Origin of the sequence: Solidesulfovibrio sp. DCME (genome assembly GCF_049995385.1) — a bacterium.
Classification (GTDB): domain Bacteria; phylum Desulfobacterota; class Desulfovibrionia; order Desulfovibrionales; family Desulfovibrionaceae; genus Solidesulfovibrio.
This window is the reverse complement of sequence record NZ_CP188261.1, coordinates 5045001-5271996: the sequence shown is the minus strand read 5'-3', so window position 1 is coordinate 5271996 and position 226996 is coordinate 5045001. Positions and strand designations below refer to the sequence as shown.

Genomic DNA, 226996 nt, shown 5'->3' with positions numbered 1-226996 from the left:
GCGGCCTCCTGCACGGCCCGGGGCGCGCTGGAAACGCTCACCAGCACGGCCTTTTCCCGGCCGGATGCGGCCGTGCCCGGCGCGGCCAGCGTCCCGCCCTCCCGGGCCAGCTCGGCTTCCAGGGCCTCGGCCAGGGCGGTGAAGTCCTCCTCCACCCTGTCGAAGGGCCGGGGCGGCAGGAGGTCGTAGGGCGCGTCGCCGGCCCCCGGCGGCAGCAGCACGGCGGCATGGAGCGTCACGGGCTGGGCCTGGTTGTCCACGGTCAGGGCGGCCACGCTGTCCAGGCGCAAAAACAGCATGTCCGTCAGGTCTTCCTCGGTCAGCCCCTCGGCCGTCAGGTGGGTGTGCAGCAGGCGCAGGCCCCGAAGCCGCCCGGTGCCCAGGCGGGCGCGCTCCAGCTCGGGGATGAGGATGCCCTTGGGCGTGCCGACCAGGATCAGGGACGGCCGGCCCTTGCGGTCGATGAGCAGCCCGACCTGGCGGCCGATGCCGTAGGCGATGGCGGCCAGTTCGCGGGCCTGGTCCGGGGTCATGGCCCCCTTGGGCGGGTAGCGCCGGGTGCCCAGGCGCTCCAGGGCCTTTACTTGGCTGGGCTTGAGCCCGACGGTGTTGCCTTGAACCTTGGCGGAAATGGTTTTTCTCCCTGGGGCTGGCGGCGGCTCAGACGATGGTGGCGTTGCCGTCGCGCAGCTTGCCGATCAGGAAGCCGATGGCGATGCCGAGGATGCAGCTGCCGATACAGCTGACACCGAAGATGGCCACCAGGTCGTTGACGTTGCCGATGATCTTGCGGCCGAACAGAATGTGGTAGAAGCCGTAGCAGATCCAGATGACCATGCCGGCGTGGAAGCCGAAGAACAGGCCGTCCATCATCCGGTCGTGGATCTCCACCGACTCGATGTACTTGTAGCAGATGATCTGGGTGATCACGCCAAAGAGCGTAATCGAGCCGAACGACGCCAGCAGCTGGATGAAAATGACCACCACCGTGGCGTGCCAGGGATCGCCCTTGCGCAGGGAGACGATGACTCCGGGCAGCAGGCTCGTGAACCAAATGCCGAGGACCAGGAGTTCCTGGTAGCGTTTTTTAAGCAGATCCAACATGTTTTCCGTCACGTGTCCCATGTTCGCCCCGGGCCGGCCAGGCAGGGCGCGCCAAGAAAAATCATGGCCGGCCGCGTTGTCAAGCGCCCCGGAAAACGTCATACTGGCAGGCAGGCTTGATTGCAACGCGTTTCCCCAACCACGGCGCGCCGTTTTCCCGGCCGCGAAGCGATCCGGAAGAGGCATGGAACACACCGTCATGGGGAGCCAGGCCGGCCCACCCCGCATCCTCATCGTCGACGACGAGGCGATCAACGTCGAGACGCTGGCCTGGATGCTCAAGGAGGCCGGGTTCGAGCCCCTCAAGGCCCAGTCCGGGCCGGGGGGGCGGGAACTCGCCGCCCGGGAGCAGCCCGACCTCATCATCCTCGACATCATGATGCCCGGGGAAACGGGCTTCGACACCTGCGCCAAGCTCACCCGCGACCCGGCCACGGCGGACATCCCCATCATCTTCATTTCCGGCCTCGACGACGTGGACAACAAGGTCAAGGGCCTGCGCATGGGGGCCGTGGACTACGTGACCAAGCCCTTCGCCCGGGAGGAGGTCATCGCCCGGGTCAAGATCCACATCCGCCTGCGCCGGGGCATGCGGGCGCTTTTGGACGAGCAGGCCGCCAAGCTGGCCCAGATCCGCGACGCCCAGCAGTCCATCCTCGTCGCGCCCGAGGACCTGCCCGAGGCCCGCTTCGCCGTGCGCTACCTGCCGGTGCTCGAGGCCGGCGGCGATTTCTACGACGTCTTCCCCTGGTCCGACACGGTCATGGGCTATCTGGTGGCCGACATCTCGGGCCACGACCTGGGGGCGTCCTTCGTGACCTCGTCGCTCAAGGCGCTGTTGCGCCAGAACATCGGCCCGCTTTTCACGCCGGTGGAGACGCTCAAAAACATCAACCGCGTGCTGGGCTCGTTGCTGCGCGACGGCAAGCACCTGACCGCGATCCTGGCCTGCGTCAATCGCCGGCGCGGCCGCCTGACCCTGGTCAGTGGCGGCCATCCGCCCCCGGTCCTGGTCTCCGCGGCCGGCGAGGCCTCGGTGCTGGCCACGGAGGGCGATGTGCTCGGGGTGTTTCCGGTGGTGCAGTTCGGCAGCCTGGAGTTCCCCGTTTCCCCGGGTGACCGCCTGTTCCTGTACACGGACGGCCTCATCGAGCGGTTCGGGCCCCGGGCCGTGGGCCGCGAGAAGGGCTTGACGGCCCTGGTCGGCCATTGCCGGCGGGCGGCGGGGCTGCCTTTGGCGGCGGCTGTCACGGCCGTGGCCGAGGCCATGGCCGCCGACGGCGAGGCCCCTCAGGACGACATGGTACTCATGGGCATCGAGGTGTGACGGCCATGTTCGAAATCCAGTCGTTTCCCGGCGGCCTGGGCCTGCGTTTCTCGGCGACCTTGGCGTTGCTCGACCGGGCCGTGGCCGAAGCCGTGGGCTTCATCCAGGCCCAAAACGCCAGTGGCAGCCTCTTCGACGTGAAACTGCTCCTGCGGGAGGCGCTTTTAAACGCCGTGCTCCACGGCAACCGCGGCGACCCCCTGCTCGAGGTCGGCCTCGAGGTCCGCACGGCCGCAGGCCGGGTGACCATGATCGTCACCGACCAGGGGCCGGGTTTCGATTGGCGCTCGGGGCTGTCCAACCTCGCCCCGCCCGAGGCCACCAGCGGCCGGGGCCTGACCATCCTGACCCTTTACGCCGACGACGTGCGCTACAACGCCGCCGGCAACCAGGTGACCCTGACCAAGGCCGTGGCCGGATTGCGCGGCCCGGCCAGCCCTGCCGGCGACGCCGTCGCCGCTACACGGAGCACGCCCATGCACGACATTCGCACCGAGGACGGACAGACCGTCCTGTGCCCGGCCGGAGACATCGTGGCCTCGATTGCCGACGAACTCCGGGGACGCATCAAGGAAATCCTCCAGGCCGCGGACGGGCCGCTGGTCATCGACCTGTCCCGGGTGGAGCTCATCGACTCCGTGGGCATCGGCCTTTTGATCGCCGTGCACAACACCCTGGGCAAAAAAGGCGGCCGGCTGGCCCTGCGCCACGTCAACGCCGACCTGGCGGCGCTACTACGCACCATGCGCCTGGACAAGCACTTCCAGGTCCAGACCGCCTAGGAGGCCGGGGCGGTGCAAGCCCTGTCGGCGTTTTTCACCCCTGCCGCGGCCGGCCCGAACCCGGGGCGCCGTGGCCTGGAAACCGGCCCCCCAACGGGGATGGCCGGTGGGAGTCGCAGCCCATGGATATGATGGACGACGAAATCATGACCATGTTCGTGGAGGATACCCGCGAGCATCTGGCCAACATCGAATCGGCGCTCATGGACATGGAGCGCGACGGCGCGGACATCGACGAGGAACTCGTCAACAAGGTCTTCCGGGCCGCCCATTCCATCAAGGGCGGGGCCGGCTTCCTCAACCTCGGCAATGTCCGCGACCTGGCCCACAAGCTCGAAAACCTGCTGCACATGGTGCGTGGCCGGGAGGTCGTGCCCGACACCCGGGTCATCAACCAGCTGCTGGCCGGCTTCGACCGCCTGCTCTCCCTGGTGGAGATGGGCGCGGCCAGCGACGGCGAGGACATCGCCGGCATGCTCGCCGACCTGTCGGGGCTCACGGCCGAACACCTCGCCCCGGAACAGCGGGCCATGGCCGCCGCCGCCTTTCCCGTCGCCCTGCCCGGCGGCGAGGTCATCTTCACCGAGGACGCGCTCAGCGTGCGCCAGGGGGTTGCCGGCGGCAAGAACCTCTACCTTGTGGAATACGACCTCATCCACGACGTCCAGGCCAGGGGCAAGACGCCGCTGGATGTCATCACCACCATGGAATCGAGCGGGCTCATCCTCGATTGCCGCATGGAACTGGCGGCCGTGGGCGACCTCGACGCCCCGCCCGTCAACCGCATCCCCTTTTACGTGCTTTTTGCCTCCATCGTGGAGCCCGACATCGTGGGCTACCTCTTCGCCCTGGACCCGGGGCGCATTCACCCCGTGGACCTGTCCGGTCTCGAGGCCCCGGCCGCGGACACGGCCGCGGCCGTCCCGGACCAGGCCGCCGCCGCGCCCGCCACGGCCGCCACGTCGGTCGAGGCCTTTGGGGCGTATCAGCTGTGCCGGCAGGGCGGGTCGGCCAGCCTGCGCCTGGCCGATCCGGCCGGCGCGGCCGGCCCGGACGCCGCCGGCGCCCGCGAGGCGCTGCTGGCCGGCCTGGGCCACGGCGCGGCCGTGGCCCTGGACCTCGGCCGGGCGGCCCCGGCCGATCTGGCCCTGGCCCAGGTGCTGGTCTCGGCCGGCCGGACGTACGCCGCCCGCGGGCTGGGGCTGGCCCACAAGGACGGGCCGCCGTCGGCCCTGACCGAAATCGCCGCCCGGGCGGGACTGACCCCCGAGTCCCTGGCCGCCGTCGGCTTGGCGCCGGAACTTTTTTTCGCGCCCTAGGCGGGAGGTTTGTCGATGGTTGTCAACGATGAGATGCGCGCCCTTTTCCGGGAAGAGGTCATGGAAAACCTCGCCGAACTGGACGGCGCCCTGCTGGAGCTCGAGCGCAACCCCCTGGACACGGACGTGGTCGACCGGATCTTCCGGGCCGTGCACACGCTCAAGGGCGCTTGCGACATGTTCGGGCTCACGGCGGTGGTGCGCCTGGCCCACGACCTGGAATCGCTGTTCGACCAGGTGCGCACGGGCTGGCGGCGCGTGGGCAAGGACCTGCTCGACGCGGCCTTTGCCGCCAAGGACCGGTTCGCGGTGATGCTGGCCGACGGCGGCGAGGGCGCCCTCGAGGACCCCGCCCTGCGGGAGCGTCTCCAGGCCCTGCTGCGCAATGCCGACCTTCCGGCCGTGGCCGCCCCGGCCGAGGCCCCCCAGGCCGCCCCGGCCCCGGCCGAAACCCGGTCCTGGCGCATCCTCCTGGCCCCGTCCGATCCCGGCCATCTGGCCAAGGCCGACCCCTTGGCCCTTTGGGACGAACTGCGGGCCATGGGCGAGCTGGCCGTGCGCTGCGACCTCGCGGACGTGCCGGACCTGGCCGAACTGGTTCCCCAGGATTGCCGGCTGCGCTTCGAGGCGGTGCTGACCGCCGACACCGAGGCCGTGCCCGATGCCAACGCCCTGCGCGACGTCTTTTTCTTTTTGGAAAATCCGGGCGACGTGGTCATCGAGCCCTGGGAGGGCTCCCTTGGGCAACCGGCGGCACCGGCCGCCCCGGCGGTCGCCCCCGCCGCTGCGGCCTCGGTCGCCCCGCCCCCGCCGCCCCCCCCGGGTGCCCCGCCGGCGCCGCCCGTTCCCCGGGCCGCCGCCCCGGCCCCGGTTCCGTCCGCCGCCCCGGCGGCCCCGGCCGAGGGGCCGGGCGAAGCCAGGAAACCCCCGGCCGCCAAGAAGGAAGCCATGCAGAGCCTGCGCGTGGACGCGGGCAAGCTCGACGACCTGGTCAACCTCGTCGGCGAGCTGGTCATCGCCCAGGCCCGGCTCACCCAGCTGGCCTCGGGCCTGGCCCATCCGGCCCTGACCAGCGTGGCCGAGGAGATCGAACGGCTGTCCAACGAACTGCGCGACAATACGCTCGGCATCCGCATGCTGCCCATCGGCACGACCTTCAGCCGCTTCCGCCGGCTGGTGCGCGACCTGTCCTCGGAGATGCAGAAGTCCATTGAACTCGTGACCGAGGGCGGCGAGACCGAGCTCGACAAGACCGTCATCGAGCAGCTCAACGACCCGCTCGTGCATTTGCTGCGCAACAGCATCGACCACGGCATCGAGCCGCCGGCCGAGCGCCTGGCCGCCGGCAAGCCCGAGGCCGGCACCATCGTCCTGTCGGCCGAGCACGCCGGCGGCGAGGTGGTGCTGTCCATCATCGACGACGGCCGGGGCATGAACCCGGAACGCATCCGGGCCAAGGCCGAGGAAAAGGGGCTGATCCCCGCGGATGCGCGCCTCACCGAAAGCGAGATCTACAACCTGGTCTTTTTGCCCGGCTTTTCCACAGCCGAAAAAATCACCAACGTCTCGGGCCGGGGTGTGGGCATGGACGTGGTCAAGCGCAGCATGGACGCGCTGCGCGGCAAGATCGACATCCAAAGCGCCCCGGGCAGGGGCTCGCGCATCACCATCAAGCTGCCGCTGACGCTGGCCATCATCGACGGCCTGCAGATCAAGGCCGGCGAGGACCAGTACATCATTCCCCTGTCCCTGGTGGAGGAGTGCGTGGAACTGCCGCGCGAGGGCGAACAGGCCTCGGGCCGGGGCCGCACCATCCATCTGCGCGGGGAAATCGTGCCCTACATCCGGCTGCGCGAGGCCTTCGACCTGGCCGGCGACCCCCCGGCCATCGAACAGGTGGTGGTCACGCGCTTCGAGGGCGAACGGGCGGGCATCGCCGTGGATCAGGTCATGGGCCAGCAGCAGACCGTCATCAAGAGCCTGGGCAGCTACATCGGCTCGGTGGCCGGCATTTCCGGCGCCACCATCAACGGCGACGGCACCATGTCGCTCATTCTCGACGTGCCCACCCTGGTGGCCGCCGTCCGGCGGGCGGCGGCCTGACCGGCGGGAAAGGCCGCAGCAACCGGGCGCGGCGGCGGCCCGCATTGACCCGGTGTGGCCGGCCGGGTATTATGGAACACTCTTTTTGACGGGATGCGCCCATGACCAAAGATCCGAACGCCATTTTCTCCGATTTCGTCGCCCGCAAAAAACTCAAGATGACGCCGCAACGGCGCCGTATCCTTGAGGTGTTCCTGGCCGAGGAAGGGCATGTCACCTCCGAGGAGCTCTACCAGAAGGTCAAGCAGGAGTGCGACAGCATCGGCCAGGCCACGGTCTACCGCACCCTCAAGCTCCTGGCCGATTCCGGCCTGGCCAAGGCCGTGGAATTCGGCGACGGGGCCATGCGCTACGAAATCCTCTACGGCCAAAGCCACCACGATCACCTCATTTGCGAGGTCTGCGGGGTCAACGTCGAAGTGGTGGACCCGTCCATCGAGCGCCTCCAGGAAGAGGTGGCCCGCCGCCACGGCTTCCGCCTGACCGCCCACAAGCTCTACCTCTACGGCATCTGCCCGGACTGCCAGAAAAAGGCCGCCGGCCGCCTCTAGCGTCGCGCCCCGTAAAAAATACCGGTGTATTTTTTATGAAAGAAAATCCTTCCCGGGCATTGTCCGTGGACACGCACCACTCCCCTGCGACAACGCGCCACTAGGGCGGGCCGGGTATGGACCGCCTGCTTCTCCTGCCCTCGGCCAAGGCGCTCGACCGGCCCGTGGTGGCCGCCATCGTGGCCAACCGCCACAGTATCGCCCTGAGCCTGATCATTGTCGCGCACCTGCTCCTGGCCGGCCTGTCCCAGAGCCGGGCAACGCTTTTCATCCCCATGCTCCTGCTGGTCATGTATCTGGCCGGGTTTCTTCTTTTAAGCCAGCGCAACGTCTTTTCCCTGAGCATCCTCGGGGTGGGCGTGCTCGCCCTGGGCGCGACCGTGGGCAGCGTCTACAGCGAGACCAAGCCCGTGGTCGTTTTGGCCTTGTGCCTGCACAGCCTGTTCGATTTCCTGCTCATCCTCTTCATGCTGATCTGGCTGTTTCGCCAGCGCCGGATGCCGTTCGACAACATCATGGCCGGCGTCATCGTGCTGCTGTTCATGGCCGGCCTGTGGGCCCAACTTTTCGCCCTGGTCAACATCGCCACGCCGGGGGCGATGCGCGGCCCGGACGGGCCGCTGGGGTCGCACCCCTCCATCACGCTGTATTACTTCAGCGTCGTCACCCTCAGCACGGCCGGCTTCGGGGACGTGGTGCCGGTGTCGGACGTGGCCCGGCTGCTGGCCGCCTACGAGGCCATGGTCGGCCAGGTCTACCTGGCCGTGTTCATCGCCCTGCTCATGGGGCGCCATTTCGCCGCCCACGTCACCACCGCGCTCGGGCCGCCGCCCGGCCCCGGCACATCCCCCGGCGTCGGCTCGCCACCGAGCCCCGGCGCGCCACCCGCCCCGGGAACGCCTCACCCCTCGGGCACGCCACCCGGCCCCGGTTTGCCACCGAGCCCCGGCACGGCTCACTCCCCGGGCACGCCACCCGGCCCCGGTTTGCCACCTGGCCCCGGCTCGCCTCAGCCCTCGGAAACGCCCCAGGCTGTCCCGTCCGCTTCCCCCGGGCCGGCCATGGGCGGGCCGGCCGTGAAATCGGGTCCCTGAGGGGCGCGCCCCTTGGAGGCCGGCCGCTTCCCTGATACGGGAGAGCCGGCCACGCCGGTCATTTGTCGGCCAGGCCCAGGCACAGCCGCGACACCTGCACGGCCAGGCGGTCCTGGTCGCCGGGGGCGAAGGTCTCCTGCGGCGTGTGGTGGTTGTAGCGCGAAAAGGTCAGCGTGACCCGGCTCAAACCGGCCGGCGCGTCGAAATCGAAGGCGAAGTCCTGCCAGTCGGCCAGGCGGCGCGAGGCGGCGAGGGCCGCGACCTGGGCCAGCTCGTGCCCGTTGACCGAAACGGTGATCTCCTGGCCGGCCAGGGGATTGGAGACGCGAAAGGCCAGGCGCAGCCGGGCCGGGCCGGGCAGGCGCACGTCCATGCTGGCCGCCGGCCCCGTCAGCCAGCGGAAATCGATGCCGCCGGCCCGCTCCACCGCCCGCAGCCCCGTGGCGGGCACGGCCGGGGGATCGAGGGCCATCAGGTCCGCGGGCAGGGCGGTTTCGCCCGGGGCGGCCGGCTTGGAGCACGACAGGGATAGTACGACACAGATGAGTAGCAACAGTCGCATCGGCTTCACGCAGCATGTTCCTTTGTTGGTGGTGCTTGGCATCGGGGCGTGGCTGCGCCTGTACCGCCTGGATGCGCCGTCCATGTGGTGGGACGAGGCGCTGGTGCCGCTGATCGCCCGGTTTCCGGTCGGCTCCATCCTCGAGTGGCTGCGCACCATCGAGGTGCACCCGCCGCTTTTTTACCTGCTCATCAAGCCCGCCGCGGCCGTGAGCCAAACGGATTTCGCCTTGCGGCTGCTGTCCGCCCTGCCGGGCATCGCTTGCCTGTATTTCCTCTACCGCCTGGGCGAGGCGTTGTTCGACCCCCTGACCGGGCTTTGCGCGGCCGGGTTGCTGGCGGTCAACCCCTACGCCATCTGGCTGTCGCGCATCGTGCGGCCCTACAGCCTGTACCTGCTGCTCTACCTCGTCCTGTTGTGGGGCCTTGTCCGCTTTCGCGCCACCAGGTCCGCCCGGTACGCGCTGGCCGTTTTCGCGGCCACGCTGCTGTTGTACGGGACGCATTACATGATGGTCGTCCTGGCCCCGGCCGTCGGGCTGGCCGTGCTTATCCTGTCCTGGCCCGCCCTGCGGCCGTTCCTGCTGCTGGCCGCGGCGGATACGCTGTGTTTTTTGAGCATCCTGCCGTTTTTCGCCCTGACGTTCCGGTTGCCCCATTGGGTCGGCGCGGCGCCCCTTGGCGAAATCCTGGCCAACGCCGGCGGGAGCCTCCTCAAGCTGGCCTGGTTTTTCCCCGGCCCCCTGGCCCTGGCGACCCTGGCCTTGTGCGGCCTGGGTTTCGTTGTCGCCGCCCGGGGCCGGGGCCGGCTCGTCCTGGCCGGGCTGACCCTGTGCCTCGTCCCCGTGGCCATCGTCCTGGCCGGGCGGCTGGGCTGGACCGGGGAACCGCGCTATTTCCTCAATTTTTTCCCGGTCCTGCTGCTTGGGGCCGGTTGCGGCCTGGCCTGGCTGCTGGGGCGGCTGGGGCCGGTTGGCGCGCGGGCGGCCTGCCTGGGCCTGACCGTGGCGCTCTCGGCGGTCATTGTCAACAATGCCAAGGAGTTCTACGAGGAGCGTTCGCTGCTTGGCATGACCTGGATTCGCTACAAGACCGCGGCCGCGGCCATCCCGGACCTCATCAAGCCCGGTGAGGCCGTCATGGCCTCGGAAGACGGGCTTTTTAACGCCCTCGACTGGCATGTCGCCCGGCGGGGCCGGGGCAATCCCCTGCGGGCGACGGACGTGCGCCCCACCGACAGCGAGGTCATGACCAATTTCCTCTGGTTCGGCCCCATGGGCCACCTGGCCCAAACCAAGGAGGACCTGGCCAGGCGATTCCCCGGTCTGGTCGAGGTGGGCACGGTGGGGGGGCTCTCCTTCCTCAAGGCCGTGGTGCAGCGCACCCCGGTGCAGGTGGCCACGGCCGTGCCCTGGGAACGGACCTTTGCCGGGGCGGCCGATTTCCTCGGTGCCAGTTACGCGTTAACCGGCCTGGTGGTGAACCCCTACTGGGGCGAATCGGTCCAGGCCGCCCGGAACGACCGCCAGGGGAGCATCGAATTTTGCGTCGCCAACCGCTCCGGCCAGCCGCGCCCCCGCGTTTCCCTGGCCTGCCGCTACGGCAATGTCGGCGAGGGCAACGTCCTGCGCCTGCTGGTCGGCTATGACGACGGCCCCCTGGAGGAAGTCCTGTCCAGCCTCGGGCCGGACCGGCATGTCTACCGCAAGGTCGTGCTCGAGCCGCCCAGGGACTTCCGTCGGCTTCTCGTGCGGGTGGAGCTCACCTGCGCCCGGAAAACGGCCCAATATCCCGGGGGCAACCTGGCCAGCCTGCAACTGCGCGGCCTGCTCGTGGCCCTCGAGCCGCCGGGTGGCGAGGACCCGGGCTGCGGCGGGGTAACGGGCCGGCCGTAAGCCTCGGGCCGCAGGCGCGCCGGGCTGGGTCCGGCCCAGCCTTCCCGCGCCCCTGAGGGAACGCCAGGGCCACAGGCGCGCGGGGCGCGGGCCGGCCGCACCCCGGTGGCGCGGGGCCCATGCCCAAGGGCAGGCGGGATTGGCCGGGGCGGGGCCTTACACCGCCGCCTCCCCGCCCGGGCGCTTCGCGCACTCGGAAAAAACCCGCTCCCGGCAGCAGGCGCAGCGCTCGGGGTCGAGGCGCGACACGATGCCGGCGATGGCCGAAGCCTTGTCGCGAAAGACGTTTTGCGCCCCGATGCGGGCCAGGCAGCCGCCGCGCGTCAAAAGCTCCATCACCTCCCCCTTGAGCGAGCAGAAAAAGATCTCCCGCCCGGAAAGCCGCATGGACCCGGCCTCGTGGAAGAGCATGTGGCAGCCGCCGGCGTCGATGAAATTGATGCCCGAGCCGATGATGAGGATGTGGCACTGCTCGGGGCTGGCCGTGACGACGCGGTGGAGTTCCTCGGCGATGTGGTTGACCGCGCCGAAGAAGATCGAGCCGTCCAGGCGCAGGATCTTGAGCTGCGGGCACTCGCGCAGGGGCCGGCGCCGCACGTTGACCAGGGACCGGTGGGGCGAGTCCGGATCCGGGGCCAGGGTGATGAAGTGCGGGTGGCTGGTGCGGCGCAGGTACAGCAAAAGCGATAGCATCACCCCGGCGTAGAGGGCGAATTCCAGGCCGACGAACAGCGTGGCCAGAAACGTGGCGGCCAGGATGCCGGCCTCGGCCTTGTCCGTGCTGGCGATGTGGCGGATGGCCCGCAGGTTCACGAGGTTGGCCGCCACCAGCACGATCACCCCGGCCATGGCCGCGATGGGCAGATAGGCCGTCACCGGGGCGATGAGCAGCAGCACCATGGCCAGGAATACGGCCGAAAAGACCGCGGCCAGGGGCGTTTTCGCCCCGGCCTCGAAATTGACCCCGGTGCGGGTGAACGACCCCGACGAGGCGTAGCCGGAAAAAAAGCCGCCCAGGATGTTGGCCAGGCCCTGGCCGATGAATTCCTGGCTGTTGTCGATGCGCTGCTGGGAGCGCACGGCCACGGCCCGGGCGATGGACACGGCCTCGGCCAGGCCCAGCATGGCCACGGCCAGGGCACCCGGAAACAGCACCCGGAAGGTGTCCAGGTCGATGTCCGGCAAGGAGAAGGGCGGCAGGCTGGCCGGCAGCGCCCCGACCAGCCGGGCGGCGTGGGCCGCGCCGTCCAGGAAGTGGCAGACGATCCCCCCGCCGATCAGGGCCAAAAGCAGGGCCGGCAGCCGTGGCGACAGCCGCCGGAAAAGCAGGGCCAGGGCCAGGGTCGCGGCGGCGATGGCCGCCACGCGCGGGTTCACGGCCGGCAGCTGTTCAAAAAACGACAGCCAGGTGGCCAGGAAATCGCCGCCGCCCGGCAGGGTGACGCCGAAAAAGTGCCCCAACTGGCTGGTCAGGATGAGGATGGCCGCACCGGCCGTAAATCCCGTGACCACGGAGTGGGAAACGAAATTGACCAGCCCGCCGAGCCTGGCCAGTCCAAGGCCCAGCTGGGCCAGGCCGGTCAGCACCGTGAGCGCCAGCACCAGCCGGATGTATTCCGGCGAGCCGGGGACGGCCAACTGGCTGACCGTGGCGTAGACCACCAGGGATATGGCCGTGGTCGGGCCGGAGATGAGGTGGTGGGACGAGCCGAACAGCGCGGCCGCGACAACCGGGATCATGGCCGCGTACAGGCCGTAGACCGGCGGCAGGCCGGCGATGGCGGCAAAGGCCACGCCTTGGGGCAGCACGATGACCGCGCCCGTAAGCCCTGCCCAGAGGTCGGCCCGCAGCGTGCGGCGGTTGACCTGGGGCCACCAGGACAGAAACGGCAACAGGTGGGGCAGGGCGCTACGCAGGGCGTCGAAGCGGCCGGGCCGGCGGGGCAGGTCGCATTGTTCCATGGCGGTCTCCGGGCGGACGGGGCTTTGCGTGACGACAATACCCCCGCGCCGGGACGGGTCAAGCCGGGGCCTTCTTCGGTGCGCAATCGTCGCTGGCGTTCGGGCCGGGCTCGACATATGCCTGGGTAGACGAGGCGCTGCGGGTACCTTGCGCGCCGCGACGTTTCACCCGGAGGCCATGCCATGCCTGATGCCGTTTTGGTCAGTGATTTCGATGGAACCATGACCGCCGAGGATTTTTTCTCCCTGGCGGTCAAACGCCTGATGTCCCCGGAAGCCATGGAGCCCTGGAAAGAGTACGAGCACGGCCAGATGACCCATTTTACGGCCCTGCGTACCATATTTTCCCAGATCCGCGCCCCGGAAAGCGATGCGATAGCCGTCACCGAGGCCATGGGCCTCGACCCGGGGATTCCCGACGCCCTGGCCCGGCTGCGGGCGGCCGGCTGGGAGGTGGTGGTGGCCTCGGCCGGTTGCGCCTGGTACATCGACCGGCTCCTCGACCGGGCCGGCGTGCGCCTGGAGGTCCACGCCAACCCGGGCGTCTACCTGCCGGGCGGGCCGCTGGTCATGGACGCGCCGCCGCCGTCGCCCTTGACCTGCGAGGAGACGGGCGTGGACAAGGCGGCCGTGGTGCGGGACGCCCTGTCCCGGGCGCCCAAGGTCGCCTTCGCCGGCGACGGCTTGGCCGACCTGCCGGCGTCGCTGCTCGTGGCCGACCATCTCCGCTTCGCCCGGGGCGACCTGGCCGGGGCCTTGACCCAGCGCGGCCGGGCATTCCGGACGTTCGCCGCCTGGTCGGACATCGCGGCCATGCTGCTCGAGGCGGGAGGCGCGTCATGAAGACCATCGCCGTGCCGAGCCTCGTGCGCATCAAGCCCGGGGCCGCCGGGCGCCTGGGCGTGTACCTGCGCCGGGCCGGCTGCGGCCGCGTCCTGGTCCTGGCCAGCCAGGGCTTGCCGCCGGCCATCGAAACCGCCGTCCGGGAGGGGTTTGCGGCCGAAAAGGTGGACGTCGCGGCCTGGGACACGGTAGCGGACAACCGTTTCGAGGACGCGGCCACGGCCTTTGCCGGCCTGCCCAAGAAGATCGCCGCCGTGGTCGGGCTGGGTGGCGGCAAGGCCCTGGACATGGCCAAGTATCTGGCCTTCCTGGCCAGGTTGCCCTATTACGCCGCGCCGACGTCGCTGTCCAACGACGGCTTTTGCAGCCCGCAATCGAGCCTGACCATGGCCGGGGCGCGCCGGTCCCTGGCCGCCGCCTTGCCCCTGGGCGTGGTCATCGACGTTTCGGTGTGCCTGTCGGCGCCGCGCATCCTGTGGCTGTCCGGCGTCGGCGACCTGGCGTCCAAGCTCACGGCCGTGTTCGACTGGAAGCTGGCCTTCCACCATCGGGGCGAGCCCGTGGACGACCTGGCGGCGCTTTTATCCGACGCCACGGTCCACCAGTTCCTGGACAACCCCAGTTTCGACGCCAAGGGCATGGAACTGCTCGGCACGGCGCTTATGCTCAACGGCATCGCCATGGAGATTTGCGGTTCGTCGCGCCCGGCCAGCGGCTCGGAGCACCTCATCTCCCACGCCTTGGACGCGGGGTCGCGCCGGCCGAGGCTCCACGGCCTGCAGGTGGGGCTGGCCAGCTATATCGTCAGCCGCCTCCAGGGCGGCCAGCAGACCGAGACCTTGTCGCGCCTTTTTACGGAAACGGGCTTTTTCGAGGCCGTTCGGGCCGATCCGTTCTCGCGGGAGGAGTGGCTTGCGGCCGTGCGCCGTGCGCCGTCGATCAAGGACGACTACTTCACGGTCCTGTCGCTTCGCGACTGCCTGGGCGAGGTGCGGGCGGTGATCGACAACGATTCCCGGCTGGCCGGGTGTTTTGTCGCCTGATTGCGGCCGCCTCCCCTTGTCATGGCGACGCGGGGTGGTTACAGTAGAAGTCCTTTCCTCCACGGACGGAGCCGGTCCCCGACGTTCGGGGCCGCGAGGGCAGGCACGCTCGTGTCCCCGTCGCGGCGCGTGTGCGCCCGGAGTCCGCCATGGCCGTCGTTTCCGCCACCGCCTCGGCCGTTTCGGCCTATCAGCGCGAAGCTTCGCGTCTGGTCGCGGCCATGGCGCCGGTGGGCGGCAAGCGCATCACCCGCGACACGACGGTTTCGGTCGGCCCGTTTTCGTTTCGCTATTCGGCCACGGACTACGAATTCGACCTGACCGGGGCTACGGCGCAGACGTCCTTCGCCGAGGCCCTGGACGCGGCGGCCACGGCCACGCAGCTGGCCGAGTCCGGCCAGTTCGCGTCTGACACGACGGCTTCCCCCAACGCCACCACCCGCCGCCTGGCCGCCGCCTCCTACCGGGCGGCCGCCAATCCCGTGCCCCTGTCGCGGCCGATGTTCGCGGCCACGGCTTAGGGGGGAGATCCCGCCGCTGGTTGCGGTCGGGCAATTCCGGCCGCAGGCGCGTGGATTGACAGGGGTGGGTGCGGTATATATTTACAGTCTATATCGGAGGCCAGCCATGCAGGAAGCCAAGCTTTTCATCAACGGCCGCAGCCAGGCCGTGCGGCTGCCCAAGGAGTTCCGCTTCGAGGGCGACACGGTGTGCATCAAGCGGGTGGGCAAGGCGGTGGTATTGTTGCCCAAGGAGGCGCCCTTCGACGGCCTGTTCGAGGCGCTGGGCGCATTCAGCGCGGATTTTTTGGAGTCGCGCGACGAGCCGCCGGTGCAGCCTCGGGACGACGCCTTCTGATGCGTTACCTGCTCGACACCAACATCTGCATTTATCTCATCAAGCACCATCCGCCCCAGGTGCGGGCGCGTTTCGCCGGCCTGTCGTATGGCGACGTGGCCATTTCGGCCATCACGGTGGCGGAATTGGAATACGGCGTGGCCAAATCCGTGCATCGCGAGAAGAACGCGGCCGCCTTGCAGGGATTTTTGCTGCCCCTGGAGGTGCTGTCTTTCGATGCGGCGGCGGGGGCCTGCTATGGGGCGCTACGGGCGGATTTGGAGCGTCGCGGCGAGGTGATCGGCGCCATGGACATGCTCATCGCCGCCCAGGCCCTGGCGGCGGGGCTGGTGGTGGTGACGAACAATGTTAGGGAGTTTTCAAGGGTGTTGGGGCTTCACTGCGAAAATTGGATTTAGTCATAAAAAATTTTTTGCGAGAGAGGTGAAGAGATTGGCATTGTATATATTATACGATATCTTGTAAAAATATCCACGACAATGTCGAATGGTGATCGCAATGCCAAATATTTCCGATTCCTATGTAGTAAAGCGGTATGGCCAGTTTGAGGCAGGTTCGGCTTTTGTTGATAGATTGCAACAAAGAGTAGGTGACTTTAGAAATGCTGGCTTGGGTGACAAAGATTTTGAAAGTCAACTGTATGGACAAAGTCGTGATAACTTTTTTTCGAGGCTTTGGGAGTTAAATCTTGCGGAGATCTTGCAATATAGTGGTTGTGTAATTAGTTCCAGGCCTATTGGTCCAGACTTTTTCACACGTATTGAAGATAAGAATGTTTGGTTTGAAGCAGTCTCTCCTCGGCCAGAAGGATTTCCAGATGAATTCGATCGCCAGTTTAGTGATGATAAAATAGAAGTCAGAGATGTTCCATTCAGGCAAATACTGTTGCGCATCACGTCGGCAATTAGAGATAAGGCTAAGAAGTTTGAAGATTATATTAAAAATGGAATTGTTGGGGCGTCTGACGTTAATATAATTGCTGTAGATGTTACTCAATTAGGCGATTATGGAGATGTTGGTGTTAGTCAAAGTCCGACTATTGTAGAGGCAACGTACCCTGTTGGCCCTCTGGTGTTGAAAATAGAAATAAAAACCGGGAAAGTTGTCGAAGAAGGCTTGTCTTATCGGCCTGTAATAGAAAAGAATGCGTCTGATAGAACCATTCAGGTGCCGACAGAGACTTTTTTGTCAGGAGCATACTCCCATATCGGAGCGGCAATTAGTGGGTTTGGAGCACTTCAGAAAACAAACTTTACTCTAGTTCATAATGTTACTGCTACAAATAAATTGCCGTTAGGGACTTTACGCATGGATAAAGAGTATTTCCCAAGAGTTGAAGAAGGTATGATAAGTTTGATTGATGTCCAGAGTAAGTTGCCAAAGTAAAAGAATCGGGCGACCCCTTCCGGAGCCGCCCGCCTTGTCGTTTGCTCTGCCAAGCCGAGTTACTCGGCCATCAGTTTTCGAATCCGGTCCTTGAGCTCGCGCAGTCGGGCCAGGCGCTCGCCCAGAGCCTCCTGCTTCTCGCGCTCCTTGGCCACCACCTCGGCCGGGGCGCGGGACACGAAGTCGTCATTGCCGAGCTTTTTTTCGACAACCGTCAGCTCCTTGACCGTTTTCACCTCTTCCTTGGACAGGCGCAGAAATTCCACGTCGAAATCCACCGCCCCGGACAACGGCACGAACAGCGCGCACGTGCCCGCCGCCGTCGAGGCCGAGGCTTTGGGCGCCGCCACCTCGGGGCCGGCCGTGAAGCGCTCCAGCTTGGCCAGGAAGACCACCATGGCCGCATTGTCGGCCAGCGCCGCCGCCTGCTTCTCGTCCTCGGTGTGCACCAGGGCCGTGAGCTTGAGCCCGGGATTGATGTTGAGCTCGGCCCGGATGTTGCGCACCCCGACCACAACGGCCTTGAGCAGCTCCATGGAAGCCTCGGCCGCCTCGGACACGAGCCCCGGCCGCGCCTCGGGATAGGGCACCCGAGCCAGGTTGGGCTCGGCCGCGCCCGGCAGCTTGCTCCAGATCTCCTGGGTCACGAAGGGCATGAAGGGATGCATGAGGGTGAGCAGCTCGGACAGGACGGTGAGTAGCACGCGCTTGGCCGCGCCCTTCTTGGCCTCGTCCTCGCCGCCCAGGTCCACCTTGACCATCTCCAGGTACCAGTCGCAAAATTCCCGCCAGAAAAAGCCGTACAGCTCCTGGGCCGCCTCGTTGAACTGGTAGCCCTCGATGGCCGTGCCCACGGTCGCCTTGAGCCGCTCCAGGCGCGACAGGATGAAGGCATGGCACAGCCCGGCCTTGGATGCCTCGGCCAGGTCCAGCTCCGGCGCGCCGCCGGTGAGGTGCATGAGCGCGAACCGGGCCGCGTTCCAGATCTTGTTGACGAAGTGGCGGTAGCCCTCGATGCGCTCCTCGGACAGCTTGATGTCGCGGCCCATGGCGGCGAAGGCGGCCAGGGTGAAGCGCAACGCGTCCGTGCCGTAGCGGTCCATCATCAGCAGCGGGTCGATGACGTTGCCGAGCGACTTGCTCATCTTCTTGCCGTCGGCGTCGCGCACCAGGGCGTGGATGTAGACCTGGCGGAACGGCACCTCGTGGCGGAAGTGCAGGCCCATCATCATCATGCGGGCCACCCAGAAAAAGAGGATGTCGAAGGCCGTGACCAACACCGAGGTGGGGTAGAAGGTCCCCAGCTCCTTGGTTTCGTCGGGCCAGCCCATGGTGGAGAACGGCCACAGGGCCGAGGAGAACCAGGTGTCCAGGACGTCGGGGTCGCGCGAGAGGAGCGTGCCGCCGCAGGCCGGGCACTCGGCCGGGTCCTCGCGCGAGACGATGAGCTCCCCGCAGGCGTCGCAGGTCCAGGCCGGAATGCGGTGGCCCCACCAGATCTGGCGCGATACGCACCAGTCGCGGATGTTGTCGAGCCAGTCGTAATAGGTCTTGGTCCACTGGTCGGGCAGGATGGTGGTGTCGCCGCGCTCCACGGCCTGGCGGGCCACCTTGGCCAGGGGCGTGGTTTTGACGAACCACTGCTTGGAGACGTAGGGCTCGATGACCGTGCGGCAGCGGTAGCACTCGCCCACGTTGTGCTCGTAGTCGCGGATGTCGTCGAGCAGCGTCAGTTCCTTGAGGTCCTCGACCACGGCCTTGCGCGCGGCCAGCCGGTCCAGGCCCCGGTATTTCTCGGGGGCGTTCTCGTTGATGCGCCCGGCCTCGTCCTGGACGGAGATGACCTCCAGGCCGTGCTTGCGGCCCAGCTCGAAGTCGTTCATGTCATGGGCCGGCGTGACCTTCAGGCAGCCGGTGCCGAATTCGCGCTCGACATAGGCGTCGGCAATGATCGGGAGGCGCCGGCCGACCAGCGGCAGGATGGCGAACTTGCCGACCAGGGCCTTGTAGCGCTCGTCGTCGGGATGCACGGCCACGGCCGTGTCGCCAAGGAGCGTCTCGGGCCGGGTGGTGGCGATGGTGACGAATTCGTCCGTGCCTTCCACGGGATAGCGGATGTGGTAGAGCTTGCCGATGTGCGGGGCGTATTCCACTTCCAGGTCGGCCAGGGCGGTGTGGCAGCGCGGGCACCAGTTGATGATGTAGTCGCCCCGGTAGATGAGCCCCTCTTCGTAGAGGCGCACGAAGACTTCGCGCACGGCCCGGGACAGCCCCTCGTCGAAGGTGAAGCGCTCGCGGGTCCAGTCGACCGAGGCGCCCAGGCGCTTGATCTGGTTGAGGATCTTGCCGCCGTATTCCTCGCGCCAGGTCCAGACGCGCTCGATGAAGGCCTCGCGGCCGAGTTCCTCGCGCGACTTGCCCTCGGCGGCCAGGGACCGCTCCACCACGTTCTGGGTGGCGATGCCGGCGTGGTCCGTGCCCGGCACCCACAGGACCTTGCGGCCCCGCTGGCGGTGGTAGCGGCACAGGATGTCCTGGACGGTGACGTTTAAGGCATGGCCCATGTGCAGGGCGCCGGTGACGTTGGGCGGCGGGATGACGATGCTGTAGGGCTCCCCCGGGCCGTCGGGGTCCGGAGTGAAGGTCTTTTCGTCCTGCCAGTACGCGATCCAACGGGCTTCGACGTCGGCCGGCTCGTATCCCTTGGAGAGGGCCTCGCTGGTCATTGTGCGCTCCTTCGAGAAAACGCGGCGCGAGAGCGTCGCTTCGGCGGCACTCGTTACAAAAGATTGCGGCCAATGTCACGGCCCCGGCCGATCCCCGGGGCGGCGGCCGCCCGACTGTTGCCGTGGCCGCTCAGGCCGGGGGGGCCGGGTTGGCCGGCGCGTCGTCCGCGTCCAGGGGCTGGACCAGGGCCGCATAGCCCTCGATGGCGCCCTTGGCGCTTTTCACCGGGGAAATGGTCAGGCGCACGCGCAGGCGCCGCCCGTCGCGGTGCAGGCGTTCGGTCACGAACGGCGCGAGCGGCTCGCCGCGATGGAGGCGGGCCACGGCCTGGCGCAGTTGCTCCTTGCCCTCCTCGGGCACGAGCATGGCGACGTTGCGGCCCACGGCCGCCTCGGCCGGGTAGCCGTAGAGCCTGGCGGCGGAAGCGTTCCAACTGACGATGGCGCCGCCCAAATCCACGCCGACGATGGCTTCCGGGGCCGATTCCACCACGGCGGAGAGGAAATCGCAGCGGGTTTCGCTTTCCAGCCGGTCGGAGACGTCCTCCAGGGCGCAGACCACCGAGGCGACGCGGCCCTTGTCGTCGAACATGGGCGAGGCGTTGATGGACAGGCGCACGAGGGTGCCGTCGGGGCGGCGCACGTCGTGGCGCACGTTGGCAACCGGCGCGCCCGTGGCCATGACCCGGGAAAAGGGTAGTTCCTCGGGGGCGAAGGGGCCACCGCTCGGGGCCTCGATGGCAAAGGCCGGGTCGTCGAAGGCGCGGGCAAGCAGCGCCTCGCGGGGCAGGCCGAACATGGTTTCGCACCGGCCGCTGGCGTAGGTCAGCCGGCCGGCGGCGTCGGTCACGATGATGGCCACTGGCGCCGTGTCGGCGATGCGGGCGATGAGGTCGCGCTCGGCCCGCAACGCCGCCTGGGCGGTTTCATAGTCCGTCACGTCCTCGGCCATCTTGAGATAGCCGGTCACCAGGCCGTCGGCGTCGCGCACGGGCGCGATGGAGGCGCGCTCGGTGTAGACCGTCCCGTCCTTGCGCCGGTTGCGGAAGGTGCCCTGCCAGATCCGGCCCTGGGCGAGCTCCGCCCAAAGGTGCCGGATGTCCGCGGCGGGCGTCTCCCCGGAAGACAGCAGCGACGGGCGCTGGCCCACGGCTTCGCCGGCCGCGTAGCCCGTGGCCCGGCAAAACGAGGCGTTGACGTATTCGATCACGCCTTCGGGGTCGGTCATGACCACGATGCTGGGGCTTTCCTCCACGGCCTGGGACAGCTTTTCCAGTTGCGCCTGGGTCCGCTTGACACCGGTGATGTCGAGGAAGGTCAGCACCACGCCCTTGATGATGTTCTCCACGGTGACGTAGGGCAGGATGCGCAACAACAGCCACTTGCCCTTGGCGCTTTTGACCTCGCGCTGGAAGGGGGCCAGGGTTTCCAGCACGCGCCGGGCCTCGTGCACCAGGTCGTCGCAGGCGAAGTTGAAGGACACGTGGCTCAGCGGCCGGCCGATGTCGAAATCCATGAGGTTGATGTCCTCCTTGGCCGCCGGCGTGAACTTGCGCACGCACAGGTCGCGGTCGAGAAAGACCACGCCGATGGAGGTGGAGGACAGCAGGTTGTTCATGTCGTTGTTGAGGTCGGTCAGTTCCTGGATCTTGTTCTGGTACTCGGCGTTGACCGTGATCAGCTCCTCGTTGACGGACTGGAGCTCCTCGTTGGTGGATTGCAGCTCTTCGTTGGCCGAGAGCAGTTCCTCGTTGGTGGCTTGCAGCTCCTCGTTGGTCGTCTCCACCTCTTCGATGGTGGCCTGCAAATTTTCCTTGGTGTATTGCAGCTCGTGTTCCAGGTCGGCGATGCGCTGCCTGGCCTTGGCGTCCAGGTCGAAGCGCTCGCCCAGGTCCTTGTCCTTTTCCTGCTCGTATTCGCGAAACGTCAGGGCGAACAGGCGCCCGTCGGCCTTGGTGTCGGTGTAGGGGCGGATGACCAGGTCCAGGCGGGTGTTTTTGTCCTCCCCTTCCAGGCGCACGTCCTTGTAGAGGACTTCGCGGTTGTCCCGGGCGGCCTTGTTGAGGCCCGTTTCCACGGCGATGGCCAGGTCCTGGCGCACCAGGCCGGACACGTCCAGGGTGGAGCGGCCGGGGCGCAGCTTGATGTAGCGTTCCACCTCGCCGATGACGTGTACCAGTTCGTGGTTCTCGCCGACGATGACCGTGGGCGGCAGGTAGCTGGCCACCAGGGCGTCGAAAACCGCTTCCAGGGCCTGCCCCTCGTCCCCGTCGCGCCGCCGGGCGCCGAGCAGCCGTCCCCGTGGGCCGCGCTGGGCCGGCGGCGTGATGGAAAAGCCTTCCAGGTCCAGGGGAATGTGCTTGCCCTGGGAACGGTAGAGCTTCCATTTGGGGTCCACCAGCTGGAAATAGTTGGCAAAGCCGCCGACGGTCTCCGAGGAGCCCAAAAACAGGTGGCCGCCTTCGTTGAGGGCGAAATTGAAAAACGACATGACCTTTTGCTGGAGCACCGGCTGGAGGTAGATCAGCAGGTTGCGGCAGCTGAGGAGGTCGATCTTGTTGAAGGGCGGGTCCTTGATGATGTTGTGGGCGGCGAAGATGACCATTTCGCGGATGGGCTTGGCGATCTGGTAGCCGTCGCCCCGGCGGACGAAATACTTCTGCAGCCGCTCCCGGGACAGGTCGGCGGCGATGTTTTCCGGGTAGACGCCGGCGCTGGCGAAATCCAGGGCGGCCCGGTCGATGTCCGTGGCGAAGATCTTGACGTCGCGGCCGTCGCCGGCGGCGTCGAGGGCGTCGCGGAACAGCATGGCCAGGGAATAGGGTTCCTCGCCAGTGGAGCAGCCGGCCGTCCAGACGCGGATGGGGCCGCGCCGCTCCCGCAGGATCTCCGGCACCACCCGCCGGGCCAGGGCGGCGAAGGCCTCGGGGTCGCGGAAGAAGTTGGTCACGCCGATGAGCAGGTCCTTGTACAGGCTTGTGAGCTCGTCGGGGTTTTGGCGCAGGAATTCGAGGTATTCCGACAGGCCGGAGATGTGGTTGATGGTCAGGCGGCGCTCCACGCGGCGCAGGACCGTGGACTGCTTGTAGAGGGTGAAGTCCACGCCCGTATGCTGCTTGAGGCCGAGGTAGATCTGGGCCAGGCGGTCGTCGTTTTCCCGCGTCGTTTCCGGGACCCGCAGCTTTTCCTGGACAAAGGGGTGGCGCAGGTAGTTGAGCAGCTCCTCGGGCATGCGCCCGGGCGGCATGACGAAGTCGGCCAGGCCGGTGGAGATGGCGTTGCGCGGCATGCCGTCGAACTTGGCCGTGTCCAGGTCCTGGACCATGATCATGCCGCCTTCCTGCTTGACGGCCCGGATGCCGCGCGAGCCGTCCGAACCCGTGCCCGACAGGATGATGGCCACGGCCTTGTCGCCGAAGACCTCGGCCAGGGAGTTGAAAAACACGTCGATGGGGTAGTTGGGAATGGGCCGGTCCTCGCGTTCCACCAGGTGCAGGTGCCCGGTCTTGACGGTCATCACTTTCTTGGGCGGGATCAGGTAGACCGTGTCCGGCACGAGGGGCGCGTTCTCCTCGGCCTGGGCCACCCGCATGCGGGTGTGCTTGGAAAGCAGTTCGACCATGAGGCTCTTGTGGTCCGGGGAGAGGTGCTGGACCACCACGAAGCTGGCGCCGGAATCGCTCGGCATGGCCGAAAAGAACTGCTCCAGGGCCTCGAAGCCGCCGGCCGAGGCGCCGATGCCCACCACGAAGAGGTCCCGGGCAGGGGGGGCGGCCACCTCGCCGGCCTCGGCGGAGACGACATCGGTGGGGAGGCTGTCGGGGGGCGTTGCGCGACCGTCCTTTTTTCTGCTCATGGGGCCACCTCGGCGGGCGGGGCCTGCCCCGCCGCGATACGACATGGCCGGAAAACTAGGGCCTTGTCCGGGGAAGTTCAAGACGCTTGTTGCCGGGCGGGCGCTGTCTTTGTAGGTTTGGCCATGGCCGCGCCCATTCGGGTCCTGTGGGACCATTCGCATCTGTGGGGTTTGCTGCTGTGCCGGGGGCTGGCCGCCCTGGGCGCGGACTTTTCGCCCGTCTCCTGCCGGGAGGTGGCCTCGGGGGAACTGTGGCGCGATCCGCCACGGCTTTTGTGCGTGCCCGGGGGCTTTGCCCGGCGCAAGTTCGCCGCCCTGGGCCCGGCCGGGGTGCGGGCCGTGCGCGGCTACGTGGCCGGCGGCGGCTGCTACTGCGGCTTTTGCGGCGGGGCCGGGCTGGCGCTGTCCCACGCCGACGGCCTGGGGCTGTGTTCCTGGACGCGGCGGGCCTTCGCCGACCGCCTGGACCACCTGGTCAGCGGCCACGTCAAGCTGCGCCTGGACCCGGATTCGCCGCTGTGCCCGCCGTCGTTGCCGCCGTCGTTGACCGTGCCGGTGTGGTGGCCGGCCGGGTTCGCCCCGCCCGAGGACGAGGCCGACCCGGACGTGGTGGTGGTGGCTGCCTATGACGGGGCCGGGCCGGACCTGATGCTGGCCGACATCGCGCTGGGGGCCATGCCCGGGGAGCGGCTGTCGGCCTGCCGCCGGCGTTTCGGCCTGCGCCTGACGCCGGCCTTTCTCGACGACGGGGCCTGCGTCGTGGCCGGGCGTTTCGGCCAGGGCCGCTACGTCCTGTCCCACGCCCATCTGGAGACCCCGGATTCCCCCGAGGCCAATGCCTGGCTGGCCCATCTGCTGGGGCTTCTGGCCCGCGGCGACGGCCTGGGTTCCCGCGTGCCGGCCTGGGACCCGGCCAGCGAACCGGTGCGCTTCGACGACCCCCACCTGGCCGCGGCCGGGCGGGCCATGGACCGGGCCATCGCCGCCGGCCTGGCGGCCCGGCTGCTTTTTCGGCGCAACAGTTGGCTGCTCGGCTGGCGGCCGGGCATGCCGGGGTTTCCCCTGTCCAGCCTGGCGGCCATGCTGGCCGGCGCGGCCGCCCTGGCCCCGAACGCGGCCGCCCTGGCCTACTGGCGCGACGCCGGGCCGGATTTCGCCGCCCGGCTGTGCGCCTTCGCCGACCGCCTGGAGGTCTATTTCCCGGCCCGGCGCCTGGAGATCACCCTGTCCCTGGTCGACGGGCCGGACCGGGCCGACGCGGGGCTGGCCGCCGAGGGTCGGGAACTGTTCGGCCAGGGGCCGGGCGGCGGCGGCCTGTGCGGCGAGCTGGCCGCGGTCCTCGACGGCCTGCTGTGGCGCCTGTTGGCCTGAACCGCCGGCCGCCCTACGGCAAGGCGCAGGCCCGCTGGCAGCGCGTGCGGAGCACCGCCCCGGGCAGGCCCAGGTGGGCGGCCAGGCAGGCCTGGCACAGGCTGGGCGGCTGGCTCATTTCCAGGCCCCCGGCCTTGGCGTTTTCCAGCACCATGGCGAAAACCGCTTCGGCCAGGTCGGCCCGGGCCACCTGGGCCGCTGGCGAACGTTCGGGTGCCCCCGGCCCGGCCGAAGGATTTTCGGCCGAAGCCAGGATCAGGAAAACGAGGGCGGCCAGGGCCACACCGGACAGGATCTTCTTGACAACGGACATGCCGCGCCTCCCGCGTCGAGGGGTTGCGCCCGGCCTTTACGGCGGGCCGGGCCTATGCCATAGGCCAATTACGCTACGAACCGGATGTAGCAGGCCCTCGGGGCGGCGATCCAATCGCAATGCCGGAAGCACGCCTTCCGCCATCCCGAAGGCCGGCCAAACGACGCCGGGAGGGGCGTTGTGGAATACTACCATCTGCGGACTTTCGTGGCCGTGGCCGAGGAAGAGCACCTCACCCGGGCGGCCGAGCGTTTGCACGCCAGCCTGCCGGCGGTCAGCGCCCATGTGAAAGGCTTGGAAGACGAGCTGGGGGTGCCGCTTTTCGCACGCACGCCGAGGGGCATGCGCCTGACCGACGAGGGGCGGGCGCTCCTGGCCGAGGCCAAACGGGCGCTTTCCAGCCTCCAGGCCGTCCAGGAACGGGCCGGGGCACTGCGGCGCGAGGTCACGGGCCTGGCCCGCATCGGGCTCAATAACGAGGCGGCCCGCATGCGCGTGCCCGAGTTGCTGACGCTTCTGTCACGGCGCCACCCGGGGGTGGAAATCCATCTGGTCAATTCCAGTTCGCCGCGCATCCTGGAGGCCGTGCGCCAGGGCACGCTCGAACTGGGGTTCGTCTACGACAACATCATCGAGCCGGCCCACGAGGTCGCGGCCACCTCCCTGGAGGAGGTGCCCATGGCCGTGGTCGGCCCCACGTCCTGGGCGGGGCGCGTGTGCGAGGCGAGCTGGGAGGCCCTGGCCGCCATGCCCTGGGTCTGGTTCTCGCAGGATTGCCCGTTCCAGTACCTGCTGGAGGGGGCCTTTTCCTGCCGGGACCTGACCATCAACAAGGTCATGGCCGGGGACAACGACGCCACCTTGCGCACCATGGTGGCGGCGGGCCTGGGGCTCACGCTTCTGCGGCGCGACGACGCCCTGGACGCCCAGGCCGCCGGCGAGGTCTGCCTGTGGCGGCGCGAGGGGCTCTCCCTCGGGCTGTCCCTGGTCCATCGGCGGGACAGGGCCGGGGACCGGGTGGTGGCGGCGGTGGCCGGCGTCGTGGCCGAGGTCTGGGGATTGCCGGGGCATCGGCGCTGATCCGGACGGTTTTTTCGGTTTTTCGGGGGAGAAGGAAACGTATGGCTGAGACGGCGACGCCCGACCAGGGGGGATTCCCCTGGCGGATGGTCTGCGGCATGGCGGCACTGGTTTTGACGCTCACGGTCATGGCCCTGGCCCAGTCGGGGCACGACGAGGGCGATCCGGCAGCCAACCAGATTTTTTCCGGCAGCGCCTTCGGCTATGCCGACGGCCAGGGCCGGCAGGTGCTGGTGCCGGTGGAGACCGGGCTGGCCCGGGGCATGAAGGGCTTTCGCCAGGCCGTGGCCGCGCCGGGCAAGATCGTGCCCCTGACCTACGCCGGGGTGCGCACCGGGGACGAGGCCGGCGGCGATGCGGCCTTTGGCGAGGTGTCCGGGGCGCTGTTCGCGGCAGGCAGCACCCTTGGCCCCGAGGGCGAGGTGCTGGTGGCCACGGACGGTTTCCTGGCCGGGCGCCAGGTGCTGGCCGTGACGCCGGTGGCGGCCCGGGAGTGCCTGGCCGGGTTGCGCCAGGCCCTGGAGGCCCGGGCCGGCCGGGCGGCGCTGTGGTGCCGGGAGGTGGCGGCCGTGGAGGGCGGCGGCGCCCTGGCCCTGGCCCGGTTCGCCCCCAAGGGACGCGACGAGCTGGCCACCCTGGCCTATGCCGAGGCGGACCGCCTGGTTTTCCTCGACTATCCGGCCACGGCCGACCCCGGCGGCGCCTGGCGGCCCGACGACGGCGGCGAATTTCCCCTGGACGGCTACCGGCCGCTGTTCGCCTTCCGCACCGACGACGGCCTGGAACTGGCCGTGCGCGTCAGCGGCGGCGGCAACGCCTCCATGGACCTCTACCGCCAGGAGGGCGACGCCTTCGTGCCCTTCGTGGCCGCGGCCTGGCCACGGCCGTAGCCTGGGCTTTCCGGTCGGGCCGGCGGCCGGTGTCGGTGGGGACGCGACGTCGCCGTGGCCTGGCAACCCGGCGCGTGTTGCGTCGCTTGAGTCGTGTCGTTTTCATATATCCTTTTCCAAGGACGCGACACGAGGCCCGGACTAGGCCGGGGGCTGAACGCGGCCGGGACGCGTCGGTCGACCTGGAGGGGGAGGGCCTGTGTACGAGGATGTCAAGTACCTGCTCTACGTTGTGGGCGGCGTGGGCTTGGCCCTGGCCGTGCTCCGGCTTTTCCGGCGCCGCCGGGCAAGCGGCATGTCCATTGCCGAGCGGACCCTTTTCGCCACCAATTACGGCTACTTCACCACGCTGTACACCTTCTTCCTCGGTTTTGCCGTGGTCTCGTTGTGGCAGGACTACAACCGGGCCGACGAGGCCATCACCAACGAGAGCGACCTGCTCGTGGTGGAATACCGGCTGTCCCTGTCCGTGCCCGGCGCCCGGCCCCTGCGCCTGGCCCTGCTCGATTACGTGGACTACGTCAGCGAGGCGGGCTGGGGGAACATGCGCTCGGGCGGGAGCTCCGACGGCGCCGACGCGCGCTATGAGCGCATCTGGGATCGGCTGCGCGAGGCCGACCCGGGCGACGGGCCCGGCCACCGCGCCTACGACCGCATGCTGGACCGCCTCATCGAGCTCAACCGGCTGCGCCACCAGCGGCTGCTGCTCATCGACGGCAACCTCTACGCCCCCATCTGGGGCATCATCTACATGGGCGTGCTCTTCACCATTGCCGGCTTCTACTTCATCGAAACCGACCGCCGCAGCGCAGACATTTTTTTCATGTGCATGATGCTGGCCATGGTGCTCGGCAACATCTTTCTGCTTTATGAGTTGGACACACCCTTTTCCGGGCTGATCAGCATCGATCCCGTGAAATTCGTCAAGGCCGCCGCGGCCATGCGGACCCTGGGCGGCCTGTGACCCGGGCGTGAACCGTTTGCTGGAGGTACGTGATGCACCATGACGATACACCGGACCAGCCGGCCCGCCCGGGCGAACCGGCCGAGGTGGCCTGGCTGCGCCGGGACGGCCTGTCGGCCATTCGGGCCTGGCGGGAGCACCTGGGGGTGTCGCGGGAGGAGCTGGCCCGGCGGCTGGGGATTGCGCCGGCGGCCGTGGCCCAGTTCGAGGCGGCCAAGGCCCGGCCCCGGGCGGCCACGCTCAAGAAGGTCGCCGCCGCCCTGGGCCTGGACTGGGAAGTGCTGCGGGAAACCGACGCGTGACGTGTCCTGGAAAAGATGCGATCGGATTTTTTATGTGAAAATACGTATCGCTGGCCGTTGCCCCCGAAAAAGCATCCCTGCCCTTCGAAGGCGCGGCGTGGGGGCGCAAACAGCCGCGCCCCGGGCCGGCCGAACCGTCCCGGGGCGCGCCCAAAAGAGGGTACCCGCGCCTAGGGCTGCGGGTTGTAGACCTGGAAGGTCTTTTTCACCGACGAGCCGTCCTCGGCCACGGCCGTCAGCGTCCAGTCGCCGCTGGCCATCTCCCATTCCTTCTCGAAGGTGAAGGTGCAGTTGTATTCCTTGCCGGTGGCCACGTCGACCGTGGACTCGGTATTGAAGACCACGACGTTTTTGGCCGGATCGATGATGCCCGGCGAGGCGGTGATGATCCTCACCTTGGACGAGCCGCCTTCGGGCTTGAGCGTGCGGAAGCGCATGCCGAAGGTGGTGCCGAGCTTGCGGGGCACGGCGGTGGTGGACAGGATCAGGCCGCCGTTAGCGTCGTAGATGCCGTTGTCGACCAGGACGATGGTCGGCTCCTGCGGTTTCTCGTCCTTGCCGCCGAAGCCGAAGAAATTGAGCGTCGAGGAACAGCCGGCCAGCAGCAGGCATACAATCGGCAAGAAAGCGAACAGACGTTTCACGCGCATCCTCCACAAGGCCGGAAATGGCCGTATGATCGTAGTTCATGCACACATGGCCCCAAGCGTCGCCGCTGTCAAGGGAGCCTCGGTCGAAGGTCAGGCCCGGGGCGGGCTGGCGAAGCACAGGGCGGCCAGCCGGGTCGTCCCGGCGAAAAAGGCGTCCAGTTCCGGCCGTTGGCCCAGCGCCAGACGCAAACCGGACACGGGCAGCGGCCCGGGGCTGCCGCCGTAGAGGGTCACGGCCCGGTCGATGCAGGAGGCGGCCAGGAAATCGGCCGCCAGTTGCAGCCGCGTCCCGGTCGCTTCCTCGTAGACCGACAGCGGGCGCATGTAGCGCGCCTTGCCCGGCCCGAGCACCAGGTTGCCCGTGCGCATGAGCGTCTCTTCCACCCGCCCCGGCGGCACGGCCGCCCATTTGCCCAGGAGTTGGTAAAAAAGCGGGCGCAGGGCCAGGTAGTAGAACGGGTCGAGCTTGAGCGCCGCCGAGGCCCCGGGGATGTTGAGGATCGACGGGGTGTCGGCGTAGGCCCGGCCCAGGGCCTGCTCCAGCCGGGTCAGGATGTCGGCGTAGTCCACGAGCATGACGGCGCACCTCCACGGTTGCGGGCCGCATCGAGCAGACGGGCGCAAAGCCCGCCCATGTCCCGGGTCGTGCGCCCGAACACCTCGCGCCAGACCTCGTCCGATTCCATACAGAAATAGAGGCCGTTGGTGAAGCCGTGCCGGGCGAGCCTTGTGGCCATGAAACGGAATTGCCGCACGCGAAGGGGTCGCAGCAGCCGCTTCTTGCCGTCGGCGCCGAGAGTGAATTCCCCGAGCATGAAAAGCGGCAGCTCCCGGCCCTCGGCCGCAAGCCTCCCCGGCAGCTCCGGCAGGCAGCGAAACGAGCCCAGGCTCATGTAGGCGATGTCGGTAGGCCTCAGGTAGTCGAAGATCATGTCGATGGTGGCCCCGTAGCCCGCTTCCCAGCCCGGGTAGTGGCAGATGGGGTCGAAGTGCAGGCAGACGCGGAATCCGGCGGCCACGCAGGCCTTGGCCGCCGTCAGCCGGGCTTCGAGGGAGGCCGTGCCCCGTTCCTGGCCGGCCACGATGTCCGGGGCGTTGAGCGACCAGGCCGGCAGCACCCGGTCCGGCCGGGGATCGGCGGCCAGCCAGGACAGGTCGGCGGTCTTGGACTTGAGCTCCACGGTCACGTTGTCGTAGCCTTTGAGAAACCCCAGGATCTCGCGGGTGTGGCCGGTTATGGGCTCCAGGGCCAGGGAATCGGCGAACTGGCCCGTGCCCACCCGGAAAAGGCGCGTGCGGTCGCGGCCGAAGGTCGCGCCGAGCTCGGCGAACATGGCCTCGGTATTGGCGAAGGCCGTCAGTGTCCGGTCCCGGAAATAGGCCCGCAGGATGCAGTACGAGCAGTCCATGGGGCAGTTCTCGCCGATGTGCACGATCTGGTAGCCGCAGCAGCGGTAGTGCCGCGTGGCCGGGCAGGGGCGCAGGAAGCGGCCCTTGTGGGCCTTGATGTGCAGCGCCCGGCCGCCGCCCGGGGCCAGGGGCAGCGGCTCGCCCGGGGCCAGGGTCACCCGGGCCGCGCCCGGCAAGGCGGCCGCCGCCCGGGCGGCCATGGCCGAGCCGGCCACCGCGGCGTCCACGGCGACAAGGGTGATGTCCCACGGCGCGCCGGTCATGCCGGCTCCTCCCCGTCCGTGGCCCGGGCCACGGTCAGCAGCCGGGGCAGCTCGGGCGCGGCGGCCATGGCCGCGATGTCGGCGGCGACGCGGGCCAGCTCCTGCGGGCTTGCCGCCGTGGCCGTGACGGTCACGGTGTCGGCCTCGAAGCCCTGGCTGGGGGTTAGGCGGACCTTGCTGCCCCGGGGGGTCACCGCCCGGCCGAGGGCCGAAAAGCGGGCCTCCAGGGTGGTGATGGCCGGATAGCGCACGCGCCGCAAGGCCGCCAGGACCCCGGCGCACAGGTCGTTGGGCGAAAGCCCCCGGCCAGGCAGGCCCAAGGCCCCGGACCGGCCCAGGACGGCGGGCAGGCCTTCCCCGGCCAGGGCCGCCGCCTCGGTCAGCCAGGTGAGCGCATTGTCGAGGTTGGCCCGGGACCAGCGCAGGGCCTGAAGAAGGGGCGTCAAGGCCAGAAGCGATTCGCGGTCCAGGGCGGCCAGGCGCCCGGCCGCGCCGAGCGGCAGGTTGCCCGAGGCCAAAAGCCCGTCCAGGGCCGGCGGCAGGGCGAGCCACTGGGCCACCAGCCGTTCCCGGCGGTCGCCTGGCGCGAAAAGGCGCGGCGCGGCCAGGCGCCCGAAGGCCTCGGGGCCGCCCGCGGCCGCGAAATAGCGCCCGGCGGCCACGGCCATGGCGTCGGTGACGGCCCGGCCCTGGTTGGAGGCCAGGTAGTAGAGCCCCAGGCGCAACTCCAGGGGCACTCCGGCCAGTTCCGTTTCCGGGTCGTCCGGGTCGAGGGCCACGGCGGCCAGCGTTTTGCCGCGCATCTCCCGCAGGGCGGCGGCGCGGCGCGAGCCGGCGGCCAGAATGGGCCGGCCCTCGGTCACGATGGCCAGGGCAGGGGTGACCTGGCCCAGGCTGGCCAGGGAATCGATCAGGGCGGCGTCGGGCGGCGCGGACCAGAAGAGGTGGGGGGCGGTGAGGTCCAGGTCGCGTGGGTGTAAAAAGAGTGGCTGCACGGTGTCGGTTTTATTACGGTTTTCCCGTAGAATATGTGATTTCAAGGGGTTGGTGTCTTGACAAGGGGGCGACGCCTGCCCCACTATGCCTGAAGTCGCGAAAAAGCCAAAGGCCTGGAATGGCCTCCTTTCGCGGATTCCGCTCTTTCTCTTTCCGGTTCGCAAAGACTCCAGGCCGCCTTCCCGGCGGCTGGCGATACGGCGCGCGCGGCTCGCTTCGGCGGTCCGCCTTCTGGCGCGCCCCGGTTCATCCTCGCACGAAACCGCGTGTTTTTTGCGGATGCGCCTTTAGCGTCTTTGGGTTGCACACATGTCGGCATGTTGAGCACGTACCGAACGCGACAACAAGGGAGAAGGGAATGTCGGACAACCTTGCCAGCCAACGCACCTACGCGCTGATCGGTCATGGCGGCTGCGGCAAAACCTCGGTGGCGGAGATGCTGCTTTTCACCACCGGCGCCGTAGCCCGCCTTGGCAAGATCGAGGAGGGAACCACGGCGCTCGACTACGAGCCCGAGGAAGTCAAACGCCGCGGCAGTACCCAGCCCGGCCTGGCCACCTACCTGTTCAACAAGAACCGGCATTTTCTCCTGGACATCCCGGGCGATGGCAACTTCAACGGCGACCTGCCCTTTCTGCTGCGGGCCGTGGACGGCGTCATCTTCGTGGTCGACGCCGTGGACGGCGTCAAGCCCCTGACCAAGAAGCTCTGGGGTGAAGTGACCAAGCTCGGCCTGCCGGCCGTCTTTTTCATCAACAAGATGGACCGCGACCGGGCCGATTTCGACATGGCGCTTTCCGGCATCCGCGAAAAGCTCGGCGCCAAGACCTACATCCAGAACCTGCCCATCGGGGCCAAGGAAGACTTCAAGGGCGTGGTCAACATCCTCGAGGGCAAGGCCTACGTCTTCGACGACAAGGGCGGCGCCACCGAGGGCCCCATCCCCGACGACATGGCCGACGAGGTCGAGACCCTGCGCGAGACCATGGTCGAGGAGATCGCCGTGGCCGACGAGCAGCTCATGGAACGCTACCTCGAGGGCGAGGAGATTTCCACCGAGGAGCTTCTGGCCACGGTCCACAAGGCCACGCTGGCCGGCCAGCTTTGCCCGGTGTGCTGCGGCTCGGCGCTCAAGAACATGGGCGGCGCCCGCCTGTTGGCCGCCGTGCAGAACTTCCTGCCCGGGCCCCTGGAAGGCGCCGACGGGCCCAAGCGCCTCATCGCCGCCGACGGCACGGAGATTCCCGTGTCCGAGGCCGGCCCGGTGGTGGCCTTCGTGTTCAAGACGCAGTTCGACCCCTTTGCCGGGCAGCTGTCCATGACCCGGGTGCTCACCGGGACGCTCGGCACCAACCACGAGCTGCAAAACCCGGTCACCGACACCCTGGAACGCTCCGGCCAGATCCTTTTGCCCATGGGCAAGGAAACGGTCATTTCCAAGGAGCCGGCCGGCCCGGGTTCCATCATCGCCCTGGCCAAGCTCAAGGACACGGCCACCGGCCAGACCCTGTGCGACCCCAAAAAGCCCGTGACCGTGGCCGCGCCGGTCCTGCCGCCGCCCATGATCTCCTACGCCCTGGCCCCGGCGGAAAAGGGCGACGAGGACAAGGTCTTCGCGGCCATGTCCAAGCTCCTCGACGAGGACATCACCCTGTCGATCTCCCGCGACGAGGAGACCGGCGACATCCTCATTTCCGGCATGGGCCAGACGCACCTGGAAACGGCCGTGGAAAAGGCCAAGCGCCGCTTCAAGGTCAGCCCGGTGCTCAAGGCCCCGAAAATCCCCTACCGCGAGTCGGTCAAGGGCAAGGTCGAGGTCCAGGGCCGGCACAAGAAGCAGACCGGCGGCCGGGGCCAGTTCGGCGACTGCTGGATCCGCATGGAAGGCCAGCCGCGCGGGGCGGGCTACGAGTTCGTGGACGCCATCGTCGGCGGCGCCATCCCGCGCCAGTACATCCCGGCCGTGGACAAGGGCGTTGTGGAATCGGCGGCGCGCGGCTACGTGGCCGGCTACCCCATGGTCGACTTCAAGGTGACGCTCTACGACGGCACCTTCCACACCGTCGACTCCTCGGAAATGGCGTTTAAGATCGCCGGCTCCATCGCCTTCAAGGCGGCCTGCGAGAAGCTCAAGATCTCGCTGCTCGAACCCATCGTGCTCGTGTCCGTGAGCTGCCCGGACGAGTACATGGGCGACATCATCGGCGACCTGTCCAGCCGGCGCGGCAAGGTGCTGGGTTCGGACTCCACCGGCGGCATCACGGAAATCCAGGCCCACGTGCCCATGGCCGAGATGCAGGAATACGCCAAGACGCTCAGCTCCATGACCGGCGGCCAGGGGGCGTTTACCATGGCCTTCGACCACTACGAGGAATGCCCGCCGCCCATTGCCGAAAAGGTGATCGCGGAGAGCAAGAAGAAGGAAGAGTAGGGGAGTTTAGGTTCTGCACTAATTGTTGCCGGGGGGGATGGTATCCCCCCGGCATTTTAATATTGCATTGAGATTGCGGGGATGTCTTACAGATAATATGCACAAGAATGGCTGATTTAAAACTAAATCCATTTTCTTTTTTGTCTTCGCAGCTCGGCAAGGCGTTGTTGTCTGTCGTTGTTGCTTCGATGTTTAGTTATTTTTGGATTCGCGAGCATAAAGCTTTGTCGATTATTATTGAGGAGCCTATTGCTGTTGCCTCGATGGGGAGTAATAAAATTGATGACATTTCTCTTTACTACAAAGGTGAAGAGATAGATTCCTTTTCTTTGGTCACAGTTTCAATTGAAAATGCTGGGAATGCCTATATTAAGCCAGAAGATTTTTCTCGAAATCTTAGTTTTATATTTAGGGGGAGAGCGATATCGAGGCCTGATCTTATAAAAAGAAACCCTGACCAACTAGATCCAAAACTTGTATTAGTTGGTGATAATGTTGTTGAGTTGGACCCCTTGTTATTGAATCCCGGTGACATGTTTGAATTTCGTGTTGGTGTTGTAAATTTGTCGGATGCTCTTGATCCAGTGCATGTAACTGGGCGTGTCGCTGGGGTTAAAAGATTGAGTGCTTTTGTCAAACAACAGGATGCGAAATTTTTCGTAATATCCTCAGGATATGCTCCGTTTGTTGTTCTTGTATTAGCTTACATTGGTTTTTGTTTATTGTTTTGGGCTGTTAGTTTTGTTAGGAAAGTACTATGTAAGACCTAGCGATTTATAGTTATTATGTAGGGTCTCCTGGGTGAGTTGCGGTTAATTATCTGTTTGTTTGGCTGTAGAGTTTTTAATGGCCCACATCCTCCTCATCGACGACGACGCCATCCTCAAGGAAACCTTCGGGGCGCTCATGGGGCGCCTGGGGCATGACTTCAGCTGGGCCGGGTCGCTGGAAGCGGGGCGGCAGATGCTGGCCCGGGGGCGTTGCGACGTGGTGCTCCTCGATTTGCGGCTGCCCGACGGCTACGGCCTGGAACTCATGCCCGAGCTGCGGGCCGCGCCCGGCGCCCCGGAAATCATCATCGTCACCGCCCAGGACGACCCCGAGGGCGCGGCCCTGGCCATCAAATCCGGGGCCTGGGACTACATCCAAAAGCCCCTGACCCCCAACCGCGTCAGCCTGCCGCTCACGCGCGCCCTGGAATACCGCGCCCAGAAAGCCGCCAGGCGCCCCCGCGCCGTGCTCAAGCGCGAGGGCATCATCGGCGCCGGGCCGGCCATGGAAGCCTGCCTCGACCTCGTGGCCCAGGCCGCCGATTCCGACGCCTCGGTGCTCCTGACCGGCGAGACCGGCACCGGCAAGGAACTCTTCGCCCGGGCCATCCACGCCAATTCCTCCCGGGCCACCAACAACTTCGTGGTGGTGGACTGCGCCGCCCTGCCAGAAACACTTGTCGAAAGCGTGCTTTTTGGCCACGTCAAGGGCGCCTTTACCGGCGCCGACCGCGACCGCGACGGGCTGGTCAAGCTGGCCGACGGCGGCACGCTGTTCCTCGACGAGATCGGCGAACTGTCCCCGGCCATCCAGAAGACCTTCCTGCGCGTGCTGCAAGACGGCCGCTTCCGGCCGGTGGGCTCCAAAAACGAACTGCAAAGCGATTTCCGCCTGGTCGCCGCCACCAACCGCGACCTGCCGGTCATGGCCGCCGGCGGCGTGTTCCGCGAGGACCTGCTTTACCGCCTGCGCACCATCGTCATCACCCTGCCGCCGCTCAAGCAGCGTACCGAGGACGTAAAGCCCCTGGCCATCCACTACATGAACCGCTTGTGCGAACGCTACCGGCTGCCGACCAAGGGGTTTGCCGACGAATTCTTCCAGGCCCTGGCCGCCTACACCTGGCCGGGCAACGTGCGGGAACTGTGCAGCACCATGGAACGGGTGCTGCTGGCCTATCGCAGCGAGCCGGTCCTGTACCCCAAGCATCTGCCCGACGAATTGCGCATCCAGGTCCTGGGCGCCGGGGCGGCCTGCGAGCCCGATGCCGCCGGCCGGCAAGCCGCCCCGGCGGTGGAAGGCCGGCCGGTTCCGCCCTGGAAGGCCTACCGCCGCCGCGCCCTGGACGCGGCCGAGGAGGCCTACCTGCGCGACCTGCTGGCCGCCTGCGGCGGCACGGTCGGCCGGGCGGCCACGGTCAGCGGGCTTTCGGTTTCGCGGCTCTACGACCTGTTTCGCAAGTACAACCTGCCCACCCGCGCCTAGCTTGCCAGGCCGCTGCGTCTCCAGTAGCCTCCCGGCCATGGACGCCCCTATCTTGACGCTCAAAAACAACGAGGAACGCCGCCTGCGCGCCGGACACCTGTGGGTGTTCAGCAACGAGGTGGACACGAAAAAAACACCGCTCACCGCCTTCGCGCCCGGCCAGGCGGCCGTGGTCACGGCCTCGCGGGGCCGGCCGCTGGGGGTGGCCACGGTCAACCCCGGCTCGCTGATTTGCGCCCGGGTCATGGACCGCGACCCCGACACCCGCCTGGACGTCGATTTTTTCCGGGGCCGGCTGCGCGACGCCCTGGCCTTGCGCGAGCGGTTTTACGCCACGCCCCATTACCGGCTGCTTTTTTCCGAAGGCGACCACGTGCCGGGGCTCATCCTCGACCGCTACGGCGACGTGGTCGTGGGCCAGCTGACCACGGCCGGGACGGACCGGCTGCGCGAGGCGATCCTGGAGGCGGTGGTGGCGGAACTCTCCCCCCGGGCCGTGATCTGGCGCAACGACACGGCCGCCCGGGACCTGGAGGGCCTGGGCAAGGCCGTGGAGACGGCCTACGGCGACACCCCGGAGCGGCTGGAAATCAACGAGGCCGGGGCGGTCTTTTCCGTGCCGGCCCAAGGCGGCCAGAAAACCGGCTGGTTTTACGACATGCGCGAAAACCGCACGGCCCTGTGCCGGCTCGTGGCCGGCCGCACGGTGCTCGATCTGTTCGCCTATGCCGGGGCCTTTTCCGTGCGCGCCGCCCTGGCCGGGGCGGCCGCGGCCGTGTGCCTGGATTCCTCGGAGGCGGCCCGGGCCATGGCCGCGGACAACGCCGCCCGAAACGGCGTGGCCGGCAAGGTCGAAACCGTGCGCGCCGATGCGGCCGCCTACCTGGAGGAATGCGCCGCCGCCGGCCGGACCTTCGACGTCGTCAGCCTCGATCCGCCGGCCCTGGTCAAGCGCAAAAAGGACCTGGAGGCGGGGCTTCGGGCCTACGAACGCCTCAACCGCCTGGCCATGGACGTCCTGGCCGACGACGGCATCCTTTTGACCTGCTCGTGCTCCCAGCACGTGGATGCCTGGGAACTGCGCCGGGTGGCCCTGCGGGCGGCCAATGCCGCCGGCCGGCGGGCCCAGGTGCTGGCTCAGGGCCGGCAGGGTCCCGACCATCCGGCCCATCCGGCCATGGCCGAGACGGATTACCTCAAGTCCTTCACCCTGCGGCTGTTGCGGCGGGATTGAGGAGGGCTTCGAGGAAAAACATCGCCGCGCCCTTGTCAGGCCCGGGATCGTTCCCTATAGGGGAGCGTGGGGAGAATGGTTTTCCCCTTGGGCTGACCTATGGAACCGGAGGATGTGTATGCTCTCATGGTCCATAACTTTTCTTGTCGTCGCCCTCGTGGCTGGCATCCTGGGGTTTACCGGCATCGCCCGCACGGCGACCGGCATCGCCAAGATCCTGTTCTACCTCTTCCTGATTTTGTTCCTGCTTTCCCTGGTTTCCCGGCTGTTTTAAAGCGGCCCGGCCAGGCGGCCCCCCTGGGCGGTTGACGCCCCAAGGGGCCGCTTGGCCTCGGGAATCCTCAGGCTTCGTCCGTCGCCTCGGGCTCGGGCCTGGCCGGCGCGGCGGCGGCCCACAGCGCCTCCAGCACCGCCTCGACGCCTTCGCCGGTCAGGGCCGACATGAACAACACCGTCTGGCCGGCGGCGGCCGCGGCGGCCTTTCGGGCGGCGAGATCCTCGGGGGAGAGCAGGTCGATCTTGTTGACCACCCGCAGTTGCGGCCGCTGGGCCAGGCCTTCGTCGAAAAGGCGCAGCTCCTCGTCCACCACGTCGAAGGCCTCGAAGATGCCTTCCGGCGAGGCGTCCTCGGCCGAGACCACGTGCAGCAACAGCCGCGTGCGCTCGACGTGGCGCAGGAAGCGGTGACCCAGGCCGTGGCCGAGGTGCGCGCCTTCGATGAGCCCCGGGATGTCGGCCAGCACCAGCCGGTCGCCGTAGTCGTTTTCGATCACGCCCAGGTTGGGGGTGAGCGTGGTGAAGGGGTAGGCGGCGATTTTCGGCCGCGCCCGGGAAACGGCGGCGATGAAGGTGGACTTGCCGGCATTGGGCAGGCCGATGATGCCGACGTCGGCCAGGACCTTGAGCACGAGCCGGATGCGCCGCTCCTCGCCGGGCTCGCCCGGCTGGGCGAAGCGCGGCGTGCGCATGGTGGCCGAGGCGAAATGCAGGTTGCCCTTGCCGCCCCGCCCGCCCCGGCAGGCGACGAAGGTCTGGCCGGGCGTGGTCAGGTCGGCCAGGAGCCGGGCCTCGTCCTCGCTTTCGGCATCGTCGGGGCTTATGTCCTCGTCGGGCGCGTCTTCGGGCGCCTCGCGCACCAGGCCGTGTTCGTCCACGACCAGGCCTTCGATGGTGCCGTCGTCCTCGTCGTCGGGGCTTTCCTCGGGCTCGGGCTCGCCCAGGGCCGGCAGCTCGTAGAGCTCGGTGCCGACCGGCACGCGGATGACGAGGTCCTCGGCGGCCCGGCCGTTTTTCTGGCGGCCCATGCCGCCTTCGCCGTTTCGGGCCTCGTAGATGCGCCGCAGGCGCAGGTCGTAAAGCGTCAGCAGGTCCGGGTCGGCCGCGAACACGATGTCGCCGCCCGCGCCGCCGTCGCCGCCGTCCGGTCCGCCCCGGGGAATGAACTTCTCGCGGCGAAACGACACCGCGCCGCGTCCGCCCTTGCCCGAGCGGACAATGATCCAGGCTTCGTCCACAAAACGCATATCGCCTCCGAAGCCCCCGGACCGGAAGCCGGGGGCGTGATCCACGTTGGGGTTGCTTGCGGCGGCCCTAGGGGCGCCGCCGGGCCAGGCGGTCCTCGCGCCCGACCAGCACCAGCTTGTCGCCCGCGGCGAGGACCTCGTCGGCCTTGGGGATAAACGAATACTGGTCCGCGTCCAGGCACTTTTTGGCGATGACCTGGACCTGGTGCTTGTTGGTCAGGTCGAGCTGGCGCAGGGTCTGGCCGGCCCAGTCGTCGATGCCGATTTCCTTGAGGGCCACGTTCTTGTCCATGGGCAGATACTCGATGAGCCCGGGACTGGCCAGCTGGTGGGCCATGTTTCTGGCGGCGAAACGCTCGGGGATGAACACCGTGTCCACGCCGATCTTGAGCAGCAGCTTCTCGTGGTCCGTGGACACGGCCTTGACCCAGACCTGGGGCACGCCGAGTTCCTTGAGGTACAGCGAAATGAGGATGCTCGCCTCCATGGAATGGCCCACGGACACGACCACGTGGGACATCTCCTCCACGTGGATTTGCTCCAGGGCCCGCTTGTCCTTGGCGTCGAGCTGGTAGACCTGGGTGAAGACGTTTTTCGCGTTGTTGACCTTGTCCGGGTCGCCGTCCACGCCGACGACCGTGCGGCCCAGTTCCGCCAGGCAACGGCCCATGTGGAACCCGAACTTGCCAAGCCCGATGATGCAGACCTGATCCCCGGCCATGTTTCCTCCGTGGCGGCGGGCCATCGCCCTAGCCGATCATCATGCCCTGCTCGGGCCAGCGGTAGCGCAACGGTTCCTGGAAGCCGTGCAAGACCGAAGAGTGAAGAAGGGCATGATGCCAAGGCCCCTGAGCTGGATCAGGGCCAGGATGACCGTGTGGCCGAATCGGGTGAACGTCGTCCCCGTGTCCACCACGGCCAGGCCCGTGACGCAGGCGGCGGAAGTGGCGGTAAAAAGCGCGTCCAGAAAGGACACCGGCGTGCCGGCGCAGCTTATGGGCTGGCACAGCAGGCCCGCGCCGAGCGCGATGGCTCCGGCGAACAGGTGAATGGGCAAGGCCAGCGGGGCGAACAGTTTCTTATGCCACATGGGGTGGTTGGTAACAAAACCGGCGAATGATCTCCACGCGCCCGGGCGGAAAAAAATGGGGGGCTCTGTGGGAGCCCCCGCGCGGGAGATGAAGGAGAGGTCAGAACAATAGGGAGGTATTGTCTGCTCTGGCAAGAGATAACCAAAAACCGTGCCATGGGTGAAAACCGTCACGGGTCTGGGAACATGCTGTGTTTTCAAAATGATATCAATGACGTATATGTATTAGGCGAATGCCATGGGTGTTGTAGGCGTTTTGTTTTGCGATAAAACTGTAAAAATTGCGGCGAAAACGGAAATCCCCGCCCCAGCGGAAGCCGCTTGTACGGCAGGCCCGCAGCCTTGCCAAGACGAAAAAAACCTCGCGCAGCACCGGGCCCAGCACCCGGGCGCCTGCCCCGAGCCCGGGAAGGACGACGCCGCCCATCGGCCTCGCGCAGCACCGGCCGTGACACCCGTGTCCCGAGCCTTGGAAAGGAGACGCCGCCGGGCGGCCTCGCGCAGCACCGGGTGCTGTACCCGTGCGCCTGCCCCGAGCCCTGGGAGGACGCCGCCGCCCATCGGCCTTGCGCAGCACCGGCCGCGACACCCGTGCCCCGAGCCCTGGAAGGGATACACCGCCGCGCGGCCTAGCGCAGCACTGGTCGCAGCACCCGTTCGAGCACCCCCTGGACTTTGGAAATGGCCACGCCGTAGTTGGTGACCGGTACGCCCCGCCGGGCGCACTCCCGGATGCGGCGCACCATTTCCATGCGCCCGAGCATGCACGAGCCGCAGTGCACCACCAGGGCAAAGCGCTCCAGGTCGTCGGGGAAGTCGTGGCCGGCGTGGACCTCGAAGCGCAGGTCCTTGCCCGTGAACTGGGAAATCCAGCGCGGGATCTTGACCCGGCCGATGTCGTCGGCCTGGACGTGGTGGGAACAGGCCTCGGCCATGAGCACGGTGTCGCCGTCCTTGAGGCTGTCGATGGCCGCCGCGCCGGCCACGAGGCTGGGCAGGTCGCCCTTGTAGCGGGCGAAAAGCGTGGAAAAGGTCGTCAGCGGCACGTCGTCGGGCACGTCCCCGGAAACCTTGAGGATCACCTGGGAATCGGTGACCACCAGGGCCGGCGGCCGGCGCAGGTTGGCCAGGGCCGCCTCCAGTTCGCGCTCCTTGACCACCACGGCCACGGCGTCGCCGTCGAGGATTTCGCGCAGGACCTGGACTTGCGGCACGATGAGCCGGCCCTTGGGCGCGGCCAGGTCGATGGGCACCACGCACACCACGGTGTCGCCTTCGCCGAACAGGTCGCCGGCGAGCATGGGTTCGCGCATGGCCTCGGCCGGGGCCAGGGCGATGAGCGCCTCCTTGACGGCCGTGGCCCCCTGGCCCGTGGCGGCGCTGGCCCGCACGAAGCGGACGTTCGAAGCCAGGCACCAGTCCAGGTCGGCCTGGGGCGGGTCGGCCTGGTCGGCCTTGTTGAAGACCACCAGGAAGGGGATGCCCAGGCGGCGGATGTCGGCGATGATGCCGCGTTCGGCCGCGGCCAGGCCCGAGCCGTCGGTGACGACCACGGCGATGTCCGTGCGCCACAGGACCTTGCGCGTGGCGGCCATGCGCAGTTTGCCCAGTTCCCCGGTGTCGTCGAGGCCGGCCGTGTCGTAGAAGGTCACGGGGCCAAGGGGCAGCAGCTCGTAGGGCTTGGCCACGGGGTCGGTGGTGGTGCCGGCTATGTCCGAGACAATGGCCACGTCCTGGCCGGCGATGGCGTTAAGAAGCGACGATTTGCCGGCGTTGGTGCGCCCGACCAGGGTGATGACCAGGCGCACCCCGCGCGGGGCCTTGGTTTCGGACTCAGCCATGGCGTCTCCTTTTGGACCCGCCGACGGCCGTGGAGGGCCTGCGCCCCACGCGGCGGATGGCGGCGCGGGCCGCTTCGACCCGGGAGGCGGCGTCGGCGCGAAAGGCGTTCTTGCCGGGATAGATGGCGTAATCGGCCCCCACGGTTTCCGGCGTCAGCGAGGGCATGATGACGTTGGCCCCCACGGTGAGCCCCTGTTCGCGCGACCCTTCGCGCAGGGCGTTTAAGGCCGAGGTCGAGGGGATGTTGGCCAGGGGATTTAAAAGGCGCAGGATGGCCATGGCCCGGAAGGCGGTGAGCACCGAGCCGGCTGGCTGGGCGCCGTAGGGCGTGTCCGGGTGGGGCACGAAGGGGCCCACGGCGATCATGTCCAGGTCCAGATCGGCCAGGCGCAGCAGGTCCTCGGCCAGGATGTCCGGGGTCATGCCGGGCAGGTCGGTGATGACGCCCGAGCCCACCTCGTAGCCGGCCCGCCGCAGCCACTCCACCCGGGCCAGCCGGTCGGCCAGGTCGAGCCCCGGCCGGGAGGCGGCGTAAAGGGCCTGGTCGAAGGTCTCGACCTTGAGCAGGTAGCGGTCCGCGCCAAGCTCCCGCCAGTAGAGGAAATCGTCCTTGGGCCGGTCGCCGACGGACAGGGTCACGGCCACATCGGCCGTCTCTTTGGCCCCGGTCACGATCCGGCCGATGTCTTCCTTGGAATACGTGTAGTCGTCGCCGGACTGGACCACCACCGTGCCCAGCGACAGCTCCCGGGCCAGGGTGGCGCAGGAGACGATTTCCTCCACGGTCAGCCGGTAGCGGTGCACGTCCCGGTTGGCCCGGCGCAGGCCGCAGTAGCGGCAGTTGTTGACGCAGTGGTTGGAAAATTCCACCACGCCGCGCAGGTAGACTTCGTCGCCGAAGTTTTCCCGGGTCAGGGCCTCGGCGGCGGAAAAAAGGCCCGGGTCGTCGGCCCCGGCCAGCAGTTGCGAGATTTCGGAAGGGCGCATGGTCGCTCCGGAAGGGCTCAGGCCAGGCGGCGGGCGGCGGCTCTGGCCGCCACGCACTCGCACACCAAGCGGTAGGCTCCCTGGGTCAACGGGTCAAGCCTGTCCGGGGAGGCGTCGTCCTCAGCCCGGGAGAGCAGGTCTTCCACGTCGGCCGGGATGGCCAGCCACAGGCCGGATGGCGCCGGCAGGGGGCCGTGAAGGTAATGGCCGGCGAAAATGGTGTCGCCGACAAGCAGGATCGGGGCCAGGGGCAGGGACGGGGTCAGGTAGAGGCGCACCCGGGTCGGGTGGCGCCTGGCCAGGGCGTCGCAGAAGCTGGCCGAGGCGGCGAATTCCCGGCGCAGCGTCACCTCGGGCATGTCGCGGCGCAGGACCCGGCGGAAGGCCTCCCAGTAGGCCGCGCCGGCGGCCGGATCGAAGCTCACGATGTCCAGCCGCGTAAACTGCGGCCGGCACAGGGCCATTTCCAGGGCGTCGGCCATGGCCCGGTCCCGGGCGAAATTGGAATACATGCCGGCATGGAAAAAAAGCCGGTCGGCCCGGGCGATCCACTCGGGCAGCCGGGCCTCGCCCAGTCCGGCGTAAACGGCAATGTTCCCCTTGTCCTCAGGCATCGTCGCCCCCTTTCTCCCTCCCCTTGCCGGGGGTCCGGGGGGGATGATCCCCCCCGGCGGAGAGGTCCAGGAGAGGCGGCGCCTCTCCTGGCTGCCGCAGGCCCTCGTAATCCGCCTCCTCGTACCCCAGCTTGCGCATGCGTTTGGGGGCGAGCAGGGCCTGGGCCGCCTGGCGGGTGAGAACGCCCGTGGCCTCCAGGTGGTCGGCCAGGGCGACGCCTTTGGCGTCGGCTTCGGCCAGGAGGTGGGAAACCTTTTCGTAGCCGAACGCCGGCACGAGCACGGTGGCCAGGGCGTGGCTTTTTTCCACGAGCTCCCGGCAGCGCGCCTCGTTGGCGGCTATGCCGGCCACGCACTTGTCGGCGAAGAGGGCCGTGGCCCGCGTAAGCAGGCGCAGGGATTCCAGGAGGCTGTGGGTTAATAGCGGCAGGAATTGGTTGATCTGCAACTGGCCGAGCCCGGCGACCAGGGCCACGGCCTGGTGGTTGGCCATAACGCGCAGGGCCACCTGGCCCACGCATTCCGGGAGGACCGGGTTGACCTTGCCGGGCATGATGGAGGAGCCGGCCTGCAGGGCGGGCAGGCGGATCTCGCCAAGCCCGGTGGCCGGGCCGCTGGCCAGCAGGCGCAGGTCCGAGGAGATTTTCAGCAGGTTGGCGGCAAAGGCCGACAGGATGCCCGAGACCTCGACGAAGGGGTCGGCGTTGGCCGTGGCGTCGACCAGGTTTTCCGCCCGGGAAAGGGGTAGGCCCGTGAGGGTGCGCAGATGGTCGGCGGCCCGGAAGATGAAGGCGCGCGGCGCGCCGAGGCCGGTGCCGATGGCCGTGCCGCCCAGGCTCACCTGCTTGAGGCGCTCGCGGCACTTGAAGATGCGCCAGCGGTCCCGGGAAACGGCTTCGGCAAAGGCGCCGAATTCCATGCCGAGCGTGAGCGGCACGGCGTCCATGCATTCGGTGCGCCCGACCTTGACCACATGGGCGAAGGCCGCCTCCTTGTCCTGGAAGGCTTCCTGGAGGCGGGCCACGGCGTTTTCCAGGTCCTTGAGCAGCCACAGGGCGGCTACCCGCAGGGCCGTGGGGTAGGTGTCGTTGGTGGACTGGTGCAGGTTGACGTGGTCCAGCGGCGAAAGGAAGGCATAGTCCCCGGGCTGGCGCCCGAGCAGTTGCAGGGCCCGGTTGGCCACGACCTCGTTGACGTTCATGTTGGTGGAGGTGCCGGCGCCGCCCTGGTAGGGGTCCACCGGGAACTGGTCGGCATGGCGGCCGTCGGCGATCTCCCGGCAGGCGGCCACGATGGCGTCGGCGCGGGCGACATCGAGGCCGCCGCCATCGGCGTTGGCCAGGGCGCAGGCCGCCTTGACCAGGGCGTAGGCCCGGAGGAATTCGGGAAAAAGGTGTTGGCCGGAAACGGGAAAATTCTCGGCCGCCCGAAGCGTGTGAATGCCGTAAAGGGCGCCCTCGGGGAGCGGCAAGGCTCCCAGGGCATCGCTTTCCTGTCGCATGTGCCGACTCCCCAAGTGGCAACCCAGTGCATCGGCGACGGGCCGGACCATCCGGCCACGACGCGGACGCTGCGGCGGCTTCGGTAACACGAACGTTGTGAAAGATCATCCGGCGCCTTGGGCGGCCGGGCGGTCGCCTCCGGCTGGCCGGGCGGATGCCGCCGGCGAGCCGGGCGGTCGCCTCCGGCGGGCCGGTCGGATGCCTCCGGCGGGCAGGGGCGTTGCCCCTGCACCTCATCGGGGGGCATGATGCCCCCCGAACCCCCTCGCCGTGGGGGCGGATTTTCCGGGACGGCGCGTCTGACTGCCGCCCGTCGCCGTCCCGGAAAATCCGCCCCCACAAGGGCCGTCGCCTGCGGCGCGGGGGAAGGAGGAGGTGTCACAGAACATTGCCCCCTTTCGGGGGGACCGGGGGGGATGATCCCCCCCGGCGCAGAGGGGCCGGGAGAGGCGGAGCCTCTCCCGGTCCTTCCCCTGTTAGAGGCGCTGGCGTTTGAAGTAGTGGGTGTGCAGCAGGTGGTGCGAGCGTTCGGACAGGGGTTTGCCCAGGAACTTTTCGTACAGCTCGATGATGTACGGGTTCTGGTGCGACTTGCGCAGCGGCTTGCCCGCGTCCTCGTCGTAGAGCACCTGGGTGCGCAGCTTGAGCAGTTCGATGTCGCCGTGGTGGTAGGGCTGTCCGCCGCCGCCGATGCAGCCGCCGGGGCAGGCCATGACCTCGATGGCGTGGAAGGTCTCGCCGGCGCGCACGCGCTCCAGGAGCTTGCGGGCGTTGCCCAGGCCGTGGGCCACGCCGATGATCAACTCGTGGGGGCCGACCTTGACCGTGGCCTTTTTCACGCCTTGCATGCCGCGCACGTCCTCGAAGTCGACCTTGGTCAGGGTCTCGCCCGTGGCCAGTTCGTAGGCGGTACGCAGGGCGGCCTCGATGACGCCGCCGGTGGCGCCGAAGATCGGGGCCGCGCCGGTGGAGGCGCCCAGCGGCGCGTCGAAGTCCTCGTCGGGCAGGCCGGCGAAGTCGATGTTCATGCGCTTGATCAGCCGGGCCAGCTCACGGGTGGAGATGACGATATCCACGTCGGGGTTGCCGTCCACGGAGAACTCCGGACGGGCCCGTTCGTACTTTTTGGCCAGGCAGGGCATGACCGAGACGACCACGAGCTTCTCGCGCGGGATGCCGAGCATGTCGGCGTAGTAGGTCTTGGCGATGGCGCCGAACATCTGCTGGGGCGACTTGGCCGTGGAAGGCACGTCGAGCATGTCCGGGAACTGGTGTTCGAAGAACTTCACCCAGCCCGGGCAGCAGGAGGTCAGGATGGGCAGCTTGGCCGTCTGGTCGCCGCCCAGGTGGCGGGTCAGGCGGTCGAGGAATTCCGAGCCTTCCTCCATGATGGTCAGGTCGGCGGCGAAGTCGGTGTCGAAGACGTGGGCAAAGCCCAGGCGGCGCAGGGCGGCGGCCATCTTGCCGGTGACCGAGGTGCCCGGGGCGATGCCCAGGTCCTCGCCCAGGGCGGCGCGCACGGCCGGGGCGGTCTGGACGATGACGACCTTGTCGGGGTTGGCCAGGGCCTCGACCACGTCCCAGCTGTGGTCGTGCTCGACCAGGGCGCCCACCGGGCACACGGCCACGCACTGGCCGCAGTTGGTGCAGACGGTGTCGGCCAGGTTCATCTCGAAGGCCGGGGCGACCACGGCGGTGAAGCCGCGGTTGACGCCGGAGAGCACGCCGCAGGTCTGGACCTGGTTGCAGACCGACTCGCAGCGGCGGCACATGATGCACTTGTCCATGTCGCGGATGATGGAGGGGGAGATGTCCTTGCGGTAGTGGGACATCTCGCCGCCGTCATAGGGCGACTCGCGGATGCCGAAGCGCTCGGCCAGGGCCTGCAGCTCGCACTCGCCGGACTTGGCGCAGACGAGGCAGTCCTTGGGGTGGTCGGACAGCATGAGCTCGAGCACGGTCTTGCGGGCATTGAGCACGCGCAGGGTGTTGGATTTCACCACCATCTTGTCGGCAACCGGGGTGGCGCAGGCCGGGGCCAGGTTGCGCCGGCCCTCGACCTCGACCACGCAGACGCGGCAGGAGGCGGCCTGGTTGTTGATCTTGAGCTCTTCGAGGTTGAAGTAGCACAAGGTCGGGATGTCGATGTCGAGCTTCTTGGCGGCATCCAGGATGGTGCTGCCCGCCGGCACGGACGTCGTCTTGCCGTCTATGGTTATTGTCAGCATGGACATTGCGGACCTCCTTGGATCCTTATTGCTTGATGATGGAGTCGAATTTGCACTTGTCGTAGCAAGCGCCGCACTTGATGCACTTTGTGGCATCGATGGTATGCGGCTGCTTCTTCGTGCCGGATATGCACTCCACCGGGCAGACCTTGGTGCACAGCGTGCAGCCGGTGCACTTGGCGGGATCGATGGTGTAGGTCAGCATGGCCGTGCAGACGTGGGCCGGGCACTTCTTGTCCATCACGTGGGCCGCGTATTCGTTGCCGAAGGTGTCCATGGTGGACAGGATGGGGTTGGGCATGGTCTGGCCGAGGCCGCACAGGGCCGTGTCCTTGATGTTGTCGCAAAGCGACTTGAGGCGCGTGAGGTCGGCCGGGGTGCCCTTGCCCTTGGTGATCTTGTCGAGCAGCTCGTAGAGGCGCTTGGAGCCGATGCGGCAGGGCGTGCACTTGCCGCAGGTCTCGTCCATGGTGAAGTCGAGGAAGAACTTGGCGATCGATACCATGCAGTCGTCCTCGTCCATGACGACCATGCCGCCGGAGCCCATCATGGACTTGCGGGCAATGAGCGACTCGTAGTCGATGGCCACGTCGAGGTCCTTGTAGGACAGGGCGCCGCCGGAGGGGCCACCGGTCTGCACGGCCTTGAAGGCCTTGCCGTCGGGGCAGCCGCCGCCGATCTCGAAGATGACTTCGCGAAGCGTGATGCCCATGGGCACTTCGATAAGGCCCACGTTGACGATTTTACCGGCCAGGGCGAAGACCTTGGTGCCCTTGGAGGTGGCGGTGCCGATGCCGGCGAACCAGTCGGCGCCGTTGATGACGATGGCCGGGATGTTGGCGAAGGTCTCGACGTTGTTGACGATGGTGGGCTTTTGCCAGTAGCCGGACTGGGCCGGGAAGGGCGGCTTGGTCACGGGCTCGCCGCGCTGGCCTTCCATGGACTTGATCAGCGCCGTTTCCTCGCCGCACACGAAGGCGCCGGCGCCGTACTTGAGCTCGATGTCGAAGTCGAAGCCCGAGCCGAAGATGTTCTTGCCCAAAAGACCGTAGGCCCGGGCGTCCTCGATGGCCTTGCGCAGGCGCTTGATGGCCAACGGATACTCGGCCCGGATGTAGACCGTGCCGATGGTGGCGCCGATGGCGTAGCCGCCGATGGCCATGGCTTCCACCACCGAGTGGGGGTCGCCCTCGAGCACGGCGCGGTCCATGAACGCGCCCGGGTCGCCTTCGTCGGCGTTGCACACGATGTATTTCTGGTCGGCGGCATTGGCCAGGGCGATGCCCCACTTGACGCCGGTGGGGAAGCCGCCGCCGCCGCGGCCGCGCAGGCCCGAGGTCTTGATGAGTTCCACCACCTCGGCCGGGGTCATGGTCAGGGCCTTGGCCAAGGCCTCGTAGCCGCGAACGGCAATATAGTCATCCAGGCTTTCCGGATCGATGAAACCGCAGTTGCGGGTGGCGATCCGAAGCTGCTTTTTTTCCGTGGTCGTCGCTGCCATATCGTCGTCTCCCGGTAGGCGCGTCCTACAGGACTACCCGTTCGTAGTTGACGGGGATGATTCCCTCGACCGGTTCGCCCTTCATGACGTACTCGGTTACCAGTTCCCGGGCCTTGGTCTCGTCCACGCCGCCGAAGACCACGGGGGCCTTGCCAGGCAGGGTGATTTCCACGGTGGGCTCGGCGTAACAATAGGTCATGCAGCCGGACTGCATGAATTCGATGCCGGACAGGCCGTTTTTGGCCACTTCGTCCTGCATGGCCTCCAGGGCGGCCTTGCCGCCGGCGGCGATGGAGCAGGTGGCCAGGGACACGTTGATGATGACCTTGCCGTTGCCGGCGGCCTTTCTGGCCAGGATTTCCTGGCGCTTGGCCTTGAGTTCGTCGAGGGACTGTATCGTGCTCATGAAGCGCTCCTTGGCGGGCTTGGCGTGCGTGCGCTAGTAGTCGGCCAGAATCTTTTTCACCTGGCCGGGGGTGACGTTGCCGTAGACCTTCTCGCCGACCATGACGATGGGGGCCAGGGCGCAGCCGCCGACGCAACGCAGGGTGTCGATGGAGAACTTGCCGTCCGGGGTGACGTCGCCGATGTCGATCTTCAGTTGTTCCTTGAAGGACTGAACGACCTTGTCCGCGCCTTTGACGAAGCAGGCCGTGCCCATGCAAATGGAGATGGGGAACTTGCCCTTGGGCACCATGGTGAAGAAGGTGTAGAAGCTGACCACGCCGTAGACCTGGGCCAGCGGGACTTCCATGTAGTCGGCCACGAACTGCTGGACCTCGATGGGAAGGTAGCCGAACACGCTTTGGGCCTTGTGCAGCACGGTGACGAGATGGCCTTCCTTCTGGGGCAGGGCCTCGATGAACTGGACGACTTCCCGGTAGAGCGGCTGAGGCAGCACGGCATGATCCGGAACCCTGCACTCGCCAACCGCTTGACAAGTTGAATTTTGCATACCCAGACACCTCTCCTTGCGGCAATTTTGATGTTTCCGGACAGCGAGGCGGCTGGCGGGCCTGGTTGCGGCGCGCCCGACGCTTCGCGAAGGTCCTTTTCCCTGGCTCAGATTGTGATATTTTTCACAATCTAGGGAGGCTTACTGCCTTCGGCAACGCTTCCCTTGGTATACAAGGCGCTTTGCCGTCGTTTCCATAGTCTGGCCCTCAAACAGCAAAAACCAGGCCATGACAAAATATCATAGAAAAACAGATGGATAGAAAATAGGGCCGCGTTAGGGAAGCGCGGCGAGGGGCAAGGGGGGATTGCCGATTCCGGTCGCGGCCGGAAGGCGTGACGCGACCGTTTGGATAGTTTAAATGATTCCGATGTGTTGGTGACACAAAGACAAAGTGCGCTAGCCTTCGGGAAAAAATGGGTCAAAATGCCACCTCCCCCTGGGGACGCTGAATGCCGCCAGGCCCGGATACGGGCCTGGCAATTTTTAGGACAAGCGTAGCACGTTTTGCCATCGTCCGCATCCCCCCTTTGGCCATGGCGGTGTCGGCGGCCCCGGGGACCGGCCCCCAGTGCCCGGCGGGGATGGCCCTTGCGGCCGGGGAAGGGGTACCGGTGGCCGGGCGGCCAGACCGCGGCAAGCGCCCGGCAAGCGGCGTCCGGATGGCAGCGACGGAGCCGGGCGGCGGCGGACGGCCAGCAAGCGGCAAGCGGACGATGGGGCAACACTCGGACGAGGCAACACTCGGACGAGGCGGCAAACGGACGGGGCGGCAAACGGACGGGGCGGCAAACGGACGGGGCGGCAAACGGACGGGGCGGCAAACGGACGGGGCGGCAAACGGACGGGGCGGCAAACGGACGGGGCGGCAAACGGACGGGGCGGCAAACGGACGGGGCGGCAAACGGACGGGGCGGCAAACGGACGGGGCGGCAAACGGACGGGGCGGCAAACGGACGGGGCGGCAAACGGACGGGGCGGCAAACGGACGGGGCGGCAAACGGACGGGAAGCGGCGGCCGCCGCTTCCCGCCAAGCGCGCCGGACCGGGGCGTCGGCCCCGGCCCGGCCGTCAGGTCAGCATGTCGTCGATGAGCGCCTTGAGGTTGTCGGCCTCCCGGGTCAGGTCGGCCACCGAGGCGTCGCAGTCCTCCATGGCCGCGGCCGTGTCCTGGGAAATGTGGGTGATGGATTCCACGGTGCGGCTGATCTCTTCGCTGACGGCCGATTGCTGTTCCGAGGCGGCGGCGATGGCCTGGACCTGGTCCGCCGAGGAGCCGACCAGGGTGACGATGCCGGACAGGGCCTCGCCCGAGCGCCGGGCCAGGGCATCGGCGCCCTCGATGGCCGAGGCCGCCTCCTCCACGCTGATCACGTGTTCCTTGGTGCCGAGCTGGATGGCCGTGACGGCCTGCTCCACCTCGCGGGTGGCGTGCATGGTCTTTTCGGCCAGCTTGCGCACCTCGTCGGCCACCACGGCGAAGCCCCGGCCGGCGTCGCCGGCCCGGGCCGCCTCGATGGCGGCGTTTAAGGCCAGCAGGTTGGTCTGGTCGGCAATGTCGGAAATGACCCCGATGACCGCGCCGATGCCCTGCGCCTCGCGCCCGAGCACAGTGATGTCCTCGCGCAGCGACGCCGCCCGTTCGCGGATGGCCCCGATCATGGAAACCAGTTCGAGCACGGTCCTGGAGCCGTCGTCGGCCTTGGCCCGGGCATCGGCCGCGGTGGACGCGGCGTTTTCGGCGTTCTTGGCCACTTCCAGCACCACGGTATTCATCTCGCCGATGGCCAGGGAGGTCTCGGCCGCGGAATTGCGCTGGGCCTCGGCCCCGTCCCTGGCCTGGCCGACCTTGCCCGACAGGGCGTCGCAGGCCTGGCCCAGGCGAGCCAGCACGCCTTCCAGGGTCCGGGCGGCGGCGGCGGCACCCTCGCGCCGGGCCGCCACGGCCGCTTCCCGGGCCGATTCGGCCTCGGCCAGGCAGGAGCCGGCCCGTTCGGCCTCGTTGGCCGCTTCCCGGGACTTCTGGTCAGCCTCGGCGATTTTCAGCTTGAGGTTGTCGACCAGGGTGCACAAGGCGTCGCCAAGCACGGTGATCTCGTCCATGCGTCCGCCCAGGACCTTCTTGTTCACCCGTTCGTGGATCTCCAGACAGGCGTCCATGTCGCCCGTGGCGATGCGTGCGCTGTGGGAGGAGAGGAAGGCCAGCCGGTCGATGATGGCCCGCTTCATGAAAAGCCACAGTGCCGCCACCAGGGCCAGCAGGCCGCCCAGGGACAGCAGGCCGGCCTTGAGCTGGGCACCGGACAGGGCGGACAACTCCGGCGAGACGTCCTCCACCGTGACCAGGGCGCCGAGGACCCCCCGGCTGGCCCCATGGCAGTGGTGGCAATCCGGGGTGTTTTTCACCACCCGGATGGCGACGAAGGCGGGTTTTCCGGACACGGTTTCCAGGCTGTCGCTGTCCGTGCCCTGGCCCAGGGACGTCTCGAGGAGGGCGGGCAGGGCCTTGTCGGTGAAAAACTGGTTCAAAGGCCGGCGTATGGCCGCCGCCTCGGTGGCGTAGGTGGCCACGCCCCGGAAGTCGGTCAGAAAGGCCTGGGACTTGCCCCCGGCCTGGGCGATCTTGGCCATCTGGGCCGTGGTGCCCTCGCTGTCGCCCAAAAGCATCGGCTCGCTGACCACGAGTTCGATCAGCCCGGCCGAGCGCAGGGCGGCGGCGCGCATCTGGTCCATGGACATGTGACGCTGCCACCAGGCGTTGGCCGCGAAAAGGCCGGCCAGGGTGCCGGCGGCCACCAGACTGACGAGGAGCAGGGCTTTGGCCCCAAGGGAACCGGTGCGTTTGGACATCATCGGCCTCCAGCGCGCGGCGCGGCCACGCGGTCTTCGCTCGAAAAACCGCGAATCCGCGGCTTAGTGGGCTCCGGCCCGCAGCAGCGGCTTGAAGCCGAAGGCGCGGACCCGGGCGTCGCTGTGGCAGGCCCGGCAGTCGTCCACGGTGGGCTTGCCCTTGATGGCCGCCGGGTCGCCCGAGGCGGTGTGGAGCGAGCCCGGGCCATGGCAGACCTCGCAGCCGGCATCGGCCAGCTCCGGGGTGGCGGTCAGGGAGGTGAAGCCCCCGGGCTTGCCGTAGCCGGTGGCATGGCACACGAAGCACCCCGCCAGCTCCTCGGGGCTGAGCTTTGCGGCCATGAGGCGGACGTTTTTGGAGGAGTGGGCCTTTTTGGAGTACTTCTCGAAGGCTGTATGCTCCGTGGGGTGGCAGCCGGCGCAGGCGGCCGTGCCCACGTAGCGGGCCCCGTCGGCCCGGGCCGGGCCGGCAAGGAGCGGACAGAGGGTCAGAAGGCCGGCCACGACAAACGCGAGAGTACGCTGCCATCCCATGTCCGAGCTCCTTTGGACGGCGAGCGGGGCCGCCACGGACGGGTGGCGGCCCACGCCTCGCTTTCCCGGCCTCGCCGCGCGCCCCGCCGGGCAGGGGAGGGAGAGGCACGCGGCCAAGTCGTATTCGTGATAATTAAAGCAAGATATATACCGAAGATTCGCTGTGGCGCCTGGCTGGCGACAGAAAACGGAACCCGGGGCGAAGCGGCCAACCGAGTCGCCAACAGACTCGAAACATGGAGGATTTTGAAGATGGCCCAGGGCCTGGCCGGCCGGCGGCCGGGGGCTGCGGACACCCCGGCCGCCGGCAGCAAGAACGCATGGCGACTTTTGCCACAAAGCGGCGGCGAAAGTGTGTCGAATGCCACCCGATGGGTGGGGGGAGGGCCGGGGCTACATGATGCCGTATTCGCGGATTTTGCGGTACAGCGTCTTGCGCGAGATGCCCAGCGCCGTGGCGGCCAGCGTCCGGTTGTTGGCGAAGCAGGCCAGAACCTTGGCGATATGCTCGCGCTCCACCGCCTCCAGGGACAGGAAATCGTTTTCGCCCTCGGCCTGCATGGACAGCTCGCGGGGCAGGGCGTTTTCCGTGATGACCCCGGCATCGGCCAAAATGACCCCGCGCTCGATGACGTTGCGCAGCTCCCGGATGTTGCCCGGCCAGTGGTAATTGATCAGGCAGGCCATGGCCCGGTCCGACACCCGGTAGGCGCCGCTGGCCTGCACCCGGCCCAGGAAATATTCCACCAGCAGCGGGATGTCCTCCTTGCGTTCGCGCAGTGGCGGCAGCTCGATGTTGAAGACGTTGATGCGGTGGTAGAGGGCCTCGTGGAACCGGCCGGCCTCGACTTCCTTGGCCAGGTTGCGGTTGGTGGCGAAAATGAGGCGGATGTCGGTTACGCGCTCGTCCTTGTCGCCCACCCGGCGGTAGGTCTTGTTTTCCAGGGTGCGCAGCAGCGAGGCCTGGACCTCCATGGGCAGCTCGCCGATCTCGTCGAGGAACAGCGTGCCCTTGTTGGCGAAGGTCATGAGCCCCTCGCGGTTCTCCGTGGCTCCGGTGAACGACCCCTTGACGTAGCCGAACAGTTCGCTGCGGGCCAGCTCCTTTTGGAGCGTGGCGCAGTTCTTGATGACATAGGGCTTGTCCGCCCGCCGGGACCGGGCCTGGATGGCCGTGGCCGCCACCTCCTTGCCGGCCCCGGACTCGCCGGTAATCAGCACCGGCACGTCGGTGGGGGCGACTTTTTCAATAAGGAAGCGGATCTGCTTGATGGCCGCAGAATTGCCCACGATCTGTTGGGGCTGGCCCTGGCTCTGGGCGTGCTTGAGCTGGCGGTTCTCGAAGCGCAGGCAGGCCCGCTGGTAGGCCCGCTCCACGATGAGCTCCAGCTCCTCGAGGTTAAACGGCTTGGTGATGTAGTCGTAGGCCCCGAGCTTCATGGCTTCCACGGCCGAATCGATGTTGCCGTGGCCGGTGATGATGATGACTTCCACGTCCGGGGAGTGCTGGCGGATCTCCACGAGCAGGTCCAGGCCGTCGCCGTCGGGCAGGCGCAGGTCGAGGATGACCACCTCGTAGATGTTGCGCCGCAGCATCTCCCGGGCCTGGTGGGCGGATTCCGCCGCCGTGACGGCGCGCGTGGGCGTGGACAGTTCTTTCTTGAGCAATTTGCCGATGGAGGGTTCGTCGTCCACCACCAGTACGCTGTAGAGGCTGGTCATGGGAGTTTGTCCGGGGTTAGGGGAAACTTCACGGTAAAGGTCGCGCCCTGGCCGGGGTCGCTTTTGACCGTGATTTCCCCCTGGTGTTTGTCCACGATGGTCATGCAGGTGGAGAGGCCGATGCCGATGCCCTTGCCGGCCCGCTTGGTGGTGAAAAACGGCTCGAAGAGCTTGTCCATGTGTTCGGGTTTGATGCCGCAACCCGAGTCGGCGACCGACAGGCAGACCGCGCCGGAAGTGGTCTGGAAGGTGGTGATGACGATGCGGCCCGGCCCGGCGATGGCGTCCATGGCGTTGACGAGGAGGTTGAGCATGACCTGCTTGATCTGGTGCTCGTCGCCCAGGACCCGGGGCAGGTTGTCGCACAGCTCGGTGCGCACGGTGATCTTGGCCTGGTTGCGCTGCTTGAGGTGGCTGCGCAGGAGCTTGAGGGTGTCCTCGACCACGGCGTTTAAGCTCACCGGCGAAAAGCTCACGGTCCGCTGCCGGCTGAAGGTGAGCAGCGTGGTGACGATGTCCTTGCAGCGCCGGCATTCCTGCAGGATGGTGGCGACGTAGTCCTCCACGTCGTCCATCACCCGGGCATCGACCTTCTCGCGCAGGGTCGGTAGACGGCGGCGCAGGCCCTCGGCGAACCCGGAGATGGCCGTGAGCGGGTTGTTGATCTCGTGGGCCACGCCCGTGGCCAGCATGCCGATGGTGGCCATCTTCTCGGCCTGGTAGAATTTCGCCTGGTATTCCTTTTCCCGGGTCACGTCGCGCTTGAACACCAGGATGTGGTGCTCGGGGTCGTCGGGGTGGTGGATGGGCGAGGCCACCATCTCGTACTGGACGTTCTTGCCGCCGATCTTGAAAATGGCCGTTTCCCGGCAGATGTCGCCCGTGGCGAAGGACTTGCTGGCCGGGCATTCGGGGCAGGGCTTCTCGTCGCCGCGAAAGATTTCATAGCAGAACTTCCCTTCCGGCGCCGGGTCGGGGAAGGTCTGGCGGAAGACGTGGTTGACCGACAGGATGCGCAGTTCCGGCGAGAGCACCATCATGATGTCGGTGATGCCGTCGAGGATGGCGGCGATTTCGCGGCGGCGCTGGGCCGACTGGGTGTTGGCGTCCTTGAGCGCCTCGATGGTCTGGCGCAGCTCCTGGAAAAAGCCGAGCTTGCTGTGCTCGATGCCGATGAGATCCTCAAGGGACGGCGCCCGCCAGGGCATTACCAGGCCTCCTGGCACACGCCCAGCAGCGACTCCCAGGTGGACGAGCGGGGGTTGGTCAGGGTGCAGGCGTCGTTGACCGCCGCCTTGGCGATGGTCTCCAGGCAGTCGCGGTCGGGCAGGATGTCGCGCAGGCGCACCGGCACGCCGAGGTCGGCGAAAAACCGTTCCAGCCAGCTGATGCCGGCCATGGCGATGTACTGGGAGGAGCACATGCGCGGGCCGCAGACGATGCGGCCGATGGCGGCGAGTTTGTCCACGCTGGTGGGCAGGTTGAAGCGCATGACGTGGGGCAAAAGGATGGGGTGGACCAGGCCGTGGAGCACGTCGAACATGCCGCCCAGGGAGTGGGCCAGGGAATGCCCGACGCCGAGGCCGGCGTTGGAAAAGGACATGCCGGCGGCCGTGGCGGCGATGCTTAAGTTTTCCAGGGCCTCGATGGAGCGGTCCTGGAGGGCCGGCTCCAGGTTGCGCGAAATCAGCCGCATGGCTTTTAAGGCCTGGTGCTCGGTGAACGGCGAGGACAGAAGCGAGAGGTAGGATTCCACGGCGTGGGCGAAGGCGTCGATGGCCGAGGCGATGATGAGCTCCTCGCTCTTGGTCAAAAGCACCAGCGGGTCGATGATGGAGATGTTGGGCACCAGCGACCGGCTGATGATGGACATCTTGAGCTGGCGTTCGACGTCGGTGATGATGCAGAACTGGGAGATGTCCGAGCCCGAGCCGGCCGTGGTGGGCAGGAAGATCATGGGCGGCAGGGGGCGCATGATGCGGTTGGCGCCCTCGTAGTCGCTGATGCGGCCGCCGTTGCCGACGATGGTGGCGATGCCCTTGGCTGCGTCCATGGGCGAGCCGCCGCCCACGGCGATGATGACGTCGGCGCGCTCGCGCACGTAGATCTCCGCCCCCTCGTGGACCTGGTGGTCGCGGGGGTTGGAATTGACCGCGTCGTAGTAGACCCACTCCAGGCCGTTGTCGCGCAGGATCTCCATGATCCGGTCGACCCAGCCGGCGCCGACCAGCCCCTGGTCGCTGACCAGCAGCACCCGCCGGCCGCCCAGGCGTTTGGCGCAGGAAGCCAGGTGGACAATGCTGCCCCGGCCGAAAATGATCTCGGGAATGGCGAACTTGCTGATCCGCATGGCGCTCCTTGGCGGCTTGGCGGACGTGGGCCTGCCCGGCGCACGCGGGCCGTGGGGCGGCGGCCTGGCCCGGGCCAAGCCGGCAAAGGCGCCCGGGGCCGCCGGCCGGACGTGTCCCCCAAGGCCAGACGTCAATAATTGCGGACGAAAACTATACCGCGCCGCCGTAAAAGGTCAAGCCGGCTCCTGGCCTTCCCGACGGACCAGCCGGCCGGCCGGGCGGTGCCGGGCGCGGTCGAAAGGGCGGCCGGCGCCCCCGTGCGCCCCTTCCACGACCAGACGGCGGACATAAGCTTCAGTCACCACGGCCGGCGCCCGTGTGCGGCTTCCCCCTCGCGATGCATTTGATGCATGCGCCCGGCGAGGCGCTCGGGATCTCGCCGGGCGCCTCCCGTTCGCGGAGGTCGAGCCGCCGGTGGCCGTTTTCGTATTCGCGGCCAAAAGGCTGTGGGCAGCCCTGCCGCGCGACCGTTTTCCGCAAGGCATCCCCCTTCTGGACGCGAAGCTGTCTCTGTACATTGTATTTTCGACATTTCGGTATCCAGGCAATAGGATGCTTGCAATATATTTCCAAGTAAAAACGGAAATCTTGGTGTTTCATGGTCGGATATGCCAGCGCAGTCCTTGAGTTGTTCAAGCGATGGAGGCCTTCGGTTTTTGAAATAACCAAGCCGTATGAGTCTTGGGTAAGGTTTTTTGTCAGCCTGCTGTTTGTTGTGCAATACTCTATGAGGCTCTGCTTGGCTGAGAAGGCTGGCAGGAAAAAGTTCAATGGATAAAGTTCACCCTTTTCAATTCCAAACTCCATATTGACAGGAATTGAAATTGATGTTGTTCACGGATCAAGAAATCATTTTTATCGACGTTGCAGGGCTCAATTTTGCAGGGGGATAGGGCATCAGGAAATTGTTACCCAGGAGAAGACCCATGCGTGAAAGAAGCAAACGGTTTCCGAGCGGTTTTCGGATTTTGCCGGGCTGCGTGGTCTATGGCCCGCGGCTAACCATCCTAATCATGCTGTTGTTCATGGCGCTTGTCTCGCCTGCCTCCGCATTTACCCTGTATTTCGACCAGAGCGCCTATCCCGGTACGGTCTGGTTGCAGCTCATGGATCCCTTTTACGATCCTAAGACGAATAATAGTTTTCAAGGAACCTACGGCAGCGGGCAAAGCTTCAATTTTAAGAAGGACAATGTCGCGGTGCTCATGTCCGAACCCGTCAAGCTTTCCGACATCGGCTCGGGAGGGGTCACCATCACCCATGCCCAAAGCACGCATCTGTTCATCTATTACGACGATCCGAAAGACGCCAGCCGCACCGCCGCGCCTTCGCAGGACACCTCCAAACTGCGGTTCCAGGACTTTGAACTGACGATGATGGGAGTCCATGGCGACCAGGGCAATATCACGGCCATCAACTACTTTACCGCGCCGCTCGGCATCAAGAGTTACAGGAACGACCCCCACACATACCCCGACGAACCCGTTTTACAGCAGGTCGGCTTCGGTTCGCACACCGCCGCCGAGATCGGCGCGACATTCGCCAGCGTCACCAAGGGCAATGCCGCCGCCTACAAGATGAACGACCAGAACAAGATCGTCCGCTACCTCGGCCCGAGCAATGTTTTTTCCTCCGGCAACCCCTGGCCGTCCTTCATCCCCTATGCGAAATCCATCAACGCCGCCGGGCAGTCCACGAATATCTATTGCCAGAACGCGTTTAATTTTCGCGCGCCCGATGATACGCCTGTCTACACGTTCGGGGCGGACATGACGGCCACGGTGGCGGAAGACGGGACCATCACCGCCAAGGGGAAACTCACGGTGTCGACCAATACCGCCATCAAGCCGGGCAACCCGTCGATTCCCGATGGCGGCGGCTGGGACGGGGCCACGATCACGATTTCCCCGACCCACCCATCGAGCGAGGCGCTGTACAATGCGGCCATCTACGGCCAGGTGGCGACCGGCGCCGTCACCTTCGGCGGCACTGCCTGGGGCCTGCTCAAGACCTTCATCGACACGACCTTGCTCAACCCGCTGTCCGCGCACAGCGTTCCCTGCACCAACCCTGGCGATGCCAAGGTGTGCGCCAACCCGGCGTTGAGTGACCTGAACGCCTACGACACGACGAAGAATAAGATAATAGGGGACATCACCACGGGTATGCTCGGCGGTTTTTTCAACAGCGACTATATCCCGGCGGGAAAGTCGACGCCTATCAAAGACATGAAAAGCGATGACTGGTGGCATCTTGATCCGGTAGTGGCGTTCAGGACGATCCAGCCGCTCCACCAGTACTACAACATTTACGGCGACGTCATCTTCAGCATGTCCAACAACACCGTATACGGCATTCCGTATAGCGACCGCTTTAGCAATGGCACGGCCCAGGGCCCGCTGGTTGAAACCGTGTGGTATAAAGGAGGGTCCGTGGGGTATTGGGTCGTCTCGATCGGGGCGCCGCTTTCCGCGGCAACGGCGACTCCCCCGCCGCTGGAGTTGCTGCTCGACAAGTAATACCGGTAATACCGGTCCGGCGCGCAGGCATCGACCTCCCCCGGGGGCCATTCATCGCAGGCGAAGGGGCCTGCCATGCGCAATCGGCATGGCAGGCCCCGCCGCTTTGACGGTCGAGAACGCGACACTAGGCGCGCGAACGTTCGACCCGGCGGGCGTCGAGGTAGTACATCACCGGCACCACCATGCGTGAAAAGATGGTGGCCGCCACCTCGCCGGCCATCAGCGAAATGGCCAGCCCCTGGAAGATGGGGTCGAACAGGATCACGAAGGCCCCGGCCACGACGCTGACGGCTGTTAAGAGCATCGGCCGGAACCGGACCGCCCCGGCCTCCTCCACGGCCCGGGCCAGCGTGACCCCCTCGCCGCGGCGCATCTCGATGAAATCCACGAGGATAATCGAGTTGCGCACAACGATTCCGGCCCCGGCGATGAAGCCGATCATGGACGTGGCCGTGAAAAAGGCCCCGGCCGCGGCATGGGCCGGAATGATGCCGATCAGCGACAAGGGAATGGGGGCCATGATGGCGATGGGCGTGGTGTAGGAGCCGAACCAGCCCACGGTCAGGATGTAGATCAGCACCATGACCACGGCAAAGGCGATGCCCATGTCGCGAAAGACCTCGTAGGTGATCTGCCACTCGCCGTCCCATTTGAGGCTGTACTCGGCGGTTTGGGCCGGCATGGCCGTCCACAGGACGGGCAGGGGCCCCTTGTCCACCTGCTGCCAGGCGCCCCGGCCCGACGCCCCCAGGGCGGCAATGGCCTCGTTGACCTTGTTCATGGCGTAGATGGGGCTTTCCTCGCGGCCGGCCACGTCGCCGGTCACGTAGACCACGGGCAGCAGGTTCTTGTGGTAGAGCCGGGTCGGCTCCTCGTGTTCGGTGATGCTGGCGATCTGCCCCAGGGACACCATGCGCTCGCCATCGCCGCGCACGGCGATGGAATCCATGTCCCGGGCATCGGCCCGGGCGCGCAGCGGCAGGCGCACCACGATGGGCGCGTCCTCGCGGGCGGCCTCGTCATGCAACAGCCCGGCCACGCTGCCGGCCACGCTTGCCGTCACGTCCTTGAGCGCCCGGTCGGGGTCCACGCCGGCGGCCCGCGCCTTGTCGCGCTCCACCCGGATGACCCGCTCGGGCCGGGGGTCGTCCACGTACCAGTCCACGTCCACCACATCCGGGGTGGCCTTCATGATGTCGCGCACTTGCCTGGCCACGGCCAGGCGGCCGGCGTCGGTTGGGCCGTAGATTTCGGCCACGAGCGTTTGCAGCACCGGCGGCCCGGGCGGCTGTTCCACCACCTTGATCTTCGCCCCGTGCCTGGCGGCGATGGGCGAGAGCAGCTCCCGGGCTTCCTTGGCGATGGGATGGCTTTGCCGGTCGCGGGCCTTCTTGGACAGGAGGTTGACGCTGATTTCCGCTTCGCTCGGGGCGCTGCGCAGGTAGTAGTGGCGGATGAGCCCGTTGAAGGTCATGGGCGCCGGGGCGCCGGCAAAAAGCGTGGCCCCGGCCACGTCGTCGCGGGCGAGGAGCGCGTCGGCCAGCTCGCGGGACACGGCCGTGGTCTCCTCCAGGGTCGTGCCGCGCGGCATGTCCACGACCACGGAAAATTCGCTTTTGTTGTCGAAGGGCAGCATCTTGACCAGCACGGCCTTGGCCGGAAACAGCGCGCAGGCGCCGGCGAACAGCAGCCCCACCAGCCCCAAAAAGCCCCAGCGCCAGGCCGGCCGCTTGAGCAGCCGGTCCATGAGCCAGAGGTAGGCCCGGGTGCCGGCATCGTCGGGGACTTCGCCGTGGGGCTGTTTGCCCTCGGGCTCGGGGCGCAGGGTCCGCTTGGCCGTCCAGGGGGTGATGCAAAAGGCCACGGCCATGGACAGCAGCATGGCCACCGAAGCGCCCACGGGCATGGGCCGCATGTAGGGGCCCATGAGCCCGCCCACGTAGGCCATGGGCGCGATGGCGGCGATGACCGTGAAGGTAGCCAGAACCAGCGGCGCGCGCACCTCGCCCACGGCCGCGACGATGACGTGCGACAGGGGCCTGCCCCGCGAGCCGGGCAGGGCGAGGTGGCGCACGATGTTTTCCACGTCCACGATGGGGTCGTCGACGAGGATGCCGATGCAAAAAATCAGGGCGAACAACGTGACCCGGTTGAGGGTGTAGCCCATGAGCCAATAGGTGGCCAGGGTGACGGCCAGGGTCACGGGCACGGCCACCATGACCACCAGGCTCGCCCGCAGGCCGAGGAAGAGGGCCACCACACCGCCCACGGTCACGGCGGCCAGGATCAGGTGCTTGAGCAGTTCGTCCACCTTGGCCTTGGCCGTTTCGCCGTAATCCCGGGTGACGGTCAGGTTGAGGTCGGCCGGCAGGATGGAGCCGCGCAGGGCCGTCATGCGCGCCAGGGCCTCGTCGGCGATATTCGTGGCGTTTTCCCCGGTCCGCTTGGCCACGGACAGGGTCACGGCCGGATAGGCCGCGCCCGGGTTGGCGTCGGTGGCCGTGGCCCTCTGGCCCGGCAGGTAGAAGACGTAGTCGCCGGGCTCGTCGAAGCCGTCGCGGATGGCGGCCACGTCGGCAAGGTAGACCGGCCGGCCGTTGCGCAACCCCACCACGGCCCGGGCCAGCTCCTTTTCGGTGCGGAAGAAATTGTCCAGGCGGATGGACACGGCCTGGCCGGACTGGAAGGCGTCGCCGATGGTCTGTCCGGCGTTTTGCAGGCCGATGGCGTCCAGGACGTCCACGGCGTCCAGGCGCTGGGCCCGCAGCCGGTCCGGGTCGGGCTCGACCATGACCGCCCGCTTGCGCCCGCCGGTGACCGTGGTTTCGGCCACGCCCGGGATGCGGCGGACCTCTTCGCTGACGGCATTGGCCATGAGGCGCAACTGCCGGGAGTCGTAGGGGCCGCCCCACAGGGCCACGGACAGCACCGGCACGTCGTCGATGGACCGGGGCTTGAGGATGGGCCGCGAACAGCCCGGCGGAATCCAGTCCAGGTGCTGGTAGAGCTTGGCGTAGGCGGCGATGAGGCTTTTTTCGGTATTCTCCCCCACCTTGAAGCGCACCACGGTCAGGGCCTCGCCGGGGCCGGCCGTGGAATAGACGTACTCCACCCCGGCGATCTCCCACAGGATGCGCTCCATGGGCGTGATCACGCGGTTTTCCATCTCCTTGGGCGTGGCCCCGGGCATGGTCACGTGGACGTCGATCATGGGCACGACAATCTGCGGCTCTTCCTCGCTCGGCGTGGCCCAAACGGCCAGCACGCCCGTGAGCACGGCGGCCAGGATCATAAGCGGCGCCAGCTTGGAATCGACGAAAACGGCCGTGAGGCGGGTCAGCCAGTCGGCCTGGTGGCCGTGGTGGGCGGGCTCGGTCATTTTGCCTCTCCGGCCAGGCTGTCGCCGTCGCGAAGGGCCGCCCCCGGGGCGCAGGCCAGCCGGTCCCCGGCGGAAAGGCCGCTTAAGACGTCGGCGTAGCGCTCGCCGCCCGCCCCCTCGAAGGCCTGGGAATCGGTGAGGTAGGTCTGGCCGCCGAACTGGGCCGCCAGAAAGACCGCCCCGGTCTTGACCACCCGCAAGCGCAGCACCCCGCCGGCGTCGACCGCCAGGGCCGTGGGCAGGTCGCCGCGCCGCTCCAGGCAGGCCTCGGGCACGAGGAGTTTCTCGGCCGTGCGGGCCGGCACGAACACCCGGCCGAACATGCCGGCCCGGGGCTGGCCCAGGGCGGCCGGCACGGTGGCGGGCAGGGTGCACTTGAGCTTGAAGGTGCGGCTGGCCGGGTCGACCCGGCCGACCACGGCCGAGACGGTTACGGCGAAAGGCTCCCGGGCCAGGGCCGGCACCGCGGCCAGGATGGTCTGGCCCTGGCGCAGGCCGCCCAGAAGCGACTCGTCCACCTGGGCCGTCAGCTCGAAGCCGCCGCCCGAGCGGTCGACCAGGGCCAGGGGGGAACCGGCCGTGACGAAGGCGCCCTGGTCCACGTAGCGCTTGGCCAGGATGCCGTCGAAGGGCGCGGTGATGGCGGCATAGGTGCGCAGGGCGGCCAGTTCGCCGATCTTGGCCGTGGTGGCCGCCTCCTGGGCCGCGGCCGCCTCGACCTGGCGGGTCAGTGCCTCGTACTCGGCCTTGGCCTTGTCGAAATCCTCCTGGCTGATGGCGCGCTGGCCGAGCAGCCGGCCCAGGCGTTCCATGGTGGTCCTGGCCAGGGTGGCCCTGGCGGCCAGGGCCTGCTTTTCCCGGGTGGCCTGCTCGCGCGAGGCGGCCAGGCCCTGTTCCTGGCTGGTCAGGTCCTTGTCGTCGATGCGCAGGATGGGCTGGCCGGCCCGCAGGCTGTCGCCCTCGCGGGCGGACACGGCCTCCACGGTGCCGGTCAGCTTGCTGGCCAGTGTCACGCTCTGTTCGGACTCCACCTCGGCCGGAAAGGACCGGCATTCGACGACAGGGCGGCGCTCCACGGCCTGCACAGGGGCGGAAACGGAACGCGGCCGGGTCGTTTGCCTGGGTTTGTCGCCGGAACAGCCGGCCACAAGCACGGCAACGAGCAAGGAGAGGAGGGATATTTTGCGCATGTTTCAGGCCATTTCACGGCCAGGCCGCTTTGTCAACGGCGCACGCGCGACAGGCCGCCCGGTTTTGCGTGGGCGCAAGGCTATTTCACAGAGGCGCAATAGGAATTATGCGTTCAGGGGCCCGGAAAGCGCCAGGGAACCACCGGGGCGCAATTGACGGTGTCCACGCGCCAGTCCTCGCCGGCCAGCTCGAGGATGTTGAGCCGGCAGTAGTCCTGGCCCAGGCGGAAGATGTGGCTCACGTCCAGGCCCAGGGCGTGGCACAAAAGGACCCGGTTGACGCCGCCGTGGGCCACCACCAGCACGTTGCCGGGGATACCGGCCAGCTCGCGCACGGCGGCCACGGCCCGGGCCTGGACGTCGGCGAAGCCTTCGCCGTCCCGGGGGCGGCAGTGGGCCAGGTCCTGGCCCCGGCGCTCGTAGTCGCCGGGAAAGCGTTCCTTGACCTCTTCCACGGTCAGGCCTTCCCACTGGCCGAGGTTGATCTCGCGCAGGCGCGGCTCGGGCCGCACCGGGATGCCCCGGCCGGCCAGGACGATGGCGGCGGTTTCCAGGCAGCGGGAAAGGTCCGAGGACACGGCGGCGGCGAAGGGCACCTCGGCCAGGGGCTCGCGCCACAGGGCGGCTTGGGTGCGGCCCTCGTCGGTCAAGGGAAAATCGGTCTGGCCCACGAACCGTCGGGGCCGGCGCTGGAAGATGGCCCCATGGCGCAAGAGATAAACGACGCTCACCGTTTCCCCCCGGCGGCCGCGTTTGCTTGCGGCCGTCACCCCTTATCGCCCAAGGCACGTGTTGCGGCAAGGGGGGAGGTGGGGCCGGCCGTCCCCACGGGCGGTTGCGGCGACCGTGGCCGGCGGCGCGCCGGGGCGGAAGCGGCAGACCCCATGGGCGGCGAAACCCGCCCGGCCGGTTGCGGCGACCGTGGCCGGCGGCGTGCCGGAGCGGGGTCAGCCGTCCCCACGGGTGGCGAAACCCGGGCGGGTGGCCTGAGGGGCCGCGGCCGGCGACGGGCCTGGGTGGGATCAGTCGTCGCCACGGGCGGCGAAACGTTTTCGGGCGGCGGCGTAGACCTCGGCCGGCGGCGGGCCGGGGCGGAAACCGGCGGCCTCGATGACGGCCTCGGCCTTGGCCCCCAGGAGCGCCTCCACCCGGGCCAGGACGCCCAAGGCATTGTCCCGGCGGCGGCCGATGGCGGCGCAGGCCTCGGGGTCGCCGGCGAAAAGCTCGAGCTTCTGGCCGAAACGGGCGGCCACGGGCACCAGCCAGCGGCCGAAGACGAACTTGTCGGCCAGAGAGACGATCTCCCGTTCGGTGAGGGGGGCGTCGCCTCGAAGTTCGCAGTCGCGGTGGCCGGCCACGATGGGCGCGGCGGCGTCGAAGCCGTGGGCGGCGAGGAGTTCCCCACCGGCGGCTTCGTGGTGGGGCCGGCCCTTGGCCACGTCGTGGAGCAGGGCGGCGGCCTTGACCAGGGCGATATCGAGGCTCCCGCCGGCGGCGTTTATGGCCCGGGCCAGGGCCTCGGCCACGGCGGCCACGCCCCGGGCATGGGCCAGGCCCTGGGGCGGCACGTGCTCCATGGCCAGCAAGGCTTCGGCCTCGGCCGGGGTGGGGATAGCCCGGCGCGGGGCCAGGGCGCGCAGGGCGGCGTAGTCGTCGGGGGTGTCCATGTCGGCCAGGGTATTGGCGTCGGCCACCGGGACTTCCTCGAAGGCGAAGGGGGCCAGGGCCTGGCGCAGGCCGCCGTTGCCCACGTGGGCCAGGACGTCCGGGACGAGCGAGGCGCGAAAGCAGGGCGGATGGCCGCGTTCGCCACAAAAGGCCGGGTAGACCACGGGCGGGGCGCCGTCCTCGGCCAGGCGCGACAGGAGGCGCGCCACCGTGGCCGGCCGGAAAAGGGGCACGTCCACGGGGGTCAGGCACACGGCCCGGCACCCGGGCGACAGGGCGGCCAGGGCGGCCTTGACCGTGGAGAACATGCCGGTTTCGTAGTCCGGGTTATGCACGGCGCGGATGCCGGTGCGGGCCGCCTCCCTGGCCACTTCCTCCCCCCGGTGGCCCGTGGCCACGAGGATGTCGTGCACGCCGGCCCGGCGGAAGGTCGCGGCCACCACGGCCAGGGCCGAGTCGCCATCGCCGCCGAGGGGCAAAAGCGGCTTGAAGCGCGCGCCCATGCGCGAGGACAGCCCGCCGGCCAGGATGACGGCGCAGGCCCCGGGGAAACGGCCGGCCGCGCTCATGGGCGCAGGGCGGCCCGGCAGGCGATGAGTTCGGCCGCGATGCTCACGGCGATCTCTTCCGGGGTTTCGGCCTCGATGGGCAGGCCGATGGGGCTTTTGACCCGCTTGAGGTCGTCGCGGGTGAATCCCTTGGCCAGCATCTTGTCGTAGATGGCGTCGCGCTTGGAGGCCGAGCCGATCATGCCGATGTAGGCGGCCGGCGTGCCCAGGGCCTCGGCCAGGGCGTCGGCGTCGTGGGCGTGGCCGCGCGTGACGATGACCACGAAGGCGTCGGGGCCGAGGGGCCGGTCGGCGAACCAGCCGACCGCCGGGTCGATGACCGCTGTTTCGGCGGCGAAGGGGAAGCGCTCGGCGTTGGCGAATTCCGGCCGGTCGTCGAGCACGGTCACCCGGAAACCGGTCATGGCGGCGATAAGCCCGGTGGGCCGGCTGACATGGCCACCGCCGCAGATGACCAGCGGGGTGGGCGAGGCGGCCGGTTCCAGGAAGAACCGTTGGCCGCCCTGCGTAAACACCACCGGGGCGGTGATGCCCCGTCCCCTCTCCCGGGCGGCCTTGCGGGCCGCCTCGCCGGGATCGCGGCCGACCAGGCCGCCGTCCGGCAACAGCAGGCAACTGGCGAAGCCGTCCCGCGCTTCCAGAGGCGTCAGCACGAGCCCTCGCCCCCCCTTGGCCAGCAGGTCGGCTAGGGCGGCATACAGGGTCATGGTGGCCGGCTGGGGGGACAGGCGCTCCAGAAAGACGCGCATGCGCCCGCCGCAGATGAGGTCCGCGCCCTGGCTGGCCTGGCCGGTCATGTCGAAATCCATCAGGCGCGGGTTGCCGTCGGCCAGGACGCCCTTGGCGGCGGTGATGGCCAAGCCTTCGGCCAGGCCGCCGCCCACCGTGCCGGCGATGGCGTCGTCGGCGAAAACGAGCATCTTGGAGCCGGCGGTGCGCGGAGTGGAGCCTTCGCTGGTCACGATGGTGACCGCCACCAGGGACCGTCCGGCGGCCAGGGTGTCGTTGATGGTACGGATGAGTTCGATCATGGGCGTTGGGCCGCTCCCTTGGCCGGGTTGACGAGTTGCGGGCCGCCCGGGCCGTGTTCGATGCGTCCGAGGATGGGGCCCAGGCGCCGCAGGGCACTGCCGCAGGGGCAGGGGCCGGGGATCAGACGGGCGGCGTCGCCGGTGCGGTAGCGCACGAAGGGCATGCCGCGACGGGTCAGCGTGGTGAAGACCACTTCGCCGATGCGCCCCTCGGGCAGGGGGGCGCCGGTCGCCATGTCCACCACCTCGAAATAAAGTTCCGTTTCGCGCAGGTGATAGCCGTGAAAGGCTTCGCATTCCACCCCTCCGCCGTAGCCCATTTCCGTGGCCCCGTAGTGGTCGAAGACCGTGGCGCCGAAACGCGCGGCCACCAGTTCCTTCCAGCCCGCCGGCAGGGCCTCGGCCGAAAGGAGCACGTTGCGCAGGCACTCCCTGGCGGCGGCGCACACGGCCTCGTCGTCCAGGGCGCGGCGTATCTGGGACGGGGCGGCGACCAGCACGTCGGGGCGGTGTTCGGCCAGGGCGGCCTGGAGGGTTCGCGGCTCGCCGGTGGGGTCGCCGAGCACGCCCCGGGCGGACAGCCGGGGCAGCGTCTGGCACAGCAGGTCGCCGATGCTGGCCGGGCGCGCCCCGGGCATGAGGATGAGCACCGTGTCGCCGGGCTCGACCAGGGTGGCGATGCCGCTATGGAAGAAGGTGCGGATGTCCTCGATGTCGGGGTCGGTGAAGGCCACGCGCTTGGGCGCGCCGGTGGTGCCGGAGGTGGAAAGCGTCACCATGCGGGCGACTTCGTCCTGGGACACGGCCAGAAACCTCGCGTGGGCCTCGGTCAGGTCGTCCGGCACGGTGAAGGGCAACTGCTCAAAATCGGCCAGGCCGCGCGGGAAATCCGCCGGCAGGCCGGCCAGGCGGTCGCGGTAGAAGGGGGCTCTGGCCGCGTGGCGCACGGCCCGGCCCAGGGCGGGGGGCCACCAATCGGCCAGGGCCTGGGGCGTCGGCGACACGCCCGGGCGGCCGAGCCCCGCCGCGACCAGCGCGTCCACCGGGCTTAGGCGCATGGCCCGTGCCCCCGGTAGAGCGTGCGGCCGTCGGCGGCCGTGAGGTTGTACAGGCAAAAGGGCACCAGCCGGTTGTCCGGCGTGGCCACGTGGATGCAGCAGCCGCGCGTGCGTTCGAGGTCCAGCGTCCAGGCATCCTGGAAGGCCATGGCCGAGACGGTGAAGTGGCGCGCGGTCGCGGCCTCGGCCAGGAAGCGGTCGAAATCGTCGGCCGGGCCGTCGGACCTGGCCGGGAAGGTCGGCGCGGCCCACTGCCGGGCCACGAAGCGCTTGGCCCGACGGGCGCCCTCGTCGGCCGGCAGGGCCGGGGCCGGCGCACAGCAGGCCTTGCTGGCCGATGGCGCCGGCGCGAGGCCCGTTTCGCCCTCCAGGAGATAGGGCTGGGAAAAGGAGCACAGGGAGTGCTCGCAGCCCGGCGGGTGGAAATGGCCGGCCCGGAGCATGCCGTCCGTTTGCGCCTCCAGGCCGCGCATGAGGTCGGGCAGCGTCACCCGTGCGCCCTGCCCCGTTTCCCAGGGATAGCGGCCGAAGGAGCTTGCGGGCTGGAAATGCACGCCGCGCACGCCCGGGGCCTTGGACCGGGCCAGGCGGATAATGTCGCCGAGCTGGCCGTCGTTGACGCCCGGGGCGATGGTCGGCACGAGCACCACCCCGATGCCGGCGGCCACGCAGGCGTCGATGGCGGCGAGCTTTTTGGCGTAAAGCGGCGCCCCGCGAAGGACGCGGCAGGCGGCGTCGTCGCCGTCGAATTGCAAAAAGGCCGAGGCGAGCCCGGCCGCGGCCAGCCGCCCGGCCAGGCCGGGGTCGTCGGCCAGGCGCAGGCCGTTGGTGTTCAGTTGCACAAAGGAAAAGCCGGCCTGCCGGCAGGCGGCCACCACCTCGGGCAGGTCGTCGCGCACCGTGGGTTCGCCGCCGGACAGCTGGACGTTGACAGGGCCGACGGCGGCGAAGATGGCCGAAAAGCGCGCGGCCAGGGCGGAAACGGACGGATCGGCGGCGGGCGCCTCCCCGGCGGTGGCGAAACAGACCGGACAGCGCAGGTTGCATCGGGCCGTGATCTCGAACAGGGCCGTGCAGGTGCGCTGGCCGTGTTCCGGGCACAGGCCGCAGTCGTAGGGGCAGCCCAGGTGTGATGCGGTCAGCCGCGGGGGCGGCTCGCCCGGCACCTTGGGCCGGCTCCAGCCGGACAGCCCGGGCGGGCCGTGCCAGAACCGGACGCGGAACTCGCCGTGCTCGGGGCAGGCCTTGACGAGGTAGCCGTCGGCGCCGTCGACCTCGCGCCGGGCAGACACCCGGCGCAGGCACACCGGGCAGACACTCGCGGTCGGAAAAAAACCGGAAGGCGCGGTCACGTCAATCCCTGGGCTGCGACGGGTCGATACCGGCTTCGGCCAAGATGGTCAAAAGCTGGGTCCAGGCGTCGGCCAGAAGGCCGCCGCACCGGGTGACGTCGGGCTTGCCGTCGCCGAGGATGGCCTGGCAGGTGATGCCGCCGTAGGCCGGGGTGACCCGTTCGGTGAACCAGTCCACGTATTCCGTGACGAGAAGGTCCGCCTGGTCGTTGGGCAGTTCCTCCTCGCGGCCCCGGCCGACGTAGAGGCCGAGCACCAGGCAGCCGCCGGTGAGGATGCCGCAGGTCTGGCCCGAGGCGCCCATGCCGTGGCACACGCCCGAGGTGGCTCGTACGAGCTCCCAGTTTTCGACGCCCTGGGCCTGCAGGGCCAAAAGCATGAGGATCTGGCTGCAACAGTAGTTTTTCGCGGCCAGGGGCATGATTTCGAGCATGGTGGGGTTCATGGCGTCTCCTTGGCGGCGACGATCAGGCAATAGCCCAGGCGCGGGCGTGGTCCGCCGGCGCAAGCCGGATCGCGGCCCGTGAGCATGGCGATGACGCTTTTGGCCGAGCCCAGGGCGAAGGTCAGCCGGCAGGCCAGCTCGGTCAAAAGCCGGGTGTGGTCCTCGAACAAACGGATGGCCAGCCCAGCCCGGGCAAGCGCTTCCACCAGGGCCTCGCGGGGGACGGCCCCGGCCAGGCACCCGGACGCCTGAGGCCCCGCCGCCTCGCCGGCGCGCCGGTACAGGTCGGAAACGACCAGCCGGCCGCCCGGGCGCAGCACGCGCACGATGGCGTTCAGGCAGGCCGTCGCGTCGCCCGTGGCCGACAGCACGCATTCGCAGAAAACGCCGTCCAGGCAGCCGTCGCGCAGGGGCAGGGCCTGGCCGCGGCCGCGCACGACACGGCCCCTGGCCGCGGCCTCGGCCGTAAAGGCCGACGAAGGATCGAGCCCCACGGCGCAAAGGCCGGCCTCGGTCAGCCGCCCCAGGGTCAGGCCCGGTCCGCAGCCGAGGTCGAGGACTTTGGCGCCCGGCGCGAAGCGGCACACGCCCAAGGCCCGCTCGGTGAGGGCCAAGCCGCCGGGGCGCAGGGCGTCGCCGGCCACGCAACGGAAATCCGCCCGTTCGTACGGCGCGGCCGGCTGCGTCACTACTTGTCCTCCAAAAGCTGCTCCACCTCGAGCATTTTGCCCACGGCCACGTACTCGGGCAGAAGCGACAGGCCGCATTTGGGGCAGGCCAGGATGGTGATGGTGAAGCCGCCTTCGAGGTAGTTGACGGCCGTGGGCGAGGGTTCAAACGGCCCGTCGCACGAGGCGCAAACCCAGTCGCCAGACTGCGGCAAATAGACGAGCGAATCGTTCATACGGGATGTGCCTCCGGCGGGCAGGAGGGGCGTTGCCCCTCCTGCACCACCCCACCGGGGGGGATAATCCCCCCCGGTCCCCCTTTACGGGTTGTTCGATTTCGTGTTCGTCACACGTGTTAAGGCCCCCATCGTACCCCCCTCAAGGGGGTCCGGGGGGGATTATCCCCCCCGGCCGCCGGAGGCATCTTCATCTTCTCTTCTCTTCCCTTCTTTTCTTCCCCTCTTCCTACTTCCCCACGCCGGCGACGGTCATGCGGTGGCTGTAGGCGGTGAAGACCCGGGCGGTCGGGCCTTCCATGGCGTATTCCACCCAGTAGGTGACGCGATGGGGCGTGAAGCTGGCCAGGAAGTGGCCGTTTTCGCGATTTTTGAACTTGCGGCCGGTGGTTTCGGCATGGGCCAGCACGCGTTTGACGTCGTCGTCGAGGATGTGGCGCGCTTCCATGAGGGCGCGCACTTCCGGGCTGACCGTGAAATCCGGCCCGGCCGGCGCCTTGGGGTCGACGGGTTCGTTCCAGACCGTGGCCAGCAGGTCCCGGCGCAGCCGGGCCCGGGTCTCGTGGCGCATGGAAAAGCCGGGATCGGGCCGCGTGGCCGGGTCGACTCCCTCCTTGGCCGGAAACAGCAGGTCGAGCAGGTGGTAGGCCCGCTTGCCCACATGGGCCAGCCGGTCACGGCACATGGCACAGGTGGCCAGGAAGTCCCTGTCCGAGGCGGCGGCCCGTCGTTCGGTCACGGCCTTGGCCAGCTCGGGATGGGCGTTGCCGACCAGGCCGCCGAAGCCACAGCATTCGGTGTAGCGGCCGGAAAGGGGCAGTTCCTCGAAGGGCACGCCGCGTTTTTGGAGCACGTCGCGGATGGCGGCCTGGGTGGCGGCGTCGTGGCGCGAGGTGCAGGAGTCGTGGACGGCCAGCGGGGCGGCCGGGGTGAAGCCGGCCGCTTCGGGCAGGCCGGTTTCGTCGTTTATGACCTGCCACAGCGACACGGCCGGGATGTCCGGCGCGGCCTGGCGAAAGACGGACAGGCAGGAGGCGCAGGCGGTCACGAGCCGGGGCTTGCCGAGGCCCTCCCATTGGGCCGTAAACGCGGCCACGACCTCCTCGAACAGGGCCTGCCGACCGGCCCACAGGGCCGGCGCACCGCAGCAGCCCAGGGCAAGCCCCACGCCGCCGGTCAGTTTGCCGCGAAGGAAAGCGTAGGCCTCAGGGATGCGGCCATCGGGCTCGCCGCCGAGCTGGCAGCCCGGGAAAAAGAGGTGGGCGCAGGACGCCTGGCCAGGTTCGGTGCGAAGGAGCGCGAAATCCGGGCCGTTGGAAAAAGCCATGTCCTCCAGGGCGAATTCGTGGGCGGCCGGGGGCATCTTGCCGCGTTTGACCATGTCGCGGCGCGAGTCCAGGCACAGCTCGGCCATGGAGAAGTCCTCGGGGCAGACCTCGGTGCACAGCCCGCACAGGGTGCACGAGTCGATCATCTTGTTCATGGAATGGTTGCCGAGGACAATCGACAGGTTGTTGTAGATCTGGCGGGCGTAGAGTTTGGGATAGCCCTTGTAGTGCTTGAGGTACTCGCAGACTTTCACGCACTCCATGCAGTCGCACTTGAGGCAGCGGGCCGCCTCGGCCTTGGCGTCTTCCGGGGCGAAGCCGGCCACGGCGTCGGCCGGATCGCGGCGGGGCACGGCGGGGATGCCCTCGAGATTCGTGTAGGTGCGGGTGGCGCAGGCCCCTTCCTTTTCCCGGCTGGCGGTGAGCGTCGAGCCGGTCAGGAGCCGGTCGATGGAAGTGGCGGCGCGTCGGCCGTCGGCCACGAGCCCCATGATGGAGCGGGAGCCGTCGGCGGCGGGCCAGCCGCCGTAGAAAACGCCTTCCTCGCCGCCGCCCAGGGTCACCGGATCGACGTCAGCACGGGAAACGCCCAGGGGATTGGCATCCTTGGCGCATTCCACGTAGACGGCGTTGCAGTCGCGGCGCACGGCCGCGAGCAAGGCGGCATCCACGGTCTGGCCGGTCTTGATGGTCACGCCCATGCGCTTGAGGGTCTCGATGTCTTCGGCCAGCACGGTCGGAGGCAGCACGTCGGGGGAAATTTCATGGAGAATGCCGCCGGCGCTCGGCCTGGCGACGTAAAGCGTCACGGAAAAGCCTTTCTTGGCCAGATCCCAGGCCAGGGTCAGGGCGCTGAGGTCACCGCCCAGGGCGGCCACGGTCTTGCCCTTTTGCGGCATGCACAGCGGCTTGCCGCCGGAGGACGTGGCCAGGGCGCAGGCCCGTTCCAGGGCGCCCACGGCGATGGGGCCGCCGACGGGCTCGCGGATGCAGGCCGCCTCGCAGGGATGGTCGCAGATGCGGGCCAGGATGCCCGGCAAGGGCATGGTGCGATCGAGGATCTTGCGCGCGCCGGTGAAATCGCCGGCGGCCATCTTGGCGGCAAAGGCCCGGACGTCCACGTGGATGGGACAGGCGGCCTGGCATTTGGGCTGTTCTTCCTCGATGCACCGGGCTTCGATGGTCCGCAGGTCCTGTTGATTCATGGGAACCTTCCGGAGGAAACGACGGGACGAACGCGGTATGCGCCCGTCCCGTCGCGGTTTTAACGGATGGTAGAACCCTTCGGGTTACTTGCCAAGGGCCTTGAGGCCGGCGAGAACCTTTTCGGGGTAGGCCGGCAGGTGGCGGATGCGCACGCCGCAGGCGTTGTAGATGGCGTTGATGATGGCCGGGTGCGGGCCGCACAGCGGCACTTCGCCGACGCCGGAGTTGCCGTAGGGGCCGTGCTCACGCGGCGACTCGACGTAGATCAGCTCCATGGCGTCCGGGATGTCGTGGATGTAGGGCACACCGGCGCCGGCCAGCGACGAGTGCTTCTTGATGTCCTCGAAGTCCTCGGTCAGGGCCAGGCCGATGCCCTGGGCGAGGCCGCCCCAGTTCTGGCCGTCGACGGTCTGGCGGTTGTTGATGGTGCCGATGTCCTCGACCATGACCATCTTGTCGACCTGGGTCTTGCCGGTGGCCAGTTCCACGGTCACTTCGGCCAGGAACAGGCCGTACATGTAGCAGCAGAACGGGGAGCCCAGGCCGTTGCCGTCGCAGTCCTTGGCCGGGGCGGTCCAGGTGCCGTTGTACTTGGTCTTGATGCCTTCCTTGACCATTTCGTCGTAGGTGCGGAAGGTGCCGTCGGGCTTGCGCATGGCGTCAACGAGCTGCTTGCAGCCGTTGATGATGGCCTGGCCGACCACGACGTTGGAGCGGGAACCGCCGGCCGGGCCGGAGTTGGGGCACTTGGCGGTGTCGTTGAGCACGAGCTTGATCTGGCAAGCCTTCAGGCCCAGGGGCTTGAGGGTCTCGTGGGCGAAGCCCAGGGTGCCGGCGTCGGAGCCCTGGCCGTGATCCTGCCAGGTGTTGAAGATGGTGACGGTGCCGTCGGCATTGAGTTCGGCGTCGGCGCCGGCGGAGTCGGGGCCGTCCAGGCCGGAACCGTAGATGCCGATGGCCACGCCCACGCCCTTTTTATGGGTGGCAGTGGAGTTCTTCTTGGCGTTGGCCAGGGCTTCCTTGTACTTGGGCCGCAGGATCTCGATCATCTCGGGCAGGGTCCAGGAATCGGGAACCTGGTCGGTCGGGGTGGTGTCGCCCGGGCGGTACGCGTTCACATACCGGAATTCCAGGGGATCCATGCCGAGCTTTTCGGCCATCTCGTCCATGAGGGACTCGGAGGGGAACATGATCTCCGGCGAGCCGTAGCCGCGGAAGGCCGAACCCCAGCCGTGGTTGGTGGCCACGCAGTAGCCCTTGGCGCGCATGTTCGGGATGCCGTAGCCGGCCATCCAGTACTGGGAGCCGCGCAGGGTCAGCAGGTCGCCGAACTCGGAGTAGGGGCCGTGGTCCACGATCCATTCCATTTCGGAGGCCACGATCTTCTTGGTGGCCTTGTCGACCGCGATCTTGCCCTTGGTCCAGAACGGGGAGCGCTTGCCGGTGTAGTACTGCTGCTGGGCGTAGTTGTAGTGCAGGTGGCAGGGCTTGCCGGTGGCCAGGGCAGCGGCGCCGACCAGGGCTTCCATGGTCGGGCTGAACTTGTAGCCGAAGGTGCCGCCGGTGGGGTTCTGGATGAGCACCATCTTGTCCGGCTCGACGCCGAGGCCCGGGGCGATCATGTACAGGTGCAGGTACAGGCCGATGGACTTGGAGTGGATGACGAGCTTGCCTTCGTCATTGACATAGGCAAAGCCGACGTCCGGCTCGATGGGCAGGTGGGGCTGGCGCTGGGTGTAGTAGTCGCCGCCCATGACTTCGTACTTGGCGTCGTTGAAGAAGGGAGCGACGTCCGCGCCCTTGGCGTGGTTCTGCTCGTAATAGGTGTTGGGGGTGCCGGGATGGATTTCGATGGCGTCTTCGGCCATGGCCGCCGGGGCGCTCATGTAGGCCGGCAGGACTTCCAGGTCGACCTTCACCTTCTCGGCGGCGGCGCGGGCATTGGCCTCGGTATCGGCCGCGACCAGGGCGATGGCGTCGCCGTACTGGAACACCTTGGTGTCGCACAGGATCGGACGATCCCAGCCGTCACCCTTGTTGGTGGGGAAGGTGATCAGGCCGGTGATGCGGTTCTTGCCCTTGACGTCCTTGGCCGTGATCACGCTGTGCACGCCCGGCATCTTGAGGGCTTCGGAGGCGTCCACGCCCTTGACGTTGGCGTGGGAGACGCGCGCTTCCACAATGGCCAGATGCAGCGTGTCCGGGGGCAGCATGAGCTTCTGGTCGTCGCCAAACAGCCACTGGCCCATGACCTTGGCCACGCCGGTCGGGCGCGGGGCGCGGGAGCCGAAGATGTTGCCGTCGGCGGGCATGTTGTGGTTGATGTCCAGGGTCATCTCGCCGCGCATCACTTTGGCGGCGTCCATGACGGCGTCGACCAGGGGGATGTAACCGGTGCAACGGCACACGTTCTTGTGCTTCTGGAACCAGTCGCGGACCTGGGTGCGGGTGGGTTTGGGGTTGGTGTCGAGCAGGCCCTTGGCGGACATGATGAAGCCCGGGGTGCAGAAACCGCACTGGGCCGCGCCGTTGACCACCCAGGCGGTCTGGAGCGGATGCAGGTTGGCCTGGTTGCCCAGCCCTTCGATGGTGGTGACGCTCGCGTAGTCGGCCAGGCGGCGGATCTTGGTGATGCAGGCGCGCACCACTTTGCCGTCGATGATGACCGAGCAGGCGCCGCACTGGCCCTGACCGCAACCGACCTTGGTGCCGATGAGGTGCAACTGGTTGCGCAGCACGTCGGACAGGAAGGCATCCGGGTCGACGATGAGCTTGCGCTCAAAACCGTTCACGACGAGGATTTTTTCCAGCATGGGGTTGCTCCGTTTTCTGGGTTAGAGTTTATCGTTTCCGCCGACGCGCGACGCGGACCCGAGCCATCGCCTTGTCGCGCCCGTTGCCGCCCTTCGCGCGGATTTTCCCCTGACAGCGACCCAACAGTCGCGTAACGCCTAATGCTTGCCGAATCCGCACAGCGGATAGCGGCATTCCGGACACATGGCGCAAAGCCCGCCCAGCCCCAGTTCCACGATGTCGGCCTTGGCCAGCGTTTCGCCGGCCACCAGCCGCGGCACCGTCAGGTCGAAGATGCTGGCCTTGTGGTACATGACGCAGCCGGGTAGCCCGACCACCGGCACCTCGCCGATGGCGGCCAGCATGAACATGGCCCCGGGAAAAGTGGGCGAGCCGTAGGTGACCACCTCGCCGCCGGCGGCCCGGATGGACGACGGGGACAGGTCGTCGGGGTCCACGGACATGCCGCCCGTGACCGCGATCATCTCGGCGCCTTCCGCCAAAAGCTGTCGGATGGCCCGCACGGTCATGTCCTGGTCGTCGGGCACGATGACCTGACGGAAGACCGTACAGCCCAGGTCGTCGAACTTCTTGCGCAATACCGGCCCGAACTTGTCCTTGATCCGGCCGTGGTAGACCTCGCCGCCGGTGGTCACCACGCCCACCCGAAGCGGCCGAAACGGCAGGACCGAAACCACCGGCCCGGTTTCGGCCGTAACCGCCTCCACCGCCTCCAGCCGGGCGGCGGCCACCACCAGCGGCACCACCCGCGTGCCGGCCAGCATCTGGCCCGGGGAAACCGCGATGTCGCCGTGGATGGTGGCGATGGTCACCTCGTCGATGGAATTGAGCCGGCGCAGGGCATCGGCCTTGATCTTGAGCAGCCCGCGGCGGTCGGCCAGCAGGTTGATGCGGCCCTCGCAGGGCTGGGTCAGCGTCGTGCCCTGGCCGGCCACGGCCTTGGCGATGCGCGCCGCGGCGTCGTCCTCGTGGACCAGCCCCTCGGCCAAATCCCAAACGTAGATGTGCTCCTTGCCCAGGCGCAGCAGCGTCGGAATGTCGCCCGCCTCGATGACGTGCCCCTTGCGGAAGGCCGGACCCTTGCCCTCGCCCGGGACGATGCGGGTGATGTCGTGGCACAGGACCATGCCTTGGGCCTGATCGACGGGAACGCTACGCATGCGGTCTGCTCCTTTGCCTGGACATGGGCGGGCCGGATTGCCGCCGGGTGACGATTTCTGGATCCTCTGTCACGATTTTTTTAAAGCGTGATCGTTGGAGGGCCCTATTACTGCGGATGGTCGGCCATGCGACGCCATTTCCCCTGATGGAGGCGGCATGCCGCAACGGCTCTTGTGTTAGCGGTAACATAAAAACGCCGTATTTCGTTGCGGCACAGGCTCTGAAACATTACGTGGCAATGAGGTGATTTTTCCCAGAAATGCTTGATTTTGCCGTTTTGGATGCCACATGTTCCAGAATCACAGCAAGAAGCAGGCCAAGGCGAGGAGGCGGGAAAACCGGGCTTCGGCGAGGGCAAACACCGAGTGTCACGCGCGCCAGGCTGCCAGTGTGACACGCTGACAGTGTCCCGAAGCCGGGCAGAAGGGCGGATATTTTGTTAATATGCTGTTTTTATTTTAGAAAAGATCGAAAAGAAATTTTGAACCACTTTGTAGCACAAGATGGGTCATAATGCGCCAATCGCATGGGAAAGGCGAAAGTAAAATGTGTTATATTAATGAAAACAGAAAGGAGAACGCTATTGTTTATGTTGCTTCAAGCATAGACCGCTTCAGTTTCCCCTTCATGCTGTCCGGAAAGCCAATCCCTTCCATGGCGTAAAAGCGTCGCCTTCCGCCCCTGCGTGGGGGCCGGAGGCCTGGACGGCCCGTACAAGGGCGGGAGTGCGGGTGAGGCGGGAAGAATGCCTCCGGCGGCCAGGAGGGGATGATCCCCTCCTGGACCACCCCGTCAGGGGCGGATGGAGATACGGTCGGGAGTGGGGGGCGGCGGGGCGTCGGTCGTGGTGGTCGCGGCAAGGGGCCTGCCGACACTGGCTGCAAAGCCGGCCAGCACGGCAGGCCCCTTGCCGCGACCACGGGCGCCAGCGGCGAAGCGCCGCATGTAAGAATTCAATCCTTCATTGCCGTTGCAGAGGCTTCCAAGGCAAAAAATCCAAGACCTCGGCCCGCAGGGCCGACGGCTGGGCGAGGCCGGAATGGCGCCTTTCGAGCCTGGAGCGCAGCGACGGCATCGAAAGGCGCCATTGCGGCCTCGCATCTTCGCGCCGCGCACGCCCGCGCCTACGGTGACCGACGCACCTTCCGCCCGCCACAGCCGACCGGGGGGACCGGGGGGAATGATTCCCCCCGGTGGGGTTCGGGGCAAAGCCCCGATGGGGTTCGGGGCGAAGCCCCGATGGGGTACGGGGCAAAGCCCCGATGGGTACTGGCGTCCCCTTCGGACAAACCTCTAAAAAAGGTTGTACTGCCGGATCTTGCGATAGAGCGTCTTGCGGCAGATCCCCAGGGCCTCGGCGGCCAGGGACCGGTTGTTGTCGTAGAAGTTGAGCACCTTGGCGATGTGCTCCTTCTCCTTGGCCTCCAGGGTCAGGATCTCCTCCTCGGCCCGGGCCGGTTCCAGGAACTCGCGCGGCAGGGCGTGCTCGGTGATGAGGTTGTTCTCCGAGAGGATGATGGAGCGTTCCATGACGTTGCGCAGCTCCCGGACGTTGCCTGGCCAGTCGTAGTTGGTCAGGCACTTCATGGCCCGGTCGGAGATGCGGAAGGGCGCCTGCCCGGCGGTCAGGCGCGAGAGGAAAAATTCCACCAGCAGGGGAATGTCCTCGCGGCGCTCGCGCAGGGACGGCATTTCGATGTTGAAGACGTTGATGCGGTGAAACAGCGCCTCGTGGAACCGGCCCTCGGCCACTTCCCGGACGAGTTCGCGGTTGGTGGCGAAAACGAGCCGGATGTCGGCGCGGCGTTCTTCCTTTTCGCCCACCCGGCGATAGGTCTTGTTTTCGAGCACCCGCAGCAGCGCCGCCTGGACTTCGATGGGCAGTTCGCCAATCTCGTCGAGAAACAGCGTCCCCTTGTTGGCGAAGGCCATGAAGCCCTCGCTGTTTTCCACCGCGCCGGTAAACGAGCCGCGCAGATGGCCAAAGAGCTCGCTGCGGGCTAGTTCTTTTTGCAACGTGGCGCAGTTTTTGATGAAAAACGGTTTGTCCGCCCGTTTGGACAGCGACTGGATGAGGTGGGCCGCCACCTCCTTGCCGGCGCCGGATTCGCCGGTAATCAGCACGGGCACTTCGGTCGGGGCGACCTTTTCGATGAGGTAGCGCACCTGTTTCATGGCCGGGGAGTTGCCGACCAGTTTGACCGGCGGGGTCTGGCCCTGGAAATGGCGCAGCCGGCGGTTCTCCCGGCGCAGGAAGGTGCGCTGGTAGGCCCGTTCGATGAGTAGTTCCAGTTCGGCCAGGTTGAACGGCTTGGTCACGTAGTCGAAGGCGCCGAGCTTCATGGCTTCCACGGCGGTGTCGATGGCGCCGTGGCCGGTGACGAGGATGGTTTCCAGGTCCTCCTGGCGGGTGCGCAGCTCCACCATGAGCTCGATACCGTTGGCATCGGGCAGGCGGATGTCCAGGACCGCCACCTCGTATTCGTTTTTGGCCATGAGCTCCCGGGCTTCGCGGGCGCAGGCGGCCACGTGGACCGTGCGGGCCGGCGTGGTCAGTTCCTTGAGCAGGAGCTTGCCGATGGAGGGTTCGTCGTCGACGACGAGGACGCAATAGGGATTATTCACTGGATTGGCCGCTGTCCAAGGGGAGTTTCACGGTGAAATGCGTGCCGAGGCCGACTTCGCTGGCCACCTCGATGACGCCGTGGTGCTCGCGCACGATGCCGTAGCAGGCAGCAAGGCCGATGCCGATGCCCTTGCCCACGGGCTTGGTGGTGAAAAACGGGTTGAAAAGCTTGTCCATGTGCTCCGGCGCGATGCCGCAGCCGGTGTCCTCCACGGAAAGGTTGACGGTGTTGTCGTTTTCCGGATGGGTGGTGATGGTGATCTCGCCCTGGCCGTCGATGGCGTCCATGGAATTGACCAGGATGTTGAGGAGGACCTGCTTGAGCTGGGCCTCGTCCCCGGGCACGGTGGGCAGGTCGGGGAAGAGGTTGACGGTGAGGCTCAGCCCCTGCTGGCCGCGCTCTTCCAGGTGGCCGCGCAGGATGCTCAGGGTGTCCGTGACCACTTCATTGAGGCACACCGGCGAGAAGGCCAGGGTGTGGGGCCGGGAAAAGGAGAGCATGGAACGCACGATGTCGCGGCAGCGCCGGCATTCCATGAGGATGGTCTCGGTGTATTCGGCCACATCCGAAAAAAGGGGGTCCTCCACGGCCTCGCGGATGACCGGCAGGCGCCGGCGGATGCCCTCGGCCAGGCCGTAGACGGCCGTGAGGGGATTGTTGATCTCGTGGGCCACTCCGGCGGCCAGCATGCCGATGGTGGCCATCTTTTCGGCCTGGTAGTACTTGGCCTGGTATTCCTGCTCCATGGTCACGTCGCGCTTGAAGATGAGGATGCGCGACTCGGGGCTGTCGGGGTTGTGGATGGGCGAGGCCACCATTTCGAACTGGCGGACCAGGCCGCCGATCTTGAAGGTGCCCATGCAGCGGCACACGGCGTTGGACTTAAACGACCGGTGGGCCGGGCATTCGGGGCAGGGGCGGCTGGCGTCGCGAAAAAGCCGGTAGCAGTGCTGGCCCTCGGGATGGGGCACGCTGAACAGTTCGTGGAAGACGTGGTTGACCGAGATGATGCGCAAATCCTTGGTCAGCACCATCATGATGTCGGTGATGCCGTCGAGGATGGCGGCGATCTCCTGACGGCGCAGCTCCGATTCCTCGTGGGCCTCGCGCAGCTCCTGCACCTTCTGGCGTAGTTCCTGGTAAAAGCCGAGCTTGCTGTGCTCGATGCCGATGAGGTCCTCGAGCGTCGTGGGCTGGGGCGGGGCCTCGGCCGGCGGGACCTCGAGCAGGATCGGCGGATAGGGGCAGGCCCGCAGGCGCGAGGGCATCATGAAGGACTCGCGCCCCTCCCGGGCCACGTCCAGGGGCAGGCGACGCAACGGCAGGCCGCGAAGCGCCCCGGTCACGAGGCAGGTTCCCCCCGTCAGCGGGCGGGGCGCACCTGGCGCGGGATGCTCCGTGTGATCCTGGGAGGCCATGCTGTCGTCCTCCGGACGAAAACGAATTACGACAGGAGCAGACAGGCCGGCTCCTCGCCGCGGGCCACGGGACGCCGGGCCACGAGCCTGTCCGGGCCGGCCGGTTCGATGGCGGCGACATAGCCGAGGTCCAGGAAATCCTGCAAGGCGGCGATGGCCCGCTGGCGGAAGGCCGGCATGGGCTGGCGCGTGAGCCCCGACAGCCGCCGCAGGGCGGAAAGCTCCAGGCGCACGCAGGCCGGGCCATGGGTCAGCAAGCCGGCCAGCCAGCGCGGGAAGGGGGCAGCCCCCAGCGGCGCCCGCACGGCCAGCAGCCGCTCCACCACCGGCGCGCCGCGCAAGCCTTCCATGATACGGGGATTGATGTCCACGGCGCAGATGCCGGCGACGCGGTCGCACAGCAAGGTGTTGAAAAGCCTGGCCTGCATGCGCAGGCAGCCGGCCGCCTCCTCCATCTCGATGCGGGCCCCGGCCAAACGCCACAACGACCGTTCCAGGCGCCTGGCGTCGAAACGGCGTCCCTTGGGCCGAATCACCCGTGTCAGGTCGCGCACGCGAAAACGGGCCGCGCCGGCGTTGCCGGATTCGCGGAAAGCCAGCAGGACGCAGCCGAGAAAAGCGTCCAGGTCGTCCTGGTCCAGGCGTTCGCCGCAGTAGCGGATGTCCGCGCCTTCGGCGCAGGTGGCCAGGGGCACGCCGTCCACCCGGACCCGGGGGCCGGGATTGCGGGCGGCGAAAAGATCCGAGGCCAGGAGGAGTTCCACCAGGCGGCCGGAGAAGCCCCGCACCAAAGCGTCGGCCGGGCCGGGCCGGGTGTCGTTGTCGAAGGGGTTGGCCAGGGGCATGGCGTCGAAACCGATTTCGTCGTGGTACATGGAGGTTCCCCCCTGCCTTGCGCCGTTGCCCCGGTCCGCGCCCGTATCGGACGGACCGGGCGGTGAACGAAAGGCGGGCCGCCGTGGCAGGCGGCCCGCCGCTGTCGTGCGTTACGCCGTGCGTTTGAGGGTGGCCAGCATGCCGCGCAGCTGGCGCAGGTGGCCGCGTTCCTCGTCCAGGCACTGTTTGACGATGCCGGATTCGGCCGGCGGCAGCAGGTCCATCATCTCGCGGAAATAGAGGATGGTGTCCTTCTCGAACCGGCTGGCCAGTTCGATGGCCGCGATGGCGTCGGCCGCGTCGGCCAGGTCCTTCTCCGGGGCGCCGCCGCAGAAAAGGGCGTGGGAATCGAGCAGGGCCTGGACGTAGTCCATGTATTCCTCTTCATCGCTCCCGGCCGGGATTTCGATTTTGGCGATGCGCCCGGCCATGGCCTCGAAGATGGCCTGATGGCGGGCTTCCTCGCCGGCAAAGAACTCCAGGAACCGCTTGACGTCCGGATTGGTCGCGGCGGCCGCGGCCTGGGTGTAGACGTTGCGGCCCCGGCGCTCGATTTCCACGGCGGTGCCGACGATATCGCTGGCTGAAAAAAATTGTGCCATATGCGTCTCCGTTAGGTGGGGCTGGCGTGAAGAGGCCTCCGGCGGCCGGGGGGGATCATCCCCCCCGGACCCCCCGGATGAGGGATGTCGACCGTCCCCCGTCTTGGCTTCGTGCCTTCGCCGCCATGCGCGCGTTCCGGTTACAATTCGTTGGGCAGGGCCTTCAATTCGGCGTACGAGTAGCACGGACCGTCCACGCAGACGTAGCTCGAGCCGATGTTGCAGCGCCCGCAGATGCCGATGCCGCACTTCATGCGCTTTTCCAGCGTGGTGAAGATCTGCTCGTCGGCGAACTCGAGCTTCTTGAGCGCTTCCAGGGTGAACTTGATCATAATGGGCGGGCCGCAGGTGATGGCCACGCAGTTTTCGGGCTTGGGCGCCAGTTCCAGCAGGACGTTGGGGATCAGGCCAACCTTGTGCTCCCAGCCCTCGGCCTCGCGGTCGATGGTCAGCGTCGTCTTGACGTCGCTACGGCTGGTCCACTCGGGCAGCTCGGAGGAGAAGGCCATGTCCGCCGGCGAACGCGCGCCGTACAGCAGCGTGATGTCGCCGTAGTCGGCCCGGTTGTCGAGCATGTACAGGAACAGCGTGCGCAGCGGGGCCATGCCGATGCCGCCGCCGACGAACACGATGTCCTTGCCCTTCATGGCTTCGTAAGGGAACGGCTTGCCGAGCGGCGCCCGCACGCCGACCTTGTCGCCGGCGGACAGGCCGTGGAGCATGGTGGTCACCTCGCCGGCCCGCATGACCGAGAACTGGAGGTAGTCCATGCGGGTGGGGGGCGAGTTGATGACGAAGGTGGATTCGCCGATGCCCGGGGCGGACAGCTGGCCGACCTGGCCGGGCTCGAACTTGAAGGCGGCCATCTTGGCGTCGTCGTCGAAGCGCACCCGGAAGGTCTTGATGTTGTGGGTCTCCTGGACGGTCTCCAGGACGGTGGCCACTTCCGGCAGATAGGGATTGAACGGATCGGTCATGGTCTTGCCCTCTAGCCCTTGGCCCTGGCCACGGCGTTTTGCACGATCTCGCGGATGTCCACCGAGACCGGGCAGCTCTTGATGCACCGGCCGCAGCCGCAGCAGGCGACGATCCCCTCGTGCAGGGTCGGGTAATAGCTGAACTTGTGCCCCACGCGGTTTTTGAGGCGATGGGCCTTGGTCGGCCGGGGGTTGTGGCCCGAGGCCTCCAGGGTGAACTGGAAGTGCATGCAGGCGTCCCAGGAACGCATGCGCCGCCCGGACTGGCCCGTGGGCTCGTCGGTGATGGTGAAGCAGTAGCAGGTCGGGCACAGGTAGGTGCAGGCGCCGCAGCTGACGCACTTGTCCGACTGGTCGCGCCAGAAGTCCATGTCGTCGAAGGCGGCCAGCAGCGCCGCCGGGGAGGTGGCGATGTCCGGGGCTTCGCCCAGGGCCTCGCGGGCGGCCGCCTTGACGGAATCGGCCTCGCCGGCCTTGGCCGCGCCGTCGGACAGGGCGGGGTTGTCGAGCAGGGCCGCGCCCTTGTCGGTGAGGGCTTCGGCAGTGTAGCCGCCGGCCACCGGCGTGAGCAGCACGTCCGAGCCGGCGCCGTCGGCCGGGCCCGAGCCGACCCAGTGGCAGAAGCAGGTGTTCTCCACATTGGCGGTGGAGCAGGCCATGGTCACGAAGGCCGTGGCCTGGCGGGCGTTGATGTAATAGGGGTCCGGGAACTTCTCGCCCATGTAGACCCGGTCGAAGATCAAAAACCCGCGCGCGCCGCAGGGCTTGGCCCCGAACACGACCGTGGGTTCGGCCTCGGTCGAGGGGAGCAGTTTGAGGGTGCCCTTGCCCGGGTCCTCGGCGTCCTTGCCCCGCTCGTAGCGGAACAGTTCCTGGCAGGCCGGGAAGACGGACCCCTTGGGCGGGGCGGTGGCGTCGGAACCGAAGACGGGCTGGCAGCCCGGCGCGTAGGGCCGGAAGACCACGCCGCCGCCTTCCGCGACAGGGACGAGCACCCGGCTTTTCTCGGCCAGGGACTTGAGCCAATCGGGGAGCTTTTCGCTCGCGATATATTTGACAGCGGCCATTACCAGCTACGCTCCTTGATGTTGTCTTCCTCGAGCTTGAACTGCAGAAGCGGCGGGATCGCTTGCGGATCGACGCCGGCCTGGTAGCTGAACAGGTCGTGGATGGTACGATTCAAGTGCTTTTTGAGCGCCAGGACCGGGATGTCCATGGGGCAAGCCCGCTGGCACTCGCCGCACTCCGTGCAGCGCCCGGCCAGGTGCATGGCGTGGACCACCTGGAAGAAGAGTTTTTCCGTGGCCGAGTCTTCCTGGGTCAGCCAGTGGGGCTCGCGGGACTGGGCGATGCAGTGGTCGCGGCACACGCACATCGGGCAGGCGTTGCGGCAGGCGTAGCAGCGGATGCAGCGCTCCATGTGGTAGCGCCAGAAGGCCATGCGCTCGGGTACGCTCATGGCGTCCAGGGCGGCCAGGTCGGCGTCGGCCGTGGCGGCCGGGGCGGTCGGGGCGATGGGGGAGCCCACGTAGGTGTCGGCCAGGACCGCGTTGGGGAACTGGCAGCGGCCGCACTTGTCGGCCCGGACCTCGGCCAGGGGCATGGCCACGGTCTGGCCGCCGGCGGTGACGGAAACCGTCTTGCCGTCGGTGGTCACGGCCGAGGCCGCTCCGGCGCTGGCGCCGGCGGCGGCGATCTTGGCCTTGACCTTGGACAGGTCGATGACCCCTTCGCAGGGCATGCCGAAGATGACCACGTTGTCGCGGTTGATCAGGTTTTCCTGGAGCAGCTCGACCACCGAACGGGAGTCGCAGCCCTTGACCACGATGCCGACCTTCTTGCCCGCCAGGGTGGGCAGGTAGACGGCCGGGTTGTGGACGTTTAAGGGCCCCCATTCCAGCTTGTCCACATCGGCTTCGCTGCGCATGAACAGCGGCGTGTTGTGGAGGGGGTCGAAGCCCTTCTGCCAGCCGATGACGCATTCAAGGCCGGGCAGGGCCTCCTTGATGCGGGTTTTGAGTTCCTCAAGCCGCGACACGGTTGCCTCCTTGGCCGAGCGCTCCGGCCACCTTGGCCAGCATGTCCGCGGATACGGCGTCGTAGCGCGGCGCGGGGCCCAGGGCGTGAATCTGTTCGGTGAAAACCGTCACCACTTTCTGCCAACGCTGGCCTTCCGAGGCCGAGACCCAGGTGTAGTCGAAACGGCCCGGGTCGATGCCGAGGATGGGCAGGAAGCGCTTGAGCACTTCCAGGCGCCGCCGGGCGTAGAAGTTGCCTTCGGCGTAGTGGCAGTCGCGGGGATGGCAGCCGGAAACGAGCACGCCGTCGGCGCCGTTAATCAGCGTCTTGGCGATGAAAAGCGGATCGATGCGGCCGGAGCAGGGCACGCGGATGATGCGCAGGTCCGTGGGCTGATTGAACCGCCCCACGCCCGCCGTATCCGCGCCGCCGTACGAGCACCAGTTGCACAGAAATCCGACGATACGCAGTTCCTTGCCGGTCAGGACTGGCATAAGGCGTTGACCTCCGCGAGGATTTGGTTGTCCGTGAAGTGGGAGAGCTGGATGGCGCCCTGGGGGCAGGTCGAGGTGCAAAGCCCGCAACCCTGGCAGACCGTCTCGATGACCTCGGCCTTTTTCTGGCCCCTAAATTCCACTTCTTTGATGGCCTTGAACGGACAGGTGAGGATGCACTTGCCGCAGCCGACGCAGCGCTTGATGTCCACGCGCGAGATCTGCGGGTCGCTTTCCAGCTGGTCCTTGGAGAACAGCGCCAGCACCTTGGCCGCGGCGGCGCTGCCCTGGCCGACGGACTGCGGGATGTCCTTGGGGCCCTGGCAGGAACCGGCCAGATACACGCCGGCGGTGTTGGTCTCCACGGGCTTGAGCTTGGGGTGGCTCTCCATGAAGAAGCCGTACTTGTCGTAGGAGATGCGCAGCTTCTCGGCCAGCTGCGGCGCGCCCTTGGCCGCTTCGGCGCCGGCGGCCAGGACCACCAGGTCGGCCTCGATTTCCATCTGCGTGCCGGCCAGGGTGTCCGCCCCGCGCACGATCATCTTGCCGTCTTTCGGGTAGACCATGGCCACGCGGCCCCGGATGTAGCGCGCCCCGTACTCTTCCATGGCCCGGCGGGTGAACTCGTCGTACATCTTGCCCGGCGAGCGGATGTCCATGTAGAAAACGTAGGACTGGGAGTCGGGGATGTGGTCCTTGGTCAGGATGGCCTGCTTGGCCGTGTACATGCAGCAAAAGCCCGAGCAGTAGGGCCGGTCCAGGGACTTGTCGCGCGAGCCGACGCACTGGATGAAGACGATGTTTTTCGGCTCCTTGCCGTCGGAAGGCCGCTTGATGTGGCCGCCGGTCGGGCCGGAGGCCGACAGCAGCCGTTCGTACTGCAGGCCGGTGATGACGTCGGGGTAGCGCCCGCCGCCGTACTCGGTCACCTTGCTGATGTCGAACAGGTCGTAGCCCGTGGCCGCGACGATGGCGCCCACGTCTTCGGTCACGATCTCGTCGGCCATGTCGTACTTGATGGCCCCGGTCGGGCAGACCTTGGCGCACACGCCGCACTTGCCCTTGACGAACTGGCGGCAGGTGGTCGGGTCGATGACCGCCTTTTTGGGGATCGCCTGGGGGAAGGGGATGTTGATGGAGGTGCTGGGCCCGATCTTTTCGTTGAACCGGTCGGGGTTCTTCTTGCTCGGGCACTTCTCCATGCAGGCGCCGCAGCCGGTGCACAGCGTCCAATCGACGTAGGTGGCCTTTTTCTTGACCTGCACCTGGAAGTTGCCCACGTAGCCGCCGATGGTGTCGACCTCGGAATAGGCGTGCAGCGTGATGTTGGGGTGCTGGGCCACGTCGACCATTTTCGGGCCGAGGATGCAGCTCGAGCAGTCGACCGTGGGGAAGGTCTTGTCGAGCTTGGCCATCTTGCCGCCGATGGAGGACTCGCGTTCGACCAGGACCACTTGCAGGCCGCCGTCGGCGCAGTCCAGCGCCGCCTGGATGCCGGCCACGCCGCCGCCGATGATCATCACGCGCTTGTTGATGGAGAACTTGCTCGGGGCCAGCGGCGCGTCGCGGCGCAGCTTTTCCACGGCGATGCGCACCAGGTCCAACGACTTGTTGGTGTTGGCCTCGCGGTCCTTGCCGATCCAGGAGACGTGCTCCCGGATGTTGGCCATTTCGAACATGTAGCGGTTAAGACCGGCGCGCTCCACGGCCCGGCGGAAGGTGGGCTCGTGCATGCGCGGGGTGCAGGAGGCCACCACCACGCCGGTGAGGTTCTTGTCCTTGATGGCCTGGATGATGCCGTCCTGGCCGGGCTCCGAGCAGGCGTACATGGTGTCCGTGGCGTAGACGACCTCGGGGAATTCCAAGGATGTCTTGGCCACGGTCGCGGTGTCCACCGTGCCTTCGATGTTGCTGCCGCAGTGGCAGATGAAAACGCCGATTCGCATGGCCTACGCCCCCTTCGCCTGGGTGTCCGCGCCCGAAAGGGCCTTGTTCAAAACGGGCCGCGGGTCGATGCACAGCTGGCCGAAACCGAGTTCCTCGTCCGCCACGTTTAAGGCCACGCCCATGAGCTGGGTGTAGTAGGGCACGGGGATGCGGAAGTGGCTGCCCAGGGCCCGGTTGACCTGTCCCTGGCGCAGATCGAGGTTCATCTGGCACAGCGGGCAGGCCACGGCCACCATGTCCGCGCCGATGGAGACGGCCGCGTCCAGGAGCTTGCCGGTGAGCTTGGCCACGATGTCCTGGCGCGGGATGCCGTAGGAGGCGCCGCAGCATTCGACCTTGAGCGGGAAGGGCACCACCGTGGCGCCCAGGGCGGCCAGGATGTTGTCCATGGCCATGGGGTTCTCGCAGTCGTCGAATTTCATGAGCTCGGGCGGCCGGTTCATGATGCAGCCGTAGTAGCAGGCGACCGTCAGGCCGGACAGCGGCGTGCGCACGGCGGCCTTGATCGCGTCGAGGCCGATGTTTTCCACCAGGGCCTGGAGCACGGAGATGGCTTCCACGCCGCCGGCGTAGGCGTCGTCGAGGAGCTTGTTGACCTTCTCGGCGTTCTCGGCCTTTTCCATGCGGTGGTTGGCGGTGCGCAGGTTGGTCAGGCAGCTCGGGCAGGGCGTGGCGGCGGCGGTCAGCCCCATGCCGGCGACCAACTGGAGGTTGCGGGCCGAGAGGGCGGCGGAAAGGATGTGGTCCTTGGTATGGGCCGGGGTCGAACCGCAGCAGCTCCAGTCCGGGATGTCCACCAGGGACAGCCCCAGCGCCCGGCACACGGCCCGGGTGGAGGCGTCGTATTCCTTGGACGTGCCGAGGCCGGAGCAGCCCGGGTAGTAGGCAATGGCTTCGCTCATGAGTTCGACTCCCTCTCGAAACGCTCGAAGATGCGGGCCACGTGCTCCTTGCCCGCGATTTCGTGGGGCTTCAGGGAGAGCTTGCCCTTGGGGAAGATTTTCGGCCCAAGGTCAACGTCGGTCCAGAAGCGGCCCGTGCGCATGACGTAGTTGATGGTGAGCCCCAGCTCGAAGACGCGGCCGTGGGCCTTGACCGAATCCAGGAAGCTGTCCCAGAAGGTCTTGACCTGCGGCACGGCGGCGTAGCCTTCGCGGCGGGCCATGTGACGCAGCACGTCCATGACGCAGGCCACGTCGATCATGTTGGGGCAACGGGTGGTGCAGGACTCGCACGTGGCGCAAAGCCAGATGGATTTGCACGACAGTACGGTCTTTTTCTGCCCGGCCTGGACCAGGCGCATGATTTGGCTGACGGGGATGTCGTAGGCGAAGGTGTACGGGCAGCCGGCCGTGCAATTCCCGCACTGGTAGCACAGGCTGATCTTCTGCCCGGACGCTTCCTCCACCCTGTGAACGAAATCCTCGTCGTAGTCGCGGGTGAAATTGATGGTCTGCATACGATCCTATCCGGTTGACGTGAAAGAAACTGAATCTATGAAAAGCGGTTCGCCCTGACGCCTGAGGCAGGGGACACGACGGCCGCGGTCCGAGGTGGATAGCATGGCGGTCATTGCTTTGCCACCCCGGACCGGGCGTCGCGCCTGGAGGATTTTTTCCAATAATTTCAAAGATTTTTTAATTGTGCTCGCAATTGCGCCTTGTCGTCGCTTGTGTCGATCTGGAACAAATGTGTAATAAATGGACTTCGTAAGGACGTATTTCGGGTCTCTTTTCGGGGGCCAGGTGCGGAAAACGCGTCCTTGCCCGGCCGGGACGCGTCTTGCCGTTTCGCGCCAAGGGGGCGCACATCACCTCGACGCCGCCGCGCCAGCGATTCTCGCGACAATCCCGGTGCGGCTTGCCCATCCCCCGACGGCCGTGGCGGACCGCCGGGCCGACACCGGGGCGTTGATGCTCAAAGGGGGCCCGGAGGCCCCCTTTGAGCACGTCGGTCGCTCTGCTTACAGGGCGGCCGTGTAGATGCCGGTCACGTCCTTGTCGGTCGGGCAGCGCGGGTTGGTGAAACCGCAAGCGTCCTTCTGGGCGTTGCCGGTCATGGTCGGGATGTCGGAAGCCTTGACTTCCTTGCCGTAGAACTTGCCCATCTCGACCAGGCCGGCCGGGATGCCGATGTCGGTGGAGATGCGGCGGATGGCATCCAGGAACACGTCGGCGGCGGCGCGGTTGGACATGCCGGCGACGGGCTCGCCGATCAGCTTGGCCAGGGCGGCCAGGCGGTCGATGCAGGCGATCAGGTTGTACTTCTCGACGTGGGGCAGCAGGATGGCGTTGCACTCGCCGTGGGGCAGGTCATAGAAGCCGCCCAGCTGGTGCGCCATGGCATGCACGTGGCCGAGGGAGGCGTTGTTGAAGGCCATGCCGGCCAGGTACTCGGCGTAGCACATCATGTCGCGGGCTTCCAGGTCGGACCCGTTGGCCACGGCGCGGGGCAGGAACTTGAAGATCAGGTCAATGGCCTTCTCGGCGCAGGCGTCGGTCATCGGGGTGGCGATGGTCGACACATAGGCCTCGACGGCGTGGGTCAGGGCGTCCATGCCGGTGGCGGCGGTCAGGCGGGGGGGCATGCCCATCATCAGGATCGGATCGTCGATGGCGACGCCCGGGGTGCAGCGCCAGTCGACGATGGCCATCTTCACGTGGCGGGACAGGTCGGTGATGATGCAGAAACGGGTCATTTCGGAGGCGGTGCCGGCCGTGGTGTTGATGGCCACGTAGGGCGGGAAGGGCTTGGTGGACTTGTTGACGCCTTCGAAGTCGTGGATCTTGCCGCCGTTGGCGGTGACGAAGCCGACGCCCTTGCCGCAGTCGTGGGAGGAGCCGCCGCCCAGGGTGATCAGGCTGTCGCAGCCTTCCTTCTTGTACAGATCAACGGCGTCGTGAACGTTCTTGTCAGTGGGGTTGGGGATGGTCTCGTCGAAGATCGCGTACTTCATGCCTTCGGCGTCGAGGACGTCGGTGACCATCTTGAGGACGCCGACTTTCACAATACCTTTGTCGGTCACGATCAGCGGTTTGGTGCCGCCCAGCGCCTTGATCTTCTCGCCGCAGATTTTCACCGCGCCGACGCCGATCTGGGTAACGCTGGGGATAAAGAAACCATAATTGTTACCGGTGATCATCATGGTGCCAACCTCACTTGGGTTAAGGTTATGGTTGTGCGAACGGACCCCAAACCTGATTTCCTTGCGGCTTTTGGGTAAACGCTTCCCCCTATGAAGCAATTCCCGGGCCACTTTTGTCGTCCAATTATTTCAGTATGTTGGCGTAATCCCTGGGAAGGCCGCGGGGCAGTCTGGGTGTCCCGAGGGCTTCAGGGTGTGTCCCAAAGGGCGACGCCGGAGCAGGGGCTGGGTAAAAAACGGCCTGCCGTGCGGGTTGGGGCGAAATGGACAAGTTGTCCCACGCTGGCGCGGCGATTGGGTAAAAAGGTCACAGGGGCATCGAGGTGGGGCGGGTTGTCCCTTTTGGGACAGAATGACCCAAAAATAGTTTGTTTTATTTCAATATGTTGCGATTTTGGCGCTTCCAGGGCCAGTCCTGGGTCGAAATGACGCGCCGGCACCGGCCTGCCACACCGACCCAGGCACCCGGCCGCGGGCCTGGCGGTGGACGGCGGCCCCGGTCACCGAAAGGCTGTTTTGGGGACGCCGCGGGGTTGCCTCGGGAAAAAAAGCGGGTATGCTGCTCTACAAATCCCGAATGGATGGGCGAGAAACGAAGGAGGACATGATGGCAAGGATTCGCAATACACTCCCCTTGGTCTTGCTTGTCGTTGCGGCAATGTTTTTTGGATGCAGCGGCTCCGAAGACAAGAAAGCCGAAACCAAGGCTGCCGCCCCCACGGCCCAAGAGGTGAAGAAGGATATCAAGGACGCAGCCGGGAAAACGGCAGCCTACACCAAGGAGCAACTCGACCAGATTCGCCAGGAAGCGGCGAACAAACTCACGGCCATGGACAAGGATATCGACGCCTTGCAGGCCAAGGCCGGACCCATGTCCGACCAGGCCAAGGCCCAGGCCCAAAAGGCCCTGGACGACCTCAAGGCCAAGCGGGCCGCCGCCGCCGCCAAACTCGACGCCCTCAAGGCCGCCGGCCAGGATGCCGGCCAGGAACTCAAGGCCGGCTACGACGCGGCCATGGACAACCTGGCCAAGGCCTACGAGGCGGCCAAGAAGGGCCTGGAACAATAATCTGACCGTCCTCTCGCCGTCCGACAGGGTGTTTCCGGCCGGGCCGGTTCCGCAGGGAGCTGGCCCGGCCCGGCCGTTGTTTCGGGGCCCAGGGGCGACAGGAGACGCCTCTTGGCCATTTTGCCAAACAAGGAGCCGATGGCCGCCCGCCGTCACGGGATCGACACCGGTTTCGGGCTAGGCAGGACAAACGCAATCGCTCCGGGAGGCGGTCATGCTGCGAGTTCTTTTCATCTGCGTGCACAACAGCGCCAGAAGCCAGATGGCCGAGGCCTATCTGCAACGGTTTTGCGGCCAGGCGGCCCAGGTCGAAAGCGCCGGCCTCGACCCCACGGCCATCAATCCGCTGGTTGCGGCGGTCATGGCCGAGGAAGGTATCGACCTTTCGGGCAAAAAGACCCGGAAGGTCTTCGACCTGTATAAGGATGGAAAACTCTATGACATCGTGATCACGGTGTGCGAAGAGTCGTTGGAAGAGCAATGCCCGGTCTTTCCCGGGGTGACCTACCGGCTGCATCTGCCGTTTCCCGACCCGGCCGGGGTCGTCGGCGACGCGGCCGCGCAACTGGCCAAGGTCCGGGCCATCCGTGACCGCATCAAGGAACGCATGCGCGGCCTGGCCGAGGAAATCAAATCCGGCCGGGGGCGAGGCCTGGGCGAGGCCTGGGAGGGTGGAAAGGGCGCATGAACACGGCGAAAAAAAAGATTCTTTTCCTGTGCACCGGCAACGCCTGCCGCAGCCAGATGGCCGAGGGCTTTGCCCGGGCCGACCGGGGCGACGTGCTGGAGGCCTTTTCGGCCGGGGTGGAGAAACACGGCCTCGATCCCCGGGCCGTGGCCGTCATGGCCGAGGCCGGCGTGGACATCGCCGGCCAGGCCTCCAAGCGGGTGGACGAATTGCCGGAGGGGACTTTCGATTACGTGGTGACCCTGTGCGGCTCGGCCCACGACCTGTGCCCGTTTTTCCCGGGGCCGGTCAAAAAGGTCCACGTCCCCTTCGAGGACCCGCCGGCCCTGGCCGTGGGCGCGGCCAGCGAGGAGGCGGCCCTGGCGCCGTACCGGGCCGTGCGCGACGCCATCCGGGCTTTTGTGGCCGGGTTGCCGGCCAGCCTCGACGCCGGCGATTAGCCCCGGCCGGGGGGGACGATCTCGCGGATACCGTCCGGCCCGGCCACGACGAGCAGCCCGGCCAGCCCCACGAACAGCCCATGCCCGGCGATGCCCGCCCGGGCATCGAGGCTGGCGGCCAAACCGGCCGGGTCGGCCAGGGGGCCGAAGGCGCAGTCGGCGATGACGTTGCCGCGCTCGGTGCGCATGGGGTCGCCGTCGGGGCGCAGGCGCAGGGCGGGCCGGCCGCCTATGGCCGCAAGGAAAGCCAGCTCCGGGCGAAGGGCGAAGGGCGTGATCTCCACCGGCAGGGCGTGGCGCGTGCCCAGGCGCGGCGAGAGCTTGCCCGCGTCGGCCACGATGACGAGCCGCGTTGCCGCCTGGGCCACGATCTTCTCGTACAGCAGCGCCCCGCCGCCGCCCTTGATGCAGTTGCCCTGGGGATCGATCTCGTCGGCGCCGTCGATGGCCAAGTCCAGGCGCGGCGTGTCGTCGAGGCTGCCCACGGGCAGGCCTTCCCGGCGCAGGGCCTCGGCCATGAAATGCGCCGCCGCCACGAAAACCGTGCCCACGAGTTCCCCGCGCCTGGCCCGCTGCCCCAGAACGGGCACGGCGGCCACGGCCGTGGAGCCGTGGCCGAGCCCCACGGCCATGCCCGGCCCGACCAGGGCCGCGGCCCGGCCGGCGGCGGCCCGTTTGGCCCGGGTGACCTCTTCGTGCGCTGCGTCGTCGTGGCTGGCCATGGCGTGCCTCCTTGGCGGGGTGTGGCGGGCGCGCGTGGTCCCGCGCCCGTGCGGCGGCCCGACGGGGCCGGCCTGCCTACAATAGGGTACTCCCGCTTCGGGCAAAAGAGAGGGTTTTGCACAAATCCGAATCCTCCGGGGGCGGCGCGCTTGCCTAGGCAGTCATTCATTGGAATCGCGAAGGTACTCTTGCGGACAGGGCGTTGTTGCCGTCGGGGGCTCCTCCCCGATGTCTTTCCCCTTCTTGTCGCCGAAATGGACGCTGGCGCATGGCGCGAAAGGACACGAGCGAAGCGGCTGTCCCCCCCGGCGACCCGACGGCGGCGCCCGCCGTCAACGGACGGTTTCGGGTCGAGGCGGCGCCGGAGCGGCGAATCGGTTTGACACCGCAAAAGCGTCTGGGATAGCTGTGGTGTCAGGCAAGGGCGGCGTTGCGATTGTCTGTACCATCTGCGCAAGGAAAGGGGCATGAAGATTCGAGTCGGAGTGATGTTGTGTTGGCTGGCCGTGTGGGGTTGTGTCTTTACAGGCAGCGCCTGGGCAACGGACGATGCTTTTTCACGGTATGCCACGGCCTACGAACAATTCAAGCAGGCACGCGACGCGGCCGCCGCCGGCACGAGTCAAGGCAAGGCCGCCAGCGCGGTGAATTTTACCGGTTCCTGGTCCTCCAATTCGCAATATATCGCCACAGCCAAGGTCGTCGACGACAACGGATCGCTCAAGGGCATCGTCAAGGTCCCCAATGGCTCGTCCTACGATCTCTACCATTTTTCGGGCTTCTACTATAATGGCACGATCTACCTCGGGCATTTCTCCACCTCCGGCCGGCAACTGTTCATCGGCACGAGCAGCGGCACGACGGTGACCGGCGACCTCACCCTCTACGACACCTCCAACGCCTTCCTCGGCCGCCTGACCGGGATCGTGCTGACCCAGGACATCGCCCAGGGCTCCCTGGTGTCCTCGGTTTCCCTGAGCGGAAACTGGGGGGCCACCGCCCAGTCCGTGAAGGCCCAGGGCACCATGGCCGCCACCACGGTCAGCAGCGTGGGCGAGACGGTCTCCTCCCTGACCGGCGTGGCCAACGTGTTCTACACGGCCACGGCCGCACCCTACCATTTCCTGGGCTATATGCGGAACAACGGCGAGGTCTTCCTCTACAATACCAACGGCACCGACGCCCGGACCCTGCTTGGCACCTACGCCGACGGCAAGATCACGGGCCTGCTGGAACAGGACGCCGTCACCGTCAACGACGGCACGGCCGCTTCGCGCCTGGTCTTTCCCCTCTCGGTCATCATGCTCATGGACCAGCAGTAAAAACCAGCCGGCCAGGCTGGCCGGCCGCGAAAAAACAGGCCGCCGTTTGCCTTTTGCCGCAACAATATGTTTATATCCCGGACAGGCCGCCCGTGTGGGCGGCCTGTCCGCGCCGAGGCCGGTCCGACGCGCCCAAGGAAACAACGTGGCCAGATGCCGGGTGTAGCCTGGCCACGGCCCGACGGGGATTGCGCCAAGGAACCCCAACAACCTGCTGCGAGGCGACCATGCGACCCGAGACGCTCAAGACGCGTATCTTTCTGGACGGAGCCGATCCCGAGGAGACCCGGCGGGTCATCAAAACCCTGGGCTTCCTGGACGGCCAGACCACCAACCCCAGCCTTTTGGCCAAAAACCCCGAGGCGCAAGCCCACAAGGTGGACGGCAACAAGTTCAGCGCCACGGCCATCTACCAGTTCTACAAGGCGCTGTGCCAGGAACTGTCGGCCATGCTGCCGGGCGGCTCCATCTCCATCGAGGTCTACGCCGACGAGGCCACCACCGTCGGGGTCATGCTGGAGCAGGCCCGGGAATTCGACACCTGGATCCCCAACGCCCACATCAAGCTGCCCACCTCCGCCGCCGGCCTGGAAGCCGCCGGCGTGCTCACCGGCGAAGGCCGCCGCGTCAACATGACCCTGGTGTTTACCCAGGCGCAGGCCGCCGCCGTCTACGCCGCGACCAGGGGGGCCAAACGCGGCGCGGTCTTCCTCTCGCCTTTTATCGGCCGCCTGGACGACCGGGGCGAAAACGGCATGGACCTGATCGCCAACATCCTGCGCATGTACCAGGCCGGCGACGGCCATGTGGAGACGCTCACGGCCAGCGTGCGTTCCATGGAGCATTTCCTGTGCGCCTTGGCCCTGGGCAGCGACATCATCACCGCCCCGGCCTCCATCCTCCTGGCCTGGGGCGAGGCCGGCCTGCCCATTCCCGGCTCCGGCTACCGCTACGAGGCCCCGGGCCTGGCCCCCATCCCCTACGAGGACATCGGCCTGGACGGGCCGTGGACCGGCTACGCCATCGGCCATCCCCTCACGGACAAGGGTATGGCCAAGTTTTCCGAGGACTGGAATTCGCTGATTGACATGGGCGCCTGAGGCCTGGTCGCCTTTGTTCGGACGGCGGCCCGTCGCGCAAGCGGCGGGCCGCTTTTCTTTCGCCGGGCCGGCGCCGCTGTTGCAGGGGGAAAGCAGTGGCCGCACGTTTCGAGGGATGGCTGCCTGATTTCAAAACTGAAATATTGGGTGGCGGTGGGCCGTGGCAGCAAAAACAAAGGAACACGGCCTGGAATCACGAACGACGCATGATGCGGCACAATCGTCAGATGACCTGCGCACCAAGGCGGCCTGGTTCCACAAAAGGCTGACCTGTGGTATCCGAGGCGTTGCAGTGGGATAGTGCCGGGCTGGCTCGGTGCGGCCCGCAAGCGACTGGACCCGGAAAGGAGGTCTGCTGCCGAAATCGCGTTGCCAGGGTGGTCTGTGGAGAATGGTCCTGACGCGCAACATGCCGAAGTGGATTGTCGTCCGAGCACCATGATCGTCCATTGATGCGTCGAACGAGCGGAGAAGCGAGGAGCGAATGCATGTCCACGGGTAAAAAGGCTATTTACAAGTCTCTCTATTTCTGGGTCATCTTCGGTATTGTCGCCGGTATTGTGCTGGGACTCATTCCGGCCACCAAGTCCTTTGCCGAGTCCATGCAGCCGTTCGGCACGGCCTTTATCCGCATGGTGAAGATGATCATCGCCCCCATCATCTTCTGTACCGTGGTCACCGGCATCGCCAAGATGGGCGATATGGGCAAGGTCGGCCGGGTGGGCATCAAATGCATGGTCTACTTCTGGACCATGACCCTTTTTGCCCTGGCCATCGGCATGGTGGTGGTCAACCTGTACAAGCCCGGTGCCGGCATGGACGACTATGCCGCCAAGATGCAGTCCAACCAGAAGGAGATCGCCAAGGTCGAGGACTTCGCCGGCAAGGCCAAGAAGATGTCCACCGTCGATTTCCTCATGAACATCGTGCCCACGTCCGTGGTCGATGCCTTCGCCAAGGGCGAGATCCTGCAAGTGCTCTTTTTCTCCATCCTCTTCGGCGTCGGCCTGGCCAACCTGGGCGAGAAGGCCAAGAATTTCGTCAAGATCATCGACGAGTTCTCGCGAGGGCTTTTTAAGGTCGTGCACTACATCATGTACTTCGCCCCCTTCGGCGCCTTCGGCGCCATGGCCTACGTGGTGGCCTCCCAGGGCCACGAGGCCCTCTTCAAGCTCCTGTACCTCATGCTCGGCGTGTACACGACCTGCATCATTTTCATCTTCGTGGTCCTGGCCTCGGTCTGCAAGCTGGCCGGCTTTTCCCTGTGGCGCTACCTCGTCTACATCAAGGAGGAGATCCTGCTGGTGCTTGGCACCTCCTCGTCCGAGGCGGCCCTGCCCCGCATGATGGCCAAGCTCGAGGTGGCCGGCGCCGACAAGTCCGTGGTCGGCCTGTGCCTGCCCATGGGCTACTCCTTCAACCTCGACGGCACCTGCATCTACCTGACCATGGCCGCCGTGTTCCTGGCCCAGGCCACCAACACGCCGCTGGACATCTCCCACCAGCTCTACCTGCTCTTCATCCTCCTTCTGACCTCCAAGGGCGCGGCCGCGGTCACCGGCGGCGGCTTCATCACGCTCGCCGCCACCCTGCAAACCGTGGGCACCATCCCCGTGGCCTCGCTGACCCTGCTGCTCGGCGTGGACCGCTTCATGTCCGAGGCCCGGGCCATCACCAACCTGATCGGCAACGGCATTGCCACCATTGTCGTGGCCAAGTGGGAAAACGCCCTGGACGAACGCAAGCTCGCCGCCGTCCTTTCCGGCGGGGACGAGATCCTGGCCGACGATCCCGAGGATGCCCTCATCGACGAGGAGGCCGCCGGCGACGCCAAATAGCCGGGGCGCCGGCTGTCCGCGCCGCCGGCCGTCTCGGTTGCGACCGCCGTCCGACCCTGTCGGGCGGCGGTTTTTGCTGGCGCGCACATTGACAAATCGAAATCCACGGACCATCATAATGACGATTGACACGTATTTTCACTGCATCGGGAGGCGGGGCGATGATCCCGGCACGGGTGATGATCGTCGAGGACGAGGTCATAACGGCCATGGCCACCGGCGCCATGCTCAAGCGCCTGGGCCACGTGGTCGCGGCGTCGGTGACGTCCGGCGAGGCCGCCCTGGAGGCTTTTCGGCGCCAGCACCCTGACCTCGTGCTCATGGATATCCGCCTCGACGGCGAACTCGACGGCATCGAGACCGCCCGGGCCATCCGCAGCCAAAGCCAGGTCCCGGTGGTGTTCGTTTCGGCTTACGTCGACGACCAGACCCGCAGCCGCGCCGCCGAAACCGGCCCCTTCGCCTTCATGCCCAAGCCGCTGGACGAATACGAGCTGCACGCACTCCTTGCCAAGGTGCTGGGAGTCCGCCCCTCTTGACCGGACCGGGTTTCGAGGCCTTCTCCGGGCTCGACGGCGACTTCACCGCCGCCTATCTGGCCGCCCGCCGGGTGGCCGACCTGGCGGCCCGCGAGCCCGCCGCCCTGTGCCCGGCCACGGTGGCCGCCCTGGCCGATCTGCTTGCCCGCAACGACCATGCCCGCCAGGCCCAGGCCCGCATCCTCTACCGCGAGGCCGCCGGGGCGCTGGTCAGCCTGCTGGCCCATGGGCCGGGGGATTTGGCCGCCGCCTCGCGCCGGGCCCTGTGCGGGGCCCTGGCCGTTGCCGGCAAACCGCGCCTGGCCGCGGCCGAGGCGGTCGGCGCCCTGCCCCTGCCGGGCCTGGCCGCGCCGGCACCGCCGCAGCCGTCCACGGCCGTGGCCGAAACGACCTTTGAGGCCCTGCTGGCCGCCGCCGGAGCCGACACCGCCAAGGCCCCGCGCCGGGCCGGGCGCAGCCTGGTCATCGCCGCCCGCCGACCGGGCTGGCTGGTGGTGGTCAAGCGGCTGCGGCACGGCGAGGACCCCAGCGGCCTGGCCCTGGAGGCGGCCTGGATGGAGCGGTGCGCCGCTTTGGATTTCCCCGAACCCTGCCATGTGCCGGTGCCCTGCCGCCAGGGCGAGGCCGGCCTTTTCGCCGTGCCCGACCTGCCGGCCGGCCCGTCCGGCCTGGATGCGGCCGGGCGCTGCCTGGCCTATGCGGCCCGGGCCGACTATTTCCGCTACCCCAACGAGCCGGGGCGGCCCATGGCCGGCGAGGAACTCGTCGCCACCCTGGGCCGGGCCGCCTTGCTGCTGGGCTGGCTGGCCGGCCGGGGCATCGTCCACGAGGCGGCCATCCCCCTTTTCCACAACCGGGTGCAGCGCGACCGGCGCGAGGACGGCGGCCGCTACGACTGGCGCCTGCCCGGCCGGCTGGACCGTTGGCTGCACAGCGCCCTGCACCCCAATTTCGGCGCCTCGGGGCTGCGCGATTTCGAGCATCTGGTCGCCCTGTCCCCCGGGGACACGGGCGGCGGGAAGCTCTACCGCCGCCTGGGCGACCACCTGGTCAGCCTGTTGCTGGTGGCCGGCAGCGCCTTCCGCATGCGCGACCCGGCCCTGCTCGGCCGCGACGCCCAGGGCCGCCCCGTGGACGCCCGGCACCTCTTCGACACCGCGCTGCTTGGCCGCGTCGTCGCCGAGGCCCTTGGCCGCTACCACGAAGGCTTTGTCGGCCACCCGCCCCGGGCCCTGCCGCTGTGCCCGGACGCCCTGGCCGCGCGCATGGTCGAGGAGATGGGCGTGGACCGCCACATGACCGAACTGGTGCGCGTGGCCGACCAGGAAGCCATGACCGACGCCGGATTTACGGATTTCCTCGTCTCCCGGGGGCTTTCCCCTGAGGCCGCCGCCGGCCATCGCCGGGGCGAGGCCGACGTGGAACTCGAAACCGGCCCCCACCTGGGCGCGTTCAACAACCGCACCAGCCTGCCCGAACTGGGCGAGGCCGCCGCCGCCATGGTCGGGGCCTGCCTGGCCGGCCGCCACGAGCGCGACCGGCGCGGAAAGGAGGAAGCCGGGGCGAGGCCTCCGGCGGCCAGGAGGGGCGCGCCCCTCCTGGACCTCCCGCAAGGGTAACGTTCCGTGTTCCCTAATGGGCTCGTGGGTCCCGTCCGATAGGAAGGAGGCGAAATCGTCGGCGGGAGGCCGGTCATGGGACGGGGACAGGTGGGTTTTGTCGCGAGGCTGGAGCGGCTGGGGCTGCTCAAATATATTCTGGCCACGCTTTTCACCGGCGCGGCCTTCGCCTTGACCGCCGGGGCCTTTGTCTACGAGGAGTTGTCGCGCCGGCCGCCGCGTTTGCCCAATCCTCCGGCGGCGCTGCTGGAGCGGGCCGGCCCGCCGCCGGGCTATCTGCTGCGCGCCCCGGTGTCGCGCCTGGTGCGCTTCACCGCCGGGGCGGAAGTCTCGTCCGGCTTCTCGTTTTACGACATCGCCGCCGACGAGACGCCGCAATCCCTGGCCGCCAAGCTCGGACGCAAGCGCTTGCGCCTGTCCCCGGGCCGGGGCGAGGCTTGCGATTTCGCCGCCCCCTTGGGGCCCATCGGTGCACGCGAGGCCGTGGCCGCCTTCATCCGCGAGCGCAGCCGCCGCTGTTGCGCCCTTTCCGGCCCCGTGCCCGGCCAGCTCGCCACCTACGCCTTTGCCGCCGACACCGCTGCCTCGGGCAGCCGGGCGGCCAAGGACGCCCCCCTCGCCGGCACGGCCGTCTTTTCCGAGGTCGACGGCGGCCTGCTGACGCTGACCCTGCGTATCGCCGCCCATGTCGACGCCTACCGGGCGGCCCTGGAAAAGCACCTGGCCGAGCGCTACGGCCCGGCCTCGCCCATGGGGCCGGACGGCGCGGCCTGGGCCAGGGACGGCGGGCTCGTGACCATGGCCCGGGACGGCCAACGCCTGGTCGTTACGGCCTATTTCGCGGCCAACATCGACCGCCATGCCGCCGCCGCCGGTCGGCTGGCCGACCGGCCCGGCCCCAGGCAGCCGCAACCGCCGGCCAGGAGCCTGGCCTGGGCCGACGCGCCGTAGCCGCGCGGCCGGGAACGAAGGCTATTCGGGCAAAAGCCGCACCCAGCCAAGCGGCGCGCCGGCCGCGTCCGGGCAGGGCGTGTCCGTGGGCTGGGGACAGGCGGGCTGGTCGGGATAGGCCTCGGCGAACAGTTCGCCGGCAAGGCCCCGGTCGGGATGGGAAAAAAGCACCCGGCCGTCGGTGTCGACCACGGCGAGGGGACGGGCGCAGGCCGTGGCCACGGCCTGAAGCAGGCGGCGGTACAGCGCCGCCGCCGCGTCCGTGGGGCAGGGCCGTTCGCGCCGGCGCCGGGTGATGGCCATTTCCAGGTTGGCCTTGAGGTCCAGGAGCTTGACCGGTTTTTGGATGTAGCCGGCGGCGCCGGTTGCCGCCACGCGGTCCAGGATGTCCCGGTCCACGGCGGCGGTCAGAAAGATCACCGGCGCGCCCACGGACTCGATGATGGCCCGGGCCGCCGTCACGCCGTCCATGGCCCCGGCCAGGTTGATGTCCATGAGCACCACGTCCGGCAGGCGCAAGGCGGCCATGGGGATGGCCTCCTCGCCGGTCTCGACCATGGCGCACACGCCGTAGCCGAGCCTATCCAGGATCTTGGCCGCCACCCGGGCGGAAAGCGGATCGTCCTCGACGATGAGCACCCGGCGGCGGGCCGTGTCCTCCCTGACGTCACCCGGGGCCATCGGCGTCAGCCCTGGCCCGACAGCAGGATCTTTTTGTGGGCGTCCTGGATCTTGTAGTACAGGTCGTCCATCTCGGCCGGTTTCATGAGGTAGTCGAAGGCCCCTTGCTCCATGCCGCGTATGGCCACGTCCACGTTGGCGTGGCCGGTGAGCATGATGACCTCCACCTTGGGGTGGGCCTGCTTGATGCGCGAAAGCGTTTCCATGCCGTCCATGCCCGGCATCTTGACGTCGAGCAGCACCACGTCCACGGGGTTGGCCGCGAGCGTTTCCAGGGCCTGCTCGCCGCTGTTGGCCGTCAGCACCGACAGCCCCCGCCGGGACAGGCGCTTGCGCAGCGTGTCCACATAGGTTTCCTCGTCATCGACCAGAAGCACGCGTACTGCCTCGCTCACGAATATCCCTCCGCTCGGACGTGCCGCGACGTTGCCAATTCATAGCCGCGCGGCGCCCGAAAAGCAACCGCGACGCCTTGACAGGCCGCCCCGCCGGACAAATAGTCCCGGCCGACCGATACCCGGGAGGTTCCCCATGCAGGACAGCGATCTTGCGGCCCTTGGCGGCCTGGCCAGGCTGGCCGGCCAGGCCGTGCGCGACATCGCCCGCAGCGGATTCACCGTGGCCCAAAAAGCCGACCGCTCGCCCGTGACCGCCGCCGATACCGCCTCCAGCGACATCATCCTGGCCGGGCTTAACCAGCTGTTTCCCGGCCTGCCGGTGGTGTGCGAGGAGACCAAGGCCGCGCCCTACGCCGAGCGGCGAAACTACAAGTGTTTTTTCCTGGTCGATCCCCTGGACGGCACCAAGGAGTTCATCCAGGGCCGCGACGACTACTGCGTGCTCATCGCGCTTATCGAGGACGGTCGGCCCGTGTGCGGCGTCATCCACGCCCCGGCCTCGGACAGGCTCTACTGCGGCGGCCCGGGCATCCCGTCCACGCGGCGCACGGGAAACGGCCCGCCCCAAGCCCTGCGCGCCGTCGCGCCCCGGCCCGGCGAACCCCTTGTCGTCATGGCCAGCCGGTCCCATCCCGACGCCGGCCTGGACGCCTATCTGGCGCGCTTTCCCGGCCACCGGCGCGTCAGCCGGGGCAGCGCGCTCAAGCTGGCCGCCCTGGCCGAAGGCGCCTGCCACCTCTATCCCCGGCTGGGACCGACCTGGGAATGGGACATCGCCGCCGGCCACGCCGTGCTGCTCGGCGCCGGCGGCGAGCTGACCGCCCCGGACGGCGCGCCGTTTGCCTACAACAAGCCGGAACTGCTCAACGGCCCGTTTTTGGCCCGTTCGTTTTGCGGGAGTGCCATTGACGGAATCTCATTGCTTTCGTAAGGTATAACAATCGCCGTAACCCGACTCCGGGCAGCGGCGACGAATCCTTACGGGAGGACAAGCGGGAATGCGGCTGACCCTTTTTATCGACGGCCAGGCCCCCGAGCAGGTCCGTCTGGGCGAAACCTTCCGGGCCTGGTGCGGCGGGCGGCTCGGCACGGGCTGCCGCCTGGAGGTCCTGGACGTGCGGGCCTGGCCCGTGGGCACGGAAAACATCCCCGTCCTGGCCACCCCGTCCCTGTCCCTGGACGCCACCGGCCGCCTGGTCGTGGGCGACCTGTCCGACATCCCGGCCGCCCTGGCCGCCCTGGGCGGCGCCTCGTCGGCGGCCTGAATCCCGCCGCCCCGTGTGGCGTTCTAAAAAAATAATTATCTCAAGGTGTTGTTCTCGAGATTGGTAGTGACGAATTTCGAGAACGCGACCTCGTCCGCTGCCGGCTCCTCGTGGCTGAGGCAGTGCACCGTCCCCAGCCCCCAGACCAGATCCACGGCGTGGATGCCGATCACCGCGCGGCCGGGAAACAGTTCGGCCAGGATACCCAGCGCCAGCCGGTCGCGGGCGTCGTTGAAGGTGGGCACCAGCACCACGTGCTGCGCGATGAGGAAATTGGCGTAACTGGCCGGCAGGCGCTGCCCCCGGAAGATTACCGGGTGCGGCATGGGCAGGTCGACGACCTGGAGTTTGGCCCCGTCGGCCAGGTGGGCGCAGGCCAGGCGTTCGCGGTTTTCGCAAAGGGCCTGGTAGTTGGCGTCGGCCGGGTCGTCCTCGCGGCACAGCACCACCGTGTCCCGGGAAACGAACCGGCACAGGTCGTCCACGTGGCCGTGGGTGTCGTCGCCGGCGATGCCCCGGCCGAGCCAGAGGACGTTTTGCGCGCCGAGGTATTGCCTGAAAACGGCCTCGTAATCCTGCCGGGTGAAGCCGGGGTTTCGGACCTGCGTCACCGTATCCAGCAGGCATTCCTCGGTGGTCAGCACGTCCCCGGCGCCGTTGCCGTCCATGGCCCCGCCTTCGAGCACCACGGGGCGCCCCTGGTGGCGGGCGGGCACGACCTCGATACCCAGTTCCTCGCACACCGACGGCCCCACCGCATCGTCCAGGCCATGGTCCGGGTACTTGGCCCAGCCCGTGAACCGGCAGTCCACGGCCACGACCTTTTCCCCCTCGCGCACGAAAAAGGGCATGAAATCACGGGTCCAGCCCCGGTTCATGGGCCGAGCGAACCAGTCGACCAGGCCGGTGTCCGCCCCGACGTCGCGAAGCACCCGCCTGGCCGCCGTTTCGCGGCCGGCGTCGCCGGTCAGCAGCCGCACGCGCTGGCCGCTGGCCGTGATCCGGCGCACCATCTCGCCGTAGACCCAGGCGATGGGGGCGAACTTGCCCGGCCAGTCCGAGGCGTTGGCCGGCCAGGCCAGCCAGATCGCCGCCTGCCGGCCGAATTCCGCCGGCCAGTGGAATGGTCTGTTCATGGTGTCCTTTGGGGGAGGAGGAGAATCAGGGGAGGGCACCCGGGCCACGCGGCCCGCCGCGGCGGCAAAAAAAGGTTCCCTCCCCCGAACCCCCACCCTCCCAAGAAACGCTTCAAGGGGTTGGGGCGGCGCGTGAGGCCGCCCGGGGGCGGAACATGCGGGCCGTTTCGGGAGCAGTAGGGCAGGCGGGGGAGAAGGGCAAGGGGGAAGGGAGGCGCGACGTCGGGCTGGCTGTTCGGCCGGTGGTTCGGTGCCGCAGCAGGGCCGGGCTGGCCCGGCGGGTGCAAGGGGCCGGGCGCGGCCGATTGTCCGGCGGGCAGGGTGTGCGGCGGCGCGTGTCCACTGCCGGGCGCGGCCCCTGGCCTTGAGGGTGGTCGCCGCCGGGGAAAGGGGGCGCGGAAAGGGACGGCCGTCCCGGAAGCTTCGGCCGGCGGACCGGCGGGTCGGCTTGCCGGCGGCCGGGAAGGGGCTTATGGCAGGGTTCCATCGGGGCGCGCCCGGTATGCCGGCGTTCCCGATGCCTGCAACCAAGGAGGCGGTCATGGACGAAACGGCGAAACAGGCCCAGCCGGCCGGCTGGCTGGACAAGGCGGCCGCCGGCCGGACGCTGGACGAGCAACTCGCGGACGTGGCCCGCGACGGCAGCCACGCGGCGCCGTCCGTGCTGCGGGAAATGGCCCTGGCGGCAAGCGGCGTCGGCCGGCCGGCCCGCACGGCCGCAAACGCCCTGGTGTTCGGCTGCTACCGGCCTTTCAGCACGCCCTTTATCGTGCGCGACGCGGTCAGGCTCCTCGGCCGCCTCGGCGTCGGCTTCACCTGGCTTGAAAAGGAATACTGCTGCGGCCTGCCGCTGCTGCCCCAGGCCCAGGGGGAGCGGGCGGGTGCCATCCGGGAGGCGGCCAGGGGGTATATCCGGGCCAACGTGGCCGCGGCCGCGGAACTCGGGGCGCGAAAGCTCGTCTACTGCTGCGCCGGCTGCGCCCACGCGGCCAAGGGGGCCCTGCCCGGCCAGGCCGCCGGCCACGCCTACATCCTCGACGCCCTCCTCGACGCCCTGGACGGCCGGCCCCTGGCCGTGCCGCCCCGGCGCCTGGCCTATTTCGAGGGCTGCCACAGCTCCTACCGCAAGCCCTATCCCGACGCCGGACTGGACTGGCCGCGCTACCGCCGCTTCCTGGGCGGCCTGGACGGGCTGACCCTGGTCGACGTGCCCCAGGCCATGTGCTGCAAGGCCATGGCCGGCAAGATCGTGGACTGGATCGCGGACCAGGGTTGCGAGGCCGTGGTGTGCGCCTGTTCGGCCTGCAACGTGGCCATGCGCCAGGCCGGGCAGGGCAGGATCCGGGTGCAAAGCTACCTGGAAGTCCTGGCCGAGGCCCTGGGTGACGGCTCGTGTGGCGTCCCTTAAAAAATACGAGGGTTTTGCAAAAATCGGTTTTGCTAAATAATCCTGCAAAACCGTATGGATAGGAGTAGAACGGAAGCTGGTTATGTGGTAGTTTGAGTTCACCACAAACCTAAACTAAAACCACACGAGCCAGCTTCCATGAGACTCCTATCACGCATCCTCGGTGCCATACAAGGTTCTTTGATTCCATGTTTAGAAGAAAAGTTTGGTTCTTTGACAGATAAGCAGAAAAGACTCGTTGAGATTATTGAGTTGGTTCGCATAGAAGATCATATTTCGGATTTGCCTCGATTCGGAAGAGGTAGGCCATCATATAGTCGCGCAGCTATTGCCAGAGCGTTTATTGCGAAAGCTGTTTTAAATTTTCCTAACACAAGGGCTCTCGTTGAAGCGTTGCAATTGATGCCAAGTCTTAGACGGATTTGCGGTTTTGAAGAACACAAAACTATTCCGCATGAATCTGTATTTAGTCGTGCATTTTCAGAATTCTCTTTAAAAGGTTTGCCTCAAAATGCCCATGAAAGACTTGTCAGGCTACATTGTAGCGAACGATTGATTGGGCATATTAGTCGTGATTCGACAGAAATTAACGCCAGAGAAAAACCAACTAAAAAAATGAATCCGCCCAAACCCAAAAAACGCCGCCGCAGGGGGCGGCCGATTAATAGCAAGACAAAGCCAAAGACAAAGAAGCTACTTGAGCGACAGATAGAAATGACTAGCGACGAAGCCAGAATGACTCTTCCTATGGCATGTGATATCGGTGCTAAATCTAGCAGTAAGGGGCATTTTCGTCGATGGATTGGATATAAATTACATATTGATTCGGCGGATGGTCAAATTCCTATCAGTTGTATACTTACTTCTGCTTCACTACACGATAGTCAGGCAGCCATACCGTTGGCAAAAATGTCCGCTGAACGAGTAACAAGTCTCTATGACTTGATGGATTCAGCGTACGATTCCAAAACAATTCGCGACTTTAGTCGTTCATTGGGGCACGTTCCGATTATTGATTTTAACAAAAGACGCAATGGAATAAAAAAAGAAATGGAGCCAGCAACTAGCATTCGATACAGAGAAAGAACTAATTCTGAACGTGTTAACAGCCGTCTTAAAGATGATTTTGGCGGAAGAAGTCTTATGGTTCGCGGTGGACCTAAGGTCTTTGCTCATCTTATGTTTGGCATCCTTGCGTTGACAGCAGATCAATTGATTCGTTTGTTGACAGTATAGCAACAATATGATTTTGATACTCATAAATCAGGATATTCGTTTCTGAATTATGTGCAAAATAGAAACACGACAGCATTAAAACACATTAGTGTTTAAAAATGAGCACTCATGCCCGTTGGAATGTGTTAATTCTGTAGCTCGTATTATTTTTGCAAAACCCTCATACGAGAGTATTTTTTAAAAAAACAATTCTTCTTATGTGTTGTGCCTGGAAAAGCGGATAGCGTTTCCGGGGGCGCGCCCCTAGACTTGGCGGCAGACGTAGAGCACGAGCCCGGTGACGGCCAGGGCCACGCCCACGGCCCCGGCCGGCCCGGGCCAGGCCCCGGCCAGGAGCAGGGTTTCGCCCAAAAGCGAAAAAACCACCTCCAGGGACTGGGTGGCGTCGGTGGCCGCCAGTTCGTAGGCGCTTTTGGCCTTGGCGCGCGCCCGCAAAAAGAGCGTGGTCGCGATCACCCCGGAAAAAAGGGCCACCAGGGCCGTCTGCACGACCTGTTCCCGGGAGGGGGGCGGCGGCTGGGTGACGGCCACAAGGCCGATCCAGAAGGGGATCGAGCCCAGGGTCAGCAGCAGGGTCGGCGCCCGGCCGGCGTCGAGTTCGGCGCCCTCGATGCGGGGAATGGCGCCAAAGCGCCGCGAGCCGCCGTGGCGCGCCTCCCAGACGAGCTGGTTGCCCAGGGGATAGGCCACGGCGGCCACCAGCACGGCCGCGATGCCCCACAGGCTCCCCAGCCCGGCCGCCCCCCGGGCCTGCTCCAGGTTGACCAGCACGATGCCGGCGAAAATCAGCGCCGTGAAGGCCAGCCCCTTGGCCGGCACCCGGCGGCCCAGCAGGGCCAGGACCAGCGGCGTGGCCAGGATGGTGGACTGCCAGGTGGTGGCCACCACCCAGCCCGGGGAATAGGCGGCGGCCAGCGTCACCCCGGCGTAGAAGACGCCGAAGCCCACCGTGCCGGCCAGCACCCAGAACAGCGGATGGTCGCGGAAAAGGCGCAGGGTGCGGGCCAGCCCGGCCGGCCCGGCCGTCACCAGCGTCCAGGCCACCAGGATCGGCAGCATGAAGGCGTAGCGCAGGCTGGCCGACCAGACCCAATGGCCCCCTTCCAGGCTCATGGCTCGGTTGAGGACGAAGGTGCTGCTGAAAAACAGGGCGGCCATGGCCCCCAGGAAAAGCAGTCGGGCCATGGGCGGGCTCAGGCGAGGCCCGTCTCGGCGGCGACCCCGGCGATGGCGGCGATGGCCAGGGCCAGGAAGGCGTCCAGGGCCAGGCCGGCCTTTTCGCACTCGAGGATGTTGGCCCGCCGGACACTCGCGGCAAAGGCCTTGTCCTTCATCTTTTTCTTGATGCTTTTCGGGGCCATGCCGACCATGCGGTCCGGGCGCACCAGGGCGGCGGCGCTGATGATGCCGGTGACGGATTCGGCGGCGCGCAGGGCGTAGTCGAAGGCCGTGCCCGGGGCCACGCCGGTGTGCTCGTCGTTGTGGGCGGCGATGGCGTGCAGGGCTTCCTCGGGCAGGGCGCCTTCGGGCAGGGCGTCGCGCAGGGCCAGGCCGTGGTGTTCGGGCGCGGCGGCCGTGCGGGGATAGTCCAGGTCGTGGAGCAGGCCGGTTATGCCCCACAGTTCGGGGTCATGGCCCAGGGCGGCGGCCAGGGCCCGCATGACGGCCTCGGTCTGGCGGCCGTGGGCGATCAGGCCCGGATTGGGGTTTTCGGCCAGGACAAGGGCCAGGGCGGTTTCGCGCGTGATCATGCGGGGTCCTTTGGGGGCGTGGCAACGCCCAGGGCGTCGAGGTCGGCCCGGATGTCCCTGGCCACCCGCTCGGCATAGGCCAGGGCCACCTTTTTGGCGTCCTCGAGGTTAGGGATCTTATCCTTGAGGGAGCGTTTGCCGACCTGGATCTTCCAGCCCGGCGCGCCCATTTTTTCGTGGATCACGGCCACGAGCAGGGCTCGGCCGAGATTGATGTAATGGGTGCTTTCGTCGTGTCGGGTCCATTGGGGTGTCATGGCGCCTCCGGGGCAAGCAAACGGCTGCGCGGCAAAGGCTAGCACATTGTGCCCCGGGGGCAAAGAGGCCTGGCGGCCGGGGCGCTATTTGGGGAAGGTCAGGCGGAAGGCCGCGCCGGTGTCGTCGTTTTCGGCCACGATTTCCCCGCCGAGCTGGCGGGCCAGGTTGACGATGAGGCGCAGGCCCAGGGTCTCGCCTTCCTCCAGGCGAAAGCCCTTGGGCAGGCCCGGCCCGTCGTCGCCGATGACGACCGTGACCAACCCGGCCCGCTCCTTTAGGCGCAGGCGCAGGCCGGCCGTGGAGCGGCCCCGGAAGGCGTGCTTGTAGGCGTTGGTCAGGATCTCGTTGATGGCCAGCCCCGCCGGCACGGCTTTTTCGATGGGCACTTCCACGGCGTCCAGCTGGCTGTCGACGGCCAGGTTCACGGCCCAGGGCTCGGGGCCGAACAGCCGGGGGAGCAGGTCGCGGATGTAGTCGTCGAGGCGGATGCGCGACAGGCTCACGGAACGGTAGAGTTCCTCGTGGACCAGGGCCATGGAGGCGATGCGGTTTCGGCTTTCGCGGAAGGCCTCCAGGGCCTCGGGGTCGTGGACCTTCTCCTCCTGGAGGTAGAGCAGGCCGGAGATGATCTGGAGGTTGTTTTTCACCCGGTGGTGGATTTCCTTGAGCAGGATTTCCTTTTCCGCCAGGGAGTCGCGCAGCTCCCGCTCGGCGCGCACGCGCTCGGTGACGTCCTTGTCCACGCCCCGGTAGCCCTTGAAGCGGCCCGTTTCGTCGTGCCAGGGCACGGCATTGGTCATGATGCAGCGCCGGGCGCCGTCGCTGGCCAGGCGCCAGGTGACGAGCTCATGGATGGGGCCGCGCTCCTTGCTGGCCCGGTCCACGGCCGGGCGGGCGGCTTCCTCCTCGCCCGGGGCCAGGAAGTCGCAGGGGCGTTTGCCGAGCAGGCTGACGGGGTCGTAGCCCAGGGCCTGGCGGATGTTGGGGCTGACGTAGACGTAGCGGTCGTCGGCATCGGTTTCCCAGATCCAGTCGGCCATGCTGGCGGCGATGTGGACCAGGCGTTCCTGGCTCTGGCGCAGGGCGGCCAGGGCCTGGTCGCGGGCGGCATCGTTGGCCGCGAGCAGCGAGGCCATGAGGTCCAGGGTCTTGGCCACCCGGCCGATGCCGGAGGCCGCGTGGGCCACGCCGGTGCGGGCGGTGAGGTCGCCCTGGCCGAAACGGTCGGCGGTGGCGGCGATGCGGTCCAGGCTTTTGCCCAGGACGCCGCCGCCCAGAAACCAGGCCACGCCCAGGGCCAAGCCGGCGGAGGCGGCCAGCAGGAGCATATTGTCGCGAAGCGAGCGTTGGGCCCGGGCCAGCACTTCCGCTTCGGGCAGGCCCACGACGAAGTACATGTAGGGCGGCCGCCCGGGTTCCAGGGACAGCTTCTGGTAGGCGTAGTAGCGCAGTTGCCCGTCGGAGCCCGTCTGGGGAAAGACGCCGCTGTCGCCGCCGGCCTCCATTTCGCGCCAGACCGCTTCCCTGATGGGCAGGCCCAGGGGGTTGGCCGGGTTTTTCGGCCGGAAGTAGAGGCGCAGGCCGTTGTGGTCGGTGATGCCGAGGACGGAGCCCGCGGGCAGGGAGAGCTGGTCGAAGAAGGCATCGAAGCTGGCGAGCCTGATGGCGGCGATGAGTGCGCCCACGGTGTGGCCGTCGTCGTCGACGATGGGCAGGGAAAAGGGAAAGGCGGGGTCGTAGGCCGTGCGGCTGACGATGTATTCGCCGGTGGAAAACTCACCCGTGGCCATGGCGTCGCCGAAGTGCTTGCGGTCGGCCAGGTTGACCCGGCCAGAGGGCAGGCCCGAGGCCAGGATGTCGCCCTGGCGGTTCACGGCCAGGATGTTGACGTAGATCGGGTTGCGCTGGAGCAGGGTGGCGAAAAGCGCGCCGCAGGCCGGTACGTCGAGTTTTTTGACCTCGGGCATGGCGGCCAGGGTGGTGAGCAGGAGCTTGGCGCCTTCGGTGACACGCAGCTGGGTCTGGGCCACGGCCGTGACCGAGCGGCTGGCCTCGTGCATGGCGTCGGCCACAAGATGGCGGCGCTGCTTTAAGCCGTCGTAGAGCTGCAGGGCCAGGGCGGGCAGCACGGCCAGCAGGGTGACAAGGACGAGCCCCATCCGTATGGAAAGCGTCCGGGGCGGCTTCACATGGTTTCTCCGGCGGTCGTGGTCCGGGACTTACGGGCGTCGCAGCCAGCGCAACAGGCGGCCGGCCACCTCCAGGCCTTCGGAAAAGCCGGCAAAGGGGCGGGAAAGCGCCGTCTTGGCCAGCCCCCACTCCAGGCGCACCAGGCGCCGTTCCAGTTCGGCCCGGGTGGCCAGGCGCCGTTTTTCGGCGTCGATCCGCCGCAGTTGGCCGTCTAGAAACATTCCCTGTCCTTTTTGAGGTTGGCCAGGCTTTCGGCGAACAGGCCCGAGAGGGCGGCCAGCCGGGTGCGCATCCGCACCAGGGCCACCAGGCCCGCAAGCAGGGCCAGGGCCGCGCCGCCCCCGGCCGCTGCCAGCCGCCAGGCCGGCGGGGTGGCCAGGATCACGGCGAACAGGCCAAGCCCCAGGCCGAGCAGCAGCAGGCCGCAGCCCAGGCAGGCCAGCAGCAGGACCTGGACCAGGCGCACGGCGGCTTCCCTGGCCTCCAGGCCGGCCAGCTCCAGGCGCGACAGCAGCATGTCCGCCACGGCGGCGGTCAGCCCGGAAAAGGCATCGGCAAGGGCCGCGAGGGTGCCCGGCGAAGGGGCCATGCTATTTCCTGCTCAGGAACCAGCCGAGGAACAACCCCAGCAGAAAACTGCCGCCCACCACATGGTACGGCCGCTCCCGCACCACCCGGTCCGCGGCGGCCGCGGCGTCGTCCAGGGCTTCCTCGAGGACGCCGTCGAGGGAGGCGTATTTTTCCCTGGCCGCGCCCAGGCGTTCCTCCAACTGGGCTCGGGCCTTGCGGATGCGCTCGTCGGCCTCGCCGGCCGTGGCGTCGAGCAGGGCGCCGGCATGGCGGGCGATCTCCCGCAGTTCCTTGGCCGCTTCATCGGGGTAGCCGCGTTTGACGGGCATGGCGTTTCCTCCGCAGGCAAAGGTTTCTCTGATCCAGCATTACCCTTTCGCGGTGGGGCTGTCCATGCCCGGTGGCGAAAAGGCGCCAGGGTACGCGGGCGGTTGGGGCGGGGCCGGGGCGAAGGTCGGACCCCCCGAATGCAGGCGATCGGGTTTTCGGAACACAACCATTCCACGGCGTTGTCCTTGGAACGGCCTGTATCCCCTCCGCAGCCGCGACGTCAGGCCTCGGCGGCCCGAAGGGGCAGGGTGACGTGGAAGGTGCTGCCGGCGCCGGGCGCGCTTTCGAGCCGGATCTGGCCGCCCATACGCCGGCAAAGCAGGGCGCACAGGGCCAGGCCAAGGCCCGTGCCGCCAAAGGCCCGGGTGGTCGAGGCGTCGAGTTGGGTGAAGGGCTCGAACAGGTGCGCCCTGGCCTGCTCGGGGATGCCGATGCCAGTGTCGGCCACGGCATAGTGGGCCTGGCCGACGGCCTGGCCCACGGTCAGGCGCACCGTCCCGGCCGGGGTGAACTTCACGGCGTTGTCGAGGAGGTTGCCCAGGACCTGGCCGACCCGGGCCGGATCGCCCAGGGCCTGGCGCGGCGCGTCCGGGGCCGTGTCCACGGTCAGGTCCAGGCCCTTGGCCCGGGCCCGGGGGGCGTATTCCCGGCCGAGGCGGTGGGCCAGTTCGCAGGGGTCGTAGGGCTCCCGGGCCAAGGCCAGCCGGCCGGACTGGATGCGCGTGACGTCGAGGATGTCGGAGAAAAGGCGCAGCAGGTGTTCGCCGGCCTCCTCCTGGGCGCGCACCAGCACCTCCTGGCCGGGGGCCAGGCCCGAATCGCGCAGGAGGTCGACCATGCCGAGGATGGTGTTGAGCGGCGTGCGTATCTCGTGGCTGACCAGCGACAGGAAACGGCTCTGGGTCTGGCTGGCCGCCTCGGCCGCCTCCTTGGCCAGGCGCAGGTCGTGTTCCATGGCCTTGCGGCCGGTGATGTCCATCATGACCGAAAGCAGGCAGGGCTGGCCGTAGGCCTCCAGGGGAATGCCCGAAAAAAGGCCGGTGGCCGGACGGCCGTCCTTGAACCGGACCTCGATCTCCATGTTGCGGACCAGGCCCTGGGCCTCGATGGCCCGGTCGATGCGGGCGTTGGACTCGGGGTCGAGCCAGATGCCGAGTTCCTCGATGTTGCGGCCGATGACGTCGTCCCGGGCGTAGCCGGTGATGGTGGAAAACGTTTCGTTGACGTCCAGGAACCGCCCTTCGGGCAGGGTGGTGACGGCGATGACGGCCGGGACCAGGCGCAGAAGCTTTTCCAGCCGGTCGCGGCTTTCCTCCACGGCTCGCCGGGCCGCGACCTCGTGGCTGACGTCCCGGGCGTAGACGGCCAGGCGTTTTTTGCCGGCCGGCCCGGCCGGCAGGGGGCTGACGGTGTTGTCCAGGGCGCGGCCGTCGCGCACGTCGCCGAAGCGCAGGGATTTGCCCGTGTCCAGGGCCTGGCGGTAGCGTTCCCGGCGGGAGGCGACGATGGCGGGGTCGGTCAGGGCGAGGATGTCGCAGCCGATCATGTCCGGCACCGGGCGGCCGAAGCGGTCGGCGGCGGTCTCGTTGACGGCCAGGACGCGGAAGTCCTCGTCCAGGACCAGGATGGCGTCGCTCGTGGCCGCGAAGACGGCCTCGAGCAGGTCGCGCTCGGCGGCCAGTTCGTGGCGCACGGCCCGGGCGCGGGCGACGGCGGCCGCCGAGCGCCGCCAGCGCCAGGCCACCAGCGCCAGGAGGGCGAGCAGGCCGATGGCGGCGAACAGGTCGGACAGGGGGTGGGAGAGAGCGGCCTGCCAGAACAAGCAGGCCTCGGCCGCCTCGGCCCGGCCGGGGGCAAGGGGCAGCGCCAGGCCGGCCGCGAGCCGTGGCGCCCAAAGGCAAACGGCCCGCGTGCCGTGGCGAGCGGCGGCGGGCCGGCAAGGCAGCGAGAGGCCGGCTACATGAAGGCGTAGCTGCCGTGGCCGTGCTGGCGGCGAACCCGTTCGATCGTCGCCGTGCGGTCCTCGGACACCTCGCCGCCGGGGCTCGTGGCGCACACGAGCTCGGCCGGCGAGAACCGGTAGCCCTGGGTGATGACGAAGCGGCGACGCTCCCATTTGTTGCGGCACTCTCCAAGGGCCCAGCGGAACGACGAATCGTGGCGGAGCCTTTCGACGAATTCCTTGGCGCTTTGCAGGGACATGGCACCTTCCTCCCGGAAATGCCGGGAGCTTTGCAAGGAGCGTGCAAATTGCCAGGAGTCGTGCGGTTTCTTGAAAAGTTACATTATTTTAGCATGTTAATGCTTGGCCCTGCATCGTTTCGCCCGCCCCGCCGGGCGCGCGCCGTTTGATCCCGGCATACGGACCGCCGCCGTCGGTTCACTCGGTGAAACCGAACGGCCTCACTGGGGGTAGTTGCCGTTGCAGTACTTGCGGCACCAGTTGTAGGCCATGAGCACGGTCGGGGAGCAGCCGTCGAACTCGTTGGGCACGAACTGCCGGTTGTAGACCGTGTCGCAGCCCTTGGCGCAGTCCTCGCGCGTGGCGTGTTTCACCGACAACACGTCGGTATCGTATTCGTTGCAAATGGTGATGGTGTCGCAGGAGGCCCGGGGGCCGAGCGAGGTGTAGCAAAAGCCCCGGAATTCGGAATCGGTGATGGCTCTGGCCGTACAGCCCCACAGGCCGGCGGCGAGGACGCCCAGCAACAGCAGCGACAACGGCTTCATGGCCTGGCTCCTTTGGGGCGGATCGTTTCGGCGGGCCCGGTGGCCGGCCGTTTCCCCGCATGAGGACACGATATACCGCCTGGGCACGTCTTGGAAGGCCAAAGGCCGGTCGGGCGCGTTGCCGGCGCGTTTCGGAGCCGGGTACAAAGCCTTGTACCGCCCGGCGGCCCTGGCCCCGGCCGGTCAAGGATTCTGTACCCCATCCAGCGGTGGGCAGGGGGGACGCGCCGGCAATCTGTTGTTGTAATACGTTGAAATAATATGATTTATGTTGTTTGTGTGCATCCTTGGAGCTTTTGGCCCGCTCCTTGCTATAAGAAAAGCATCCTTCCTCCAAGAACTCAAATTTAGGAAAAGGACTCCCGGGATGGCGACCTGGGGGTCCTTTTCCGCTTTTGGGGCGCGGCCAAGGCGGGGGTCGGGCCGGGGCGCGGCGGCAGGCCGGCAAAACGCCCGGCGCCCTGTCCCCGGCGTCCGCCCGGCCGGGCCGAAGCCCTTAACAAATCATGATTCTTCGCTGTTCCCCGCGAGGGCCGTTGCCTGGGTTTCCCGGAAGCGACAGGAGCCGGCGGGGCCAGGGAATCGGGGCGGTGGCGGCCCCGGCCGCCGGCCCAAAAAAAACCGGAAGGGGCCTGGCCCCTTCCGGTCGCGTACAAAACCTTTGACCGGCGCTTCAGCGGCCGGCGGCCTTGGCCCAGGAATCCTTCAGGGCCACGGACCGGTTGAACACCCGTTTCGCCGGCGTCGAATCCTTGTCCACGCAGAAATAGCCCAGCCGCTCGAACTGGACGTTTTCCCCCACGGGCAACTCGGCCAGGCTCGGTTCGACCAGGGCCTCGGCGATGACTTCCAGGGAATCGGGGTTGAGGCAGTCCATGAAGTCGCCCTTGCCCTCGGACGGGTTTTCCTTGGTGAAAAGCCGGTCGTAGAGGCGCACCTCGGCTTTTTTGGCGTGGGCGGCCGAAACCCAGTGCAGGGTGCCCTTGACCTTGCGCCCGTCGCCGGACCAGCCGCCTTTGGTGGCCGGGTCGTGGACGCAGCGCAATTCCACCACCTCGCCCGTGGCCGGGTCCTTCACCACGTCCGTGCAGGTGACGTAGTAGGCGTAGCGCAGCCGCACCTCGGCTCCCGGGGCCAGGCGGAACCACTTCCTGGCCGGCGTCTCCGCGAAGTCGTCGCGCTCGATGTAGAGTTCCCGCGAAAAGGGCACCTGGCGCGAACCGAGGGTCGCGTCCTCGGGGTGGTAGGGGAAGTCGATGGCCTCCACCTGGCCCTCGGGATAGTTCTCGATGACGACCTTGAGCGGCCTCAGCACGGCCATGACCCGCTTGGCCCGGCGGTTCAAGTCCTCGCGCAGGCAGTGTTCCAGAAGGGCCATGTCCACCATGTTCTCGGCCTTGGAGATGCCGATGCGCTCGCAGAAGTCGCGGATGGCCTCGGGGGTGTAGCCCCGGCGGCGGATGCCGCTTAGGGTCGGCAGGCGCGGGTCGTCCCAGCCGGCCACGACCTTTTCCGTGACGAGCTTGATGAGCTTGCGCTTGCTGAGCACGGTATAGGACAGGTTGAGGCGGGCGAACTCGATCTGCTGCGGGTGGCAGGGCACGGGCAGGTTGTCGAGCACCCAGTCGTAGAGCGGCCGGTTGTTCTCGAATTCCAGCGAGCAGATGGAATGGGTGATGCCCTCCAGGGCATCCGAGATGCAGTGGGTGTAGTCGTACATGGGGTAGACGCACCAGGCGTCGCCCGTGCGGTGGTGCTCCACGTGCTTGATCCGGTAGATGACCGGGTCGCGCAGCACCACGTTGGGGCTTTGCATGTCGATTTTCGCCCGCAGCACCTTGGCCCCGTCCGGGAACTCGCCGGCCCGCATGCGGCGAAACAGGTCCAGGTTCTCGGCCACGGGGCGGTTACGCCAGGGGCTGTCCTTGCCCGGCTCGGTCAGGGTGCCGCGATGGGCCCGGATCTCTTCCTGGCTCAGGTCGTCGACGTAGGCCAGGCCCTTTTCGATGAGCGTCTCGGCAAAGGCGTAGAGCCGCTCGAAATAGTCCGAGGCGTAGTAGAGCCGGTCGTCCCAGGAAAAGCCCAGCCAGCGCACGTCTTCCTGGATGGAGTCGACGTATTCCACCTCTTCCTTGGCCGGGTTGGTGTCGTCGAAGCGCAGGTTGCACTCCCCGCCGAATTCCCTGGCCAGGCCGAAGTTGAGGCAGATGGACTTGGCGTGGCCGATGTGCAGGTAGCCGTTGGGCTCGGGCGGGAAGCGGGTGTGGACGCGGCCGGCCCATTTGCCGGTACGATTGTCTTCGTCGATGAGCTGGCGGATGAAATCGCGGCCCGGGGTGGGGCCGGATTTGTCCTTGTCGTCCGCGTCGGGTGCGGTCATGGCTGGACCTCGTTGCTGGGTGGGGGTCAAGCGGCCGGCAGGGCCGCGAGAAACCGGGAAAATAGGCCAAAACCGGCCAGGGGTCAAATGAGGCCGGCCGCAGTGGGAGTAAAGCGCCGGTGGGCGCGGGGGGCGCCGGCTTGCCGGCAGGAACCGAAGAGGCAAGGGGGCGATGCATGGCCGGCCGGGCCTGGGGCGCGCCGGCCGGCCTCGGTGCCTCGCGGCTTAGAAGACGATGTTGTTGGTGTTGACCCAGCCGTACTTGTTGAGGCTCGGCACATGGACCAGGGCCCAGCCTTCGCGGTCGTCGACGAGGATGCCGACCGGCGTGCCGATGGGCATCTTGGCCAGTTCGCCGCAGTAGGTGCCTTCGCAGATGCGCAGCGGCAGGCCGGTGAAGCCCGCCCTGGCCGTGCGCTGGGGCGTCAGTGTCCAGGTCTCGGCCACGATGGCCCGTTGCAGCGAGTCCATGGCCATGGTCGGGGTCGCGGCCGGGCCTTGGGCCTGGGCGAGGCCGGCCACGCCCAGGAAGGCGACCGCCAGGAACGCCAGGACGAACATCGGGAACATACGTCGGTTCTTCATGACAAAAGCCTCCTTCGTATTTCGCCACGCCGGACTGCCGGCGCGGCGCTCACCCGAACGGTACGGGGCCCTCCTCCCCACGGAAGAGGAGCCCACACTATTCCCACTATATCCCCTGATTTTCGCCCGTCAACGGCGATTTTCCCTTTTTTCGGCCCGCCGGGTCCCGGGCCGGCCCTGGGGCGATCAAGATGCCGCTATCGTTGACGAAAATGTAACATAGTCACGGGTTTCCCGTGTTTAGTCGTATTATTTCAGCATGTTGACAATTGTCTCGCCATCCGGCAAAGGTCGGGGCATCTTTTCCAGAGGCGACAATATGGCCATGCATTTCCGGGGCGCCTTCCCCGATGTCCCCGACGACGCCTTCCGTCGCGTTTTTCTCTGTACCCCCAATGCCGCGCTCCTGCGCGATGCCGACGGCCACATCCTGGCCGTCAACGCCGCCTTCGAGGCCTTGTTCGGCCTGGAGGCCGTCGATGTGGTGGGCCATGACCTGCGCGAGGTGGTGCGGCCGGCCAAGGGCCTGCCGGGCGAGGAGGGCGAGGTCTGGAGCCTGTGCGGCGCGGCCTTTTTGCGCCAGACCCGCTGGAGCGCCGGCGAGGGCGAGGCGGTCGATGTCAGCGTCTCCCAGTTCACGGTGGGCTCCCACGAGGGCCGGCCCCTGTCCTGCGTGCTTTTTCGCGACATCTCCGGCCGCCGCCGGGCCGAGGAGCAGTTGCGGGCCGCCGAACGCAAATACCGCTCCATTTTCGAAAACGCCGTGGAAGGCATCTTCCAGACCACGCCCCAGGGCCGCTACCTGGAGGTCAACGGCACGCTGGCCCGCATCTACGGCTTCGATGCCGTGGCCGAGATGACCGAGCATTTCCGCGACATCAAAAACCAGCTCTACGTCGACCCCAACCGCCGGGACGATTTCGTGCGGGAGCTGGCCGCCCACGACCAGGTGCGCGATTTCGAGTCGGAGATCCGCAAAAAGGACGGCACCACCATCTGGATTTCCGAAAACGCCCGGGTGGTGCGCGACACCGAGGGCAACCCCCTCTATTACGAGGGCACGGTGGTGGACATCACCGACCGCAAGCTGGCCGAGGAGGCCCTGGCTAGCCAGCGGGCCTATTTCGCCCAGCTGTTCGCCAATTCGCCCCAGGCCATTTCGCTTATCGACACCCACCGCAACATCGTGGACGTCAATGCCGCCTTCGAGGAGCTGTTCGGCTACCGGGCGGCAGACATCAAGGGCTACGGCATGAGGGCGTTCATCGTGCCGGAAAACCTGCTCACGGAATGCGAGAACGTGCGCGGCTCCATTCTTTCCGGCAACTCGGTGGTGCGCGAGACCGCCCGCCGCCACCGCGACGGCCGGCTCATCCCCGTGTCCATGATCGGCTTCCCCATCGTCATCAAGGGCGCCGTCCAGGGCATCGTCTACATCTACCAGGACATTTCCGAGCGCAAGGCCTTCGAGGAGCAGATCACCCACCAGGCCTTCCACGACGCCCTGACCGGGCTGCCCAACCGCAGCCTTTTTGCCGACCGCCTGGAGCGGGCGCTCACCCGGGCCGCCCGGCGCGGTGACTACCAGTACGCCGTGCTCATGATCGACCTCAACAAGTTCAAAGGCATAAACGACACCCTCGGCCACCAGGCCGGGGACCTGCTGCTGGTCGAGGTGGCCAAGCGGATCGCCGGCTGCGTGCGCGGCATGGACACCGTGGCCAGGCTCGGCGGGGACGAGTTCGCCGTCATCCTGGAGGAGCTCAAGTCCAAAAAGGAAGTCATGGCCGTGGTGGACCGCATCGGGGCCTGCCTGGGCCAGCCCTGCCGCCTGTGCGGCACGGCCGTGACCCCGGGGGCCAGCATCGGCATCGTGCTGCGCACCCGCGACTATGCCTCGGCCGAGGACATCCTGCGCGACGCCGACATTGCCATGTACCGGGCCAAGGAACAGGGCCGGCCGGCCGTCATCTTCGACCGCAAGATGCACCAGGAGATCCTGGAGGCCATCAGCCTCGAGGCCGACCTGCGCCACGCCATCGAGGCCGGGGAGCTGCTGCTGCACTACCAGCCCATCGTGGACGTGGGGCACGGCGGCATCGAGGGCTTCGAGGCCCTGGTGCGCTGGGACCATCCTTCGCGCGGGCTGGTGCCGCCGGGGCAGTTCATTCCCCTGGCCGAGGAAACGGGGCTCATCCTGCCCTTGGGCCGTTTCGTCATCGCCGAAGCCTGCCGGCAGTTGCGCGACTGGCAGCGGGACATGCCCGAGGCGCGGGGGCTTTCGGTCAGTGTCAACGTCTCCTGCCGCCAGTTCGTCAAAGACGGCCTGGTGGACCACGTGGCCCAGGTGCTGGCCGACACGGGCCTGGCCCCGGAGAGCCTCAAGCTCGAGATCACCGAGTCCGTGCTCATGCACGACGCCCAGCACACGGCCCAGGAGCTGACGCGCCTGAAGGCCCTGGGCGTCAAGATCGCCATCGACGACTTCGGCACCGGCTATTCGTCGCTGTCCTACCTGCGCCAACTGCCCATCGACCACTTGAAGATCGACCGCTCGTTTATCAGCGGCGAGGGCTGTGACGGCGAAAGCCAGGAAATCGTCAAATCCATCATTTCCCTGGCCCGCAGCCTGGGGCTCACGGTCATCGCCGAGGGCGTGGAACGGGCCGACCAGCTTTCGCGCCTGCGCCAGGCCGCCTGCGACAAGGCGCAGGGATTCATGTTCTCGCGTCCCCTGGACAAGGAGGCCGCCGCCCGGTTCCTGCGCCGGGGGGTGCCGGGCGAGTGCGGCTGCCCGTAACGGGCCGGATCGTTGGGCCGCGTCAGGCGCCCTGGCGCCGCCGTCGTCCCGAGCCAGGAGGCCTGGCCGGGACTCCTGGTCTCCGCGTCCCTGTGGCCGCCGGCCTGGTGCCTGCCGTTTTCCGCCGTCGGCCGGCATCGGCCGTTGCGCGCCGCCGTCCGGGCGTCGCCGGCTTCCCGCCACCTGGCTGGCGCCACCCGTTTCCCGCAACCGGTATGCTCCCATCCGTTTCCCGTGGCCGGCCGCGTCCTGTGGCGCCCGCTTCGCGCCGCCGTCCGGGCGGGTTTTTTTCGCCGTCGGCGAAAACGTTGCGCGGTTGGGACGTCGGCTTGAATCGTGGTCGTGTATGTGCAGGAATATTCTTTGCTGGTGGCGTAACCTTTTTATTGATTTGCCGTCGACGGTATTTACGACTGCAAAGGCGTGGCAGAGGAAGGCAGGAGGCCGAACTTGTCGCGATTGGCTCGTGTACGGCGCTAGTTGTGAAAGAAAGATGCAGGGAGGACGTTGTAGAATCGTTTTCGGATACAGTCCGAAGCAGCCAAAAGAAAAAATATTATTATAAAAACTACCCTAAGTATTCGGGAGGGCGGTCCGATAGGAGGCTAAACACAAGGAGATCGCCATGACCGCCATAAACGGCCTTTCCCTGTACACCGGCACGGCCGCCTCCCAGACGAGCTACGGCCTGGCCGCAACCGGCAAGGCCGAGGCTGCCGGCTCCTCGGCCACGTCCACCACCACCTCCTCGGGCGACACCGTGACCATTTCCGACGAGGCCAAGGCCCTGGCCTATTCCCTGTCCACCTCCCAGGCCACGGCCAGCAACGCCAACGCCGCCGCCACCGCCGCCCTGACCGGCGCCGGCACGGTCGCGGCAGGCTCCGGTGATGCCGCCTCGGCGACCACCACCACGGCCGCCGCTTCCGGTGCGGCTTCGGCCAGCGCCTCGACCACCACCGCGTCCGGCACGGCCGGCGAGGACACGACCACGGCCTCCACGTCCTCCGGCAGCACGGCCACGTCCACCACCGCCTCCGACGACACCGCCACGTCCACGACGGCCGCTGCCGACACCGACACGAGCGCGACGGCCGCCGCCGGCGGGGCTTCGGCCAAGGGCATGTCCGCCGGCAGCGCTTCGGGTTCCTCGGACGAGGATGAGGAGGACGACGACGACACCACCTCCGACGAGATCAAGGAGCAGATCCAGCAGGTGCAGCAGCAAATCGAGAAGGTGGAAAGCGAGAATATCTCGGAAGAGGAGAAAAAGACCAAGAAGATGCAGCTCGAATCCGAGCTGGCCGAACTGCAAACCGAGTACGCCGAGGCCCTGGAGGAAGAGAGCTCGTCGAGTTCCAGCACGAGCGGCACCGGCGGCAACACCTCGACCACCACCTTCGGCGCGGCGGGTTGAGCCCATGGCCCTGCGACGCGACGGCCGCCAGCCTCGCCGCGCGGCCGCCGCCGGGCCACGCCCTTGCAAGTGTGTCAGATTGACACGGGCGGTTGACAACACGGCCCCCCCGGCTTAAAGCCGAACGACCGAGCAACCCTTTAGAGGAACCAATGGACGATCCGTACAGTAGTTGTCGCAATAACCAAGTGTTTTTGCCGATTCTTTTGCAATAGCGCCCCTGCCGTCACGGTTCGCGCCGACGTCCCTCCCCGTTTCCGGGAGCCGGGCCGCCTCCGCCAGCCCGCCGGTCAGGCGGCGGCCCCAAGGAGGCGCCCGATGAACACCCCCTTCATCCGGTCCCGTATCGTCGCCTTGCGACGCCTCGCCAACGCCTGCCGCGGCCACGCGGCGGCCCGCTTTTTCCCCTGCCCGCGCCGGTACTGCGCCGCCCTGGCCACCGCCGCGCCGGAACCTCCCTCACGAAGCCCCCTGCCCTCCTCGTAGGGCCCCTTGACGGCCGCCTAAGTGGCCGTCCTTCGCGCTGTTCCCTTGTTTTTGCGCCGGTCCCCGTGCCACGGCGCGGTGCCGGCGCCAGCCAGCGGGAGTGGTCCGCCCGGTGTCCGGCCGGTCGCGACGCAGCCCGGGGAGGCTTTCGTTATGAGCGAACTGTACGTCAGCGCCGTATTGGGGCGTCCGGTCATCGACCCGTCCGGCGCGTCCCTGGGCCGCCTGGACGACCTGCGCCTGGAGCCGGGGGAAACCCTGCCCGTGGTGTCTGGGCTTTTCATCCGCGACGGGGGGGAGCGCCGGTTCATTCCCTGGAAGGCCGTGCACCTCTTCACCCCGGTGGTGGTTTCGGCCGACCCCGACGCCGTGGGCCGGGCCGAGGAACCGGCCGACGGCTCCCCGGACATCCGGCTGCGCCGCGACCTCCTCGACCGCCAGATCGTGGACGTGGACGGGGCCAAGGTGGTGCGGGTCAACGACCTCAAGCTGGCCACGCGGGGGGCGAGCCTGTTCGTGGCCGCCGCCGACGTGGGCCTGCGCGGCATGTTCCGGCGGCTGGGCCAACTGCGCTTCTGGAACTGGCTGGCCGGGGTGTTCGGGGCGAAACTGCCCACGCGCGAAATCGACTGGCGCTTCGTGGCCCAGCTCGACCCCAACGCCGACCGGCTGACCCTGACCGTGGCCCGCGAGCGCCTCGCCGACCTGCACCCGGCCGACATCGCCGATATCGTGGCCCAGCTGCCCCACAAGGAGGCCGGCACCGTGCTGGGCTCCCTGGACCCCGAGACCCTGGGCGAAACCATGGGCGAACTCGATACCGAACTCGGGGCCAAGGTCATAAGCAGCCTGGACAGCGAGCAGGCCTCGGACATCCTGGAGGAAATGGAGCCCCATGACGCGGCCGACCTGCTCGGCGACCTGCCCGAGGAAAAGGCCCGGGAACTGCTCGGCCTCATGGACGCCGAGGACGCCGAGATGGTCCAGGAGCTCCTGGAGCACGAGGAGGACACGGCCGGGGGGCTCATGAACAACCTCTTCGCCGCCGTGCCGCCGGCCATGACCGCCGAGGAGGCCATAAGCTACATCCGCCTGGTCGGGGCCGAAGTGGACAACGTCTATTACGTCTACGTCATCCGGGGCGACGAGACGCCCTTGGGCGTGGTCACCCTCAAGCGGCTGCTGCTGGCCCCGCCCAAGACGCCGGTGGCCGAGATCATGACGGTGGGGCTCAAGGCCGTGCCCGTGGACGCCACGCCGTCGGAGGTCATGGAGGTCATCGCCAAGTACAACCTGCTGGCCGTGCCGGTCCTCAACGAGGCCGGGCACATGGCCGGCATCGTGCCGGCCGATGACGTGCTGGAGCTTTTTTTGCCCGAATCCTTCACCAGAAAGCGTTTCGCCGCCCTGTAGGCCGGCGTCGTGTACGGGGATCGACCATGACCGCAGTCGCCGCCGCGCCGGCCAAGAAATTTTCGCGCAAAAACATCCTGCTGTTCCTGGCCATTCTCGGGCCGGGCATCATCACCGCCAACGTGGACAACGACGCCGGCGGCATCACCACCTATTCCCTGGCCGGGGCGCAATACGGCTATGCGCTCCTGTGGATGCTCCTCCCCACCACGGTCTCCCTGGTCGTGGTCCAGGAGATGTGCGCCCGCATGGGCGCCGTCACGGGCAAGGGCCTGTCCGACCTCATCCGCGAGTCCTTCGGGCTGCGCACCACCTTTTACATCATGATCGCGCTGTTTCTGACCAACCTCGGCAACACCATCTCGGAATTCGCCGGCATCGCCGCCGGCATGGAGATTTTCGGCGTCTCCAAGTTCGTGTCCGTGCCCGCGGCCGCCGTGCTGGTGTGGCTGCTCATCGTCAAGGGCTCCTACCGCATCGTGGAGCGGGTGTTCCTGTTCGCCTGCGTCATCTACCTGGCCTACCCCCTGGCGGCCCTTTCCGCCGACGTGCCCTGGCTCGAGGTGGCCAAGGCCTCGGTCACGCCGACCTTCCGGGCCGACGGCGGCTACGTGGCCATGATGATCGGCCTGGTGGGCACGACCATCGCCCCGTGGATGCAGTTCTACCAGCAGGCGGCCGTGGTGGAGAAGGGCATCACCGCCGACAAGTACGGCTACACCCGCCTCGACGTGGTGGTGGGCTGCTTTTTCGCCGTGGCCGTGGCCCTTTTCATCGTGGTGTCCTGCGCCGCCTCGATCTACGTCCACGGCGGTTCCGTGGAAACGGCCGCCGACGCCGCCCGGGCCCTGGAGCCGCTGGTCGGCCAGTACGCTTCGTGGCTGTTCGCGGTGGGGCTTATCAACGCCTCGCTGTTCGCGGCCGGGGTGCTGCCGCTGTCCACGGCCTACTACATCTGCGAGGCCATGGGCTGGGAGCTGGGCATCGACAAGGACTTCCGCAAGGCGCCGGAGTTTTTCTGGCTTTTCACCATCAGCATCGTCGTCGGCTCGCTGACCATCCTGGTCCCCGGCATGCCGCTGCTGGCCGTCATGTACCTGTCCCAGGTGGTCAACGGCGTGGTCCTGCCCTTCGTGCTCATCCTCATGCTTCTGCTCGTCAACGACAAGCGGCTCATGGGCAGCTTCGTCAACGGCCCGGCCTTCAACACCGTGGCCTGGGCCACGGTCGTCGGGCTCATTGGGCTTACGGCGCTGATGACCCTCGATACGGTCTGGCCCGGGGCCATTGGCAAGCTCGTGTCCCTGGTGGCCGGCTAGGGTCGCGTCCCGCAACGAGGAGCCCGCCGCCCGTCAGGCGCCCGCGGCGGGCGACGCGGGTTCAGGCGCCGGCCAGGCTGTCGATGGCCGCAAGCAGGGAGTCGAAGGAGGAGAGGCTGAAGATGATGAGGACCTCGCCCTCGATGAGGTGGTCCTTCATGCTGAACTGGGTGCGGGCCACCAGGATCATGCCCGTGCCCTGGCCGACGATGCCGGAGATGTCGGATTCGATGAAGTCCGGGGGCGTGTAGCGCAGGGGCTCGCGCAGGATGTTGGCGATGGAGCCCATGACGCCGTTTAAGACGATGTTGCCCACTTCCTGGAGGGTGCCCCGGCGCATGGCCTCGTCGCCCGGCAGCCCGCCCTCCTTGCCGAGCACCACGGCCACGAGCTTGGAGGCGGATTCCGGCGGGAAGATCAGGGCGCTTATGCCGGCGAACTCCCCGGAAAAGCCGAGTTGGACCGCGGAAAAAACCGAATCCGGCCGTTCGGCGTATAATTGGGCCAATTGGGCCTGGGTCAGCACCCGCAACACCGGCACCTGCAACTGGATGTGGGTGTTGACCATCTGGTTGAGCATGCCGGCGGCCCGGCCCACGCCGATGTTGATGAGCTCCTGGAGGATGTCGAGTTGCAGCGGGGAAAGCGGCATGGTCGTCATCGGGGGCCGTCCGGCCGCTCCTGGCAATAGGGCTCCAGGGCCTGGCGCAGGGCGGGGCCGTCCACGGGTTTGTTGAGGAACCCCTTGGCGCCCAGGGCCAGGCAGCGGCCCCGGGTGGTTTCCTGGATGTCGGCCGTGACCACGACAATGGCCAGGCCCGGCATGTCGCGCGACAGGATTTCCATGACGGCAATCCCCCCCGGGTCGGGCATGTTGAGGTCGAGCAACAAGGCGTCGGGCCGGTGCTCCAGGGCCAGGCGCAGGCATTCCTGGCCGTCCTTGGCCTCGATGACGGCGAATCCCGCTTCCCGGGCCACCTTGGCCGCCTGGAAGCGCTGGAACATGGAATCGTCGGCGATAAGCAGTGTGGGCATGGCTATGGTCCTGTGCCGCGCATGGGCGGGCCGGGTTGCAGGTTGCCTCTTCGCATCCGACGCCCGGGGCGTCAAGGTCGTCCGAGCGCGGTGTTTCGGGCGGCGGCGGCGGCCGTTTCCCAGGCCTGGTCGAGCCGGCCGAGGATCTCGGCCAGGGTGCCCGGCGGCATTTCCGACTCCCTGGCCGCCGCTTCCAGTTCCCCGGCCAGGCGCAGGCAGTCGCGGGCGCCCATGGTCGCGGCCGTGGATTTGAGGGTGTGGGCGTGCAGGCGCAGGCCGGCCCGGTCGCCGGCGTCCAGGGCGGCCTCGGCCGCCCGCAGCCGTTTGGCGAATTCCTCCAAGGAGGTGGCCAGGATGGGGGCGAACAGGTCGTGGTCGATGCCGAGGCGGGCCAGGGCCCAGGCCACGTCCAGGACGCCGTCCGGTTGCGTTGCCGGGCCCGGGCCGGCTGGGGGCGGGGCCTGGGGCCGGGAGGCGGGTCTGGCGGTGGCCAGCCGGGCGATGGTCCCGGCCAGTTCGTTGAGGTTGATGGGCTTGCCGACATAGGCGTCCATGCCGGCTTCGGCGCAGGCCCGGCGCACCTCCTCGGACACGTGGGCCGTGACAGCCACGATGGGCAGGCCGGACTGGGCGATGGGCGCCTCGGGGCTGCCGCCGCAGCGGATGCGCCGGGCGGCGGTCAGCCCGTCCATGCCCGGCATCTCGATGTCCATGAGGACCAGGTCGAACGGCTCGGCGGCCAGAAGCCCCAGGGCCTCCTCGCCCGAAGCGGCGCAGACGCAGGTATGGCCGAGTTTTTTGAGGTGGATGGCCATGAGCTTGACGTTGACCGGGTTGTCTTCGGCCACCAGCACGTGCAACCCCCGGGGCTGCGTCAACCTCTCGCCCGTGGCGCCGTCCGGATGTTCCGGGGGGGAAGGTTTGCCGAAGGGGGCGCAAAACACGAAGGTGCTGCCCTGATCCGGGGTGGACAGCACCCGCAATTCCCCGCCCATGAGCGAGGCCAGTTCGCGGCTGATGGCCAGGCCCAGGCCCGTGCCGCCGTAACGGCGGGCCGTGGAGTCGTCGGCCTGGCGGAAGCTGTCGAAAATGGTTTCCTGCATCGCCGTGGGGATGCCGATGCCGGTGTCGGCCACGGAAAACGCCAGGCGGCAGTATTCGCCCTGGCCGGCCGGCGTCGGGGACAGCCGCACGGTCACGCCGCCGGCGTCGGTGAACTTGACGGCATTGCCCACGAGGTTGACCAGGATCTGCCGGACCTTGCCGTCGTCGCCGCGCACGCGCTCAGGCAGGCCGGGCGCGACTTCGAGCGTCAGGCGCAGCCCCTTGGCCGCGGCGGCCAGGCCGAAGGACTTGACCACGGCCCCGGCCAGTTCGCACGGGTCGAAGTCCTCGGGGCAAAGGACCATCCGCTTGGCCTCGATCTTGGAGAAATCCAGGACGTCGTTGAGGATGCCGAGCAGGTGGCGGGCCGAGTCCCGCACGGTGTCGAGGTAGTCGTGCTGCTCGGCGGACAGCCTGCTTTTGAGCACCTCTTCGGTCAGGCCCAGGATGGCGTTCATGGGCGTGCGGATCTCGTGGCTCATGCTGGCCAGGAAGCGGCTTTTGGCCTGGTTGGCCCGGTCGGCCTCCTCCTTGGCGGCGCGCAGGGCGTCGAGGTTGCGCCTCCGTTCCACGCCCAGGGCCAGCTGTTCGGCCACCGACAGCATGAGTTCCGTTTCCTTGCGGCCGAACCGCCCCGGATCGGCGAAATGCATGACGCCCATGACGCCGAGGACTTCCTGGCGGACCCGGATGGGCACGGCCAGGAGCACCTCGGGCTGGCGGCCCGGGCAGGTCAGGCCCGTCAGGCGCATGCCCCGGCGGGTCACGAGCAGGGGGTGGGCCGTGCGCAGGACCTCGATGAGCGCGTCGGCCTCGTGGTAGTCGCCGATGTTGTCCCGGGTCACGGGCGTCAGGCGCCTGGCCAGATCCTCCAAGGCCGCCGGGGCGGGCTGGGCGGCACTGGTGAAATGGACGAAGCGCAAGCGGTCCGTCTCGCGCTCGGCCAGGGCGATGAAGAACTCGTGGGTGTCCAGGGCCTCGCCCAGGATGTTGCGGATGGTGCGGTAGAGGCTGTCCATGTCCTCTTCCGAGGCCACGGCGCTGGACACCCGGTAGAGGATGGTGGTGGTCTTTTCGCTTTCGTGCAGGTCCTCCTCGACCAGCCGGGCCTCGGTGAGGTCCCGGATGTTGACCATGATCCGCCGGTGGTCGCCGCCCTCGGTCCAGGGGGTGTAGCGCACGCTCAAATAGCGCCGCCCAAGCCCCGGCAGGGGCGTCCAATGCTCGAACTGGAGGGTCTCCCCGGCCAGGCAGCGGGCGAACTTGTCCTTGAGGCGCTCGAGGTAGAAGCTCTCGCCCAGAAAATCGGCCACATGGCGGCCGACGATGGCGCTGGGCGGCTGGCCGAAGGCCTTGTGGTAGGCGTCGTTGACGAACAGGTAGCGCCCGTCGGCGTCGATGAGCGAGACCATGTCCGAGGAGGCGGCGATCATGCGGGCGTAGCGGCGCAGGTCGTGGGCGGCGCTGTCCATGGCCGAGGAATCCTGGACGAAGGCTTCGTAGTACAAAAGCTTGCCGTCGGCATCGGCCACGGCCCGGATGTCCTGGCGGGTGGGCACGATGGTGCCGTCGCGGCGGCGCACGCCCGCTTCGAAGTCCTTGGCCTGGCCGGTTGTTTGCAGCAACTGGCGCAAGGCTTCGTAGCGGGCGGGGTCGACAAGGAAGTCCCGGGTGATGTTGCCGACCTCGCGGCGCATCTGGCCGGGCGAGGCGAAGCCGTGGAGGGCGGCCAGGGCGGGGTTGGCTTCGAGGATGCGCCCGGACGGGTCGGCGTGGCAGGCGCCCACGGGGCTGTGTTCGAAGGCGCCGCGAAACCGGCGCAGGTCGGCGGCCAGGTCGGCGTTTTCGCGGCGCAGGCGTTCCGTGGCCCGTTCGAGCCTGGCCGAGCGCTCGCGGACCCGGCGGTCGATTTGGGCGGCTTCGCGGCGGGCCAGGCGCTGCTGGCGCAGCCGCTCGGAAACGTCGGTGAGTACGCCCACGACCAGCTTGCCCCGGCTGTCGGCCTCGCGGACCATCTCCAGGGCCAGGGCCCCCTGGCGCGCCTCGCCGTCGCGGCGCACGAAATCCGTGACCAGGAGCCGCCGGTCGCCGGGCTCGGTGAGGGCGGCCATGGCGGCGGCGATGCGTTCGGCCTGGCCGGGGAAGACGGCGGCCAGGAAATCGCCGGCCGCCTCGCGCCGGGTCTTGCCGGCATAGCCCAGCAACCGGCGCAACGACGGCGCCGCCCGGATGATGTCCGTCTCCGGGCGCAGGCTGAAAAGCCCCAAACGGGTGGCGGCCAGGGATTCGGTTTCCCTGGAGCCCGCGTCGGCGTCGGCGGGGTCGTCGAACAGGAACAGCGAGGCCGGGTCCAGGTCCAGCGCCCGGTGCAGGGCTTCGATGGCCGCCAGGGAGGGGGCGGCCGCGCCGCGCTCGATCTTGTTGAGGTGCTCCAGGGACACGCCGGAGCGTTCGGCCAAGGCGACCTGGGTCAGGCCGGCCAGGCGGCGCAACTGCCGCAACCTGCGGCCGAAGGCGATGGCAAAGGTGTTGTCTTTCATGGCTTCGCGCCGGGGCGAACACACCCGGGCTGGAATAAAACACGTAATGACATTACGTGTAAAGAGATGTTTTGAGGGGAAGGAAATCGTGTTCGTTTTGATATAACGCGCTGATTCCAAAGCGAATCGATGTGAATGTCTGGACGAGGGCGTGATTCGTCCGGTATCCTGGCCCGAAAGCCAAGGAGGTTCCCGTATGCCCGTCTCCCGCATCCTTTTGCCGCTGATCCTCTTGACCTGCCTCGCTTCCTCGGCCATGGCCGGCCCCACGGTGGAAGCGTCCTACGGCAACGGCTCGAAACCCTTTTCCCTGGCCACGGGCAGCCCCGGCGAGCTGGGGCTTTTAGCCGTGCTCGGCCAGGCCTACTGCGCCGTGAGCGACTGCCGCCTGGACTGGGTCAAGGCCGGCTCGGGCCAGTCCCTGGACATGCTCAAGGCCGGTGAGGTGGACATGATCATGGTCCATGCCCCGGCGGCCGAGAAAAAGGCCGTGGCCGAGGGCTGGGCCGGCTGCCCGACCCTGATCGGCTCCAACGAGTTTTTTATCGTCGGCCCGGCCGCCGACCCGGCCGGCATCGCCAAGGCCGCCTCGGCCGCCGACGCCTACCGGGCCATTGCCGCGGCCAAGGCCAAGTTCTTCTCGCGCGGCGACAACTCCGGCACCCATAAAAAGGAGCTGGACACCTGGAAGGATGCCGGCCTCACGCCCGAGGGCGACTGGTACGTGGTGACCAAGGCCTTCATGACGGCCACGCTCAAGCGGGCCAACGACGAGGGCGGCTACTTCATGACCGACAGCAGCACCTGGGCCGCCGAACGCAACAACGTGCCCAAGCTCAAGGTGCTTTTTTCCGGCGACAAAAAGCTCGTCAACACCTACCACGCCCTGTGCGGCCAAAAAGACGGCAAGCCGTCCTCGGACCTGGCCAAGGGGTTCATCGCCTTCGTGGCCTCGCCCGAGGGGCAGGGCATCATCGCCGCCTTCGGCAAGGACAAGCACGGCGAAGCCCTCTACAACGACGCCGCCTACGCCAAGAAGTACGTGGACTAGGCGGTTGCGCCACGCGATGCGCCCGGCGGCGCGACCGGCCACCGGAATCGGCCGCGCCGCCCCTCCACCGGAAAATCGCCCGGGCCGGCCCGTGGCCTGTGACGTTTCGCTGCGCCCGGCCGTAGAGGGAATAAAGACCTGGACGGGGAGCGGGCATGGAGCACGACGACGAGGCGCGGCTGATCGACGACATCCTCGACGGCGAGGCCGAGGCCTATGCCGTGCTGGTGCGGCGCTACCAGACGCCCATCCACGCCCTCATGCTGCGCCTGTGCCGCCATCCCGAAGACGCCCGCGACCTGACCCAGGAGGCCTTTGTCACGGCCTATGCCAAGCTCGACCGGTTCAGGCGCGGGGCGCGGTTTTTCCGTGGCTGTACGCCATCGCCCTCAACCTCGGCCGGGACCACCTGCGCCGGCGCGGCCACGGCGAGGTCACGGCCTCGGGGCTGCCGGAGGGGTTCATGGAAAACCTGCCCGCCACGGGCTCGGACGACGACCTGATCCGGGCCATGGACGCGGACCTGCTCCTTGCGGCCATGGACGCCCTGGGCACGCAGACGCGCGAGGCGCTGCTGTTGCGCTACCGGGAAGGCTGTTCCGTCAAAGACATCGCCGAGGCCCTCGGCATATCCGTCAGTGCCGCCAAGGTGCGCCTTTCCCGGGGCCTGGACCGGCTGCGCGAGCTTTTCGACGCGGCGGCGAAGGAGGCCGCGGCATGACCCATCCCGACAACGACCACCACGCCGCCGAGCGTGGCCGCGACAGAGGCCACGGGGAGGCCGCACCATGACCCCGTGCGATGACCAGCGGGCGGCGGGGCAACGGCGCCGCCCCGATATCGAAAGGGCATGCGGACCGGCCCAGCCCGACGACGAACGGGCGGCGAGGCAACGGCGCCGCCTGGCCGGCCGCATCGCCGGCCTGCCGCGGCCCGAGGCGCCGGCGGACATCCTGCCGGCGGTCATGGCCGGCATCCGGCCCAAACGGCCCACGGCCGTGGCCAGGCTGGCGCGCCGGCTGCGCCGCCTGGGGGGGCTGGGGCGGCTTCGGACGGCTTCTGGGGGCCGGCGCGGCCGTGGCCGTCTGGGTCGCGGCCACGGACCCGGGCTGGCTCCCGGTTTCCGGTCCGGCCCAGGGGGAGCGGCCGACGGCGGCCGGGCCGGCCGGGTTGCGGCTGTCCGGCCTGGAAGCCGGGCCGGGAGGTCACCTTCGTGGCCCGGCTGCCGGGGGCGGGCCGGGTGAGCCTGGTCGGCTCCTTCAACGGCTGGTCGCCCGAGCGGCATGTCATGCGCAGCGGAGTTCCTGGCCGCTGCCCGGCAGGCCGGCATGGCGCCCGAGGCGGCCGGGCTTCTCGTCGACGGGCTGCTGGCCGGCCAGGCCTTGCCCGTTTCCCTGCTGGAATTGGCCTGGCTCGTGCGTGAGGCCAAGACGGAGGGGCTTGGCGACGCGGCTGTCTCGGGCGCGGCCCTGGCCGTGGCCAACGGCTCCCAAAGCCTGGCCGGAGCCAGGACGTCCCTGGGGCTTTCGGACGGCACGACCGCCACGCGAGGGAAAACGGGCGCCTCGGGCGAGGCCGGGCAGGGAAAGGGGGCCGGCAACGGCGCCGGGCAGGGGGCGGCCGGCGACGGTTCCGGCAGCGGCAGTGGTTCCGGGAGCGGCTCGGGGAGTGGTGGTTCCGGCGGCACGGGCTCGGGCGGAGGCGGTTCGGGCAGCGGGGGTTCGGGCAGCACCGGTTCGGGTGGCTCAGGTTCGGGCAGCGGCGGTTCGGGCAGCGGTGGTTCCGGCGGCTCGGGCGGCTCGGGTGGAGGTGGCTCGGGTGGCGGCGGTTCCTGCGGCGGCTCGGGTGGGGGCCGGGGCGGCCGGGGTTGAGCGTGTGGCGACCACTGCCGCAAAAAAAAGTTGTCACCTTCTGTGACGTTTCCCGTCGGCGTCTCGTATATCCAGTAAATGCAAAAAAGAGGAACGTTATGATCGGAAAATCTTTCCTTATCCTGCTGGTCGCCTCTCTGTTAAGCCTGGGTTCCACCGCCTTCGCCGGCAACGGTTTCGGTGTCAATACGGATACAGATCAAGGGGAATACGGGGCAGGCTTCGGTTTCGGCGGCGATATTTCATGCCCCTGGGGGGATGGAACGGGACTTGGCCTGATGCTCGGCTTCGGTGACGGCAGCGAACCCATGCCGCAGGACGGAACGGGCTTCGGCGCCCCGGTCAATCGCTAGACGCGCGTTACGATATGCGGAAAATCCCCCGTACGGTGCGTGCCGTATGGGGGATTTTGCATGGTACGGCCCGCATCGCCTTTCGAGTTGCGCGTTAGCGCACCAGTCGCCGGCGCATGCCGGCCAGGGACAGGGGCAGGAAGACCACCAGGACCAGCAGCAGAACCGACGCGTTCCAAAGGGAAGATATGCCCAACTGCCCCAGGCAGGCGGCCCGGCACAGTTCGGTCAGATGGTACAGCGGCATGGCCACGGCCCACGGTGCGGCCCAGGACGGCAGGGCGTCGATGGGGAAAAAGGTGCCGGAAAACAGGAACATCGGCGTAATGACAAGAAAAAACGGGATGTTGAACATGTCGATGCTCGGTGTCACGCTGGTAGTGGCCATGCCCAGGGTCCCGAAGACCAGGCCGCCGAAAAAGGCGATGGGCAGCACCAGCAGGGCTTGCAGGCTTGGCGCGAAGCCAAACGGCGCGATCACCGCCAGCATGAGCGCGGCGGCGATCAGCGACCGCGTCGCCCCCCAGACGATCTCGGCCACGATGATCTCCTCCAGGGTCAGCGGCGTGGCCAGGAGCGCATCGTAGGTCTTCTGGTAGAACATGCGCACGAACGAACTGTAGGTCGTCTCCATGTAGCCCTGCCACATGACCGTGACCGCGAGAAGGGCCGGGGCGAAAAACCGGGTGAACCCCATGGCCTGGCCGTGCCAGGTGACGTCGGCAACCAGGCCCGAAAACCCCAGGCCAAACGCCAGCAGGTAGAACACCGGCTCGAGGATCGGCGGCAGGAAGTTGATGGCCCAGATGCGGCGGTAGACCCGGAGGTTGCGCCGCCACACCGCCCAGAAAAGGCTCGTGAAACGCGGGTCGGCACCGTTCATTCCCGCAGCTCCCGGCCGGTGAGGCGTAAAAAGACGTCTTCCAGGCTGGCCGGGCGCAACAGCCCGTATTCCGGGCAGAAGAGGTCACGCAGGGTGACCAGTTCCTCCCGGTCCCGGCCGTAGACGATACAGCGCCGGCCCGAGCGTTCGCTCGGCAGCCCGCCCTGGGCCACGGCCGCCAGAAAGGCCGGCTCGGGCGCCTCCACTTCCAGCACGTGCCGGCCCACATGGGCCTCGATGAGCCCGCGCGGCGTGCCTGCGGCCGTGACCCGGCCGGCGTCCACGATGCACAGCCGGTCGCAGAAGCGCTCGGCCTCCTCCATGGCGTGGGTGGTCAAAAGGATGGTCAGGCCCTGGCGCTTGAGGTCGAGCAGCCGGTCCCAGAGGGTGTTGCGCGACTGGGGGTCGAGGCCGGTGGTCGGTTCGTCGAGGATGAGCAGGTCCGGCCGGTTGACGAGCGCCCGGGCCAGCATCAGCCGCCGGGCCATACCGCCGGAAAGCTCCTCGTACTGGAAGCGCTTGCGGGCCTCCAGGGCGAAAAAGGCCAGCAGTTCCTCGGCCCGGGCCAGGGCTTCCCGGCGGGGGATGCGGAAATAGCTGGCGAAAACCAGCAGGTTTTCCAGCACCGTCAGGTCCGGGTCCAGGGTGTTGCCCTGTTGGCACACGCCCAAGCGCGACCGGATGCGGCGAAAGGCCGTGACGATGTCCTCCCCGAAAACGCGGACCGACCCGGCGCCAAGGGGCGAAAAGCCGTAGATCATGCGGATGGTGGTGGTCTTGCCCGCGCCGTTGGGGCCGAGCAGGCCGAAACACTCGCCCCGCGAAACGGAAAAACTCACGTCGGTCACGGCCGCAACCGGGCCATAGTCCTTGCGGACAGCGGTCACTTCGAGGGCCGGGGGCGGGAGGGCGGCGTCCATGCCTCCCTATACCCCAAGGCGCGGCTGTGGGCCAGGGGCTTCCCGGGCCGTCCGGACGGGGATGGAATATGCCCGAAAGGCGGCAGGGGGTGTCGTTTTCCCGGAAGACGGACAGCGGGGGCGTGTTGCAAAATGAACCACGGCCAGGGCCGCCGGGCTTTCCGCATTGTCACCCGGCTGCAAGGCCGCGACCAGGGAATTGTGCTACAGGCCGGCGAAAAAGGAGTGCGAACATGTTTTCAGGCTTGCTGCAACCCATGCATCTGCTGCTCATCCTCGGGGTAGTGCTCATCGTTTTCGGCCCGGGCAAACTGGGCAACCTCGGCCGCGACCTGGGCAAGTCCGTCCGGGAATTCAAGGCCGCCATGGAGGAGCGCAACATCACGGCCGAGGTCGTGGCCGAGAAGCCCGCGCCGGTCGTGACCGTGGCGTCCGAAAAGACGGGGCAGTCGGCCTAGGACTCGTCTTCTTCCTTGTCCAGCCGGATGGAGCGCCGGAAGCGCTTCTCCAGGTTCTCCTCGAAAAATTCCTGCAGGACCCGGCGGTATTTTTTCAGGTAATACTGCCGGTCCAGGAATTTTTCCTTGTGGCGGTATTTGATGAGCGTCGAGGGGTTGAAGTATTCCGTGGCGTTTTTGCGCGTGAGCACAAACGGCGGCAGCCCTTCCTGGACCATGATGTAGCTGGCCACCAGGGCGCCGGTGCGGTGGTTGCCCTCGAGGAACAGCTGGGGCTGGCTGACCGACAGCACGTACACCCCGGCCGCCCGGCGGTAGGCCGACTTGTGGCGTTTGCGCTCGTACCAGGTGGCGATCTCGTCGATGCCCGCGGCGAAGCGGCGCCGGGTCTCCAGCAGGTGCGGGCCGTATTCCAGGCGCAGGCTGTCGTCGCAGCCGCACAGCACGATGTGGTTGAGCTCCAGGATGTGGTCGAGGCCCGAGGCGGAAAAGACCTCGATGCCGGCCTCGAGCAGTTCGTCCACGTAGGCATAGCCCTCGAGCAGGTTGCCGATGATCTGGTCGGTGAGGGGTTCGCGGCGCATGAGGAGCTTGGCGTTGATCTCCTCGAAGTGTTCCTGCACGTCGCGCAGCGAATCCTCGATGCGGTCGAGTTCGAGCCGGTATTGCTTGTGGGGCTTCATGGCCGGGTTCCTTGGGCGCGGTTGCCGTTCCCGGCGCGGGGACCGGTCCCGGGGATGTGCCGCACTTGCGGCCCGTTGTCCACGTCGGGGCAATGCAAAACGCCGCCCCGGAGGGTCTCCGGGGCGGCGTTGGCGTCATGGCGCGAAAGGGGCGGGCTTAGGCGGCCGAAACCGCTTCCCGCATCTGCCGGCGCGGGCGATTGTCGCCCCCGCCCTCGGCCGGGTTGCGGGTCAGGCCGAAGGTGGAGCGGCGCTCGCCGTCGCGCGGGCGTTCCTCGCGCGGCCGGGCGGCCATGGGCCGGTCGTCGCGCGGCCGGTCGGCGCGGGGCCGGGCGGCGCGGGGACGGTCCTCGCCGGGCCGGTCGTCACGGCCGGGGCGGTCACCCTGGAAACGGTCGGCCCGGGGCCGGTCGCCCTGGGCACGGCCGTCGCCCTGGGCGCGGTAGCCGCCCTGGCGGGGCCGGCCGGCCGGAGCGCCCTGGCGGCCGCGCACCGGGAAGCGCGACGGCGCGGACGGACGGCGGAATTCGTCGGGATCGGGCTCGAAGCCTTCCACGTCCCGGCGCGGCAGGGGCTTACGCATGTGGGACTCGATGGCCCGGACCATGCCCATGTCCTCGCCGGTGACGAAGGTGTGGGCCTGGCCCTCGCGCTCGGCCCGGCCGGTGCGGCCGATGCGGTGGGTGTAGGCCTCGGCCGTGTCCGGGATGTCGAAGTTGATGACGTGGGCGACTTGCGACACGTCGATGCCCCGGGCGGCGATGTCCGTGGCCACGAGCACCTGGAAGGTGCCGCGCCGGAAGCCGTCCATGGCGATTTGCCGCTGGCGCTGGGACAGGTTGCCCTGCAGGCAGGTGGCCTTGTGGCCGGCCCGGCACAGCTGCTGGGCCAGGTTCTTGGCCCGGTGCTTGGTGCGGGTGAAGACGATGACGGAATCGTTGCCGGCCTCGCCGAGCAGATGCTGGAGGAGATGGGGCTTCTGGTGGCCGGACACGGGGTAGATGGCGTGTTCCACGGTGGAAAGCGGGGCCAGGTGGCCGATGCGCACCGTGACCGGGTCGGTCAGGGTCTCGCCGGCCAGGCCGGAGATGGCCGGGGGCATGGTGGCGGAAAAAAGGAGCGTCTGGCGCTTTTCCGGCAGGGCCGAGAGGATGCGCTTGAGGTCGGGCAGAAAGCCCATGTCGAACATGTGGTCGGCTTCGTCGAGGACCAGCGTCTCCAGGGCGTCGAAGCGGACGTTGCCCTGGTTCATGTGATCGAGCAGGCGCCCGGGGCAGGCCACGACGATGTCCACGCCCTGGCGCAGGGCGCGCACTTGCGGGAACATGCCCACGCCGCCGTAGATGACCGTGGCCCGCAGGCGGGTGCCCCGGCCGAGGTCCACGCCGGCCTGGTAGATCTGTTCGGCCAGTTCGCGGGTGGGGGCGAGGATGAGCGCGCGCACGCCGCGTTTTTCCGGCTTGGTGGTCATGAGGCGCTGGATGATGGGCAGCAAAAACGCGGCGGTCTTGCCGGTGCCGGTCTGGGCCAGGCCCATGATGTCGCGGCCGGCGGCCACGTGGGGGATGGCTTCGGCCTGGATGGGGGTCGGGGTTTCGTAGCCGATGCGCGCGATGTTGGCGCAAATGGTCGGATGGAGGCAGAAAGAATCGAAGCTCAAAAGGATATCCTTTGGCAAAAGCGTGATGCCGCGCCAAATATGTCGCGCGGCGGCGATCATGGAATCGAGAAACGGGGGCTGCGGGGCCGCGTCAGGATCGGAAGATCGGGGCCAATGGCACTGGGCCGGAAGGAGCGTCCTGAGGAAGGGGCGACGGGGTTGCAGCTTGTCCGCGTCGACGGGGGCATCACCTCTGGGCCGGTAAGCGCCAACACCGAATAATACGGGCTTTCCGCGCATTGTCAACAGGCGTGGTCGGAAACGCGCTTGGTTTTTCCCGTTTCACGGTGTAGCATGCCGGAAACCAAGGACATTCCATGCCAGATCAGAAAAAGGCCACGCGCTACGGCCTGGCCACCGTGGCCATGTGGTCCACCGTGGCCTCGGCCTTCAAGCTGTCGCTGGCCCATCTGACGCCGTTGCAACTGCTTTTTTACGCCAGCCTGGCCTCGTGCCTGGTGCTCGGGCTGGTGCTGGCGGCCACGGGGCGGCTGGGGGCGCTTTTCGCCCTTTCCCGGCCCCAGTGGCGACGCTCCATGCTCCTTGGGGCGCTCAATCCCTTCCTCTACTACACGATCCTTTTTGCCGCCTACGACCTGCTGCCGGCCCAGGAGGCCCAGCCCCTCAACTACACCTGGGCCATCACCCTGTCGCTTCTGGCCGTGCCGCTTCTGGGCCAGAAGCTGCGGCGCAAGGACATGCTGGCGCTGGTGGTGAGCTATGCGGGCGTGGTGGTCATCGCCAGCCACGGCGACGTGCTGGGCCTGCGTTTCGCCAGTCCCTCGGGCGTGGCGCTGGCGCTGGTGTCCACGCTGGTCTGGGCGTTGTACTGGATTTTGGGGGCCAAGGACGACCGCGACCCGGTGGTGGGGCTAATGGCGAATTTTTTGTGCAGCCTGCCGCTGACGCTGCTGGCGGTGCTGTGTTTTTCCGATCCCTGGCCGGGGTCCTGGGAAGGGCTGGCCGGGGCGGCCTATGTGGGCACCTTCGAGATGGGGCTGGCCTTCGTCACCTGGCTGACGGCGCTTCGCTGCGCCGTCAACGCCGCCCGGGTGGCCAACCTCATCTTCTTGTCGCCCTTTCTCTCGCTGGTGCTGATTCATTTTTTCGTGGGCGAGGCGATCCTGCCGTCCACGGTGGTGGGGTTGGTGCTGATCCTGGCCGGGCTGGGGGTGCAGCGGGCGGGGCGTTGAGCCGAGGCCGTGGCGGCGGGTTTCAGGCCGCAGCGGCGGATTTGAACCAGAGCCGGCTTGCGGCGATGAACAGGAGGCTCCCGGCCAGGACCTGCAGCGGATAGACGTACAGGAACCTGGGCGGCAGGATGGTCGGGATAAGCGCCAGGGCCAGGGCCGGCGGCGAGGCCAGGCGCAGGCGTTTGGCCAAAAGCAGGGCCGTGGCCACGGCGAGCCCGGCGGCCAGCCACGGCGGGCCGGAGGCCAGGCGCGTCACCAGCGCCAGCCACAGCGTGCCGGCCAGGGCGCAGGCGAAAAGCAGCAGGGTGAAGCGCGGCATGGACTGGCGCCGCAGGGCGCATCCCGGGTGGTTGAGCTCGATGAAGGCCACGATCAGCGGCGGCGACATGATGTAGAGCCAGTCGGATTGGGCGCACAGCGCGGCCACGAACGCGATGAACAGGGCCAGCTTGCCGTAATGGACCCATTCCTGGCGGTGTGTTTCGTGCCCGGAGCGGGGCGGCGGTGTTTTGAACGCGGCCTGGCCGTTGCGCGCCTTTCTTTTGTCGTTGCGGTGCGTGAGCAGGGCGATGACGGCCGTGGCCAGACAGACGGAGGCCGGATAGACCCAGCCTTCGACATGGGCGATGATCGGCAGTATGGCCGCGGAAAACGACGGGGACATGGCCGAGCGGCAGACTTTGAGTTCCAGCAGGACGAAGAGGAAGGCCACGACGACCATGAGCACGAGGGAGGTGGCCAGGCAGTGTACGATGAGGACCCCGGTTGCGGCCCCGAGGGTGGGAGAGAACCAGATGGTCCAGGCGGCCCCGGGCCAGGGCCGGTCCTCCATGACCCAGGCCCCGAAGGCCAGGGCGGCGATTTCCGGGAAGATGACGTCGTTGACGCCCACATATTGGGCCAGGGCGACCATGCCCACGACGAGCAGCATGGTGACGTATTCCATTTTCGTGTACATACCTGGGACTTCTGTGAATTTTCCGGGCTGACCCGACCGGGGGGCGTTGTCGGCCTGGAGGGCTCGGCGGCGGCCGCGTCACGGAGCTTACGGCGCGCGCGGTCGCTGTCAATGCCGCCCGGTTGGCGAAGCCCTTTTTTTTCGCCCTCTCTCTCGCTGGTGCTCAGCCACGTTCAGGTTGCCGAGGCGATTTCGCCGTCCACGGTAGTGGGGGCTGCTGCTGATTCTGGCGGGGCTGGGGGACGTTACGTGAAAGAATTATTTATATAACCGGCTTAGCATCGCCAGGTCGAGTTTGAGGATGTTCAGTTCTCAATCTATAGGCTATTATTGTGAAAAAGATTTTCAATTCTATGTACAAAGTCGACAAAATCTTTATAATTAAATTCAACCTCTCCCTTGTCACATGAAAACTTATATCCTTTTTCTGACATGCTAAATCCATTGTGACAAACAGCATGTCTGATGATCATAATGTTTTTTTTGTCGTCGTTTTTATTTGGCGACCCTTTGATGTCTTCGCGGATTAGCACGATAGGCAAGAGTCTTAATATGCCGAAGTTTTGATTGAGTAGAGGATGGATCATCTTGAAGTTTTCACGAAATTTCAACCTTATGTCAGCTAATGTGATATTATCCTCTCCATTGTCGAACAAATTCAAGATAAACTCAATGTATTTTAAGTTTGCGTTGATCGCTAAAATATCGTTCATTTCTTCATCGTTGCGTTTTAGATAGTAAAGTCAAAATGTTTGAAGAATGGTCACCGTCTGAGCCCATCCATTTTGACCAATTGCAGTATCGTTGCGATTAGCCGTTTGAATCATTGTGAAATCATATGTTATTCATTCTTCAAGATTACTGCAACACCACCCACTGCTCCCCGACCTTTTTGAGGCGCAGCGACATCTGCTTGGCCCCGCCCACGGACAGGGGGCCGACATGGGCGGAGGAGACCAGCGTCACCGTGGCCAGGTAAATGTCCCCGTCCCGCTGCTCCACCTTGTCCACCTGGAACTTCTCGATCTGCACCGTGCTGCTCAGTAACCCCATGATGTCGTTTCTGGCCATGGCCTCGCGAAAGGCCATCTCCACCTGCGCGTCGCTGGGGCCACGGGAACAGCCGGCGGCGAAGAGGGCAAACGCCAGCAAGCAACAAAGAACGAACGGTTTCATGATTGACATCGAAGGTATGCCTTGTATTTCAAATTATGGGCCAGTACGCGCCGGGAAGCCAAGGGTTGGCGCAAAAAGAATGCAGGGCGAGCATGCGAAGGTGCTTGCATAAGGGCTGCTAGAACCGTTTCCCGGCCATTGTCAATAGCGCGTTCCCCGGTTTATTGAGTTGAGAATATCCGCCCCCCTCCCCGTTGGCGCGAAGGGTTTCGGGCCGCCGGCCGGGCCTGCCGTGGCGGGTCCGGCACTCCAGGACGCGGGCCTGCGGCATCGGGGCAGATGGCGTTTGCATTGGGCAGCAACCCCGGGGGCGCGCCCTTGTCGATCGAGGAGGCCTCGATGCAGGCTGTGCCGGATGCTCCGGCGGCGCGGGAAACCGTCGCCACGACCGCACGCATACAATATGCCTGTGGCGGACTGGCCGTGGCCGCGGGGCTGCTGGGGCTGGCGGCCGGGCTGCTCGGCTGGGTGGACCTCACCAGGATACTGACTATTTCCGTCCCCATGGCCCTCAGCACGGCCCTGTGTTTTTGCGTAAGCGGCCTGACACTGCTTTTGCTTGCCGGCCCGCGCGGGCGGCCCATGACAACCGCCTGCCTGCTCTTTTCCCTGCTTGTCGCCGTCTATGGGGTCCTGGAAGTGTGCGAATGGCCTCTCGATTTGGACCCAACCTGGGATATAGTCGACCGCATCGCCTACGAGGTGCAAACCGCGCTTTCGCTCCCGAACATCTCCATGTCGCCCATGACGGGCCTCTTTTTTTTCGTGTCGGGCACGGGAACGGCGCTTTTTTTCGCTTCCCAGGGGCCAGGCCGGCCGGCCGGCCGCCTGAAAGACGCGGGAGGCTGCCTTGGCGGCGCGCTGGCCATAGGAAGCCTCATCGTCATGATGGCCTACGTCTACGGGACGCCGCTGCTCGCCGGGACGGACGCCATACCCATGTCCCTGTCGACGGCGATCATCTTCCTGATCCTCGCCGTCGGCATGATCGCGGCGGCCGGGGAAGCGGGCCTGCCCCTGCGGCCCTTTTTGGGCGGGGGCGTGCAGGCCAGGCTCCTGCGCGTCTTCCCGGTCGCGATGTTTGCCATAAGCCTCGCTTTTCCCCTTTGCGACAAGTTCATGCGCTCCTTGCCCCTGTTGAGTTTACCCCTCATGGTCGGTGCCTGGGCGATGCTGCTGGCCATGCTGGCCACGGCCCTGGTCATGATGATCGGCCGGGTCATCGGCCGCGAAATGGACAAGGCTAACCTCTTGCGGGAGGAAGCCGTCCAGGCGCTTCACAGAAGCCATGAACTCATGCGCGGCATTCTCGACGCCGTCCCCCAGTCGATTTTCTGGAAGGATAGGGATGGCGTCTATCTCGGCTGCAACACCGCCTTCGCCAGGTATGCCAACCTGGACAGGCCCGAGCGCGTGGTCGGCAAGAGGGACCAGGACCTGCCCTGGCGACCCGAAGAGGCCGCGGGCTACCGCCGCGATGACCAGGCCGTGCTCGAGACCAACCAGCAGATGCGCCATATCGTCGAGCCCTTGTCGAGGGGGGAGGGGCAGACCATCTGGATCGACACGACCAAGTTGCCCCTGCGCGACAACCATGGCCAATTGTTCGGCGTACTGGGCATCTTCGAGGATATCACCGAACGGGTCCAGCATGAAGCCAGGCTGCAGGAAGCCAAGGAACAGGCCGAGATCGCCAACAAGGCCAAGGGATTGTTTTTGGCCAACATGAGCCATGAGATACGCACGCCCCTCAATGGCATACTGGGCATGCTGCAACTGTTGCAGCTCACCCGGCTCGAGGCCGAGCAACAAGAATACCTCGGCAACGCGATCAAGGCGTCGTATCGCTTGACGCGGCTTCTCGCCGACATCCTCGACCTCTCCCGGATCGAGGCGGGCAAGGTGGAACTGCGCAGGGAACCCTTCGAGATCGCCAAGCAGCAGGAGTCCGTCCTGGACATGTTCGAAACCGCCGCGCGGGAAAAAGGCGTGGTGCTGCAATGCCGCATCGCCCCGGAGGTGCCGCCCTGGCTCGTCGGGGACGAGGCGCGATTGCGGCAAATTCTCTTCAATCTGGTGGGCAACGCCGTCAAGTTCACCCCCGGCGGCCGGGTGGACGTGGCGGTTTTTCCCCTCGGCGCCGGGGCGGGCGGGGCGGCACGCCTGCTTTTCGTCGTCAGCGACACGGGCGTCGGCATTTCCGACGACGTGCTCAAGACCATCTTCGAACCCTTCACCCAGGCGGACACCACCTACACCAGGAGCTTCCAGGGGGCAGGGCTCGGGCTTTCCATCGTCAAGAAACTCGTCGCGCTCATGGGCGGCGAGCTCGCCATCGACAACTCCGGAAAGGGGACAGTGGCCTATCTGTCGCTGCCCTTCGACCTTCCCGCCCGGGGCCGGTGCCTGCCAGCGGCCACGGCCGGGGACGGCCCCGCCGTCGCGGCAGCGGACCAGGGCGTTGCCGCAGCAGTGGCCGGGGACGGCCCCGCCGTCGCGCCGACGGACCAGGACGTTGCCGCCGCAGCGGCGCAGCCCGGGGAAGTGCCCGCCGCAGCGGCGGCGGACGGGGATTTTGCAGAAGCAGCGGCCGTGGGCCAGGACACTTTCGCCGCAGCGACAGCGGTCGGCGAAGTCTCCAGCGTGGCCGCGCCCTCGCGGCGCATCCTTTTTGCCGAGGACGACGCCGTCAACCGCCTGGCCGGCGTGTACATGCTCGAGAAGGCCGGCCACACGGTCGTCGCGGCCCGCAACGGCGAGGAGGTCCTGCGGGCCTTGCGGCAACAGGACTTCGACCTCGTCCTCATGGATGTCCAGATGCCGGTCCTGGACGGGGTCGCGGCCGCCAGGCGCATCCGGGCGGGAGACGCGGGCGCGGCCAAGGCGTCCATCCCCATCATCGCCATGACCGCCTACGCCATGGCCGGCGACCGGGAGAAACTCCTGGCCAGCGGCATGAGCGGGTATCTGGCCAAGCCGGTCGACATGCAACAGATGCTCGCGGCCGTCGCTGCGGCGACGGAAAAAGGCGGGGAGAAGGCCTGACGGGCTGGCCGGCTGTCACGATGTCCCCCTTGCGGGAGGTCCAGGAGGGGCAGGGCCCCTCCTGGCCGCCGGAGGCATCTTTATCTTCAGCCTCGCCTAATCAAACCACTCGTCGTCCTCGTCGATGGGCGTAAAGCCGCGCCGGATCGTGTTTTCGGTGACCACGCGCGGATCGACGAATTGCAGGAGGTAGTCCGGGCCGCCGGCCTTGGAGCCCACGCCGGACATCCTGGAGCCGCCGAAGGGCTGGCGCCCGACCATGGCCCCGACGCAGTTGCGGTTGAGGTAGAGGTTGCCCACGCGGAATTCCTTGCGGGCCTTCTCCAGATGGCGGGGGCTGCGGGAGTAGACGCCGCCGGTCAGGGCAAAGGGCGTGCTCATGGCCCAGGCGATGGCCTCGTCGAAGCTTGCGGCCTTCATGACGGCGAGAATCGGCCCGAAGACCTCCTCCTGGGCCAGCCGGTGCTCGGGCCGGATGCCGGCCACCACCACGAGCGGAGCGTAGTAGCCCTGGCCCGAGGCCTGGCGCTCCACCAGGACCTGGCCTTCCTTGCGGGCGATTTCGAGGTATTGCCCGACCTTGGCCTGCTGGGACGCGTCGACGACCGGCCCCATGCCGTTTTCCGGGTCCTCGGCCGGGCCGATCTTGAGGGACGCGCAGGCTTCGGTCAAACGCGTGATGAACTTGTCGTAGATGGAATCGACCACGATGACACGCGAACAGGCCGAGCACTTCTGGCCCTGGAAGCCGAAGGCCGAGTAGACCACGCCGAGGATGGCCTCGTCGAGGTCGGCGTCGTCGTCCACGATGATCGCGTTCTTGCCGCCCATCTCGGCGATGACCTTCTTGCAGTAGGCCTGGCCGGGATGGACCTTGGCCGCCTTTTCCTGGATGCGCAGGCCCGTCTCCATGGAACCGGTGAAGGCGATGGTGCTGACTTTCGGATGCGCGACCAGGTGGTCGCCCATGACCGAGCCGCGGCCCGGGCAGTAGTTGAACACGCCGTCCGGCAGGCCAGCTTCCCTGAAGATGTCCACCAGGCCGTGGCCGACCAGGGAGGCCAGGCCCGAGGGCTTGTACACGACCGTGTTGCCCGTGACGATGGCGGCGGCGGTCATGCCCACGGAGATGGCCAGGGGGAAGTTCCAGGGCGCGATGACGGCGGTCACCCCCTTGCCCTCGTAGAACAGGTGGTTCTTCTCGCCGGGCTCGCGGCCCATGCGGCGCGGCGTGCCCAGGCGCACCGCCTCGCGGGCGTAGTATTCCAGGAAGTCGATGGCCTCGCCCACGTCGTTGTAGGCCTGGTCCCACTGCTTGCCGACCTCGAGGACCTGGGCCGCGGACAGGGCCACGATGTCGCGCCGGGCGATGGCCGCGGCCCGAAGCAGCACCTCGGCGCGCTCGCGGGGCGCCTTGTCGCGCCAGGCGGCGAAGGCCGTCTCGGCGGCGGCGATGGCCGCGTCCACCTCGGCCGTGCCGGCCTGGCAGACCTGGGCCAGGACCTCGGTCGGGTCGGCCGGGTTGACGGTGGGGATGCGGTCGGCGGTTGCCACGGCCTTGCCGCCGATCCAAAGGGGCAGCTCGCGCCCGGCCTTGGCCCGCACGGCGGCGATGGCTTCGGGGAAGGCCCCCCGCAGGGCCTCCACCGTGAAATCGGCCAAAGGCTCGTCGCGAAAGGCCGTGAGCCCGTCGACCGGGGCCGTGGCGGCCGTGGCCCTGGCCGGCGCCTTGGCCAGCTCGCGCTCCAGGGTTTTTTGCGGGTTTTCCAGCAGGATGTCCTCGGCCTCGCCGTCGGCGAAGCTCAGGCGCAGAAACGATTCGTTGGCCGTATTCTCCAGCAGCCGGCGCACCAGGTAGGCCATGCCGGGCAACAGTTCGCCGTAGGGGCAGTACAGGCGCACCCGGCCGGCGACCTTCAAAAGGCCCTTGCGCACGGGTTCGGCCATGCCGTAGAGCGCCTGGAATTCGTAGCGGTTTTCCGGCACGCCGAGCTGCGCCGCCGTCTCCATGACGTTCGATATGGTGCGGATGTTGTGGGAGGCGCACTGGAAATAGACGAGGTCGCTGTTTTCAAGGATCAGCCGGGCGATTTTCTCGTGGGCGATGTCGGATTCGGGCTTGCGCGTCCACACCGGCACCGGCCAGCCCATCTGCTTGGCGATGACCGTCTCGTAGTCCCAGTAGGCGCCCTTGACCAGGCGGATGCCGAAGGGCAGGCCCTCGGCCCGGCCCCAGGCGATGAGCGCGGCCGCGTCGTGCTCGGTGTCGCGCAGGTAGGCCTGGAGCACGATGGACAGGTGCGGGTAGTCGCGAAATTCCGGCTCGGCCCGCAGGCGCCTAAACAGCTCGATGGTGATGTCCTTGTACTTGAGCTGCTCCATGTCGATGCAAAGCGCCCCGCCCATGGCCATGACCTTGCAGTAGACCGGCCGCAGGCGGGCCAGGATGCCCTCGACGGAACCCTCGAAATCCATGGGCCGGGCCTGGGAAAAAAGGGCCGAGGGCTTGATGGAGGCATTGACCTTGGGCGCGCTGCCCCAGTCCAGGCCGTCGGTCGCGGCTCCGAAGGGTTTCCAGGAGGCCTGCTCGGCGGCGATGGCGTCGAGGACTTCCAGGTAGCCGTCGCGGTAGGCGTCGGACTCGATTTCCGACACCGTGGCCTCGCCCAGGAGGTCGACCGTGAAGGCGAAGCCGTCCTTGCGGATCTTGCTCAAATTCTTGACGGCTTCCCTGGTCTGCTCGCCCACGATGAACTGCCGGGCCATGCCCTCGATGTTGGAGCGGATGGCCTTGCCCATGAGCTTGGCGGCAACGCCCCCGAACATGCCAGATTTCTCGGCGCCCCACTTGAGCACGGCCGGAATGTCGCCGGCCTCGCCGCCGGTGAAATACTCCTCGATGTGGCGCGACAGGTTTCCGGACGTGGTCAGGTAGGGCAGGACGTCCACGAACCGGAACAGCTGGACCTTGAAAGCCTCGTTGCGCATCGCCCAGTCCATGACCTTGCCGGTCCAGAAACCCTTGTTGAAAATGGACGGCGACTCGCCGCGGATGCTGGCGAAAAAGGCTTTGCCACGCTGGCGGATGGCATCGTCGAGTGCGGGATTCATTGCTCCTCTCCGGGTTGCGGTGAAATGCCCAGGGGTAGGGCCCCTGTCTCCTTGACGGTTTGCAGCACCACCGTGGTATTGGTGTCGCGCACGGTGGACAGCCGGCCGATGACCTTGAGCAGTTCGGCCAGGCTGCGGGTGTCGGGCACGCGGACCTTGATGAGGTAGGCGGCCGAACCGGCCACGTAGTGGACCTCCTGGACGCCGGGCACGGCGGCCAGTTGCTGGCCGGTGTCGATGGCGCCCACGGGTTCGTCGGTCTTGACGAAGGTGAAGGCCGTGAGGTCCAATTCCACGGCCGAGGGGTCGATGCGGGCCTCGTAGCCGATGATCACACCCTTGCGTTCGAGCTTGCGCACGCGTTCGAGCACGGCCGAGGGGGCCATGGACACGGCCCGGGCGATGTCGGCGTTGGAGGTGCGGGCGTTGTCCTGAAGGATCATCAAAATGCGACGGTCGATTTCGTCGATCATTCTTCGTTTCTCCTGATGTTGAGTTAAAAATTCGATTTTGCTGCTGTTGTCAAGGGGTTTCTTCGGTTGTCGTCCGCAGGGCGGCGCAAAAAAGGGAAGGCGAGAATATGGCCCGATTCCGACAGGTTGGCACGCTGCTCCTCCTTCTGGTCCTCACGGCCGCAACGGCCCTGGCCGGCGGGGATTTTTCGCTGACCATCCTGCACACCAACGACATCCATGCCCATCTGGCCTCCTTCGACGAATACGGCGCGTTTTGCCCCAAGGAGAAAGAGGCGGCCGGCAAGTGCCTGGGCGGCGCGGCCCGCCTGGCCACGGCCGTGGCCAGGGAACGCGCCAAGGGCGGGCCTTTCCTGCTCCTCGATGCCGGCGACCAATTCCAGGGCACGCTTTTTTTCACCAAGTACAAGGGCGAAGCCTGCGCCTTTTTCATGGACCGCCTGGGTTATGACGCCATGGCCCTGGGCAACCACGAGTTCGACGACGGCCCGGGCACTTTGGCGAATTTTATTCGGTCCCTCAAGTTCCCCATGCTGGCCGCCAATGTGAATGTGGAAAAATCCAAGGAGCTCAAGGGGCTTGTCGCGCCGTACGTCGTTCGGGAAATCGACGGGCGCAAGGTCGGCATCGTCGGCGCCACCCAGCCCAAGGCCGACCGCATCTCCAGCCCCGGGCCCGATGTCTCCTTCCCGGCCTTCATTGCGTCCCTGGAAAAGGCCGTGGCCGCGGTCAAGGCCCAAGGGGCGGACATCGTCATCGTGCTCAGCCACGCCGGGCTGACCGGGGACAAGAAGCTGGCCGCGTCCGTGCCCGGCATCGACGTCATCGTCGGCGGCCACAGCCACGTGCTTTTGGGCAACGGCTATCCCGAGGCCGTGGGGCCGTGCCCGCTGGCCGTGGACGGCCCGGACGGCGGCAAGGCCTACATCGTCACGGCCGGCTATTGGGGCCGGTACCTGGGCGTGCTCCACGTGGATTTCGACGCCGCCGGGGCCGTGGCCAAGGCCTGGGGCAACCCCGTTGCCTTAAACGCCGCCATGCCCGAGGACCCGGCCACCCTGGCCGAGGTGGAGCGCTTCGCCAAGCCCCTGGAAGCCTATCGCAAGACGGTGCTCGGCAGGACGGTCGCGGCCGTGGGCGCGGCCATGTGCCGCCAGGAGGAGTGCGCCGGCGGCGACCTCATGGCCGAGGCCCTGCTGGCCGGTGGGAAGTCCCGGGGGGCCGTGGCGGCGATCTACAACGGCGGCGGCGTGCGGGCCGGTATCGCGCCCGGCGAGGTGACCCTCGGCGACCTGCTCACGGCCTTCCCCTTCCCCAACACCCTGGTCGTGGCCACGCTTTCCGGCCGGGATCTGCTGGCGGTGCTGGAGCACGGCGTGTCGGCCGTGGGGCTCCACGAGGGCAGCGGCCGATTTCCCCAGGTGGCGGGCATCCGTTTCGCCTACGACCTGACCCGGCCCGTGGGCAAGCGGGTGACGGGCGTGGAAGTGGCCGACGCGGCCGGCCGGTTCGCCCTGCTCGACCCCAAGGCCGATTACCGGCTGGCGGTGACGGATTTCATGTTCCGGGGCGGGGACGGCTATGTGACCTTCGGCCAGAAAGCCCGGGACGTGGACGGCGACGGCGACCCCATCGCCGACCTGGCCGCCGCCTGGGTGCGGGCCCATACGCCGCTGGACATCAAGCTCGACGGCCGCATCACGGCCTCGGGCGTGCAGTAGGGCGTGTGGGGAGCGCAGGGAGAGGGATGCAGGGATGAAGGGGGATGCCTCCGGCGGCCAGGAGGGGATGATCCCCTCCTGGACCTCCCCGATGGGGGAGGCATGGCAACGCCGAAGGCTGTGTTGCCCGCCGGACGGTGCGTGAGGAATGTGGTTTAGGCGCGCAGCTTCTTGGTGATCTCGGCGATGTGGCGGCCCTGGAAGCGGGCGCCGTCGAGTTCGGTTTCGGTCGGCATGCGCGAGCCGTCGCCGCCGGCGATGGTGGTGGCGCCGTAGGGGCTGCCGCCGGTGATTTCGTCGATGCGCATCTGGCCGGCGTAGGCGTAGGGCAGGCCGATGACGATCATGCCCTGGTGCAACAGGGTGTGGATGAAGGACATGAGCGTGGTTTCCTGGCCGCCGTGCTGGGTGGCCGTGGAGCAGAACACGCCGCCGGGCTTGCCGACCAGGCCGCCGCGCATCCATATCTGGCCGGTGGCGTCCAGGAACTGGCGCATCTGGCCGCACATGTTGCCGAAGCGGGTCGGGGTGCCGAAGATGATGGCGTCGGCGTGTTCGAGTTCCTCCAGGGTGCACACGGGCACGGTGGACAGGGTTTTCTGGGCGTCGGTGGCGCCCATTTTCTCGATGATCTCGGGGGAAAGGGTTTCGGGGACGCGGCGCAGGGTCGCCGTCACGCCCGGTACCTGGTGCACGCCCTCGGCCACGGCCTGGGCCATGGCGGCCACGTGACCGTAGAGCGAATAGTAGACGATCAGCACGTTCATAAGCCATGTGCTCCGTTTGCGGGTTGACGATGGCCTATTGTCTACGCGTCCCGTGGGCAAAGGGCAAGGGCGGGAGCCTTGTCCGCCGGGCGGGGACGGCCCGAACAGGGGGAAACCGGATCATGGAAGGAATGGACGACCGCATGCGATCCTTTGGGCGACACGGCGGGCCGGCAGCCAGACCGGCGCGGGGCGTGCCATGCTCACGGCCCTGACCTGCCTGGCCGCCGTGGCCGAGGCCCACGGCCTGGGCTGCGACCGGCGCTCCCTGGCCGACCGTTTCGGCCTGGGTGAGGCCGAGCCCGACACCGACACCTTGCTGGCCATGGCCGCCGCCGTGGGCCTCGACGCCACGGCCACGGTCATGGACGTGCGCGAAATGGCCAGGGACGGCCGTTTTCCGCTCATTGCCCGGCTGGCCAACGGCAATTCCGTGGTGGTTGTGGGCGTGCGCGAGGACGCGGACGCGTTCCGCGTGCGCGTGGCCGATCCGCTGGCCGCCACGCCCGGTTCCTTCGAGGTGGACGAGGAGGGCTTTTCCCGCAGCCACGCCGGGGAAGTCATCCTGGCCGTCCCGCGCCTGGCTCGCTTTGGGCTGCGCGCCCTGGCCATGGTCGGCCGGCACCACGGCCTGCCCCTGTCCCACGAGGGCCTGGCCCACGCCCACGGCTTCGATGCCGCCGAACCGACACCCGACGAGCTGGTCGCCGTGGCCCTCAAGGAAGGCCTCAAGGCCGAGGCGCGCCTGCTTTCCCCGGACGATCTGGCCGCACTCGGCGGGGCCTATCCGGTCCTGGCGGTCCTTGCCGACGACCGGGTGGTCATCCTGGCCGGCTGCCGCCGCGACGCGGCCGGGCTTGCCGTGGACGTGGTCGATCCCACCCGCCTGCCGCCCGTGCGCGAGACGGTGCCGTTGGCCACCTTCGCCGCCGGCTGGGACGGCCGGGCCATCCTTTTGCGCCGGTCCTACAGGCTGACCGACGAGAACCAGCCCTTCGGCCTGCGCTGGTTCGTTCCGGAGATCCTGCGCCACCGCAAGGAATTCACCGACGCGGCCGTGGCCGCGCTCATGCTCTACGTGCTGGCCCTGGCCATGCCCATCTATTTCCAGATCGTCATCGACAAAGTGCTCACCCACAAGGGCCTGTCCACCTTGCAGGTCCTCAGTTGCGGCATGCTCGTGGCCCTGGCCTTCGAGGCCGGGTTCACCTACCTGCGCGGCATCCTGGTGCTCCACGCCGCCTCGCGCATCGACATCCGGGTGGCCGGCCGCACTTTCGCCCGGCTGACCTCCCTGCCGCTGCGCTTTTTCGGCCAGTCTCGGGTGGGCGTACTCATCCAGCACATGCAGCAGGCCGACAAGATTCGGGAATTTCTCAGCGGCAAGCTCTTTTTCACGCTGCTCGATGCCCTGGCCCTGGTGGTCTTCATCCCGGTGCTTTTTTTCTACAGCGTGCCGCTGACCTTGCTCGTGCTGGGCTTAAGCGTCGTGCTCGGCGTCTTTCTGGCCGTGATCGTGCCCGTCCTGCGTGCCCGGCTGCTGACCCTCTACAAGGCCGAGGGCGACCGGCAGTCGTTTCTGGTGGAGACCATCCGGGGCATGGAGACGGTCAAGGCCCTGTCGCTGGAGCCCTCGCGGCGCCGGGGCTTCGAGGACGCGGCCGCCAGGGCCGTTTCCACGCGCTTTACCGTGGGGCGCATCGGCAATGCCGCCACGGCCGCCGTGGGCTTCCTGGAAAAGGTCATGATCCTGTGCATCCCCTGGATCGGCGTGTTCCTCGTCTTCGACGGCAGCCTGAGCGTGGGCGCGCTCATCGCCTTCCAGATGCTGGCCGGGCGTGTCACCCAGCCGCTGGTGCAGATCGTTTCCCTGGTCCAGGAGTACCAGGAGAAGGGGCTGGCCGTGAAAATGCTGGCCGCCATCATGAACGAGCCGCCCGAGCGGGCCGGTTCGGGCGAGGGGGTAAGGCCCAAACTGGCCGGCGAGGTGGTCTTCGACGCCGTGACCTTCCGCTACGGCCCGGACGCGGCCTCGCCGGCGGCGCTTTCCGGCCTGACGGTGCGTTTCGCGGCCGGCAAGATGATCGGCGTGGCCGGGCGCAGCGGCTCGGGTAAGTCGACGCTGGCCCGGCTCATCCAGGGCCTGTACCTGCCCACGGAAGGCGGCATCCGCTTCGACGGCCACGACCTGCGCGAATGCGACGTGGCCCACCTGCGCCGTCAGATCGGCGTGGTGCTCCAGGACAGTTTCCTTTTTTCCGGCACGGTGCGGGAAAACATCGCCATGGCCCGGCCGGGCGCGGCCATGGACGAGGTGGTCTGGGCGGCGCGGCTTTCCGGGGCCGAGGAGTTCATCCGGCGGCTGCCGCGCGGCTACGACACGGCGCTCGAGGAAAACGGCGCCAACCTGTCCGGCGGCCAGCGCCAGCGCCTGGCCATTGCCCGGGCGCTGTTGACCAACCCGCGCATCCTGATCCTCGACGAGGCCACTTCGGCCCTCGACGCCGAATCCGAGGCCATCGTCCAGGACAACATGGCCCGCATCGGCCAGGAGCGCACGACCATCGTCATCAGCCACCGCCTGTCCATGCTGGCTGGCGCCGACGCCATCCTGGTACTCGACGCCGGGCGCCTGGCCGATTATGGAACCCACGGCGAGCTGCTTTCACGCTGCGCCGTGTACCGCGACCTCTGGAACAGCCAGAACCGGCACGTCCTGCGGATGCCGGCCACAACACCGAACAAACTCCCCTGACCCCCCGTTAAAAAGTTTCGGGGAAGGAGGGGCGCGGGGAGGGAACTCTTCCCATTGCTGCGGGCCGCGTGGCCCGAGGGTTCCCTCCCCGCATTCCCGGAGTCTTCACCATGTCCATAGCGATCATCGGCGGCGGATTGGCCGGGTGCGAGTGCGCCCTGGCCTTGGCCCGGGCGGGCGTTGCGTCCACTCTTTTCGAGTGCAAGCCGGCGGTCTATTCCCCGGCCCATGTGAGCCCGAACCTGGCCGAGCTGGTGTGTTCCAATTCGCTGCGCTCCGACGAGCCGGTCACGGCCGTGGGGCTTTTAAAGGTCGAGATGGCCGAGCTTGGCAGCGCGGTCATCGCCGTCGCCCGGGAGACGGCCGTGCCGGCGGGCAAGGCGCTGGCCGTTGACCGCGAGCTTTTTTCCGCGGCCATGACGGCGCGCGTCGAGGCCGAGCCGCTGGTGACGCTCGTTCGCCGCGAGGTCATGAGCCTGTCCGATCCGGCCTTGGACGGCTTCGAGGCGGTGGTGGTGGCGGCCGGGCCGCTGGCCTCCGAACGGCTGGCGGCGAGCCTGGGCGAGGCCATCGGCGGCGAGAGCCTCTATTTCTACGACGCCATCGCGCCCATCGTGGCCACGGATTCCGTGGACATGGCGCAGGCTTTCTGGGCCTCGCGCTGGCAGGAGGGGGAGGGCGACTACCTCAACTGCCCGCTGGACGAGGCGCAGTACAAGGCCTTTTTGGCGGCGCTGCTCGGGGCGCGCAAGGTGCCGAGCCGGGAGTTCGAAAAGGAGCTCCATTTCGAGGGCTGCCTGCCCATCGAGGCCATGGCCGAGCGGGGCGAGCGCACCTTGACGTTCGGCCCCATGAAGCCGGTGGGCCTGACCGACCCGAGGACGGGCCGGCGGCCGTATGCGGTGGTGCAGTTGCGGCCGGAAAACGCCGAGCGTTCGACCATGAACCTGGTGGGGTTCCAGACGAAGCTGGCCTACGGCGAGCAGGAGCGGGTGTTTCGGCTGATCCCGGCCCTGCACGCGGCGCAATTCACGCGCCTGGGCAGCATCCACCGCAACACTTTCGTCAATGCGCCGAAGGTGTTGAGCGAGCGTCTGGAGCTTGTGGCCCGGCCTGGCGTCTATCTGGCCGGCCAGATCACGGGCGTGGAGGGCTATGTGGAGTCGGCGGCCTGCGGCCTGTGGCTGGGGGTGCAGTTGGGGGCGCGCCTGGCCAAGGGGATGGAGATTGTCCCGCCGCCGCGCGAGACGGCGCTCGGGGCGCTGCTCAATCATTTGCGCACGCCGGCCAAGAAGTTCCAGCCGAGCAACGTCAATTTCGGCCTGACGCCGCCCCTGGAGGAACGTATGAAGAAGGCGAACCGGAAGATGGCCTATCCGGAGCGGGCGTGGAAGGCGTGGGGGGAGTGGAAGGTCGTTAGTTGCTGTTATACATAGCTTAACAATTCGAAAACTTTTTCTAAATTTGAAATATAAAGAGATGGATTTGTCGAAATTTGTTCGATATCAATTCGACACGCAAAATTGATAAGTAGCGGGTCAGAATCATTGCATAAGGTTTTCCATTTTAATGAGTTTAGCATGGCCAACGCCTGGTCTACTTTGGGCTTGACATTTCTTCCTGCAACTTTCCTGTTTTGATATTCCTGTCTTGTTCTGTTAACTTTTAGCGATATAGTTTTGTCGGCTTCGTTTGGAATTAATGAAATGATCAAGCCGGTCTGCGAGGCAACAAACGGGCAGCATTGATCCGTATTCCATTTATATCTATTTGAAAAATTGCTACGGGCAAGGAGTTCTTCAGCGATCAATTCTGCAGAATTTATTTTGAAGCCATCATTTAAGGCTAATGTTAAGCGTTGCAGTTCGAGAGATATTTGGTTGACATCCCATCTTTGGTATTGCTTATCCTGCGTGGCGTTAAGGATTAGCCTTGCAAATCGATTGCCTATTGAAGTCCACTCATCTGTTGGTTTCGCTTTGCTTGCGGATATAAGTGTTTCTTCCCAGTCTTTGTGCTTGTGTTGGTCTGGAATGGGGTTAATCCCGGAAATCATATAATAGAATGTCATTCCAAGTCCAAAAGAATCAACGGCGGCATGGCGTGTTGAAACTCCTTTGATTGACTGGATTTGCTCTGGTGCAAGGAAGCCAAGTGATGAGGACCCATGAATTACAGAAAGTTCTGTTGAGCCTTTGTGCCAGGAAAGATCAAAATCTAAGACAACAACATCAAGATGGTCAGGGTCTGTGTAGTAGTCGCGCAGCATGATGTTTGTCGGGCGAATATCTCGATGTAAAACACGCTCAGGGAGGGAGTGAGCGCAGTGAATAAGTTCCGTAAGTTTTGCGGCTATCTCAATAATCTCTCCCCATGAAGTAATTTGTTTGCTTTCGATGACTTTTTTGAGGTCTGGGCCGTCGATCCAATCCATGACAACAAAAGCTGGAATTTCTGAGGCATCTTTATATTGCACCATCCCTTGGACATCGTGGCTACTCAGGATTTTCATTGAGCGTATGCCGCGTCGAAAACTGTTTAATAGCTCATGATCTCTTCTTATTTCCTCAAGGAGAATTTTTACAGCAAAAATATTTCCAGATTCGTCCGTTGCCTGATATACTTTGCCAAACGCACCTCGTCCTCGATATTTTGTTAATGTATAGTCAAAAAGTTTGTTCTTCCCTGGCCGGATATCTGTATACCAACTTCTGTAAATTGCTTCATCGTATTTCTCGCAAAAGTCAGCAAATGCTTTGTTTGACGACTCGGTGTTGTTGTTGATTATTAAGTTCGCATGGTAATTCAATATGACGCGTATATCATTTGCGTCGTAATTAACAACCTCGTTTGGGCAGGGGAGGAGGGGGGCGGACTTGCTGCTTTTCGTATGATAAACGACGGCGCTTAAGTTGTTGTCGTCGATGGGTATATATTTGTAAACTAAGTCTAAAAAATCACTTAGTTCTTCATGGTTTTCTGAAGAAGAATATCTGATGGTTCTTATTCCTGCGTTCTCTGCCCAAAGGTCTGTCTTTTGGTCTTGTCTATCTGTAATCCAGTAATGAGTTCCAGGGATGATGTTTTTTTGCATCAATCTTTGGAGGTGCCCTCCTGCGGCGATGTCGTCCGCGCTAATGCCAATGAAAAGTATAATATTGTTGGCTAGGCAAGACCGTACAAATGTGGTATAGCCAACATCTGCTAATAGTTTTGTTAAGTCGTCTTTTGTGAAAACCCAACTGGTGACATCGTCAAATGTTCCATGTAGGTTTGCTATGAATGGTTTTGGGTCTTGTAGTACTTGTAGCATTTCCCCGCATTTTTTTCCTGATAACTCATTTATTGTTGCTCGCTGTGTTTTAAACAGGGCGAACGATCGCGTGGCAAGTTTGTCGATATTTAAATTTATGAAGCCACGTGGTCTAAGTTTCCATAACTGAGTATAGAGTGGTGGAGGTGGAATGCTCTCGGCAAGGGTGAGGGCGCTTTTGATGGTTTCCCTATAAGAGGTTTGTCCGATTAGGTCTTTTAGACGTTGAAATACTACCCAATTATTCTCTTCTTTTTTGATATTTTCGATCTTATTCCTGCATGTTGTAGCGTCATCAGTGCAAAAGGATTCAGCTTTTCGTAAGGCGCAATTTATTAAATTTTCTCTTAGCGAGTTCCAGGTTGGCAAACCGCCCGATGCACTTATTCCTGAGCCTGCCCATATTACTAAACTGCCTGTCCTCTCTTTCACTACGTCTCTGAACGCGATGTAGGAATCCTGGTTTGTATTAAACATATTGGGCAGTCCTTATTGTTAGCTGCTCTATTTTATTTTGCAATTTGATATAAGTCAATAGCTATTCATGTTTCGACCTGCTCCAAAATCAACTCCACCCCATACCGCTCCCGCGCAGCCTGCTTCATAACCTCCACGACAGCCAGGATATCCTGGCCCGTCGCGCCGCCGGCGTTGACGATGATGCCGCCGTGGCGGGGGGAGATTTGGGCGCCGCCGATGCGGAAACCTTTGAGGCCCGCTTCCTCCATGATGACGCCGACCGGCGGCGCGCCCTCGGGGCGGCGAAACACACTGCCGGCGCTGGGCTTGTCATAGGGCAGCCTGGAACGGCGCAGTTTGCCGATGCGGCCCATCTCGGCCAAAATTGCCGCCCGGTCGCCAGGCGCAAGGCGCAGGCGCACCGACACGATCACCACGTCCGTGCCCTGGAAGGCCGTGGTGCGGTAGGTCGGGCGGCAGTCGTCGCGCGACAGCGTGCCCAGCCTGTCCGCCGCCGGCTCGTAGACCGCAACCGACACGACGCCGTCGTAAAACGACGCCCCGTAGGCGCCGGCATTCATGAAGGCCGCGCCGCCGACACTGCCCGGGATGTCCCACAGGCGTTCCAGGCCCGAAAGCCCGGCCCTGGCCGCCGCGCGGCAGACATCGCGCAGCCGCGCCCCGGCCCCGGCCCGCACTTCGCGGCCGTCCACGACGATGCCCGGCTCCAGGCGGCGCGTGCACACGAAGCGATGGCGCGCGTCATAGTACTTGCCGGCCAGGATCACGTTGCAGCCGTGTCCGAGCATGTGCACGGCCTGCCCGGCCGCCGGCCGCATGGCCTCGCGCAGTTCCTCGACGGTTGCCGGAAACAGGCAGCAGGCCGCATAGGCCTCCACCCGGTAGGAATTGAGCTCCGTCAAACTGATCCAGCCGTCATGCATCCGTCTTTCCTCTCCACCAAACCGACCGTGGGGCCGTTTCCCGGGCGGCGTCCGCGTCGCCCGGAAAACGGCCCCACCAGCGAGGGGGTCCGGGGGGCATCATGCCCCCCGGCCGCCGGAGGCATCTTTCTCTTCCTCCCTCCACCCTACACCACGAACCCCAGCGCCTTGGCCAGCTCGGCCGTGGGGCCGGCGAAGGGGCGGCGCTCCCACAGGGCGTTCTGGGCCGGCCACCAGTCGGGGTGCAGGTCCAGGTCGGCGGCGCGTTGGATCAGCCGGGCCAGCTTGCGGCAATCCGGGTCCGGTTCGGCCAGGCGCCGGGCCGTCTCGTCGGAAAGCCGCGCCTCGAGCGCCGCCTTGACCGGCGAATTGCGCCCGGCTTCGAGCAGGAAAAGCCGCAGCAGGGCGGCGTTTTTCTCGGGAAGCGGCAAATCGAACACGTCGTGCCAGACCAGCCCCGGCCACAGCGGCAGCCACAGCGTGGCCAGGTTGAGGGTGTGCTGGGCCTCCTGCAATTCGGTCACGAGGCGGCGGGCCGTGGCCGCCCTGGAAAGCGTGGCGGCAAACCAGGTTTCCTCGTTGTGCCGGGCAAACGCGTCGGCCAGGGACTGGCGCTTGTTGACGGGCAGGCGCACGTCGCGCAGGCAAAAGCCTTCCTCAAGACCGCCGGGGGCGACCAGGCTCAGGCAGCCGTCATAGGGATCGGCCGTGACGGCCGGCCGGTAGCGCACGGCGTAGGCCTCGACGGCGGTCTCCAGGGCGTAGCGGATGCTGGCCGTGCCCGGCCGGGCGCCGTCCTCGGGATCGTCCAGGCGAACGGCCACGGTCACGCCCGGCCAGACGGCCTCGGCCGACTCCCCGGACGGCGGCAGCCGGCCCTCCAGGGTCAGGTGCAGCATCGCCTGGGAAACGAGCGACTTGGGCGTCTCGCGGCGCGGGCGCACCAGGTTGTCCCAGATGTCGCGGCCGGTGCCCATCTCGGGATCGTTGGAGCGGGCCTCGGCCAGGATGGCCGTCATTTCCGGCTCGGGATCGGCCATGCCCGTGCCTCGGGCCAGCTCCATGGCCCGGCAGACGAAGGTCAGGGAGTTTACCGGCTCCAGCCGCGAAATCTCGTCGAAAAACCAGGCGCAACTGGCAAACGACGACAGCCCCCAGGCCTGCATGGATAGCAGTTTCCAGGCGACGCCCCGGCCGGCGGCCGGCAGTTTCGCCGCGAAATGGGCGGCCTCGAAGGCCTCGGCCGTCATGCTCCCGGCCAGGACCCGGCCATAGGCGACAAGCGCCTTTCTGGCGTCGGCGAAAAGGGGACCGCCCACGGCGAAGAAATGGGCGTCCAGGAGGGTCTTGAGGAGGTTCAGGGCCTTGCGCAAGGGCGCGCGCCATTGCTGGTTGTAGCCCGGGTGCCCGCCCGTGGTGCAGCCGCAGTCCGAGCGCCAGCGCTCCACGCCGTGGGCGCAGCTCCAGGCCGAGGCTTCGCGGATGCGCACGAACCGGCGCGGCGGATCGGCGGCCAAAAACGCGGCATAGTTGGTCAGGGTGATGCCGTCGCGGCCGCTGCGGGCCTGGTCCAGGACGTAGGCCAGGGCCATCTCGCCGAAGGTGAAATGGTGGCCGTAGGTTTCGCCGTCCGTGGCCAGGGACAGCAGGCCCTGGCCGGTCGCGCCGGACAGGCGGCGGAAAAACTGCTCGCCGTCGGCCAGCAGGCGCTCGAAGGCCACGGCCTGGGACAGGGGGCCGTGGTAGAAGAAAACGGCCATGGGCCGGCCGGACGGCAGCAGCACCGTGTAGGGCCGGCGGATGTCGAGGCTTCCCGCGTCCACGCCGCGCCAGGCCTTGCCGTCGTCGCTGACCGCCTCGGCCTGGGACGGGGCCAGGATGGTGAAGGCGATGCCGGCGGCAGCGAGCACTTCCAGGGTCGGCGTGTCCACGGCCGTCTCGGCCAGCCACATGCCTTCCGGCGCCCGGCCGAAGCGGGCCGTGAAATCGGCCACGGCCCAGGCCACTTCCAGCTCCTTGTCCAGGTCCGAGGCCAGGGGCAGGATGACGTGGTGATAGACTTGGGCCAGGGCGTTGCCGTGGCCCAGGCGGGCCAGGCTCTTGCGGTCGGCCTCCAGGATGCGGGCGTAGGTCTCCGGGGCCGAGCGGGCCATCCAGGAGAGCAGGGTCGGCCCGACGTTGAAGCTCATCCATTCGTAGCAGGAAAGCAGCTCCAGGATGTGGCCGGCGCCGTCGAGGCGCCTGGCCCGGGCCATGGGCGCGTAGGACTCGCGGCAGATGCGTTCGTTCCAGTGGCGGCTCGGGGCGGCGCTGCCTTCGGGCAGGATGTGGCCGAGCCAGGGGTCTTCGCGGGGGGGCTGGTAGAAATGGCCGTGGATGCACAAGGCGCGGTCCATGTCCGGGCTACTCCTCTCCGTTTGGGCGTTCGATGCGGTTTGTTGCGCTATCCGGGTCGGCGAAGATCTTTTCGTCCAACCGCAAAAGCGCCTTTTGCGCGATGCGGGCCTCGCGGCGGCGCAGCAGCGACGCGTCCACGTAATGCACTTCCATGGGCCCGACCTTGGGCCGGGTCAGGGCGATGGAAATACCGGGCCAGGTCCACAGGTGGACCGTGCCGCCGTCCTCGCCGGTGCGGTCGCTCGGCGGGCCGTACTTGGCGGCGTAGGCCGAAAGCACCCGTTCGTAGTCCTTTTGCGGGGCATCGCCCGATGGCGTGATGACCAGCGTCACGCCGGTCAGGCGGTCCTCGTCGTAGCCGTAGAGCACGCTGGTCAGGGGAATGTCGCCGAGGCCCAGCCGTTCGTCGGCGCGGCGGTAGTATTTGCGGCCCCGGTGGGTGTAGAGGTACTCGCCGGTGGGCAGCGACCGGGGAGCGGAGCCGAAGGCCGCGCCGCGAAAGGACCGGGGCGGCTCGCCCTTGGAAAAGATGCGCAGCCCGCCCGAAAGCGACGGCGGCGCGCCCGAGCCGGCCTCGGCCTTGGCCACCTCGGCCAGGATGGCGGCGTCGGCGTAGCGCACGGCCACCCCGCCGGCCTCCATGTCGCGGGTGAGCGCGATCTGCGCCTCGGGCCAGCTCCAGACGAGCTCCTCCTCGAGCGTGCCCGGGATGGTCCGGGGCGGGCCGTACTTGGTCTGGTAGGCCCGGCGCAGCGCCTCGAAATCCTCGGCGTTCTCGGCCCGCATGACCACGGTGAAAAACCGGTCGCCAAAAAAGCCGTAGAGGATGTCCGACAGGCGCATCTCCCCGAGTTCCAGGTTGTCGCCCTGGCGGCGGTAATAGACGGCCGCCCCCTCCTGATAGGCCTGGACGAGCCCGGGCACGGACGGGCGCTCGCGGCCGAAGCGCAAGCCCCGGAAGCCGATGGGGCCGCGTTTGCGGATGTCCTCGGCCGACTGCCAGACCTCGCGCTCGTCCCGGGACAGCTCCGGCAGGTAGACGTAGTCCACCACCGTGTCGCCGTCGCGGGCGAAATGGGACAGGCTCACGGTCAGGGTCGGCAGCCGCCAGACGAGGCGGATGATGCCCGGGGCGCCCTCGCGCACCGGATGGCCGTACTTGGCCTCGTAGGCGGCGACGAGCCCGGCCAGGCCCTGGCAGCCGGTCAGGGTCAGGCGCACGAAAAAAAGCGCCCCGCGCGAGAAGCCGTAGCGGATGTCGGTTGGGCAGTCCTCGCCGAGGACCGGTTTTTCGTCCGAGCGGCGGTAGAAATCGGTTTCGCCGAAGCTGGCCGTTCGTTCCAGGCCCGGCACGTCGGCGGGGGCGGCGCCGAAGGGGATGCCGCGAAATTCCGCCGGTTTTTGCGGGGCCGGGCCGGCCAAAAGGCCTGACGGCAGGACAAGCAGGGCGCCAAGCGCCATGGCCGCCAATCGTCGTGCCCCGGTCATGGCCCGCCCGCCTACCTGGCCAGCCGTTTGCCGATGCGCCGGGCCATTTCCCGCAGGCTCTCGGCCAGCCGTCCCACTTCGTCGCGGCAGGAAACCGCGAGCTTGCCCGTCACGCGCCCATCGGCCAGGTCCCGGGCGAAAAAGGCGCAGCGCCGCACCGGCAGGCCCAGGGCCATGGCCACGCCCACAGCGAAAACCGCGCCCACGGCCAGGATGCCCCAGGCGGCGGCCAGAAGCGTCAGGCGCGAGCCGCGCAGGGCACCGGCCAAAGCGCCGGCGTCGCCGGCGGCCTCGGCCAGGGAGGCGCCGCCGAGCTGGGTGGCGGCGGCAAGCGAAGCCCGTTCCGCTTCGAGGATCTGCCGGCCGGTGGCCCGCAGCGCCTCCCAGTCGGTCAGCAGGCTGGTTACGGCCTGGCGGTAGTCGGCCAGGGCGGCGAAGGCGGGGCTCAAGCGCCTGGCGTCGTCGTCGGAGCCGGCCCGGGCGTCGCGCAGGGCGGCCTCGGCCGCGTCGAAGCGGGCCGTGGCCTCGGCGAGCTTGCCGGGGTCGCGGCCGGCCCGGGCGGTTTCGGCGGCCTGGGCCACGTCGCGGCCGGCGGCCTGGGCGGCCTGGGCGATCTTCAGGCGCTTGGCGTGCTGGCGCAGGGGCTCGGGCTGGGGGTATTTGGCGGCCAGTTCCTTGTCCCACTGGGCAGTCTTCTGGTCGATGTAGGCGGCCACGGCCCCGGTATAGGTTTCGGCGGCCCGGCTCAGGGCCTGGCGGTCGGCTTCCAGGCGTTCGTTGCCGACCACCGAGGCCTCGGCGGCCTTCTTGTAGGCGTCGAGGAAGTAGCCGATCTTTTCGGCCTCGGCGGCCAGGGATTCCATGCCCGGCCGCGAGGCGGCCTCGCGGGCGTCGTGCAGGGCGTCGGCGGCCTTGGCCAGGTCTTTCTTGGCCCGCTCCAGGGCGTCGCGGTCGGCGGTCAGGGCGTAGCCCCGGATGGCCTGGGCGGCCAGCAGGAGCTGGCGTTCCACGGCCACGGCCAGGTCGGCCCGGGGCAGCCTGGCGGTTTCCAGGGCCCTGGAACGGTCGGCCAGGGCGTCGAGGCGCGAGACGGCGAAAAGCCCCAGCAGCAGCGCGGCCAGGGCCGGAAGCAAGACGGCCACGGCGATCTTGGCGGAAAAAAGCGGAAACCTCATGCCGGTGCGTCCTTTGGTTGAGGATGCGGCACGGGGGCGACGGGAAACGGCCTGCCGGGCTCCCGAGCGTCAGGGACACTCCATACCGGGTATTGCCGCGAAATCAAAGGGTCTGTCCAGGGGGTTTCCCGGCGGCGGCTCCCTGGGCGGCGCGCGGCCCGGGGCCAGGCGGCCCTTGGGGATGGTGCTCCGTCGGGGGCGGACAGCCCGCCGGGGGGGCGGGGCGCAGGAGCCGGCCGGGCGGCCGGCCGGCTCCGCCGGGCAGCATCAGCCGAAACGGCCGGTGATGTAGTCCTCGGTCTGCTTCTGGGCCGGCCGGGTGAAGATGGTCTCGGTGGCGTCGACCTCGATGAGCTTGCCCATGTAGAAAAAGGCGGTGCGGTCCGAGACGCGGGCCGCCTGCTGCATGCTGTGGGTGACGATGATGATGGTGAAATTGCGCTTGAGCTCGTGGATGAGCTCCTCGATCTTCTGGGTGGCGATGGGGTCCAGCGCCGAGGCCGGTTCGTCCATGAGCAGGACCTCGGGCTCGATGGCCAGGGCCCGGGCGATGCACAGCCGCTGCTGCTGGCCGCCGGACAGGCCCAGGGCCGAGTCGTGGATGCGGTCTTTGACCTCGTCGAACAGGGCCGAGGCCTTGAGGCTTTTTTCCACCTGCTGGGAGATGTAGGTGTTGTCGCGCACGCCGCCCACGCGCAGGCCGTAGGCCACGTTCTCGAAGATGGTCTTGGGGAAGGGGTTGGGCTTTTGGAAGACCATGCCCACCCGGCGGCGCAGTTCGACCACGTCCAGGCCCGCGGCGTAGATGTGCTCGCCGTCGAGGGTCAGCTCGCCCTCGACGCGGGTGCCGGGGATGAGGTCGTTCATGCGGTTTAAGCACCGCAGGAAGGTCGACTTGCCGCAGCCCGAGGGGCCGATCAGCGCCGTGACCTGCTGCTCGTTGACGGTCAGGTGGATGTCCTGCAGGGCCTTGAACCGGCCGTAGTAGAAGTTCAGGTTGGCGGCGGCCATTTTGACGGTGTCGGGCATGGGGCGTTCCTTTTCGTGCGTCGCCGGTGTCGCGGGATCGTTGTTGCGGGCCTATCCTGCCGAAGCGGTGTGGATGTTTCGTGACGATTGCGTCGATGGTCCGAGACAAGCCGCTGCCTCGTGTCGCGTCCTCGAAGAGGATATTTGCTCGTTCAAATACAACATGCAGGAATAATTATTTTTTCTTAAAAAATACGATCGTATTTTTTAAGGGGCGCAACTAGGCCTCGGATTGCGGCCGGCGGGTGAGGTTCAAGGTGAAGTGGAAGGCCGCCCCGGTCATCTCGCCCCGGGCCCGGTCGACCCAGACGCGGCCGCCGTGGCGCTCCACGATATGCTTGACGATGGCCAGCCCCAGCCCCGTGCTGCCGGGCGTTTTGGAGCGGTGGCGCTCCACCCGGTAGAAGCGTTCGAACACGCGCTGGCGCTCCTCGGGCGGGATGCCCGGCCCCTGGTCGAGCACGCCGAAGGTGACGGTTTCGCCGCCGGCATCCGGGCTGGCCGTCAGGACGATGCGCGTGCCCTCGGGGGCGAAGCGGGTGGCGTTTTCCAGCAGGTTGCGCCAGACCTGGGTGAGCTGGCCGGTGTCGCAGCGCACGGCCAGTTCCTCCCCGGGCAGGCGGTTGTCGAAGGCCAGGCCCTTGGCCTCGGCCAGGGGCTCGCATTCGCGCATGGCCTCGGCCAGGGCGGCGGCGGCATTGGCCGTGGGCGCGGCCCCGGCCTGGCCCTTGGCCCCGCCGGCCCCCTCGGGCTGTTCCTCCAGGCGGGCCAGGGTGAGGATGTCGTCCACCATCTTGGACATGTGATTGGCGTTTTTGAGGATCACGTCGAGAAAACGGCGCTTTTCCGGGGCGAGCTCCGGGGCGGCGGACAGCAGCGTCTCGGCGTAGCCCTTAATGGAGGTCAGGGGCGTGCGCATCTCGTGGGTGACGTTGGCGGCGAAATCGCGCCGTACCCGGGAGAGCCGGCGCATTTCGGACACGTCGTGGAACACCAGCACCGCGCCGTGGTCGGCCCGGGTGTCGGCCGGCCCCTGGGCCAGGCGCACCAGGGAGACCTCGTAGAAGCGGCCCGGGGTGAGTTCCACCTCCAGGGCGGCGGCGGGCGGGGATTCGCCGGTGCGGTCGCCAAGCAGCCGGTCGCAGGCCAGTTGCAGTTCCGGGCTCGGGGCCGCCTCGATGGGCCGGCGGCCGAGCACCTCGCCCGTGACCGGAACGATGCGCCGCAGGGCCGGGTTGGCCACCCGGATGCGGCCGGCGGCGTCGAGGACCATCACCCCTTCGCGCATGCCGTCGAGAATGGCTTCGAGCTGGGTCTTCTGGTCGGTGATGGTGGCGATGTGGGATTCGATGCGCCGGGCCATGTGGTTGACGGCCTCGGCCAGGGCGGTGAACTCGGCGCCCGGGGAAAGGTGGAGCCGGCGGCGGAAGTCGCCGTCGCCGATGGCCCGGGCCACGGCGATGACCTCGGCCAGGGAGCGGGCCAGGCGCCGGCCGATGATGAAAAAGATCAGGCCGGCCAGGGCCAGGCCGACGGCGAGGGGCAGCAGGCGGTCGACCCGTTGGGGGCCGGCGGGGAGCAGTTCGGCCACGGCCAAGCTGGCGGCCGTCACGGCCAGGCCCACGCCCGCGGCCCGCAGCCCCAGGCTGGCGACAGCGGTCACGTCCTATTCCTTGAACCGGTAGCCCACGCCCCGGACGGTTTCGATCATGCGGGCGCAGTGGCCGAGTTTTTGCCGCAGCCGGCGGATATGGGTGTCCACGGTGCGGGCATAGCCCTCGAATTCGTAGCCCCAGACGGAATTGAGCAGCCGGTCGCGGGTCAGCACCCGGCCGGTGCTCTGGAACAGCTCGGCCAAAAGCCGAAATTCCGTGGCCGTCAGCGCCACTTCCTGGCCGTCCAGGGAGACGCGGTGGGCGCCGAGGTCCACGGACAGGCCGTCGCGGGACAGCACCTGGCGTTTTTCCTGTTCCGGGGCGTGGCGTTTGAGCACCGCGCGCAGGCGCAGGATGAGCTCGCGCGGGGAGAAGGGCTTGACCACGTAATCGTCGGCCCCGAGCTCCAGGCCGACGATGCGGTCGACCTCCTCGCCCCGGGCTGTCAGCATGATGACCGGCACGGCGGCGGTTTTGGGGTCGCGCTTGAGTTCCTTGCAGACCTCGAACCCGTCGAGCCCGGGCAGCATCAGGTCCAGGATGATGCCGGCCGGCGTGGCCCGGCGGGCCTTGGCCAGGGCGTCGTAACCGTCTTTTGCCGTTTCGGTGGCGAAACCGGCGCTTTGCAGATTGAAGGCGAGCAGTTCGACGATATCGTCGTCGTCCTCCACTATCAGGATGGAATCCTTGGACATGCGACCACCTCGAAAGTTTCGGCCACCGAAAGAACATGGCGGCTTGACGCAGAAGTGAATGGCCCGTGACGATTGTGTGACACTGTTCGTTCGCCGGGGCAAGGGCGCCGCTGCCGGCGTTGCGGTCGCGCCACCGGTTTGACGCGGCCTGGGAAAGGGCCTAGGAAAAAGCTAACCGGGAAAAAGCCTGGAGGACGCGGGAGGATCGGCAAAGGATGGCGAAATGGTTACGCGTGGCCGCGATCCTGGCCCTGGTGTTTGGCGGGGCCGTGGCGCGGCCCTGCCCGGCCGCCGAACCCGGGGTGATCCGCCTGGGCATGACCGCCGGCTTCACCGGCCCCACCCGGGCCATGGCCGTGGAACTCTACCGCGGGGCCATGGCCATGATCGATCGCCTCAACCGCGAGGGCGGCATAAGCGGGCACAAGCTCGAACTGCTGGCCGCCGACGACGGCTACGAGCCCGATCCGGCCATCGACAACAGCGTGCGCTTTCTGGACGGCGACCATGTGCTGGCCCTGTTTTCCGCCCTGGGCACGCCCACGGTCAGCCGGATGCTGCCGGTGCTGCGCCTGCACGCCGCCAGGGAGGCGCGCCTGTTCTTCCCGGTCACGGGGCTGGCGGCCTCGCGCCTGCCCCCCTATGTCGACTATGTCTACAACCTGCGGGCCTCCTACCGCCAGGAGATCGAAGCCCTGGTCACGGCCTTTTTCCAGCGCGGCCTGACGCGCCTGGCCATCTGCCACCAGGCCGACGCCTTCGGCCGCAGCGGCTGGGACGGGGCCGGGCGCGCCCTGGCCCGGCGGGGGCGGGCACTGTGCGGCGAGGCCACGTTTTCCCGGCTGGCCACGGCCAACGAGGACATGACCGCCCAGGCCCGCATCCTGGCCGGCTGCCGCCCCGACGCCGTGCTGCTGGTCGGGCCGGCTCCGGCCTGCGCGGCGCTCGTGCGCGACATCCGCCGGGAGGGGCTGACCATGCCCCTCGGCCTGGTGTCCTTTTCCGGCGGCGAGATCGTGCTGCGCGAGCTGGCCGAGCAGGGGCGCCGCACCGGAATCAACCTCGAGGACGGGCTGGTTTTTTCCCAGGTCATCCCGTCCTGGCGCGACGACGGCCTGCCCGCCGCCCGCGACTACCGCCGCGACCTGGAGGCCCTGGGCCAGCGCCTGCCGCCCCCCGGCGGCTGGATCGGCAACCATGCCCGGGGCAGCGCCGTGGGTTTCGAAGGCTACTGCAACGCCCGCCTGCTCGCCGCGGTGCTGCGGGCCATGCCCGATCCCCTGGACCGGCGGGAACTCGACGCGGCCGCCACGTCCCTGACCGGCGTGGATATCGGCCTGGGCCTGCCGCTGCGCCTGGACGACCCCGACCATCAGGCCCTTCACCGCGTCTATTTGTCCACGGCCGCCGGCGGCGAGCTCGTCGCCCTGGAAACCGTGTCCGCGGACAGCGGGGACTGACCGGCCATGTCCCGGATTTTCCGCAAGACCCTGGTGGCCGTGGTGGTGGTCTTCGGCGTGGCGGCCAATGCCACGGCCCTGCTGTCGGCCTGGCTCTTCCACCAGCACCTGACCGGCGAATACGTCACCACGGGCCGGGCCATCGCCATGGCCATCGCCGCCGGCAGCCCCGACGCCCTGGCCTCGGGCGACGCCGCCGCGGTCCAGGCCATGATCGACGAGTTCCTGCGTATCGAGGGCGTGGGCTATATTTTCGTGACGAACCGGCGGGGCGAGGTCGTGGCCCACACCTTCGTGCCGGCCATGCCAGCCTCCCTGGGCGTTTCCCCGCCGACCGGCCCGGCCCGGGGCGGGGTGGCCCACATGGAGCTGCCGGGCCTTGGCGACTATGTCCAGGTGACGGCCCCGATCCTGGCCGGCCAGGCCGGCAGCGTGTCCGTGGGCATGGACAAGGCCGGTATCTGGGTCGCCATGCGCGGCGCGGTCATGAGCCAGGAAGCCCTCATGCTGGCCGTGCTGGCCGTGGCCGTGGTGGTCTTTTACGCCTTGATCAGCGGCATCTCCCGGCCGCTGGTGGAACTGGCCGGCTATGCCGTCAAGATCCGCGACCACGACTTTTCGGCCAAGCCCCCCAGGACCGGGGACGACGAAGTGGGCGTGCTGGCCCGGGCCATGGAGACCATGGCCGCCCAGCTGTCGCTGCTGGTGTCGGACCTGACCAGGGCCGTGGCCGACACCACCCGGGAACTGCAAAGCTCCCTGGCCCACACCCGGGCCATCATCGACAACCTGGCCGACGGCCTGCTGGTCCTTGACGCCGACGGCCTGGTCACCCTGCACAACCCGGCCCTTCTGGCCATGTTCGACCGCGCCCCCGAAGGGCTGGTCGGCCATGCGGCCACGGCGAGCTTCCCGGCCGTGCTGACGGACCTGGCCACGACCGCCCGCCGGGAGGGGCAGGCGGCCGCCGAAGTGCGGCTGGCCGGCGGCGGCACGGGCAAGGCCGTGGCCACGGCCGTGCGCCTGGCCGGGGAGGACCGCGAGGTGGCCATCCTCCTCGTGCGCGACATCACGGCCGAAAAGGAGGTGGACCGGATGAAGACCGAGTTCATCTCCACGGTGTCCCACGAACTGCGCACGCCCCTGACCTCGGTCCTGGGGTTTGCCAAGATCATCCGCCGCAAGTTCGCCGACGGCGTGGCCCCGGCCCTGGCCGAGGCCGAGCCCCGGACCTGGCGCGCCGCCCAGCAGATCCGCGACAACCTCGACATCATCGTGGCCGAGGGGCAGCGCCTGACCGAACTGGTGGACGATGTCCTGGACATCGCCAAAATGGAGTCCGGGCGCTACGAGTGGGAGATGGCCGCCCTGTCCCTGGCCGAGGCGGCCGAGCATGCCGTCAAGGCGGCCCTGCCCCTGGCCACCCGCAAGGGGCTTACGCTTTCCTGCGCCATGCCGCCCAGCCTGCCCAAGGTCCTGGGCGACCGGGACCGGCTGGTCCAGGTTTTCGTCAACCTCATCGGCAATGCCGTGAAATTCACCGAGGCCGGGTCGATCGCGGTCGCGGCCGAGGCCGTGGGGCCGGAGATCCTGGTCAGCGTGCGCGACAGCGGCTGCGGCATCGCCGCGGACGATCTGGAGCGCGTGTTCGAGAAATTCAAGCAGGCCGGCGACACCTTGACCGAAAAACCCAAGGGCACGGGCCTGGGGCTGCCCATCTGCCGCCAGATTATCGAGCGACACGGCGGGCGCATCTGGGCCGAGAGCGAGCCCGGCCGGGGCAGTGCCTTCCTGTTCACGCTGCCCGTGCTGGTTGGCGACGCGCGTGTGGCCGCCTGTCCCCTGCCGGCGGCGCCGATGCGGGCCGGGCAGGCGGGAAACGGGATCCGGCGGGTGCTCGTGGTCGACGACGACGCCAGCGTGCGCCGCTATCTGGTGACGTTGCTCGGGGAGGCCGGCTATGTCACGGCCGAGGCGGGCAATGGCTTGGAGGCCCTGGCCTTGGCCGTTTCCTGGCAGCCGGACTGCATCACCATGGATCTGCGCATGCCCGGCATGGACGGCAAGGAGGCCATACGGCGGTTGCGGTTGGACGCGGCCACCCGAGGCATCCCCATCGTGGTGGTGTCGGTGGCTTCGCGCCGGGAAGGCGAGGCCAGCGGCGCCGACGCCGCCGTGGCCAAGCCCGTGGACCAGGAGGCCTTCCTGGCCACGGTGCGCGGGCTGCTCGAGGGCCACGACGCCGTGGCGCCCAGGCCCTGCCTGATCTATGCCCGCAACGGGGCGCGCCAGCTGGCCCGGCGCTATTTCCTCTGCCCGGGGGAGGCGACGGCCCTGAGCGAGGAGGCCGATCTGTGGCGGGCCGTGGAAGGCGGCTTTCAGGGCACGGTCTTCGTGCCGGCCGCCCTTGGCCACGACCTCGACCTCGACCGGCTGTGCGCCTATCCGGGCCTGCACGTCATCATCATTCCGGACTGACGCCGCCGCCCGACCATCGGCCGACGCCAAAAGGAGACGCGGCCCCGGAGACGAGGTCGTCTCCGGGGCCGCGTGCATGTTGGGTTCGCGTACGGGCGCCCGGCGCGGGCGCTGCGGTGGTTGCGGTCGGCGGCGGTTGCCCCAGGCGTGACCGCCGTTTCCGGGGTGCCGGCCGTTGCCCGCCGTGGGCGTCCGCCCTCGCCGGTTACAGGAGTTCCTTGGCCAGGGCGGCGATTTCCTCGCGGATGACCGTGGCCGCGACCTTGGGCACGGTTTTTTCCAGGGAGGCGGACAACTCCTGGCGCAGGCTGGCCAGGGCCGTGTCCAGCTCCTGCCGGTCGGGTTTGGCGGCCAGGGCCGCGAGGGCCTCGGCGTCGGGCAATTCGGCCGCCAGGGCGGCGCGGATCCGGTCGGCCAGGGCGTCGGGGTCGAGGCGGTCCGATTCCAGGGCCTCGATGCGACCGGAAAGCACCTCGCCCAGGGCCTGGGTTTCCTCCCGGGCGGCGGTGCGCGCCTCCTCGGCCAGGCCGGTCAGGCGCTCGGCGAGGGTGGCGGCCATGTCCTCGGCCTGGGCCTGGCGCAGTTCGCCGCGCAGTTCGGCCAGGCGTTCGTCGAGGCTGGCCGCGATATCCCCGGCCAGGGTCTCGCGCAGTTCGCGGCGCAATTCGCCCAGACGCTCGTCGAGGCTGCCGGCGATGTCCCGGGAAAGCGTCTCGCGCAGGGTTTCCAGGCCGTCGCTGAGGCTCGTCTGGGTGGCGAACTCGCCGGGCTGGGGCAGGTCGCGGCGCAGTTCGGCCAGTCGCGTCTCCACGGTGCTGGCGAAATCCTTGAAAGCGGCCTCGCGCTCGGTGCCCTGGGCTTCCAGGCGGGACAGGGCCTGGCCGAGGGCGACCAATTCGTCGACTGGAGCGGGCGCAGCGGCGTTGGCCAGGCCTTCGGCCAGGGCCTCGAAGCGCTTGTCCAGGGTCTGGGCCAGGTCGGCCAGCAGGCGGGTGCGGTCCCGCACGGCGCGGGTGTCGAGTTCGGCCATGATCTCGGCCCGAAGGCCGGCGACGTCCGGCGCGGGCGGCAGCCCGGACAGGACGGCCTCCAGCCGCTCGGACAAGGCGTCCTCCAGCCGGGCCGAAAGGGCGGCGGCCAGGCTGTCGCCGTCCGTGGCCGTCTGGGATTCGAGCCGGTCGAGCAGGGTGGCCGTGGTCGTTTCCAGGGCTTCCAGGCGGGCGCCCAGGGCGTCCAGGCGGGCCTTGGCCGTGGGCTCCTCGATTTCGGGCGCCGGCGGCGGGCCTTTGGCCGCGTCGATGAGGTTGTCCAGGGCGCCGAGGTCGATGGCTCCCACGTGCACGGCCGGTTCGGGCGCCGTCGGGGCGGCCGTGGCGGCCATGGTCACGGCGGCCAGGGTCGCGGCCCCGACGGCGGCCGCGGCCACGACCGGCCCGGCCGGGGCGTCGAGGGAGCCGGCGGCGTCGAGGGCGTCGGCTGCCACGGGCGGCTGCGCCGGGGGCGTCAGGGCGTCGATGGCGGAAAGTTCCGTGATGTCCGGGGCCTCGTCGGGGAGCTCGAGCATGTCGGCCAGGGCTTTGTCGGCCTTGGCCATGTCCGGTTCCAGGGCGCCCAGATCCATGTCCGTCAGATCCATGGCCTCGTTTTCCGGCTCGGCCGGCACGGCCGGGGCCGGCTCGGGGCTGGCGGCGAAAAGGTCGGCCAGGGCGTCGTCCTCGGAAACCGGCGGGGCGGGTTTGGGCGCTTCGTCGCGTCCTAGCCCGTCCAGGTCGGGAAAGGCTTCGTCGTCGGCCTCGGCCGTGGGCGTTTCGGGCTCCAGGTCGCCGAGGCCCAGATTGGCCAGGTCCATGTCCATGGCGGCTTCGGGCTTGGCCGCGGCCTCCTCGTCGAGGCCCAGGCCGGCCAAATCCACGATGTCGTCGTCGGCGGCGGTCGGCTCTGCTTTGGCCATGGTCGGGGTGTCGTCGTCGAGGCCCAATCCGGCCAGGTCGATGAGGTCGTCGTCGGCGGGCTGCTGCGACTTGGCCGGGGCCGGGGCGTCGTCGTCGAAACCGAGCCCGGCCAGGTCGATGAGGTCGTCGTCGTCACTGCCGGGGGTGGCGGCGGCGGGCGGCGCGGCGGCTTTGGCTGCCTCCGGCGCGGCGTCGCCGAAAAGGTCCTCGAGCTCCTGCTCGAAGCTCATGTCCACGGGACCGTCATCGCCGGACGTGGCGGCATCCGAGCCCTCTTCGACGAGGTCGGTCAGGTCGATGATGTCGTCGTCGGCGTCGGGAAGGGATTTTTTGTCGGTCGCCATGGGGTACCTCGGCCACGCGTGGCGTAAAAAAGGGGGGAGCGAGGCCGGGGGATAGGCCCGGCCTCGCCGTGCGGCTTAGCTCTTCTTCGGATGGCACTCGGGGCACTTGGTCGGGCCCTTGGCTTCCTTCTTGTGGCAGCCGATGCAGCTCTTCTCGCTCTTCATGTCGTGGTAGGCCTTGTAGAACGACTTTTCGCTGGTCTTGTCCTTGGGGTCGGTGCTGTCATGGCAGCCGGCCGAGGCGCACTTCTGGGTGGCTTCGCCCTTGTGGTGACAGACCTTGCAGTCGATCTTGGCATGCCCCTTGTGGGAGAAGGCCACTTCCGCCTGGGTCGCGGTCATGCCGGCCGGAACCTTGATCGTCAGGTCCGCCGGGGCTTCCACGGCCTGCAGCATGGGCAGGCCCACGAAGCCCACCAACGCCGCGCACGCGAGTACCGTAAACAACGCCTTTCTCATCCCTCACACCTCCTTCCAAGAATAGTTGATCACAGTGGTGTGTACGGCCTGGCCGGAGGGCCTGTCAAGGAGCCCCGTCCGAAAAAACGGAAAGATTGCAGCCCCAAACAGTCGGGAATCATTCCGCAAGCGTGTATTTTGCGGCATAGCCGCGCGGCGTGAGCATGGACCGGCCCACCAGGCGCGTGGAGGCGTTGCCGACCACGACCAGGGTGAGCATGTCGGCAAAGGCCGCCTCGGCCTGGGCCAGGGGCGTCACCCGGAGTTCCTGGCCCGGGCGGAAGGCGTTCTTGACCATGCCGACAGGCGTGTCCGGGTGGCGGTGCCGGCCGGCCAGCTCCAGGGCCTCGGCCAGATGGCCCTCCCGGCGGCGCGACCGGGGATTGTAGAGGACCAGCACGAAATCGGCGGCCAGGGCCGCTTCCAGGCGGCGGCGGATGGCCTCCATGGGGGTGAGCAGGTCGGACAGGCTGACCACGGCGAAATCGTGGGTCAGCGGCGCGCCCAGAAGCGCCGCCGCGGCGCACACGGCCGGAATGCCCGGCACGACCGCGAATTCCGGGCGGGCGGCGGCGTCCATGGCTTCGTAGAGCTCCAGGGCCAGGCCGGCCATGCCGTAGACGCCGGCGTCGCCGCTGGAGACCAGGGCCACCCGCCGGCCCGACGCGGCCGCCGCCAGGGCCGCCCGGCAACGGGCCACCTCGCCGGTCATGCCCGTGGCCGTGACGGCCTTGCCGGCCCGAAGCGCCGGGGGCACGAGGTCCACGTAGGCGGTGTAGCCGACGATTTCCTCGGCTTCGGCCAGGGCGGTGGCGGCCATGGGCGCAAGCAGCGCGGCGTCGCCCGGCCCCAGGCCCACCACGGTCAGGCGGCCAGGCACAGGGCCACTGTGGAAAACCCGGTCCGCGTTTTCGCCACGAGCAGTTTCCCGCCCGCCGAGGCCAGTATCGCCGCCGCTTCGCATACGCTGCCCACTCCCATGTGCTTTTCCACCGTGGCCGAGGGATGGGGCGCCGCCACCGTGGCCAGCGCCTCGGCCGTAAAAAACCGCAGTTGCGCCCCGAGCGCCTGGGCCGCCTCGATGAGCCCCGGTTCGTGGCGCTTGGCCTCGATGCTGGCCACCAGGCCGATGCTCGCCCGGGCTAGGCCGTGCTCCCGGCAGGCGTGGCCGACCAGGCCCAGGATGTCCGCCGCCGGCGCGCCCCGCCGGCAGCCGATGCCGGCGACCAGCACCCGGGGGCGCAGGTACAGCCGGTCCGGGGCAGCCGGGCCAAGGCGCCAGTCCACGACGACCAGGGGCATGTCCGGCTCGGGGGGACGCGGCGCGGCCACCCACTGGAAAAACCGGGCCGCCTCGGGATCGGCCGGGCAAAATTGGCCCAGAGGGTCGAACACGGCCACCGGGCCGCCGCCGGCCAGGGCGGCGTTGACCCGCCGTGTGGCCGCGAAATCGTCCACGGCCAGGCCCAGGTCCCGGGCCAGCAGTTCGATGGCCGGCGCGCCGGCGGCGTCCGTGGCCGTGGTGACCACCGGGACCGCGCCGATGACGGCCGCCAGCTCCCTGGCCAGGTCGTTGGCCCCGCCCAGGTGGCCGGACAGGAGGCTTACGGCGAAACGCCCGGTGTCGTCCAGGCAGACCACGGCCGGATCGCGGGTTTTGTCCCGCAGGTGCGGGGCGATGGCCCGCACGGCGATGCCGCAGGCGCACACGAACACATGGGCCGGCCTGTCGGCGAAGGTCTCGGCCACAAGCGCCGACAGGCCATCGAAGGGCACGGCGGCGCCGCAGGCGGCCAGGCGGGCCGGGGCGAACAGGTCGGCGCCCAGGTGGTCGGCCAGGCGCCGGCCGAGGGCCAGGCCTTTTTCAGTGACGGCATACACGGCGGGTTTGGGCTGCGGCATGGGAGGGCGAGCCTACGCGTTTTTCGCCCGGGCCTAAAGAACCATCTGCCCGGTGCCGATAAGAGCGGCGGACAAGGTAAAAACCGTTTGGAGATGGTCATGCTCGACGCGGTGGAAACGGGAAACTTCGGTGTGGTGGGGCTGTACGCGGCCCAGCCTGTGACCGTGCCCGATCCGCCGCCCGCGCCCCGGGTCGTTGACGCGTCCAATGCCCCGGCCGTGGCTGTCCCTTCCGCCCAGGCGGCGGACGTCGGCAACCCGCCAGTGGCAGCGGCCGAGTCGGACCAGGCAGGCGCGGAAACCGGAGGCCGGCGCTACGCCGACGAAGGCCAGGCCGGGGCGAGACAGGCGGCCGTGGCGGCGAGTTTCGCCGCGGGCACGGCTGCCCCGGCCGGTTCCGGCGGCGAAACGGCGTCGGCTTTCGCGGGCAACGCGCCCGCAGCGTCCACGGGCCGGGCGCTGCGGGCGTATGCCCGGTCCGGCGGCCTGTCCGGGGCCGCCGCCTCGGGCGCCATGCTGTCCTCCCGCGTCTGAGGCCGTGCCCTCGCCGTCCGGGGAAGCCCGAGGCGGCCAACGGCCACGGCATCCTTCCGCCTCCCTTCCATTCCATAAAGACGCTGCCCGTTGCCGGCCGCCGGGACGTTTGTTCCGGGGCTCGCGGCTGGGCATGCCCGCCCTGATCGGGAGATGTGCGGAGAGGCCGACAGTTCGCGCGGCCTGCCCCTTGGCCCGGGCGCCCGGGCCGGCGGAGGCTTCTCCCGGGGCCATTCGTGCAGCCCCCCGTATTTTCGAGGGAGGCAACGCGAGGCTGGGGCCGCCGGGCGGGCGGCGGCTCAGCCGGCGGCGGCGCCGGAGGCCGGCGGGGGGGTGTCCGGGGCGGCGGCCCGGGACAGGCGGGGGCGGGGGAAGGAGACGGTGACCGTGGTGCCGGCGGCCTCGGAAGTGGTCATGGCGATGGAGGCACCATGCGTCTCGGCGATGAGTTTGGCGCCGTAGGCGCCGAGGCCGGTGCCGTCCTTCTTGCCGGCCGTGGCGTATTTCTCGAAGAAATGGCCGCGAATCTTCTCGGGCACGGCCCCGGCGTTGGCGACGGCCACGTCCAGGGTGCGGCCGTCGGTCAGGGTCACGGTCACCCGAGCCCCTTCGGGCGAGGCCTCCAGGGCGTTTTTCACCAGGTTCGACAGCATGGTGTAGAGCAGCATCTCCTCGCCGCGCACCTCGAAGACGTCCTCGGGGGCGCGCGGCCGGCCCCGCACCACGACCGAAAGCGTCAGCCGGCAGGCCTCGAGCATGCCGTGGAGCTCGCCGGCGATGTTGTCCAGGATGGGCAGCAGGTCCACCTTGGCCGGGGTCAGTTCGTAGGCGCCGCGCTCCATGCGGAACAGGTCCAGGGACTGGTTGATCATGTTGAGCATGCGGTAGCCGGCGTGCTGCATGAGGCTGAGCATATCGGACTGGCGCTCGGTCAGGTTGCCGTCGCGGCGCAGCAGCTGGGGCAGGGTGAGCACGGCGGTCAGCGGCGACTTGAGGTCGTGGCGGGTCATGCGCTCCACATCCTCGCGCAGGCGTTCGGCCTTTTTGCGGTCCGTGATGTCGACGATGGTGTAGCCCAGGATGTCGGCGAAATGGGAGGCGAACTCCGAGCCCTTTTCGGAGGTGTAGCGGTCGGGGTTGGAATCGAAGAAGCTCAGGATGCCGATGAGGCGCTGGGGGCCGAACTTGTCGCGCAGCGGCGAGATGAAGCACGAGCCCAAAAGCAGCACCTTGCGCTCGGCGCAAAAGCCCGGGCCGAAGAAAAAGGCCGGATCGGGCACGGCCCGGATGGCGCACATGCAGGGTTTGCCCTTGGCCGCCTCGGGCGAGAGCGCGGCCAGGGCCCGGCGCATGTCGGCCAGCGGCACCAGGCGGGCGCCGGGCGGGTTGAAGGGGCCGAATTCGGCGGCGTCGAGGGAAAGGCTCACGGCGCGCAGCCCGAAGAGGTCCTGGATGCGGTCGAGAATGGCCGGCAGGTCCTCGTGGCCGCGCATGAGTTCCACCACGCGGATGGCCTTGCGGAACTTCTCGAAGGCCGTGAGGCTCCCCTCGAAGCGGTCCACCACGGTCTTGAGCTTGGCCTGCAAATCCAGGGACTGCTTACGGGTGCGCTCGGACTCCTTGCGGCAGTCGAGGAGCTCTTCCCGGGCCAACGCGGCGGCGTTGGCCCGCATCTTGGTGGCTCGGCGCAACTCAGCCAAAAGTTTCTTGAACTGGTAGCTGTTGTGGTCGGCAAAGGCCTCTTCGAGCTTTTGCAGGCGTTCCTGGATGTCCGGGAAATCGAAATGATCGGTCATGGGTCGCCGTCAACGCCGGTCCGAAGGGAAAAGCAGGGAACAATGCACGGCAGGCTCCAGGGGTTTCGCGGATCGTGGACGTTTGTCCCCGCCCCCGTCAAAAGCGCATGATACGGCAACCGGGCACGGGGCGCAACGGCCCCGGGGCCTGCCGCCCCACAGGCTTTTGACATTCCCGACCGGCGCGGGTACAAGCTCGGGCGTTACGGTCGCCGAGCGCCGTCCCGGGCCAGGCGCGCCGCGCAGGACAGACGTTTCGATCCTGCAAGGGGAATCCTGCCGCATGCCAACAACCTTCCGCGCTTTGTTTCTGGTCGTCGTGGCCGTGGCCGCCCTGGTGTTCGCACCACTGGCCGGCGACGGCCTGGCCCTGGCCAGGAAAGCCGAGCCGGCCGCCAAATCCGCCACCAAGACCCAAAAGCCCAAGGGGCAGGCCAAATCGGTCAAAAAGGCCGCCGCCACCGAGGCGCCCAAAAAGGCCCGCAAGGGCAAAAAGGCCGCCGCGGCCGCTGCCGCCGCCGAGGAAAACGAAGAGGGCGACATCGGCGTGTGCGCCGTGCCGACGCTCACCGTCAAATCGGCCATGCTCTGGAACATGACCACCGGCGAACTGCTCTACGAGCAGAATCCCGACGTCCAGATCCCGCCGGCCTCCCTGACCAAGGTCCTCACCCTCTACATCATCTTCGATGCCATCCGCCAGGGCAAGCTGCGCCCCTGGGACGTGGTGGACGTTTCCGAGCGGGCCGCCACCCAAGGCGGGTCCAACATGCGCCTGCACCGGGGCGAATCGGTCAAGGTCACGGACCTGATCAAGGGCATCGCCGTGGCCTCGGCCAACGACGCCTGCATGGCCATGGCCGACTACCTGGAAAACGGCAATGTGGACGCGTTCGTGGCCCTCATGAACGACACGGCCAAGCGCCTGGGCATGGCCAATTCGGTCTTTTTCAACCCCAACGGCCTGCCGGCCGACGGCCAGCTGACCACGGCCCGCGACATGCTGCGCCTGGCCGCCGCCTACCTGGAGCAGTTCCCCAAGGCGCTGACCATCCACTCCATGCAGTTTTTCACCCACAACAACCGCCAGCGCCACAACGCCAACTCCCTGCTCGGTCGCTACGAGGGCGTGGACGGGCTCAAGACCGGGTTCGTCTGCGCCTCGGGCTACAACATCATCGCCACGGCCAAGCGCGGCGACACCCGGCTTATCGCCGTGGTCCTCGGCTCGCGCAACCCCCGGGTGCGCGAGCGCGAAACGGCCAAGCTCCTGGACAAGGGCTTCAAGATCGTGACCGCCCAGAAGGCCGGCCAGAAGCCGCCGGTCCTGGCCAGCTCGCCCGAGGCCCCGGTATCCCAGACGCGCCAATAGCCGATCCGGTTGCGGTTTGCCGAAAAGGGGCGCCGCTACGTTCCCTTTAGGCGTTCCCTTTAGGCGTTGCCTGGGCGAGCCTTGTGGCGGAACACGGAGGCGCGCATGGACGTGGCGGACGTCACTCCCGAACAGTTGCCGGCCCTGGCCGGCCTCATGCAGTCCCTGTCCGGGCTGGCCACCGATAGGGAGCGGCTTCGCGCCACGTACCGCGCCATGGCCGCAAGCCCCGATTACCACCTGCTCGGCGCCACCGTGGATGGCGTCCTGGCCGGGGCCGTGCTTGGTGTGGTGTGCCTCGACGTCGTGGGGGAGTGCCGGCCGTTCATGGTGGTCGAGAATGTGGTGGTGGCCGGACCGTACCGCCGACGGGGCGTGGGCAGGGAGCTTTTGGCCGAACTGGAACGCCGAGCCCGGCAGCGGGACTGCCTGTACCTGATGCTTGTCTCCGGCCCCGGCCGGGACGAGGGCCGGGCCTTTTATGCCGCCCTGGGCTATTTCGAATCCCGGGGATTCAAGAAACGGTTGTAAGGCTGGTTAGGGGCTCGCGGACGGGGGCGCCTGCGGCGCAGCGGACGGGATGAAGGCTTCGGAAAGGGCTTGCTCGAACTGGCCGGCCGTGAAGAGGTCGCGCAGCACCAGCGGCGCCTTGGCCCCGTCGCCGGCCGGGAAAAAGCCCACCACCGGGATGGACTGGCTGCCCAGGGCCTTGAGCAGGGCCATGGCCGGCGGGGTTTGCCGGGTGAGGTCCACGCGCATGAACACGGCCTTGCCCCGGGCCGCCCACTGGGCCACCCGGGACGGGGTGAGCACCGTGCGTTCCAGCAGCTTGCAGGTCGGGCACCAGTCGGCCGTGAAATCCACCACCAGGTTGTCCTTGCCGAAGTGGCGGGCGAAGGCCTCCGGCGTGTAGGCGATCCAGTCGGCCTCGGCCTGGGGGGCGTAGGCCAGGGCGAAGGCCAGGCCGCCGGCGGTGACGGCCAGGGCGGCCAGGGCCATGCCGGTGCGGTGGGCCAGGCTGTGGGCCAGGTGGGCGCCGTGGCCGAACAGATAGGCCCCCACGGCGGCGGCCCACAGGGCGACCAGAGCCGGCAGCAGGCGCTGCGGCGGCAAAAGCGCCAGGAAATAGAGGCAGGTGGCCGCGAGGATAAAGGCCATGGCCTTTTCGAGCCCCTGCATCCAGGCCCCGGGCCGGGGCATGAGCCGCACGAGCCTAGGCCAGGCGGCCAGCATGCCGTAGGGCGCGGCCATGCCCAGGCCGATGGCCGAAAAGACCGTCATGACCACGGGCAACGGCTGGAGCAGCGTCCAGGCCAGCACCCCGCCGAGAAAGGGGCCGCTGCACGGCGTGGCCAGAAGCGTGGTCAGGGTGCCGGTCAAAAAGGCGCCTCGCCGGGTATGGCCCCGGCCGCCCGAGGAGATCTTGAGGTCGACCACCGGCAGGTGGAACACGCCGAAAAGGCTCAGGCACAGCAGAAAAAGCACCACCGTGACCACGATGGCCAGGGCCGGCGACTGGAACATCTCGCCCCAGGCCAGGCCGAGCCCGCCGAGCAGGAGGCTCAGCACCAGGAAATAAAAAACGATCCCCAGGGCGAAAAAGAGGTTGTGCTCGCGCAGGATGCGCCGGCGCTCGGCCTTGCCCTCCTCGCCGCTGATGGCCAGAAGCCCCGACAGCTTGAGGCTGACCACGGGCAGGACACAAGGCATGAAGTTGAGGACCAGCCCGGCCAGAAAGGCCAACGAGGCGGCCTTGACCAGCCCCGAAACCTCCAGGGCCGGCGTGAAGGAGCGCGGGGCCAGCCCGTTGAGAAGGGCGGCGGCTTCGGCCGGGGCGGCGTCCTCGCCGCGGGGCGCCTTGAGGTCGTGACGGGAGGCCAGGGGATGGGCCGGCTCGGGGCACACCGCCGCCGGCATGGCCAGGGCGGCGCTGCGCAGGGCCGAGAAAAGCGGCCACCAGGGCGCGTTTTCCGCCAGCGGCAGCGTGACGGGATCGACGCTGCCGGCCAGGGGGATGTTCACTTCGAGGCTCGACGGCCAGCAGCTCGTGGGCGAACAGGAAAAGACCTTCAGCCGGCCGGTCAGGGTCCCGGCGGTCAGCATGGTGTCGGAGAGCGGCACGAAAATGGGGGTCTTGCCCTCGTAGACGAGCACGGTTTTTTCCGGCTCCAGCGGGTCCGGCGTGGGCGTACCCGGCGGAAACAGGGCCACGGCCTGGGCGTCGCCGGCGCTGAGCTGGGCCTGGGCGGACTGGCCCGACTCGGCCGGCCCCACGGCGTAGGCATGCCAGTCCGGCGCCGAGACGAGCGTCAGCACGGCCAGGACGCGGCCCGAAGGGTCGCCGGCCGGCAGGCGGAACAGGGCGGTTTCGAGGCTGGCTGGCGCGGCGTCCTCGGCCGCCTGGGCCGGCGGTTGGGCCGTGGCGGCCAGCACCCCGGGCGCGGGGCCGGCGATGGCCCCGAGCAGCCAGGCCAGGGCCGCGAGCAGCGCCAGACGGGAGCGCATCTTGCAGGTGTGCCCCCGGGCGGCAAAAATCGCCCGCCCGAGCAATGGCCCGGCAAAGGGGGAGGGGAGGGAAACTGCGATGGCCATGGCGACGATCAAAAGCCGCGGCACGCCGTGGCGCGGCCCCGGCCGATGCGGGGCGACGCGTCGGGCGTGGGGATCACTCGAAACAGAACTCCAGGGTGAAATCCCCGTGCTCGGTGGAAAAGGGGATGGCCACCACCGGTCCGGAGGTGATGTGGCTGACGGTGTGGTTGTCGCCGAAGATGACGGTGGGCGTGGACGAGGACAGGTTGAGGCCGAGTTGGCTGAGCCCCGCCCTGGCCTGGCCGGAAATCATGTTGGTGATTTCGCCCACGGCGTCCTTGGCGTCCTGGATGATGTCGGCGATGTCGTCGCCGAGCATGTTTTTGACCACGGCGATGGCGCATTTTTTGGAAAAGCTGATGGAGATGCTGCCGTTGCGGTCGCCGGTGAGGCCCACCACGGCCGAGACGTCGCCGGCTGCCGCGCCGGCCTTTTTGACGTAGGGCTTGCCCGGCTTGGGATCGAGTTGGGCCATCATGGTGAGCACGTGCTTGGTGGCGTCGACGAACGGCTTGGCGACTTCGGCGTCGGTGGGTTTCATGGGCTCCCTCGGAATGCTCGCAAGCGCAAGGCCGGCGAGGCGACATAATGTCGTATCGACATCGGTCCTACATCAAAACCAAGCCGCCTGTCACTAACCACGCCAGGGGGACGAAAGGCCGGGGGCGGCAGGAAATACGCCTTGCCTTGACCAGGGCGATCCAGTAGGAATGGTAAGGACCTTTGCTGGTCTTATTGGAATAATTCGCCATACCACGTCGTTGCGTGTTCCTGATACGGACGGTCGGAGCGCGTTGGCGGTTACCCGAGGAGCGCGGGCGTCACACCATGCACAGGCAAACGCAAGGACAGGCCGGCTTTGGGGCCAAAACTGCCTCCGGTGTCACGGACTGGCAGGCCCTGGAGATCCAGCTGAACCGGACCCGCTCCATCCTGCAGGAGATCCTCGTCCATCTCCAGGAAGTCCTGCGCAATCTCAAGATGGCCCGCACCGGCGGCCGGGCCTCTGCCACGGCCGGCGCCGAAGCCGGGGCCAACCGTTTTTCGGGCCACGACGGCTGGCGCCGCCCGGGCCCCTCCCAGCGTCCCCATGCCGGCCGGCCCCAGCCGAACCAGTCAGGCGCCCAGGCCGGTGGCCAGGGCGCGGCCGGCAAGGCCGGGGCCGCCGGGGGCGGTACGGTGGGCGGCCCCGGCGCCGCCTCGTCGGAGCGCACCCGCACCTGGGGCCGGCCCGGCTACGAATCCCGCGCCACGGCCGGGGCCGGCGCCTCCTCCCGCACGGCGACCGGAGCCGGCGCGTCCTCCCGGACCACGGCCGGCGCCGGGGCGTCTTCCCGCACCACGGCCGGGGCGGGCGCATCCTTTCGGACGGCGGCCGGGGCGGGCACGTCTTACCACGGTACGGCCGGCGCCGGGGCGTCCTCCCGATCCGCGACCGGGTCCGAACGGCCCTTTGCCGAGGAGGCTCGGGGCTTTGCCGGTTCCCAGGAAAAAGCCCGCCCGGGCGCGGGCTGGTCGTATACCGCCGGGGCGTCGCGCCCGGGCGCGGGCCAGACTTTTCGCGAGCGCACCGGGACAGCAAGCGCCCATGGCGGCGCGGCCGGCTCGGGCAGCGACCGGCGCGAGGCCGGTCGGCGGGCGGCGGCGGGCGCTGCCGCCGGTGCCTCCGCCCGGGGCGACGCCAGCCGGGACAACGCGGGCTTTAGCATGGACGAGGGCCGCCAGAGCCGGGCCAGGGAGGTGGCGCGCCGGGGCGGCATGAACCTCAAGTGCGCCTACGACATCCTGTGCCTGGACTACCCCTGCTCCGTGGACGAGATCAAGGTCGCCTACCGCCACATGGCCCGCCGCTTCCATCCCGACCTCGGCGGCGACGAGGAGGCCATGAAGGACGTCAACGTGGCCTACGAAATGGCCATGCGCTTTTCCGCCGGCCCCCGCCGCGCCAGCGCCGCCTGGGCTGTTTAGGGCCTTCCTTCCCCCGCCTTGACGCCGCCCCGGCGGCATGTACTCCTGGGGTTGCAGGTGTCCCCAACCTGCAACAGGAGCGTTTTTTCATGTCCGCCGTTGCCTTCACCGAGGCCTTGGCCAAGGAGTACCGGGAAACGTTCGATCGGGCCGTGGTGCGGCCCGGGCGCCTGGCCGAGGTCCGGCGCGTGGCCGCGCGCATCGCCGCCGCGCCGGCCATGGCCCGTTACGCGGCCGTGTCCACCACCACGGGCGTGCCGGCCCAGGTGGTCGGCATCCTGCACAGCCTGGAATGCGGCCTGGATTTCACCAGGCACCTGCACAACGGCGATCCGCTTTCGGCCCGCACGGTCCGGGTGCCGGCCGGCCGGCCGGTTTCGGGCGACCCGCCCTTTGCCTGGGAGGCCAGCGCCAGCGACGCCTTGCGGCTCAAAAAGCTGCACCAGTGGACGGACTGGTCCGTGCCCGGCATCGCCTATGTCCTGGAGCGCTACAACGGCTTCGGCTACCGCAACTACCACCCGGAAACGGCCAGCCCCTACCTGTGGAGCGCCACCACGGCCTACACGGCCGGCAAGTACGTGGCCGACGGCGCCTGGTCGGCCACGGCCGTCAGCAAGCAGTGCGGCGGCATGGCCGTGCTGCGCGTCCTGGCCGACGCGGGGTGGCTGCCCGGGGCCGTCAGCCGGCAGAATGGCGGCATGACCGAGCCGCACGTAATGGCCGGCACGGGGGGGCTGGACGGGGCGCCGGCCGGGGCCGTGCCCGAGGCCTGATCGCCACACCGCGCCGGGGGATGGGGCCGGCGAGGGCATGCCTCGCCGGCTTGGGCCGCGGCCCGGGCCTAGGGCGCCGTGGCCGGCTGGCAGGGGGCGGGCGGCGGCAGGACATGGGTTTCGAGGTTCGTGCCGCCGTCGGCCACCCGGGTGATGCACAGGGATTTGACCGGGTTGCCGTCGTCGACGAAATCGAAGGTGCCGGTGACGCCGTCGTGGGGCGGCAGGGCCATGAGCGCCTCGGTCAGGGCCTTTGGCGCGGTGGAGCCGGCCCGGGAAACGGCGGCCAGGACCACGTCCACGGCGTCCTGGGTCAGCGCCCCGATTTCCGTGGGCGGCCGTTTGCGGGCCGCCCGGAAGGCCGCGACATAGGCCCGAGAGCGCTCCCCGGGCGCGCCCTCGCGCCAGTGGGCCACGAAATAGGCGCCGTTGAAGGCGGCCAGGCGGGCGACTTCGCGGCCGTCCCAGGTGTCGCCGCCGAGGAGCGTGCCGGTGAACCCCTGCTTGCGCGCGGCCAGGGCCAGCAGCACCGCTTCCTTGGTGGCGTTGGGCAAAAACAGGGCTTGCGGCTTGGCGGCCAGGGCCTTTTCCAGAAGCCCGGCGAAGTCGCGGTCCCGGTCGGCGTAGGTGAAAAGCCGGGCCTGGCCGCCGCAGGCAATAAACGCCTCGATGAAGGCTTTCGACAGGGAGGCGCTGGACAGGCTGTCGCCGTTGGCGATGACGGTCACGCGGGAAAGGCGCAGCTCCTGGCGGGCCAGCCGGCCGAGGACCAGCCCCTGGAAGGCGTCGGTGAAGGCGATGCGGAAGATGTGGGGCCGGCCGGCCGTGACCACGGCCGCCGTGGCCGATGGGGCGACCAGCGGCACGCCGGCGGCATCGGCGGCCAGGGCGGCGGCGTTGGCCAGGCCGCTGGGGTAGGGGCCGATGACGGCCGAAACTTTTTTGTGCGCAACCAAATCGCGCACGGCCCGGGCGGCCTCGGCCGGGGAATCCTTGTCGTCGGCGGGAAAAAGCGTCACCCGGCAGGGCTTGCCGTCGATGGCCGGAAGGCCGGCGGCCTGGGCGGCCTCCACGGCGAAGCGGGCCGCCTCCAGGGCGTCGCGGCCGGTGCGGAAGCCTTCGCCGCTGAAGGTAGCCACCAGGCCCAGGCACAGTTCCGGGCCGTTTTGCCGGGCCAGGGCCGGTTGCGGCCGGCCGGGCCAAGCCAGGGCCAGGGCCAGGAGCGCGATCAGGACGGCGGCAAGTCGAAACCGGCTGGGCATGAAGGCTCCTACGGCTTGAGGCGGCCCCGGGCGGCGGTGAGGAACACGGATTCCCACCAGGCCAGAAACGAAAGGTCCGTATGGAGCGCGGGGCCAAAGACCACTTCCGGATCATAGGTCCACACGGCCTGGCCGGCAAGGGCGTCGCCGCCCTGGCGCAATTTGAGCTCGAAGCGGGGCGAGGTCAGGATGTTGCGGGCCTTGAGGCGAACGGCGTCGGCGCGCAGGGACTCGAAATCCTGGCGGGTGAAGCGGTGGCGGTCGTGGACGTAGAAAATCATCCGGGGCGCCACGCCGATGTGGTCGCGCAGCATGGGCGGCAGCAGGTCGCGGTCGGACTCGCCCAGCACGGCCACGTAGGGCGAGTCGGCCAGTTCCCGGGCCGCGACGCTGCCGCCCTGGCCCCGCCAGCGCCAGATGTCGAAGCTCAGGCTGAAGATGGGCTTGCCGCGATGGCCCAGGCGGTTGTCGGCCGCCTGCAAGGCGGCCTCGAGGTTGGCCGACCCGGCGAAGACGCAGTAGGCGGCGGCCCCGGCCAGGGCCGAAGCGTCGCGCCGCCAGGCGCCGGCCGGAAAGACGCGGTCCCAGCCGGCCCCCAGGTCCTCGGCGGTGAGGATGGCCAGGTCGGCGTCGCGGCCCAGGCGCGGGTCGCCCAGGGCGTCCTGGAGCACCAGCATGTGGGGGGAGAATTCGCGCATGGCCGCCACGGCCGCCCGGATGGGGTCGGCGTCCACCAGGCAGCGCACGTCCGGGGCGTAGCTGGCAAGCAGCGCCGCCTCGATGCCGGAATCGTCGGGGTCGCCGCCGGGCGCCACCTGGTGGGGCAAAAAGGGCGGGCGGCCCTCGCCAAGCGGCGCCACCACCGCCGCCTCCACCTGCTGCGCCCTGGCCCAGCCCAGCAGCCAGGACGTCAGCAGCACCCGGCCCCGGCTCTCGGCGGACATGCCGCCCACGCCGACGACCACGGCCCGTGGCCGGCAGGTCCGGCACAGGCCCAGGGCATACAGCCGCAGTTGCAGCCGCCGCGACAGCGCGTAGAGCCGGGAAACGGGCAGCATCAGGGCCACGAGGAGCCGGCGGGCCAGCTCCTTGGGGCCGAAGCGGGTCGCAAAAAAAGCGGAGGGGCGGTTTCGCCCCTCCGGTCGTCTTCTCTTGGCGCCGGGCACGGTCAGCGGTCCGCTCGCGGATGTCGATTGCGCACGATGGTCGTCCGCCCGCCGGGCCGGCTCGCCCCGCCCGGCAAGGAGGCTAGTCCCGGCTGGAGCCGCCGAACAGGCGCAGCATCATGAGGAACAGGTTGATGAAGTCGAGGTAGAGGGTCAGCGCCCCGAGGATGGTGCCGCGGCGCACGGCCGTGGCGTCGTCGGCCGGGGCCATCTCGCCCATGACCTTGAGCTTTTGGGTATCGTAGGCGGTCAGGCCCAGGAACACCAGCACGCCCACGCAGGAGATGATGAAGTCCATCATCGCGGACTTGGTGAAGATATTGACGATGGAGGCGATGATGATGCCGATCAGGCCCATGAACAGGAAACTGCCCAGCGAGGTTAGGTCGCGGCGGGTGAGCAGGCCGTACAGGCTCATGGCGCCGAACATGCCGCCCGTGACCAGGAAGGCGTTGATGATCACGGCCTTGGCGTAGACCGCGAAGATCGCGGCCAGAGTCACGCCGTTGAGCGCGCCGTAGAGCAGGAACAGCCCCGTGGCCGCGCCGGCGGACAGGCGGTTGATGGCGGCCGAGATGCCGAGCACCAGGCCGAATTCCACGATGATCAGGCCGAAAAAGAGGATCTGGTTGCCGAAGATGGCCTGCATCAGGGCCGGGCTCGACACCGTGAAGGCCGATGCGCCGGCGGTCAGCAAAAGCCCCAGGCACATCCAGCCGTAGACGCCGCGCATAAAGGCGTTTACAACCTCGACGCGGGACTGCGTCGTGTGCATCGAGCGATACGGAGAGCTCATTGATTTTCCTCCTTGGAAAGACGGGCTGTCCTTTATGGGTCTATAACGCGCGCGAAGGCGCGTGGCAAGGGGAGTGGCGCACCGTGTCGGGCCTGGCCGCAACGGATAAACAAGATTTCATCCCGCCCGGGGAAGCGGGTCCGGGGCCGCTTTTGTCCGTGGAGGGACTGACCACGGTCTTCGAGCTGCCCTCCGGCCGCCTGACGGCCGTGGACGGCGTGGACCTGGCCGTGGCCGGTGGCGACATCGTGGCCGTGGTCGGCGAATCGGGCTGCGGCAAGACCATGCTGTCGCTGTCCGTGCTGGGGCTGGTGCCGCCGCCGGGGCGGGTGGCCTCGGGCCGGGCGGTGTTCGCGGGGCGCGACCTGCTGGCCCTGTCCGAACGGGAGCGGCGGGCCGCGCGCGGGGCGAAGGTCTCCATGATCTTCCAGGAACCCATGACCGCGCTCAATCCGGTGCTGCCCGTCGGCGAGCAGGTGGCCGAGCCCGTGCGGGTCCACCGCCGGGCCTCGAAACGGGAGGCGCTTGCGGCGGCCGAAGCCATGCTGGCCAAGGTCGGCCTGCCCGACCCGGCCCGCGTCCTGTCGCGCTATCCCCACGAGCTCTCGGGCGGCCAGCGGCAACGGGTCATGATCGCCATGGCGCTGATCCTCTCCCCGCAGCTGCTCATCGCCGACGAGCCCACCACCGCCCTGGACGTGACCGTGCAGCGCCAGATCCTCGACCTCGTGGAAGGGCTGTCCCGCGACGCCGGCACGGCCGTGGTGCTGGTCACGCACAACCTCGGCGTGGTGGCCCAGGTGGCCGACGCCGTGGCCGTGATGTACGCCGGGCGGCTGGTGGAAGACGCGCCCGTGGCGCTATTTTTCGACGGGCCAGCCCATCCCTACGGCCAGGGGCTTCTGGCCTCGCTGCCGCGCCTGGCCGACCGGGGCCGGCGCCTGGCCGCCATACCCGGCATGGTGCCCAACCTGTCCCGGCTGCCTTCGGGCTGCCATTTCCATCCCCGTTGCCCGCGGGCCTTCGGGCCGTGCGCCGGGGAGGTGCCGCCGCTTTTTTCCCTGGCCGGCGGGCGGCGCGTGAGGTGCTGGCTGTATGCCTGAGGAATCCGGCAAGGCGCCGCTGCTCGAACTGTCGGACGTGACCCGGCGCTACGGCCTGCGCGAGGGGTTTTTCGCCGGGCGCCGCCGCGAGGTGGTGGCCGTGGCCGGGGTGGACCTGGCCGTCGGCGTCGGCGAGACCGTGGGGCTTGTGGGCGAATCGGGCTGCGGCAAGTCGACCCTGGCCCGGCTGGCCGTGGCCCTGGAGCCGCCCAGCTCCGGGACGGTGCGCCTGGACGGTCGCGATCCCTGGTCCGGGGAGGCCGGCGTCCGCCAGGGCCTGCCGCGCCTGGTCCAGATGGTCTTCCAGGACCCCTTCGCCTCCCTCAATCCCCGGCTGCCCGTGGGCTGGACCGTGGCCGAGGGGCTGCGGGCCGTGGGACAGGGCTCGGCCAGGGCCCGCCGGGAGCGCGTGCTGGAACTGCTGTCTTTGGTGGGGCTTGAGCCCGAGCATGCCAGGCGCTTCCCGCACCAGTTTTCCGGCGGCCAGCGCCAGCGCATCGCCGTGGCCCGGGCGCTGGCCCTGTCGCCGCGACTGATCGTGTGCGACGAGCCGGTCTCGGCCCTGGACGTCTCGGTCCAGGCGCAAGTCATCAACCTCCTGGCCGACCTGCGGCAGCGGCTGGGCCTGGCCTACCTTTTCATTTCCCACGACCTGGCCGTGGTCGGCCACGTCAGCGACCGCACGGCGGTGATGTACCTGGGCCGCATCGTGGAGACGGCGCCGACCCGGGCGCTTTACGACGGCCCGGTCCATCCGTATACCAGGGCGCTTCTGGCCGCCGCCCCGGCGGTCGATCCCCGGCGCCGCCAGCCGGCCGTCCTGGCCGGGGAGGCGCCCAACCCGGCCGCGCCACCGCCGGGCTGCCCGTTTCATCCCCGCTGCGACCGGGCCGTGGCGGCCTGCCGGGAGGCGGTGCCGCCGCTGGCCGAGGTCGCTCCGGGGCATTTCGCGCGCTGCGCCCGTCCGTCATAAAGGAGAAAAAAACGCATGGACCCCATTTTGAAAGCGAGCGAGGAGATCCTTCGCGTGTTGATGGCCGAGCACTGGGCCCGTTTCTATTATGCCGTGGAGCAGGACGGCGTGGTCTACCTGAGCGTGCCGCCCGAGGCCCTCGAAGCCTTGCGGGCCGGCCATCCGGCCCTGGCCGAGTTCGTGGCCGGCATCAACAGCCGGCCCATCGACATGGAATCGTCCCAGCGCGCCGTGGGCGAATTCGTCTTCCGCTCCTTCGAGGGAGGGGAGTTCCCCACGGGCACCGTGGCCAAGGCCTTTGACAGCCCCGCCTTTGCCCTGCTGATGCGGCTTTTTTCCGTGTGGCTCTCGGGCCACGAGGCCCAGTTCGACACGTCGGTCATGGCCTTCGCCGAATGGGAAAGCCTTTTCACCGAATGGCGCCAGGACCCGGCCGTGGCGCGCTTTGCCGCCAGCCTGGCCGCCGGCGGCAACCCGCCGGACCCCTCGGGCGGCACGGTGCACTAAGGGCGCGTCCCTGAAGAGGCTATGCGCGTCTACAGAGGCAACGCCCTAAAAATCGGGTTTTTGAAACTGCTATCGTTTGAGGGCGTTGCAAAAATCCGAGTCGCCCGAGCGCGGACCGCTGCTCGGCAGGACAACACGCCTCAATCATAATGGGATTCCAAAGGGCGGGAGCCCCTTGGGGGCCGGAGGCTTCTCCCCCGACCGTTGTTGCCTGCCCCTCGCATTGTTGAGGGGCGCGACACGAGCCGGGGCGGCGACCGCTTTCCGGGTCCGCCCGGTCCTTGGGGGCCGGCCCGCCGCTTCGGGGAAGGCGGCGGGCCGGCCTTGCCTATTTCTTTTTCTTGAGGCGCCAGCCCCGGTTGTACATGCAGGTGGAGAAGGCATCGAGGTTTTCGTCGTCCTCGGCCACGTTGGCCACCCAGCGCGTGGCCTGGGCCTCGATGGTCGGGTCGAACTCGAAGCGTTCCAGGCCGTAGGTCGGGGGCACGTCGTTGTTGGCTTCCCGCTGACAGATGGCGGAGTCGATTTGCAGGCGTTGTTTGGCCTGGGACTGGTCGACGATGTTGGGATTGACGTAGGTCGGGCCGCAGCCGGCGAGGGCGAACAGCGCTGTCGCGACCACGGCGGCCTGGAGGCTTCGGGCGAGGGTGCGATGCATGGGCCTTCCTTGGTATGAAAATTCCTTCGAGGCATATTTTTTCCGCGGGCGGCGCGCAACCTTTTTTCGGATGCGGCGACTGGACATCATGACGCGGCAGGCCCCGGCCGCCGTGTGACTTATACTCGCCTGGAGGAACATGGTTATGGATTCGTATCTGGCGCTCGCCCTGGACATCGTCAAGGCCCAGGCCAAGGTCCGCAACATGTCCGAGGAAGAGATCACGTCCATGGTCGGCAAGCTGGCCGGCAGCATTCGCGGCATCGACGCCGACGGCCGCGGCGCCGCTTCCGGCAACGGCGTGCGCGATCCCAAAAAGGCCGTCAAGGAACGCACCATCACCTGTCTTGAGTCGGGCAAGCCCTACAAAATCCTGACCAAGCGCCATCTGGCCAAATTCGGGTTGACGCCCGAGGAGTACCGCGAGAAATGGGGCTACCCCAAGGGCATGCCGCTGGTGTGCAAGGCCCTGCAACGGGAACGCCGCAAGAAGATGCGCGACATGAAGCTGTGGGAGCGCCGGGTCCAAGAGTAGTGCCGCATCGATTCCGGGCCGGGCCGCCCGCCCCGCCTGATGCCGCCAGGGGCGAGGGGGCGGCCGCCGCGGGCCTGGCCGCCGGCCGCTTCGCCCCCCGTCCGGGAAGACGGCATTTTAACCCCCCGCCGCCTCTTGACTGGCCGGACAATCCGCTTATTTTTTTTGGCGCTCGACCTGGTCGAGTGCCAATCGACCCTTGACAAACAGGGGCCGAAGGACGACTTGTTGCGGCCGAAATCGCCGGCCGAAAGGACCGGCGGGGGAGTGTGCGATGCCCATCTACGAATACCAGTGCGACAAATGCGGTCAGATTTCCGAGGTCCTGCAAAGAAGCTTCGACGTGGACGAGGCGCCCTGCGAGGCCTGCGGCGCCACGGCCCGGCGCATCATGTCCAACACCTCGTTCGTGCTCAAGGGCACGGGTTGGTACGTGACGGATTACAAGGCCAACGGCGGTTGCAGCGCTTCGGGCGGTAATGGCAACGGCAAGAGCGAATCCGCCAAGCCCGCCGGCGAGGGCGATTCCGGCGCCGCCCCGGCCCCGGCCTGTGACAAGGCCGCCACTACCGGCTGCGCCGGCTGCGCCGGGTCCGCGACCCCGGCCGCCAGCTCCAGCACCGCCTCCTAGCGCCGCGTCCCGACAAGCAGATGCAGGCTGATTCGAGGACTGCAGCCGGGAAGGATTGTTTTTCTTAAAAATACTATCGTATTTCTTAAGGGATACAGCACCGGCGCCGCGCCCTCGAAGCAGCCGGCAGTTTTTTGCGGGCAACACCGGTGACGCAATATTTTCCTTGAAAATACCGACGTATTTTTGAGGGACACACAAGCGGCCCGCGTTTTCGGGCCTGATGCGCCGTATGCGCTCCCTCCCCCGGACGACCGGTCCGGGGGAGGGAGCGCATACGGCGCGTGCTTTGTGGTGCCGGGACAACCGGGGCGCGAACCGGGCAGGTGCTCGCCGGGCAACGGGCCGCGGTGGCCAATGGCCGCGCCCGTACGCGTGTTCGGGGGATTGGCGGGCAAACGCCGTCCCAGCCCTTCCTTGACGGCGGTCAGGCCAGGCCCAGGCGAGCCAGCAGGGCCGGCAGGGGCAGGCACGCCTCCAGCACGTCGGCCAGGCGGTCCAGGGCCGGCTCCAGGTCGTAGGGCGTCGGCTGTTTGAGGGCGGCCAGCCCCCGGCGGCGTCGCAGGCCGTCGAGGAAGCGGCGGCGAAAGGCGTCGGCGTCGAATAGGCCGTGGAGATAGGCGCCCCAGACCGGCCGATCGGCCCGGGCGAAGCCGATGGGAGCCCCGTCGGCCCGCCGGACGGCCACGGGCAAGCCGTCCCCGGCCAGGCTGCGGCCATGGTGGATCTCGTAGCCGCGAAGCGCCTCGCCCGTGGGCACATGCACGGCCCGGGTACTGGTCAACGTCTTTTGGGCCACCAGTTCGGTCCGCACATCCAGCAGCCCCAGCCCCGTCGCTTCGCCGCGCCCGGATTCCAGGCCGAGCGGGTCGGAAACGCTTCGGCCAAGCATCTGCAAGCCGGCGCAGATGCCGACGATCTCCGTTTTCCCGGCCAGGGCCAGGTCCGAAACGGCCCCGGCCAGCCCCGTCTCCCGAAGCCAGGCCAGGTCGGCCAGGGTGTTCTTGCTGCCCGGCACGATGACCGCGTCGGGCCGGCCGAGGTCGGCGGCCCGTGTCACCCGCCTGGCCCGCACGTCGGGCTCGGCCAGCAGGGCGTCGATATCGGTCAGGTTCGAGGCGCGCGGCAGGTCGATGACGGCGATGTCCAGGCTGTCGTCGCCGGCCCCGGGGCGCTGCGGCAGGCTGGCGCCGTCCTTGAAGCTGACGGAATCCTCGTCGGGCAGGCCAAGCGCCGGTAAAAACGGCACCACCCCCAGCACGTCGCGGCCCGTGGCCGCCCGTAGGTAGGCGTTGGCCGGGGCCAGCAGCGTCACGTCGCCCCGGAAGCGGTTGAGGACGTAGCCGGCCACCCTGGCCCGGTCGGCCTCGGCCAGGCACTCCATGGTGCCCCAGAGCGCGGCGTAGGCCCCGCCCCGGTCGATGTCGGCGGCCAGCAGCACCGAAGCATCGGCATGGGCGGCCATGGCCATGTTGACCATGTCGTGGGCCTGCAAATTGACCTCGGCCGGGCTGCCGGCCCCTTCCAGCACCATGATGTCGGCCCCGGCGGCCAAGTCGTCGTAGGCGGCCTTGGCCGCGGCGAAGGCTTGCGGCTTATAAAGGATGTAGTCGCGCACGGCCATCACGCCCACGGGCCGGCCCAGGACGATGACCTGCGATCCCTTGTCAGAGGTGGGCTTGAGCAGGACCGGGTTCATGCGCGCGTCCGGGGCCAGCCGGCAGGCGGCGGCCTGGACCATCTGGGCTCGGCCCATTTCCAGGCCGTCGGCCGTGACCCCGGAATTGAGCGACATGTTCTGGGACTTGAAGGGGGCGACGCGAAAGCCCCGCCGGGCCAGGGCCCGGCACAGGCCGGCGCACAGCACGGACTTGCCGGCGTTGGAGGACGTGGCCTGGACCATCAGCGCCGGCGGCCGGCGCTCGGGCAGGAAGGCCGGCCCCTGGGGCCGGTCGAGCACGGCGGCCAGGGCGGCCAGGATGCGGGCGTTTTCGGCTGCCGGGCGCACGGCGATGCGGACGTAGCGGTCGGTGAGGCCGTGGAAATTGGCGCAGTCGCGCAGGGCCACGCCGTGTTCGGCCAAAAGCCGCCGCACGAGGTCCGTGGAGGCGGGCGCGCCAGTGGGGAGGCGGGCCAGCAGGAAGTTGGCCGCGCCCGGAAAGACGGTCAGGCCCAGGCGGCACAGGCCGTCGGCCAGGGTCTGGCGCAAGCCAGGCAGGGCGGCCCGGGTCCGCCGAAGGAAATCGGTGTCGGCCAGGGCCCGCAGGCCTACGGCCTGGGCCAGGGAGCTCACGGACCAGGGCGGCAGGTTGGCCCGCACCCAGCCGGCCAGGTCCGGGCTTGCCGCCAGAAGCCCCAGGCGCAGGCCCGCAATGGCGAAGGACTTGGTCAGGGAGAGCAGCACTGCCACGTTGTGGGGGCGAGACGCCCCGGCCAGGGAGGCGAAGTCCGGCACGAAATCGGCAAAGGCCTCGTCCACCAAAAACAGGCTTTGAGGGTGGCGCGAGGCCAGTTCGGCCACGTCCGCGGCCGGGATGACGTTGCCGGTGGGGTTGCCGGGGCTGCCGAGGATGACCAGCGACGGCGTGCGCAGGGCCGCGTCCACATGGTCCAGGCGCACGGCGAAGTCGTCGAATTCCACGGCGGCCAGGCGCCGGAGGTCCATGCCGGCCTTGTGGCAGGCCGTGGCGTAATCGGCGTAGCAGGGCGTGGGGATGACGGCCCGGGCTAACCCCGTGGCCCGGGGCAGGGCGAAGAGCAGCTGGCTCGTGCCGTTGCCGGCGGCGAAATGGCCGGCCGGCGCGCCGTAGCGCGTCGCGGCCGCTTCGAGCAGTGCCGTGCTGTCCGGGTCCGGGTAGTGGACCAGGTCGGACACGGCGGCGCTTATGGCCTGGCGCAGCCAGGGCGGCGGCCCCAGGGGGTTGATGCTGGCCGAAGCGTCGCAGAGGGCGTCGGGGGCGCGCCCGGCGGCCTGGGCCAAGGCGCGGACGTTGCCGCCGTGGGGGAAGGGGGCTTGCCTCACCGGGCCGCCTTTTGCGGCAGGGTGAGCATCAGGTACCAGCCCGTGGAGGGCAGCCGGGTGGCCAGCACCAGTTCCTTGCCCCGGGTGAAGGCGATGGGCCGGGTACGTTCGCCCTCGGCCTGTTCGAGCACCATCTCGGCGGCGTCGTTGAGGTTGGCGTCGGGGCTTTCCACGTATTTCTCCTGGCCCAGGGCGGCCAGGCCCCGGTCGTCCCGGAAGTGGACCACGGCGTCGCCGGCCTTGGTGTTTGCGGCGACGATGAAGTCCGCGACCTTCGGGTCGCTGGCGGCGATGGCCTTGCCGCGCCGGTTCATGAGCACGGCCCGGGCGCCGGGAAGGGCGGCCAGGTCGGCCAGGCCGTGGCGGGAAAGCTGGGCCAGGGTCAGGTCGCGCGAGGAGACACCGAGCAGCGTGTCGCCGTCGTAGACCGGGCAGGAGACCGTGACCATCATGCCGGCCCCGGCCAGGTCCAGGTAGGGCGACTCCCAGCCGCAGTCCCGCTTGGCGAAATCGGCGGCGGTGTAGAAGTCCTTTTCCGTGGGCTGGTAGTTGGCCACGGCCTCGTCCAGGGGCAGGTAGGGGTAGATGGCGAAGTTCTGGCCGGGCGTGGTCAGGTAGACCCAGGAAGCGGGCATGGCGTCGTGGGCGGCGGCCATGGCCGGGGCCAGGCGGGCCATGGCCGTAAGCGCCCGGAAGGTCTCGTCGGTGAAGTTCTCGCCGTCGTAGTAAAGCAGGGCCTGGCAGGGCGCCTGGCCTTGCGGGTTGCCGCCGCAGGGGCCGGCGGCGTCGCGGAAGGCCACGGTGCCGTCTTTCACGGCGTAGCTTTGCAGGAATTTGGCGCGTTCGCCGGGGTCGGGGCCGGCGGCGTCGCGGTAGAGGGCGGCGTAGGCCGTGCCCAGGGCCTTGGCGCTTTGGGCCAGGGCGGCGAGCTGGTCGTCCAGGCGGCCGGCGGCCGCGGCGATGACTGCCTGGGCCAGGGGCGGCGGAGCCTCGGAACGGGCAGCGGCGGCCGGGGCGGGAAGGCCAAGGAGGACGATCAGGGCCAGAAGGGCGGCATGGCGCATGGCGAGGGCTCCGCGTGGAGGGTCATTGCACGATCAGATGCCAAAACACCGTGAACAGGCCAAGGATGATGCCCACCACCGCCGCCGTGAACACGATGTCCGGGATGGCGGAAAAGGTTTTCGCGCCGGTGTTGATGCAGCGGCGGATGTACCAGAAGCGCCAGGTGGCCACAACCATGACCAGCACGCCCACGCCGAAGGTGGACAGGGTGATTTCCTCGGTGTGCAGGTGTTTTTTGGCCATGCCCTCGAACATGGGCACGCCCTGGATCTGGCGGATGAAGAAGTCGAAGCGCTCGATGACGAAGCTGAAGCCGAAAAGGGCCAGCCCCGTGCGGCACCAGGCCAGAAACGTGCGCTCGTTGGCCAGGTGGTTGCGCTGCCAGGCGAGAAGGACCTGCGGGTTGCTCAGGTCGTAGGGCTGGTTTTCCGGCGTCGCGGGCGTCGTGTCGGGCATGGAGTCTCCTAGGGGTGGGCCTGCCCTGGGATAGCGCGGCGGGATGCGCCGGGTCAACAGGACGCGGGGCCGGCCAGCCATGGGCACGGCCTCGCGGTGAAGCGGCGATTCCCCTTTGGCGAAAGCCCTTGCGGGGCGAGGCGGGGTCCCCGAGAAAAACGCCACGCCGTTGCATTCACGACGCAACGGCGTACACAGGAAAGACTGGTTCCCGTAGGAGTAGTCAAAGGAGGCAGTCATGCATGCGGGTGGTTTCTGGGAAACGGCCTTGTCGTCGTGGTGGCGTCGTGGTGTTGGAGTGGCCTTGTCTATCGGGTTTGCGCTGGAAATCTTGATCGCTTTCCAAGCGTACCAAAACGCGCCACCCATTCCGAAGGCCGTACTCGATACGGCCGGCCAGGTCGTGTTTACCGGGGCCGAGGTCACGGCCGGCCAACAAGTCTTCTTGAAATACGGCCTCATGGAGAACGGGTCGATCTGGGGTCACGGCGCGTATCTCGGCCCGGACTTCTCGGCCCGGACCCTGCACGAACTGGGGTTGTCCGTCAGCCGCGAGGCGGCCCGAAGCCGATTCGGCCGGGACCTGGAGGCGCTGTCCGCGTCCGAGCGCCGGCTGGCGGTCGCGGACGCCGCTCGAATCCTCAAAGAGAACCGTTACGATCCCCAGCGCGGCATCCTGACCTTCACGCCGGCCGAAGCGCGGTCCTTTCAAAGCCAGATCGCCTCCTGGGCCGATTATTTTTCCGACCCGGCCGCCAATGGCGGCCTTGCGGCCCGGTACATCCGGGAGGCCAAGGAACTGCGCGAGCTGACGGCTTTTTTCGTCTGGACGGCCTGGGCCTCCATCGCCAACCGGCCGGGCGAGGACTATTCGTATACGAACAACTTCCCGTACGACCCGGAACTCGGCAACACGCCCACCAGCGCGACAGTGCTGTGGAGCGCCCTGAGCCTCGTCACGCTCCTGACCGGCACCGCCCTGGTGCTGTTCGCCTTCGGCAAGTTCGACTATCTCGGCTGGAAGGGCACGGGCGAACACGTCCACCCGAAGATGCTGCCCGGGGGGGCCACGCCGGGCCAGCGGGCCCTGGTCAAGTACTTCGTTGCCGCGGCCCTGCTGTTTCTGGCCCAGGTGCTGCTCGGCGGCGCGACCGCCCATTACCGGGCCGACCCGGGCAGCTTCTACGGGTTCGATCTGGCGACGTGGCTGCCGAGCAACATCCTGCGAACCTGGCACCTGCAATCGGCCATCTTCTGGATCGCCACCTCCTTCGTGGCCGGCGGCCTGCTTCTGGCCCAGTCACTGGGCGAAAAGGAGCCCCGGGGCCAGGTCCCGGCCGTGCATGCCCTGTTCTGGGCCTTGGTCCTGGTGGTGGTCGGCAGCCTGCTCGGCGAGCTGGCGGGCATCCGCCAGTGGCTGGGCGAAGCCTGGTTCTGGTTCGGCCACCAAGGCTGGGAATACCTCGACCTGGGCCGGGCCTGGCAGGTGCTGCTGGCCGTGGGCCTGGTCGGCTGGGTGAGCCTGCTGCTGCGAAGCGTCCTGCCGGCCCTGCTCGATCCCGAGCGCCGGGAGATCACCACGCTTTTTCTGCTGGCCGCCCTGGCCATCCCGGTCTTTTACCTGCCGGCCTTTTTCTTCGGCTCCACGACGCATTTCACGGTGGTGGACAACTGGCGGTTCTGGATCATCCATCTGTGGGTGGAGGGCTTTTTCGAGCTGTTCGTGACCGTGATGGTGGCCGTGACCTTTTTCAGGCTCGGGCTGGTGGCCCGCCAGACCGCCGTGCGGGTCGTCTATCTCGATGCCATCCTGTTTTTGGGCAGCGGCATCGTCGGCACGGGCCACCACTGGTACTTCAGCGGCCAGTCCACCCTCAACATGTCGCTGTCGGCCCTGTTTTCCGCCATGGAAGTGGTGCCGCTCACACTGCTGACCCTGGACGCCTGGGATTTCGTCAAGCTTACCCGCTCGCGCTGCGACGTCTGCGGACAGGCCGTGAACATCCCCCACAAGTGGGCGTTCTATTTCCTGATGGCCGTGGGGTTTTGGAACTTCGTGGGTGCCGGCGTCTTCGGATTCCTCATCAACTTGCCCATTGTCAGCTATTTCGAAGTGGGCACCATCCTGACGCCCAATCATGGGCATCTGGCCCTCATGGGCGTTTTCGGCATGGAGGCCCTGGCCCTCATGACGCTGACCTTCCGGCAGGTCTTGTCCGACGACCAGTGGATTGGGCCGGAGAAATTCGTGCGGGTCTCGTTTTGGGGGCTCAACATCGGCCTGGCCCTGATGGCGGCCGGCAGCCTCTTTCCCGGGGGCGTGCTGCAAGTCTACGACGTACTGCAAAACGGCTACTGGCATGCCCGGGGCCTCGAATACCTGGGCCGCGACCTGACGCGGCTCATCGAATGGGCCCGGATGCCCGGGGACGTGGTCTTCATCGGGGCCGGCGTCGCGCCCATGGTCGTGGCCGCGATCATGACCTACGTCCGCATGCATCGGGCCGGCCTCGCCGCGACGGACACGGCCGCCTGAGGCGGCTCCGCCCAAAAAAAGGGGCCGGACGCGAACGTCCGGCCCCCGTGCGGTAACCTTCGAAGGAAGCGGCGCGGCCTAGTACATGCCGCCCATGCCGCCCATGCCGCCGCCGGGCATCGGGGGCATGTCCTTTTTCGGCTCGGGCTTTTCGGCGATGGCCGCCTCGGTGGTCAGGAGCAGGCCGGCCACGGAGGAGGAGTTCTGCAGGGCGATGCGGGTGACCTTTTTGGGGTCGATGACGCCGGCCTTGATCAGGTCCTCGTAGTCGCCGGTGGCGGCGTTGAAGCCGAAGCCGTCCTTGCCGTCGCGCACCTTGGCCACGACGATGGAGCCCTCGAAACCGGCGTTGCCGGCGATCTGGCGCAGCGGCTCCTCGATGGCCCGGCGCACGATCTCGATGCCGGCCTGCTCGTCGTCGTCGGCCGGCTTGATGCTGGTCAGGCTCTTGACGCAACGCACCAGGGCCACGCCGCCGCCGGGAACGATGCCTTCCTCCACGGCCGCGCGGGTGGCGTTGAGCGCGTCCTCGACGCGGGCCTTCTTCTCCTTCATCTCGGTCTCGGTGGCCGCGCCGACGTTGATGACGGCCACGCCGCCGACGATCTTGGCCAGGCGCTCCTGGAGCTTTTCCTTGTCGTAGCTGGAGGTGGTCTCGTCGATCTGGGCGCGGATCTGCTTGACCCGGGCCTTGATCTTGTCGGCATCGCCGGCGCCGTCGACGATGGTGGTGTTCTCCTTGTCGACGATGACGCGCTTGGCCTTGCCGAGGTCGACCAGGGTGATGTTTTCGAGCTTGATGCCCAGGTCTTCGGACACGGCCTGGCCGCCGGTCAGGATGGCGATGTCCTCGAGCATGGCCTTGCGGCGGTCACCGAAGCCCGGGGCCTTGACGGCGCACACCTGCAGCGTGCCGCGCAGCTTGTTGACGACCAGCGTGGCCAGGGCCTCGCCCTCGATGTCCTCGGCCACGATCAACAGCGGACGGGACATCTTGGCCACCTGCTCGAGGATCGGCAGCAGGTCCTTCATGGAGGAGACTTTCTTCTCGTTGATGAGAATGAGCGGCTCGTCGAGCTCGCAGACCATGCGCTCGGGGTCGGTGACGAAGTAGGGGGAGAGGTAACCGCGGTCGAACTGCATGCCCTCGACCACGTCCAGGGTGGTCTCCATGCCCTTGGCTTCCTCGACGGTGATGACGCCTTCCTTGCCGACCTTGTTCATGGCCTCGGCGATGATGTTGCCGATGGTGGCGTCGGAGTTGGCGGAAATGGTGCCGACCTGGGCGATTTCCTTCTGGTCGCGGGTGGGCTTGGCCAGGGCTTCGAGCTCGGCCACGACGGACTCCACGGCCTTGTCGATGCCGCGCTTGATGGCCATGGGGTTACGGCCGGCGGCCACGAGCTTGACGCCCTCGGTGAAGATGGACTGGGCCAGGATGGTGGCGGTGGTGGTGCCGTCGCCGGCGATGTCGGAAGTCTTGGAGGCGACTTCCTTGACCATCTGGGCGCCCATGTTCTCGAACTTGTCCTCGAGCTCGATCTCCTTGGCCACGGTCACGCCGTCCTTGGTGATGATCGGGGAGCCGAAGGACTTCTCGATGACCACGTTGCGGCCCTTGGGACCCAGGGTGACCTTGACGGCGTTGGCCAGCTTGTCAACGCCTCTTTTCAGCTTCTCGCGGGCCTTGGAATCGAACAGGATCTCTTTGGCAGCCATGTATGCGTCTCCTTAGAAAGAGTGGAAAAAGGGAAAAGAGGGTATGCCGCGGGCCCTAGGCTTCGATGACGGCCAGGATGTCGTCTTCGCGCATGACGAGGAAGTCCTCGTCGTCGAGCTTGATCTCGGTGCCGGCGTACTTGTTGAAAAGGACCAGGTCGCCCTTTTCCACGTGCATCTTCTGGTGCTTGCCGTCCTCGGCGAGCTTGCCGGGGCCGACGGCGACGACTTCACCCTTCATGGGCTTTTCCTTGGCGGAATCGGGGATGATGATGCCGCCTTTGGTCACTTCTTCCTGTTCCAGCCGTTTGACCAGCACGCGATCGCCTAAGGGTTTGAGCTTCATACGATAACCTCCAATGGTGTTTGGCGGGATAAGCCCGGCCTGGCACTCGTCCGAAGGGAGTGCTACTCGCGGGCGGGAATGTATCTAACCACATCGTGGCGAAAGGCAAGGGGCGGCGGGGAAAAAAATCGGTTTTGAGGCGAAAAAAGCATGATCGCCATAATTGACTGAGATAGCGTTATTTTTTGTATTTCAGACTGTGGTAGAGCGCAATTGCCTCCGCGAAAGGCCGGGCGACGGGGCGATTTTTCCAGGAGAGGCGACCTTGTGAAAGGGATCACGCTATTGCACTGGCTGGAATTTTCTTATAAGACGCCTAAACTTGACGCTCTCTCCCTTGGGGCCTAGAGTTTTCCGACGCAGGCGGCCGCGTTGCGTGTGGATTGCTCTGCCCCGCGGCGGGGGCTGGGCGTGTGTCCATGGCGGTCCCTAAACTTTTTTCCGAGGTGCCTATGCTCGACACGTTGGTCTTTGCGACGGTGCTGTTGCCGTTTCTGGTAGCAGCCGTGTTGCTCGTTTTGCGTGAGCAAAACGTGCGCAAGGTCATCCTGGTGGCCACGGCGGGAGTGCTTATTCTCGCGTCGCTGGCAATGCTGCGCGGGGGGGCGTTCATCCTGTCGCCGGCGCCACTGTATGACTCCCTCGTCACCCTTGGCGACTTCGTCATCCTGTTCGTGGTGCTGTTCGTCGGTTTCAAACGCAAAAACCAGATCATCATTTGGCTGACCATCGCACAGATCCTCGGGCTCATTTGGCTCGACTTCTTCATGGTCCAGGACCATGGGGCCACGCCCGCGTTTTTCGCCGACGACCTCAGCCTGGTCATGGTGTGCATCGTCTCCATCGTGGGTTCGCTGATCGCCGTCTACGGCATCGGCTACATGAAGGAGCACGAGGAGCACCTGCACCTGGCCAAGTCGAAGCAACCCCGGTTCTTCTTCTACATCGTCCTGTTCCTGGGCGCCATGAACGGCCTGGTTCTGGCCAACAACCTGCTGTGGATGTACTTCTTCTGGGAGTGCACCACCCTGTGCTCGTTCATGCTCATCGGCCATGACGACACCGAGATCGCCCGCAAAAACGCCGAACGCGCCCTGTGGATGAACGTGCTCGGCGGCACGGCCTTCCTGTTCGGCCTGATCATCCTGCAGAAGGTGGCCGGCACCCTGTCCCTGGCCGATATCCTGGCCCGGGGGCCGGAATTCGCCGTGGCCGGCGGGGCCATCCTCATCCCCATGTTCCTGCTGGTCTTCGCCGGCATGACCAAGGCCGCCCAGGCCCCGTTCCAGAGCTGGCTGACCGGCGCCATGGTCGCCCCCACCCCGGTCTCGGCGTTGCTCCACTCCTCGACCATGGTCAAGGCCGGCGTGTACATCATCGTGCGCCTGGCCCCGATCTACGCCGGCACCTACTTAAGCAACTTCATCGCGCTCTTTGGCGCCTTCGTCTTCCTGGCCACGGCCGCCCTGGCCACCGGCCAGTCCAACGGCAAGAAGGTCCTGGCCTACTCCACCATCTCCAACCTGGCGCTGATCATCGCCTGCGCCGGCATCAACACCCCGGCCGCCATCACCGCGGCCATCCTGCTCATCCTGTTCCACGCCATCTCCAAGGCCTTGCTGTTCCTGTGCGTGGGCGCCATCGAGCAGAAGATCGGCTCGCGCGACATCGAGGACATGCGCGGCCTCTACGCCCGCATGCCGCGCACGGCCATCATCACCATCATCGGCGTCCTGACCATGATGCTGCCGCCGTTTGGCATGCTCATGGCCAAGTGGATGGCCATCGAATCGGCCCAGGGCCAGTTCCTGGTCATGATCATGCTGGCGCTGGGCTCCGGCCTGACCGTGCTGTTCTGGTGCCGCTGGGCCGGCATCCTGCTGATTTCGCCCTTCGGCAAGCCCCAACCCGAAACCCAGGACTGCTCCGTGCGCCTGCCCCTGGTGATCCTGGCCGGCCTGGCCGTCCTGGTGAGCCTGGCCTCGCCCTTTGTCTACAACGGCCTGGTCGCGCCGGTCGTGGCCATGTACTACAAGGCGGCGGCCTATACCACGAGCTACGGCAACTTTGATTCCGGCTCGGGTGTCTTCATCGTCTACCCGCTGTTCATTCTGCTCGGCCTTGGCTTCTACTACGCGGTCAGGCAGGCCAAGAAGGTGACCGCCGCCCAGATCTCCGCCCCCTACATGTGCGGCGAGCAGACCTCCGTCGACGGCAAGCCCGGCTTCCTCGGCCCCCTGGGCCTGAATGTGGCCGCCTCCTCCGGCAGCTACTACCTGGAACAGTTTTTTGGCGAGAACGTGCTGACGAAGTGGATCAACGTCGTCGCCCTGGCCGTGCTCGTGATCATGCTTTTCGGAGGCGCCCTGTGATTACCAAAATCATCATCGCCATACTGGCCCTGGTCCTGGCCCCCGTCGTGGGGGCGCTGATTACCGGCGTGGACCGCCGGGTCACCGCCTGGCTGCAGTCCCGCTACGGTCCGCCCATCCTGCAGCCGCTCTACGACGTGTTCAAACTGCTCGGCAAAGAGCCCATGGTCACCAACACCTGGCAGGCCCTGTGCGCCTACGTCTACGTCGTCGGCGCGGCCCTGTCGGTGGTGCTGCTTTTCATCGGCTCCGACCTGCTGCTCATCTTCTTCGTCCTGACCGTGGGCGCCGTCTTCCTGGTCATGGGCGCGCTTGCTTCCCCCTCGCCCTACAGCCAGGTGGGCGGCCAGCGCGAGCTGCTCCAGATGCTGGCCTACGAGCCCCTGCTCATCCTCGTCTTTGCCGCCATCGCCATGGTGACGGGCAGCTTCAAGGTCAGCGCCGTCTTCGAGCTGTCGCGGCCCATGCTCTACGACATTCCGCTCATGTTCATCGTCCTGGGCTACGCGCTGACCATCAAGCTGCGCAAGTCGCCCTTCGACATCTCGGCCTGCCACCACGCCCACCAGGAACTGGTGCGCGGCGTGTACACCGAGTACTCCGGCCCCTACCTGGCCATGATCGAGATCGCCCACTGGTACGAAGTGATCCTGGTCCTCGGGCTGTGCGCGCTGTTCTGGTCGACCAGCGTCATCGGCATGATCGTGTTGGTGGTTTTGACCTACCTGGCCGAAATCATCGTGGACAACGTCACGGCCCGCCTGACCTGGCGTTGGATGCTCAAGTCGGCCGTGGGCATGGGCGTGGTCCTCACCATCATCAACATGCTGTGGCTCTACGCCCAATAAGCGGCCGTCGCCCAAGGAGAACCCATGTTAGGCAACATGATCAATAAAGGACGCATCAAGTCCCCCTGGGTGGTCCACTTCGACTGCGGCAGCTGCAACGGCTGCGACATCGAAGTCCTGGCCTGCCTGACCCCCATCTACGACATCGAGCGCTTCGGCATAATAAACGTCGGCAACCCCAAGCACGCCGACGTCCTGCTCGTCACCGGCACCGTCAACCAGCGCAACAAGCACGTGCTCAAAAACATCTACGACCAGATGCCCGGACCCAAGGCCGTCATCGCCATCGGCGCCTGCGGCTGTTCCGGCGGCGTGTTCCGCGAGGCCTACAACGTGGTCGGCGGCGTGGACAAGGTCATCCCGGTGGACGTCTACGTCCCCGGCTGCCCGGCCCGGCCCGAGGCCATCATCGACGGCGTGGTGGCCGCTTTGGAAAAGGTCAAGACCCTGCTCGGCATGACCGCCTAGGCGGAGCGGCCGGACAAAAGACCCAACCGGGGCCCGGCCCCGCGCGAGGATACCAACGTGCTGGAAACGATTCCCCTGACCCTTGACGCCGTGCGCGACGTCGCCAAGGAATGCTTCGACGACGGCTGGCGGCTGGTCACCATGTCCTCCGTCCAGGTCGGCGACGACAGCTTCGACGTTTTCTACCACTACGACAAGGACCTGGTAATGAAACATTACCGGCTGTCCATTCCGAAGGATACCGTGGTTCCGAGCATCTCGCCGGTGTACTTCTGCGCGCTGCTCGTTGAAAACGAGATCCGCGACCAGTTCGGCATCTGCTTCTCCGACATCGTGCTCGATTTCGGCGGAGCCCTCTACCTTGAAGAAGAAGTCCGCGCCATGCCTTTCTGCAAGGTCAGCGTGGCTCAAAAACAGTCCTAACGAGGGAATTGTATGGCCCGTACCATATTGCCGTTCGGTCCGCAGCACCCCGTCTTGCCGGAGCCGCTGCACCTGAAGCTCACCATCGAGGACGAAACCGTCGTCGAAGCCCTGCCGACCCTTGGCTACGTCCACCGCGGCCTGGAAAAACTGTGCGAAGTCCGCGATTTCAACCAGATGATCCAGATCGTCGAGCGGGTGTGCGGCATCTGCTCCTGCCTGCACGCCCTGTGCTACTGCGAGGGCGTGGAGCAGATCATGGGCGTCGAGGTGCCGCGCCGCGCCAAATACCTGCGCACCATCTGGGGCGAGCTGCACCGCATGCACTCCCACCTGCTGTGGCTGGGGCTTTTCGCCGACGCCTTCGGCTTCGAGAGCCTGTTCATGCAGTTCTGGCGGGTGCGCGAGCGCGTCATGGACATCATGGAAGCCACCTGCGGCAACCGTGTCGTGGTTTCCGTCAACGTCATCGGCGGCGTGCGCCGCGACCTCTCCCCCGAGCAGTGCCAGTGGATCGAAGAGCAGCTGGCCATTTCCGAAAAGGAAATCAAGCAGCTCAGCACCACCATCCTGAGTGACTACACCGTGAAAAAGCGCACCGTGGGCAAGGGTGTGCTGACCAAGGAGCAGGCCTACCAGCTCGGCGCCGTCGGCCCCATGCTGCGCGGCTCGGGCTGGGCCCAGGACGCCCGCCAGACCGGCTACGCCGCCTTCGGCGAGCTCGGCTTCGACCCCATCGTGGAATACGACGGCGACTCCTACGCCCGCTGCGCCGTGCGCTTCCGGGAGACGCTCCAGGCCATCGACATCGTGCGCCTGGCCATCGCCCGCCTGCCGGCCGGCGAAACGGCCGCCAACGTCGACGGCGCCATGGAGGACGATACCCCCAAACCCGTGGCCGCCGGCGAACGCCGCGACATCATGCAGGCCTACAACCGCGACAAGCGCCACCGCCTGACCACCGCCCCGCCGCCCAACCTCGACCTGCCCGCCGGCCTGGTGGCCGCCAAGGTCAAGGGCAAGCCCGAGGGCGAGGCCGTCACCCGCGTGGAGCAGCCCCGCGGCGAGCTCATGTACTACCTCAAGGGCAACGGATCCAAGAACATGGAGCGCGTGCGCATCCGCACCCCGACCTTCGCCAACATCCCGCCGCTACTCGCCATGCTGCCGGGGTGCGAACTGGCCGACGTGCCGGTGATCGTGCTGTCCATCGACCCCTGCATCAGCTGCACCGAACGGTAAAAAAGGAGCGCCCTTCCATGTTCAACATGACCAAAAACGTCGTCACGAACCTGCTGACGAAAAGCTCCACCCGGCTGTATCCCATCGCCGTACGGGGCCATTTCGAAGGCTTCCGGGGGACGCTCGTCTGCAACGTCGACGAGTGCATCTTCTGCCGGTCCTGCATGATCAAGTGCCCGTCCCAGTGCATCACCGTGGACAACAAGGCCGGCACCTGGACCTGCGAAGTCATGTCCTGCGTGTACTGCGGCGTGTGCGTGGACGTCTGCCCCACCAGCTGCCTGTCCATGACCAAGGAGCATCGCCCGGTCGCCACCGAGCGCCAGACGATCTTCCTCCAGGGCGTGCCCAAGAAAAAGAAAAAGGAAGAGGCCGCGGCCGAATAACCGCCGCGCGCACCGCTTCGCATGCCACACCCGCCGCCGGTTCGCCGGTGGCGGGTGTTTGTTTTTCCGGCCGATGCCGGATATGGAGTGCCCATGGAAGATTCGGCCGGGATGCGGGCGCCCGGGTTTCGACGGCATGTCCGGCTGGCGGGGATTGGCGTCTTTTGCCTGCTTCTGACGGCGCATCTGGCCTTGGCCCTGGTCTGGGCCCTGGCCGGCGGCCGGCCGTCGGCGCAGGTGGAGCCCCGGGGCTACCGCAATGTCCTCGGCGACCTGGAGCCGCGGCTGCGCCTGACGGACCGGGAGATTCCCGGCCTGCCCTATCAGGTCAGCCTCAACAACCAGGGGCTGCGGGGCTCGCGGCCCGTCAGCGCCACCCGCAAGCCCGGGACGCTTCGCGTGCTGTGCCTGGGCGATTCCTACACCTACGGCGTGGGCGTGGACGACGCCCTGGCCTATCCGGCCCAGCTGCGGTCGATCCTGGCCCAGCGCCTGCCGGGCCTGGACGTCGAGGTCGTTAACGCCGGCGTCCCCTTCTACGACCTCTTCGACGAACTGGCCTACTACCGGGAAAAGGGCGCGCGCCTGTCGCCGGACGTGGTCGTGCTGCAATTTTACATCAACGACCTGGAAGCCATGGCCGGTTCGTTTTTCCGGGAGGACCTGCTGGTGCGCCAGGGCGGGGACTACAACGCCTTCGATCAGGCCATCGGCCGGGAGGCGGCCGAGCGGCGCATCAACGCCTGGCTCGAAGCCCACCTCCCCTGGCTGGTCGGGCTGGTGCGCGGGGGCGGGCTGCCCCAGGGGCCTTCGCGGGCCGAGACCGGGCCGTTCGCCGCCTATCACCTGAAGCCGACGGAGGCGGAACAGGCGCTGCTGCGCGACCGCAACCGGCAGCTGTCCGTGGCCTCGGACGGGCAGGCCCGGCGTTTCTGGGACAACTACCGCCGGGCGCTCCTGGAATTTCGCGACGCCGTGGCCGCAAGCGGCGCCAAGCTGCTGTTCGTCATCGCCCCCGATGCCGCCCAGGTCCGTGAGGACTATAACCAGCCCGCCGCCGCCCTGGTGCCCTTTTGCCGCGAAAACGGCATCCCGGTCCTGGATCTGGCCCGGCAACTGCGGGTCATGTCCGGCGAGCAGGTCGAGCGCTACTACCTGCTGCCCGTAAACGGCCACGTCAACGCCGAGGGCAACACGGTCTGGGCCGCCGCCGTGGTCGATTCGCTGCGGGTCTCGCCCAGGCCCGGCGGGTGCGACGTGACGGTGGCGCCGGCCTTTCCCGCCTTCGGCTACGAGGCACCCATCCGCGTAAACCTGCGCTTCGACGGTGGCGGGGTCGTCCCCGTGGACCAAGGCCCCCTGCGCGTGCGGGTCGTGCGAACCGACAACCTCCTGCCCTGGGCCGTGGACACCGGCCACGGCGGCAACCGCATCGCCGGCCTGGTGCCGGACGTCGGGCGCGGCCCGGTGGGGGAACTCGTGCTGCGCCTGGAGAGCGACACGCCCCTTGACCAGGTTTCGGTGACACTTTTCCGCAAGCTGGCGCCGCCCGTAAACGGCTACGTGCTGCTCGGCTGGTCCCGCCACGACGGGGACTACAGGACGGTGCTGTTCGGATCGGACGCGGACGTGGCCGCGCCGGAAAGCTACGAGACCAGCCGGCTGGCGGAAATCGACCTGCGCGACGCCCCGGCGCGGGAACTGTACCTGCGCCTGGAGCTGCGCAACGAAGCCCGGGTGTTCGCCGAATCCGCCGACCCGCCCTGGCGGCGCTTCGAGATCGTCGGCTATCCGGCCGAGCGGCCGTCCCCGGTCAGCGCCGCAGCCACAGATAGGCCCGCGTCGCCAGCCGGTCCAGGACCACGGCCGGATTGACCGCCAGGATCAGCGCTTCCTGGCCTTCGGCCAAAAGCAGGTCCAGGCGCCTGGGCACGTCGGGATCGTAACAGCCGCCAAGCATCGCCCCGAGTTCCGTATTCGTTCGGCCGGCCAGAAATCCGGCCAGCTCCCGCGAAAGCTCCGTGAGCACCCGCTCGGCGCAGGCCCGCGACGGCCGGCCCCGCGAGGCAGAAAACCAGCCCCGGCCCGTGCGCCAGAAATCATGCAACCCGTGGAGCAGCGGCCAGGGGTCGTCCTCGCCGCCGGGCGGCGACGGCTCGGTCGTGTCCGGCCAGGCCAGGGTCATGACGAAGGATCGCGACACAAGTGTCGGAAAAAGCCGCTCGCGCTGGGGGGCGAGCAGCACGAACACGTTGCCCGGCCGCGGTTCCTCCATGGCCTTGAGCAGCGCGTTGGCCGCCTCCTCGGTCAGCCCTTGGGCCTCGGCCAAAAGGATCACCCGCTTGCCCGGGCCGCGCGGCGGCTCGCCCACCAGCCGGCGCACCTCGCGCATGGCATCCACCTTGATGGTCTCGGCGCTGCCGTCGAAAAACTGGAGGTCGAGGAACACCTTCTCCAGCACCTGGCGACAAATGGCGCACAGGCCGCACGGCGGCGACCCGGCCCGGCAGTTGAGGCGGGCGGCCAGGAAAAAGCCCACGGCCGCGCGTTCGTCGGCCGAGCCGCCCTCCAGGATGACCGCCTGGGGCATCGCCCGGGCCAAGGCGTCGATGCCGGCCAGCACATGGGCCTGGCGCGCCGAAACGCCGAACACGTCGGCGGCCAGGGAGAGGTGAGGGGTGGTTGGCGTCATCATGGTGGAAGGCACCTCGGTGCGTGGCGTATGGTCGATGGGGGAGAGCAGGGCTCTGCCCTGCACCCGCCGGGGGGCGTCACGCCCCCCGGACCCCCCGATCGGCTTTGGCGGGCGGGAGGGCTGCGGTCACCGGGTCGGCGGCATGGCCCGGGGATGCGAGGCCGGAATTCGGCCTTCGATGCCGCCGCTGGCGCGGCAGGCTCGAAGGCCGAATTCCGGCCTCGCGAGCCGTCGGCCCTTCGGGCCGAAGTCTTGGATTTTTTGCTTTGAAAGCCTTTTCTTGTGATGCGGCGCTTCGCCGCTGGCGCCCTTGGTGGCGGAAATGGGGGCAACGTGCTGGCCGGCTTTGCGGCCTGCGGGTTGCCCCCATTTCCGCCACCAAACGGCCCGACGCCTCGCCGTCCGACGTTGTCACCGTGTCTGCACCCGCCTCGTCGACGAGGGGGTCCGGGGGGCATCATGCCCCCCGGCCGCCGGAGGCATCTTCCTCTTCCTTTACTTCGCCTTTTCCTCTACCCCGCTACCCGCGCAGGATCGTCTGCTTCCGGTCCGGCCCGACGGACAGGATGGAGCAGGTCGTTTTGAGCGACTGTTCGATGCGCGAGACGTATTCCCGCGCGGCCAGGGGCAGGTCTTCCCAGGCGGTGATGCCCGAGAGGTCTTCCTCCCAGCCCGGCATGGTCTCGTAGACCGGTTCCACGTGTTCCAGGGCGCCTTCTTCCTGGGGCGGGTACTCGTGGATCTTGCCCTTGTAGCGGTAGCCGATGCATATCTTGATTTCGTAGAGGCCGCTTAAGACATCAAGCTTGGTCAGCGCGATGTCGGTGGGGCCGGACAGGCGGGCCGATTCGCGCAAAAGCACCAGGTCGAGCCAGCCGCAGCGGCGTTTGCGGCCGGTGGTGGCGCCGAATTCGCCGCCTTTTTCCTGGAGGTAGTCGCCGATGGTGCCGAAGAGTTCGGTGGGGAAGGGACCCGAGCCCACGCGGGTGGTGTAGGCCTTGACCACGGCCACGACGCGGCCCAGCACGTCGGGCGAGCAGCCGCTGCCGGCGGCGGCCTGTCCGGAGACGGTGTTGGACGAGGTGACGAAGGGGTAGGTGCCGTGGTCGATGTCCAGGTGGGTCCCCTGGGCGCCTTCGAAGAGCACGTCGCCGCCGGCGGCCAGGGTCTTCTGGATGATGGAGGACACGTCGCCGAGGTAGGGCAGCAGCCGCCGGGTCACCGGGGTGATGGCCTCGGCCACGGCGCCCGGGTCCAGGGCCGGCATGTCGTAGAGCTTGGTGAAGAGGGTATTTTTTTCGATCAGCGCCAGGGTGATTTTCCTGGCCAGCAGCTCCGGATCGGCGAAGTCGCCGGCCCGGATGCCGATGCGGGCCATCTTGTCCTCGTAGCAGGGGCCGATGCCGCGCCCGGTGGTGCCGATCTTGCCGCCGGCGCGAAGCGTCTCGCGGGCGCCGTCCAGGAGCCGGTGGTAGGGCATGATGACATGGGTCTTGCGCGAGATCACGAGCCGTTCGGGCGAGACGTCGACACCCTTGGCGGCCAGGGTGTCCATTTCGCGGCACAGCACTTCCGGGTCCAGGACCACGCCGTTGCCGATGAGGCAGACCTTGCCGTCGTGGAGGATGCCCGAGGGCATGAGGTGGACGATGGTTTTTTCGCCGCCCACGACCAGGGTATGGCCGGCGTTGTTGCCGCCCTGGAAGCGGACCACGGCCTTGGCCGATTCGGTGAGCAGGTCGACGATCTTGCCCTTGCCCTCGTCGCCCCATTGGGCTCCGTGGATGACGACGCCCCGGCCCATGCCCGCGGCCGGCGTATTGCGGTATTCGCCCATAGCCTATGACTCCCCTGTATCCTTGGGCTTGAATTCCAGAACCTTGGCCCGGTGCGCTTTGACCTTTGGCCGGGGTTCGGGCTGGTGCGTCTCGGCGGGCGCTTCCGAGGCGGCCACCGGGATGATGCCGTCCGGGCCGGCGCCTTGCCCCGGCTGGCGGCCTTCGGCCCAATGATGGTTGAACAATTGATTTTTAAAGCGCATCCCCTGGATCATGGCCAGGACGAGGACCGCCTCTTCCCAGCGATGGGAAGGCTCGAACCGGCCCACCGCCTCGGCGTATTTGTCCCACAGGGCCATCAGCGAAGCTTCGTCGAAGGCCCGAAGCTGCCTGGCCATTTTCAAAAGCACCTGTTCCACGACCGTACCCCACCCACACGAGATGCCGCCGGCAACGCGGGCGGACAGGCCTTGTTAGCAGAAACGCCCGGGCCTTCCAATTGCAATTTGCCCAGGGCCGCCGGCTGTGCTAGGCATCCCCACGCACGTCACAGCAAGGAGCGGCCACGCCATGAGCGACCTGAAAAAAATGTACACCACCATGGTCGAGGACCCTTTCCCGGCCGAACTGGTCATCAGGCTCGGCGAGGCCGAACTGGCCTTCGCCAAGCGGACCTGGACCATCGACGGCGAGGAAAAGGGGCTACGCTACGGCGAAAACCCGGACCAGCCCGCCGCGCTCTACGCCCCCAAGGACGGCCGGCTGACCCTGGGCGGCGTGGCCTTTCGCGGCCCCGGCGACGGCCTGGTCTGCGCCGCCACGGAAGAGCACCTGCTCCAGTCCGGCAAACACCCCGGCAAGACCAATTTGACCGACGTGGATAACGGCGTCAACATTTTGCAATACCTGACCAAAAAGCCCGCCGCCGTGATCCTTAAGCACAACAACCCCTGCGGCGCGGCCTGGTCCGAGGCAGGGCTTTGCCCGGCCTTCGAAGCCGCCTTCGCCGCCGACCGCATCGCCGCCTTCGGCGGGGCCATCGTGGTCAACCGCACCCTGGACGTGGCCACGGCGGAAAAGATCAACGCCGTCTATTTCGAGGTCGTGGCCGCCCCGGACTACGAGCCCAAGGCCCTGGAAATCCTCAAGAGCAAAAAGAACCTGCGCATCTTCCGCCTGCCGGGCCTGGCCGCCCTGGACAAACTCGTGGGCCAGCCGTTCCTCGACATCAAATCCCTGGCCGACGGCGGGCTGGTGCTCCAGTTCTCCTTCCGTAACCGCATCCTGGCCGCCGAGGATTTCCTGGCCGCCACGGCCACGGACAAGGCCGGGACCACGGTCACGGCTCGGGCGCCGTCGCTGGCCGAAGCCGAGGATCTGCTCTTCGCCTGGGCCGTGGAGGCCGGCGTCAGCTCCAACTCGGTCATCTTCGCCAAAAACGGGGCCACCGTGGCCATCGGCACCGGCGAGCAGGACCGGGTGGGCGTGGTGGAATTGACCATCCACAAGGCCAAGACCAAGTACGCCGACGGCCTGGCCTTCGCCGCCTGCGGCAAGTCGCTCTACGAACTGACCCTGGCCGCCGCCGCCGACCCCGAGGCCGCCGCGCTGCTGGCCGGTATCCAGGCCAAGACGGAAATGGCCAACGGTGGGCTTGCCGGCTCGGTGGTGGTCTCGGACGGCTTTTTCCCCTTCCGCGACGGCGTCGACTTGTGCATCGGCGTGGGCGTGACGGCCATCGCCCAGCCCGGCGGCTCCATCCGCGACACCGAGGTCATCGCCGCCTGCAACGAAGCCGCGCCCCAGGTGGCCATGGTCTTCACGGGGCAGCGTTCGTTCCGGCATTAGGGGGAGAGGAATGAAGAATGCCTCCGGCGGCCGGGGGGCATGAGGCCCCCCGGACCCCCTCGTCGAGAAGAGGGGTGGACAGGGGGGGTGGAACACGCTAGGTCCGGCCTCCCGCATCAATATAAATTATAAATCCCCCCTTAAAAAGTTTTTGGGGAAGGAGGGGGGCCGGGGGGAGGGAACCCCTTTTTCCAAAAAGGGGTTCCCTCCCCCCGATTCCATCCCCTCCTTTCCCTAAAGGATATACATCGCATGGCGTTGGAGCGGTATGCCGGGCTGGGGTGTCTGGTGGAGTACATGCAGGGCAACCAGGCGCAGGTGGCCTGGGTCCTGGAGGAGGCCTCGGGCCGGCTGCGGCTTTATACCTTGACCCGGCGCGAGGAGAAGATGGCGCTGTCACGCGTGCTGCCCTGGATGGGGCCGCGCTACGACGGGGCCAGGGACCGCAGCGAGATCCTGGAGATCCTGGCCGCCCATCAGGCCAGGCGCGAGGCCGCGGCCAGGGCCATCGACCCGCTGGAGTTGTGGGAGCTGGCCCAGGGCGAGGTCCGCGAGGAGTCCGCCGTGTGGTTCGCCGGGCTGGTGGGCGAAACCCCGGATGTCGACGCCGTGGCGGCCATGGGCCGGGCGCTTCTCGCCTGCAAGACCCACTTCAAATTCCATCCGCCGAAATTCGAGGTCTTCCCGGCCGAACTGGTGGAGCGGCGCCTGGCCGAGGCCGCCCTGGCCGAGGAACGCGAGAAGGTGGTCGTGGCCGGCCAGGCCTTTTTCAAGGAGTTGTGGCAAAGCTGGCTCACCGGCGACCGCAAGAAGGCCCAGTCCCTTGCGGCCAAGCTCGACCCCGAGGCGGCCAAGCGGCTGGCCGCGCTTTTAAAGCGCCTCATGGCCGACGCCGAGGACGCCGAGTCCGCCACCCTGTGGGCCATGCTGCGCAAGGGCCTGCCCGAGCATCCCTTGCAGCCCTACATCCTGGCCACCCAGTGGGGCATCGTGCCGCCGCACTACAATTATCTGCTCGACCAGGCCGACTACGCCCCGGGTGACGACTGGTGGGCGCCGCTCGCCGCCGAGGTCGAGGCCCGCAAGGCCGGGTTGGCCGCCCTTAGCCGCGAGCCCGAGCCCATCCCCTTCGTCAGCGTCGATTCGCCCACCACCCGGGACATCGACGACGCCTTTTTCGCCAGCGCCCGCGAGGACGGCGGCATCCGCCTGGCCCTGGCCCTGGCCGACCCGGCCCTGGACTGGGAATTCGGCGGGCCCCTCGATGCGGCCGTGGCCGCCCGGGCCACCAGCCTCTACCTGCCCGAAGGCGTGTCCCACATGCTGCCCGAGGCCCTCGGCACCGGGCTCTACAGCCTCGTGGCCGGCCAGGTGCGGCCCTCCCTGGTCATGGAGTGGGATTTCGACGCCGCCGGCGAGATCGTCGGCTTCGCCATGCGCAAGTCCTTCGTGCGGGTGGCGGAAAATTCCACCTACGCCGCCGTGGAGGCCGCCCTGGACGGCCCGGGCGCCCCGGAGCACCTGCGGCTCGGCTACCGCCTGGCCGGGCAGTTGCGGCAACGGCGCCTGGAGCGCGGCGCGGTCATCATCGAGCGGCCCGAACCCGACATCGTCCTGACCGGATATCCCGAGGACGTGCAGGTGCGGGTGGGGCTTTGCCCGTCCTACCCCCGCTCCCAGCTCATGGTCAGCGAATTCATGATCCTCGGCAACACGGCCGCCGCCGAGTACGCCGTCTCGAACGGCGCGGCCATGCTCTTTCGCACCCAGGACGCGAGGCTCCCCCCGGAGATTCGCGGCATCCACGACGATCCGCCGGCCATCCAGCGGGCCGTGCGCGAGCTGCCGCCGACCCTGACCGAGCCCGACCCCCGGCCCCATGCCACCCTGGCCGCGCCGGCCTACGCCCCGGTCACCTCGCCCCTGCGGCGCTATGCCGACCTGGTCAACCTGGCCCAGCTGGAAAACCTGCTGCGCACGGGCGCGCCGCGCTGGAGCCGGGGCGAGCTCGAGGCCCGCCTGCCGGAACTCTCGGCCCGGGTCGAGGCCGTGGGCCGGGTGCAGCGCTTCCGGCCGCGCTATTGGAAACTGCTGTATCTCCAGCGCACCTGCCGCGAGCGCACCTTCGAGGGCGTGGTGGTGGACCTGGGCGGCGGCGGGTTCGTGTCCCTGGCCCTGCCGGATCTGCAGATGTATGTCCGGGCCACCCGGGATACGCTCGGCGACGCGGTTTACATCGGCCAACGGTATGCGCTACGTCTGGGGAAGATCGATCCGCTGACCAACGAGCTGCGGGTCTTCGGCGCGGAGGAGATTCCGGCCCGGCTGCCCGAGGGGGCCGAGGCCTATTTCATGGACGCCGGCGGCGCCAGTTAAAGTTGACGCAAGGAAGCCTCCGGCGGCCAGGAGGGGCGAGGCCCCTCCTGGACCTCCCCCAAGGGGGTACGGCCCCACCAAAACCCTTCTTAAGAGGGAAATGGAGAGGATATGGGCTTTTCGTTTGTTGTTGCCTGCGGGCTGTACCTCGTGCTGACGTACCTGGTGGCCGCCTTTCCCTTCGGGCTGGCCGTGGCCCTGGCCGGTTGCGGCATCGACCCGAGGCTGGCCGGCAGCCATAATACCGGGGCGACCAACGTGGCCAGGCTTTGCGGCACGCGCTACGGGGTGGTCACCTTGCTGCTCGACCTGGCCAAGGGCCTCGTGCCCGTGCTGGTGGCCCGGGCGCTGTCCGATTCGGCCGTGCTGCTCTCGCTGGTCATCGTCGTCGCCGTGGCCGGGCACATGTTTTCGGCCTTCCTTTACGGCAAGGGCGGCAAGGGCGTGGCCACGACCATCGGTGTGTTCCTGGCCGCCGCGCCGCTGCCGGCGCTTGTTTCCGTGGCTGCCTGCGTTGCCGTCATCAAGGCCACGGGCTTCGTGTCCGCCGGTTCGCTGACCCTGGCCGTGTGCCTGCCGATCCTGGTCTTTTTCCTCGGCCCGTGCGCCCTGACCCTGGCCGCCCTGGTCGTGGCCGGGCTCGTGATCTACAAGCACCGCGAGAACATCGCCCGGTTGCGGGCCGGCCAGGAAAAACCCTGGCGCAAGGGTGCCGCTGCGGCATGATTCACGTCGCGTACGCTTTCGCAGTCCTGGTTGCGATCAACGCCCTGGCCATGTGGGGCCTGTCCCGGTTGCGGCCGGGGCGTGGCCGCACGTCCGGCATGGGGGCGCTGGTCGCCCTGGACGCGGCCGTGGTGGTCCTTTTGGCCATCGAAATCGGCATGGCCCTTTTTTTCGCCCAGTCCGACGGCTTCAACATCACCATGTCCAGCCGCAACTGGTTCGCCCGCCATTGGCACCCGGTCAACGCCCTGGGCTACCGCGACGCCGAGCCCGCCCCCAAGGCGGCGGGGGAGAAACTGCTGGTGGTGCTCGGGGATTCCTTTGCCGCCGGGCACGGCATCGACCGGGCCGAGGACCGGTTCGGCGACGTGCTGGCCCGGGACCTGGGCCAGGGCTGGCGGGTGGCCAACGTGGCCAAGATCGGCTGGGACACGGTGGACGAGGACGAGGCCCTGCGGGCCTATCCCGTCGCGCCGGACGTGGTGGTTTTGGCCTACTTCGTCAACGACATCTACCGGGCGGCGCAAAAGGCCAACTTCCCGCTGCCTTTTACCATCCAGTTCCCCAAGAGCACCGTGGCCAAGTACCTGGTCGACCACTTCGCCCTGGCCAATTTCGTCTACTGGCGGTTGGCCCGCATGGGCAACGTGGACGACGCGGCCAAGGGCTTCTGGGACCGGCTCCGGGCCGCCTACGCCGATCCGGCCGTCTGGGCCGCCCACGAGGCGGAGCTCGATTCCCTGGTCGGCTGGTGCCGGGAGCACCGGGCTCGGCTGATCGCGCTTGTCATCCCGAGCCTTGTCGACGTGGCCGGCACCGCGCCCATGACGGCCAAGGCCGTCGCCTATTTCCGGGCGCGCGGCGTGGAGACCGTGGACCTGACGCCGATTCTCGCCGGCCGCGATCCGGCAGGCCTGGTGGTCAACGGCGTGGACAGCCACGCCAACGTGGCGCTCCACGCCGCCATGGCCGACCTGCTGCGCCGGGCCGTCCTGGCCGGGGAGGGCGGCCCGGCCACGGGCGAGGCCGCCCCGGCCCCGGCGCCGCAATAACCGCAAGCCGCCGCCGCGCATCGGGAGCCAGCGATGGACAGCGTCTTTCTCGTCGTCGATATGCTCAACGATTTCATCACCCCGGGCGGGAACCTCTATTTCCCCATGGGCCAGGGGGTCGTGGCGCCCATCGTCCGGCTGCGCCGGGCCTTCCGGGCCGCCGGGGTCACCGTGGTCTACGACAACGACGCCCATCCCGAGGATTCCGAGGAGTTCGCCCACTGGCCCGTGCACTGCGTCATGGGCACGGCCGGGGCGCGCCTGGTGGACGACCTGGCCGCCGGGCCGGGGGACATCATCATTCACAAGGACACGTTGTCGCTTTTCGCCGACGGCCGGGCGGCGTCGTTGCTGCGGGGGGTGGGGGCGAAACGGCTCTATGTCGCCGGCGTGGCCACGGAATACTGCGTCAAGGAAGCCGTGCTGCACGCCCTGGAGGCGGGCTTCGCCGTGACCGTGGTGGGCGACGCCATCGCCGCCGTGGACCTGGCCCCCGGCGACGGGGAGCGGGCCGTGGCGGCCATGGCCGCGGCCGGGGCGGATTTTACCACCACCGAAGCCCTGCTGGCCCAACTGTCCGCCCCGTCTTGAGCCCCCAAGGATAGCCTGGGCTTTTCCGAGGGAGGCGCTTCGAACGCACTCCTTTTTCCCAAAATAGCGTTTCCTGGGGCACGGCCCGTGGGCCGGGGTGTCCCGCCGCGCCTCAGGCGATGGGCGGGCCGTCGGCCAGGCGCATGGTCAAAAGCATCTTGCCGTCGGGCAGGGGCACGGCCGTGAATTCCATGTTCCTGTCGCTGCCGTCGCCGCAACGGACCGGAAACACACGCGAGCCAGGCCGGCCGACGGCCGTCTGCCAGTCGGCGGCGACGCGGGCCCGCAGTTCGGGGTCGGGATAGGCCTTTTCCAGCCAGGCCTGGGCATCGGGAATGTCCCGGGCCGTGTAGCCCACGATATCCACGAAGGCCTTGTTGAGGAACAGCGTGCGTCCGTCTGCGCCGACCAGGCTGGCCGCGTAGGGCACGTGGTCGAGGATGGTGCGCAGCTCCCGGGCGCTGCTTGCGATTTCCTCCTGGGCCTTGGCCAGGGCGGTGACGTCCTCGGCGTGGAGCATGACCGTGTCCGGCGCGGCGAAGACGAAGGTCATGTCGAAGATGCCGGGTTCCGGTGCCCCGGGCGGGCGGAAAGCCAGTCGCTTGCGGCTGGTGCGCCGGGCTTCGAAGGCGTTCCACAGGGCCAGGTAGACGTCCGGGGCATCGTCGAAGATGGCCCCGGCCGGGGCTTCCAGGCAGGTGCCGATACGCCCCCGGAAAAGGGCCTCGGCCGCCTTGTTGGCGTCGACGAGGACCAGTTCGCGGTCCTTGAGGGCGAACGTCAGGCTCGGCAGGGGAAAATTGCGCAAATGGGTCTGGAGGCGTTCCTCCCGGGCCGCCAGTGCCGCTTCCATCCGCTTGTGTTCGGTGATGTCCTCGATAAACCCCTCCACCACCGCTTGCCCCGCGTGCTTCACCAGCCGGACGCAGATCCGGCCGGTGAATGTCGAGCCGTCCCGGCGCACATTGACGGCTTCCAGCCGGAGGGGGCCGCTGGCGCGGCGCAACTGCCCCACGAGGGCCGCCCGTTTGTCCGGGTCCAGGAAGACCTTGGCGGCGGACTGTCCGATGGCCTCGATCATGTCCCGGGGTGTGACATAGCCGAACAGGCGGGCCGTGGCTTGGTTGACCCACAGGATGCGGCCGTCGGGCGTGGAATGGAAAAGCCCGAGGCCGGCATCGTCGAAGAATTGGCGGTAGCGGGAATCCTCGGTTTGCGCCTCCGGGAGGGGGCACCGTTGCCTGGTGACGTCGCGGCCGTAGGCGTTGACCGCGTCGCTGTCGGGAAGCGGACAGAGCGTGATTTCCAGGACCGCCGCGTCAAGGGGGATGTCGATGCGGCGGATCGCTCCCGTTTCCCTGGCCAGGAGCGCCGCTTCGGCCAGGGGCGGCGGCACGGGCTCGCCCACGGTCATGCCCAGGGCGCGTAAGAGCGGGGCGCTGGCCGGATTGGCGTAGGCCAGCCGGCCGTCCGGGGCCAGCCGCAGGACCGGGTGGGGGTTGTCCTCGGGAAAGCGGGCCATGGAGCGCAGGTTTTCCTGGGCCTGGCGTTCGCTGGTCACGTCCTGCACCGTGCCGTGGATACGGGTCACCTGGCCGGAGGCGTCGCGTTCGGCCCGGGCCACGGCCTTGCCGTACCGCCACAGGCCGTCGGCCCGGCGAAACCGGTAGGTGTAGCGCTGGAGCCCCTTGCCGACCAGCAGCCTGCGGCGCACCGCCGCGACGGTCGGCTGGTCGTCGGGATGCACCAGGGTGAGGAATGCGTCATAAGTCGGAATGGGGCTGCCCGGGGGCAGGCCGAAGATGCGCTGGAATTCCTCGGACCAGAAATCCTGGCCCGTGCCCAGGTCGCGGGTGAAGCTGCCGACCCGGGCCAGGCGCTGGGTTTCGCGAAACGAACTGGCCAGGGTGCGCAGGTCGTGCCAGGGGGACAGCCCCGGTTCGGGCAGGGCGGCCAGTTCCCGGACCAGGGGGAGGATCGCTTCCGGCCGGGCCAGCAAGGCCTGGCGCACGTCGGCCGGAATCTTGCCGGCCAGGGCCAGGAGCGTGTCCGGCGATTCGCCCAGTTCGGCGGCCAGGGCCAGGATGTGGCCTTCGGACAGGCTTGGGGACGCGCCCCGTTCCAGGCGGCTGAGGTAGGAGGGTTGGATGCCCAGGCGTGTCGCGAGCTGCCGCAAGGAATAGGCCGGGTCGGTCGCCAGGAGGGCTAGGCGTTTTTCCCGGATGCGCCGGCCGAACGGATGGACTTCCCGCATGTGTGCACCATAGCGTGCACAGCGGATGGTGGCAATGCCCTGTGGCGTTTTAAGCGGTCGCGTGCGTTTCCGGCAAAAGGGCCGTGCCGTGGGCCAGGGCCAGCAGCCGGGTGGCCAGGGCGTCCGTGTCGGCGGGCGCGGCCCCCGCCTCGTTTTCCAGGCGGCTGGCGGCCTCCCGGGCGGCGGTTTCCAGCTCCGGCCGGTCCGGGTCGGTGAAGGCGGCCAGTTGGCTGGCGGCTTTCTCCCGCTTGCCCAGGGCCAAAAGGGTCAGGCCGAGCAGCAGGCGGGCCGTAGGCGCGGCGCCGTCGGTCAGGCGCAGCACGTGTTCGAATTCCACCCGGGCCTGGATCATCTGGCCGGTGGCGAAAAGGGCGTGGCCCAGGCGCAACCGGGCCTCGGGGTTGGACAGGTCGCCCCGGACCGAGGCCCGGTAGGCGGTCACGGCCGCGGGGTAATCACCGGCGGCGTAGGCCGCCTCGGCCGCGGCGTGGCGGTCGGGGGCCTCGGCCTGGGGGCCGGGCTTGGGGATTTCACGGCCAAGCAGGGCCCGGACGAGGTGGCGGCGGGAGAACGTGGGGCGGTCGTTGTCGGCCATGGCCTGCTCCTTGGCTTATTGGGGCTTTCCCTGGTCGCGGCGGAAAAACACGGCTTCGATGTCGCGGATGCGGTCGTCGCCGGCGGCGGCGACCTCGGGCAGCAGGTACTCGGGCAGGCCCAGGGACTGCCAGGCCGCCTCGCGCAGCGCCGGGACGGGCGAACCGGAAAAAGCCGGCCAGGACCAGGCCGTGGCCAGGATGTCGGCCACGTGGACCAGGGCGGTCTCGCGCGAGGCGGCGTCGCTTGGCGGCTGGTGATGGTCGGCGACGAGGCGCGTGAGGGTCTCGGGAAAGTGCCAGCCGGTGAGCAGGGTCTGGCCCACCAGGGCGTGGTCGAAGCCGAGAACCGCGGTTTCGGCCTCGGTGTCGGGCAGCCCTTCCACGCGCGACAGCAGCAGCGCCCGGGCGGCCGCCGCCGGCAGCTTGCGCAGGATGACCAACTGGCCGATGTCGTGGAGCAGCCCGCCCACGAAGGCCCTGTCCGAGGCGGTGCCCGGGCAGGCGGCGGCGAGCAGCGAGGCGTAGACGGCGCAGGCCGCGGCGTGGCGCCAGAAGGCCCGCATGTCCCACAGCCCGGGCTCGATGTCGTCGAAGGCGGTCAGCGCCGCCAGGCCCAGGACCAGGGTAGTCAGTTCCTTGCGCCCGACCATGGCCACGGCCCGGGTGATGGAGTCGATGGGCGTGCGGGCGGCGTAATGGGGGCTGTTGACCAGGCGCAGGAGCTTGGCCGAAAGGCTCGGGTCGCGGCCGATGATGGCGGCCAGGTCCTGGGGCGTGGTGTTTTCCGCCTCCAGGGCCGACAGCAGCCGGACGTGGACCTCGGGCAGGGTGGCCAGTTCCACTTCGCCGGACACGAGGCTGGCCGGGTCGATGGTTTCCGGGCCGAAAAGCTGGCGTTCCGGGGCAAACCCCGTCAGGGAGGGCGTGAGGGCGGCGGCGTCCAGGTCCAGGCCCTCGGCCAGGGCCCGCGACGCGGCGCGCCCGGCGGCCAGCTCGAAGACCGCCTGGCCGAAGGGGGCGGCGATGTCCAGGGCGGCGAATCGCGGCCGCAGAAGGGCCCGGCAGCGGGCCAGGGTTTCGGCGAAATCCCCGTCGTCGGCCTCGTCCTGGCCGTCGGTGTCGGGTTGCGGGGCGAGTATTTCCACGTCCCGTACGCCAAAGGCCCGCATGGAGCGCAGATGTTCCTCGGAGATGACGGTCCCTTTGGGCAGCAGCAGGAGGCCGTGCTGGCCGCTGATGTCCTTGCCGGCCACCATGCCGTGTACCACTGCGTCGATATTGACTTTGACCACCGTGCCCCGCCTCCGGCTGCGCCGTTTATCCTTCCCGCGCCCGCGGCGCGTGGGTTAAGATTGTAATAAAGCTAAATGAAAGAAAAGGACCCAGACGGGCTGGCTGGGTGGTTTTTGCCGAACGATCCGGGGTGTGTAGTCTAACACGCTTGTTTTGTTGATGTTAAAATAAATTTCAATCGTTGTGTGTTTTGGCCCGCGATTTGCTTTTAGAAAAACGCGAGCGCGGTGGGCGAAAGCCGAAACCACACCGCACAAATCACCTGGCCGTGGCGGCCACCCCCTAGCCTCCTCCCCCAACACGCCACCACGGCCTTTTTAGGAAGCCGTTTGGGTCACTCCCTGGGCCCGGGCGGCTTCCGCTTTTTGGGGCCGCGCCGGCCCGTCCGGAAAGTCTTGAATCACGACCGAATCCTGGATAAAGAGGATAAGGACCGCCACGGCGGATGGGCTGTCGCCTGGGTCAAAGGGCGCGGCCATGGGGCCGTCCTTCCTCGATTTTTTCATGGAGCAGGTATTGGAAACGAACGAATCCGGACCCCAGGCCTTTTTGGAGTTCGTCAACCAGCGGTTGGCCAAGCGGCAGCGGGAACTCGACGCGGCCGTCAAATTCTCCAGCCATCACGCCCAGGTGGAGTCCATCATCGCGGAGTTGCGGGCCGTGCGCGCCAAGTTCGTGACACTCATGCGCCGGGAGGGGCTGCTGTGAAGAGGGCTTTTCAGGCGATCCTGGCCCCGGTGTGCCTGCTGTGCCTGCTGTTTCTTTCCGCCGGCCCGGCCCGGGCCCAGGCCGGGCTCGACATCGTCGGCAACTGGACGGCCTCGGTCCTCGGCCAGGAGGTCACGGCCAGCTTCACCCGCCAGGGCGACATGATCCGGGGCGTGGTCGTCATCCCGGACATCGGCGGCGGCACGAACACCTATCATCTGGCCGGCGTGATCCTGGGCGCCGATTTCGCCGCCCAGCACGGCAGCGGCCATCTGCTCAAGGGAACCCTCACCGGCCCGAACACGGCCGAGGCCGTCTTTTCCCCCAAAACCGGCCCCAGCCTCGCCCTGCACCTCAAGCGGCGGGCCGGCCCCTAGCGTTGCGTCCTTGAATATGTGTATATATGGGAACAACACCATAAAATAACTATTTTTCTTAAAAATACTCCCGTATTTTTAAGGGACGCAACACGAGCGCCGCATCCACGAAGAAGGCCGGCGCGTTTTCGAGGACCATGCCGGCGAATCATTCATTTTGCCACATGCGGTCGTAAGGTGGCAGGGGCGCCAGCCTACGTTTCGGCGTTCCTTTTTTGCCCCGGCGGCACCACCGGCACGGTTTCGTCCTTGGCCCGGTCGGTCCAGACCCGCTTGATGGTTTCCACATCCTCGGGGGGCAGCGTGGCCTCGATGGCGTCGAAGGTCCTGTTGCGGAAAAACACCAGGTCCTGGTAGCTGGGGGCCTTTTGGATCAGCTCCAGATAATAGGTGATATTTTTGTCCTGCTCCATGGCGTCGTCCTCCCGGTCACCCGGTGTCCGTGAGGGAGGTGTAGCCGAGGCGGCGGCGCGGAGCAACTCTCAGGCAGGCTCGGGACTGTTGAAGGCGCCGCACTTCTCGCAGACGAACCCGGCGTATTCGGGTTCTCCGTCGTCGCCGATCCAGACTTCCACCTCGTTGCGTTCCGAACAGTTGGCACAATAGATCAGCGCGATGTGGTTTTCCGGGTCGTAGTCGCATTCCACACCGCAAAGGATGAGCGTCTGCGTAAAGGCCATGGCCGCCTCCTCGCCGCCGTGCCGGCGCGTTTGATTCCTTTTATCACGGCCCGGCGCCAGGGCAAGGGGGCGCGGCGATTTTGCCGGCCCCCATTGCCAGACGCCGCCGCCCGGGCTATCCCCGACCGGCCGGCCGCCGCCGCCAAGGACTCGCCATGCCCGTGCGCCCAACCCCGCAGCCCCTGGTCCTCCACGACGCCTTCGCCTTTCCCGGCGGTGGCGAGAACGTGGCCGTGACCCTGGCCCGGGCTTTCGGGGCGGCGCTTTTCACCGGCGAATACGCGCCCGGCGCCTTTCCCCAAGGCTATTTCGACACGCCGCCGCAAAGCCTCGACGCCGCCCGAACCCATCCGCTGGCCGCGCGGCTCTCGAAAACCCTGGCCATGCGCCTGGCCTTCGCCCGGTTTCCCCAGACGGCCGCGCCCCTGGCCATCCACAGCGGCACCCTGTGCCTGCTGGCCCAGGCCCGCATCCACGGCCCGCAGATCCTCTATTGCCACACGCCGCCGCGCATCCTCTACGATCACCGCGACTTCTACCGCGCCCGCCAAAGCGCCCTGCGCCGGCCGCTCTACGACCTGCTCGCAGCCGGCTACCGCCGGGCCTACGAGCGGGCCGCCCGGGCCATGGACGCCATTGTCGCCAATTCCGAAACCGTGCGCCGGCGCATCGAAACGTTTCTCGGCCTGCCCGCGACCGTCGTGCCTCCGCCCGTGGACGTGGCCGCCTTCCGCAACCTCGGCCAGGAGCCGTTCTACCTGTCCACGGCCCGGGTGGACGTGCTCAAGCGGGTGGACGTCATCGTGCGCGCCTTCCGCGACCTGCCGGACAAGCGGCTGGTCGTGGTCTCGGGCGGCTCGGAGCTCGACCGCGTGCGCGCCCTGGCCGCCGGCTGCCCCAACATCGACATCCGCGGCTGGACGCCCGGCGACGAACTGCGCCGCCTGGTCGGCACCTGCCTGGCCACCATCTACATTCCCCGCGACGAGGATTTCGGCATCTCCCCGGTGGAATCCATGGCCGCCGGCAAACCCGTCCTTGGCGTGCGCGAAGGCGGGCTGCGGGAGACGGTGGTGGACGGCCAGACCGGTATTTTGCTGCCGCCGGACCCGGGGCCGCAGGATGTGGCCCGGGGTGTGGCCGCGCTTGACGGGGCGACGGCCCTGGCCATGCGCCCGGCCTGCGAGGAAAGGGCACGGTTGTTCGACACGGCGGTGTTCGTGGAGAAGATGCGGGACGTGGTGCGGGGCGTGATGCCCAGTTGAAGGATGGACGCGGGGAAGGCGTGAAGATGCCTCCGGCGGCCGGGGGGCATGATGCCCCCCGGACCCCCTCGAAGGGGCGGGCGGGGGCATGGTCGGCAACGTCGGATGGCGGTGCGTCGGACCATGTGGTCGCGCAATGGGCCAGGCCGATGCAGGCCGCAAAGCCGGCCAGCTCGGCCTGGCCCATTGCGCGACCACGGGCGCCAGCGGCGAAGCGCCGCATGGGAAGAGCAAGGCAAAAGTGGGAATACCCCTTTAAGAGTTTTTAGGGAGGGTGGGGGGCCGGGGGGAGGGAACCCCTTTTTGCAAAAAGGGGTTCCCTCCCCCCGATTCCCTTGGCCGCACATGAGAAAGCTACGCGTCATCGTCAATGCCGTGCCGCTGGCCACGGTCAATACCGGCATCGGCCGGTATCTGCGCTGCCTGTACGGGGCCTTGGAGCGGGCGTATGGGGACCGGCTGGAGATCGGCTATTTCGACGGCAAGCGGGTGAGCGGGGAGCCGCCGCGCCCGCCGGCGAACCTGGCCGCCCGGTCGCGCCTGACCGATTTGCTGTGGAAGCTGCCGCCGCTGGCGGCCCTTGGCGTGCGCCTGGCCCGGCACTATGCCCGCGAGGTCGCCTTTTACAAGGCCGCCCGGGGCTACGACGTCTACCACGAGGCGGCGTTTTTCCCGTTTCGGGTGTCGGGGTCGGTCAAAACCGTTTTTACGGTCCACGACCTGTCGCTGCTGACCTTTCCCGAGCACCATCCGGCGGAGCGGGTGCGCTATTTCCGGCTGTTTTTCTTCAGGCGTCTGGCCAAGGTGTCGCGTTTCCTGGCCGTGTCGGGTTTCACCAAGGCCGAGATGGTGCGCCTCCTGGGCCTCGATCCGGGCCGCATCCGCGTGACCTGGAACGCCCACGAGCCGGAGGTCTTCCATCCCCTGGACGGCCCCTTGCCGCCGGCCGTGCCCGAGCGTTATTTCCTGTTCGTCGGCACCTACGACCCCCGCAAGAACATGCACGTCATCCCCCAGGCCCTGGCTGTCTCCGGCCTCGACGTCCCCCTGGTCAC

The 226996-nt window shown here is 67.7% G+C and carries 194 protein-coding genes and 1 pseudogene (2 of these 195 only partly in view); 82 read left to right on the top strand and 113 right to left on the bottom strand.

Annotated elements, in window-relative coordinates:
* Together hflX and ACP59X_RS23255 are read right to left on the bottom strand one after the other, a co-directional pair.
* Positions 1 to 533, bottom strand: partial view of a GTPase HflX gene (gene hflX / locus ACP59X_RS23260; protein WP_428563150.1) — the 5' end (the start) only. 1177 nt of this gene lie to the left of the window's left edge; 533 of the gene's 1710 nt are visible here — the first part of the coding sequence; its start codon is at positions 531 to 533; its stop codon lies beyond the left edge, outside the window.
* A 127-nt stretch (positions 534 to 660) separates the two neighbouring features.
* A complete protein-coding gene (locus ACP59X_RS23255) occupies positions 661 to 1104 on the bottom strand; it encodes a hypothetical protein (RefSeq protein WP_428563148.1) in 444 nt (147 codons plus the stop codon).
* Positions 1105 to 1288: 184 nt separating this feature from the next.
* On the opposite strand from ACP59X_RS23255, the gene ACP59X_RS23250 reads away from it, so the two are divergent.
* The 6 genes from ACP59X_RS23250 (at position 1289) to ACP59X_RS23225 (ending at position 8280) form a co-directional block, all read left to right on the top strand.
* Positions 1289 to 2431, top strand: a complete 1143-nt coding sequence (locus ACP59X_RS23250) for a PP2C family protein-serine/threonine phosphatase (protein ID WP_428563146.1) — start codon at positions 1289 to 1291, stop codon at positions 2429 to 2431.
* 5 nt (positions 2432 to 2436) lie between these two features.
* A complete protein-coding gene (locus ACP59X_RS23245; protein ID WP_428563144.1) occupies positions 2437 to 3213 on the top strand; it encodes an ATP-binding protein in 777 nt (258 codons plus the stop codon).
* 122 nt (positions 3214 to 3335) lie between these two features.
* A complete protein-coding gene (locus tag ACP59X_RS23240; RefSeq protein ID WP_428563142.1) occupies positions 3336 to 4532 on the top strand; it encodes an STAS domain-containing protein in 1197 nt (398 codons plus the stop codon).
* Positions 4533 to 4547: 15 nt separating this feature from the next.
* Positions 4548 to 6635 carry a chemotaxis protein CheA gene (locus ACP59X_RS23235; protein ID WP_428563140.1) on the top strand — a complete coding sequence of 696 codons (2088 nt, stop codon included), beginning with the start codon at positions 4548 to 4550 and terminating at the stop codon, positions 6633 to 6635.
* Between the two features lie 101 nt (positions 6636 to 6736).
* A complete protein-coding gene (locus ACP59X_RS23230; RefSeq protein ID WP_428563138.1) occupies positions 6737 to 7186 on the top strand; it encodes a Fur family transcriptional regulator in 450 nt (149 codons plus the stop codon).
* Between the two features lie 116 nt (positions 7187 to 7302).
* The gene (locus tag ACP59X_RS23225; RefSeq protein ID WP_428563136.1) at positions 7303 to 8280 is read left to right on the top strand and encodes an ion channel; all 978 of its coding nucleotides are present in this window, start codon (positions 7303 to 7305) and stop codon (positions 8278 to 8280) included.
* Between the two features lie 58 nt (positions 8281 to 8338).
* On the opposite strand, the gene ACP59X_RS23220 is transcribed toward ACP59X_RS23225, so the two are convergent.
* Entirely contained in the window at positions 8339 to 8851 is a 513-nt protein-coding gene (locus tag ACP59X_RS23220; RefSeq protein WP_428563134.1) for a hypothetical protein, read from the bottom strand.
* On the opposite strand from ACP59X_RS23220, the gene ACP59X_RS23215 reads away from it, so the two are divergent.
* On the top strand, positions 8823 to 10736 hold the full coding sequence (locus tag ACP59X_RS23215; RefSeq protein ID WP_428563132.1) for a glycosyltransferase family 39 protein: 1914 nt from the start codon (positions 8823 to 8825) through the stop codon (positions 10734 to 10736). The genes ACP59X_RS23220 and ACP59X_RS23215 overlap by 29 nt on opposite strands.
* A 156-nt stretch (positions 10737 to 10892) precedes the next feature.
* Here ACP59X_RS23215 and ACP59X_RS23210 read toward each other — a convergent pair whose 3' ends face one another.
* Positions 10893 to 12698: a SulP family inorganic anion transporter gene (locus ACP59X_RS23210; RefSeq protein WP_428563130.1), complete on the bottom strand. Its 1806-nt coding sequence runs from the start codon at positions 12696 to 12698 to the stop codon at positions 10893 to 10895.
* Positions 12699 to 12881: 183 nt separating this feature from the next.
* Between ACP59X_RS23210 and ACP59X_RS23205 the strand changes: the two genes are divergently transcribed.
* The 6 genes from ACP59X_RS23205 to ACP59X_RS23180 all read left to right on the top strand — a co-directional run bounded on the left by ACP59X_RS23205 (position 12882) and on the right by ACP59X_RS23180 (position 16828).
* The gene (locus ACP59X_RS23205) at positions 12882 to 13541 is read left to right on the top strand and encodes an HAD-IB family phosphatase (protein WP_428563128.1); all 660 of its coding nucleotides are present in this window, start codon (positions 12882 to 12884) and stop codon (positions 13539 to 13541) included.
* A complete protein-coding gene (locus ACP59X_RS23200; RefSeq protein ID WP_428563126.1) occupies positions 13538 to 14584 on the top strand; it encodes an iron-containing alcohol dehydrogenase family protein in 1047 nt (348 codons plus the stop codon). Before ACP59X_RS23205 ends, ACP59X_RS23200 begins: the two co-directional genes overlap by 4 nt.
* A 149-nt stretch (positions 14585 to 14733) precedes the next feature.
* Positions 14734 to 15105, top strand: a complete 372-nt coding sequence (locus ACP59X_RS23195; RefSeq protein ID WP_428563124.1) for a hypothetical protein — start codon at positions 14734 to 14736, stop codon at positions 15103 to 15105.
* A gap of 106 nt (positions 15106 to 15211) precedes the next feature.
* On the top strand, positions 15212 to 15442 hold the full coding sequence (locus ACP59X_RS23190) for an antitoxin (RefSeq protein WP_428563122.1): 231 nt from the start codon (positions 15212 to 15214) through the stop codon (positions 15440 to 15442).
* Positions 15442 to 15840 (top strand): type II toxin-antitoxin system tRNA(fMet)-specific endonuclease VapC, encoded by a 399-nt coding sequence (gene vapC / locus ACP59X_RS23185; RefSeq protein WP_428563120.1) that lies wholly within the window; start codon positions 15442 to 15444, stop codon positions 15838 to 15840. The genes ACP59X_RS23190 and vapC overlap by 1 nt, the downstream gene beginning before the upstream one ends.
* Before the next feature lie 100 nt (positions 15841 to 15940).
* Positions 15941 to 16828 (top strand): hypothetical protein, encoded by an 888-nt coding sequence (locus ACP59X_RS23180; protein WP_428563118.1) that lies wholly within the window; start codon positions 15941 to 15943, stop codon positions 16826 to 16828.
* A gap of 59 nt (positions 16829 to 16887) precedes the next feature.
* Here ACP59X_RS23180 and ACP59X_RS23175 read toward each other — a convergent pair whose 3' ends face one another.
* Complete coding sequence (locus ACP59X_RS23175; RefSeq protein ID WP_428563116.1) at positions 16888 to 19554, bottom strand: valine--tRNA ligase; 2667 nt, start codon at positions 19552 to 19554, stop codon at positions 16888 to 16890.
* Positions 19555 to 19684: 130 nt separating this feature from the next.
* Positions 19685 to 23410, bottom strand: a complete 3726-nt coding sequence (locus tag ACP59X_RS23170) for a chemotaxis protein CheB (RefSeq protein ID WP_428563114.1) — start codon at positions 23408 to 23410, stop codon at positions 19685 to 19687.
* Positions 23411 to 23533: 123 nt separating this feature from the next.
* On the opposite strand from ACP59X_RS23170, the gene ACP59X_RS23165 reads away from it, so the two are divergent.
* Complete coding sequence (locus ACP59X_RS23165) at positions 23534 to 24781, top strand: hypothetical protein (RefSeq protein WP_428563112.1); 1248 nt, start codon at positions 23534 to 23536, stop codon at positions 24779 to 24781.
* Positions 24782 to 24794: 13 nt separating this feature from the next.
* Here the strand turns inward: ACP59X_RS23165 and ACP59X_RS23160 are convergent, their stop codons facing one another.
* Complete coding sequence (locus ACP59X_RS23160; RefSeq protein WP_428563110.1) at positions 24795 to 25094, bottom strand: hypothetical protein; 300 nt, start codon at positions 25092 to 25094, stop codon at positions 24795 to 24797.
* Between the two features lie 180 nt (positions 25095 to 25274).
* Here ACP59X_RS23160 and ACP59X_RS23155 point away from each other — a divergent pair, with 180 nt between their 5' ends.
* The 4 genes from ACP59X_RS23155 (at position 25275) to ACP59X_RS23140 (ending at position 28330) form a co-directional block, all read left to right on the top strand.
* Complete coding sequence (locus ACP59X_RS23155; protein ID WP_428563108.1) at positions 25275 to 26174, top strand: LysR family transcriptional regulator; 900 nt, start codon at positions 25275 to 25277, stop codon at positions 26172 to 26174.
* A gap of 41 nt (positions 26175 to 26215) precedes the next feature.
* Entirely contained in the window at positions 26216 to 27064 is an 849-nt protein-coding gene (locus tag ACP59X_RS23150) for a hypothetical protein (protein ID WP_428563106.1), read from the top strand.
* A gap of 199 nt (positions 27065 to 27263) precedes the next feature.
* Positions 27264 to 28028 carry a bestrophin-like domain gene (locus ACP59X_RS23145; protein ID WP_428563104.1) on the top strand — a complete coding sequence of 255 codons (765 nt, stop codon included), beginning with the start codon at positions 27264 to 27266 and terminating at the stop codon, positions 28026 to 28028.
* A gap of 32 nt (positions 28029 to 28060) precedes the next feature.
* Complete coding sequence (locus tag ACP59X_RS23140) at positions 28061 to 28330, top strand: helix-turn-helix domain-containing protein (RefSeq protein ID WP_428563102.1); 270 nt, start codon at positions 28061 to 28063, stop codon at positions 28328 to 28330.
* Positions 28331 to 28500: 170 nt separating this feature from the next.
* Here ACP59X_RS23140 and ACP59X_RS23135 read toward each other — a convergent pair whose 3' ends face one another.
* The 4 genes from ACP59X_RS23135 to ACP59X_RS23120 form a co-directional block, all read right to left on the bottom strand.
* Positions 28501 to 28980, bottom strand: a complete 480-nt coding sequence (locus tag ACP59X_RS23135) for a DUF3859 domain-containing protein (protein ID WP_428563100.1) — start codon at positions 28978 to 28980, stop codon at positions 28501 to 28503.
* A gap of 90 nt (positions 28981 to 29070) precedes the next feature.
* Entirely contained in the window at positions 29071 to 29556 is a 486-nt protein-coding gene (locus ACP59X_RS23130; RefSeq protein WP_428563098.1) for a hypothetical protein, read from the bottom strand.
* On the bottom strand, positions 29529 to 30653 hold the full coding sequence (locus ACP59X_RS23125; RefSeq protein WP_428563096.1) for an SPL family radical SAM protein: 1125 nt from the start codon (positions 30651 to 30653) through the stop codon (positions 29529 to 29531). The genes ACP59X_RS23130 and ACP59X_RS23125 overlap by 28 nt, the downstream gene beginning before the upstream one ends.
* Entirely contained in the window at positions 30650 to 31648 is a 999-nt protein-coding gene (locus tag ACP59X_RS23120) for a chromosome partitioning protein ParB (RefSeq protein WP_428563094.1), read from the bottom strand. The genes ACP59X_RS23125 and ACP59X_RS23120 overlap by 4 nt, the downstream gene beginning before the upstream one ends.
* Before the next feature lie 359 nt (positions 31649 to 32007).
* Here ACP59X_RS23120 and ACP59X_RS23115 point away from each other — a divergent pair, with 359 nt between their 5' ends.
* The 5 genes from ACP59X_RS23115 (at position 32008) to ACP59X_RS23095 (ending at position 37844) form a co-directional block, all read left to right on the top strand.
* On the top strand, positions 32008 to 34080 hold the full coding sequence (locus ACP59X_RS23115; protein WP_428563092.1) for an elongation factor G: 2073 nt from the start codon (positions 32008 to 32010) through the stop codon (positions 34078 to 34080).
* Positions 34081 to 34187: 107 nt separating this feature from the next.
* Positions 34188 to 34850 (top strand): hypothetical protein, encoded by a 663-nt coding sequence (locus ACP59X_RS23110; protein ID WP_428563090.1) that lies wholly within the window; start codon positions 34188 to 34190, stop codon positions 34848 to 34850.
* Between the two features lie 76 nt (positions 34851 to 34926).
* On the top strand, positions 34927 to 36336 hold the full coding sequence (locus ACP59X_RS23105; RefSeq protein WP_428563088.1) for a sigma-54-dependent transcriptional regulator: 1410 nt from the start codon (positions 34927 to 34929) through the stop codon (positions 36334 to 36336).
* Between the two features lie 37 nt (positions 36337 to 36373).
* Positions 36374 to 37570, top strand: coding sequence for a class I SAM-dependent rRNA methyltransferase (locus tag ACP59X_RS23100; protein WP_428563086.1), 1197 nt, complete (start codon positions 36374 to 36376; stop codon positions 37568 to 37570).
* A 118-nt stretch (positions 37571 to 37688) separates the two neighbouring features.
* The gene (locus tag ACP59X_RS23095; protein ID WP_428563084.1) at positions 37689 to 37844 is read left to right on the top strand and encodes a DUF1328 domain-containing protein; all 156 of its coding nucleotides are present in this window, start codon (positions 37689 to 37691) and stop codon (positions 37842 to 37844) included.
* A 67-nt stretch (positions 37845 to 37911) separates the two neighbouring features.
* Here ACP59X_RS23095 and cgtA read toward each other — a convergent pair whose 3' ends face one another.
* The 16 genes and pseudogenes from cgtA to ACP59X_RS23015 form a co-directional block, all read right to left on the bottom strand.
* On the bottom strand, positions 37912 to 39093 hold the full coding sequence (cgtA, locus tag ACP59X_RS23090) for an Obg family GTPase CgtA (RefSeq protein WP_428563082.1): 1182 nt from the start codon (positions 39091 to 39093) through the stop codon (positions 37912 to 37914).
* Between the two features lie 67 nt (positions 39094 to 39160).
* Positions 39161 to 39814, bottom strand: a complete 654-nt coding sequence (locus tag ACP59X_RS23085) for a potassium channel family protein (RefSeq protein ID WP_428563080.1) — start codon at positions 39812 to 39814, stop codon at positions 39161 to 39163.
* 96 nt (positions 39815 to 39910) lie between these two features.
* A pseudogene (locus tag ACP59X_RS23080) lies at positions 39911 to 40183 on the bottom strand (TrkH family potassium uptake protein); the annotation flags it as partial.
* Between the two features lie 629 nt (positions 40184 to 40812).
* Positions 40813 to 42024, bottom strand: a complete 1212-nt coding sequence (gene hydF, locus ACP59X_RS23075; RefSeq protein ID WP_428563078.1) for a [FeFe] hydrogenase H-cluster maturation GTPase HydF — start codon at positions 42022 to 42024, stop codon at positions 40813 to 40815.
* Entirely contained in the window at positions 42017 to 43012 is a 996-nt protein-coding gene (gene hydE / locus ACP59X_RS23070; protein WP_428563076.1) for a [FeFe] hydrogenase H-cluster radical SAM maturase HydE, read from the bottom strand. Before hydE ends, hydF begins: the two co-directional genes overlap by 8 nt.
* Positions 43013 to 43029: 17 nt before the next feature.
* Positions 43030 to 43626, bottom strand: a complete 597-nt coding sequence (locus ACP59X_RS23065; RefSeq protein ID WP_428563074.1) for a hypothetical protein — start codon at positions 43624 to 43626, stop codon at positions 43030 to 43032.
* A complete protein-coding gene (locus tag ACP59X_RS23060) occupies positions 43619 to 45127 on the bottom strand; it encodes an aspartate ammonia-lyase (protein ID WP_428563072.1) in 1509 nt (502 codons plus the stop codon). Before ACP59X_RS23060 ends, ACP59X_RS23065 begins: the two co-directional genes overlap by 8 nt.
* Positions 45128 to 45604: 477 nt before the next feature.
* Positions 45605 to 47362, bottom strand: coding sequence for an NADH-dependent [FeFe] hydrogenase, group A6 (locus tag ACP59X_RS23055; RefSeq protein WP_428563070.1), 1758 nt, complete (start codon positions 47360 to 47362; stop codon positions 45605 to 45607).
* 19 nt (positions 47363 to 47381) lie between these two features.
* Positions 47382 to 48857, bottom strand: a complete 1476-nt coding sequence (locus ACP59X_RS23050; RefSeq protein WP_428563068.1) for an NADH-ubiquinone oxidoreductase-F iron-sulfur binding region domain-containing protein — start codon at positions 48855 to 48857, stop codon at positions 47382 to 47384.
* A gap of 25 nt (positions 48858 to 48882) precedes the next feature.
* Positions 48883 to 49263, bottom strand: a complete 381-nt coding sequence (locus ACP59X_RS23045; protein ID WP_428563066.1) for a (2Fe-2S) ferredoxin domain-containing protein — start codon at positions 49261 to 49263, stop codon at positions 48883 to 48885.
* Between the two features lie 33 nt (positions 49264 to 49296).
* Positions 49297 to 49812 carry an NADP-reducing hydrogenase subunit HndA gene (gene hndA, locus ACP59X_RS23040; RefSeq protein ID WP_428563064.1) on the bottom strand — a complete coding sequence of 172 codons (516 nt, stop codon included), beginning with the start codon at positions 49810 to 49812 and terminating at the stop codon, positions 49297 to 49299.
* Between the two features lie 1071 nt (positions 49813 to 50883).
* Positions 50884 to 52665: a methyl-accepting chemotaxis protein gene (locus ACP59X_RS23035; protein ID WP_428563062.1), complete on the bottom strand. Its 1782-nt coding sequence runs from the start codon at positions 52663 to 52665 to the stop codon at positions 50884 to 50886.
* Between the two features lie 60 nt (positions 52666 to 52725).
* Entirely contained in the window at positions 52726 to 53196 is a 471-nt protein-coding gene (locus tag ACP59X_RS23030; protein ID WP_428563060.1) for a multiheme c-type cytochrome, read from the bottom strand.
* A gap of 393 nt (positions 53197 to 53589) precedes the next feature.
* A complete protein-coding gene (locus ACP59X_RS23025) occupies positions 53590 to 54918 on the bottom strand; it encodes a sigma-54-dependent transcriptional regulator (protein WP_428563058.1) in 1329 nt (442 codons plus the stop codon).
* Positions 54915 to 56126, bottom strand: coding sequence for a two-component system sensor histidine kinase NtrB (locus ACP59X_RS23020; protein ID WP_428563056.1), 1212 nt, complete (start codon positions 56124 to 56126; stop codon positions 54915 to 54917). The genes ACP59X_RS23025 and ACP59X_RS23020 overlap by 4 nt, the downstream gene beginning before the upstream one ends.
* Positions 56126 to 57268 carry an iron-containing alcohol dehydrogenase gene (locus ACP59X_RS23015; protein WP_428563054.1) on the bottom strand — a complete coding sequence of 381 codons (1143 nt, stop codon included), beginning with the start codon at positions 57266 to 57268 and terminating at the stop codon, positions 56126 to 56128. Before ACP59X_RS23015 ends, ACP59X_RS23020 begins: the two co-directional genes overlap by 1 nt.
* A 927-nt stretch (positions 57269 to 58195) precedes the next feature.
* On the opposite strand from ACP59X_RS23015, the gene ACP59X_RS23010 reads away from it, so the two are divergent.
* Positions 58196 to 59788, top strand: a complete 1593-nt coding sequence (locus ACP59X_RS23010; RefSeq protein ID WP_428563052.1) for a hypothetical protein — start codon at positions 58196 to 58198, stop codon at positions 59786 to 59788.
* Positions 59789 to 59915: 127 nt separating this feature from the next.
* Here ACP59X_RS23010 and ACP59X_RS23005 read toward each other — a convergent pair whose 3' ends face one another.
* From ACP59X_RS23005 to ACP59X_RS22885, 25 genes are all read right to left on the bottom strand, one after another.
* Positions 59916 to 63170, bottom strand: a complete 3255-nt coding sequence (locus ACP59X_RS23005) for an efflux RND transporter permease subunit (protein WP_428563050.1) — start codon at positions 63168 to 63170, stop codon at positions 59916 to 59918.
* Positions 63167 to 64360, bottom strand: coding sequence for an efflux RND transporter periplasmic adaptor subunit (locus tag ACP59X_RS23000; RefSeq protein ID WP_428563048.1), 1194 nt, complete (start codon positions 64358 to 64360; stop codon positions 63167 to 63169). Before ACP59X_RS23000 ends, ACP59X_RS23005 begins: the two co-directional genes overlap by 4 nt.
* Positions 64361 to 64473: 113 nt before the next feature.
* Complete coding sequence (locus ACP59X_RS22995) at positions 64474 to 65091, bottom strand: histidine phosphatase family protein (RefSeq protein WP_428563046.1); 618 nt, start codon at positions 65089 to 65091, stop codon at positions 64474 to 64476.
* A 291-nt stretch (positions 65092 to 65382) separates the two neighbouring features.
* Complete coding sequence (locus tag ACP59X_RS22990) at positions 65383 to 66597, bottom strand: DVU_1551 family NTP transferase (protein WP_428563044.1); 1215 nt, start codon at positions 66595 to 66597, stop codon at positions 65383 to 65385.
* Complete coding sequence (locus ACP59X_RS22985; RefSeq protein WP_428563042.1) at positions 66594 to 67628, bottom strand: XdhC family aldehyde oxidoreductase maturation factor; 1035 nt, start codon at positions 67626 to 67628, stop codon at positions 66594 to 66596. The genes ACP59X_RS22990 and ACP59X_RS22985 overlap by 4 nt, the downstream gene beginning before the upstream one ends.
* Entirely contained in the window at positions 67625 to 68686 is a 1062-nt protein-coding gene (locus ACP59X_RS22980) for a DVU_1553 family AMP-dependent CoA ligase (RefSeq protein ID WP_428563040.1), read from the bottom strand. Before ACP59X_RS22980 ends, ACP59X_RS22985 begins: the two co-directional genes overlap by 4 nt.
* Positions 68677 to 70038, bottom strand: coding sequence for a radical SAM (seleno)protein TrsS (trsS, locus tag ACP59X_RS22975; protein WP_428563038.1), 1362 nt, complete (start codon positions 70036 to 70038; stop codon positions 68677 to 68679). Before trsS ends, ACP59X_RS22980 begins: the two co-directional genes overlap by 10 nt.
* 1 nt (position 70039) lies before the next feature.
* Positions 70040 to 70483, bottom strand: coding sequence for a DVU_1555 family C-GCAxxG-C-C protein (locus ACP59X_RS22970; RefSeq protein ID WP_428563036.1), 444 nt, complete (start codon positions 70481 to 70483; stop codon positions 70040 to 70042).
* Positions 70480 to 71172 (bottom strand): DVU_1556 family methyltransferase, encoded by a 693-nt coding sequence (gene trsM / locus ACP59X_RS22965; RefSeq protein WP_428563034.1) that lies wholly within the window; start codon positions 71170 to 71172, stop codon positions 70480 to 70482. Before trsM ends, ACP59X_RS22970 begins: the two co-directional genes overlap by 4 nt.
* Positions 71172 to 71387 carry a DVU_1557 family redox protein gene (locus ACP59X_RS22960; protein ID WP_428563032.1) on the bottom strand — a complete coding sequence of 72 codons (216 nt, stop codon included), beginning with the start codon at positions 71385 to 71387 and terminating at the stop codon, positions 71172 to 71174. Before ACP59X_RS22960 ends, trsM begins: the two co-directional genes overlap by 1 nt.
* A 229-nt stretch (positions 71388 to 71616) precedes the next feature.
* Positions 71617 to 73920, bottom strand: a complete 2304-nt coding sequence (locus tag ACP59X_RS22955; RefSeq protein WP_428563030.1) for a pyridine nucleotide-disulfide oxidoreductase/dicluster-binding protein — start codon at positions 73918 to 73920, stop codon at positions 71617 to 71619.
* 84 nt (positions 73921 to 74004) lie between these two features.
* Positions 74005 to 76734 (bottom strand): molybdopterin-dependent aldehyde oxidoreductase, encoded by a 2730-nt coding sequence (locus ACP59X_RS22950; RefSeq protein WP_428563028.1) that lies wholly within the window; start codon positions 76732 to 76734, stop codon positions 74005 to 74007.
* Positions 76735 to 76872: 138 nt separating this feature from the next.
* The gene (locus tag ACP59X_RS22945; RefSeq protein ID WP_428563026.1) at positions 76873 to 77895 is read right to left on the bottom strand and encodes a molybdopterin-binding protein; all 1023 of its coding nucleotides are present in this window, start codon (positions 77893 to 77895) and stop codon (positions 76873 to 76875) included.
* Between the two features lie 1294 nt (positions 77896 to 79189).
* On the bottom strand, positions 79190 to 80521 hold the full coding sequence (locus tag ACP59X_RS22940) for a sigma-54-dependent transcriptional regulator (protein ID WP_428563024.1): 1332 nt from the start codon (positions 80519 to 80521) through the stop codon (positions 79190 to 79192).
* Complete coding sequence (locus tag ACP59X_RS22935) at positions 80514 to 81941, bottom strand: two-component system sensor histidine kinase NtrB (RefSeq protein WP_428563022.1); 1428 nt, start codon at positions 81939 to 81941, stop codon at positions 80514 to 80516. The genes ACP59X_RS22940 and ACP59X_RS22935 overlap by 8 nt, the downstream gene beginning before the upstream one ends.
* A 26-nt stretch (positions 81942 to 81967) precedes the next feature.
* A complete protein-coding gene (locus ACP59X_RS22930) occupies positions 81968 to 82816 on the bottom strand; it encodes a hypothetical protein (RefSeq protein ID WP_428563020.1) in 849 nt (282 codons plus the stop codon).
* A gap of 111 nt (positions 82817 to 82927) precedes the next feature.
* Positions 82928 to 83419: a ferritin-like domain-containing protein gene (locus ACP59X_RS22925; RefSeq protein WP_428563018.1), complete on the bottom strand. Its 492-nt coding sequence runs from the start codon at positions 83417 to 83419 to the stop codon at positions 82928 to 82930.
* A 140-nt stretch (positions 83420 to 83559) separates the two neighbouring features.
* Positions 83560 to 84396 carry an FAD/NAD(P)-binding protein gene (locus ACP59X_RS22920; protein ID WP_428563016.1) on the bottom strand — a complete coding sequence of 279 codons (837 nt, stop codon included), beginning with the start codon at positions 84394 to 84396 and terminating at the stop codon, positions 83560 to 83562.
* Positions 84397 to 84407: 11 nt separating this feature from the next.
* A complete protein-coding gene (locus tag ACP59X_RS22915; RefSeq protein WP_428563014.1) occupies positions 84408 to 85463 on the bottom strand; it encodes a 4Fe-4S dicluster domain-containing protein in 1056 nt (351 codons plus the stop codon).
* Positions 85463 to 86434: a 4Fe-4S dicluster domain-containing protein gene (locus tag ACP59X_RS22910; RefSeq protein WP_428563012.1), complete on the bottom strand. Its 972-nt coding sequence runs from the start codon at positions 86432 to 86434 to the stop codon at positions 85463 to 85465. Before ACP59X_RS22910 ends, ACP59X_RS22915 begins: the two co-directional genes overlap by 1 nt.
* Positions 86421 to 86909 (bottom strand): hydrogenase iron-sulfur subunit, encoded by a 489-nt coding sequence (locus ACP59X_RS22905; RefSeq protein ID WP_323429697.1) that lies wholly within the window; start codon positions 86907 to 86909, stop codon positions 86421 to 86423. The genes ACP59X_RS22910 and ACP59X_RS22905 overlap by 14 nt, the downstream gene beginning before the upstream one ends.
* Entirely contained in the window at positions 86897 to 88855 is a 1959-nt protein-coding gene (locus ACP59X_RS22900; protein ID WP_428563010.1) for a 4Fe-4S binding protein, read from the bottom strand. The genes ACP59X_RS22905 and ACP59X_RS22900 overlap by 13 nt, the downstream gene beginning before the upstream one ends.
* A 3-nt stretch (positions 88856 to 88858) precedes the next feature.
* A complete protein-coding gene (locus ACP59X_RS22895; RefSeq protein ID WP_428563008.1) occupies positions 88859 to 89758 on the bottom strand; it encodes a CoB--CoM heterodisulfide reductase iron-sulfur subunit B family protein in 900 nt (299 codons plus the stop codon).
* Positions 89755 to 90315: a 4Fe-4S dicluster domain-containing protein gene (locus tag ACP59X_RS22890; RefSeq protein ID WP_428563006.1), complete on the bottom strand. Its 561-nt coding sequence runs from the start codon at positions 90313 to 90315 to the stop codon at positions 89755 to 89757. Before ACP59X_RS22890 ends, ACP59X_RS22895 begins: the two co-directional genes overlap by 4 nt.
* A 504-nt stretch (positions 90316 to 90819) precedes the next feature.
* Entirely contained in the window at positions 90820 to 92001 is a 1182-nt protein-coding gene (locus tag ACP59X_RS22885) for an iron-containing alcohol dehydrogenase (RefSeq protein WP_428563004.1), read from the bottom strand.
* A 730-nt stretch (positions 92002 to 92731) separates the two neighbouring features.
* Between ACP59X_RS22885 and ACP59X_RS22880 the strand changes: the two genes are divergently transcribed.
* The 3 genes from ACP59X_RS22880 (at position 92732) to ACP59X_RS22870 (ending at position 94198) form a co-directional block, all read left to right on the top strand.
* A complete protein-coding gene (locus ACP59X_RS22880; RefSeq protein ID WP_428563002.1) occupies positions 92732 to 93070 on the top strand; it encodes a sll1863 family stress response protein in 339 nt (112 codons plus the stop codon).
* A 214-nt stretch (positions 93071 to 93284) separates the two neighbouring features.
* Positions 93285 to 93758 (top strand): arsenate reductase ArsC, encoded by a 474-nt coding sequence (locus tag ACP59X_RS22875; RefSeq protein WP_428563000.1) that lies wholly within the window; start codon positions 93285 to 93287, stop codon positions 93756 to 93758.
* On the top strand, positions 93755 to 94198 hold the full coding sequence (locus ACP59X_RS22870) for an arsenate reductase ArsC (protein ID WP_428562998.1): 444 nt from the start codon (positions 93755 to 93757) through the stop codon (positions 94196 to 94198). Before ACP59X_RS22875 ends, ACP59X_RS22870 begins: the two co-directional genes overlap by 4 nt.
* Here ACP59X_RS22870 and rpiA read toward each other — a convergent pair.
* Positions 94195 to 94920: a ribose-5-phosphate isomerase RpiA gene (gene rpiA, locus ACP59X_RS22865; protein WP_428562997.1), complete on the bottom strand. Its 726-nt coding sequence runs from the start codon at positions 94918 to 94920 to the stop codon at positions 94195 to 94197. The two genes, ACP59X_RS22870 and rpiA, sit on opposite strands and share 4 nt — an antisense overlap.
* Before the next feature lie 468 nt (positions 94921 to 95388).
* On the opposite strand from rpiA, the gene ACP59X_RS22860 reads away from it, so the two are divergent.
* The 6 genes from ACP59X_RS22860 to ACP59X_RS22835 all read left to right on the top strand — a co-directional run bounded on the left by ACP59X_RS22860 (position 95389) and on the right by ACP59X_RS22835 (position 102290).
* Positions 95389 to 96243, top strand: coding sequence for a hypothetical protein (locus ACP59X_RS22860; RefSeq protein WP_428562995.1), 855 nt, complete (start codon positions 95389 to 95391; stop codon positions 96241 to 96243).
* A gap of 227 nt (positions 96244 to 96470) precedes the next feature.
* Entirely contained in the window at positions 96471 to 97343 is an 873-nt protein-coding gene (locus tag ACP59X_RS22855) for a transaldolase family protein (RefSeq protein ID WP_428562993.1), read from the top strand.
* Between the two features lie 488 nt (positions 97344 to 97831).
* A complete protein-coding gene (gene dctA / locus ACP59X_RS22850) occupies positions 97832 to 99181 on the top strand; it encodes a C4-dicarboxylate transporter DctA (protein WP_428562991.1) in 1350 nt (449 codons plus the stop codon).
* Between the two features lie 161 nt (positions 99182 to 99342).
* On the top strand, positions 99343 to 99720 hold the full coding sequence (locus tag ACP59X_RS22845; protein ID WP_428562989.1) for a response regulator: 378 nt from the start codon (positions 99343 to 99345) through the stop codon (positions 99718 to 99720).
* A complete protein-coding gene (locus ACP59X_RS22840) occupies positions 99717 to 101339 on the top strand; it encodes a SidJ-related pseudokinase (protein ID WP_428562987.1) in 1623 nt (540 codons plus the stop codon). Before ACP59X_RS22845 ends, ACP59X_RS22840 begins: the two co-directional genes overlap by 4 nt.
* Positions 101340 to 101414: 75 nt before the next feature.
* Positions 101415 to 102290, top strand: a complete 876-nt coding sequence (locus tag ACP59X_RS22835) for a hypothetical protein (RefSeq protein WP_428562985.1) — start codon at positions 101415 to 101417, stop codon at positions 102288 to 102290.
* 21 nt (positions 102291 to 102311) lie between these two features.
* On the opposite strand, the gene ACP59X_RS22830 is transcribed toward ACP59X_RS22835, so the two are convergent.
* Together ACP59X_RS22830 and ACP59X_RS22825 are read right to left on the bottom strand one after the other, a co-directional pair.
* Positions 102312 to 102971, bottom strand: a complete 660-nt coding sequence (locus ACP59X_RS22830) for a response regulator (protein ID WP_428562983.1) — start codon at positions 102969 to 102971, stop codon at positions 102312 to 102314.
* Positions 102972 to 102976: 5 nt separating this feature from the next.
* Entirely contained in the window at positions 102977 to 103366 is a 390-nt protein-coding gene (locus ACP59X_RS22825; RefSeq protein ID WP_428562981.1) for a response regulator, read from the bottom strand.
* Positions 103367 to 103502: 136 nt separating this feature from the next.
* Here ACP59X_RS22825 and cysQ point away from each other — a divergent pair, with 136 nt between their 5' ends.
* Entirely contained in the window at positions 103503 to 104300 is a 798-nt protein-coding gene (gene cysQ, locus ACP59X_RS22820; RefSeq protein WP_428562979.1) for a 3'(2'),5'-bisphosphate nucleotidase CysQ, read from the top strand.
* A gap of 67 nt (positions 104301 to 104367) precedes the next feature.
* The gene (locus tag ACP59X_RS22815; RefSeq protein WP_428562977.1) at positions 104368 to 104634 is read left to right on the top strand and encodes a thioredoxin domain-containing protein; all 267 of its coding nucleotides are present in this window, start codon (positions 104368 to 104370) and stop codon (positions 104632 to 104634) included.
* 35 nt (positions 104635 to 104669) lie between these two features.
* On the opposite strand, the gene ACP59X_RS22810 is transcribed toward ACP59X_RS22815, so the two are convergent.
* On the bottom strand, positions 104670 to 105770 hold the full coding sequence (locus ACP59X_RS22810; protein WP_428562975.1) for an agmatine deiminase family protein: 1101 nt from the start codon (positions 105768 to 105770) through the stop codon (positions 104670 to 104672).
* Positions 105771 to 106311: 541 nt separating this feature from the next.
* Here ACP59X_RS22810 and ACP59X_RS22805 point away from each other — a divergent pair.
* Complete coding sequence (locus ACP59X_RS22805; RefSeq protein ID WP_428562973.1) at positions 106312 to 107178, top strand: heterodisulfide reductase-related iron-sulfur binding cluster; 867 nt, start codon at positions 106312 to 106314, stop codon at positions 107176 to 107178.
* A gap of 138 nt (positions 107179 to 107316) precedes the next feature.
* Positions 107317 to 108414, top strand: a complete 1098-nt coding sequence (locus ACP59X_RS22800; RefSeq protein ID WP_428559722.1) for a transposase — start codon at positions 107317 to 107319, stop codon at positions 108412 to 108414.
* 243 nt (positions 108415 to 108657) lie between these two features.
* On the opposite strand, the gene ACP59X_RS22795 is transcribed toward ACP59X_RS22800, so the two are convergent.
* The 12 genes from ACP59X_RS22795 to ACP59X_RS22740 all read right to left on the bottom strand — a co-directional run bounded on the left by ACP59X_RS22795 (position 108658) and on the right by ACP59X_RS22740 (position 119208).
* Complete coding sequence (locus ACP59X_RS22795) at positions 108658 to 109599, bottom strand: DMT family transporter (protein WP_428562971.1); 942 nt, start codon at positions 109597 to 109599, stop codon at positions 108658 to 108660.
* An 8-nt stretch (positions 109600 to 109607) separates the two neighbouring features.
* Positions 109608 to 110165, bottom strand: a complete 558-nt coding sequence (locus ACP59X_RS22790) for an HD domain-containing protein (RefSeq protein WP_428562969.1) — start codon at positions 110163 to 110165, stop codon at positions 109608 to 109610.
* A complete protein-coding gene (locus ACP59X_RS22785; protein WP_428562967.1) occupies positions 110162 to 110422 on the bottom strand; it encodes a hypothetical protein in 261 nt (86 codons plus the stop codon). Before ACP59X_RS22785 ends, ACP59X_RS22790 begins: the two co-directional genes overlap by 4 nt.
* Positions 110423 to 110506: 84 nt before the next feature.
* A complete protein-coding gene (locus ACP59X_RS22780) occupies positions 110507 to 112612 on the bottom strand; it encodes a histidine kinase dimerization/phosphoacceptor domain -containing protein (protein WP_428562965.1) in 2106 nt (701 codons plus the stop codon).
* 30 nt (positions 112613 to 112642) lie between these two features.
* Positions 112643 to 112834, bottom strand: a complete 192-nt coding sequence (locus tag ACP59X_RS22775) for a hypothetical protein (protein ID WP_428562963.1) — start codon at positions 112832 to 112834, stop codon at positions 112643 to 112645.
* Positions 112825 to 113202 (bottom strand): phage holin family protein, encoded by a 378-nt coding sequence (locus ACP59X_RS22770; RefSeq protein ID WP_428562961.1) that lies wholly within the window; start codon positions 113200 to 113202, stop codon positions 112825 to 112827. Before ACP59X_RS22770 ends, ACP59X_RS22775 begins: the two co-directional genes overlap by 10 nt.
* Position 113203: 1 nt before the next feature.
* Entirely contained in the window at positions 113204 to 113512 is a 309-nt protein-coding gene (locus tag ACP59X_RS22765; RefSeq protein ID WP_428562959.1) for a DUF883 family protein, read from the bottom strand.
* A gap of 221 nt (positions 113513 to 113733) precedes the next feature.
* Complete coding sequence (locus tag ACP59X_RS22760; protein WP_428562957.1) at positions 113734 to 115335, bottom strand: PAS domain-containing sensor histidine kinase; 1602 nt, start codon at positions 115333 to 115335, stop codon at positions 113734 to 113736.
* 134 nt (positions 115336 to 115469) lie between these two features.
* On the bottom strand, positions 115470 to 115715 hold the full coding sequence (locus tag ACP59X_RS22755) for a Nif11-like leader peptide family natural product precursor (RefSeq protein WP_428562955.1): 246 nt from the start codon (positions 115713 to 115715) through the stop codon (positions 115470 to 115472).
* 201 nt (positions 115716 to 115916) lie between these two features.
* The gene (locus ACP59X_RS22750) at positions 115917 to 116243 is read right to left on the bottom strand and encodes a hypothetical protein (protein ID WP_428562953.1); all 327 of its coding nucleotides are present in this window, start codon (positions 116241 to 116243) and stop codon (positions 115917 to 115919) included.
* 673 nt (positions 116244 to 116916) lie between these two features.
* Positions 116917 to 118623 carry a glutamine--tRNA ligase/YqeY domain fusion protein gene (locus ACP59X_RS22745; protein WP_428562951.1) on the bottom strand — a complete coding sequence of 569 codons (1707 nt, stop codon included), beginning with the start codon at positions 118621 to 118623 and terminating at the stop codon, positions 116917 to 116919.
* A gap of 225 nt (positions 118624 to 118848) precedes the next feature.
* Positions 118849 to 119208 (bottom strand): SH3 domain-containing protein, encoded by a 360-nt coding sequence (locus ACP59X_RS22740; RefSeq protein WP_428562949.1) that lies wholly within the window; start codon positions 119206 to 119208, stop codon positions 118849 to 118851.
* Between the two features lie 319 nt (positions 119209 to 119527).
* Here ACP59X_RS22740 and ACP59X_RS22735 point away from each other — a divergent pair, with 319 nt between their 5' ends.
* The 5 genes from ACP59X_RS22735 (at position 119528) to ACP59X_RS22715 (ending at position 126643) form a co-directional block, all read left to right on the top strand.
* Entirely contained in the window at positions 119528 to 122008 is a 2481-nt protein-coding gene (locus tag ACP59X_RS22735) for a sensor domain-containing protein (protein WP_428562947.1), read from the top strand.
* 625 nt (positions 122009 to 122633) lie between these two features.
* The gene (locus ACP59X_RS22730) at positions 122634 to 123425 is read left to right on the top strand and encodes a FlxA-like family protein (protein ID WP_428562945.1); all 792 of its coding nucleotides are present in this window, start codon (positions 122634 to 122636) and stop codon (positions 123423 to 123425) included.
* A gap of 318 nt (positions 123426 to 123743) precedes the next feature.
* Positions 123744 to 123911 carry a hypothetical protein gene (locus ACP59X_RS22725; RefSeq protein ID WP_428562943.1) on the top strand — a complete coding sequence of 56 codons (168 nt, stop codon included), beginning with the start codon at positions 123744 to 123746 and terminating at the stop codon, positions 123909 to 123911.
* Positions 123912 to 124064: 153 nt separating this feature from the next.
* A complete protein-coding gene (locus tag ACP59X_RS22720) occupies positions 124065 to 125324 on the top strand; it encodes a magnesium transporter MgtE N-terminal domain-containing protein (protein WP_428562941.1) in 1260 nt (419 codons plus the stop codon).
* A gap of 26 nt (positions 125325 to 125350) precedes the next feature.
* On the top strand, positions 125351 to 126643 hold the full coding sequence (locus ACP59X_RS22715) for an NRAMP family divalent metal transporter (protein WP_428562939.1): 1293 nt from the start codon (positions 125351 to 125353) through the stop codon (positions 126641 to 126643).
* Positions 126644 to 126704: 61 nt separating this feature from the next.
* On the opposite strand, the gene ACP59X_RS22710 is transcribed toward ACP59X_RS22715, so the two are convergent.
* The 3 genes from ACP59X_RS22710 to ACP59X_RS22700 form a co-directional block, all read right to left on the bottom strand.
* A complete protein-coding gene (locus ACP59X_RS22710; RefSeq protein ID WP_428562937.1) occupies positions 126705 to 127304 on the bottom strand; it encodes a chemotaxis protein CheC in 600 nt (199 codons plus the stop codon).
* Entirely contained in the window at positions 127301 to 127678 is a 378-nt protein-coding gene (locus ACP59X_RS22705; protein WP_428562935.1) for a response regulator, read from the bottom strand. Before ACP59X_RS22705 ends, ACP59X_RS22710 begins: the two co-directional genes overlap by 4 nt.
* Positions 127679 to 127749: 71 nt before the next feature.
* Positions 127750 to 131322, bottom strand: coding sequence for a PAS domain S-box protein (locus tag ACP59X_RS22700; protein ID WP_428562933.1), 3573 nt, complete (start codon positions 131320 to 131322; stop codon positions 127750 to 127752).
* 196 nt (positions 131323 to 131518) lie between these two features.
* Here ACP59X_RS22700 and ACP59X_RS22695 point away from each other — a divergent pair, with 196 nt between their 5' ends.
* From ACP59X_RS22695 to ACP59X_RS22675, 5 genes are all read left to right on the top strand, one after another.
* Complete coding sequence (locus ACP59X_RS22695; RefSeq protein WP_428562931.1) at positions 131519 to 132373, top strand: ABC transporter substrate-binding protein; 855 nt, start codon at positions 131519 to 131521, stop codon at positions 132371 to 132373.
* A 155-nt stretch (positions 132374 to 132528) separates the two neighbouring features.
* Positions 132529 to 132876 (top strand): RNA polymerase sigma factor, encoded by a 348-nt coding sequence (locus ACP59X_RS22690; RefSeq protein WP_428562929.1) that lies wholly within the window; start codon positions 132529 to 132531, stop codon positions 132874 to 132876.
* Positions 132783 to 133094, top strand: coding sequence for an RNA polymerase sigma factor (locus tag ACP59X_RS22685; RefSeq protein ID WP_428570005.1), 312 nt, complete (start codon positions 132783 to 132785; stop codon positions 133092 to 133094). The genes ACP59X_RS22690 and ACP59X_RS22685 overlap by 94 nt, the downstream gene beginning before the upstream one ends.
* A gap of 562 nt (positions 133095 to 133656) precedes the next feature.
* Positions 133657 to 134244: a hypothetical protein gene (locus ACP59X_RS22680; RefSeq protein ID WP_428562927.1), complete on the top strand. Its 588-nt coding sequence runs from the start codon at positions 133657 to 133659 to the stop codon at positions 134242 to 134244.
* Positions 134245 to 134342: 98 nt separating this feature from the next.
* Positions 134343 to 134597: a hypothetical protein gene (locus ACP59X_RS22675; RefSeq protein ID WP_428562925.1), complete on the top strand. Its 255-nt coding sequence runs from the start codon at positions 134343 to 134345 to the stop codon at positions 134595 to 134597.
* Positions 134598 to 134691: 94 nt separating this feature from the next.
* Here ACP59X_RS22675 and ACP59X_RS22670 read toward each other — a convergent pair whose 3' ends face one another.
* On the bottom strand, positions 134692 to 135480 hold the full coding sequence (locus tag ACP59X_RS22670) for an ABC transporter permease (RefSeq protein WP_428562923.1): 789 nt from the start codon (positions 135478 to 135480) through the stop codon (positions 134692 to 134694).
* Positions 135477 to 136400 carry an ABC transporter ATP-binding protein gene (locus ACP59X_RS22665; RefSeq protein WP_428562921.1) on the bottom strand — a complete coding sequence of 308 codons (924 nt, stop codon included), beginning with the start codon at positions 136398 to 136400 and terminating at the stop codon, positions 135477 to 135479. Before ACP59X_RS22665 ends, ACP59X_RS22670 begins: the two co-directional genes overlap by 4 nt.
* A gap of 233 nt (positions 136401 to 136633) precedes the next feature.
* Here ACP59X_RS22665 and tatA point away from each other — a divergent pair, with 233 nt between their 5' ends.
* The gene (gene tatA, locus ACP59X_RS22660; protein ID WP_428562919.1) at positions 136634 to 136858 is read left to right on the top strand and encodes a twin-arginine translocase TatA/TatE family subunit; all 225 of its coding nucleotides are present in this window, start codon (positions 136634 to 136636) and stop codon (positions 136856 to 136858) included.
* Here the strand turns inward: tatA and ACP59X_RS22655 are convergent.
* Together ACP59X_RS22655 and ACP59X_RS22650 are read right to left on the bottom strand one after the other, a co-directional pair.
* Positions 136855 to 137541 carry a hypothetical protein gene (locus ACP59X_RS22655; protein WP_428562917.1) on the bottom strand — a complete coding sequence of 229 codons (687 nt, stop codon included), beginning with the start codon at positions 137539 to 137541 and terminating at the stop codon, positions 136855 to 136857. The genes tatA and ACP59X_RS22655 overlap by 4 nt on opposite strands.
* 157 nt (positions 137542 to 137698) lie before the next feature.
* On the bottom strand, positions 137699 to 139201 hold the full coding sequence (locus ACP59X_RS22650) for a DEAD/DEAH box helicase (RefSeq protein WP_428562915.1): 1503 nt from the start codon (positions 139199 to 139201) through the stop codon (positions 137699 to 137701).
* Positions 139202 to 139518: 317 nt separating this feature from the next.
* Between ACP59X_RS22650 and ACP59X_RS22645 the strand changes: the two genes are divergently transcribed.
* Positions 139519 to 140394 carry a DMT family transporter gene (locus ACP59X_RS22645; RefSeq protein ID WP_428562913.1) on the top strand — a complete coding sequence of 292 codons (876 nt, stop codon included), beginning with the start codon at positions 139519 to 139521 and terminating at the stop codon, positions 140392 to 140394.
* Between the two features lie 22 nt (positions 140395 to 140416).
* Here the strand turns inward: ACP59X_RS22645 and ACP59X_RS22640 are convergent, their stop codons facing one another.
* The 3 genes from ACP59X_RS22640 to ACP59X_RS22630 form a co-directional block, all read right to left on the bottom strand.
* The gene (locus ACP59X_RS22640; protein ID WP_428562911.1) at positions 140417 to 141352 is read right to left on the bottom strand and encodes a hypothetical protein; all 936 of its coding nucleotides are present in this window, start codon (positions 141350 to 141352) and stop codon (positions 140417 to 140419) included.
* A gap of 317 nt (positions 141353 to 141669) precedes the next feature.
* Complete coding sequence (locus ACP59X_RS22635; RefSeq protein WP_428562909.1) at positions 141670 to 142065, bottom strand: hypothetical protein; 396 nt, start codon at positions 142063 to 142065, stop codon at positions 141670 to 141672.
* A 145-nt stretch (positions 142066 to 142210) separates the two neighbouring features.
* Complete coding sequence (locus ACP59X_RS22630) at positions 142211 to 142528, bottom strand: hypothetical protein (RefSeq protein ID WP_428562907.1); 318 nt, start codon at positions 142526 to 142528, stop codon at positions 142211 to 142213.
* A gap of 339 nt (positions 142529 to 142867) precedes the next feature.
* On the opposite strand from ACP59X_RS22630, the gene ACP59X_RS22625 reads away from it, so the two are divergent.
* Positions 142868 to 145573, top strand: coding sequence for a hybrid sensor histidine kinase/response regulator (locus ACP59X_RS22625; RefSeq protein WP_428562905.1), 2706 nt, complete (start codon positions 142868 to 142870; stop codon positions 145571 to 145573).
* 96 nt (positions 145574 to 145669) lie between these two features.
* Here the strand turns inward: ACP59X_RS22625 and ACP59X_RS22620 are convergent, their stop codons facing one another.
* On the bottom strand, positions 145670 to 148684 hold the full coding sequence (locus ACP59X_RS22620; RefSeq protein WP_428562903.1) for a proline dehydrogenase family protein: 3015 nt from the start codon (positions 148682 to 148684) through the stop codon (positions 145670 to 145672).
* Positions 148681 to 149157, bottom strand: a complete 477-nt coding sequence (locus ACP59X_RS22615) for an Lrp/AsnC family transcriptional regulator (protein ID WP_428562901.1) — start codon at positions 149155 to 149157, stop codon at positions 148681 to 148683. Before ACP59X_RS22615 ends, ACP59X_RS22620 begins: the two co-directional genes overlap by 4 nt.
* Positions 149158 to 149264: 107 nt before the next feature.
* On the opposite strand from ACP59X_RS22615, the gene ACP59X_RS22610 reads away from it, so the two are divergent.
* Entirely contained in the window at positions 149265 to 150878 is a 1614-nt protein-coding gene (locus tag ACP59X_RS22610; protein ID WP_428562899.1) for a bifunctional metallophosphatase/5'-nucleotidase, read from the top strand.
* Positions 150879 to 151033: 155 nt separating this feature from the next.
* Here the strand turns inward: ACP59X_RS22610 and wrbA are convergent, their stop codons facing one another.
* Complete coding sequence (wrbA, locus tag ACP59X_RS22605; protein WP_428562897.1) at positions 151034 to 151645, bottom strand: NAD(P)H:quinone oxidoreductase; 612 nt, start codon at positions 151643 to 151645, stop codon at positions 151034 to 151036.
* A gap of 199 nt (positions 151646 to 151844) precedes the next feature.
* Between wrbA and ACP59X_RS22600 the strand changes: the two genes are divergently transcribed.
* Entirely contained in the window at positions 151845 to 154400 is a 2556-nt protein-coding gene (locus ACP59X_RS22600; RefSeq protein WP_428562895.1) for an ABC transporter transmembrane domain-containing protein, read from the top strand.
* A gap of 110 nt (positions 154401 to 154510) precedes the next feature.
* Positions 154511 to 155836 (top strand): methylenetetrahydrofolate--tRNA-(uracil(54)-C(5))-methyltransferase (FADH(2)-oxidizing) TrmFO, encoded by a 1326-nt coding sequence (gene trmFO / locus ACP59X_RS22595; protein WP_428562893.1) that lies wholly within the window; start codon positions 154511 to 154513, stop codon positions 155834 to 155836.
* Here the strand turns inward: trmFO and ACP59X_RS22590 are convergent.
* From ACP59X_RS22590 to ACP59X_RS22555, 8 genes are all read right to left on the bottom strand, one after another.
* Positions 155827 to 158190: a protein kinase domain-containing protein gene (locus ACP59X_RS22590; RefSeq protein WP_428562891.1), complete on the bottom strand. Its 2364-nt coding sequence runs from the start codon at positions 158188 to 158190 to the stop codon at positions 155827 to 155829. The genes trmFO and ACP59X_RS22590 overlap by 10 nt on opposite strands.
* A gap of 65 nt (positions 158191 to 158255) precedes the next feature.
* Complete coding sequence (murB, locus tag ACP59X_RS22585) at positions 158256 to 159116, bottom strand: UDP-N-acetylmuramate dehydrogenase (RefSeq protein WP_428562889.1); 861 nt, start codon at positions 159114 to 159116, stop codon at positions 158256 to 158258.
* 146 nt (positions 159117 to 159262) lie between these two features.
* Complete coding sequence (locus ACP59X_RS22580; protein ID WP_428562887.1) at positions 159263 to 161512, bottom strand: DUF3536 domain-containing protein; 2250 nt, start codon at positions 161510 to 161512, stop codon at positions 159263 to 159265.
* A gap of 7 nt (positions 161513 to 161519) precedes the next feature.
* On the bottom strand, positions 161520 to 163001 hold the full coding sequence (locus ACP59X_RS22575) for a hypothetical protein (RefSeq protein ID WP_428562885.1): 1482 nt from the start codon (positions 162999 to 163001) through the stop codon (positions 161520 to 161522).
* 11 nt (positions 163002 to 163012) lie between these two features.
* Positions 163013 to 164176, bottom strand: coding sequence for a methyl-accepting chemotaxis protein (locus tag ACP59X_RS22570; protein WP_428562883.1), 1164 nt, complete (start codon positions 164174 to 164176; stop codon positions 163013 to 163015).
* A 267-nt stretch (positions 164177 to 164443) separates the two neighbouring features.
* Entirely contained in the window at positions 164444 to 165205 is a 762-nt protein-coding gene (gene pstB, locus ACP59X_RS22565; protein WP_428562881.1) for a phosphate ABC transporter ATP-binding protein PstB, read from the bottom strand.
* 220 nt (positions 165206 to 165425) lie between these two features.
* Positions 165426 to 166868, bottom strand: coding sequence for a HAMP domain-containing sensor histidine kinase (locus tag ACP59X_RS22560; RefSeq protein WP_428562879.1), 1443 nt, complete (start codon positions 166866 to 166868; stop codon positions 165426 to 165428).
* A gap of 3 nt (positions 166869 to 166871) precedes the next feature.
* Complete coding sequence (locus ACP59X_RS22555) at positions 166872 to 167555, bottom strand: response regulator (RefSeq protein ID WP_428562877.1); 684 nt, start codon at positions 167553 to 167555, stop codon at positions 166872 to 166874.
* Between the two features lie 215 nt (positions 167556 to 167770).
* Between ACP59X_RS22555 and ACP59X_RS22550 the strand changes: the two genes are divergently transcribed.
* Entirely contained in the window at positions 167771 to 169015 is a 1245-nt protein-coding gene (locus ACP59X_RS22550; protein ID WP_428562875.1) for an ABC transporter substrate-binding protein, read from the top strand.
* A 6-nt stretch (positions 169016 to 169021) separates the two neighbouring features.
* A complete protein-coding gene (locus ACP59X_RS22545; protein ID WP_428562873.1) occupies positions 169022 to 171493 on the top strand; it encodes an ATP-binding protein in 2472 nt (823 codons plus the stop codon).
* A 205-nt stretch (positions 171494 to 171698) separates the two neighbouring features.
* On the opposite strand, the gene ACP59X_RS22540 is transcribed toward ACP59X_RS22545, so the two are convergent.
* From ACP59X_RS22540 to ACP59X_RS22525, 4 genes are all read right to left on the bottom strand, one after another.
* Entirely contained in the window at positions 171699 to 173789 is a 2091-nt protein-coding gene (locus ACP59X_RS22540) for a coiled-coil domain-containing protein (protein WP_428562871.1), read from the bottom strand.
* 75 nt (positions 173790 to 173864) lie between these two features.
* On the bottom strand, positions 173865 to 174248 hold the full coding sequence (locus tag ACP59X_RS22535) for a cytochrome c3 family protein (RefSeq protein WP_428562869.1): 384 nt from the start codon (positions 174246 to 174248) through the stop codon (positions 173865 to 173867).
* A 118-nt stretch (positions 174249 to 174366) separates the two neighbouring features.
* A complete protein-coding gene (gene cobJ, locus ACP59X_RS22530; protein ID WP_428562867.1) occupies positions 174367 to 175212 on the bottom strand; it encodes a precorrin-3B C(17)-methyltransferase in 846 nt (281 codons plus the stop codon).
* Positions 175113 to 176150, bottom strand: a complete 1038-nt coding sequence (locus ACP59X_RS22525) for a cobalt-precorrin 5A hydrolase (RefSeq protein WP_428562865.1) — start codon at positions 176148 to 176150, stop codon at positions 175113 to 175115. The genes cobJ and ACP59X_RS22525 overlap by 100 nt, the downstream gene beginning before the upstream one ends.
* A gap of 99 nt (positions 176151 to 176249) precedes the next feature.
* Between ACP59X_RS22525 and ACP59X_RS22520 the strand changes: the two genes are divergently transcribed.
* On the top strand, positions 176250 to 176684 hold the full coding sequence (locus ACP59X_RS22520; protein WP_428562863.1) for a hypothetical protein: 435 nt from the start codon (positions 176250 to 176252) through the stop codon (positions 176682 to 176684).
* Between the two features lie 299 nt (positions 176685 to 176983).
* On the opposite strand, the gene ACP59X_RS22515 is transcribed toward ACP59X_RS22520, so the two are convergent.
* Positions 176984 to 178480 carry a sensor histidine kinase gene (locus ACP59X_RS22515; protein WP_428562861.1) on the bottom strand — a complete coding sequence of 499 codons (1497 nt, stop codon included), beginning with the start codon at positions 178478 to 178480 and terminating at the stop codon, positions 176984 to 176986.
* A gap of 283 nt (positions 178481 to 178763) precedes the next feature.
* On the opposite strand from ACP59X_RS22515, the gene ACP59X_RS22510 reads away from it, so the two are divergent.
* Together ACP59X_RS22510 and ACP59X_RS22505 are read left to right on the top strand one after the other, a co-directional pair.
* Complete coding sequence (locus ACP59X_RS22510; protein ID WP_428562859.1) at positions 178764 to 179852, top strand: D-alanyl-D-alanine carboxypeptidase family protein; 1089 nt, start codon at positions 178764 to 178766, stop codon at positions 179850 to 179852.
* 105 nt (positions 179853 to 179957) lie between these two features.
* Positions 179958 to 180383, top strand: a complete 426-nt coding sequence (locus tag ACP59X_RS22505; protein ID WP_428562857.1) for a GNAT family N-acetyltransferase — start codon at positions 179958 to 179960, stop codon at positions 180381 to 180383.
* Positions 180384 to 180389: 6 nt separating this feature from the next.
* Here ACP59X_RS22505 and ACP59X_RS22500 read toward each other — a convergent pair whose 3' ends face one another.
* Together ACP59X_RS22500 and ACP59X_RS22495 are read right to left on the bottom strand one after the other, a co-directional pair.
* A complete protein-coding gene (locus ACP59X_RS22500; RefSeq protein ID WP_428562855.1) occupies positions 180390 to 182444 on the bottom strand; it encodes a protein-disulfide reductase DsbD family protein in 2055 nt (684 codons plus the stop codon).
* Between the two features lie 73 nt (positions 182445 to 182517).
* A complete protein-coding gene (locus tag ACP59X_RS22495) occupies positions 182518 to 182985 on the bottom strand; it encodes a chemotaxis protein CheX (protein ID WP_428562853.1) in 468 nt (155 codons plus the stop codon).
* Positions 182986 to 183272: 287 nt separating this feature from the next.
* Between ACP59X_RS22495 and ACP59X_RS22490 the strand changes: the two genes are divergently transcribed.
* Positions 183273 to 184412 carry a J domain-containing protein gene (locus ACP59X_RS22490; protein WP_428562851.1) on the top strand — a complete coding sequence of 380 codons (1140 nt, stop codon included), beginning with the start codon at positions 183273 to 183275 and terminating at the stop codon, positions 184410 to 184412.
* An 89-nt stretch (positions 184413 to 184501) separates the two neighbouring features.
* Positions 184502 to 185188: a peptidoglycan-binding protein gene (locus ACP59X_RS22485; RefSeq protein ID WP_428562849.1), complete on the top strand. Its 687-nt coding sequence runs from the start codon at positions 184502 to 184504 to the stop codon at positions 185186 to 185188.
* A 68-nt stretch (positions 185189 to 185256) separates the two neighbouring features.
* Here the strand turns inward: ACP59X_RS22485 and ACP59X_RS22480 are convergent, their stop codons facing one another.
* The 3 genes from ACP59X_RS22480 to ACP59X_RS22470 form a co-directional block, all read right to left on the bottom strand.
* Entirely contained in the window at positions 185257 to 186450 is a 1194-nt protein-coding gene (locus tag ACP59X_RS22480; RefSeq protein WP_428562847.1) for an ABC transporter substrate-binding protein, read from the bottom strand.
* A gap of 8 nt (positions 186451 to 186458) precedes the next feature.
* A complete protein-coding gene (locus ACP59X_RS22475; protein ID WP_428562845.1) occupies positions 186459 to 187508 on the bottom strand; it encodes a tetraacyldisaccharide 4'-kinase in 1050 nt (349 codons plus the stop codon).
* A gap of 190 nt (positions 187509 to 187698) precedes the next feature.
* Positions 187699 to 188412 (bottom strand): Bax inhibitor-1/YccA family protein, encoded by a 714-nt coding sequence (locus ACP59X_RS22470; RefSeq protein WP_428562843.1) that lies wholly within the window; start codon positions 188410 to 188412, stop codon positions 187699 to 187701.
* Between the two features lie 92 nt (positions 188413 to 188504).
* Here ACP59X_RS22470 and ACP59X_RS22465 point away from each other — a divergent pair, with 92 nt between their 5' ends.
* From ACP59X_RS22465 to ACP59X_RS22455, 3 genes are read left to right on the top strand one after another with little or no spacing between them, the layout of a single operon-like run.
* The gene (locus ACP59X_RS22465) at positions 188505 to 189515 is read left to right on the top strand and encodes an ABC transporter ATP-binding protein (RefSeq protein WP_428570002.1); all 1011 of its coding nucleotides are present in this window, start codon (positions 188505 to 188507) and stop codon (positions 189513 to 189515) included.
* Positions 189508 to 190488: an ABC transporter ATP-binding protein gene (locus ACP59X_RS22460; RefSeq protein ID WP_428562841.1), complete on the top strand. Its 981-nt coding sequence runs from the start codon at positions 189508 to 189510 to the stop codon at positions 190486 to 190488. The genes ACP59X_RS22465 and ACP59X_RS22460 overlap by 8 nt, the downstream gene beginning before the upstream one ends.
* 15 nt (positions 190489 to 190503) lie before the next feature.
* Positions 190504 to 190995 (top strand): hypothetical protein, encoded by a 492-nt coding sequence (locus tag ACP59X_RS22455; protein ID WP_428562839.1) that lies wholly within the window; start codon positions 190504 to 190506, stop codon positions 190993 to 190995.
* 328 nt (positions 190996 to 191323) lie between these two features.
* Here ACP59X_RS22455 and ACP59X_RS22450 read toward each other — a convergent pair whose 3' ends face one another.
* The gene (locus ACP59X_RS22450; RefSeq protein WP_428562837.1) at positions 191324 to 191653 is read right to left on the bottom strand and encodes a hypothetical protein; all 330 of its coding nucleotides are present in this window, start codon (positions 191651 to 191653) and stop codon (positions 191324 to 191326) included.
* Positions 191654 to 191798: 145 nt separating this feature from the next.
* Between ACP59X_RS22450 and ACP59X_RS22445 the strand changes: the two genes are divergently transcribed.
* Both ACP59X_RS22445 and ACP59X_RS22440 read left to right on the top strand, forming a co-directional pair.
* A complete protein-coding gene (locus ACP59X_RS22445) occupies positions 191799 to 192188 on the top strand; it encodes a Ros/MucR family transcriptional regulator (protein WP_428562835.1) in 390 nt (129 codons plus the stop codon).
* 274 nt (positions 192189 to 192462) lie between these two features.
* Positions 192463 to 192819 carry an FmdB family zinc ribbon protein gene (locus ACP59X_RS22440; protein ID WP_428562833.1) on the top strand — a complete coding sequence of 119 codons (357 nt, stop codon included), beginning with the start codon at positions 192463 to 192465 and terminating at the stop codon, positions 192817 to 192819.
* A gap of 427 nt (positions 192820 to 193246) precedes the next feature.
* On the opposite strand, the gene ACP59X_RS22435 is transcribed toward ACP59X_RS22440, so the two are convergent.
* From ACP59X_RS22435 to ACP59X_RS22425, 3 genes are read right to left on the bottom strand one after another with little or no spacing between them, the layout of a single operon-like run.
* On the bottom strand, positions 193247 to 195841 hold the full coding sequence (locus ACP59X_RS22435; protein WP_428562831.1) for a cobyric acid synthase: 2595 nt from the start codon (positions 195839 to 195841) through the stop codon (positions 193247 to 193249).
* The gene (locus ACP59X_RS22430; RefSeq protein ID WP_428562829.1) at positions 195838 to 196905 is read right to left on the bottom strand and encodes a PDC sensor domain-containing protein; all 1068 of its coding nucleotides are present in this window, start codon (positions 196903 to 196905) and stop codon (positions 195838 to 195840) included. The genes ACP59X_RS22435 and ACP59X_RS22430 overlap by 4 nt, the downstream gene beginning before the upstream one ends.
* A gap of 22 nt (positions 196906 to 196927) precedes the next feature.
* Entirely contained in the window at positions 196928 to 197362 is a 435-nt protein-coding gene (locus ACP59X_RS22425) for a YidH family protein (protein ID WP_428562827.1), read from the bottom strand.
* 331 nt (positions 197363 to 197693) lie between these two features.
* Between ACP59X_RS22425 and ACP59X_RS22420 the strand changes: the two genes are divergently transcribed.
* Complete coding sequence (locus ACP59X_RS22420) at positions 197694 to 199898, top strand: nitric-oxide reductase large subunit (RefSeq protein ID WP_428562825.1); 2205 nt, start codon at positions 197694 to 197696, stop codon at positions 199896 to 199898.
* Positions 199899 to 199976: 78 nt separating this feature from the next.
* On the opposite strand, the gene groL is transcribed toward ACP59X_RS22420, so the two are convergent.
* Complete coding sequence (groL, locus tag ACP59X_RS22415) at positions 199977 to 201617, bottom strand: chaperonin GroEL (protein ID WP_428562823.1); 1641 nt, start codon at positions 201615 to 201617, stop codon at positions 199977 to 199979.
* 55 nt (positions 201618 to 201672) lie between these two features.
* Entirely contained in the window at positions 201673 to 201963 is a 291-nt protein-coding gene (groES, locus tag ACP59X_RS22410; RefSeq protein ID WP_428562821.1) for a co-chaperone GroES, read from the bottom strand.
* A 452-nt stretch (positions 201964 to 202415) separates the two neighbouring features.
* On the opposite strand from groES, the gene ACP59X_RS22405 reads away from it, so the two are divergent.
* From ACP59X_RS22405 to ACP59X_RS22375, 7 genes are all read left to right on the top strand, one after another.
* The gene (locus tag ACP59X_RS22405; protein WP_428562819.1) at positions 202416 to 204335 is read left to right on the top strand and encodes an NADH-quinone oxidoreductase subunit 5 family protein; all 1920 of its coding nucleotides are present in this window, start codon (positions 202416 to 202418) and stop codon (positions 204333 to 204335) included.
* Positions 204335 to 205183 carry a respiratory chain complex I subunit 1 family protein gene (locus ACP59X_RS22400; RefSeq protein ID WP_428569998.1) on the top strand — a complete coding sequence of 283 codons (849 nt, stop codon included), beginning with the start codon at positions 204335 to 204337 and terminating at the stop codon, positions 205181 to 205183. Before ACP59X_RS22405 ends, ACP59X_RS22400 begins: the two co-directional genes overlap by 1 nt.
* 24 nt (positions 205184 to 205207) lie before the next feature.
* Positions 205208 to 205651, top strand: coding sequence for an NADH-quinone oxidoreductase subunit B family protein (locus tag ACP59X_RS22395; protein ID WP_428562817.1), 444 nt, complete (start codon positions 205208 to 205210; stop codon positions 205649 to 205651).
* A gap of 57 nt (positions 205652 to 205708) precedes the next feature.
* Positions 205709 to 206074, top strand: coding sequence for an NADH-quinone oxidoreductase subunit C (locus ACP59X_RS22390; RefSeq protein WP_428562815.1), 366 nt, complete (start codon positions 205709 to 205711; stop codon positions 206072 to 206074).
* Between the two features lie 12 nt (positions 206075 to 206086).
* Positions 206087 to 207316 carry a hydrogenase large subunit gene (locus tag ACP59X_RS22385; protein ID WP_428562813.1) on the top strand — a complete coding sequence of 410 codons (1230 nt, stop codon included), beginning with the start codon at positions 206087 to 206089 and terminating at the stop codon, positions 207314 to 207316.
* Between the two features lie 17 nt (positions 207317 to 207333).
* Positions 207334 to 207702 carry a 4Fe-4S dicluster domain-containing protein gene (locus ACP59X_RS22380; RefSeq protein ID WP_428562811.1) on the top strand — a complete coding sequence of 123 codons (369 nt, stop codon included), beginning with the start codon at positions 207334 to 207336 and terminating at the stop codon, positions 207700 to 207702.
* 93 nt (positions 207703 to 207795) lie between these two features.
* Positions 207796 to 209577 carry an SGNH/GDSL hydrolase family protein gene (locus ACP59X_RS22375; RefSeq protein WP_428562809.1) on the top strand — a complete coding sequence of 594 codons (1782 nt, stop codon included), beginning with the start codon at positions 207796 to 207798 and terminating at the stop codon, positions 209575 to 209577.
* On the opposite strand, the gene ACP59X_RS22370 is transcribed toward ACP59X_RS22375, so the two are convergent.
* From ACP59X_RS22370 to ACP59X_RS22360, 3 genes are all read right to left on the bottom strand, one after another.
* Entirely contained in the window at positions 209516 to 210397 is an 882-nt protein-coding gene (locus ACP59X_RS22370; protein ID WP_428562807.1) for a DNA polymerase III subunit delta', read from the bottom strand. The two genes, ACP59X_RS22375 and ACP59X_RS22370, sit on opposite strands and share 62 nt — an antisense overlap.
* Positions 210398 to 210917: 520 nt before the next feature.
* Entirely contained in the window at positions 210918 to 212234 is a 1317-nt protein-coding gene (locus ACP59X_RS22365) for an adenylosuccinate synthase (protein ID WP_428562805.1), read from the bottom strand.
* Between the two features lie 3 nt (positions 212235 to 212237).
* A complete protein-coding gene (locus ACP59X_RS22360) occupies positions 212238 to 212594 on the bottom strand; it encodes a hypothetical protein (protein ID WP_428562803.1) in 357 nt (118 codons plus the stop codon).
* 151 nt (positions 212595 to 212745) lie between these two features.
* On the opposite strand from ACP59X_RS22360, the gene ACP59X_RS22355 reads away from it, so the two are divergent.
* The 5 genes from ACP59X_RS22355 to ACP59X_RS22335 all read left to right on the top strand — a co-directional run bounded on the left by ACP59X_RS22355 (position 212746) and on the right by ACP59X_RS22335 (position 218768).
* Positions 212746 to 214023, top strand: a complete 1278-nt coding sequence (locus ACP59X_RS22355; protein ID WP_428562801.1) for an IMP cyclohydrolase — start codon at positions 212746 to 212748, stop codon at positions 214021 to 214023.
* 252 nt (positions 214024 to 214275) lie between these two features.
* Positions 214276 to 216399 carry a ribonuclease catalytic domain-containing protein gene (locus tag ACP59X_RS22350; RefSeq protein ID WP_428562799.1) on the top strand — a complete coding sequence of 708 codons (2124 nt, stop codon included), beginning with the start codon at positions 214276 to 214278 and terminating at the stop codon, positions 216397 to 216399.
* A gap of 111 nt (positions 216400 to 216510) precedes the next feature.
* Complete coding sequence (plsY, locus tag ACP59X_RS22345) at positions 216511 to 217125, top strand: glycerol-3-phosphate 1-O-acyltransferase PlsY (RefSeq protein WP_428562797.1); 615 nt, start codon at positions 216511 to 216513, stop codon at positions 217123 to 217125.
* Positions 217122 to 218177, top strand: a complete 1056-nt coding sequence (locus tag ACP59X_RS22340; RefSeq protein ID WP_428562795.1) for an SGNH/GDSL hydrolase family protein — start codon at positions 217122 to 217124, stop codon at positions 218175 to 218177. Before plsY ends, ACP59X_RS22340 begins: the two co-directional genes overlap by 4 nt.
* A 33-nt stretch (positions 218178 to 218210) precedes the next feature.
* Positions 218211 to 218768 carry a cysteine hydrolase family protein gene (locus ACP59X_RS22335; RefSeq protein WP_428562793.1) on the top strand — a complete coding sequence of 186 codons (558 nt, stop codon included), beginning with the start codon at positions 218211 to 218213 and terminating at the stop codon, positions 218766 to 218768.
* Between the two features lie 112 nt (positions 218769 to 218880).
* Here ACP59X_RS22335 and ACP59X_RS22330 read toward each other — a convergent pair whose 3' ends face one another.
* From ACP59X_RS22330 to ACP59X_RS22320, 3 genes are read right to left on the bottom strand one after another with little or no spacing between them, the layout of a single operon-like run.
* Entirely contained in the window at positions 218881 to 221022 is a 2142-nt protein-coding gene (locus ACP59X_RS22330; RefSeq protein ID WP_428562791.1) for a PAS domain S-box protein, read from the bottom strand.
* A 49-nt stretch (positions 221023 to 221071) separates the two neighbouring features.
* Positions 221072 to 221617 carry a tetratricopeptide repeat protein gene (locus ACP59X_RS22325; protein ID WP_428562789.1) on the bottom strand — a complete coding sequence of 182 codons (546 nt, stop codon included), beginning with the start codon at positions 221615 to 221617 and terminating at the stop codon, positions 221072 to 221074.
* Between the two features lie 15 nt (positions 221618 to 221632).
* Positions 221633 to 222910, bottom strand: a complete 1278-nt coding sequence (locus tag ACP59X_RS22320) for an HDOD domain-containing protein (RefSeq protein WP_428562787.1) — start codon at positions 222908 to 222910, stop codon at positions 221633 to 221635.
* 478 nt (positions 222911 to 223388) lie between these two features.
* Between ACP59X_RS22320 and ACP59X_RS22315 the strand changes: the two genes are divergently transcribed.
* The gene (locus ACP59X_RS22315; protein ID WP_428562785.1) at positions 223389 to 223619 is read left to right on the top strand and encodes a hypothetical protein; all 231 of its coding nucleotides are present in this window, start codon (positions 223389 to 223391) and stop codon (positions 223617 to 223619) included.
* Positions 223616 to 223996 carry a hypothetical protein gene (locus tag ACP59X_RS22310; RefSeq protein ID WP_428562784.1) on the top strand — a complete coding sequence of 127 codons (381 nt, stop codon included), beginning with the start codon at positions 223616 to 223618 and terminating at the stop codon, positions 223994 to 223996. The genes ACP59X_RS22315 and ACP59X_RS22310 overlap by 4 nt, the downstream gene beginning before the upstream one ends.
* 194 nt (positions 223997 to 224190) lie before the next feature.
* Here ACP59X_RS22310 and ACP59X_RS22305 read toward each other — a convergent pair whose 3' ends face one another.
* Positions 224191 to 224409, bottom strand: coding sequence for a hypothetical protein (locus ACP59X_RS22305; protein ID WP_428562782.1), 219 nt, complete (start codon positions 224407 to 224409; stop codon positions 224191 to 224193).
* 69 nt (positions 224410 to 224478) lie between these two features.
* Positions 224479 to 224676, bottom strand: a complete 198-nt coding sequence (locus ACP59X_RS22300) for a hypothetical protein (RefSeq protein ID WP_428562780.1) — start codon at positions 224674 to 224676, stop codon at positions 224479 to 224481.
* A gap of 155 nt (positions 224677 to 224831) precedes the next feature.
* Between ACP59X_RS22300 and ACP59X_RS22295 the strand changes: the two genes are divergently transcribed.
* Positions 224832 to 225941 carry a glycosyltransferase gene (locus ACP59X_RS22295; RefSeq protein ID WP_428562778.1) on the top strand — a complete coding sequence of 370 codons (1110 nt, stop codon included), beginning with the start codon at positions 224832 to 224834 and terminating at the stop codon, positions 225939 to 225941.
* A gap of 345 nt (positions 225942 to 226286) precedes the next feature.
* Positions 226287 to 226996, top strand: the 5' portion of a protein-coding gene (locus tag ACP59X_RS22290; protein ID WP_428562776.1) for a glycosyltransferase family 4 protein. The gene runs 406 nt beyond the window's last position; only the first 710 of its 1116 coding nucleotides appear in the window; the start codon lies at positions 226287 to 226289; the stop codon falls past the right edge of the window.

Coding starts and splice junctions, on each gene's coding strand:
- ACP59X_RS23255 (WP_428563148.1), bottom strand. CDS start 1,104: ATGTTGGATCTGCTTAAAAAACGCTACCAGGAACTCCTGGTCCTCGGC.
- ACP59X_RS23250 (WP_428563146.1), top strand. CDS start 1,289: ATGGAACACACCGTCATGGGGAGCCAGGCCGGCCCACCCCGCATCCTC.
- ACP59X_RS23245 (WP_428563144.1), top strand. CDS start 2,437: ATGTTCGAAATCCAGTCGTTTCCCGGCGGCCTGGGCCTGCGTTTCTCG.
- ACP59X_RS23240 (WP_428563142.1), top strand. CDS start 3,336: ATGGATATGATGGACGACGAAATCATGACCATGTTCGTGGAGGATACC.
- ACP59X_RS23235 (WP_428563140.1), top strand. CDS start 4,548: ATGGTTGTCAACGATGAGATGCGCGCCCTTTTCCGGGAAGAGGTCATG.
- ACP59X_RS23230 (WP_428563138.1), top strand. CDS start 6,737: ATGACCAAAGATCCGAACGCCATTTTCTCCGATTTCGTCGCCCGCAAA.
- ACP59X_RS23225 (WP_428563136.1), top strand. CDS start 7,303: ATGGACCGCCTGCTTCTCCTGCCCTCGGCCAAGGCGCTCGACCGGCCC.
- ACP59X_RS23215 (WP_428563132.1), top strand. CDS start 8,823: ATGAGTAGCAACAGTCGCATCGGCTTCACGCAGCATGTTCCTTTGTTG.
- ACP59X_RS23210 (WP_428563130.1), bottom strand. CDS start 12,698: ATGGAACAATGCGACCTGCCCCGCCGGCCCGGCCGCTTCGACGCCCTG.
- ACP59X_RS23205 (WP_428563128.1), top strand. CDS start 12,882: ATGCCTGATGCCGTTTTGGTCAGTGATTTCGATGGAACCATGACCGCC.
- ACP59X_RS23200 (WP_428563126.1), top strand. CDS start 13,538: ATGAAGACCATCGCCGTGCCGAGCCTCGTGCGCATCAAGCCCGGGGCC.
- ACP59X_RS23195 (WP_428563124.1), top strand. CDS start 14,734: ATGGCCGTCGTTTCCGCCACCGCCTCGGCCGTTTCGGCCTATCAGCGC.
- ACP59X_RS23190 (WP_428563122.1), top strand. CDS start 15,212: ATGCAGGAAGCCAAGCTTTTCATCAACGGCCGCAGCCAGGCCGTGCGG.
- vapC (WP_428563120.1), top strand. CDS start 15,442: ATGCGTTACCTGCTCGACACCAACATCTGCATTTATCTCATCAAGCAC.
- ACP59X_RS23180 (WP_428563118.1), top strand. CDS start 15,941: ATGCCAAATATTTCCGATTCCTATGTAGTAAAGCGGTATGGCCAGTTT.
- ACP59X_RS23175 (WP_428563116.1), bottom strand. CDS start 19,554: ATGACCAGCGAGGCCCTCTCCAAGGGATACGAGCCGGCCGACGTCGAA.
- ACP59X_RS23170 (WP_428563114.1), bottom strand. CDS start 23,410: ATGAGCAGAAAAAAGGACGGTCGCGCAACGCCCCCCGACAGCCTCCCC.
- ACP59X_RS23165 (WP_428563112.1), top strand. CDS start 23,534: ATGGCCGCGCCCATTCGGGTCCTGTGGGACCATTCGCATCTGTGGGGT.
- ACP59X_RS23160 (WP_428563110.1), bottom strand. CDS start 25,094: ATGTCCGTTGTCAAGAAGATCCTGTCCGGTGTGGCCCTGGCCGCCCTC.
- ACP59X_RS23150 (WP_428563106.1), top strand. CDS start 26,216: ATGGCTGAGACGGCGACGCCCGACCAGGGGGGATTCCCCTGGCGGATG.
- ACP59X_RS23140 (WP_428563102.1), top strand. CDS start 28,061: ATGCACCATGACGATACACCGGACCAGCCGGCCCGCCCGGGCGAACCG.
- ACP59X_RS23135 (WP_428563100.1), bottom strand. CDS start 28,980: ATGCGCGTGAAACGTCTGTTCGCTTTCTTGCCGATTGTATGCCTGCTG.
- ACP59X_RS23130 (WP_428563098.1), bottom strand. CDS start 29,556: ATGCTCGTGGACTACGCCGACATCCTGACCCGGCTGGAGCAGGCCCTG.
- ACP59X_RS23125 (WP_428563096.1), bottom strand. CDS start 30,653: ATGACCGGCGCGCCGTGGGACATCACCCTTGTCGCCGTGGACGCCGCG.
- ACP59X_RS23115 (WP_428563092.1), top strand. CDS start 32,008: ATGTCGGACAACCTTGCCAGCCAACGCACCTACGCGCTGATCGGTCAT.
- ACP59X_RS23110 (WP_428563090.1), top strand. CDS start 34,188: ATGGCTGATTTAAAACTAAATCCATTTTCTTTTTTGTCTTCGCAGCTC.
- ACP59X_RS23105 (WP_428563088.1), top strand. CDS start 34,927: ATGGCCCACATCCTCCTCATCGACGACGACGCCATCCTCAAGGAAACC.
- ACP59X_RS23100 (WP_428563086.1), top strand. CDS start 36,374: ATGGACGCCCCTATCTTGACGCTCAAAAACAACGAGGAACGCCGCCTG.
- ACP59X_RS23095 (WP_428563084.1), top strand. CDS start 37,689: ATGCTCTCATGGTCCATAACTTTTCTTGTCGTCGCCCTCGTGGCTGGC.
- cgtA (WP_428563082.1), bottom strand. CDS start 39,093: ATGCGTTTTGTGGACGAAGCCTGGATCATTGTCCGCTCGGGCAAGGGC.
- ACP59X_RS23085 (WP_428563080.1), bottom strand. CDS start 39,814: ATGGCCGGGGATCAGGTCTGCATCATCGGGCTTGGCAAGTTCGGGTTC.
- hydF (WP_428563078.1), bottom strand. CDS start 42,024: ATGGCTGAGTCCGAAACCAAGGCCCCGCGCGGGGTGCGCCTGGTCATC.
- hydE (WP_428563076.1), bottom strand. CDS start 43,012: ATGCGCCCTTCCGAAATCTCGCAACTGCTGGCCGGGGCCGACGACCCG.
- ACP59X_RS23065 (WP_428563074.1), bottom strand. CDS start 43,626: ATGCCTGAGGACAAGGGGAACATTGCCGTTTACGCCGGACTGGGCGAG.
- ACP59X_RS23060 (WP_428563072.1), bottom strand. CDS start 45,127: ATGCGACAGGAAAGCGATGCCCTGGGAGCCTTGCCGCTCCCCGAGGGC.
- ACP59X_RS23055 (WP_428563070.1), bottom strand. CDS start 47,362: ATGTCCATGCTGACAATAACCATAGACGGCAAGACGACGTCCGTGCCG.
- ACP59X_RS23050 (WP_428563068.1), bottom strand. CDS start 48,857: ATGGCAGCGACGACCACGGAAAAAAAGCAGCTTCGGATCGCCACCCGC.
- ACP59X_RS23045 (WP_428563066.1), bottom strand. CDS start 49,263: ATGAGCACGATACAGTCCCTCGACGAACTCAAGGCCAAGCGCCAGGAA.
- hndA (WP_428563064.1), bottom strand. CDS start 49,812: ATGCAAAATTCAACTTGTCAAGCGGTTGGCGAGTGCAGGGTTCCGGAT.
- ACP59X_RS23035 (WP_428563062.1), bottom strand. CDS start 52,665: ATGATGTCCAAACGCACCGGTTCCCTTGGGGCCAAAGCCCTGCTCCTC.
- ACP59X_RS23030 (WP_428563060.1), bottom strand. CDS start 53,196: ATGGGATGGCAGCGTACTCTCGCGTTTGTCGTGGCCGGCCTTCTGACC.
- ACP59X_RS23025 (WP_428563058.1), bottom strand. CDS start 54,918: ATGACCAGCCTCTACAGCGTACTGGTGGTGGACGACGAACCCTCCATC.
- ACP59X_RS23020 (WP_428563056.1), bottom strand. CDS start 56,126: ATGCCCTGGCGGGCGCCGTCCCTTGAGGATCTCATCGGCATCGAGCAC.
- ACP59X_RS23015 (WP_428563054.1), bottom strand. CDS start 57,268: ATGCGGATCAGCAAGTTCGCCATTCCCGAGATCATTTTCGGCCGGGGC.
- ACP59X_RS23010 (WP_428563052.1), top strand. CDS start 58,196: ATGCGTGAAAGAAGCAAACGGTTTCCGAGCGGTTTTCGGATTTTGCCG.
- ACP59X_RS23005 (WP_428563050.1), bottom strand. CDS start 63,170: ATGACCGAGCCCGCCCACCACGGCCACCAGGCCGACTGGCTGACCCGC.
- ACP59X_RS23000 (WP_428563048.1), bottom strand. CDS start 64,360: ATGCGCAAAATATCCCTCCTCTCCTTGCTCGTTGCCGTGCTTGTGGCC.
- ACP59X_RS22990 (WP_428563044.1), bottom strand. CDS start 66,597: ATGAGCGCGGCCGGCCGTTTCCCCGGGGCCTGCGCCGTCATCCTGGCC.
- ACP59X_RS22985 (WP_428563042.1), bottom strand. CDS start 67,628: ATGATCGAACTCATCCGTACCATCAACGACACCCTGGCCGCCGGACGG.
- ACP59X_RS22980 (WP_428563040.1), bottom strand. CDS start 68,686: ATGCGCCTAAGCCCGGTGGACGCGCTGGTCGCGGCGGGGCTCGGCCGC.
- ACP59X_RS22970 (WP_428563036.1), bottom strand. CDS start 70,483: ATGAACCCCACCATGCTCGAAATCATGCCCCTGGCCGCGAAAAACTAC.
- ACP59X_RS22960 (WP_428563032.1), bottom strand. CDS start 71,387: ATGAACGATTCGCTCGTCTATTTGCCGCAGTCTGGCGACTGGGTTTGC.
- ACP59X_RS22955 (WP_428563030.1), bottom strand. CDS start 73,920: ATGAATCAACAGGACCTGCGGACCATCGAAGCCCGGTGCATCGAGGAA.
- ACP59X_RS22950 (WP_428563028.1), bottom strand. CDS start 76,734: ATGCTGGAAAAAATCCTCGTCGTGAACGGTTTTGAGCGCAAGCTCATC.
- ACP59X_RS22945 (WP_428563026.1), bottom strand. CDS start 77,895: ATGCGTAGCGTTCCCGTCGATCAGGCCCAAGGCATGGTCCTGTGCCAC.
- ACP59X_RS22935 (WP_428563022.1), bottom strand. CDS start 81,941: ATGGCCTCCCAGGATCACACGGAGCATCCCGCGCCAGGTGCGCCCCGC.
- ACP59X_RS22930 (WP_428563020.1), bottom strand. CDS start 82,816: ATGTACCACGACGAAATCGGTTTCGACGCCATGCCCCTGGCCAACCCC.
- ACP59X_RS22925 (WP_428563018.1), bottom strand. CDS start 83,419: ATGGCACAATTTTTTTCAGCCAGCGATATCGTCGGCACCGCCGTGGAA.
- ACP59X_RS22920 (WP_428563016.1), bottom strand. CDS start 84,396: ATGACCGATCCGTTCAATCCCTATCTGCCGGAAGTGGCCACCGTCCTG.
- ACP59X_RS22915 (WP_428563014.1), bottom strand. CDS start 85,463: ATGGCCGCTGTCAAATATATCGCGAGCGAAAAGCTCCCCGATTGGCTC.
- ACP59X_RS22905 (WP_323429697.1), bottom strand. CDS start 86,909: ATGCCAGTCCTGACCGGCAAGGAACTGCGTATCGTCGGATTTCTGTGC.
- ACP59X_RS22900 (WP_428563010.1), bottom strand. CDS start 88,855: ATGCGAATCGGCGTTTTCATCTGCCACTGCGGCAGCAACATCGAAGGC.
- ACP59X_RS22895 (WP_428563008.1), bottom strand. CDS start 89,758: ATGAGCGAAGCCATTGCCTACTACCCGGGCTGCTCCGGCCTCGGCACG.
- ACP59X_RS22890 (WP_428563006.1), bottom strand. CDS start 90,315: ATGCAGACCATCAATTTCACCCGCGACTACGACGAGGATTTCGTTCAC.
- ACP59X_RS22885 (WP_428563004.1), bottom strand. CDS start 92,001: ATGATGATCACCGGTAACAATTATGGTTTCTTTATCCCCAGCGTTACC.
- ACP59X_RS22875 (WP_428563000.1), top strand. CDS start 93,285: ATGCTGCGAGTTCTTTTCATCTGCGTGCACAACAGCGCCAGAAGCCAG.
- ACP59X_RS22870 (WP_428562998.1), top strand. CDS start 93,755: ATGAACACGGCGAAAAAAAAGATTCTTTTCCTGTGCACCGGCAACGCC.
- rpiA (WP_428562997.1), bottom strand. CDS start 94,920: ATGGCCAGCCACGACGACGCAGCGCACGAAGAGGTCACCCGGGCCAAA.
- ACP59X_RS22860 (WP_428562995.1), top strand. CDS start 95,389: ATGAAGATTCGAGTCGGAGTGATGTTGTGTTGGCTGGCCGTGTGGGGT.
- ACP59X_RS22855 (WP_428562993.1), top strand. CDS start 96,471: ATGCGACCCGAGACGCTCAAGACGCGTATCTTTCTGGACGGAGCCGAT.
- dctA (WP_428562991.1), top strand. CDS start 97,832: ATGTCCACGGGTAAAAAGGCTATTTACAAGTCTCTCTATTTCTGGGTC.
- ACP59X_RS22845 (WP_428562989.1), top strand. CDS start 99,343: ATGATCCCGGCACGGGTGATGATCGTCGAGGACGAGGTCATAACGGCC.
- ACP59X_RS22835 (WP_428562985.1), top strand. CDS start 101,415: ATGGGACGGGGACAGGTGGGTTTTGTCGCGAGGCTGGAGCGGCTGGGG.
- ACP59X_RS22830 (WP_428562983.1), bottom strand. CDS start 102,971: ATGGCCCCGGGTGACGTCAGGGAGGACACGGCCCGCCGCCGGGTGCTC.
- cysQ (WP_428562979.1), top strand. CDS start 103,503: ATGCAGGACAGCGATCTTGCGGCCCTTGGCGGCCTGGCCAGGCTGGCC.
- ACP59X_RS22815 (WP_428562977.1), top strand. CDS start 104,368: ATGCGGCTGACCCTTTTTATCGACGGCCAGGCCCCCGAGCAGGTCCGT.
- ACP59X_RS22810 (WP_428562975.1), bottom strand. CDS start 105,770: ATGAACAGACCATTCCACTGGCCGGCGGAATTCGGCCGGCAGGCGGCG.
- ACP59X_RS22805 (WP_428562973.1), top strand. CDS start 106,312: ATGGACGAAACGGCGAAACAGGCCCAGCCGGCCGGCTGGCTGGACAAG.
- ACP59X_RS22800 (WP_428559722.1), top strand. CDS start 107,317: ATGAGACTCCTATCACGCATCCTCGGTGCCATACAAGGTTCTTTGATT.
- ACP59X_RS22795 (WP_428562971.1), bottom strand. CDS start 109,599: ATGGCCCGACTGCTTTTCCTGGGGGCCATGGCCGCCCTGTTTTTCAGC.
- ACP59X_RS22790 (WP_428562969.1), bottom strand. CDS start 110,165: ATGATCACGCGCGAAACCGCCCTGGCCCTTGTCCTGGCCGAAAACCCC.
- ACP59X_RS22785 (WP_428562967.1), bottom strand. CDS start 110,422: ATGACACCCCAATGGACCCGACACGACGAAAGCACCCATTACATCAAT.
- ACP59X_RS22775 (WP_428562963.1), bottom strand. CDS start 112,834: ATGTTTCTAGACGGCCAACTGCGGCGGATCGACGCCGAAAAACGGCGC.
- ACP59X_RS22770 (WP_428562961.1), bottom strand. CDS start 113,202: ATGGCCCCTTCGCCGGGCACCCTCGCGGCCCTTGCCGATGCCTTTTCC.
- ACP59X_RS22765 (WP_428562959.1), bottom strand. CDS start 113,512: ATGCCCGTCAAACGCGGCTACCCCGATGAAGCGGCCAAGGAACTGCGG.
- ACP59X_RS22755 (WP_428562955.1), bottom strand. CDS start 115,715: ATGTCCCTGCAAAGCGCCAAGGAATTCGTCGAAAGGCTCCGCCACGAT.
- ACP59X_RS22750 (WP_428562953.1), bottom strand. CDS start 116,243: ATGAAGCCGTTGTCGCTGCTGTTGCTGGGCGTCCTCGCCGCCGGCCTG.
- ACP59X_RS22745 (WP_428562951.1), bottom strand. CDS start 118,623: ATGACCGCACCCGACGCGGACGACAAGGACAAATCCGGCCCCACCCCG.
- ACP59X_RS22740 (WP_428562949.1), bottom strand. CDS start 119,208: ATGAAGAACCGACGTATGTTCCCGATGTTCGTCCTGGCGTTCCTGGCG.
- ACP59X_RS22735 (WP_428562947.1), top strand. CDS start 119,528: ATGGCCATGCATTTCCGGGGCGCCTTCCCCGATGTCCCCGACGACGCC.
- ACP59X_RS22730 (WP_428562945.1), top strand. CDS start 122,634: ATGACCGCCATAAACGGCCTTTCCCTGTACACCGGCACGGCCGCCTCC.
- ACP59X_RS22725 (WP_428562943.1), top strand. CDS start 123,744: ATGAACACCCCCTTCATCCGGTCCCGTATCGTCGCCTTGCGACGCCTC.
- ACP59X_RS22720 (WP_428562941.1), top strand. CDS start 124,065: ATGAGCGAACTGTACGTCAGCGCCGTATTGGGGCGTCCGGTCATCGAC.
- ACP59X_RS22715 (WP_428562939.1), top strand. CDS start 125,351: ATGACCGCAGTCGCCGCCGCGCCGGCCAAGAAATTTTCGCGCAAAAAC.
- ACP59X_RS22710 (WP_428562937.1), bottom strand. CDS start 127,304: ATGACGACCATGCCGCTTTCCCCGCTGCAACTCGACATCCTCCAGGAG.
- ACP59X_RS22705 (WP_428562935.1), bottom strand. CDS start 127,678: ATGCCCACACTGCTTATCGCCGACGATTCCATGTTCCAGCGCTTCCAG.
- ACP59X_RS22700 (WP_428562933.1), bottom strand. CDS start 131,322: ATGAAAGACAACACCTTTGCCATCGCCTTCGGCCGCAGGTTGCGGCAG.
- ACP59X_RS22695 (WP_428562931.1), top strand. CDS start 131,519: ATGCCCGTCTCCCGCATCCTTTTGCCGCTGATCCTCTTGACCTGCCTC.
- ACP59X_RS22690 (WP_428562929.1), top strand. CDS start 132,529: ATGGAGCACGACGACGAGGCGCGGCTGATCGACGACATCCTCGACGGC.
- ACP59X_RS22680 (WP_428562927.1), top strand. CDS start 133,657: ATGTCATGCGCAGCGGAGTTCCTGGCCGCTGCCCGGCAGGCCGGCATG.
- ACP59X_RS22675 (WP_428562925.1), top strand. CDS start 134,343: ATGATCGGAAAATCTTTCCTTATCCTGCTGGTCGCCTCTCTGTTAAGC.
- ACP59X_RS22670 (WP_428562923.1), bottom strand. CDS start 135,480: ATGAACGGTGCCGACCCGCGTTTCACGAGCCTTTTCTGGGCGGTGTGG.
- ACP59X_RS22665 (WP_428562921.1), bottom strand. CDS start 136,400: ATGGACGCCGCCCTCCCGCCCCCGGCCCTCGAAGTGACCGCTGTCCGC.
- tatA (WP_428562919.1), top strand. CDS start 136,634: ATGTTTTCAGGCTTGCTGCAACCCATGCATCTGCTGCTCATCCTCGGG.
- ACP59X_RS22655 (WP_428562917.1), bottom strand. CDS start 137,541: ATGAAGCCCCACAAGCAATACCGGCTCGAACTCGACCGCATCGAGGAT.
- ACP59X_RS22645 (WP_428562913.1), top strand. CDS start 139,519: ATGCCAGATCAGAAAAAGGCCACGCGCTACGGCCTGGCCACCGTGGCC.
- ACP59X_RS22640 (WP_428562911.1), bottom strand. CDS start 141,352: ATGTACACGAAAATGGAATACGTCACCATGCTGCTCGTCGTGGGCATG.
- ACP59X_RS22635 (WP_428562909.1), bottom strand. CDS start 142,065: ATGAACGATATTTTAGCGATCAACGCAAACTTAAAATACATTGAGTTT.
- ACP59X_RS22630 (WP_428562907.1), bottom strand. CDS start 142,528: ATGAAACCGTTCGTTCTTTGTTGCTTGCTGGCGTTTGCCCTCTTCGCC.
- ACP59X_RS22625 (WP_428562905.1), top strand. CDS start 142,868: ATGCAGGCTGTGCCGGATGCTCCGGCGGCGCGGGAAACCGTCGCCACG.
- ACP59X_RS22620 (WP_428562903.1), bottom strand. CDS start 148,684: ATGAATCCCGCACTCGACGATGCCATCCGCCAGCGTGGCAAAGCCTTT.
- ACP59X_RS22615 (WP_428562901.1), bottom strand. CDS start 149,157: ATGATCGACGAAATCGACCGTCGCATTTTGATGATCCTTCAGGACAAC.
- ACP59X_RS22610 (WP_428562899.1), top strand. CDS start 149,265: ATGGCCCGATTCCGACAGGTTGGCACGCTGCTCCTCCTTCTGGTCCTC.
- wrbA (WP_428562897.1), bottom strand. CDS start 151,645: ATGAACGTGCTGATCGTCTACTATTCGCTCTACGGTCACGTGGCCGCC.
- ACP59X_RS22600 (WP_428562895.1), top strand. CDS start 151,845: ATGCTCACGGCCCTGACCTGCCTGGCCGCCGTGGCCGAGGCCCACGGC.
- trmFO (WP_428562893.1), top strand. CDS start 154,511: ATGTCCATAGCGATCATCGGCGGCGGATTGGCCGGGTGCGAGTGCGCC.
- ACP59X_RS22590 (WP_428562891.1), bottom strand. CDS start 158,190: ATGTTTAATACAAACCAGGATTCCTACATCGCGTTCAGAGACGTAGTG.
- murB (WP_428562889.1), bottom strand. CDS start 159,116: ATGCATGACGGCTGGATCAGTTTGACGGAGCTCAATTCCTACCGGGTG.
- ACP59X_RS22580 (WP_428562887.1), bottom strand. CDS start 161,512: ATGGACCGCGCCTTGTGCATCCACGGCCATTTCTACCAGCCCCCCCGC.
- ACP59X_RS22575 (WP_428562885.1), bottom strand. CDS start 163,001: ATGACCGGGGCACGACGATTGGCGGCCATGGCGCTTGGCGCCCTGCTT.
- ACP59X_RS22570 (WP_428562883.1), bottom strand. CDS start 164,176: ATGAGGTTTCCGCTTTTTTCCGCCAAGATCGCCGTGGCCGTCTTGCTT.
- pstB (WP_428562881.1), bottom strand. CDS start 165,205: ATGCCCGACACCGTCAAAATGGCCGCCGCCAACCTGAACTTCTACTAC.
- ACP59X_RS22555 (WP_428562877.1), bottom strand. CDS start 167,555: ATGTCCAAGGATTCCATCCTGATAGTGGAGGACGACGACGATATCGTC.
- ACP59X_RS22550 (WP_428562875.1), top strand. CDS start 167,771: ATGGCGAAATGGTTACGCGTGGCCGCGATCCTGGCCCTGGTGTTTGGC.
- ACP59X_RS22545 (WP_428562873.1), top strand. CDS start 169,022: ATGTCCCGGATTTTCCGCAAGACCCTGGTGGCCGTGGTGGTGGTCTTC.
- ACP59X_RS22540 (WP_428562871.1), bottom strand. CDS start 173,789: ATGGCGACCGACAAAAAATCCCTTCCCGACGCCGACGACGACATCATC.
- ACP59X_RS22535 (WP_428562869.1), bottom strand. CDS start 174,248: ATGAGAAAGGCGTTGTTTACGGTACTCGCGTGCGCGGCGTTGGTGGGC.
- cobJ (WP_428562867.1), bottom strand. CDS start 175,212: ATGCGAAGCGGCGGCGATACTGGCCTCGGCGGGCGGGAAACTGCTCGT.
- ACP59X_RS22525 (WP_428562865.1), bottom strand. CDS start 176,150: ATGCCGCAGCCCAAACCCGCCGTGTATGCCGTCACTGAAAAAGGCCTG.
- ACP59X_RS22520 (WP_428562863.1), top strand. CDS start 176,250: ATGCTCGACGCGGTGGAAACGGGAAACTTCGGTGTGGTGGGGCTGTAC.
- ACP59X_RS22515 (WP_428562861.1), bottom strand. CDS start 178,480: ATGACCGATCATTTCGATTTCCCGGACATCCAGGAACGCCTGCAAAAG.
- ACP59X_RS22510 (WP_428562859.1), top strand. CDS start 178,764: ATGCCAACAACCTTCCGCGCTTTGTTTCTGGTCGTCGTGGCCGTGGCC.
- ACP59X_RS22505 (WP_428562857.1), top strand. CDS start 179,958: ATGGACGTGGCGGACGTCACTCCCGAACAGTTGCCGGCCCTGGCCGGC.
- ACP59X_RS22500 (WP_428562855.1), bottom strand. CDS start 182,444: ATGGCCATCGCAGTTTCCCTCCCCTCCCCCTTTGCCGGGCCATTGCTC.
- ACP59X_RS22495 (WP_428562853.1), bottom strand. CDS start 182,985: ATGAAACCCACCGACGCCGAAGTCGCCAAGCCGTTCGTCGACGCCACC.
- ACP59X_RS22490 (WP_428562851.1), top strand. CDS start 183,273: ATGCACAGGCAAACGCAAGGACAGGCCGGCTTTGGGGCCAAAACTGCC.
- ACP59X_RS22485 (WP_428562849.1), top strand. CDS start 184,502: ATGTCCGCCGTTGCCTTCACCGAGGCCTTGGCCAAGGAGTACCGGGAA.
- ACP59X_RS22480 (WP_428562847.1), bottom strand. CDS start 186,450: ATGCCCAGCCGGTTTCGACTTGCCGCCGTCCTGATCGCGCTCCTGGCC.
- ACP59X_RS22475 (WP_428562845.1), bottom strand. CDS start 187,508: ATGCTGCCCGTTTCCCGGCTCTACGCGCTGTCGCGGCGGCTGCAACTG.
- ACP59X_RS22470 (WP_428562843.1), bottom strand. CDS start 188,412: ATGAGCTCTCCGTATCGCTCGATGCACACGACGCAGTCCCGCGTCGAG.
- ACP59X_RS22460 (WP_428562841.1), top strand. CDS start 189,508: ATGCCTGAGGAATCCGGCAAGGCGCCGCTGCTCGAACTGTCGGACGTG.
- ACP59X_RS22455 (WP_428562839.1), top strand. CDS start 190,504: ATGGACCCCATTTTGAAAGCGAGCGAGGAGATCCTTCGCGTGTTGATG.
- ACP59X_RS22450 (WP_428562837.1), bottom strand. CDS start 191,653: ATGCATCGCACCCTCGCCCGAAGCCTCCAGGCCGCCGTGGTCGCGACA.
- ACP59X_RS22445 (WP_428562835.1), top strand. CDS start 191,799: ATGGATTCGTATCTGGCGCTCGCCCTGGACATCGTCAAGGCCCAGGCC.
- ACP59X_RS22440 (WP_428562833.1), top strand. CDS start 192,463: ATGCCCATCTACGAATACCAGTGCGACAAATGCGGTCAGATTTCCGAG.
- ACP59X_RS22430 (WP_428562829.1), bottom strand. CDS start 196,905: ATGCGCCATGCCGCCCTTCTGGCCCTGATCGTCCTCCTTGGCCTTCCC.
- ACP59X_RS22425 (WP_428562827.1), bottom strand. CDS start 197,362: ATGCCCGACACGACGCCCGCGACGCCGGAAAACCAGCCCTACGACCTG.
- groL (WP_428562823.1), bottom strand. CDS start 201,617: ATGGCTGCCAAAGAGATCCTGTTCGATTCCAAGGCCCGCGAGAAGCTG.
- groES (WP_428562821.1), bottom strand. CDS start 201,963: ATGAAGCTCAAACCCTTAGGCGATCGCGTGCTGGTCAAACGGCTGGAA.
- ACP59X_RS22405 (WP_428562819.1), top strand. CDS start 202,416: ATGCTCGACACGTTGGTCTTTGCGACGGTGCTGTTGCCGTTTCTGGTA.
- ACP59X_RS22395 (WP_428562817.1), top strand. CDS start 205,208: ATGTTAGGCAACATGATCAATAAAGGACGCATCAAGTCCCCCTGGGTG.
- ACP59X_RS22385 (WP_428562813.1), top strand. CDS start 206,087: ATGGCCCGTACCATATTGCCGTTCGGTCCGCAGCACCCCGTCTTGCCG.
- ACP59X_RS22380 (WP_428562811.1), top strand. CDS start 207,334: ATGTTCAACATGACCAAAAACGTCGTCACGAACCTGCTGACGAAAAGC.
- ACP59X_RS22375 (WP_428562809.1), top strand. CDS start 207,796: ATGGAAGATTCGGCCGGGATGCGGGCGCCCGGGTTTCGACGGCATGTC.
- ACP59X_RS22370 (WP_428562807.1), bottom strand. CDS start 210,397: ATGATGACGCCAACCACCCCTCACCTCTCCCTGGCCGCCGACGTGTTC.
- ACP59X_RS22365 (WP_428562805.1), bottom strand. CDS start 212,234: ATGGGCGAATACCGCAATACGCCGGCCGCGGGCATGGGCCGGGGCGTC.
- ACP59X_RS22355 (WP_428562801.1), top strand. CDS start 212,746: ATGAGCGACCTGAAAAAAATGTACACCACCATGGTCGAGGACCCTTTC.
- ACP59X_RS22350 (WP_428562799.1), top strand. CDS start 214,276: ATGGCGTTGGAGCGGTATGCCGGGCTGGGGTGTCTGGTGGAGTACATG.
- plsY (WP_428562797.1), top strand. CDS start 216,511: ATGGGCTTTTCGTTTGTTGTTGCCTGCGGGCTGTACCTCGTGCTGACG.
- ACP59X_RS22340 (WP_428562795.1), top strand. CDS start 217,122: ATGATTCACGTCGCGTACGCTTTCGCAGTCCTGGTTGCGATCAACGCC.
- ACP59X_RS22335 (WP_428562793.1), top strand. CDS start 218,211: ATGGACAGCGTCTTTCTCGTCGTCGATATGCTCAACGATTTCATCACC.
- ACP59X_RS22330 (WP_428562791.1), bottom strand. CDS start 221,022: ATGCGGGAAGTCCATCCGTTCGGCCGGCGCATCCGGGAAAAACGCCTA.
- ACP59X_RS22325 (WP_428562789.1), bottom strand. CDS start 221,617: ATGGCCGACAACGACCGCCCCACGTTCTCCCGCCGCCACCTCGTCCGG.
- ACP59X_RS22315 (WP_428562785.1), top strand. CDS start 223,389: ATGGGGCCGTCCTTCCTCGATTTTTTCATGGAGCAGGTATTGGAAACG.
- ACP59X_RS22305 (WP_428562782.1), bottom strand. CDS start 224,409: ATGGAGCAGGACAAAAATATCACCTATTATCTGGAGCTGATCCAAAAG.
- ACP59X_RS22300 (WP_428562780.1), bottom strand. CDS start 224,676: ATGGCCTTTACGCAGACGCTCATCCTTTGCGGTGTGGAATGCGACTAC.
- ACP59X_RS22295 (WP_428562778.1), top strand. CDS start 224,832: ATGCCCGTGCGCCCAACCCCGCAGCCCCTGGTCCTCCACGACGCCTTC.